This is a genomic window from Paenibacillus sp. RS8, from assembly GCF_041956825.1.
Taxonomy (GTDB): domain Bacteria; phylum Bacillota; class Bacilli; order Paenibacillales; family Paenibacillaceae; genus Paenibacillus_AQ.
Genome location: NZ_CP168131.1, coordinates 915,821 through 1,146,506, shown reverse-complemented (window position 1 = coordinate 1,146,506; position 230,686 = coordinate 915,821). Strand labels below are relative to the sequence as shown.

The following is a 230,686-nucleotide window of genomic DNA, read 5'->3' as shown; positions in this document are numbered from 1 at the left end:
ACTTTAAGGGTACACTTCGTCGTCTGATTAAGTATTTAAGACCTCGTATGGTTCAATTAATCATCGTTTTGGTTATGGCTATTGCCAGTACTGTATTCAGTATTTTCAGCCCTAAAGTTATGGGTAAAGCAACAACTAAACTGTTCGAAGGTGCTTACGGCAAATTAATGGGTGTTGAGGGAGCCTCCATTGATTTTGGATACATTAATGATATCCTGATCATACTTGCCGGTCTGTATTTGCTTAGTGCTCTGTTCAGCTATATTCAGCAGTATGTAATGGCTGGTGTAGCTCAGAAGGTCGTTTTCGACATGCGTGAGCAGATTAACAGTAAGCTGGAACGGTTGCCTTTGAAATATTTTGATTCGCGTACCCATGGGGAAATTCTAAGCCGTTCTACGAATGATGTGGATAACATCAGTACTACACTGCAACAGAGCTTAACTCAACTGATTACTTCTATTGTCACCATTATCGGTGTCATCGTAATGATGCTTACCATCAGCCCATGGCTGACGTTGATTACAATTGTTACATTGCCACTCAGCTTCGTTGTAATTATGGCTATCTCCAAGCGTTCGCAGACTTACTTTGTCGGACAGCAGAAATCGCTTGGTCAGTTGAACGGTCATGTAGAAGAAATGTATACAGGTCACCGGATTATTAAAGCATTTGGTCGTGAGCCGCAATCCCTTAAGGATTTCGATGAAATTAATGATAAGCTTTATGATTCAGGCTGGCGTGCCCAATTCATGTCCGGTATGATTATGCCGCTCATGATGTTTATTGGTAACTTGGGTTATGTAATGATTTGTGTAGTCGGCGGTATCTTTGTTACTAAAAAAATGATCGATGTCGGGGACATTCAAGCTTTTATTCAGTATTCCCGTCAGTTCACCCAGCCGATTGCACAAACGGCTAATATTGCCAATATTATTCAATCCACTATCGCTTCTGCAGAACGGGTATTTGAACTTCTGGATGAAGAAGAGGAAGTTAAGGAAGTTAATACTACACTTGCGAAGCTTGATGAAGGTACTCCGGAAGGTTCCGTTGAGTTCCGTCATGTGAAATTTGGATATAAAGAAGATGCGATTCTGATTGAGGACATGAATATTGAGGTTAGTCCAGGTCAGACTATAGCGATTGTCGGTCCTACTGGTGCTGGTAAAACCACTTTGATTAACCTGTTGATGCGTTTCTACGAGCTCAACGATGGGGAAATTATCATTGATGGTGTGAACATTACTGATATGAAACGGAGTGATCTGCGCAGCAAATTTGGTATGGTGCTTCAGGATACCTGGCTGTTCAATGGTACGATCCGTGATAATATTGCTTATGGTCGTGAAGGTGCCTCAGAAGCTGATGTGGTGCGTGCGGCCAAGGCTGCTCATGCCGATCACTTTATTCGCACACTTCCGCTTGGCTACAATACGGTGTTAAATGAAGAAGCTTCTAACATTTCACAAGGGCAGAAGCAACTGATTACAATTGCTCGTGCGATTCTGGCCGATCCATCGATCCTTATCCTTGATGAAGCAACAAGCAGTGTCGATACACGGACAGAATTATTAATTCAAAAAGCAATGAAGGCATTGATGCAAAACAGAACCAGCTTCGTAATTGCTCACCGTCTTTCGACGATTCGAGATGCCGACCTGATCCTTGTTATGAATCAAGGTAGTGTAATCGAGAAGGGCAACCACGAGGAACTGCTTGCACAAGGCGGATTCTATGCTGATCTTTACAACAGTCAGTTCTCCGAAGGTGATTTGGACGCAGGCTAAATTGAAGTGAAGAAAAAATTATAGCAAACTATAAACCCCTCCTTTCACATTTTGCTGATTATTTATGTGAAGGAGGGGTATTTTATATGTGGTGGGATCTCTTAAGGCAGCGTTCATAATAAAAAAAGGTTTGATTAAAAATTTAAGGATAGGTATGATAGAATCAAAAATGACCCGCGGCTCATTTTTGAGGCTGCACGATAAAAGAGAGGATGAAGGGAATGTCAGGCTACGGTAAATGGGTGGCAGGAAAAAAGACGAAATGGATTACTCTTCTCGTATGGATAGTGCTAGTAGGTGCACTTACCCTATTATGGCCTGCAGTGAATTCTCAAGTTGCTAATAATGCGCCCAATCTCCCAGATGATGCACAATCAATACAGGCAACAGCAATTGCAGAACAAGAATTTCCAAGTGGAAGCGGAGTACCTGCATTGCTCGTATGGCATAGAGAAGGTGGGCTTTCGCAAGACGATTTAGTACATATCACTGCTGTATACAACAAGTTGGAGCAGCAACCGTTACCCCATCAGAACTTTGTTCCCCCACTAGGGAAGCTGCCGCCGCAGGCACTGCAAGCCTCATTATCTGAGGATCTTAGTACACTGGTAACCCCAGTGCTTTTTGATAAAACGGCAGATAGTGATCAGCTCGGTGAAGCTGTGACAGAAATGAAGAAGATCATAAACACAGAGACGGGTGGAGACCCCTCCGCGGCTAAGGTAGATGGAAAAGACCTGAGTTTACGTGTTACGGGTCCAGTGGGCATCTCTATAGATGCTTCAGGCCTGTTTCAGAACGCTGACGTTTCCTTGTTAATTGCTACGGTTATGCTTGTGTTGGTGTTCTTATTAGTGATTTATCGTTCGCCGATCTTGGCGTTTATTCCACTTATTGCAGTTGGATTCGCTTATGGTGTAACTAGTCCGATTCTTGGAAAAATGGCGCAAGAAGGCTGGATCACCGTAGATTCGCAGGCAGTCTCCATCATGACGGTTCTGTTGTTCGGTGCGGGTACGGATTATTGTTTATTCCTGATCTCGCGATTCCGTCAGCTTCTGAAGATAGAGCAAAGCAAAAGTCGTGCCCTACTTCGTTCCATTACCGATGCTTCAGGGGCTATCGCTATGAGTGGCTTCACTGTCGTGCTCGCGCTGTTTGCGTTATTGCTGGCTAAGTATGGAGCTTATCATCGCTTTGCAATACCGTTCAGCGTGTCGATTTTCATTATGGGGATTGCCAGCTTAACGCTTGTACCTGCACTGTTGGCAATCTTCGGGCGGACCTCGTTCTTCCCATTCATTCCGCGTACTCCGCAAATGGAGGTTGAACGGGCCAAGGCTAAAGGCAAACCTGCTCCAGAACCAAAAGTCTCCCATAAAAAAGGGATTGGCGGATTTGTAGTTTCCAGGCCTTGGGCTATCGTAGGCGTGACCGTTATCGGACTAGGGATTCTGGCTTCGTTCTCTAGTGGAATCAAATTCACGTATGATATCCTTTCTTCTTTTCCTAAAAATATGGAGTCCCGCGAGGGGTTTGATCTCATCGGTAAGCAGTTTTCCCCGGGAGAACTAGCTCCTGCTAAGCTGATTATTGATACTAAGGGGCAAGCAAGTGGAGAGGATCTCAAAGTCATTCTCGGAGGGCTCACCTATGTAGACACGGTTTCCGACGCTCAGCCGGGTGCTGTGAACAAGGATATTCTGGGTTTCGATCTCGAATTTAAGAACAATCCTTATTCACTTGAAGCGATGGGGCATATTCCAGCTCTTCTAGCAACAGCAGAGCAAGCGCTGATTGATGTAGGGGTTGAGAATCCTGCGGATCATGTGTGGGTAAGCGGTCAGACAGCGACTCAGTATGATACCAAAAAAATCGGAGATCGTGATACGGATCTGATTATCCCTGTGGTCATCGGGCTGATCACCTTGCTGTTATTGGTATATCTACGTTCCATAGTGGCAACCATTTATCTGGTTGGAACGGTCATTCTCTCCTTCTTCTCTGCACTTGGCTTAGGCTGGATTATTATTCACTATGTGATGGGGGCAGATGCCATTCAGGGAGCGATCCCGCTTTATTCCTTTGTATTCCTGGTGGCACTTGGAGAAGATTACAACATCTTTATGATCTCGAATATTTGGAAAAAGCGTAAAACCATGCCGCTTAAGCAGGCGATCGCAGAAGGTGTAAATGAGACTAGCTCGGTAATTACCTCGGCGGGCCTCATTCTGGCAGGTACTTTTGCTGTATTAGCTAGCTTACCGATTCAGGTGCTTGTGCAATTTGGTATCATTACCGCTCTAGGGATTCTGCTTGATACCTTCGTAGTTCGTCCGTTCCTTGTACCCGCGATTACGACGCTGTTTGGTCGGTGGGCATTCTGGCCGGGGAAACATCAAGAGGTGGAGGAAGCTCTGCCTCGTGGTAGTGAGCAATAAGCAACACACTGTAAAAACAAACAGGGATGTCTCAAAGCCATATTGGCTCAGGACATCCCTGTTTTTATTGTCGTGGCAGTTGTACTTTTATTCATTGTACGATACGGCCTACATCAGTTAATTACTGGTGCCGGGTGTTCGGCTGATCATCAGCTTATATTTGTCGATCGAAGCACCAAGAATGGCTTCATTGCCACCAGCACCACGGTGTGATTGACGGAAGGAGTCGCTGGAGGTCCAGCCTTTAAATGCATCCTCGTTCTCCCACATGGTGCAGATCTTTAGTTCCTCAACACCTTCTTTGGCACTTCCTTGCCAAACCTCCATGCGTACGAAACCTGGCATATCCTGTACACCGTTATTTCCTCCGAAACGTTGAGCAATGGCTTCACCATGACCTTCTTTAACCTTAATGGTATTTGTTACTACCAGCATATTAGATCAACCTCCGTTCAGTAGTGTGATATCCATATATAAACATTAGATTGAATATTTAATTGCACTTTATACACTTAAAAGTTCTGGTTCGTTAGAAATGAAGCGATAAGTGTATTCTATGCAACTAAATAAGATGAATCTGGGAAATGGTCGAGCATTATTTGCTTTTAGTTACACAGAGTGCAATTAAAGTGTAACGGATCCTTTAATTACGCTGAATAGATGTATATAGTGCAACTATTGTTATTCGAGCGCCAAGTAGTGTTCAGAGCCGAAGCGCCCAGCGTAACTACAAGCACACAACATTATTATTAGAACCAACGAATAAATAAGTACCTCTAAACTCCAGTTGCCCAATCTGGCGCTAAAGTAACCATCTCTTGCCCCAAAAATGGAGTTTGATTGCAGAATGTGCAACAGAACAGCCTGAAAACAGTCTACATTAGGCATTCTATCGCATTCTGTACAATAGAACTGTGGTTAAATCGCCTAAAGGGGGGGGATTCTCCAGTTTGATTGTACAAAGTGCAATCAAACCATATTTCAGCCGCTCCCAGAGGCATTCTATCGCACAAAGTGCAATCAGAGTATGGAGAAGAGCAGACCAAAGGGATTGACTGGCACAAGGACACCCAATCCGCTCTACTGCTCCTCTCCCATGAGCATTCTCCTGCAAAAAGCCGCAATCAGAGCCTGGTGCAAAACCAGCCAGTCCTTTTTATTGCGGGTTAGTGGTCCAGAGTCCTGCTGTTTTTAGGAAGACACGATCCGGCAGCTTCAAGGCTGTTAACGCCAATTCAGCTACATCCTCAGGCTGCATCATGCGATCTTCGTCACCGATTTTAAGTCCAGCGTTGGAAGCTAGTCCAGTGTTAACAGTACTTGGAGTCAAAGCTACGACGCGGATGTTGTGCTTACGCACCTCTTGCGCGAGGGCTTCGGTCATGCCCATCAGTGCAAACTTGGATGCGCAGTAAGCTGAGCCAGTCGCGAAGCCGCGCTCTCCGGCTGTAGACGAGATGTTGATGATATTCCCGCCATTTTTCTCAATCATAGCTGGCAGTGCAGCGCGAGTTACATAATAGGTGCCGTAAAGATTGACTTGGATATGACTTTCCCAATCGGCAGGGTCCATTTCTACCAAAGTACCGAATTTCGCAATTCCGGCATTATTGATTAATGCGTCAAATGTTCCTAGCTCATTTTGCAGGTAAGCAACTGCTCGTTCAGCTTCTTCGCGTACAGCGATATCCGCAACGGCAATACTAACTTTAACGTCGTATACTTCCGTTAGGGCTGATTTTAACGCTTCGAGATCGCCTGAAGTTCTGGAGATCAGGCCCAAATTAGCACCTTCCTTAGCTAGTGCCATGGCTAAGGCTTTACCGATTCCTTTGCCTGCACCAGTAATCACAACACTCTTTCCTCTCAAATCCATCTCTAACGTCACGCTCCTTTAAACATTTTTGAAGCTTATGCTTCATTCATGTCCTATTATACCTGAATGCTATAGGGCATTTACAATCGTTCCAAGAAAACAAATTGAAAACTTTCATGTAAAGAGATGCGATTTTTCGTGATTGTACAGATTTTCCGTGAACATAGCATTTTCACGAACGAAGTGAATTTATTCGTAAAGCTTCGTCAGCGGAACCGATGCAGGTCCCTCTAAAACTTCTCCATCGAAGGAGAAGCGGGAACCGTGGCAAGGGCAATCCCAAGAACGGTCACCGTCGTTCCATTCGCATTCACAGCCCATGTGAGTGCAGGTTCTGTCCACCAGATGAAGTTTCCCCTCTGGATCTTTGTAGGCGCCGACTCGTTTGCCGTCGTGGAAGACAACGGCCCCTTCGTCTGCCTTCAAATCGCTTGTCTTTTTATGGACAATTTCAACTTTACCCGCTACTAGCTCCTTGGCCACATTAGCATTTTGGACGATGAAGCTCTTTATGCTGGCGCCAGCTTTGAAGCGGGATGGATCGTACAACTCCGTATATGGATTATCTTTGCGCTGAATCTGATCCGAGATGATTTGAGCGGACAAGGTACCGCTTGTCATACCCCATTTTCCGAATCCGGTCGCGATATAAATCTCTTCGTTGTCCGAAATCTTGCCGATGTATGGGACTCTGTCCAGCGTGATTAAATCCTGTGCCGACCAGCGGTAAGGGATCGACTTGATGCCCAGCAAGTGGCCTGCGAACAATTCCAGATTCTCATAATGACCTATCGTGCAGATGCCTTGGCCTGTCTTATGATTCTCGCCTCCAACGATAACCAGATTTCGCCCTTCCCACTCCACAGCGCGCAGAGAACGGGTGGGTTCGCTAGCGCTTAAGTACATTCCGCCCTCATAATCCGTTTCGGGTTGGATCGCCAGACAGTAGGAACGCTCAGCATGCAGTCGCGAGAAATATAACGCACCTCCATCGTAGAAGGGGAAATGAGAAGCCGACACGGCGTAACGGCAGTTGATCCGATAGTCGTTCTTTTCCGTAAAAAGCGTAAGCTTATCGTGCTTCTCCACCTTGTCCGCCATCATCGTATGCTCATAGATCACGCCGCCTTTTTCCACTATAACCTTTAACAAGGCCTTCAAATATTGGAGGGGGTGAAAGCGGGCTTGTCCTGGTAATTTAATCGCACCACTGGCCATTAGGGGGATAGAAACGTTATCCAGCCATTCACCAGGCAGACCCAACTGTTCATAGGCTTTATACTCATCCTTCAGTTCTTTAAGCGTTTTATGATCTTCAGCATCTGCGTACAAATAAGCCGCTTCGCGTTTCAGACCGCAAGACACTTCAAGTTCTTCCGCCGTTTGTAAGATCCAGTTCATAGCCTCATGGTTAGATCGATAATAGAGGCGGGCCTTCTCTTCCCCGAAATGCTTGATCAAATGATGATAGATTAATCCGTGCTGAGCGGAGATTTTGGCGCTTGTAAAACCCGTAGTGCCACTGAGGATTTCCCCTGCCTCCAAGAGCGTGACTTTATACCCTGCTTTGCTTAAGAGATAGGCTGTTGTAATTCCTGTAATCCCACCGCCTACCACTGCGACATCTGTAGAAATATCTTCAGTCAGCTTTGGAAAAGCCGGCAAATCCGTAGTGTCTCTCCATAATGATTCTGGAAATTGCGGGAGACCTTGCGTTATTTTACGGTGTGAATCCATCTTAGTATCCCTCCATCTGTACAATCCTCATTTCATTTATTACCACAGTCCCGTTAAAAGAAACTCTGCATTCATATGTACAGTGCATGAATTCAGAGAAATAGTGCCAAAATAAGGTGGCATCCGGGAAGCGCAGGATAAATAGGAGGGATGATCCATGTCAGTTCAACAGGATAAGCAAAATGTTTCTCTGGAATGGATCAAGGGTGAGTTGGACGGATTTGCCGATTTAATTGATAGAACGCTCGTTGCACCATTTGGGCAGATCAACTTAATTTATATTAAAAGCGTTACAGATTCGCAGACGCTCAGTCGCCATGTGATTACGCCGTTCTATGAGATGGGGGATACTAACGCTTACCTTGATTACATTACGACGTATCCGGGGACGGAAGAGGAGACTACGAAGGAAACAGCGATCGAGCTTTTGCTTAGCGGCTATGTTCTTCTTGGTATAAATGATGTGATTTGTCTTTTCGACGCGATGAGTACAGAGAGCAGCGGTGTTAGTGAAACGTCTGCAGAAAGCATTTCACAGGGACCTTCTGATGCACTAACGGAGGATATTGCGGTTAATCTGAACATGATTCGTCGGCGCTATCAATCCACTAATCTCAAAATGGAAACCATGGTCATCGGCGACGTCTCCAAAACAAAAGTGGCCATCCTATACGACATCAGTCGTGTTGATCATAATGTATTAGCGGAATTAAGGGAGAAGATGAATACCCTAAAGGTTGATATTTTACAGGCTACGGGAGAACTTGAGAAGTTTATAAGCAGTGATAAATTGAGAATACTCCCTAAGTCTATTATTACTGAAAGACCTGATAGAGTTGTGTTTAATTTGTCTGAAGGAAAGGTAGCGATACTCCTGGATACAACGGGATATGCGATAGTGCTGCCCTCCATATTTAATGATTTCTTTACATCCATGGATGATAAAATCCAATTTCCTATTGTGGGCCGTTTCTTAAAGCTACTCCGAATTATCGGTGTGTGCATGACGTTATGGCTGCCTGCGATCTATGTAACACTTACCTCTTATAACCCAGAGATTATTCGTGTACAGGTTGCACTACTCATTTCGGGTAGTCGCGCGACCGTGCCTTATCCATCTTTTGTGGAAGTGCTCTTAATGCTGATGATGATGGAATTTCTAACCGAGGCGAGTTTACGTCTGCCCAAAGCGATTGGTCCAACGGCCACGACGGTCGGAGGTCTAATCTTAGGTCAGGCAGCTACGGCGGCAGGGCTTGTAGGTAATATTATGATTATATTGGTCTCTGCCGTTGCGATATCCAATTTTCTGATTCCTCTGAATATGATGAGCTTGTCGATACGCGTGCTGAAGTACGTTTTTCTTATAGCTGCCGCTGTTCTAGGAATGGTTGGAGTAGTGGTCTGTGTTGTGGGATTCGCGATGTATTTATGTAATCAGCGTAGCTTTGGACAACCTTATTTCAGATTGTTTTTTCTTGATAACCTTGGTAAGAAGAAGGGCGGGGAACATTGATGGCCAAAAGCCGTTATTTCTACTGTCTTTTTCTGATGAACAGCCTGATCAACATCATTAATTTTGTTCCTAGGGAACTAATAGACAGACGCTTTGACGGTGCTTTGTTCTCCATACTAATTGCAACGGTCCTTGGCACTTTGTTTGTCTATATATTTACTGTATTGATTGCTAAATTTCCTGGTAAGGGGTTTCCGGAAATATTTAACCCTCTTCTTCCTAAGCTGCTAGTCAAACCCTTACTTGTCTTTTTTGCGGGTTTATGGTGTGTGGCTGGGGGGGTTACCTTGCTTTCCTTTGTAGATATTACACTGAGATATGTCAGTCCGAATTCAAGCCCATATACTGTCGTGATCGGCTTTCTGATATTGGTCTGCATCTGCTGTCGCTTTGATTCACTATCACTTTTGTATGGTCTTGAAATCATTCTTGTCGTTACATTACCGTTAATTATCTATGGCATTGTAAAGGCGCTGACCAATCCAGATTTCAATTGGGATTCTGTTCTGCAGATCACTACATACATCTGGCATAAGCCGGATCTGATGAGTCTTTCGGCAGCTACCTTTTCTTTTAGTGGTTATATTAATCTAGCCATCTTTAATCGGGTATTTCATGGGTTAAAGCTAAAGCATGTCTGGATTTTAGGGGTGGAAGGACTTCTCGTACTTCTCGTAACCTTTTTGGTCCCTATCGGTTATTTCGGTACTGTTGCGATTGAGAGACATGTATATACGTGGTTCTCGATGGCAGACAGTATCCGGATAGAATCTTTTATCATTGAACGGATGTTGTTTATTTTTTATTTTGCCTATATGACATTATCTCTGGTGAGTGTAATTGTTCATTGGCATGTAGGGTTAGGATTATTGAAAGGTGCTATTTCATCTACGAAAAAAAAATCTCAGAAGGCAGAGCAATGGAAAGAGTGGCTCATCCTGTGCTTATTTAGCGGAGTGGTCCTCTCCTTAATGTGGATGGATCAATATCAGCTCAACTTAATGGGCGCTTGGTTTCTACAAGTCCGCTGGTTTGGTGAGATGTTCTTAATCGCACTGCTGTTTTATTGTTATCGTAAAGTAAGGAGGCAGGGCATGTGAGAAAAGCACTTAGTGCAATAGGAATTGTGTTACTGCTACTCCTTGCCGGCTGTGACTTCAAAGAAATTGATTTAAGGATATTCGTACTGGCGATCGGTGTTGACCCTGGCGAAGAAGAAGGGACCTTCAAGATTAGTTTGAAGCTTGCCATCCCGCAGGGGGAAGTTACCAAGATTGATGAGAAGATGCAGATATTAACCGAAGAGTCCCCAAGTATTTCGGAAGCGCTCCGCAGAATGAAGTCAAAAGTGGAGAAGGAGCTTGATTATTCCCATTGTAAATCGATTATTTTGGGAGAAGGGATCGCACGTAAAGATATTCAGCATGTTATGGATTGGGCCGTGCGGCGCAGAGATGTCCAGCTTATTGTAAATTTTGCAGTCGGGCGTCCGGAGGCACTTCAAGTGCTGCAGGTACGACCCGAATCGGAGCGTATCCCATCGAATTCTCTTATTCTGGCGATGAGTGGTCAGGGAACGGAGTCTCCTTTTATTACTAGTGTGTATTCCTTTCAGCTGATGAGAAATATTTATGAGAAGGGTATTGATCCGATTTTGCCGATTATCGAGGCCAAAGGGAAGAGTGAGTTCTTAATTAATAAAATTGCTCTACTGGATAGCGAGAAAATCAAGATGGTACTTACACCGAACGAAACCCGGCTATACAATTTGCTGTCGCGCTCCAACTTACGGACCAATTTGCCAGCCCATACTGAGGGGGTCATGTATCAGTATTACACAGAGAGATCATCGTCGGACTACAAGATACTAAATACGGAGAGCGGAAAAGCTACTATTCGATACCATATTAAGATTAAAGGGATCCTAGAAGAGAGTAGCAGTCCGGACTTGGTGACACATAGCAAGTTGAAAAAAATTCAGACAGCTGGCGAGAAAGAATTGGAAGATGATATCTCAGCCTTACTGAAAAAAATTCATAAGAGCGGTTTGGATCCTTTTGGGTGGGGACTTCACTATGGAGCTAGGCATTTTAATAATGATACCGAAATGGAAGTGTGGAAGGACCTCTATGCTGGGCTTGATTTTCAGGTCGAGGCTGATGTAAACATCAAATATTCTGGATTGATCAAATAGCTTAGAAAGTAATGAGTGGATAAAAGTGGGATTGACGTACTTACACTCACGATTTATACTTGATCTAAAAACAAGTTAGAGGATGATAGTAATGAAAAGTCTAAATTTGACTTCCCAACGTCAAGCCGTTTACGATATCGTCCTTAATTCACATGACCATCCCACTGCTGCGGAAGTAATGAACCGGCTAGTAGAACAAGGTCATAGCTTAGCATACGGTACTGTATATAACTCTCTTCGTTATCTTTCAGATAAACAAATGATTCGTGAGCTTAAGCTTGGTGAGGCTGCCAGCAGATATGATGCCCGCATGGATGATCATCAGCATATCATTTGCGAGGTTTGCGGTGCGGTTGATGAGGTAATGAACCAAGTTCCACGAGACTGGATGAACACAGTGGCGAAGGATACAGGATATACAATTGGTCATGCTCATGTGGTATTCGGAGGCGTCTGCCCGAACTGCAAGAACAAGAACGTGAACTAAAATAGAAGAGGCTGATTCAAAGGTTTATGACCTAAGAATCAGCCTCTTTTAGTTAATTCTGCTCACGGTGGGTGATTCGTTTTTACCAAAAGTAAAAGTAATTATCTACCTTTCTTAAATCAGCGTCTAAATAGCTTGGTATATTGGGGGGATATTTTTCTAGTAAAAAGAAAAATATTAAGCAGAGCAATGCAACCAAACACCATTCGAATTGGAACTTCGGGAATCCCTAAACCTGTTACAATCCCGTTAATATCTCCACCGCCGCCTATAAAAGAGGATAAAATGGATATGTAAATCGGATCGAGTAACAGAAAACAAGCTGTTATATAATACATCAATATGATAAAACTTTTAGTTCTAAGCTTAAGGATCTGAGGAGTTAGTACGTAAAGAAGATACCCGATTACAATGGTAACAATACTACTGATCCCTGAAAATATCGCAAGCCGATATCCCAATAATTCCCCGTCCGTTGTGACAATTTGAACACCCCATAATCCGACAATACGTATTCTTTCAAATACATCGTAGCAGAGAGCAAGAATCAGATGTGCACCCTCATGAATTACATAATAGACGATAATCGTTATAAATATTGCTGTCCATTTCTTCAAATTAGAATTTGCCCGTTGTTTCATCGTCTACTCCTCCTCCCTTACTCGACTATAAATCTGGAAGAAAACTTTAATATGGCTTTTGACTAATTCTAAAGCTTCGTCCGCCTTTTCTATCTGACCATCATAACGGAACAACAGCAGGAAGATTGGAGAGTAGAAGTGCAATGCCATAATGTCTGAATTGCTTTGGATCAGCGTTCCATCCAATTGCATTTGACGGAACACTTCCGATTGATAGCGTAAGGTCTTATCAATAAACATCTCCCGAAAGAGCTGGCTCATATCTGGATTTCTATATTGCTCGATCGTCATCATTTTACGGAATTGGGACATAATCTCATCATTTAAATAAAAAGAAAAGATGCTACTGTATACCTCCTGTATCTGATCACTCACACTCCAATTAACTTCTACATCATTACCTACATATGATTCCGATAAATTTTTCTGCAACTTCTGAATCCGTTCAGCAGCTACTTGAACTACTGTATCAAAAATATCCTGTTTATTTTTGTAATGCTTGTATAATGCACTTTCACGAATCCCTACAGCCCCAGCAATTTCACGTACAGATACAGAGCCGTATCCACGATTCGAAAATAGCGCTAATGCTTCATATAGAATCTTTTCTTTAGTAGTCATTTAGAAACCCTCTCCCCTTAAAGCAAACTGGTGAACAGTTGTTAACCTAATTATAGTGAACGATCGTTCACCTGTCAAAAATAAAATGCTTCATTTTTCGTACAACTTGACGGTGATTTATTGATTACTTTAAATAATCATTTTTTGTTGCGTTTATATGACAATTCATAAAAATAATGAGAAAAATGAAGAAAGATAGGAGGAAAATCGGTTCCAAAGTAGGATATATAATTATATATTTAGTCTGGTAAATAGGTCCTACTTTAAGACTCGAAGAGAGAGAGCGTGATGACATTTATGAACAAAAAAACAGGTATGAGTATCCGTGCCAAGTTAATTCTTACATACCTATTAGTTCTGCTGTTGCCCAGTATCATTATCGGCTGGCGAACCTATCAATCTGCTAGCCATGAAGTGGAAGATCAACTGGTGAGCAATGCTACCGAAAGTGTTGTAGCAGTAAATGAAATCATCAACTCGAATATTCAATCCAAAATAGATGCTGTTTCTTATTTTGCCGCTGAGTTCACTGATGAAGGGACCAACAGTGAGGTAACTGGGGGGCAGCAGCTTCTATGAAGAACAGATTAAAGGAATACGCTGTGTTACATCCTGATGTGTTAGATATTTATGTTAGTACAAGCAAGGGGCAATCCATCCACGCTTCGGAAGCCAAACTGCCCGAAGGCTACGATCCCAGGCAGGAGAGTGCCTACATTAATTCTCTGAAGCACGGGAATGGTGTTGTGATTTCCCCGGCCTTTCAAACCGTAAATCAAGAAACGGCGATTGCGATCTCAACGGTTCTTAAGAGCGGTAACGGGGTGGTAACCTTGAATCTCAATCTATCTGCCTTAGGCGATTTGACTTCGACTAAGGTTGGCAAGGAAGGATACATTATTATCCTTGATAACAGCAAGAAATATCTTGTTCATCCAACAGAGGCGATTGGACAGGAGTCATCCGATGATTTTATAAAGAGAATGTTTGAGGAAGATCAAGGTACTTTTGATTATGTCTATAAGGGTACACACAAAAAGATGACGTTTATGGTGAATGAGCTTACGGGCTGGAGAATCGGAGGTACGATAAGCATAGATGAAGTGACTTCGGCAACGAGCGGAATTCGCAATACAGCGCTGCTTGTTATCATAGTTTCCGTTTTGCTTGCGCTGATCATGATCTATTTTAATATTCAATCTATTCTGCGGCCGCTCCTCCGGCTGAGGAAAGCAACTGCGGTGATAGCGAAAGGTGATTTGTCCGAAGACATTAGGGGGTTCCGCAAAGATGAAATTGGCATGCTTGCCGAGAACTTTCAATTAATGGTGCTCAGCTTGCGGGAGATGATCATCGGCGTGCAGGAGATGACGAGCAATGTATCCTCTTCAGCCGAAGAACTAACCGCTAGTGCAGAGCAGAATGCCCAAACGATTGAGTCGATGACGATAGCGATCCAGGAGGTAGCATCAGGTACGGAACAGCAGGTGATCAGTGTACGAAAAGGAATGGAAAGTACAGCGGCGACGACAAGCGAAGTGGATCATATTTCCGTATATATGGAGCAGGTGTCTGCGATGATGGACAAGACTTCGCTCTCTGCTTCTGAAGGAAATGATTCGGTCATTAGCGTGGTGGATAAGATCAATGGTATTCATAGAACGGTGGGAGAGCTTGGCAGTGTAATCGACAGGCTTAATGAAAGAACGGATCAAATTGAGGGCATTGTCAGCGTCATCACAGGGATTGCCCGTCAGACCAACCTGTTAGCTCTCAATGCTTCCATTGAGGCGGCCAGAGCTGGAGAGCATGGGCGTGGATTTGCCGTTGTTGCTGCCGAGGTGCGTAAGCTGGCAGAGAAATCAGAGAGATCAGCGCATCTAATTGCAGAGCAGATTATTGCCATTAATAGTGAAATGAAGCTGGTGACCCATACAATGGAGGATACAAAGCAGCGCGTAACCGAAGGAATTGAGGCCGTAGATACTTCTGGACGTTCTTTCTCCCGTATCCGTAGAGCGGTCAAGAGTGCCGCGGAGAAGATTGAATCGATGGGCGGTGCGGTACAGACCTTATTGGTGGAGTCAAATCATATGGAGAAGGCTATTGGAGAGATTCGCGGCATCTCTGAAGAGGCGGCTGTGAATACAGAGACCATCGCAACGGCAGCACAAGAGCAGCTTGCTTCTGTTGAAGAGATGGCGTCTTCGTCTACCGACCTTAGTCGTCTTGCGGAGGAACTGCAAAAGCTTGTGAGTACCTTTAAGATACACTCCTCCTAGCAAAAATATATATTTCAGATAGGATAACGATGGTTTTATCTTCCCTTTTGCAGTCCTTTCCAAGTATACTGATAAACAATAATGTTGGATTAGGCAACGGAGAGAGGAGAGATAATAGTACATGGCAGAGCAACTGAAAGGGTTCACGGTCGCCTTGGCGGGACCGCGTAAATCGGAAGAAATGGCCAAGCTGGTCCAAAATATGGGGGGGACGGCATTATACCGACCTGCCCAAGGTACTGTATTTCTTGATGATGAGGCATTGGAGGAAGGATTGAATTCATGGATCAGCCATCCACCTTACTTGGTGATCCTTACTACAGGCATGGGACTGGACGCTCTCTTCGAAACGGCTGAACGCCTGAACATCGCCGATCGCTTTTTAGAAGTACTTTCTGGTTCTATTATTGCTGCACGGGGTTATAAGACAGTGAATGCTTTGAAAAAAAGAGGGCTTACGCCAGAGTTTCGCGACGACGACGGAAGTACGATCGGACTGATTCGTGGGCTTCAATCCCTGGATTTGCAGGGCAAGGAGGTCGTTCTGCAGCTGCACGGTGATCCAGCTCCTCGTATGCTCGCATGGCTGCAGGAGGCAGGGGCAAATACCCGCCAAGTGCTGCCGTATCGGCATACTCCACCAGAGCCGGGGGAGCTTGACAAGCTGCTTATTGAGATTATAGAAGGCAAGATTGATGCCGTGGCTTTTACGAGTGCGCCGCAGTTTCGTTTTCTCTCTCAATTTGCTCGGGAAAAGGGCAAGCTGGAAGAGATGCTGAAGTCTTTTGAGGATAAGGTACTTGCCGTTTCTGTAGGGCGTATTACCTCTGAAGCCCTTAAGGAAGAGGGCGTACAGCGTATCATTATGCCCGAGCATGAACGGATGGGGAGCATGATTGTAGAGCTGGGCAAATATGTGGCAGCGAATCGCTAGACCATTTTGTGCGGCAGCCTTACAAGATTGGTGTTACCACACAGAAGCATTCCCTCCGGGTTCACTGGGTGGGGATGCTTTTTTTCCCGGAAGATGATGTCTTAAGAGTAGTAAACCTGCCATCTGCATGGACATTCGCAGCAGTTTTCCTTAGAATATAGGCAACATGTGATGAATAATAACAATGAATAAGGAGGAGGATCCCCATGGACAAAAGAAAATGTCTATTACTTGGTGATTACACCCATCCCCGTTTCCATCCACTTCAAGGAGTGGACCAACAAATTAGTGAGATTTTAAATGATTTATTAACCGTTCAGTGTTCGGAGAATAAAAAATTGATGCGCATTGAGCATCTGGCAAGTTATGACTTATGTATAGCCTACAACGAATTGTGGAATGAAACTGTATCGCCTCAGCAAACCGCTGGCTTACTCAGCTATGTGAGCGGTGGTGGAGGACTGATTGTTCTTCATACAGGTGCTTCCTTGACAAAGCGTAACGAGCTGGCTCAGCTGATTGGCGGCCGCTTTAACGGCCACTCCGCTTACGAGCCGATGAATTTCAAGGTGCTGGAGCATGACATTACTGAGGGCGTTGAAGACTTCCAGCTGGATGAAGAGCCATATCATTTTGAATTTGACCCGTTTACGGAGCGGACCATTCTACTTCAGTATGAATCAGAGGATGGATGGTTGCCTGCTGCATGGTGCCACAGCTATGGCTTAGGACGAGTAGTATTTCTTATGCCTGGTCACCATGAGCCATCCTTCCGTCACCCGGCATTACGCAAATTAATCTTGCAGGCGGCTACTTGGGCTGCCCGTATTCCGGTAAATAATTAAGGCGATGTCCCGGCTTTTTGAAATATGCACACAGTGAGGTATACTTTAATCATCAACTCCGTTTGTAATGAAACGGAATCTTTGGGAGGAAAGTACTATGAGTGATTTGTTTAAAAAAGCGATCTCTTTAGGAGTGGGCCTCACCATTGTTAGTAAGGAAAAAGTAGAAAAGGTTGTTGAAGAACTAGTGAAGCGTGGGGAGCTTGCTCCTTCGGAGTCTAAGGCCCTCGTTGATCGGCTGATTGAACGCGGCGAGGAAGAGCGAGGCATGCTCAAGTCTGTTGTACAAGAGCAAGTACAACGCGTGTTGAAGGAAATGAAGGTTCCTGTACAAAGTGATATTGACGAGCTGGAAGGCCGAATTGCTGTATTGGAGCGTCGATTGGCCGAGCTAGAGGGGATTTCCCATCTAGAAGGAACATCGGCGGAAACGCGTACGGACTAAATGGCAGTACGTATTAGACATGCCGGACGATACCGGTCCATAGCCATGGCGCTTATGCACCATGGTTTTGGTTATATGGTGGAGGAGCTGGGGCTCTATCATTTATTATCCCTTCCACGCCGTCTTGTAACACAAGAAGCACATACAAGTCTTACGCTCGGGGAGCGGATTCGGCTAGTACTGGAGGATTTGGGTCCAACCTTTATAAAGCTTGGACAACTTGCCAGTACCCGTTCAGATCTGCTGCCTGATTCTATTATTCAAGAATTGGTAAAACTACAGGATAATGTGCCCCCGTTCCCTGTGGAACGCGTGCGCACGATTGTGGAGCATGAGCTGGATCAACGGATGGATGAAATCTTTAATTCCTTTGAGGATACGCCTCTTGCGGCTGCGTCAATCGGTCAAGTGCATAGAGCTGTTCTTCACAGTGGGCAGGTCGTGGCTGTTAAGGTTCAGCGCCCTGGCATTCTGCGAACGATGAGCAGGGATTTGGAAATTCTCAAAGATCTAAGCGCGCTTGCTGAGAAGCAGTTAGGCTGGGCAAGGCAATATCAGTTATCCCGTATGGTAGAGGAGTTCTCGAAATCGCTTCTTGGCGAGCTGGATTATAGCCAAGAAGGGCGTAATGCAGAGAAAATTGCTCAACAGATGGATTATGATGGAGTGTACATCCCGGATATCTATTGGGATTATACGTCAACGCGGGTACTTACGATGGAATATGTAGTAGGGATTACGCTGAGTCGTCGTGATGAGCTGCTGAGTAACGGAGTTAAGCTTAAGGTTATCGCTCAGCAGCTCGTGGAAATGATGCTAAGACAAATCTTCATTCATGGTTTTTTCCATGCGGATCCTCATCCAGGAAATGTTATACGGATGGCGGATGGGAAGCTGGCTTTGATTGATTTTGGCATGATGGGGCGACTGAACGAAGAAATGAAAGAACAGCTGTCTGCGCTTGTCATCGCACTGATGCGCAAGAATACGGATGCTATGGTCCGGGCAATCCTGCGTCTCGGAGTCATCCCTGAGGATGCTGATCGGGCGGCGCTCCATAATGATATGGATCGACTTCGCGATGAGTATTATGATGTTCCATTCAGTAAGATGAGCATAGGTAAAGCGCTAAATGATCTGTTTGGCATCGCTCGCAAGCATCGATTAATCCTTCCCCCTGATCTAACGATGCTCGGCAAGACGATGCTGACGCTTGAAGGTGTCATTAGCAACTTGGATCCAACGATCAGCATTCTAGAGATGGCAGAGCCTTTTGGACGGGAACTTGTGAAGCAGCGCTTCAGCGGTCCCCGATTGCAGCGCAAGCTCCTCGGAGGCGTAGCTGATTTAACGGAAAGTCTGCTGGAGCTTCCTGGGCAGGCTAAGCAGCTATCTGCTCTAATTACTAAGGGAAAGCTAAAGGTAGAGATTGTGGCACCTGAGCTCGAGCATTTGGAGCGAAAGCTGGACCGGGTCGGGAATCGCTTAGCATTTAGTATTGTGATGCTTGCGTTCAGTATCATCATGGTTGGACTCATTATTGGGACTGCGATGCGCGGTCAGCCTTCAGTGTTATGGAATTTCCCTACAGTGGAGATTGGCGGCGTAGTGGCGCTTCTGATGTTTTTATGGTTGATCTTTGCGATTTTTAAATCGGGAAGGTTCTAACCTGCAACTACAGGATAGAATAATTATTATTCTGCAGTTTCACACAAATGCCGTTCTATCAAGTACAATATAAAGGATAACTTTCTAAGCTTAACTTTACTTCTATTGTATAAAGTGGAATGGAACGCAAATGGAGTGCCGTCTAAACGTCCGGTGGATCGCTGCTGCCCAGAAACCGAACTTTGACCGCACTCTTTTAACGGGTCAAGGGATACATGGGACGGAAGAATGCCGGTGACGGGGTTCTTCCGCTTTTGTTTGAATATAGCTGAATCGGAAGCATACGCCCCCAAAAGGACAGTTGATAGGGGCTGCCTGAATAGGGCTTTGGAAGACGGAAGTTAAGTAAGAGATGTAATCAAAATATAAGAGAAAATAGTGAGGTGGAGAATTTGCCGGGATTTAAAGAATTAGGAGTTTCAGAATTACTGTGTACATTGCTTCAAGGTCAAGGCATCGTAAAGCCTACGCCAGTGCAACAGGAAGCAATACCGCCATTGGTGCAGGGGCTGGATGTAATTGCAAGAGCGAAGACAGGTACAGGGAAGACATTGGCTTTCTTGCTGCCAATTATGGACAAGATCCACACGGAGCGAGCTTATCCGCAGGCGCTAATTATGGCTCCAACACGTGAGTTGGCTTTGCAGATTACAGAAGAGGCACGTAAGCTGGCACGTCATACGGATATCAAAATCTTGGCTGTTTACGGTGGTCAGGATGTTGAGAAGCAGCTGCGTAAGCTGGAAGGCGGAAGACATCTTATTATCGGTACACCGGGCAGATTGCTAGATCATATGCGCCGCGAGACGCTCGATCTTAGTGGTGTTAAGATGCTCGTTCTGGACGAAGCGGATCAAATGCTGCATATGGGATTCTTGGAGGATGTAGAGACCATTATTACGGCTGTTCCTTATCGTCGTCAAACGATGCTGTTCTCTGCGACGATGCCAGATCCAATTAAACGCCTCGCTGCTAATTACATGAAAGAGCCTCTGGATATCATTATTAAGAGTGGTTCTCCGATTCCGCTGGATAATATCAAACAGCAAGTCGTGGAAGTCTCGGATCGTAATAAAGAAGAGGCACTCATAGCATTGATTGAACGAGACCGTCCTTACTTGGCAATTATTTTCTGCCGGACCAAACGTCGGGTGTCCAAGCTGAACGAAGCACTTCAAGCAGCCGGTTATGATTGTGATGAACTGCACGGCGATTTGTCTCAAGGTAAACGTGAAGGTGTAATGAAGAGATTCCGTGATGCGAAGCTGCAGCTTCTTGTAGCCACAGATGTAGCGGCTCGGGGGCTGGATGTCGAAGGTATCACGCATATCTTTAACTATGATATGCCACTTGATGTGGACAGCTATATCCACCGGATCGGCCGGACAGGCCGTGCCGGAGGTAAAGGGCTTGCGATTACGTTCACTTCTCCGCGTGAGCAAGATGGACTAGACATGATCGAGCACGGCATTTCGCAGCGCCTGGATCGTCGCCGTTACGACAAGGATGAATTCGGCGTAGGCGAATTCGTTGCAGTACAAGGCGGCGGACGCCACGGCGGTCGCCAAAGCGGCGGCGCTGAGGCAGCGCGCACGGGCCGCGGACCGAAGACCGGCGGCTCTGGCCGCGGCGGTGCTCCGCGCGGCGAAGGCGGAGCGCGGCAAGGTGGCCGCGGCCGCGGTAAGGAAGCAGGCGGCTGGGGTGCGCCTGCAGAAGGTCGCCGCGGCGGTCGTTCCGATGCGGCGGGTGGCAAGCGCGGAGGCAGCGGCTATGACGCTGCCGCACCTAAGGGCGGCGGCAAGGCTGCCGGCGTAGTGAGAGTAGGCGGCGGCTACGGCGCCTTCGCCTCCAGAGGCGATGCGCCAGCTAGCGGTAACGCAGCAGCGCCTAGCGCCGGTTCGCGCGGTGCGAACCGTAAGGGCGGACCAAGCACAGGCTACAGTGAGAACGTAGCCAGAGGCGCAGACGGCGGTGCCTACGCTGGCGGCACACCACGAGGCGGCTTAGGCAGCGGCTACGGTGCAGGCCCGTCTAGAGGCGGCGGTAAAGGCGGTAAAGGCGGTAAAGGTAGCAAAGGCGGCTACAGCGGTGCCAAAGGTGGCGCTGGTAAAGGCGGGCGCAACAGCGGAAACGCAGGTTCCTCACGCGGTGGACGTGGCAGCTCCGGCGGCTTTAAAAGCGGCGGCAGAGGCACATCCAGATAATGTGAGTGGAATTTCATAACTAAAACTTGTTACCATAGGAAAGTTAGCGGACAAGCTAATTACCTATGGTAACTTTATTTTGTGGGCAGATTTGAGCGATATTTGTCTAAAAAAGAATCTTAGTGTAACATTTTTGATGGAAAGCTTGTCTAATAGATAAATAGAGTGTTTCGACTTCGAGGAGGAAGAACTTGCAGATGTCTAAAAAATTGAAATTAGTGAGCTTGTTAATTGTCGTTATTGCAGTGGGTTGGGGAATCGGGAAGTATACGACAACTTCACCTTCTGCGTCGACCAATAGCGGGTCAAATATAAATGTACAAGATAATCTTCAAGCTAAGCCTGGTGAAGAAGGCAATAGCGCCGAAGGGGGCATAACGGAACCCGTGGTAGCTAATCCATCTAATTCAACAGATCCCTCTGATCCATCCGAATCGGATAATGGCGGCAAGGGAAATAGCACGGATGATTCTTTTAAAGAGCCTGATAGCATAGCTGTGATGGTGAATAAGCAGTATGGACTGCCTGATAACTATAAACCCTCTGATCTTGTCTATCCGGATGTGCGGTTTACGTTTAAAGAGAAAATCGAGAAGCGTATGATGCGTAAGGAAGCTGCCGAAGCATTAGAAAAACTGTTCGCAGGCGCAGAGGAAGACGGGATTTACTTGGCTGGCGTTTCGGCCTACCGCTCTAAGGAGACCCAAACGAGACTGTTCAATCGTTATGTTGAGAAAGATGGAGAGGAACTGGCCCGTACTTACAGTGCCGTGCCTGGCTATAGTGAGCATCAGACAGGGCTTGCTATCGATGTCTCAGGAAGTGACGGCAAATGTGCTGCGGAGAGCTGTTTCGGTGGAACGAAGGAAGCGGAGTGGCTAGCGCAGCATGCAGCGGAATATGGTTATATCATCCGTTTTCCAGAAGGTAAGCAGGACATTACAGGCTATAAATATGAGCCTTGGCATATCCGTTATGTAGGTAAGGATATAGCTACTTATATAGCGGAAAAAGGGATTACGTTGGAAGAATATTATGATGTTGTACCCGTATCCAAGTAACAGAGTTATAGAGAGCAGTCCTAAGAAATACATAGGGCTGCTTTTTTCTTAGTAATTACAGAAAGTGACGATAAGTTGCATTCTATTACAGTTCGGGTAAGATACGTAGTGTAGTCTAAGTACATGGAAGGAAGGGGAATAAGGATGTCGATCTACAATTTTTCCGGCGTTACACCTTCGGGTAAAGAAGTGTCATTTACGGAGTATGAAGGTAAGGTGCTGTTGATTGCCAATACGGCCAGCAAATGCGGACTTACACCGCAGTATGGGGATCTCCAGAAGCTATATGAGCAGTATAGGGATCAGGGACTTGTAGTATTAGGATTCCCCTGCAATCAATTTGCGGGTCAGGAGCCGGGTACAAGTGAAGAGGCAGAAGAATTCTGCCAGATTAATTATGGTGTTACCTTTCCCGTTTTTGCTAAAGTGGATGTGAATGGACCGGAAGCCAGTCCTCTTTTCAATTATTTAAAAGAGCAGCAGCCGGGTACTGGAGACAGCAGCGATATTAGCTGGAATTTCACAAAGTTCCTTATTGATCGTAGCGGTAATGTAGTGGCTCGGGTTGAGCCGAAGGAATCGCCAGAAACGATGACAGAACATATTGAGTCCTTACTGTAGACCGCTTAAGGTCTGATAAATTGTTGTTTTAGAAGTATCCTTTCGAACTCGGTCTTTGGCCGAGTCTCGACGGGATTCTTTTTTACATAGGAATAAGGAAATAGCTGCCTTGAATTTTATTGTGATAAATTATACTTGACGCTTTACAGAGACCATGTATCCTTTGAAGAGAATGTAATGTCTATGCAAAATATGCATAAAGCGTGGATTGCAGCAGGATAATAACGGCAGGAGGGTTTTATACAAGCATGAAGTTAATTACAGAGGTAGCGGCACAAGCGGGAATTGGCGAAGAGCATCTGGAACTATACGGAAAATATAAAAGTAAGCTTTCACCGTCCTTATGGGAGGAAAAGAAGAACAAGCCAGATGGCAAGCTGGTGCTGGTTACTGCGGTTAATCCCACCCCTGCCGGCGAAGGAAAGACCTTAACCACCATAGGGCTGGCACAGGCACTGAACGCAGCAGGTGTAAAGACCGTGGCTGCTTTACGCGAGCCATCCCTCGGACCATGCCTAGGAATGAAGGGTGGTGCCACTGGTGGCGGTAAGTCGCAGATCGTTCCGGCAGATGAGATTAATTTGCACTTTACAGGCGATATTCATGCGGTGACTTCTGCACATAATCTATTGTCTGCGATGATTGACAATCATATCTTCCAAGGCAATGCACTGGGTCTTGATCCACAGCGCATCGTTTGGAAACGTGTGATGGATATGAACGATCGCAGTTTGCGGAATGTCGTGACAGGGCTCGGAGATGGAAATGGAGCCGTACGGGAAAGTGGATTCCAGATTACGACAGCTTCAGAGATTATGGCTGTATTATGCTTATGCGATAATCTGAGCGATCTTAAAAAGCGTCTAAACCGTATTTTGATTGGATATGACCAAGAGGGACAACCTGTAACGGCAGAGCAAATAGGGGCAGTTGAAGCGATGGCAGCCCTGCTGAAGGAAGCAGTTAAACCTAATCTGGTACAGACCTTGGAGGGCACCCCTGTTATTGTACACGGCGGTCCATTTGCAAATATCGCCCATGGCTGCAGCAGTGTTATCGGCACTCGTTACGCACTCAAGCTGGGAGATGTTGTTGTCACGGAAGCAGGCTTTGGAGCGGATCTTGGTGCAGAGAAATTCATGGATATCAAATGCCGGCAAGCCGATCTAACCCCTTCAGCGGCAGTGCTTGTGGTGACGGTGAAATCCTTGAAATATAACGGTGGTGTACCTAAGAATGAGCTTCAAACTGAGAACCGGACGGCGCTGCGATCTGGATTGTCTAATTTGGAGCGGCATGTAGAGAATCTCGGCAAATTTGGGGTACCTGTCCTTGTTGCCATTAATCATTTTGAAGGTGACAGCCCGGGAGAGATTAATGATGTTGTAGAGGCTTGTCGCCGATTGAACGTTCCTGCGGCAATATCCAAGGTGTGGGCAGAAGGTAGTGCAGGCGGACAAGAGTTGGCTTCAGAACTAAAGAAGCTTCTGGAGCATAGCGACACTGGGCGCTTTGCGCCTTTGTATGAGGATGAACTCGACATTCCTTCTAAAATCACTAAGATTGTGCGCGAAATTTACCGTGGTGCTGAGGTTAACTTTTCCCCTGCGGCTAAACGCAGCCTGGCGGTGATCGAGCGCCTTGGGTTAAATGATCTTCAAGTATGTATGGCGAAGACACCGTATTCCTTCTCGGACCAGCCAAGATTGCTTGGCGCGCCTGAAGGGTTCACCGTAGGTATCCGTGATATCACCCTTTCGCTCGGTGCAGGGTTTGCTGTTGTCATTACGGGGAATATCGTTACGATGCCAGGTCTACCGGCTAAACCTGCCGCTGAGGCACTATGGATGGATGAGGACGGCGAAATTCACGGTTTGGTGTAAATTAGGTTTATGATCAGGCTTTTCCCTGTTGGATTAGGGGGAAGCCTTTTTTGTGCGCTATAAGAAAGTATATCCTGAGGGGTCTGAACATAATGTCTTACGCCCATGGCAAAGCTAACGAGGTCGCATCGGCAGCGGTGACGGAAAATGCTTAAAATTGTGAACAATCTGAGAATATAGGCGAAAAGACTTGTAATGTGATAAATATCACAATATAATCAGTTTATAAAGTGAAATAAATCACAATTAACTCATCGGTGATCAGATATCTAATTTGGTCAGTCAAGCAAGTCGAATATATAACCAGGTTGTCCATTTGAAGGAGGAAGAAAATGATGAAAATAGCTGTCATTGGATGTACCCATGCCGGAACTGCCGCAATTGTAAATACTGCCCAACTGTACCCAGAAGCTGAGATTACGGTATATGAGCGTAATGATAATATTTCCTTCTTATCCTGTGGCATTGCTTTATATGTAGGTGGAGTGGTCAAAGACCCGCACGGACTGTTCTATTCTTCCCCAGAGAAGCTTGCAGAGCTCGGAGTAAAGACGAACATGCGTCATGAAGTGACCGAAGTGGATACGAAGTCCAAAACACTGCGTGTTCGCAATTTGGCAACTGGACAGGAGTTTAATGATACCTACGATAAGCTGATTATGACTACTGGATCATGGCCGGTTGTGCCGAAGCTCGAAGGGCTTGAGCTGGAAGGCGTCTTGCTTTGCAAGAATTATGAACATTCCAACACCATTATAGAAAAAGCTAAACATGCGAACAAAATCACAGTCGTAGGCGCTGGCTATATCGGCGTTGAATTGGTGGAAGCCTTCCAAATGAATGGGAAGCAAGTAACGCTGATTGATGGTGAAGACCGCATTCTGAATAAATATTTGGATCCAGAGTTTACTGCACCAATCGAACATTCCTTTAAGGATCACGGCATTAAATTGGCACTGAATGAGAAGGTCAGTTCTTTTGCTGGAGAAGGCGGTAAAGTTACCAAGGTTATCACAAGCGCAGGAGAGCATGAGACGGATCTTGTTATTCTCTGCATCGGCTTCCGTCCGAATACTGAACTCTTAAAAGGCCAGGTGGATATGCTGCCAAATGGTGCGATTTTGGTCAACGACTATATGCAGACTAGTTGCCCAGATGTGTATGCCGCTGGTGACAGCTGTGCGATTCATTACAACCCTACAGGGAAGCACGCTTATATTCCACTAGCAACCAACGCAGTACGGATGGGCACCTTGGTCGCACGTAACTTGATGACAGAGACGATTCCATATATGGGCACTCAAGGGACTTCGGGCATTAAGATTTATGAAGATAATATCGCTGCTACCGGTCTTACAGAAGAAGCGGCTAAGGCTGAAGGCATGGACGTAGAGACTACCACGATTATTGACAACTACCGTCCAGAATTTATGCCAACGTTCGAGCAGGTTCAATTAAAAGTTGTATTTGATCGTGCTACACGCCGCATTGTCGGAGCACAAATTATGTCCAAGATGGATTTGACGCAATCGATCAACACCGTATCTGTATGTATTCAAAATAAAATGACAATCGACCAGCTGGCCTTTATCGATTTCTTCTTCCAACCTCATTACAATAAGCCTTGGAACTTCCTGAACACCGTAGGAATTCAAGCGCTGCCGACATCAGTACCAAGTAAAGAGGCAGTAACCGTTTAACGTAATTGCATAAGAACATTATAGTCGGGTAGACCGGAGCCATTCATGGCTTCGGTTTTTTCATGTTTGATGCTGGTACTATTTACCTTTAAAATAATATGGAGCCTATTCTTACAATTGTAATTATGGATGCGCTTCGTTAAATTTGACATGTCAGTGAAAAGTTTCACTTAGTTTTTCATTAAGTGATAATTGTCACGTTATTGTGTTTTGTGACACGCTACAATGGTCGTAAAGGAACAAATTTTAAGTAAATAGATGAAGGGGATAGGAATCATGGCTTATAATAAACCGCAGCAGATTGCCGCAGTCACGGTCGAGAACGGCATAAAAAAGGCGCACAATCCTTTAAGCACCGTACTAATTCTGGGCTTTCTGGGAGGGGCGTTTATCGCGCTCGGATTTTTACTGGATATTCGCGTCATTGCTGGCGCACCGCATGAATGGGGATCTATCGCTAACTTTATTGGGGCAGCAGTCTTCCCTGTTGGATTGATTCTAGTATTGCTTGCAGGGGGAGAACTACTGACAGGCAATATGATGGCTGTGCCGCTTGCTTTTATGGCGAAGAAGATATCTTTCTGGGAAGTTATTAAGAATCTTGTATTGATTACCCTGAGCAATTTAGCGGGAGCTTTGTTTGTAGCTTACTTTTTTGGTCACGTGGTTGGTTTAACCTCTGACGGTGTGTATCTGGAAAAATTAGTAGAGATGGCAGGGCATAAGCTTGAGGCAGACTTCTTGCCGGCATTTGTTTCCGGTATCGGTTGTAACTGGCTCGTAGCTTTGGCGGTATGGCTCTCCTATGGAGCAGATAACTTCAGTGGTAAAATCCTCGGTATCTGGTTCCCGACGATGGCTTTTGTAGCTATCGGCTTCCAGCACGTTGTAGCTAACATGTTCTTAATTCCGGCGGCTATTTTTGAAGGCTATTTTTCATGGGGAGAGTACTTCAACAACTTTGTTCCGGTATGGCTAGGCAACTTGACTGGCGGTGCGATCTTTGTTGCGGCAGCTTATTGGATGGCTTACTTACGTAAAGAGCCAGCATCTATTCAATCCGTGGACAGCATGTCCGGCAGCGGTGTAAAGAAACACGCCTAAACCTATCTTATAGAGCACTCCTTAGCATAGTCGAGGGGTGCTTTTTGATGTTATAGACAAATAAAATCCGCCGTGATGTATCCGAGCTCGGGGGAACGATTCGGACGCACGGCGGATTTTAGAAGGGGGAGTGTTTCTAGGCTCTATTACCCCGACTTTGCAAGAACGAATCACATCGTTTTGTTTAGTCTGCTTTACGGACGACAGCAGCAACTATAAAATATAAATAGATGGGAACGGGTGCTACTTTTTTCTCAGCTACGGTTGAAGTTAGTCCTAATTAAGAGGTAAAGTGTACTAAGACTTTATCACGATAGCACGTCAATGCGTCTGCTTGCCCTGAACCCTGTTTTGGGATAATACTGGATGGAATAATGACACATATATTACAGGGGATGTACACTACTTATGAAGTTTTTACAGAATTATCCTAAAGAAGTTAAGATATTTTTAATTGCTAGCCTTATTAATGCAACGGGTAGTGCACTGATGTGGCCACTGGTTACAATGTATGTTTTTGATGAGCTTGGACGCAGCATGTCGGATGCTGGATTAGTGATTCTTATTCAATCAGTTGGAGGGATTGTGGGTCAACTACTCGGGGGCTCACTCTATCATAAGGTAGGCGTTAACCGGCTGATTGTCGGAGCGCTGGGCATGAATGCACTTGCACTGTTCACTTTGCCGGCAGCAAGTAACAACTGGACGTTATTTATGGTCGCGATGGGACTGGTAGGACTCTTTAATTCATTGTCATTACCTGCGATTCAGGCATTTATCGGCTTTCGTTTTACGAAGCAGCGCGGAGAGCTGTTTAATGTTATTTATGTCGCTAATAATATTGGTGTAGCACTGGGTACGGCGTTAAGTGGTTTTTTGGCCGATATTTCTTATATGCTCAGCTTTGTAATGAACGGCATAACTTCAGCGGTATTTGCGGTATTCTTTTTTGTATATCTCAAGAAGGTCGGAGGAGATTCTTCACAGGAGGTCGCAGAACACCAGAAGGCTGGTCCTGACAAACAATCCACCTGGAAGCTAATGGGACATACACGGATTTATCTTTATATGGGTATTGCCTCGATGTTCCTACTGTTAGGGAACTCTATCTGGAATACAGGGGTATCTCCGTTCATTATTTCTGAGGGCTGGCCTAAGAAGACTTATGGTTTTCTCTGGACGCTCAACGGTATTCTTATTTTTGCGGCCCAGCCGCTCGTAACGGTGATTAAACGTTGGTTCGCGTCCACCTCAACAGCGCAAATGACTGTAAGTGCTCTATTTTATTTGGGTGGTTATGCTGTTCTTTTATGGATGCCGACTTATTCAGGTCTAGTGCTTGGGATGGTGCTCGCTACGCTTGGGGAAATGCTGATATCTCCGGCCATGCCTTCCTTTATTTCGGATCATGCAGGTCGAAGTGCTCCATTCTATTTAGGGCTTAGTGGAGGTATGGGGGCAGTCGGAAGGGTGATTGGGCCTTACTTAATGGGTAGATTGTATGATAGTGGAGGCTTAGCGCCTACCGCATGGTTGGCATGTGCGATGGCACTGCTATCCGTAGGATTCTTTATTGTTCATGCGTATATCAACCGCCGAGGAAATTCACTGGAGCGGTCAATTGGATAGTTGTGCATAGTGGATTCAGGTGATCTACTGTGATTCTATAGAGGTGCAAAGCAAGGGGTGTACATCTTATATGAAACTAAGCAATAAGGATAGGCTTATCATAAGGTTCTCAGAGATTAAAGACGTGCGGGAACTGATTCATCTGGATCATTTGATCTGGACGGAGCACACTAGCCCGGGGCCTTTAATGTGGCGTTCCCAAGAGGATTACCTATTGAATGCTCCTCCGGGTTCGCAACTTGTAGCGCTGAAGGATGACAAGCTTTGCGGATATGTTGGGTTTGGTTGTCCTAGTCGAATGGAGAGCAACAGGCATGTGTGCGAAGTCTATATTGCTGTCCATCCAGATTATCAACGCTTAGGTATTGGCCGACAGCTCATAGAGGCGATTAAGGAACATGCCGCAGAAAATGCTATTCGGAAGCTTCGTCTACGCGTATTATCCTGCAATGAGTCAGCGCTTTCTTTTTATCGTAAATGTGGATTTGTAGAAGAGGGACGTCTGCAGGAAGAGTTTTATCTTGGCGGTCGTTATGTGGATGAAATATTTATGTGCTGCATGCTGACAGGAGGAGAAGGATATGGAGATCATCTCGCTTAACGTGGGTCGCCCGGTAACAGTGGATTATCGGGGAAAACCTTTGGAGACTGGGATTTATAAAATGCCTGTAGAAGGAGCGGTTCAGTTACATACCAACGGTTTTGTCGGAGATGGTCAAGCGGATCTTAAACATCATGGAGGCCCTGATAAGGCGGTCTGTGCCTATCCGATTGAGCATTATTCCTACTGGGAGAAACAGCTAGGAAAGAAGCTGGAATACTCTGTCTTCGGGGAAAATATAACAACTGCCGGCTTATTGGAGACAGACGTGTGCATAGGTGATGTGTACGAAATAGGCACCACTGTGCTGCAGGTCAGCCAGCCACGTTATCCTTGCTTCAAAATCTCGCAAAAGCATGGTCCGGCAGATCTCCCCGCTCAAGTGCTGGATACTAGATATAGCGGATTTTATTTGCGCGTGCTTCGTGAGGGGAAGATTTCAACCGGAGATGCCATTGTTAAAAAAGAAGCTGGTGCTGGCGGTGCGTCCGTAGCGCATGTTCTGCATTTAATGCAGGTGGGCCTGCAAGAGGAAGCTGCACTGGCTGAGCTTGCGGAGCTAGAGGCTCTCTCTGCTGTAGTTCGGAACAAGTTTCGAAAACAGCTGGGTCTGTCTGAAGATTAGCCTATATCTATTAGCCAAAATAAACCTGGAGGCATATGCCTGCCAGGTTTATTTTGTTTTGTGTGTTTAATTTACTTGCGTAACTTAGCCGAGCAATTGCCACTCGCTACGCAACAAACCGTATACGGCGTGGTTCACGTAGCCATCAGGCAATTTCTCTGCCTGTCTAATCACACCCTCAAGCACAAAACCAAGCCGTTCCGGAATCGCTCTACTGGAAACATTGCCGGTTGCGCAGCGGATTTCTACACGTTGCAGCTCCATCTCCAGAAGTGCATAGTCCACTAGAACCCGACAGGCGCTGGTCATATACCCTTTGCCTTCAAATCCTTCACCAAGCCAGTAGCCGATACCAACGGATCGGTTATGCCAGTCAATCTGGTGATACCCAATCACACCGGCGAGCTCCCCACGAACCCATAGTCCAGCGGTAAAAGCACCATTCTCGGTACTTTGTTTAATCGTATTTTTGATGAAATCTAGAGTGTGAGCCTGTTCCGTAACGGCATCCACCCAAGGGAGCCATTGTCTTAGTCGATCCCGTGAGTGCTCTACTAACGTGAACAAGTGCCGAGCGTGCTCCGGCATGAGCGGCTTTAACATCAGCTCTTCATCGATGACATAATTAAACAAGCGGTTGCCTCCTTTTTGGCACAAGGCCTTATGTATGATTATGGATTATTTCTTATGATTATCATGCTACTCTATCGCCCTGACAGAAGTCAAAAGGTCTAAAGATGCTAAAAAATGATCTATGCCTTATGCCCCCTTTTATTGAACAATCTAGAGTTAACGGGTATATTAGTAGGAAACATGTTTATACAAGAAGTAGTGTAACACTACAGAACGAAAGGTTGATAGCTGTGGAGAACCGTAGCACCCCCTCCAATTTTATTAAGAATGTTATTACCGAGGACCTCCGTACGGGTAAAGTAAAGGAAGTTATTACACGCTTTCCGCCGGAGCCGAACGGTTATTTACATATCGGACATGCCAAGGCGATCTGGATTAACTTTACACTGGCGGACGAGTTCGGTGGCAAGACGAACCTAAGATTTGACGACACGAATCCGGCTAAAGAGGATACGGAATATGTGAACTCGATTCAGGAAGATGTAAAGTGGCTCGGTTATGAATGGGAAGAGCTGCGTTTTGCATCTGATTATTTTGAGGAAATGTACAAACGTGCCGAATTATTAATTACAAAGGGCAAAGCTTATGTCGATGACCTCAGTGCGGATGAAATTCGTCAATTGCGGGGAACGCTGACGGAGCCAGGGAAGAACAGTCCGCATCGCGATCGTAGCATCGAAGAGAATTTGGACTTGTTCCGGCGTATGCGTGCAGGCGAATTCAAGGACGGCGAGAAGGTCCTTCGCGCCAAGATCGACATGGCATCACCGAACATTAACCTGCGTGATCCTGTAATTTATCGGATTACACATGCACATCACCATAACACAGGCGATAAATGGTGTATCTATCCAATGTATACCTTCGCTCATCCGTTAGAAGATGCTATTGAGGGAGTTACTCATTCCCTTTGCTCACTCGAATTCGAAGATCAACGTCCATTTTATGATTGGGTCGTAGCTGAATGTGAGATGCCGTCTGTTCCACATCAATATGAATTTGGTCGTCTGAATCTAGCTCAAACGATGACTAGTAAGCGTAAGTTGAAGCTGCTTGTAGACGAAGGACATGTGGATGGTTGGGATGATCCGCGGATGCCGACGATTTCTGGTCTACGCCGAAGAGGATATACGCCGGAAGCGATTCGTAAATTCGTGTATGAAGCAGGTATCTCTAAGAGTCAGGGCCTGGTGGACCTGCAAATGCTGGAACACTTTATCCGTGAGGATCTTAAGCTAACTGTACCGCGTACAATGGCTGTGCTGCGACCGCTTAAGGTTGTTATCACCAATTATCCGGAAGGTCAAACAGAATGGCTTGAAGCGGAGAATAATACAGAGAATGAGGAAATGGGTGTACGCCAAATTCCGTTCTCACGTGAAATTTATGTTGAGCGTGATGACTTTATGGAGAATCCGCCGAACAAATATTTCCGGTTGTTCCCTGGCAATGAAGTACGTCTGAAGCACGCTTATTTCATCAAATGTAATGAGGTTATTAAGGATGAGAATGGCGAGGTAGTGGAGCTGCATTGTACGTATGATCCAGAAACGAAGAGTGGCAGCGGATTTACAGGCCGTAAGGTAAAAGGGACGTTGCACTGGGTGGAAGCTAGCCAAGCGGTTCCTGCGGAATTTCGTTTATACGAGCCTTTGATTTCTGCTGAAGAAGCGGATGAGGCTGTGGAAGTAGAAGGTTTGGATTCCTCGGTAGAGAAATCGGAGCCTAGCTTCTTAGATCAGCTTAATCCTAAGTCCATTGAAATCTTACAAGGGTTTGTTGAACCAGCGCTTAAGGATAGCGTGGCTCAGGATAAATTCCAGTTCTTCCGTCATGGCTATTTTAATGTGGATAGCAAATATTCGGCACCTGGACATCTCGTATTCAACCTTATCGTTTCACTGAAGAGTTCATTTCAACCTCCTAAACAAGGCTAATATTTAACTCGATCAAGTTGATTATATTGAAAGAGGCTCAAGCGTCCCGTGCGGGTACGCCTGAGCCTCTTTTTTATTTTCGTGTCTATAAAATTTCAATCTCGGATAGCTCTTCTTCTTCCTCTGTAGGGGGACGATAACCTCCACGACTAACAAAGAGCCACATAAAGCCAAAACCGAGCGTTCCAAACAGCGTCAAGAATACACCCGTCTGATACATGCTCTGCGCACCCAGATATTGATACATCCAACCTCCGAGAATGCCTCCAATGAAACCGGATATCCCACTCCAGCTTAGGGTGTAGAGCGCTTGTCCGGAAGAGCGATAAGGCCGTGGAATCAAGAGCATCGTCAATTGGGTCCCTACATAGAAGAAGCCGCCGAACGTTATGCAGTGCAAAATCTGAATAAACACTACTTGAATGGAAGTGGTCGCATCAGCCATAAACCACCAACGCAGAACGAACAAACCACTGACCAATGCAAGCCAGCCGAGCAGAACAGAAATTTTTCGTTTTAGGAATCGGTCACAGAGAACGAATACGCCTATCTCCAAAATGGAGGAGAGAAACACGGCAAGACCAATCATTTTTTTAGAACCGCCCAGATCCGTAATATACAAAGAGATGAATGTGGTGTTCATCGTGTTTGGTATGGAAACCAGAATGCCAAATAACAAAAACAACAGGAAAAAGGGATTGAAAATCACTTTACTTAGGCCTTTAAACGGCATCGGAGCTCTCATAATAGTATGGTTAATTTTGGGTAATACAAGAACGGATAGAATTGATGCACCTAGTAACGCTGTAAGCAGATAGGTCAAGATGGATACGCCAGCCCAATCAAGGATAAAACCGGCGACAATCGCAATCAGTGCCCACCCTATTGAGCCCCAAAGCCGGAAAGAACGGAAGCGCTGATTAGTTCCCTCAATATAGCAAAGAATCATCGAGTTGCTTTGAGCAAATAATGGCCCTTGGAAGAAATAAAATAAAATAATGGCGTTGTAGATCATCTCATATGTATTTGCTCGAAACATAAACTGTGAGACCACTAGCGTTCCGAATAACATAAGCAAAACGATACGCCGTATATTCTGAGAACGGTCTGTTAAGAACGCCCAGAATGGATTTGCAAATATGGATACCAGCGCTCCCATAGAGAATAAGACACCAATCTCTAATTTGTTCATCCCTACATCCAGCAAGTATAGTTGAAAGAAGCTGGTGAAGAGGACCATGGTTCCATATACAAAAAAATTGAACCATTTTAAAGACGTGATAGAAGATGGAATAGCGCCTTTTCGCAAATGGTTCACTCCTTTCTCACTAAATATCTTGCATGGAGTAGAATGACCAATAGTAGGCCCTTCTATCACTGTAACACGTGTTGAAAAGGGATACAAACACCCTTTTTTACTTTTTTACATTATTTTGGTGTTTATTTAGGTTTGAGACGATAAGCGACAAAAAACGCATAAAACGTGGTACAAAAGGTGAAGAAGACGCAAAATGGCTAATCGGCGGGTTTAACTTCAGTTTACAATTTGCAGATAGGATAATTGAAAGACGAGAAAGATATTACTATGCTTTTCTCGTAGAGGTACCAAGAAAAGGGGAGTTATTGTTATGAAGAAATCCGAATCCAAGCGAAAGATGGCGCTGAAGCCGTTCTTGATGCTACTAAGAGAAACCAAGCCTTCATACGGCTTATTGGCTATAGCCATTGCACTAAGCATGATATCGACATTAGTCAGTCTGGTAATTCCGATGTTCACTAAAAATTTAGTGGATGGCTTCTCACTAGCCTCCGTTAGTAAGCTTCAGATTGCGGGTATAGCAGCCGCGTTTATCGCGCAGACCATTGCGGGAGGGATCTCCATCTATCTGCTTAATTATGTGGGTCAGAAGATGGTTGCAGGTCTGCGGGATCGCCTGTGGCGTAAGTTTTTAGTTCTGCCTGTGGCTTACTACAACGACAATCGAACGGGAGAAAGCGTCAGCCGCATGACGAATGACACAGGGATCATCAAAACACTGATTTCTGAACATTTAGCTAGTTTATTTACCGGAGTGATCTCTATTGTGGGCTCTATTTCAGTGTTATTATTTCTCAATTGGAAAATGACGCTGGTTCTCTTTACAGTGCTTCCGCTTTCTGCGCTGATTCTAGTGCCGCTTGGACGGCAGATGTATAAAATCTCCAAGGGGATGCAAGACGAGACAGCCTCGTTTACCGCTACATTAAGTGGTGTATTGTCAGAGATCCGTCTGGTGAAATCCTCGGGTGCAGAGAAGAAAGAGTACGAAGCAGGCAAAACCGGAATTATGAATCTGCTTTCCTTTGGTATTCGTGAAGGTAAGATTAGCGCCATGATCAGTCCGCTAGTTTCCTTTGTGTTTATGATGTTGCTCGTCGTCATTATCGGCTACGGTGGAATGCAGGTATCTTCCGGTGTCCTTACCGCTGGTGAACTAGTCGCCTTTATTCTTTATCTTATTCAGATAATTATGCCACTTACTCAATTGACTACGTTCTTCACACAGATTCAGAAGGCTAAGGGTGCCTCAGAGCGTATTATTGATACCTTGGCAGCAGAAGAGGAAGTATACGAGGGACAGGAAGAGGCAACCGGTGCTGAAGGTCCAATCTCGGTAGAGGGTCTAAGCTTTGGATATAAAAAAGGTGAGAATGTGTTGACCGATGTAAGCTTCCGTATGCTTCCGGGTCAGGTGACGGCTATTGTTGGTCCGAGCGGGGGCGGTAAGACCACGTTGTTCTCGTTGCTCGAACGTTTTTATAAACCTCAGTCAGGTCAGATTAAGCTTGGCGACATGCCAGTGTCGACCTTCTCACTGCGCTCGTGGCGGAAGCTGATCGGGTACGTCTCACAAGAAAGCCCACTGTTAGCCGGTACGATTGCTGAGAATTTAACCTACGGATTGGATCGGGACGTTAGCAGTGAGGAGATGCGCACAGCAGCAGCCATGGCTTATGCAGATGGATTTATTGATGCCCTTCCTGAAGGATATAATACGGATGTCGGCGAAAGAGGCGTGAAGCTGTCTGGTGGACAACGGCAACGGATTGCCATTGCCAGAGCATTGCTGCGGAATCCGAAGATTCTTATGCTTGATGAAGCGACCTCCAGTCTCGATAGTCAATCAGAAGCGGTAGTGCAGAAGGCGCTGTCCAATTTAATGAAGGGTCGTACCACGGTTGTTATTGCCCACCGTTTGGCTACGGTTGTAAATGCAGATCAGATTATTTTTATGGAAAAGGGTCAGATTACCGGAATGGGAAGACATGAAGAGTTACTGGACAATCATGAGCTATACCGGGAATTTGCCACTCAACAGCTACAAATGAATACCATTGAGATTAAGGACACAGAAGAGGAAGAGGAAGAGGAGGCTCCAGTGACACATGACAAAAATACTAGTAGCGGACGACGATCCGCACATCCGCGAATTGGTAGAAGTATTTCTGAGAGCTGAGGGAATGGATGAGATCTATGGAGCTTCCGATGGACTGGAGGCTCTTCAGATACTGGAAAGCAATAATATAGATTTAGCTATTATTGATGTGATGATGCCCAATTTGGACGGCTGGGAGCTATGCCGGCGGATGCGCCAGAACTATGATTTTCCGATTTTAATGCTGACGGCTAAAGGGGAAACCTCACAAATTGTAAAAGGTTTTGAGCTGGGTAGTGATGACTATCTCGTTAAGCCTTTTGAGCCAGTGGTGCTTATTGCACGAGTAAAGGCGCTGCTCAAGCGTTATCAAATTTCTGCTGCACAAAGAGTGACCGTTGGTCGGTTGCGAATGAACCGTAAAACGTATGAGGTCTCCTCAGAGTATGGAGAAATCACTTTGCCGCTTAAGGAATTTGAGCTGTTGTTTAAGCTAGGCAGCTATCCAGGTCAGACATTGACTAGAGACAGACTGATCGAAGAGATTTGGGGTTATGATTTTGAGGGGAATGAACGAACACTAGATGTGCATATCAATCGTTTGCGTGAAAGATTTAATCAGGATAACTATGGGTTCGTTATTCGTACCATTCGGGGGTTAGGCTATCGGTTGGAGGCTGAGGCATGAATCGATTTAAAGAAATTGTTAAGCGAATCGGGATGATTTTAGTTTATTTCGGAGGCGTTGCGATTAGCTGGAGTGCAGCTTATTTCCTGATGAACTGGATATATAGCAGGGTTGGGCGTCCCTCTTCGGAGTATTTAGTCCAATTAATCAGCGTGATGGCCGGTATTGTAATCTTGTTCATGATGGCATTGGTATCCTCCAAGTTATTCCGGGGCTGGGAACGTGTTTTTTATAAATCGATCATCGAAGGCTTGGGGCGTATTGCTAAAGGTGATTTCAATGTAGTACTGGATAATACTAAGGATTATGGTGAATTCGGTGAGATTGTAGAGAGTATCAACGTCATGGCCAGTGAACTGAGCCAGATGGAGACCATGCGCCAGGATTTTATCTCCAATGTATCGCATGAAATTCAATCTCCACTAACCTCGATTCGGGGGTTTGCTCTTGCGCTGCAGTATGAGACTCTGAGTGTGGAGAGTAGGAGGCACTACCTTAATATTATCGTGGCTGAGAGTACCCGCGTATCTGGGCTCAGTGATAATTTATTGAAGCTGTCCGCGCTTGAATCGGGCAACTTTCCGTTTGAAAATCAGGCTTACCGTCTGGATAAGCAGCTTAGAGATACGATTCTGGCTTCTGAACCACAGTGGCTGGAGAAAAATATAGAGGTAGAGGCTGAATTGGAAGAATTGAATGTAACTGCGGTAAAAGATTTGATGACTCAGGTCTGGACCAATCTTCTTCATAACAGCATTAAATTCACTCCCCAGAATGGATGTATTCATATCAAGCTTCGATCAGTAGATCAGCGCGTAGAGGTGGAGATTCAAGATAGCGGGATTGGCATCTCTGACGAAGATTTACCTCGCATCTTTGATCGCTTCTATAAGGCAGACAAAGCTAGAACCGCGAGCGGGGGTGGCAGTGGTCTAGGCCTATCACTGGTTAAGAAAATCGTTGAGCTGCATAAAGGTAAAGTAACCGTAGCTAGCCGACCCGGTGAAGGAACAGCGTTTATAGTGAGCTTGCCAATGCAAGTAAAATAAATCGGTAATGTTAATATAAAAATGAATATTTACATAAACATGCAACAAAATCCGACATGACTTTACAATTTTCTACTATTCTAAATATAGAATCTACGAAAATCAAAAAGTCATCGGAGGATTAAATATTTTGAAGAAGAGCAAAATTCGCGTTTTTCTGACCAGTTCGCTTGCCGTATTATTGTTAGCACCCAACTTTTCATTACAGACAGTTTACAGTGCTTCAGGTGAATCAACGCCTGATTTCACAGCTACAACTTCAGAACATTCAGGGAAATGGATGACAGGTGAATACCATGCACATACTTATGAATCGAATGATGCTCAGGAATCTTTGAAAAGTGTGCTAGATGCTGCATTTGAACAAAATGGTTTTGACTGGATGGCACTGGCTGACCATCTTCGGGTATCTGACCGGGATGACGAAGGGGTGAATATCCCTGGCGGTTCTATTCCGATGTCTCAAGGCATTGTGGATTATCAAAATGAGAAAATTAAGAAATTACAGGCAGAAGGCAAATACGCTGGGAAAATCATTTTTTCCGGCTTTGAGTGGGATATGCCTCAATATGATCATGCAGCGGTTGGCATTGTTACAGATCAACCAGGGTCCGCAGAAGCTTTGAAGGCTATTAATCAATTTGAATATTTATTTACTAATCGGGATGTAAGTATGTTCGATCCGACAGATGTGGCTGAGTGGAGTGCGGCGGATACTAGATCTTTTTCTACAAAAGAAGATACACGCACAGCTATGAAATGGCTAAGCAGTCATTATCCAGATAGTTATGTACTGATCAATCATCCCTCCAGAAAAAATGGTACAAGCTCGGAGCTTAAAATAGAGGATGTCCGGGACTTTAATGATATCGATCCAAATCTTGTCTTCGGCTTTGAAGGTATGCTGGGCAATCAGATGTCGAGTGATCGAGGAGAGGCGCCTGAGACTTACGGGGGTACAGATGTCAAGGTTGCTCAGCTTGGAGGAATGTGGGATGCTCTGCTTGGTGAGGGCCGCAGGTTCTGGAATTTTGCTAACTCGGATTTTCATTTCAAAACAAAAAATGATCAATTCTCTAGCGGTTACTGGCCTGGTGAGTATTCCAAGAACTACACCTGGGTGGATGGCTCCGATATTAATGCTGTCGTAGACGGCATGCGGTCAGGGAAATCCTTCTCTGTCTTTGGAGATCTCATCAACGCCTTAGAGTTTAATGTATCAGGAGATGGGCAAGAGGAAGAAATGGGCGGCGAACTGGACGTAAAACAAGGCGACGACCTAGAGCTTACGATCCGTTTCAAAAGTCCACAGCAAAATAACAATGGCGATGCCGTTAAAGTGGACCATGTAGATTTGATCTCCGGTGAAGTCAACGGCAAGGTTGATCCTGGGTCGCCTGAGTACACCAAAGCAACTAACGATACAACAAAAGTACTGAAACGTTTCACAAGCGAGGACTGGACTACAGATGCCGAAGGCTACAATGTTATTAAGTATCAGGTAGGGGCAGCGGACAAGGATCGTTATTTCCGTTTAAGAGGAACTAATCTTGGAACTGACGTTGCTGGAGAAACCGTAAACGGCGAACCGCAGATTGATCCTAAAAATAATACTGTCGATAACCTGACTCGTTTCGAAGAAATCAATGCCCGTAATTATAGTGATATGTGGTTTTATTCCAATCCGATTTTTGTTGATGTGGAGTCGTACAGCGATCAGCAGGCCGTTAACGATACTATGACTGAGTTAGATCTAGGAGACACAAGCGCAGTAACTTCTGATCTAACGTTGCCTACCGAAGGCAAACACGGAACAAGTATTCTTTGGAACAGCTCTAATCCGGTTCTGATGACGAATGAAGGTAAACTCATCTACCAACCTAAAAAGGATACGAAGTTAACCTTAACAGCTACGATCCAGCGGGGATTGGCTACGGAAACGAAGTCTTTTGAAGTAACGCTTAGCGGAGATGATAGCATTACTCCATTGGCGCTTCATAGCACATTAACGACTGAGAACGGACAAACGTATTTAAGCGGTACCTGGACGAATCAGAGTGTTTCCGTAAGTGTATATGCCAGCGTATATATTCCTGGGTCAGATGTATCTATTCAATTAGCGAATGATGTGAACGGAGATTTCCTACCCTATGAAAGTGGGAAAGTAGTTGAGATTTCGGAAGAAGGGCAACATCAACTGCAATTTGAGGCTACGGATTCTTTAGAAAATAAGACAACATTGCCGATTACTGTGAATATCGATCGTACTGCACCTGTGATTACCTTGAAGGGGGAGAGCAATCTTAGTCTGACTCAAGGCGATGACTTCAAGGACCCGGGCGCAGATGTTACTGACAAGGTTGGGGTTGCAGGCTCTATCCTGGTGATAGGAACAGTGGATGTTCAGACTCCAGGAACCTATACACTGAAGTACAATGCCACAGATTTGGCTGGTAATGCGGCTGCTGAGGTTGTACGCACCGTAGTTGTAAATGCGGGCAACAGCAGTGGAGGGGGCAGCGGCCCAGTTGCAACTTCAGTCCCTACGCCAACGCCATCTCCTACAGAGCAGCCTTCTACAACTCCGTATGTGGAATTGGATGTAAAAGCACAGCAGGGAGGAACGGGCACACTTAAAGACATGGGCAGCTTTACAATTCCGGCTGGAGCATTGTCTGCAGACAGTGAAATTGTCTTTACGGTTGTTGCCACCGGTGAGACACCAGTGATGGGTGATCTTCAGGCTGTGAGTGCAGTATTAGAGCTTACTAGCGACAAGATTGGAATGCTTAATAAACCCGTAGAACTATCTCTGAATTACGATGCGGGTCAGATTACACCAGGGCATAAAGCAGCTATTTACTATTACAATGAACAGCTTAATAAGTGGGTATATGTAGGTGGAAGCATCCAATCGGATGGGACTATAACTGCAAGTGTAAATCAATTTGCCAAATATGCTGTGTTTAATTATAAGGCCCCATCGCCTACTGATTTGAATAATCATTGGTCCACAGAATTTACAGACCGTCTAATTGGCATGGGCATCATGAAAGGGTACGAGGATCATACCTTCCGCCCGAATGAGGATGTTACCCGGGCGCAGTTCGCTTCTATGATTGTAAGGGCGCTTGGTTTGCAAACTACAGGCAGCACAGTGAAATTCGAGGATCAAAGTGCGATTCCAGCTTGGGCTGCAGGTGATGTAGCAGCGGCGGTAGATGCCGGAATCCTTCGTGGATATGATGTAAACGGTAAAAAGTTCTTCGAGCCTTCTGAGAAGATTACACGTGCTGAAATGTCAGTTATGCTCGCTAATGCTTTGAAGGTCAATGCCCATAAGCAAACGGATAATGAGGGGAACTTTGTGGATCTTGCTTCCATTCCACAATGGGCACAGTCATCTGTACAAGCAGGTGTTGAAGCTGGTATTTTGGGTGGATTTGAGGATCATGCGTTCCGACCTGAGAATAATGCTACAAGAGCGGAGGCAGCAACGACGCTTTACAAGCTGCTCGAGGCTCTATATCTATAATAGTGGATGGCGAAGGCTATCCTTTAATCTCTAAATGAAACGCCGCTTTTCCCAGATGACTTGGGGAAAGCGGCGTTTTTAATGAGACGGACTAGCCTCCAATTTGAGACATACGCCGAGCCGTCGGCGTGTGGCTTTGTGCTTTTTTCTCCAAGGCTAATGCCATTTCGTGGTTATGTGGCTTGTTACCCAGAGCTTTGCGGAATAAGGCCTGCACTGCTGCGGGATCGCTTATTAGGGGGCGGACATTGTACTCATCTTCCCAATATAGACAAGCTTTGATATGGCCATCTGCAGTTAGTCTTAGACGATTGCAGTTATCGCAAAAGTGATCGCTTACTGGATGGATTAGACCGAACGTTCCTTGCGCTCCAATAACCTGCCGATTCTGGGAAGGGCCATTACCAGATGGCATCTCTGCCTCCTCGGTCTCCCAGCCGGCCGCAGTACAAGCTTCTATAACCGTTTCCAGCGGCAGATAGGATTGGCGCCAAGAATCAGTAGCACTTCCGATGGGCATATATTCAATAAAGCGTACATTTAGTGGACTGTTCAACGTAAGGGAGATGAAGTCTTTGATCTCGTCATCATTAATCCCCTTCATTAATACAACGTTAAGCTTGATTGGCTCCAGTCCAGCAGCTTGTGCTGCCTCGATTCCCTTTAGTACCTTGGAGACTTCACCGCCGCGTGTAATCATAGAGAAGCGATCTTGCCGTAAAGAGTCCAGACTGATATTCACTCGTGACAGCCCGGCTTCTTTTAGCAGCGCTGCTTTCGCTGGAAGCATTAATCCGTTCGTAGTCAGTGAAATATCGTCAATCCCCGGAATGGCGGATATCATAGTCACTAGCTTCTCCAGGTCTTTGCGTACAAGAGGTTCTCCTCCTGTTAGCCGTACCTTACGCAATCCAAGGGGGGCTAGCGATTCCACAATTGCGGTGATTTCCTCATAGCTTAGAATCTCGTCCTGCGGCTGGAATTCCATCCCTTCCGCTGGCATACAATAAATGCAACGCAGGTTGCAGCGGTCGGTAACCGAAATGCGGATGTAATCGTGTAAACGTCCAAAAGGGTCCGTCAGCGGCTCCATGGCGTTGCTCCCTTCATTTGTTGGTGTTTTGAGTGCTTCTCTCCTTAAGAGGAGGCGAAGGCGTTTATACTTGTTTAGAATTTTAAAGATCGCTCGGAGGTACGTCAATGAGCAAAGTGTTGGATGGGTCGAGCACTCCCTTTTTGAAGAAGTCGGCATATGATTTTTTTGCATAATAATGGACAAACTAAATAAAATAACGAAGCCGAAATAGACTTGCGAAAATGTGACAAAAGTACGACAAATGAAGTGATTAGTCATAGAATGCTCACGGAAAGCGTTTTAAATATCCGATATAATCTAGGTGCGGATTACTTTTACGTTCACTTTTGCGAAAACAGAAAGGATACCGGAAAATGCATATCGTAATGTGACGATGCGTGACCGGGAAACCCATTGAGGAGGATTTGCAAAATGACTATGCAAACTGTTCCATCGCTCGCCGTGCCGGAGGCATTTAGCCATTGGTTGGAAAGTCGGGGATTAATATATCAGCTTTTAGTGGATTTTTTGGGTAGAAAACCATCACTCTCGCTTGTGGCTCAGTGGAGCCGCAATCGCAAGATGAGTGTTGCAGCAGAGATGACGGAAGGTGGACGGGAACTGAAACGATATTTGAGTCAGGAACCGAATAAGCTACCTTATATATGCGAGAAAGAGAGCCAAGAGTATAAACGGCTTATGCATGAACAAACAGTAAGCTCTTTTAAATTACGTGAAGCTGCTATTCTAGGGCGTTCTGAAGATTTCTGCAACGTGCTTGCTGATGTGTATACTTCCGCGGGAATCGTATTTAACAAATGTAATGGTGAGGCTGATGATCATATTGCTATTGAGCTGGAATTTATGGCAGTAATGCATGAGCGGATGTTGTACAATAGCTTCTCAATTAGAAGTGCTATGGATCTACTTGATATTCAGGTAGCCTTTTTGGAGGATCATTTACTGCAATGGACTCCACAGTTCTGTGAGAAATTAAATGCGGCAACGGATAGTACGTTGTATTTGGGACTTTCCCATATGCTCGTTGAGTTTCTACCCCTTGATTTGCAAATGCTGCGTTCCTGGAGAGCTTCGCTGGAGAGCAGTGCAACAGCAATGGTATAAGAACACTATAATACAGAGCCCGGCCTATAAATTAGGCCGGGTTTTTCGTGCTGAAGAGGTGTGAATTATGCTGGAAAATGAAGCATCGAATGGTGAACAAAGCGGTGATCAAAGCGGCGAACAAAGCGGCGAACAAAGCGGTGATCCAAGTGAAGTAGGTAAATGATGATCTGAGTGAAGTCTCAAATTCCGATCCGAGTGAAGCTCTAGAATAATAATTAGGGAATTTCTCCCTAAAACTCTGGTGTTAATGCTCACAAGTCGTGTAATTAGGGAAAACTTCCCTATAATTCACCTGACTTGGCGATAAATCATGCGAATTAGCTGATTATTAGGGAGGAATTCCCTAATTTCATTAATTTTGAGTGATTATCGGCTTTTTTTAGGGAGCTTTTCCCTAATTATTTTTAGAACCACTGTCCGTTACATAGTAGCCTATTGCGAATCACTCGCCGCTACCGTATAAAAGCCCCATTACACAACCAAAAAAAAATAATGGATAAGTAGCGCCCGTTTCTTTGCCCATTCCATAAAAAAGAAGCTATCCCATAAGTAGCATTCACTACTTTTGAGACAGCTTCTTCATCTAGCGTGTTTACTTGATTCGCATCAAGTGTTTTAGTCAATTACCTTTTTGCTGCGGAATTTCATCAGGAACTCATACACAACTGGTACTACTACAAGTGTCAGCAGTGTGGAGCTGATCAAGCCGCCGATAACGGTAACGCCTAGTCCTTTGGAGATGATCCCCGCACTGTTTTCAAGTCCTGTAACCAGTGGCAGCAATGCACCAATTGTTGCAAGTGCAGTCATCAAGATTGGACGTAAACGTGTACCGCCTGCTTCAAGCAAGGCTTGACGTGTGGTCATTCCTTCTTTTTCCTTATGAATAACGCGGTCGATGAGGACAATCGCATTTGTAACTACGATACCAATCAACATCAGCGCACCCATGAGGGAGGAGACGTTTAAGGTTTCCCCAGCAATCAGAAGGGCTACGAGTACCCCGATGATGGTGAAAGGAAGTGAGAACAGGATAGCAAATGGAGCTAATCCACCACCAAATGTAACCACAAGCACGAAGTATACGATGGCAATAGCAGCCGCCATAGCAATACCTAATTGACCAAACGTATCATTGATCTGCTCAGTTACACCACCGAAGCTAACCGTTACGCCATCAGGTAATTCCATAGCATCAACTTTTTCCTTCACGATATTTGAAGCACTATTGACGTCACTAGAGATAATTTCAGCAGTGACATCCACCTTCATTTTACCGTCCATTCGAGTAATCGAGTCAGGGGAAGAGCCGTTTTCAATTTTAGCGACTTGCCCGATTGGCACGGAAATGCCTAGTGGTGAAGTCAATGTAGCCTCTTCCATTTCTTTAATACTCTTATACGTTTCTTTATCAGTTTCGATATAGACTTTGTAGTTCTTGCCGTCCATTTCTACTTCTGTGAGTACCGGACGTGTGCCTGCAGGAGCAAGCTTCATCGCAATTTGTCCCGCTGTAAGTCCAAGGGAGCTAAGCTTTTCTTGATCCGCTACAATCGTATATTGATCGTAAGCTTCTTTGAGGCTTGTTTCTCCATCTTTGAAATTAGCGGTGTCAGCTTGTACGATCTTGGCGATCTCATCCGCTACCGGCTTAATTTGATCTAGTTCATCTCCGAATACATTTACGGTTAACGTGCTTCCACCCATACCTCCGCTCATCATGGCGGACATATCGCCCCATACACCATCTGGAACTTCTGCGGCTAAGCCTTCGATCAACTTCTCTTTTACGTTTTCGAAATCAGGAGTATCGCTATCATAAACGATGAAAAAGAGTCCTGAGTTGCTGGATCCGCCCATACCCATTGGGCCGCCGCCACCGATGGAATATTGCATTTTATCCACATGCTGCTGCGCTAAAATATATTTCTCAGCTTTCAGGCCTTGCTCTTGAACTTCTTCAGTTCTTTGTCCAGCCTTCGGTGAGTAGGTTAACATTACCGTTTTATCCTCTTGAGAAGGCATAAAGCTAACGCCGATAGGCTTGATCAGGAACAAGCTGCCCGCAAGGAGGAGAACTGCAACTCCGAACGTAACCAGCTTATGAGAAAGACACCAGTTCAGAATTTTTTGATAACCGGCAGACAGTCTGTCTGGTTTCTCACTATGCGTTTTCTTACCTTTCAATCCATTGCGGAACAGCGAGTGAGCCATTGCAGGCACTAGGGTAATCGCAACTACCAATGAAGCGAGCAGGGCGAAGACCATGGTTAAAGCGAAAGGCAAGAACAGCTCGCCAACCATACCACTTACGAGAGCAAGCGGTAAGAACACCGCGATGGTTACAATCGTTGAGGACATGATGGGTACGAACATTTCACGGGTCGCTGCACTGATTAATTCCCGGCCTTTTAGCTTCTCACCAGATAAGGAGAGCCGCCGGTATATGTTCTCTATGACGACAATCGAGTCATCGACTACCCGTCCGATGGCAACGGTCATCGCACCAAGGGTCATCATATTCAGTGTGATATCCATTTGACGCAGACATAGCACTGCGATCAGTAGGGATAATGGAATAGAGATGATAGAAATGATCGTCGAACGAATATTCCGCAAGAAGACCAAAATGATAATTACTGCGAAAAGGGCACCAAATACCGCTTTGGACAGCATTGTATTTACGGAGTCCTCAATCGGCTTACCTTGGTCAAGCAGAACTGTTAGATCGATGCCTTTATATTGTGCTTTTAATTCTTCAGTTTTGTCCTTAACGCCATTTACGACATCAACAGTGTTGGCATCATTGGCTTTGACAATCTGGATACCGATCGATTCTTTACCATTCGTACGGGAGATAGATTCAGAATTCCCAACAACCTCAATCGTGGCAAGCTCTCCCAGCTTCACAGTTGGCAGTCCCATATTTGCAGCTCCGCCTACAGCGCCTGCACCAGCCGCACTTCCGGCACCTGCTCCGGCAGCCCCAGCAGCCTCAGCTCCAGGAGAACCAGCGCCAGCAGCACCGGCAGCCCCAGTTGGCATCACTGGAATGGCCACATTTTTAAGATCATCAACAGTAGTGATGTTGCCATCTATTACTACTGCCTTTTGGGCTTTGTCCATCTCGAACAGTCCTAGTGGAACACGGAGGGAAGAGCCTTGAATAATACCTTTAACTGTATCTTCGGTTAATCCGTATTGGCTCAGCTTGTCTTGATTGAACTTAAGCGAAACCTCTTTAACATATTGTCCAGAGATTTGTATAGAAGCGACACCCTCAACATCCTCAAGGGCAGGGCGAATGTCGTTCTCGGCAATACGGGTTAGTTCCTCGAGATCCTCTGAATCCCCATTGGATAGACTGAGGGAAACGACAGGCATTGAGCTAAGGCTAAAGCGAGAAATGGAAGGCTTCTGCGCATTGTCTGGCAGTGAGACTTCATTTAGCGATTCGCGAACTGCTGCTGTCGCATTATCCAGATTCGTACCATAATCGAACTCGATTTGGATACTGGAGGCATTCTCCAGAGAAGTAGAGGTGATCGTTTTTACACCATCCACATTGCGTAGCTTTTGCTCCAAGGGTTTGCTGACATCATTTACGACACCTTCTGGTGCAGCACCCGGATAAATGGTTGTTACGCTAAGATAGGGTATACTAATATTAGGTAAGGTTTCTTGCTTCATTGTCAGTCCGCTATATAAACCGGCAAATACAATGATTATCGTCAGAAGCCAAATGGCAAATTTGTTCCTGAGCGAGAAATTAATTAAGCTTTTCATAAGTTTCGTTTCTGCTCCTCTCGGGCCTTTTCTTTACGAAATAGGCGCCATTTTGAAAATTTATAATACTCGCTATCCATGTTCTTCTCTCTCACGAACTCTTTATAGAGCAATTAACGAAATACGCATGAATGATTTGAAAAAGAGGTAACCAGCTTCCTCAATTCTTCCAATGGTGTAGTGAGCTCTGAGCAGGATTGGAGGTTGGACAACATCCCCTGTATGATTGCTTTGCGTGGGTGTGGTAAGAGAACTTCGCCTTCTAGAATGTTGAGTGATTCCAGCAAATCGGCTGACTCTTCGGGTTCTATACTATCTAATTTACTGACCACAGTCTTCATGTCCTTAATGATCTGAAGTGGATTCTTGCGCTTACTCTCCTCATTCTCCTCCATCCAGCTTGCTAGAATAGTAGAGTTGATGAGAGGCGCCTGCTTACTTGTAAGAAGACCAGCTACAATAATATCTAGTAGATTCATTAGATGATCAGCCATAACGGCAAGGGACAAATGGGTATCCTGACGAAAAATAACCGCAATATATGACTTGATTAGTCCATGACCTACAATACATAAATCTCCGGTATAGGGAACGATGTCTTTTCCATAAAGGGTCTCCATCTTCACCTGAAACCAGCGCAAGAAGGAAGCATTGTTTCTACGTAGCCATTCCGGTACTTCAGTATCAAATCCTTTTCCGGCAACTTCCTGAATTTGACGCTGTAAGAACTCCCGTAATTCGTATACATGGCTCAGTAGAATTTCTATTTGATTCCTAAGCTTTTCACGCGGTGTTCTTTGGGTTTCTTGTTCTTCACGTAATAAGGGATCACGAATCATTCGGTAACAGTAGAGAAAAATACTGCGTTCCAGTTCTTCTTTGGATTTGAATACTAGATACAAGCTTCCCTTCGAAATTCCGCATAATTCGGCGATCTCTTGCATGGACGTGGAAGAAGAGCCTTTCACAGCGAATAACTGCATGGCGATCTTAATAATCTGTTCCTGCTTGTCCACAGTTTTATCGCTCATTGGGGGATAACCTCCTTTCTGACTACCCAGTTCTATAATTGACTAATCGGTCAAAATAATTATATTCGATCCATCCTGTCATTACAAATTTCAGATCAGAAGGGTTACAGTTTTGTTGTAAATAGATTTTTACACAGTAATTGTCTAGGAAGATATAGGTTCTTCATGTAATATATAAATGTGTCATTTTGGTGTTGCTTGTATGAATAAGAAGGTAGGTACAATATGAGAAGAGGACTTCAATCTATAATTATTATTGGGGCTTTCATAGCATTTTATTATTTTGGTTTTGGTATTTTTGGGAGTACTGCTGGAACGATTATTAGTATTTTCTCCACACTGACCGTCATTTCGATTAGTTTGGCTATTTTTATGGAGAACCGTAATCCTTCTACGACAATGTCTTGGATTCTGTTGCTTGCGTTGATCCCGGTGCTAGGTCTAGTCTTCTATTTTTTATTCGGACAGAACGTGTTTAAACGCCGTAAATATGATAAAAAAGCACAACGAGATCTTATGGCCTATGAGCGGATTGAGAATGACGCCTTACGCACGCATCAAGATTGGTCGGTCTTTGATCCCTCTCGCCAAAAACTACTGCTATTATCCAAGACCTTAGCGCGCACTCCGATTTCCTTTGCTTCAGAGACGCGTATACTCACCAATGGTGAAGAGACGTTTGGGACATTACTGTTAGAGTTGCGACAAGCTAAACACCATATACATATGGAGTATTACATCTTCCGTGCGGATCATATTGGAACGCGTATTCAACAGATTTTGATCGCGAAGGCACGCGCGGGTGTGTCAGTTCGATTCATGTATGATGCAGTAGGTAGCTTTCAGCTTTCCAGAGCCTTTTTGAAAGAGATGGTTGATGCTGGGGTACAGGTGGCTTCATATGGTAATTCCACCTCCTTTTTCTCTAGCCGGGTGAATTACCGGAATCACCGAAAAATTGTCGTCATCGATGGCGATGTCGGGTTCATGGGTGGACTCAATGTGGGGGATGAATACTTAAGCCGCAGCAAAACTTATGGATTCTGGCGCGACACCCATATGTTGATTAGAGGCGAAGCGGTACGGACGATGCAAATCATTTTCTTGCAAGATTGGATGCATACTACAGGTGAAAAAATACTGGAGCAGGATTATCTCACACCACAGCTACACTTCATGACAGGGGACGGAGCAGTACAGATTATTGCGAGTGGACCGGACAATGAACGCCGTGCACTCAAAAATATATTCTTCTCCATGATCACTTCTGCTGAGAAATCAGTATGGATTGCCAGCCCTTATTTCATTCCGGACGAGGATATCCTAACTGCGATCCGTGTAGCAGCCATATCCGGTCTAGATGTTCGCTTGTTATTCCCTGCTAAGCCGGATAAATGGATTCCGTTTCTGGCTTCGCACTCCTATTTCCCGGCATTGCTGGAGGCTGGAGTGAAGATTTATGAATACGAAAAGGGCTTTATACACTCTAAGCTTTTAATCGTGGATGGTGAAATAGCGACTATTGGTACGGCAAATATGGACATGCGGAGCTTCCATCTTAACTTTGAGGTTAACGCATTACTGCTTCAGACAGAGAGTGTTACACGAATCGTTGCTGATTTTGAACGGGATTTACTGTCTACCACTCAGATTGTGCATGAGACCTTTATGAATAAACGCATGGTGGTACGTATACTGGAATCTGCCGCCAGATTAATGTCCCCCCTGCTATAACTTCATTACAAGCTAAACCACCGCAGAGAGTGTTGCCTTCTCAACGGTGGTTTTTTTATTTTTTTCGCTTAAAAGGTAGTAAAGCCCAGGTTAGTCTGCAGCCGGAACAGGATGTACTTGAACCAGGTCACATCGCTCTGATAGGCTTCAAAAGGCAAAGTGAATGCATGCCCCTCGTTATTCCACAATCGATTGAAGTAGGCTTCCATTTCTGTGAACAGCGGCTGATCCCGCTTCATAGAAATCCACAGATCATTCTCCAGATTGTAGTCATCTAGATTGCGTGTGGTGAAATTGGTAGAACCGCCAAGAACGATGGAGCTCTCGGTTTGTTTGGCAATAAAGAGCAGCTTCGGATGATATTGCTCTTTGGTTGTATTGTACCAACGAATAGAAATTTCACCGTTCGTGCGTTTGTTCAGATCCATGGCAACCGGACGGTTGGGGATCCCGATTTTATCACGCCCGAAGGCGTTCTGATTTGGATCCAGGATTAGGTTTACCTTAGCGCCGCGTGATGTAGCCTCAACCAACGCATCCAGAATGGCATCGTCAGCAAGATAGAACATTCCCATCCATACGGTATCCCCCTCCCGGGCGGACCTAATGCCTTGCAGCGCATATTTGTATACCTTTCCTTCAGTTAAATAGCGAACTTCTAGAGCTTTCGCTGATGGTAGGTTTTTTTCTTGGGTGAAATTGGGCTTATGAAGTAGCAATGGACCTGCATCTGAAAGATTGGCTGCTGCCTGCTCGGTCTGGAGAATATCAGCAATAATTGGACCCTGTACCTCCAGAGCAATATTGGAGTGGTAGGCGCTGGCATCGTGAACATTTCCAGAGGAAATTAGTGCGGTGTTCTCACTAACAATCACTTTACGATGGTTCGCTTTTACATTGAGCAACTTCAGATAAGATCGAGCGGTAATATCCGGTCCACCACTGGCCATAAGATTAGGGATAAAGCCTTTACCGGATTGTCCGAACCATTGGATGAAGGTGCGCCAGAAGGCTGAATATGCAGGTGTAGAATCTCGCAGCGCATTAACATCGGTCATGATGACTCGAATCCCTACGGCCTTCATTTCTTCTAGAAGATGATTGGGCGCTGAGTTGTAGTTAGTATTGACCTCATCGGTGATGAAGACAATCTCCATTTCTGGATAGGTTTGCTTTTGTGAGATTAACTTATCAGTCAGCATTCGACTGACTGGAGGAAATGACTGATCCTTATGGGTATAATCATTGAACAGAAACAGGTCAATGACTAAGAACTCCCTTGACTCCTCGACGATCTGTAGAATTCTCGGAAGAATTTCACTCTCCTGCTTACCTGTGTCCGTCCCGTCTGGATAAGTTAGATCATGCCAGAAGGATACATTATTCACTTTGTATAGGGGACTTTCATAGGAAATCCCTGCGGGAAGAGGTTTATGTGTCTGATATATCATTACGCCGATTAACCAGAGAATTAGAATGATGCAAGTCCATATCACTCGTTTGCGGCGTCGTGAAGAGGTGCGTTTCTTTGGAGCAAAAGCATGGGTTCTATCTTGTATCGCTTGGGGCTGAACGGGTTGTTCACGATCTGATCTCATCGGAAGTTCCTCCTGAAAGTATTGCAGAGCACTTCCTTTATAATTATTATGCTCCGGCGTGTACCAACCTATTAACACCTAGTGGGTAGAAATGAAGCAGTCTCCTTATCATTAACGTTTAATGACATAACACATAGGCTTATGTATAATGAGTGTGAAAGATTTGTATAATGTTTAGGATTGCTAATTTGGGCAGTTGCAATAAGGAAAGAGAGTGAGTTCTATCATGTATTCCATCAAACAGGTTGTTGAAATGCTGGATATTCCTTCTGTGACTCTCAGAGCTTGGGAGAACCGGTATCAGGCGGTTACCCCTGAACGAACCGAATCCGGGTACAGGCTGTATAGCCATGAGAATGTCGAGGATCTGCGCTGGCTGAAGGAACAGACCGAGCAGCAAGGGGTAAGCATATCGCATGCTGTTCGAATGCTGAAGGCTCGTAAAGAAAAACAACTGGATGATACGCTTTCAGTCGCAAGCGGAAATACTCAGGATGCTTTTGAGAAAATGAAAGAACAAATATACAATGCACTACATGACTTTCAGGGAGAGCGAGCTAATGCCTTAATTGATTTTGGTTTATCTCTTTATGGTTATGAAGCAATGTTCCATCAGGTACTTGTGCCAATCTTGATACAAGTAGGCGATGCCTGGGAAGCTGGCATAGCAACGGTAGCGCAAGAACATTACACCACGCATATGATCTCCAACCGGTTCTATCAAATATTCCACGTATTCCCCGTTTACTCCCATTTGCCGAAGGTGCTGGCTTTCTGCCCTGCAGGAGAGCATCATCAAGTCGGGCTGTTGTTATTCGCCTTGTTTTTGCGCAAAAACGGAATGGAGGTTATCTACTTAGGAGCTAACACGCCTGAGGAAGGGATCATCTCGATGCTGGAACAACAAAGCCGGGTAGGCTTGATTTGTCTGTCGATTACGGATAAAGATTTGATACCCTTTAGTGAGGAGCTTATAGAGCGGCTAAGAAAGGTATGTCCAGGGGCTAAATTCCTCGTGGGTGGCAAGGGCTATGAAAGAGACCCTTCTTTATCTAAAGCGGATTATGTGATGACAGAACCTGCGGAACACTGGCAAGCGTGGTTTGATCATGTGTTTACAAGTATGAAGATCAAGAAATCCCTCTGATCAAGAAAACAGATATATAAATAGGAGTCTGTACTATCACTTTCGGGTGATATGGCAGGCTCTTTTTTTATTGAAAAAGGAGGGATCCTACAGAGTTATTTACATAGCTGTATAAACACTGTATGATATTTGTATAGTGTTTGTATGATTTTTGTATAATGTTTAATTAACATATAATGCTGTGAAGGAGGGAACGTATGAGCAGAAGAAACACAGCTAGGGTTGCGGTGGTTGGAGGAGGTCCGGGAGGGCTTGCTGCTGCTATGCTCCTAGCTGCTGACGGCTATGATGTCGCAGTTTATGAGAAGCAGGAGGTTGTTGGAGGTCGTTCAGGTGAACTTCGTCTAGGTGATTACCAATTTGATCGTGGAGCTACATTTTTAATGATGCCGCATTTGCTGGAAGAGTTATTTGCCTCCGCTGGTCGATCCCTGAAAGATTATGTGAATTTGAAAGAGCTTGACCCGCTTTATTCGCTTCATTTTGGAGAGACCGTATTACCCCTTCTACGGATCAAGAGCGGACTGCTGAAGAGATAGAGAAGTTGTTCCCCGGAAACGGTATTGGATATAAACGATTCATGGCTGAGGAACAAGATAAGCTGGACCGGGTAATTCCGCTGCTGCAACGGCCTTTTCAATCTGTAGGGGACTATGTCAAAAAGGATGTCCTACATGCACTGCCCAAACTGCATGCAACCGACACTGTATATAACAGACTTTCCAAATATTTTGATGATGAACGTCTGAGGTTTGCTTTTGCATTTCAGGCTAAATATTTGGGGATGTCGCCGTGGGAATGTCCGGGTACCTTTACCATTCTTTCTTTTATGGAGCACCGATATGGACTGTATCATCCCATTGGTGGAATTAACCGTGTGCTAACGGCAATGGCAAAGATTATTTCGGAGTACAGTGGAATTGTACATACTTCTTGCGGAGTAAAGCGAGTTTTGGTACAGAACGGGCAGGCGTGTGGTTTATTGCTGGAGAATGGAGAGAAAGTAGAGGCCGATTATGTGGTGCTGGGAGCTGATTTCGGTTCAGCTATGACACAGTTATTCGAGCCTGGTATTCTAAAGCGTTATTCACCAGATAAAATATCGCGTAAGCGGTACTCCTGTTCTACAGCCATGCTCTATTTGGGAGTAGACGGAGCTGTTGAATTGGCTCATCACTCCGTTCATTTCGCTGACGATTATCGGCTCAATGTAGATGAGCTCACACGGCTTGGCAAGCTTTCCGCGGACGCATCGATATACGTTCATAATCCCTCGGTGCTAGATCCCACGTTGGCCCCAGCAGGCAAATCTTCTCTTTACGTGCTGATGCCAGTGCCCAACCTGACGGCTGATATTAATTGGAAGCAGGAGGGTGAACTGGTCAAGCAAGATATGATGGAGCGTCTGCAGCGTATTCCAGGTCTAGAGAATTTGCCTCAGAGAATAGAGGAGAGTTTGTTCTTCTCGCCACTGGATTGGCGGAACAAGCTGGATGTATATAACGGTGCAACGTTTAATTTGGCTCATAATCTCGGGCAGATGATGTATATGCGGCCTCATAACACCTTTGAAGAGGTGAAGGGAATTTGGTTGGTTGGCGGAGGAACTCATCCCGGAAGTGGTCTTCCGACGATATTTGAATCGGCGAAAATTAGTGTGGCTCTGCTGAAGGAGCAAGACCGTGCAGCTAGATCTAAGGTCGTAGCCACAGGATTCGCCGGAACGGGAGCTTCATTATGAGTCGGGTTGCTATTGTGGGCAGCGGCATAGGCGGTCTTACAGCAGCACTTCTGCTAAGCAAGCGTGGGCAGGAGGTTACGATGTATGAACGTGCACCTCGGGTTGGTGGACGTGTGGCTTTTGAAGAGAATGGCCGTTACCGGATCGATCAAGGACCAACAATTGTACTACTACCGGAGATGCTGCTGAGCATTCTGGAAGAGGGCGGCCTACCACCGGAGAGTCTGGAGTTGCTACGGTGCGATCCTCTCTACCGTGTTCATTTTAAGAGTGGACGTACCTTGACCAAAGTGAATGGAATAGAGGCGCAGGCAGCTGAGATCGAGAGGTGTTTTCCCGGTGAAGGGCAAGGATTCATTAGATTTATGAAAGAGATGTCGGGTCTGTATCCCTTAGGGAAAGCTTCTTTTCTGGAACGGGGCTTCAAGACTCGCAGGGATTTCTTCAGCGTAAAGAATTTGAGGCTAATGGTTCGTTTACGCGCCTATAAGAATCTTAGGGCCGCAGTTGGGCAGTATTTTCGCAGTGATGAGTTGAAGGATGCCTTCTCACTACAGAGTCTATACATTGGTGGAGCGCCTTTCCGCACTCCGGGTCTTTATACAATGCTTCCTTATGCAGAGCATGCCTTTGGAGTCTGGATGTTGAAGGGAGGATATGGGGAGCTGCCTCGAATCATTGCACGAGAGCTAGAAAGACGCGGAGTGTGCATGCACACAGGTACGGAAGTAGAGTCACTGCTGGTGGATGGTGGCAGATGCCACGGAGTTGTTGTTCGTGGACAAGAGATAGCTTACGATGCTGTGCTCTATAACGGTGATTTTCCACACTTGTCCAATCTTTTACCTGAAGTTAAAGAGAGAGAGTACCGTAAAGATTTCATGCCTTCATCAGGTTGTCTGCTCATCTATGTAGGAGTATCCAAGCAATGGGAGGAGTCGCTGACACACCAGTTTTTTCTTCCTGATTCCTTGAATAAGAGCTTGCGTGATTTATTTGATCGCAAGAGCATCCCTGATAAACCTTCCTATTATGTGTTCAATCCAGTGATGCTCGATGATACGGCGGCTCCTGAAGGAGAAAGTGTACTTTATTTTCTCGTCCCAGTACCTGCCGGTGAAGAGATAGATTGGAATACGGCTGCAGAGCCCTTGGCTTCACAAGTCCTGGCAGACGCCGAAGAGCGTGGTTTTCCTGGGCTTGCTGCTCATACTGTCTGGCGAAAAATTCGTACACCGGCTGATGCTGCCAAGGAAGGTTTGTTCGGCGGTGGAAGCTTTGGGATCGCACCCGTGCTGTCACAATCCGGTGTGTTTCGACCTCAGTCTAAGCCCTATAATATTGAAGGTTTATATGCTGCTGGTGCATCTGTGCATCCTGGCGGCGGCGTTCCTATTGTTATGCAGGGCGCTAAATTGGCAGTTCATGAACTGATGAAGGAGATGAACATACATGAATGAACAAGTATTACAGAAATGTGAGGAAATGATCAGAAAGGGTTCTTCTTCGTTTTACAGGGCATTTGATGGCTTGCCTAGTCCGCGACGAGAGGCGGTGCATGTAATCTATGCCTTTTGCCGCCTAATAGACGACAGTGTAGATGAGCCGGAGAAATCACCTTATACGATTCATGAGCTCCGAAATCATTTCCGAAACTTAGAGCAAGCAGAGGGGCATTTCATCTGGCCTGCACTACGTTGGTTGCTACATCATTTTCCTCATTTGGATAAACAGCCGTTTCTGCTACAAATGGAAGGGCAGGTAAGCGATCTTTCCTTCACTCATTATGAGACGCTGGAAGAGCTTCTATCTTATTGTTATCTCGTAGCAGGTACCGTAGGAGAGATGCTGCTCCCTGTATTGAGAGAGGACAGAGGCGATGAAGCGCAGGAAGCAGGGATCGCTCTTGGTATTGGTATGCAGATCGTAAATATTATCCGTGATGTGGGTGAAGATCTAGAGCGTGGAAGAAGGTATATACCTTTGGAAATCATGAGAAAGAACGGGTACAGCCAGCAAGAGCTGGAAGACGGAGTGGTTAATGAGTGTTTTGTAGCTGTATTGCAGGATCTTAGAAGAGAGGCACTGCTGTGGTTTGAGAAGGGGCTTAATAATGTGGATACTTATCCCCCGGAGAGTGGGATGGCAGTAGAATTGGCCGCCGCCTTTTATGCAGGTATTCTCGATGATGTAGCCGCAGGCAATTACGATGTATTTCGCAGGCGTGCCTATGTGAGTGATGAGGCTAAGCTTCGGATGTTCCATCGTACCGCTATGCGTTATGCCCCAAGTTTGGGAGGCAAGGGCAGAACGGCGGTGTACTAAATGATCCGAATACTATTCTGGATATGGTATTTTATTGGAGCACTGTTGTTAATATGGCTTGGAATTCCTGAAAGTTTACAATTTTCGAATGGTCTATTTCTTATTTTTTATGCTGCTTATGCTGCAGATTTAATTTACAAGGGGTTGAAGCAGCCAATAATGTCTGACCAGTCAGTCATAAGAAAGTGCAAGCCTACTATATGGGTCTCGGCTATTCTTATCTGGACCTTAGGTATGATCGTTGAGTGGATTGGCGTTCATTCTGGAAAGCTGTTTGGTACTTATGATTACTCTGATATTTTAGGTCCGCTGCTATATGGGGTGCCTATTACCTTAGGCTTTGCTTGGATTGCCGTGATATACAATGCTACTTTAATTAGTTACGATTTCGGACTTAGGGGATTACAATTACGGCTGGCAAAAGCACTTCAGATTGGGTTTTGGACTGTACTGCTGGACCTCGTATTGGACCCCGTTGCTCATGCTAGAGGCTTCTGGCATTGGGGTAGCAGTGGAGGATTCTATGGTGTGCCTTGGAGCAATTTCGTCGGATGGTTCATCGTAGGGATTATCTTATCCCTAACGCTAATTAATGTTAAAAGTACTAGTTTGTCTGCTCGTAACGGGACCCGTTTATATCAAGCGATATTAGTTTTATTTGGAACCATTGGTCTGTGTGAAGGCTTGCTGCTCTGTGGAGTTATTGCTGTGCTAGGGGCGTTACTTGCTGAAGGGAGCTTGCGTTATGTTGGAAGCCGTCAAACACAAAGGGTTTGATAAGCTGTTCTATCATTACAATCGGCTTTATTTGATTCAGAGACATTTCCGTTATGTTGGGGTCGCTGGACAATTGCAGCCAAAATCTGCGGGAGACAGACCTATTCTATATATTATGAATCATAGTTCTTGGTGGGATGGATTACTGGCTTACCACGCAGCCAGAACCATGACTAGTGGAGAGCACTTTTTCATGATGGAGGAAGAGCAGCTGCGGAAATACGCTTTCTTTCGCAAGCTCGGTGCCTATTCCATTAATCGGCATAACACCAGTGATATCAGTGCTTCGCTCCGTTATACGGCTAGGTTACTACATAAACGAGGGAATATATGGATATATCCAGAAGGGGAAATTCGGCCGCTGGAGCACCGTCCATTAAAGTTGCAGGCAGGGGTAGGGCTAGTACTTCGATTATGTCCAGAAGCACTTGTTGTACCTGTCACGCTTTATCATGGCTTGTTCCGGCATTCCAAACCGGAGGCGACGTTGTTGGCGGGCAATGCTATATCTCATCCGTGGCCTGCTATGGATCGCAACTGTATCACAAAGGAGCTGCAGGACGTGCTTAGAGAGCAATTGGATCATCACCGTTTGATGATGGTTAATAACGGGGGTTATATTCAGGGGACCTTTACTCCACTCATGAAGCAAGGCAGATCTATTAATGAATGGTTTGATGTTGTGCGACTGCGGGGTAGAGGATGATTGTCTTTCTGCAGATCATTATTGGATGCCTCCTTCTTCAATATTTGTTTGCACTGTGGAATACAGCCCAGCTACCGAAGCTTGGAATATCGAAGTCGAAACATATCACTAAGGGGAGTAAGATTTCTTCTACGGAAGAATGTAATCGATGTGTGTCTGTACTAATACCGGCCCGTGACGAGGCTGACAATATAGGAGATTGCCTTGCTTCCGTGTTGGCCTGCAGAATTACGGGTTGGGACTTGGAAATTATTGTTCTGGATGATCGATCAAGTGACGAAACAGGCAGGATTGCCAGAGCTACAGGAGATGAGCGTGTTAAGGTTATGGCCGGAAGAGAGTTGCCAATTGGCTGGTTAGGCAAGTCTTATGCCTGCAATCAGTTAATGAAGGCAGCCTCTGGTGAGTGGCTGCTGTATCTTGATGCAGATATTCGGCTGAAGCCTGAAGCTTTGGAGAACGCTCTTGCCATGGCTGATGCTCAAGAAGAGGGTCTCATCACGGGATTTGCTTATCAGCAAACAGGTACTTGGCTAGAAAAGCTTGTGGTACCTTTAATGACCTTCACGATCATTTGTCATTTGCCAATACTCCTTGTCCGCACATCCCGCGATCCACGATTCGTAGCAGCGCATGGAGGATTCATGCTAGTTCACAGGAATAGTTATATACGCTGTGGTGGACATGCGGCGATTCGATCTGATCTCGTAGATGATATGGCCTTAGCCCGTGCAGTCAAGAAGGCTGGAGATCAGGTTACACTCGCCGATATTACGGACTATGCAGAAATGAGAATGTATCATAATGCCAGCGAGGTATGGAATGGCTACCGTAAAAATATTTATGCTGGATTGGGTCGCCGCTCTGTTATTCTACTGGGAATGTTAAGTTTGTATACGTTGTTATATGTATTTCCTTTAGCGGCGTTTATTTTCTTCAGTGTGACAGGTCAGGCTGCTGAGGCATCATGGGCGTTGTCGGCTAGTCTGTTAGGCATTGCTATTAAGCGGATTAGTGATGCGTCTGCCAGACAATCAGTATGGTTATGCTTGCTGATTTCTGTAAGTATCCTCTGCTTGGCAGTCATTGCAATTAGTTCTTGGTGGGGCAGTCGTTCGGGTCAAGGCTATGAATGGAAAGGAAGACGTTACTTATGAAATCAAAGGCAGTAATCATCGGTGCGGGATTCGGTGGACTGTCCTGTGCTGTAACCTTAGCCTCAAAAGGCTGGGATGTGACGGTGCTGGAACGCCAACAGAACCCTGGTGGTAAGCTGCAGCGGATTCAGATTGAAGGCTATACCTTTGACAGAGGCCCGAGCACGATAACAATGCCTCGTGTATTCCGCTCACTTTATGAGCTTGCTGGTGCCTCCATGGAGGATTATGTTGAAATTTATGAGCTGGAGCCACGTACACGCAATATTTTTGCTGATGGGACTATAGTGGATTTCTCGCGCGACCAAGCGTTTATGAAGGCTCAGATTTCCAAATACAGTTCAAGTGATGCGCTTCGTTATGATGATTTTATGGCTGAAGCTGCTGTGCTCTACCATCTAAGTGAAAAGCAGTTCCTAAATAAATTGCTATTGTCTTGGCGAGATAAAATGTCACTTCCTCTCTTACGGGATTTGCTTCGGGTAAGGCCTTTTTTAAGTCTGCAATCATTGCTGCTGAAATACTTTAGCCATCCTCATACCTTAGCAATGTTAGGTCGTTATGCTACCTACGTCGGATCTTCCCCGTTTCGTTCACCAGCTATTTTCGCCATGCTTGGATATGTGGAAAGTGTAGAAGGAGTTTATGGTGTGCGGGGCGGAACTTACAAGCTGGTCGAAGGTCTTACTGCACTGGCAGAAGGCTTAGGCGTTCGCATCATGAATGGGATTGAGGTTACGAATATTTCCGTGGTAAATGGAGTAGCCAAAGGTGTGGATACAACACATGGCTTCTATTCAGCAAAGACGGTCATTGCCGGAGGCGATGTGCTCAGTGTTAACCGTATGCTTGTCGAGGAGAACAGCCGTCCTTCCATGAGTGATCGCAAAATTGCTGCTTATGAGCCCTCCTTATCGGGTTATGTAACACTTGCAGGCGTTCCCCGTAAATATGAAGCTTTATTACATCACACGGTATTTTTCCCTGAGCAGTATGAGACAGAATTCATAGATATTTTTGAACGCAAAATCCCTGCCAAGCAGCCAGCTGTTTATGTGTGCCATTCTGGATATTCAGAGTCAGGTATGGCTCCTGAGGGAGGCAGTAATCTGTTTATTTTGGCTAATGCACCTTATATGAATGAGGCCTGTGATTGGCGGACAGAGACTGCTTCCTATGGTAAAAGAGTACTCTCGGTGCTTGAGGGCCATGGAATTACAGGTTTGGATCAGGGAGCTGTGCTCCAGCATTATACACCACAAAATATCGCAGAGGACACACTGGCGCACAAGGGTGCGATCTATGGGATTTCCTCGAACTCGGTAGAACAGACCTTCTTCAGACCAAGCAACCGTTCAAGCGATGTTAAGGGTCTCTGGTATGTAGGGGGAACCACGCACCCAGGCGGTGGCACACCGATCGTTTCGTTATCGGGAAGGTTAGTCGGTGAGCATATTGCTAATCATGCGTAGAAGCTGATCTGTAGAATAATAGAGATGTGAATTTTAATCGCTAACCTCATATTGTAAATTCAACTGAAGGGATATGTTATAATAAATGCAGTTTAGGATTAGGAGGAACGGAGCATGAATCATACGCCAGAAGAGGCCGTACCATATGATGCGAATAGGCAGTCTGGCGCGGATCATGGCAATGACCTACCGACTGTAGAAGGTTCAGACAAGTCTTTAATGCCTGCATCAAGGACAGGTGAACGCAAAATAGAACATGTACGTCTTTGTCTAAATGAAGAAGTCGGTGGCGTCGGTGTGACTACGGGGTTTGAACATTACCGATTTCGGCATAATGCTCTTCCAGAGCTGAATTTCGATGATATATCATTGCAGACTACGTTCCTGGAACGCGAGCTGCGAACACCGCTGTTGATCAGCTCGATGACAGGCGGCAGTAAAGCAACTGGAGCTATTAATGCTCGGCTGGCGGAGGCAGCGCAGCGTCGAGGGTGGGCGCTGGGTGTTGGTTCTGTCCGAGCAGCAGTGGAGCGCTCTGAGCTAACCGAAACCTTTTATGTACGTGACAAAGCGCCTGATATTCCGGTTATTGCTAATATTGGCGCGGTACAGTTATCTTATGGCTTCGGAGTGGAGGAATGTCGCCGAGCTGTGGATATTGCCGGTGCGGATTTTCTTGTATTGCATCTCAATGGTCTTCAAGAGGTCTTCCAACCGGAAGGGAATACTGGTTTTGCGTCCTTGTTATCTCAGATAGAAAAAGTATGTCGTACACTTGAGGTTCCTGTAGGTGTAAAAGAAGTCGGCTGGGGTATTGACGGTGATACAGCAGGGCGTCTTTATAATGCAGGGGTAGCCTTTGTTGATGTGGCGGGTGCAGGCGGAACATCCTGGAGTCAGGTGGAGAAGTTCCGCAGTGTAGATCCTATACGGCGCGCAGCGGCTGAAGCCTTCGCGGACTGGGGTACTCCAACCGCAGATTGCATTGCAGAGGTACGTGCTGTCTCCCCAAAGGGGGCTTTGATTGGCAGCGGCGGCTTGAAGCATGGCGTGGATGCTGCGAAGGCATTAGCCCTCGGTGCTGATTTAGCAGGCTTTGGACGTAATCTGTTAGGACCGGCAGTAGATTCTGAAGAGGCGCTCGAAGCTGCACTAGCTCAAGTGGAGCTGGAACTTAAGATAGCGATGTTCGGTATCGGTGCTCCCGATTTAGCAACTTTACGTGGGACTTCCCGTTTAATACGTAAATAGAAGGATGTAATAAATATAGAAGTGAGGAAGTGAAAAAGATAATGATTAAACTGGTCCATATGGATGAATCCGCTTTTCAATTTTTCTTAGGTCAAGCTACTCGTGACTATGCGGAAGATAAGATTAAAGCCGGTGCTTGGGATCCTGAAATCGCGATGAAGCTATCTGAGGAAGCCATTTCACAGTCTCTGCCCAAAGGGTTGAACACAGATGGTGCTTATCTATATTCTATAGTAGAGATAAGTAGTGATACTCAGGTTGGATATATCTGGTTTAATGTAAGTGAAGGCCGCGGTGGCCGAGAGGCTTTCATTTATGATTTCTACATTTTTGAACCGTATCAGAGCAAAGGTTATGGCAAGCAGGCTATGATCGCACTTGATGAGGAAGCCCGTGAGATGAATGTCACCAGAATCGGGTTACATGTCTTCGGTCAGAACAATCGTGCATTTGAGCTGTACAAAAAAATGGGATATACCGTAACCGACATTACGATGTCTAAAGATCTATAATGTTATTCATGGAGACCTCGAAGGAGGTCTTTTTTTGTTGCCCTAAAATTTGATGTAAATAATTGTGATAAATATATTTGAATTAGGATTAATAGAAAAATATGATTATTAAATAAATTCCTGAAAATGGATTCGGTTATATGCAATATTGGAAGGGGGATTAAGGTGAGACCAAGGTTTGTATTACCAGCGGCTTTTTCTGTAGCTGCAATACTGTTACTGGTTAGTTGCAACCGTGGGGATTTACCAGGGAAAAAGCAATTGGAGTCGGAGCAAGTTCAGGCAAGTCCGGTTGCGCCGGTAGCCTCTTCAAAGGTAGTGGAAGAACTGCCAGGAGCAGCGGTGTCTCCATTGACAGTGGAACAAAGATTAGAGGATTTTGATTATATGTGGAAGATTATTGAGGAGAACTACCCATTCCTAGAGGTAAATAAGCGTCTCAACGGCGAGGATTGGCTTGCGAACAAAGAGGAGTACCGCAATAAAATTGCAGCAGTGAAGACAGATGATGAGTTTTTTAGACGAATGAGATTCGTACTTAGCAGGTTAAACAATGGGCATACGAATTTTTTATCTAAGGAAGAATATCCATGGTATCTAAACACCTATGTTCAGGCAGGTTTTGGCTATGAGCCTTGGATCAACGTGTTTCAACAGCCAAATGTGTTGGCTCGGTACAACCAGAAACCTTTAGCGGAGCAGCAAAGTCCTAATGAAAGCAATAATGATATAAATAGTGGTGAGGCGGGGAGTCAGACAGGAAAGACTTCCGGCAATGTAAAAAAGGTCATTATAGAGCCTGATCAAATAGCGTATCTAGGCATGCGTAGCTTTGAAGGCAGTCTCATGGAAATGGACAGTTCTGAGATTCGTGATTTTTTAATAGAAGTTAAAGATTATAAGACACTAATTCTAGATATCCGCGGAAATGGCGGAGGAAACAGCAATTACTGGAGAGCTCATATTGCTCCTCTGCTGATTAATAAACCTATCGAATACAAGACATACTTACTTTATACAAGAGGCAACTATGCTGAGACCTTTATGCAGGCACGTCAGATCACAAGGGGGCAGCAGCCTATTACCAACATCAAAAACGAACAGCTGCCTAATTTACCATCCGAAGCATTAAAAATGTTTAAGACATATAGTAAAAATACAGCTGTAGTAATCCCTAAAGAATCTGTTGGATTTAAAGGGGAAATCTATTTGCTGGTAGATAGCTCTGTGTATTCAGCGTCGGAAGGTTTTGCAGCATTTGCAAAAGGCACCGGGTTTGCGACGGTTGTTGGTGGCAGAACAGGTGGGGATGGACTAGGTATGGATCCACTTGTCGTTGCATTGCCTAATAGCGGTTATGTATTCAGATTTTCCTTTGAGATGGGTCTTAACTCTGATGGAAGCTGCAACGAGGAAGTGAAGACGGTCCCTGATGTAGAGGTTGATCCCGATACCTCTAAATCTCTATTGGATCAGCCGGCGATTAAAAAGGTATTGGAACTTGCGGCTTCCCAATGAATGGGTGCGCTTGGATAAGGCTGGATTGACACATCTGCAAGACATCCGGTGTTGCTGGAGAATATGTTCTAATATATAATGGTTTAGATCGTATTACTTATTCGGATGATCAATTTAGCTGAAAATAGGAGTTGTCATATAAATGGCTTTGAAAGCGGGAATCGTCGGTCTTCCTAACGTAGGAAAATCCACATTGTTTAATGCAATAACGCAAGCGGGAGCAGAATCCGCAAACTACCCTTTTTGCACGATTGACCCTAACGTTGGTGTCGTTGAAGTTCCGGACGAACGTCTTGATAAACTGACTGAGCTGGTACAACCTAACAAGACTGTACCTACTGCTTTTGAATTTGTTGATATCGCTGGTCTTGTGCGCGGTGCGAGTAAAGGTGAAGGACTAGGCAACAAGTTCCTAGCTCATATCCGCGAAGTAGACGCTATCGTTCATGTCGTTCGTTGTTTTGAAGATGAGAACGTTACCCACGTGGATGGAAAAGTAAATCCGATCAGCGACATTCAGACCATTAATTTGGAACTGATCCTTGCTGACATTGAGAGCATTGAGAAGCGGATTGAGCGTTCCCGTAAGAACATCAAGGGCGGCGATAAGAAATACGCTCAAGAAGTTGAACTGCTTGAACGTGTCAAAGAAGTGCTCTACGAAGATAAACCTGCACGTAGTATAGAATTGTCCGATGACGAGAAGCTTATTATCCGTGATCTTCATTTGTTAACATTGAAGCCAGTGCTGTATGCAGCGAATGTAAGCGAAGAAGAAGTAGCAAGTGCAGAGGATAATCCTTATGTGCAGCAAGTGCGTGAATTTGCAGCAACTGAGGGTGCTGAAGTTGTTCCGATCAGTGCTAAAGTAGAAGCTGAAATTGCCGAGCTTGAGGGCGAAGATAAAGCGATGTTCCTAGAAGAACTTGGGCTAGAAGAATCTGGTTTGAACCGTTTGATCAAAGCGGCTTACAAGCTGCTAGGCTTGTATACGTATTTCACAGCAGGCGTTCAGGAAGTTCGTGCATGGACCATTCGTAAGGGAACTAAAGCGCCCGGCGCTGCTGGTGTAATTCACACAGATTTTGAACGTGGATTTATCCGTGCTGAGGTAGTGGCTTACGCAGATCTTGTGGCAGCAGGCTCTATGAATGGTGCGAAAGAACGTGGTCAATTGCGTCTTGAAGGTAAAGAATATTTGGTGCAAGACGGCGACGTTATGCATTTCCGTTTCAACGTTTAAGAGGACTGAAGCGTACTAAGGATATGAGGGTCATCTCAGTCGGTAGGGGTATCTACTGCTGGGATGGTCCTTTTTTAAAATATAAGTCATTTATTATGGCATTTACGCGTACAGAACTGTAGCCATTTCACAATATCTTTGGTATAATATAAAGTCGTATATCTATTTTTATGACATATGTTTTAATCGCTTTATTTGCGAATTTGAAATTGAACTAGGAGAGGTGAATTCCCTTGTTGGACCGATTGCAATCCCTGGCGGACCGCTATGAGAAGCTCAGTGAACTGCTTTGTGATCCGGATGTTGCAAACGACAGTAAGAAACTGAGGGATTATTCCAAAGAACAATCAGACCTACAGCCTGCTTTTGAGGCGTATACTGAATATAAGAGTGTAATGGAAGAGCTTGAAGCCGCTAAACAAATGCAAGGCGAAAAGCTTGATGATGAGATGAAGGAAATGGTCAAGATGGAAATTGACGACCTTTCCAAACGTCAGGTAGAGCTGGAAGAGCAAATCCGTGTATTGCTGCTGCCCAAAGACCCGAATGATGATAAGAACGTAATCGTCGAAATTCGTGGTGCAGCGGGTGGAGATGAAGCGGCATTGTTCGCTTCCGACCTTTACCGAATGTACACCCGGTTTGCAGATTCACAAGGCTGGCGCGTGGAGCTAATGGATGTCAATGCGAGTGACCTTGGTGGATTTAAAGAGGTCATCTTCCTTATTAACGGCCGTGGTGCATACAGCAAGCTGAAATACGAAAGTGGTGCGCATCGCGTACAGCGTATCCCAGCAACTGAATCCGGTGGACGTATTCACACCTCTACTTCTACAGTATCGGTGATGCCGGAAGCTGAGGCATTTGAAATTGAAATCCATGATAAAGACATTCGTGTGGATACCTTCTGTTCAAGTGGTGCAGGTGGACAGTCTGTAAATACGACCAAGTCTGCAGTACGTGTAACTCATGTACCTACGGGCATTGTTGCTACTTGTCAGGATGGTAAGTCACAGAACTCCAATAAGGAAAAAGCGCTACAAGTGCTTCGTGCCCGTATCTCTGATATGAAACGGCAGGAAGAAGAAGCGAAGTATGCTGGTGAACGGAAGAGCAAAGTAGGTACGGGTGATCGAAGTGAGCGTATCCGGACGTATAACTTCCCGCAGAGCCGGGTTACAGATCATCGCATTGGCTTGACACTGCACCGTTTGGAGCAGGTTATGAACGGAGAAATCACTGAAATTATTTCGGCTCTTTCAATTGCTGAACAAGCTGATTTGATGGATAGTATGGACAATGGATAATAATGCTTTGAACGATGGCGTATTTGTCATGTCGGAAGTGAAAAGCATCCGGGAAGCCTTTGCGGAGGCTTCTTCTTTTTTGAGCCAGAGCGGTTGTAATGAACCGCAGCGCAGCGCGCAATTGCTACTTGAGCATGTGCTTGGCTTGTCCGGAGCAGCGTATTACATGGTGCTGGCGGATCCTTTTCCAGCTGCGGTTAAAGAAGTGTGGGAGGCGGGAGTTACCCGCCGGAGTAAGGGTGAGCCGGTGCAGTATATTATCGGCGAGCAAGAGTTCTACGGGCGTCCCTTTGAAGTGACGCCTGATGTTCTGATCCCGCGGCCAGAGACGGAGTTACTGGTCGAGGCGATTTTGCGGTACGGCGCGGAGCTGTGGCCGGACGGCATGGTTGCGCTGGGTGAAGCGGCGCAAAAAGAAGGCGCTGCTTCGTTAGCGGCAGCGCAAGATCGTGCGGGCGACGCGGAAAGTGGACGCGCCGCACGGCCGCTGACCGCCGTCGACATCGGCGCCGGCAGCGGAGCGATCTCCGTCACGCTGGCGGCGGAAGCGCCGGCGTGGCGGGTCTGCGCCGGCGATATTTCGCCGGCGGCCCTAGCTGTGGCGAAGCGCAATGCGATGCGCTCCGGCACAGCCGTGGACTTTCGGCTCGGCGATCTGCTCGAGCCGTTCGCGGGGATGGAGACGGATATTCTCGTCTCCAACCCGCCGTACATTCCCGGCGAGGATATCGCCGGGCTGCAGCGTGAGGTGCGCGACCATGAGCCGCGCACTGCGCTGGATGGCGGAGCGGACGGGTTGGACCCTTACCGCCGCATGATGGAGCAGCTGGCGCTGCTCCCGGCACCGCCGCGCCTGATTGGCTTTGAACTCGGCTTCGGACAAGCCGAGCAAGTGGCCGAACTGCTTGTCGCGGCCGGCCATTGGAAAGAGATCATCACCATTAATGATCTGGCTGGAATTCCGCGTCATGTGCTAGGTATAGCACGATAATTCTGCATGTTATGCAGGGGAGTTCTGGTGCTCGGGTATTGAAATTGTATTTTTAATCCGACTTCCTTTACAATAGAATTTAACCGGACTTCTTAGAGAACTATAAAAGAAAGCCCAGATTTAGAGTAGGGAGGCAGAACGTGCTTCAGAAGATTAAGAAGATTGATGGTGCTATCGTAGTCGTTCTGTTATTGCTCATGACTGTCAGCATCTTCGCCATATATAGTGTGACACATGGAAGAGAAAAGCTGGACGGACATCATATCCGTATGATGATGTATTATGCAATTGGCTTTATTGCTTTTATTGGAATGACCTTTTTAGATTACAGAATTTTAGTGAAATACGCGTTATATATTTATTTGTTTGGGATAGGTATTCTGGTCCTCGTAAGCTTTTTGGGAGAGACCAAAAATAATGCCCAAGGCTGGTTGTCCCTCCCTGGTGGACTGAGTCTTCAACCTGCCGAGCTATTTAAGCTGATATTGATTCTATTCCTGGCAGCTATGCTCGTCCGAAAGAATAAGAGTAAGCTCTTATTTTGGCGGGATGTTGTGCCGCTGGGTCTATTGACCTTATTTCCGTTCCTTATTGTCCTTACACAGAATGACCTTGGGAATGCCTTGTCTTACATTGTGATTCTTGCAGGTCTGTTATGGATTGGTAACATTAAGTACACTCATGCCTTAATAGGGCTAGTGATTGTAGCGAGTTCTGCGATTGCCGGAATTATGAGTTACATCCATTATCATGATGAAATTAAAACGTTCCTCACGGATATTGGCCGCTCACACTGGATCGAACGTTTCGACCCCTGGCTTGTTCCGGACAAAGCAACAGCGAAAGCTCTTTATCATACTAAAAACGCCAAACTGGCGATTGCCTCAGGTGGGATGAGTGGCGAGGGCTATATGAACGGCAGTTCTGTTCAGACGGATCGAGTGCCTTATACGTATTCGGACTCCATCTTTGTGCAGATTGCCGAGGAATTTGGATTCGTAGGTTCTGCATTTGTGCTGCTACTATATTTTATCCTGATACACCGAATGATTCTGATCGCGCTGGAATCCAGAGATCGAGCGGGTCCGTTTCTGATCGTCGGCATTGTCGCGATGATGCTGTATCAGATTTTTGAGAATATCGGCGCGTTTATTGGCTTGATGCCGTTGACAGGTATCACGTTGCCTTTCATTAGCTTTGGGGGTACATCCCTGCTTATCAACATGGCCAGCATTGGACTGGTAATGAGTGTGCGTCTGCATGGTCAGGATGTAGAGGAAGATTTGCCTAAGCCTACTCCTTATGCAGCTGCCAAACAGGTATAACACGTAATCAAAAAAACCGTCAGAACCTTATCTTTTATGGATAGGAACTGACGGTTTTTTTTATAAATGAAGATATCCGTCCTCTGATCCGAAAGATGAATCTCTTAATTCGGATGCATTACATAAATTTGGAATTGTAACCTCAAATGCTCTACAATAGAAAGGAGCGACCTTCCTCGGGTGAGGGCGGTTGGAACCTTAATAGAGTAAGGGGTTTACGTATGCTTGAAAAGCTCAAGAAAATCGATAGTGTGATCCTTATTGTTCTAGTTATGCTGATGGTCATTAGTATTTTTTCCATATATAGCGTGACTAATGGTAGATTAGTTCAGAAGCTAGATGGCTTCCATTTACAAATGCTGAAATACTATATTGTAGGGTTTGTAGCTTTCTTTGTGCTTACTTTTGTGGATTACAGGATATTTGTGAAATATGCTCTTTATATTTATATTTTGGGTATAGGTCTGCTGGTGTCAGTAAGTTTTTTTGGTAAGGTGAAGAACGGTGCACAACTGGGGCTGGAGATAGGCGGTCTTAGCTTTCAACCTGCGGAGCTTTTTAAGTTGATATTGATTCTTTTACTCGCGTCTATTCTGGTCCGTAAACAAGGGGCTACCTTAACCTTCTGGAAGGGAGTCGTCCCGCTGGCGCTTCTTACATTGCTCCCTTTTGTTATAGTGATTGTACAGAATGATCTGGGGAATGCGCTAAGTTACATCGTTATATTGATCGGACTTCTGTGGATCGGGAATATCAAAATTTCACATGCGCTCATCGGGCTAATTATAGTTGGCGGATTGGGTCTTGCAGGAATTCTGAGCTATATACATTATCATGATGAAGCGGTTCATTTTTTTGAGGAGACCCTTGGCAGGAAGCATTTAGTAGATCGTTTTGATCCATGGCTCGTACCTGATTTGGCGTCAGATGATGCAAGCTATCACACGAAAAATGCTAAAGTGGCTATTGCCTCCGGAGGAATGAGCGGCGAGGGGTACATGCAAGGAAGCTCTGTGCAGAGTAACCGTGTTCCTTATACCTATTCGGATGCTATATTCGTACAGATTGCGGAGGAGTTTGGGTTCGTGGGTTCAGCGCTGCTGCTGTTGCTATTCTTTATCCTTCTTCATCGGATGATATTGATTGCCCTAGAGAGCAGGGAGCGTAGCGGCCCATTTTTAATTATTGGAATTACGGCCATGCTGCTATATCAGATCTTAGAAAATATTGGAGCTTTTATCGGTCTAATGCCGCTTACGGGAATTACACTTCCATTTATCAGCTATGGAGGCACGTCACTTTTAATCAATATGGCCTGTATGGGGATTGTGATGAGTGTGCACCTTTATGGGCGGGATGTTGAGGAAGATTTACAGCTGCCTAAGGCGCTTGCTTTAAAGTTATAGATTTAATAGATTCATAGGTTTGCAGTCTCTCATCTCTGGACATACTACTAGCATGAGTGTTAAGAGGAGAGGGGCTGCAACAAATGAACGATAATCATATGGATAAAAGAGATTCCTTACGTGTAACTTTTAAGTATACTGCCATTTTAATTTGTTTTTTTATGATTGTTATCATGGCCTGGGAGGGTCAAAAAACCGATGCGGCAGTAGCCGAAGTAACCATTCCACAGGATTCTATCCGGCTGCGTATTTTAGCGAATTCGGACGGAACGCAAGATCAGCTAGTGAAACGGCAAATCCGTGATACCATCGTGGAGCAAATGAACCAGTGGGTTACTGCACTGGAGGATCCGCAGAGTTTAGAACAGGCACGTGCTTTAATTAGAACCCATCTGCCAGAGCTTAATGCACTGGTTGGCTCGGAGCTGGAGAAACGTGGTATTCAATACTCCTATAAAGTGGAGCTCGGAGTGGTTCCTTTTCCGACTAAATTATACGGCGGCACAGTTTATCCGGCTGGAGAGTACGAGGCTGTACGGGTTACGTTAGGTGAAGGGAAGGGTCAGAACTGGTGGTGTGTACTGTTTCCACCGCTGTGCTTTATCGATGCAGGCTCCGGAGATGCGGCAGCACCTGCTGCTAACAAAGGGGCGAAGACCGTCTCGGCTGCTGGGACAGATAGCGGAGTTAAGGCTCAACCAGCAGTAGGAACAGCTGTACAAGCAGATTCTTCAGCAAAGGACGCTGCGGCAGCGGATTCCGCAGAGCCAGAGGTGCGGTTCTTCGTTTGGGAGCTGCTGCAAAATCTTTGGAACTGGATTTCGGGATTATGGTCGTAATTGCTGAAGCTAGCTCTTTGGTTTTGGCGGAAATGGTCTATAGTTTTGAACCTAGATATGTTACTATTTCATAAGTAGATCGACTGCGGCTCCTTCATTGGGGCCGCTTTTTGGTAAGATTAGAAGGAATGGATATTCTGAGTATTTATTCTAAGTTTGCTAGAAAAGCTAGTGTTCAATATATATCCTGTAGAAAGCCTGTGATGAGAATGAATGAACCAAACGATCCTTTATTCGCCGTTCAGCGGAGGAGTGAAAATAGGGATGAGACTGTTTATTGGAAGCTGGATTTGTTGGAACATGCAGCTCCTGATTCAGATGTGCTTCAGCCAAGTGAAGAGAATAAGTTAGCTATAGTAGAGGCGGCAGCCATGCTTTGCGAAGGAGGAACGGTCGCTTTTCCAACCGAAACGGTCTACGGACTTGGAGCAGATGCACGGAATACAGCAGCGGTTGAGGCTGTTTTTGCGGCAAAAGGGCGACCGTCTGACAATCCCTTAATCGTGCACATTGCCGATTCAGGTGCTTTGGAAGAGTTGGTTACAGAAGTGCATCCTACGGCTGCAGCGTTGATGGATGCATATTGGCCTGGACCGCTGACAGTTGTGCTTCCTGTTCGTGCAGGTGTTTTGTCGCCTTCTGTGACGGCAGGCTTGGACACGGTGGGTGTACGTATGCCTGACCATCCGGTAGCTTTGGCGCTGATCAGTGCAGCGGGCTGTCCTGTTGCGGCACCGAGTGCTAACCGTTCGGGTCGTCCGAGTCCGACCTTAGCTTCGCATGTGATGGAAGATTTGTCCGGATATATTGATGGTGTTCTAGATGGCGGCGCCGCGGGAGTTGGACTGGAGTCAACCGTAGTGCAGGTGCAGCCGGATGGAAGGGTTGCCGTGCTGCGCCCCGGCGGAATTACTTCAGAGCAGTTGGCTGCTGTAGTGGGGGCAGAAGCAATTGCTGCTGAGCCAGCTGCGGTTAAGGAATTTGGAACTTCCATCGCTGTGGAAGTTCCAAAAGGCACTGCACCGCAGGAATATTCCGGTGCAGAAGCTGCCGACAACTCGGCGCCGCGCGCGCCGGGCATGAAGTACACGCACTACGCGCCGCGCGGCTGGCTCGGTGTAGTACGCGGATCTTCCCCGCAACGAGTTGCGGAAGAAGCCGCGAGTCTACTTCAGGCGGCGCAACTGAGTGGCGAAATAACGGGCTTGCTCCTCTTCGAGGAGCATAAGCCTCTCTATCCCGCCGACCCTGCCGCCTTTGTTCTCTCCCTCGGCTCGTTATCCTCGCCGGAGGAAGGTGCACGCTCCCTATATGCCGCGCTGCGGCGCTTCGATGAAGCGGGAGCGACTTACATCTTGGCCGAGGCTTGTCCGTATACGGGCCTCGGCGCTGCCATTATGAACCGGCTTATGAAAGCCGCCGGTGGTTCCGTGATTGACGCCGGATAGTTACGGCGCCTAGTCTACCCAGCTTAGCACCGCTTATTCTAAGCTGAAATCTCCTATGAAGTCATGATTACCCCCTTGTCCGCATATCGTTGTTGTACAAGATATTTCGGACTTGGGGGGTTAAGCATGGGCATAGGAGATGTATATGCCGGTTGGGGGCAGACGGTTACTATTGCCATAATGGCGATTGCATTAGGAATGGATGCTTTTTCGCTCGGTGTAGGTATCGGGATGAAGGGGATTCGTCTGTTGCATGTTCTGCAAATGAGTGTGCTCATTGCTTTTTTTCATATGCTGATGCCTCTTCTGGGTTTATTAACGGGAAGTTATGTCGGGCAGTTGCTAGGTCAAGTAACGACTTATGCCGCCGGAGGACTTCTTGTGCTGTTAGGCGGACATATGGTGTATAACTCCTTTCGTCCGGAAGTGGTAGGAACGCGAGCTATGAATCACCGAACCTTATGGGGGATGCTGCTTCTTTCACTCAGTGTGAGTGTGGACTCTTTTTCTGTTGGGGTATCCTTAGGGATGTTTGTAAATGGTGTCCTTCTGACTATACTAGCTTTCGGTGTCTGTGGAGGTCTGATGTCGATTGTAGGCTTACTTCTTGGGCGGCATGTCAGTCGTGGACTCGGGGATTATGGTGAAGCGCTGGGCGGGGCTATTTTATTGGGGTTTGGCTTGCTATTCATCTTTTGATACAATAACGGCATTACAATATTTTAATTTCATGGGGGTGCAAAAGCATGCTGCATATTTTATTCGTCTGCACCGGTAATACATGCCGTAGTCCTATGGCTGAGGGGCTTTTACGAAAGCTCGCGAAGGAACGTGGAATCGACCTGGAAGTGCGGTCTGCAGGTGTATCCGCCATTTCCGGCACTTCTATATCGAGACATGCTGCAGCTATTTTGCAGGAAGAAGGCATTCATGATCATTTGGAGTCGTCGCAATTAACAGGGCAATCCGTTGCTTGGGCCGATCTTGTGCTGACCCTGACCAGTGGACATAAGCAGCATTTGCTACAGTATTTTCCGGATGCCGTAACTAAAACATATACATTGAAGGAATATGTGCATAACGAAGAAGCTGTAACTGAGGATATTAAGGAATTGGACAGCCTATATGCAGATGCTGAGTTGAGTATTGCTCTAGGCGGTGAACCCAACGCAACGGATCTGCAGCGAATGATTGAAATCCGCCAACGGATTCCGAGCTTTGATATTTCCGATCCTTTTGGGGGTACGCGTGAGGATTATGAGCTTACTGCTGCTGAAATTCGCACTGCGCTGTTTAGTTTGCTAGATAAACTGGAATCTTTACGCCATATGTAAATGGTTGATTTTCGGTCTGCTTTGCTTTAAGATGAAAATACAACTAATCGGTTCCGATGTAACTGGCGACAAATGTGGATCAAACCACGATGGAGCATCGGAATAAACGGCCGGTCGCCTGGGCAAAAGAGCAAATCCGCAGCTACCTGCGGACTGCTCTTTTTTGTTTAAATAAAGCTTGTTTGAAGCTTGAGGAGGTTGAGTGATGGACGAAGTTGTGGATCTATCTTTAACTGAAGCCACCGTCACTGTGTTAAAGGAGTTGGCGGAAGCTGGTAACCTTGGATCAGGTAAAGTTGTTGTCGTTGGAGTTAGCACAAGTGAGGTCGCTGGTGTCCGAATTGGAACTGGTGGTGCGCTTGAAGTCGCACAGCAATTGCTCGAAGGGGTCCGTTTGGTCGCAGCGGAAAAAGGATTTCATCCCGTTTATCAGTGCTGCGAGCATCTGAATCGTGCGCTTGTAATGGAACGCTCTTTGTTAGAGTCGCTTGGGTTAAAAGAAGTTTCAGCTGTACCCATACCGGGGGCTGGAGGTTCGATGGCGGCTGCTGCCTATCGCTCTATGAAAGATCCTGTTTTGGCGGAAACAATAGAAGCGCACGCGGGTTTAGACATTGGTGAGACGCTTATAGGGATGCATTTACGCCGGGTAGCGGTTCCATTTCGACCGACCTTACGCTACATTGGAGCAGCTAGGGTGAATGCAGCCTGGACCAGACCCCCGCTTATTGGCGGCGAGCGTGCTGTTTATCGAGCTCCAGAGCAGAGTGGTTTACAGAGTTGTGATTAATAATTTAGTTTTATATTTTTTGCAGAAACGCAGACCTAAAGCCTTATTATGGCGGGCAAATCGTTTCTACTTAAATACAACATATCTACACACACTAGGGAGGAAATAAGAACATGGAACAATTACGTAAGAGTGACCCGGCAGTACTGGAAGCGATGGAACTGGAACTGAAACGTCAACGTGCCAACATTGAGCTTATTGCCTCAGAGAATATCGTTAGCGAAGCCGTAATGGAAGCTATGGGCTCGGTGCTTACGAATAAATATGCAGAGGGCTATCCAGGCAAACGTTATTATGGCGGCTGTGAAGATGTAGATATCGTTGAGAATTTAGCTCGTGATCGTGCAAAAGAATTGTTCGGTGCGGAGCATGTTAACGTACAACCGCACTCCGGAGCACAAGCGAACATGGCTGTTTATTTGGCGGCGCTAAACCCGGGTGACACTGTTCTTGGTATGAACTTGGCGCATGGCGGACATTTAACGCACGGTAGTCCAGTAAATGCTTCCGGATTGCTGTATAACTTTGTTGCCTATGGTGTGCAAGAAGATACTTTCCTGATTGATTATGATGAAGTACGCAAAGCAGCCTTTAAGCACCGTCCTAAATTGATTGTTGCTGGTGCAAGTGCGTATCCACGGATTATTGATTTCGAAAAACTTGGTGCTATTGCCAATGATGTCGGCGCTCTGTTTATGGTAGACATGGCCCATATCGCAGGTCTTGTTGCTGCTGGCCTTCATCCAAGCCCGGTACCTCATGCTCATTTTGTTACAACTACTACACACAAGACTTTACGCGGTCCTCGCGGAGGTATGATTATGTGCAGACAGCCATGGGCTGCTGCGATCGATAAAGCTGTATTCCCTGGTTCCCAAGGCGGACCACTGATGCATGTCATTGCGTCAAAAGCAGTTGCGTTTGGTGAAGCCTTGCAGCCTTCCTTTAAGACTTATGCTGAGAATGTAGTGAAGAATGCAAATGTTCTTGCGGAGACGCTGATTAGCGAAGGGGTTAACATTGTATCCGGTGGTACGGATAACCACTTGATGTTGCTTGATACCCGTAACCTGAACATTACCGGAAAAGATGCGGAAAAAGTACTAGATTCCATCGGAATCACCGTGAATAAAAACGCAATTCCATTTGATCCTACGAGTCCTTTTGTAACTAGTGGTATTCGTATTGGTACACCTGCAGTCACTTCCCGTGGTATGGACGAGCAAGCAATGGTAGTTATTGGCCGCATTATTGCTAATGTTCTGAAGAATCCTAAGGACGAAGCGAAATTGGCAGAGGCAGCTCGTCAAGTTGCTGATTTGACAGACCAGTACCCACTTTATCCGGAACTGAAATACTAGTTCTTATTTGTATTCATTAATGAGTTCACCTCTATCAAGTCCTGATTTTAGGATTTGGTGGAGGTTTTTTGTTGTTTATTGTTCACAATATTACATAGGGAATGGATGGAAAAACGATGAAATTGTTTATGAAAGTTCATGGAACTTTCATAAACAATAGTGAAAAAAATGTGAATAGTATGAAAAAGTAAAACTTGCACAACATAATCTAGGTTTTATAAGTGAAAGGTTGATTGTTTCAACCAATCATTACCTTTCAGGTCAAGGATATACAATAGGAATGTGTTCAATATGGATACAAGTGCCTTTCTAGGTGAAATGAAGCGAAGGGAATGCTATAATAGACAGGATTTAGCCACTGAGAAGCAAAAGCGCTTTCTGAGGTTATAGACAAGACTTACAATTACCGGAGGGACATTAAAATGGGAAAATTGGTGATTTGCGATCATCCTTTAATTCAACACAAACTAACATTTATTCGCGATGTAAGAACAAACACAAAGGATTTTAGAGAGCATGTTGATGAAGTTGCCACATTGATGGCTTATGAGATTACACGTGATATTCCTCTAGAGACCATTACGGTACAGACACCGGTCACTGAAACGGAAAGTAAAGTGATTTCGGGAAGAATGCTTGGGCTTATTCCTATTCTTCGTGCGGGCCTAGGGATGCTTGAGGGCGTTCTGAAGCTTCTCCCTGCTGCTAAAGTAGGACATGTTGGCTTGTTCCGTGATCCGGACACACTTCAACCGGTTGAGTATTACATTAAGCTTCCTACAGACGTACAGGAACGCGAGCTAATCGTAATCGATCCAATGCTGGCTACAGGGGGATCTGCGATTGCTGCTATTACCTCGTTGAAGAAGCGTGGCTGTACACAAATTAAAATGATGAACTTGATTGCGGCTCCAGAAGGTGTTGCTGCAGTTCAAGAAGCTCATCCAGATGTAGATATTTACGTAGCTGCGCTTGATGATCATTTGAATGAACATGGATATATCGTTCCGGGACTTGGCGATGCGGGAGACCGTTTGTACGGAACTAAGTAAATAGCAATTCGTGATTAGGGATATGAAATATTTGAATTTTTTGATGAGAGGGTAGGGGTTATGTCCAAAATTAAAGTGATGACTGTTTTCGGAGTGCGCCCCGAGGCGATCAAGATGGCTCCTCTAGTTCTTGAACTAGAGAAGCATCCTGAGCATATCGAATCAATTGTTTGTGTAACAGCACAGCATAGAGAACTCCTTGACCAAGTGTTGGAAGTGTTTAAGATCACTCCTGATTACGATCTGGATGTGATGAAAGACCGTCAGACGCTGAATGAGATTACTATTCGTGTGCTTGAAGGCTTGGAGCCTGTACTGAAAGAGGTTAAGCCTGATATCGTACTGGTGCATGGGGACACATTAACAACGTTCCTTGCGAGCTATGCCTCCTTCCTGCAGCAAATTCAGGTTGGGCACGTAGAAGCAGGACTTCGGACATGGAACAAACTGTCTCCTTATCCTGAGGAAATGAACCGTCAACTAACAGGTGTATTGGCCGATCTGCATTTTGCTCCGACCGATTGGTCAGCTAGCAATTTGAAACACGAGAACAAAAAAGAATCAAGTATTTATATCACAGGCAACACCGTAACCGATGTGTTTCAATATACCGTACAGCCGGATTATCGGCATCCTGTTTTGGATTTTGCTTCAGGAAAAAGACTTATTTTGATGACTGCTCACCGCAGAGAATCGCAAGGTGAACCGCATCGTAATATCTTCCGAGCTGTTAAAAGAATCGCTGATGAATTCGAAGATGTTGCCATTGTTTATCCTGTGCATCCGAGTCCTGCTGTTAAGGAACCTGCACATGAAATTCTGGGTGGACATCCAAGAATTAAGCTGATTGATCCGCTGGATGTCGTGGATTTGCATAATTTTTATCCGCATACCCACTTGATTTTAACCGATTCCGGCGGTTTGCAAGAGGAAGCTCCTTCATATGGAGTTCCCGTCCTTGTGCTTCGTGATACGACGGAGCGTCCTGAAGGGATAGATGCTGGAACGCTGGAGCTTGTGGGCACGGACGAGGAGAAGGTGTATGAACGGACACATGCTCTTTTGACTGATAATGAGCTCTATCAGTCGATGAGTCGGGCCGCCAACCCGTACGGAGATGGCAAAGCCTCCCAACGAATTGTCAATGCGATTTTGCACCATTTCGGTGTAAATAAGGAACGTCCTGAAGAGTTTCACAGAATGTTCACAAAAAATAAATAATTTCATTTAAAGTATTATCTGAGCTGATTAAAAACACCATACAGTCAAACTGTACGGTTTATATGGTTTTGGAACATTTTGCTGTGATTATTTTCATGTTTTCAAGGGTTTTTAGGCAATGTTCAATGAATTGACAAAGTCTCCAGAAATTCAGTAAAATTAGTTGGGATTGTTGCCAATGAAAGAACAAAATAGCAGGGACAGCTTGTTACAGACCGCGCTTATCATTGGAAGTGCAGGCACTATACTCGCCGCTTACATTGTTATTGGTTTTTTTGCGGCAAGGTGGCTGAAAGACCTGATGGAGGGTCCGAAATATTGGCTCGCCATTGGCACAATAACCGGAATGATTCTGGGGATTATGAACGTCGTCCTGTTAATTAAAAAATTTTTGGGGGAGCAGAATGGATAATATGACTCCCATGATCAATACCGTCACTAGAGTTACGCTCGTCCTTATGGCAGGACTCTTAATGGGCTGGGCGCTTCATCATGAGACCAGGGAGACTACGCTGGGCATGACTCTGGGTCTGGTGGCGGGATTGGTAAACTTTCGTTATCTGGCCGTCAAGGTTCGACGGGTAACGCAGTCGATTGCGAGCAACGAAGGGAATGCCTTCAGCCTCGGTTTTGTTACACGGATTAGTTTTGCAATTTTGGTCACCATGTTCGCGGTCAAGATTGAGCATTTCTCCCTGGTAGCAACTGTTTCGGGCGTATTCATTCCTCAGCTTCTCGCCATTCCTGCGGGGATATATCTGAGTGTGAAGAACAAACTTTAACCAGATTAAAGAGAAAGGGGGATGATACTATGCATGAGATGCCGAAAATCTTTGTCGGGGGAATACCGATAGATATATCAGCCGTATTGATGCTTCTGATCAGTTGTACAGTAGTATTTGTACTGGTGATGCTGTCGGTTCGTAAGCTTTCGGTTGAGAATCCATCTAAGCTTCAGAATTTTATGGAATGGGTTGTTGAATTTGTAGAGGGTGTCATTAGCAGTGCCATGGACCTGAAGAAAGGAAAACCTTACATATCTTTGGGGCTAACGTTGATTCTGTTTATCTTTGTTTCCAACCTTCTTGGATTGCCTTTCTCAGTTGTAACTGAAGCACATGGACCTGTAACTGTGTTTGGCCATGTGATTGAAGCAACCAAGAACTTGGCGCATGGTGATCATGTTGAGATCTTATGGTACAAGTCGCCGACTGCTGACATTAATATCACTGCAGGATTGGCAATTATTGTGTTTATACTGATGAACTTCCTGGGCATTAAGCTCAATGGAAAGCATTATTTCAAACACTATATTGAGCCGTTTCCAATCTTTTTGCCACTGAACATTATCGAGAACTTGGCAAAACCAGTAGCTTTGGCTATTCGTCTATTTGCTAACATTTTTGCCGGAGAAGTACTGATTACAGTCATTTTGAAACTGGGGATTCTCAGTATTCCGTTCCTGGCTGTATGGCAAGGCTTCAGTATTTTCGTCGGGGCACTACAGGCGTTTATCTTTACGATTCTGACGATGGTTTATATCGCACAGATGACGATTCACGAAGAAGAAGCACATTAATGAACTGCTGCGAAGAGAACGGCTATCGTCTGATTTTCTTTCGCGGGAGATATCTTATATCATTAAACACAATATGAACCGAAATTAAAGGAGGATATTTACAAATGGAATTTTTAGCAGCAGCAATAGCGGTTGGATTGGGTGCACTTGGCGCAGGTCTTGGTAACGGTATGATCGTTAGTAGAACAGTTGAGTCCATCGCTCGTCAGCCAGAAGCTCGTAATGCCCTACAAACAACAATGTTTATCGGTGTAGGTATCGTCGAAGTTATTCCGTTGGCAGCAACAGTTATCGCATTCCTGATCATGTTTTCTTAATAAACCGTATTTACGGTTTGGCGGGGACGGCCAGTGCCATCCGCGCCTTACTTTTGTATACGTCCGCATGACGCGGTAACGGAAGGGAGTGACCTCAGTGGAAATTGTTTGGACAAACATCGTATTTTCAATTGTAGCCTTTGGGATTCTATATTTCTTGCTCAGTAAGTATGCGTTCAGCAAATTGTTCGCAGTGATGGAGAAGCGCCGTGAGCTAGTAATGCAGCAAATGGATGAAGCTGCGAAGACTAGAGAGCAAGCGGTCGCGTATGTGGAAGAGCAGAAGCAAGCGCTGAACAGTGCACGCCAGGAAGCTCAACAGATTATTCAACAATCGCAAATTACTAGTAATCAACAGGTAGAACAAGCTTTGGCGCAAGCTAAAGTTGAAGCTGCACGCGTCAAAGAAGAGGCCGTGCGCGATATCGAGAACGAGAAGAATAAAGCAGTGGAAGAGTTGCGCAGCGAAATTGGAACGGCATCTGTTCGTATTGCTTCTAAACTTCTTAAGAAAGAAGTTAGCGCTAGCAGTGAGCAGGAGCAGCTTGTGAACCAATACCTCAATGAGGTAGGAGGCCGATCATGAGCCGCGATACGGTAGTTGCCAAGCGCTACGCTAAAGCATTGTACAGTGCAGCGGTAGAGAAGGGGATTACCCTTGAAGTAGAAGAACAGCTCAAGGCAGTGGTCGAAGTATTACACTCAGACCTAGAGGTACAGCGGTTTATTCTTGCACCACGTATCTCGGAGTCCGACAAGCTGAAAGTGCTGCGCACAGCACTTCAAGATAAGCTCTCTCCTATCGTGATGAACATTGTAGAACTGTTAGTAGAGCGGGGCAGAACCGATATTTTTGCCGAACTGCTGGATACGTATATCAAGATTGAAGGAGACGCTCTTGGCATTGGTGATGCTAAGGTATACTCCGTTTATTCTTTAAGTGAAGAAGAACAAGCGGCTGTAGCTGCAGAATTTGGCCAGCTCGTAAACCGTAAAATCCGGGTTACGAATGTGGTAGATCCAAGCCTGCTGGGAGGACTGAAAGTTTATATCGGCGATACGCTGTATGACGGCAGTCTGTCTAGTAAATTGGAACGTCTCGAGAAATCCTTTAATGATAAGCATAGAAGATAGGGGTGAGGATATTGGGCATCAGACCTGAAGAGATCAGCACTTTGATCAAAAGTCAAATTGAGCAATATAAAGCCGATATCGAAGTTGCCGAAGTGGGCACCGTCATTCAAGTCGGAGACGGTATCGCTCGTGTCTACGGTCTGGAAAACGCAATGGCAGGCGAGTTGCTAGAGTTCTCCAACGGAGTAGTGGGCATGGCGCTCAATCTGGAAGAAAGCAACGTCGGTGTTGTTATTCTGGGTGAGTACAAGGAAATTCGTGAAGGCGATCAAGTAAAACGTACTGGACAAATCATGCAAGTTCCAGTGGGAGAGGCCCTTTTGGGTCGTGTAGTTAATGCACTCGGTATGCCGCTTGACGGTAAAGGCCCAATTCAAACGACGGAGTTCCGTCCGGTTGAGAATAACGCTCCTGGTGTTATTGACCGTAAATCGGTTCATGAGCCAATGCAAACTGGCCTTAAAGCGATTGACGCGATGGTACCAATTGGTCGTGGACAACGCGAACTTATCATTGGTGACCGTCAAACTGGTAAGACTGCAATCGCAATCGATGCGATTATCAACCAAAAAGGCAACGGCATGAAATGTATTTATGTTGCCATTGGACAAAAACAATCTACAGTAGCACAGGTTGTAGAAACTCTTCGCCGCCATGGCGCGTTGGAATATACAATCGTTGTAACTGCTTCGGCTTCCGAGCCATCCCCACTGTTGTATATTGCTCCATACGCAGGTTGCGCAATGGGCGAATACTTCATGTACAAGGGCGAACACGTATTGATCATTTATGATGACCTTTCAAAACAAGCTTCGGCTTATCGCGAATTGTCCTTGCTGCTTCGTCGTCCACCGGGTCGTGAAGCATTCCCTGGTGACGTGTTCTACTTGCACTCCCGTCTTTTGGAGCGTGCGGCTAAGCTTAGTGATGAGCTTGGTGGTGGTTCATTAACCGCGCTTCCGTTCATCGAAACACAAGCATCTGACGTATCGGCTTACATTCCTACGAACGTAATCTCGATTACAGATGGTCAAATCTTCCTTGAGTCTGATCTGTTCTACTCTGGACAACGTCCGGCAATCAATGTCGGTATCTCCGTTTCCCGTGTAGGGGGTTCCGCTCAGATTAAAGCGATGAAGAAGGTAGCAGGCTCGCTTCGTTTGGATCTTGCTCAATATCGTGAACTTCAAGCATTCTCACAGTTTGGCTCAGATCTTGATAAATCCACGCTTGCTCGTCTGAATCGCGGAGCGCGTATGATGGAAGTTCTGAAACAAGGTGTAAATCAGCCGTTGTCTGTTGAGCATCAAGTGCTTAGCTTGTACACAGCTGTAAAAGGGTATTTGGATGATATTCCTGTTAAGGACGTAAAACGTTTTGAAAAGGAATTCCTTGCTTACATGGATAGCAGTGCTGCTGAAGTTGCTCAATCCATCAGAGATACCAAGGATTTGACAGCCGATAACGAAGCCGCTCTTAAAGCTGCAATTGATAAATTTAAAAGAGGCTTTGCTACTAGCTAATATAGATCGCGCGTAAACAAATCTTATTAAGTGAGCTTTGGCACTGCCGAAGCTCAGGCTATTACTTATAAAGTTAGCTTTGAATTCGTCAAAGCTAAGAAGATGCTTACGAAGTTAGCTTTGACTCCGTCAAAGCTCTAAGGTGGTGAAATCATGGCAAGAAGCATGCGTGATATTAAACGTCAAATTAAGAGTGTTCAAAACACAAGACAGATCACAAAAGCGATGGAAATGGTAGCTGCCTCCAAGCTGAGAAAAGCTCAGGAGAAGGCGATTGCCGCCCGTCCTTATGCTGAGAAGCTGAAAGAGGTTGTATCGAGCATTGCTGCCGGTACAGAAGGCGTTCAACATCCTATGCTGGTCAGTCGGCCTGTGAAAAAAACTGGTTATCTTATCGTGACCTCTGATAGAGGGCTTGCGGGTGGATACAACGCTAATATTTTACGTAAGGTGACGATGCTCATCGCGGAACGCCATAAATCCAAAGATGAGTACGCCTTGTTCGTTATCGGTCGTAAAGGCCGTGACTTCTTACGCCGCCGTGAATATCCGATTGTACAGGAGGTTACTGAGCTATCGGATGCGCCGAAGTTTGCTGACATCAAGTCTATCGCTAATTCGGCAGTACAACAGTTTGTAGATGGTACGTATGATGAGCTGTACGTTTGTTATAACCAATTCGTCAATGCGATTACCCAGATTCCAACTGTTGATCGATTGTTGCCTATGGAAGGCGTAGGAAATCATGAGCATCATGAAGCGACTGCAAATTACGAATATGAACCTTCACCAGAAGGCGTACTCGAAGTGCTACTTCCGAAATACGCTGAAACTTTAATTTATAGCGCAATTCTGGATGGCAAGGCCAGTGAGCTGGGTGCGAAAATGACAGCGATGGGCAGTGCAACAAAGAACGCGTCGAAAATGATCGGAGAACTTACCCTTACGTACAACCGTGCCCGTCAGGCGGCAATTACGCAGGAAATTACCGAGATCGTGGCCGGAGCGAACGCTCAGTCTTAAAAATACAAGAACAGTTAAGCACTGTGCTTGACTTGCCTTGTATTTTACGAGAAACAGTGCCGCATGGAGCGATACAGAGTATCGCCCGCTTCTGGAGTATGGCTCCTTAAGAACGGCACTGCAGTTCTTCTTAAAATATAAGAAAGTATAGGTTTTTCACTATACAAAATGCTTATATTTCTACGAGAAACGGTTGTCATCTTTATATGACGACAACGTCGTTTCTTCTTGACGTAACAGCTTTCGAGGAGGGAAATGAAGATGAACAAAGGACGCGTTGTAAGCATTATGGGTCCGGTTGTCGATATTGAATTTGAACGCGGCCAGTTGCCCGAGATATTCAACGCTATCAAAATTGAAACCGTCTTGGACAATGGTCGCCAGATTAACCTAACACTTGAGGTTTCCAATCACTTGGGAGACAATTTGGTACGTTGTATCGCGATGTCTTCTACAGATGGTCTGGTTCGTGGACTGGATGCGATTGACCAAGGTGGTCCTATTTCGGTTCCTGTAGGGGAAGCGACATTAGGCCGGGTATTTAACGTACTTGGAAATCCAATTGATAACGCTGGTGAAGTTGTTTCCGAAATAAAGAACCCGATTCACCGTTTGGCTCCGACATTTGATGAATTGTCAACACAAGCCGAAATTTTGGAAACGGGTATTAAAGTTATCGACTTGCTCGCACCTTACGCTAAAGGCGGTAAAGTTGGTCTGTTCGGCGGTGCCGGTGTAGGTAAAACGGTAACGATTCAAGAATTGATTAATAACATTGCCCAAGAACACGGTGGTATTTCCGTATTCGCGGGTGTGGGTGAACGTACTCGTGAAGGTAATGACCTTTATCACGAAATGACGGACTCCGGCGTTATTAAGAAAACAGCAATGGTGTTCGGACAAATGAATGAGCCGCCAGGCGCGCGTCTGCGCGTAGCTTTGACCGGTCTTACTATGGCGGAATATTTCCGTGATGTAGAAGGCCGCGATACGCTGCTCTTTATCGATAATATATTCCGCTTTACCCAAGCGGGTTCCGAAGTATCCGCTCTTCTCGGACGTATGCCGTCCGCGGTAGGTTACCAACCAACCCTGGCTACTGAAATGGGTCAGTTGCAAGAGCGTATCACTTCTACCAAAAAAGGCTCCGTTACTTCCATTCAAGCCATCTACGTACCAGCGGATGACTACACTGACCCTGCTCCGGCAACGGCGTTTGCTCACTTGGATGCAACAACTAACCTTGAGCGTAAGATTTCCGAGAAGGGGATTTTCCCAGCGGTTGATCCACTGGCTTCCAGCTCGCGTTTGCTAGCTCCGGAAATTGTTGGTGAAGAGCACTATAATGTGGCACAAGGTGTTAAACAATTGCTGCAACGTTATACCGAACTTCAGGACATCATTGCCATCTTGGGTATGGATGAATTGAGTGAGGATGATAAGGTTATCGTAGCCCGTGCTCGTAAAGTTGAGCGGTTCCTGTCGCAGCCTTTCCACGTAGCTGAACAGTTTACCGGCTTCAAGGGTAAATACGTGCCAATCAAAGAAACTGTACGTAGCTTTAAGGAGATTCTGGATGGTAAGCATGATGATCTTCCAGAAGCAGCGTTCCTTTTCGTAGGTACAATCGAAGAAGCGGTTGAAAAAGCGAAATCGATGTAACACTGAGCTAAGTGAAATGCTTTCGAAGCGAGCTTTACTTTGTAAAGCTAAGTGTATGCTTTCGATGAGAGCTTTACTTCGTAAAGCTTTAAGGAGGAATGGAAGTGAATACCTTTTTGTTGGAAATTGTCACGCCGGAGCATCTCGTCTATTCTAAACAAGTGAATAGCTTGACAGTACGGGGAGTCGAAGGCGAGTTGGGTATTTTGCCTGGACACATTCCGCTTGTGACTCCACTTCAGGTTGCTCCGTTATCCGTCAAATCGGACGGTGTTACGATTTCCATCGCCGTTCATGGCGGGTTCGTTGAAGTGCATAAGGACAAGGTAACAGTGCTGGCCGAAAGTGCCGAGCTGCCAACAGATATTGATGTTGAGCGCGCCGAAGCCGCTAGAGAACGGGCTCAACGCCGTCTCCAGACTCGTAGCAAACAAGATGATATCGATCACCGCCGTGCGGAGTTGGCGCTGCAACGCGCTGTTACACGGATTAAAGTGTCCACTGGTAAAGGACAACAGTAGGTTATTAGCGGTCAAGCTCTAAGCTTGACTGCTTTTTTATTATAGTAATCTATGTATTTAAGGTTAAGATTTCTTCATTTTCTTGGATATTGGCATTGAATTGTTTAAAAATTTGTAAAAGTACTGGATTCTTTTGCCCTGCACAAGTATGATATAAGAGTCGATTTCCGAGTAATACGAACACGGAGGGTTAGCATGGGGGATATATTGTCCAATGGATGGTCTAGTGCAGCTGGAACCAGCAGCATGATCTCAATGATTGTTTCTTTGCTCAGTGTTGTATTATCTTGGTGGGCATTGCAGAACCTTAAGCTGGATTTGGTCATAAGATATCCCAAGAGTCCTCAGGGAAGGCTGCTGCACTTGCTTCTGGCCATTGTACTTGGTCGTTTAGTTGCAGGATTCTTTCTGGATTACCTTAGCTGGAGTGGGATGATCCGCTATATGTTTTAGGAATATGTAGTTTGGTTATAAGTGTCATAGGTCGCAATGGTCAAAAAGTGTCGAATAATAAGGTTTTATTATGTCAACACTGAACTTTAAGGAACATGCCCGGCTAAAAGGGCATATTGATGGAGTATGCGAATTTTTTTGCAATTACTTTTAATCTAAAAAATAATTTAAGAAATAATGGACGCGGAGGGAAACCGAAAATGAGCAAATTTATCGTCCGCGGTGGCAACAGATTGACCGGGAGCGTGAAAGTTAGCGGCGCAAAAAATTCCGTATTACCGATCATAGCCGCCTCTCTATTGGCAGAAGAAGGAGTAAGCGTCATTGTGGACGCACCTCCGCTTGATGATGTAATGACGATCTCAAAAATGCTGGAATCTTTGGGTGCAGGGGTTACATATCAAAACGATATTATCCAGGTGGATGCTACAAACATCACTTCCTGTGAAGCACCTTATGAATGGGTACGAAAAATGCGGGCGTCTTTTTTAGTCATGGGACCTCTGTTATCTCGGCTTGGTCAGACAAGAATTTCTTTGCCTGGCGGCTGCGCCATTGGCACACGACCGATAGATCAACATTTGAAAGGATTTGAAGCGCTTGGTGCGGAGATTAGTCTCGGCCAGGGCTACATTGAAGCGAAAAGTAACGGTCGCCTGCGCGGAGCTAAAGTGTATTTGGATGTAGCTAGCGTGGGTGCGACCGAAAATATAATGATGGCTGCAACACTAGCCGAAGGTGTGACCGTGATTGAGAATGCGGCCAAAGAACCTGAAATTGTAGACCTAGCCAACTATTTGAACGGCATGGGTGGAATCGTGCGCGGTGCAGGAACTGGTGTTATCCGTATTGAAGGTGTTGAACGCCTGCATGGCGTTAAGCATCATGTGATTCCTGACCGTATTGAAGCCGGCACCTATATGGCTGCTGCAGCAATTACAGGTGGCGATGTATATGTGGAAGGCGCAATCGCTGATCACTTGGGACCTGTTATTGCTAAAATGGAAGAGATGGGCGTAACCATCATTCCTGATGAGAACGGGGTTCGTGTAATTAGTGACAAACCTCTTAAAGCTGTTGATTTGAAGACTTTGCCGTATCCAGGCTTTCCAACGGATATGCAGTCACAAATGATGGCATTATTGCTGCGCTCTGAAGGTACTAGTGTCGTTACGGAAACTGTATTCGAGAACCGATTCATGCATGTGGACGAATTCCATAACATGAATGCTGAGATTAAGATCGAAGGTCGCTCAGCAATCGTTACAGGTAATGCACAATTGGTCGGAGCCAAAGTATGTGCTACGGATCTACGTGCGGGAGCTGCGCTTATTTTGGCAGGTCTGGTTGCTGAAGGTACTACTGAGGTAAGTGGAACTCATCATATTGACCGCGGATACGTACATTTGGCTGAGAAGCTGTCTGGACTAGGTGCGGAAATTTGGCGTATTTCCATGGAAGACACAGCTGTACAAACAGTGAAGGATGAAACTCTTAAACCAGAAGTCGCCAAGAGTGAATCGAATAAAAGCGAAGAAGTTAAACCTCGCTTTCAGGTTCAAGCAACTTGGGTATAATATCAGTCATTAGGTGAGATCAGGCTGCAGTGATGCGGCCTGATCTTTTTTAATGTTAAGAATGTATCTCTAAATCCTCATCTAATGGGGATTTTTTTCGTTTGTATTTCTCAAACACGGGGCATAGTGATAGATACGAGAATGCTACTCTCTTTCTCTTAAATGTTGTTCTAGTAGGTGCTGTAAATTCATATCTATAAGAATCAACAGTGACTCACGGAAGGAGCCATAGAGATGAAAGATTTCCACTACTTGCGACGTAACAAGTCAACGCGCTGGCACTCGCGTCCCCTTGGTCCCCGGCTCAGGCGACTTGGTCCCGTCGCCTGGTTCGCAGCGCCTATCCTGGCGGCGCTGCTGATTCCACTGGTGGTTGTCCCGCTGCACCGGGGACAACCGACGCCTCCGGCTCTGCCGGCGGTCACGGCCGCACCGGCCGCACCCGCAGGGCCGGAGGCGGCTGCGCAGGAAGCGCCGCAGCCGAAGGTCTCCGTCTATTTGTCGCGTAGCGGACAAATAGAGACATTGCCGCTGGAGGACTACGTCAGCGGCGTGCTTGCGGCCGAGATGCCGGCCAGCTTTGAGCTTGAAGCGCTCAAAGCGCAGGCCGTAGCGGCCCGCACCTTTATCCTTCGCCGCCTACTGGCTGGCGACAGGAGCGGCGTCCCCGTTCCGGGGGCGGATGTAACCGATACGGTAAGCCATCAGGCTTACGTATCTAAGGACACGCTGGAACGGGAGTGGAAGCTCGGCGGAAGAAGCGCCGATCTCGCTAAGCTTCAGCGCGCGGTCCTTGAGACGCGCGGTGTCATTATGACCTATAAAGGGCAGCCGATTACGGCCTCCTTTTTCGCCTCCAGTGGAGGATATACGGAGAACTCGGAAGAATACTGGAATGCGGCAATTCCCTATCTGCGCAGTGTGACGAGTCCTTGGGAGAAAGAGATTACGCCAAACTATGCAGTGACAACGACCTTTACCATTTCGGAAATACTTACTAGACTTGGGTTAAACGACAGCGTAATCCCTGCTTCCAAAGAAATGACCCATTCAGTCCCAACTAAGAAGATATCTACTTCTTCTGAATTGCCGGTAGAAGTGTTGTCTCTTACCACTGGACATCGGGTTAAAGAAATCTCTATCGGCGGTACTATTTTTACTGGAAGAGAAGTAAGAGAGAAGCTAGGGTTACGTTCCAGTCAATTCAGTTGGGGTCGAAAAGGGAACAAAATCTTTATAACTACCTTCGGAAATGGGCATGGTGTGGGAATGAGTCAGTGGGGAGCAAATGGAATGGCAAAGGAAGGCGGAACGGCTACTCAAATTCTCAAACACTATTACAGTGGTATCTCTTTTACGCAAATCTCAACTCTTCTGAAAAAATAACTTGAAAGATACGTATAAAAGATAGAAGCCCGGTAACACTGGTTACTGAGGTGATAACCATATGAATGAACAAGACAAAAACAAAACAAACCATGATGAATCTCTCAAAAAATCGCAGGGAGATTCAGGTGCTAAACCTTCTTCATGGAGCAAGATGTTATCTAAACGTTGGGTGTTCCCAGCAGTCTACACGGCGGCAGCGGCAATTATACTAACCTTGGTGTGGGTCTATCAGGATGCCGGCCAAAAGCCGCTGGACACCGCCGCCACAACACAGCAAGTAGGAGCTTCGACTAACGAAGCTGGTACTGCTAACAGTAATCCAGATGCCCTTGAAGTTCTTGCTTCAGCGGAAAGCTTGGCTTGGCCAGTAGCCAATCCAGGGGAAGTAGAAGTGGTCAAGCCGTACTATGATGAGAATGGTACAGAGGACAATCACGTTGCCGCCATGGTGCAGTATAACGACAAATTTATTCCTAATGTTGGTATTGATCTTGCCCGTGAAGACAACAACACATTCGACGTTAAAGCAGCGCTTAGCGGTGAAGTAACTAGAGTGGAAGATGTTGCGGTATTAGGTAAGGTAATTGAGATTACTCATCAAGGTAACATGAAGACCGTGTACCAAAGTCTTGGCGACACGAAAGTTAAAAAAGGCGATGTTGTGAAACAAGGCGATACTCTTGCAACAGCAGGTCGCAGTGAACTCGAGAAGAACCTCGGTAATCATGTACACTTTGAAGTGTATAAGGATGGTAACGTAGTTAATCCATCTGAGTTATTGCCAGGGCGATAAGAATAGCTATAGCGGGGGGCGAAAGCCCCCTATTTTTTTGTGAACAAGGCTCTTCTTAAGCAACATGCTTATAAAGAGCCTTATTTTCTGCGAGAAACGGCTGCATGTTCTAAAGGACTAATAACGTTCCGGCTTGCGAATAACAAGGCTTCTTAGGTTGTCCATTAAATAAAATGAGCCCTCCCAGGCTTGTCATGTCTTGAAAGCGCGAATATATAAGCCCGCCCCTCATATAATGTACCAAACTATCCACAGTTGGGAGGCGGGAGCGTGCACGATTACATCAAGGAACGTACGATCAAAATCGGACGCTGCATCGTGGAAACCAGGCATACGGTCCGGACCATAGCCAAGGAATTTGGCGTTTCAAAGAGCACGGTGCACAAAGACTTGACTGAGCGTCTGCCAGAGATCAACCCTGATCTGGCTGATCAGGTGAAGAACATTCTTGAATATCACAAATCCATCCGACATCTTCGGGGGGGAGAAGCCACAAAAATTAAATATAAAAAAACGACGGGGAAAAAACGTGAGGTTGCTGTAGCATCAAAGCCATGAGATTTTCGGAAATTTAAGGAAATATTCAGCTTTAAAACATTGTGTACTTCCCCTAAAGTATGTTATTTTTAAATTTAGTACTAACTGCTGTTTTTTCAATTAAAATAACACTTTGGGGGCTCTTTCATTATGTTTAGCAAGGATATCGGAATCGACCTCGGCACGGCCAATGTGCTCATACATGTTAAGGGAAGGGGAGTCGTTCTGGATGAACCTTCCGTGGTCACACTTGAAAGTGATACGAAGAGAGTCCTTGCGGTGGGAGAACAGGCACGTCGCATGGTTGGACGTACACCTGGAAATATAACAACTATCCGTCCTTTACGGGATGGTGTCATTGCGGATTTTGAAATCACGGAAATGATGCTGAAGTATTTTATTGACCGTGTTGGCGGTCGTACCTGGTACTCACGGCCTCGCATTCTGATATGCGCCCCTACAAATATTACATCTGTGGAACAGAAGTCCATAAGGGAAGCGGCAGAACGTAGCGGGGCTAAGGAAGTGTTTATGGAGGAAGAGCCAAAGGCCGCTGCGATTGGAGCGGGAATGGACATTTATCAACCAAGTGGAAATATGGTCGTCGATATCGGTGGCGGAACGACGGATGTAGCCGTACTTTCTATGGGCGACGTCGTTACCGCTTCTTCGATTAAAGTCGCTGGAGACAAGTTCGACGAGGCCATTTTAAGATATATTAAACAAAAGTATAAATTGTTGATCGGTGAACGGACAGCAGAGGATATTAAGGTTACTATTGGTACGGTTCGACCTGGTTTGATGAAGTCCGAAATGGATATTCGCGGCCGGGACATGGTAAGCGGACTTCCCCAGACGCTCACTATTACGGCTGGTGAGGTAAAGGAAGCGTTGTGGGATCCGGTTTCTTCCATTGTGGCTGCAGCTAAATCGGTACTGGAGCGTACACCACCAGAATTGTCTGCGGACATCATTGACCGGGGTGTTGTTCTTACTGGTGGAGGTGCTTTGCTTAACGGATTGGACGAGCTGCTCTCAGAAGAATTACATGTACCTGTCTGGGTTGCGGAAGACCCTATGCATTGTGTAGTAAAGGGAACAGGGATTATGCTGGACAATTTGGACAAGGTCGTTAAGAAAAAGTTCTAAGCAGCCGATATAAAAGGTAGCATTAGATTCGGAAGGAGACTACCTTCATGATAAGAGGATTATATACGGCCGCTGCAGGTATGGTTGCGCAGCAACGTAGACACGATACGGCAACACAGAACATTGCTAACTTAAATACAACGGGATATAAGCAGGTTGATAGTGTTAATCATGCTTTTCCGGATGTCTTGATCTCGGCTATGAGTAATGGCAATACCACGCCGGTTGGGCGCCTTAACACGGGGGTTTTTGCAGAACAGTCGATATCCCAATACTTACAGGGTGATTTAAGAGAGAGCGGCAAGTCTATGGATTTTGCTTTATCTACGGATTTGCAAGTCACGGACCCTGTGACGGGTCAGAATATATCTTTTGATGGTTCGGGGAAATATGTAAGCCCTGATGGTGAGGTTATTTACCGTCCACAGGCTTTCTTTACAGTACAGGATGCTGAAGGCAATAACTTATTTACCCGAAATGGAAGTTTCTCAGTCAATGCAGCTACGGGAGAAGTATTGAGCAGTGGAGGTTTCAAGGTTCTTGATTCCACTGGCAAGCCTCTTGTCTTGACAGGAAATCAGGACACCCTTAAAGTGGACGGGCAGGGGAATGTACTAAATCCAGAAACAGGACTTCCGACAGGGACCAAAATTGGTGTGAGTGTAGTTACAAAGCCGCAGGAGCTTGTGCGTGATGGTAAAGGTGTGTTTCACGCTGATGATATAGCGGCGGCGGACATTCGTTACTCCAATGCAACTGATAACTTGCAGGTGCGTCAAGGATACTTAGAGGGCTCTAATGTTGACCCTACCCAGGTTACTGTAGATTTGAATGCTGCATACCGGGCTTATGAAGCAAACCAAAAGATCGTTCAATATTATGATAGCAGCTTGCAAAAGGCTGTAACTGAAGTCGGCAGGGTATAGCACTACTTATGAACTGAGCTTTACAGGTAAAGCTTATAGGAGGTTTGATCTATGAACAACTCAACGATTAGTGCAGCAGTCTCCATGTCCAGCCTTCAGAAGCGGCTTGATATTATAGCGGATAATCTAGCCAATATGGATACAAATGGCTATAAGAGCAAGCAAGGCTCCTTTGAGGATGTGCTGACTCGTGTACAGCAGCAATCAGATGACTATGATCAGCCGGGCCGCGCTACACCGCTGGGTTTTAATATCGGTTTTGGGACTTATGTGCCTTCGATTACGACCAATTGGGAAGAAGGACCTCTTAAAGAAACCGGTAATCCAACCGATTTGGCGATTCAGGGTAATGGGCTTTTTGGAGTTCAGGTCAATGGAACTACAGCTTATACACGACAAGGTGACTTTCACTTTACTCCGGACACCACTGATGCAACGAAGATGGTCCTTGTAGATAATACGGGGAATCCGGTACTGAATACAGCAGGTAATCCTTTAACGGTTCCTGTGGGCGTGAATGCGGCTATCGATGAATCTGGTCGTGTATTAACGAAACAGACTGAGAATGGACCTGTTCAGGTAGCGGGTACTATAATGATTGTAGAACCTAAGACACAGAATGCTTTAAAGGCAGTGGACGGAAATTTCTATATGCTTGCCGATGGAGTAACAGCACAGCAGGCTTTTGTTCAAAGAGCGGCAGGTGAGGCTTCTGGAATTGGAGTGCGCTCAGGGTGGCTGGAGCAGTCGAATGTCGACATGACCACAGAAATGACAGAAATGATGCAGATTCAACGTACGTATCAACTCGCAGCTCGGGCGCTTTCTTCCAGTGATCAGATGCTAGGTCTGGCCAATAACATGCGCGGGTAGAGGTGAAGGAATGGAACGTAAGAAAAAGGTGAAGTCGGAAGACAAACCCGAAGCCAAGAAAGAGACGAAGCAGCGAGGATTATCAAAATGGACACTCATCCAGTGGATTCTTATTCCTTTGCTTCTCGTAGCTGCACTTGGAGGCGGGCTGGTCGTCGGTTACGTCGTCCTTGGCAAAAAAGAGTTTAGCGATGTTCTACAATGGAGCACATGGAGACATGTATATGATTTGGTTTTTGCTCCATAATTAAAGAGGATAATGACTCCCTTGTTGTATAAGGGAGTTTTCTTTTTTATACGGATAAATGTATAATGGTGGGGGGCCACGGGCAGCAAAAAGGGCCCTCTCCGCCATGCTGTCGCATCCGGTGGAGAAAGCCCCTTATCTTAACCTCCACTTCTGCAGGTGGTGAAGGATAGTTATAGTTTTTACCGAAGCTGCCTAAATTTATGCAGTTCGGCGAAGAATAAATGAAGTAACATCCGAAAGGAGTTTTGTTATAATGTTGGATATTAACCAAATTCAAGAAATCATCCCCCATCGGCCTCCATTTCTGCTGGTGGACAAAATCACAGAGATTGAAATGGGTAAACGAGCTGTAGGCATCAAAAATGTAACGATCAATGAACCTTTCTTCGCAGGTCATTTTCCAGGTTATCCGGTAATGCCGGGTGTATTGATTACAGAAGCGCTTGCCCAAGTTGGTGCAGTTGCTATTCTGGGGGTAGAAGCGAATCGCGGCCGAATTGGATTTTTAGCTGGGCTGGATGGATTCCGTTTCCGTGGTCAAGTCGTACCGGGAGATACGCTCACTCTTGAAGTGGAGATTACCCGTCTTAAGGGCAGTATTGGAAAAGGACAAGCTACTGCATCGGTTGAAGGAAAAGTTGTTGCCTCTGGGGAAATTATGTTTGCTCTGAGCTAATATTAATTAGCGAAAATATATTATACATGGAGAAGGAGAGATTCTAAATGACTCAATTAAGCCCAAAAGCGGCAGAAACCTTATCTCGCTGGCTGGAGAACGCCTCTGTCGATGAGGCTACGAAGGCGGAGTTGCGTGCGCTGGAGAACGAACCGCAGGAGCTTGAGGAACGATTTTATAGAGATCTAGAATTTGGTACAGGTGGTCTACGCGGTGTAATTGGTGCGGGTAGTAATCGTATCAATCGTTATACGGTAGGTAGAGCTACACAAGGTTTCGCTAATTATATTCTGGAAAAGCATACTGGAGAGGGAAGACCTTCTGTTGTTATCGCTCATGACTCCCGTCGATTCTCGCCAGAATTCACGCTTGAGGCTGCTCTAGTATTGGCTGCTAATGGCATTGAGGCTCATTTATTCACTTCTCTGCGTTCAACACCGCAACTCTCGTTCAGCGTGCGTCATTTGAAGGCAACGGGTGGTATTGTTATTACTGCAAGTCATAATCCGCCAGAATATAACGGGTATAAAGTTTATAATTCTGAAGGGGGACAGCTTGTTCCTGACGAAGCCGAAAAGGTCATTTCTTACATATTAGGGGTTGACACTTTTGATGGTGTGAAACGGATTTCCCAAGAAGAAGCGGAGCGCCAAGGTTTGCTGCACTGGCTTGGTGAGAAGGATGACGAAGCGTTTACCGATACTGTCGCTGCGGTTAGTCTTGCAAGTGAAGAGATTGCCTCCACGCTTGGAAAAGACTTCAAAATCGTATACACCCCGCTACATGGTACTGGTAATCTGCCAGTTCGTCGTGTGCTTGAGAAAATTGGGTTCACACAGGTGCATGTAGTACCTGAGCAAGAGCAACCAGATTCCGAATTTTCTACTGTGAAATCGCCGAACCCAGAGGAGCGCGAAGCCTTTACACTGGCTATGAAGCTGGGCGAAGAGTTGAATGCGGATCTCTTAATTGGTACGGATCCCGATGCAGACCGTATGGGTGCAGTGGTTCGCGACAATGAAGGTAAATTTGTTGTTTTGTCGGGCAATCAATCTGGAGCTCTGATGATTCATTATTATTTGAGCCGTTTACAGGAACAAGGTAAGTTGCCTAGCAATGGTGCAGTTGTGAAGACTATCGTGACGAGCGAGATGGGGGCTGCTGTAGCTTCTCATTATGGTGCAACTGTATTTAATACGCTAACGGGCTTCAAATATATTGGCGAAAAAATGACTCAATTCGAACAATCCGGAGATTACACATATCTTTTCGGTTATGAAGAAAGCTATGGTTATCTTGCAGGTAACTATGCTCGTGATAAGGACGCCGTTCTTGCGGCTATGTTGATCGCTGAAGCAGGTGCTTATTACAAAGCTCAAGGCAAAACATTATATGATGTTCTTCAGGAATTGTATGAGCAGTTCGGATACTTCTTGGAAAGCCTGGAGTCCCGTACCTTAAAGGGCAAGGATGGCGTTGCGCAAATTCAAGGTATTATGAATGATTGGCGTACGAATGCGCCACAAGAAATTGCCGGATCTGCCGTTACAGAAGTGCTGGATTATTCACTAGGCTTGAATGGTCTGCCGAAGGAAAATGTATTGAAATATTTGCTCGCTGACGGTTCATGGTTCTGCCTGCGTCCTTCCGGTACCGAACCAAAGATTAAAGTTTATTTTGCGGTTGTGGGTGAATCCTTGCAGAATGCTAAAGACAAGGTAGCTACACTATCCAAACAGGTTATGGCCCGTGTTGACGGGGAACAATAAAATAAGAATATAGAGCGCATTCTATATTGTGAAATTATATTTTTTACGTAGAAACGGGTACCGTCTCTAAAAGGATGACGATCCGTTTCTACTTTTGTAAAAAGAGTTTTAAAGTGAAAGAGGAGGTACTTTTGGTGCAGCAAAAATGGCAACGTTGGAATATTTCTTCCCGAAAGTGGCTGTGGATTATAGTTGTGGTTGGCGTTTTAGCTGCCCTGCCTGTTGTCTATGACCGTCTGCAGACGGAGAAGTCTTCCAAGACAGTGGAATTTGTATTTGATTATCGTGATTTAGTTGAAGTCGCCAGCTATCGTGCAAATCCGCAGAATTATATTTCTGAACAGTTAGATCGCCTAAAAGATGCTGGTGTTCAGAGCATGGCGATTTACGAAAGCACACTGGAAGATTACCGTAAGGCGCGTCGTCTAATGATGTGGGGTGCGGCTGATATCGCTAATCTTACGGATACAATCATTCCGGAGAATGAGAATTATACTTATGTTCTTTTTACTAATCCTGATTACTACCAGGCTCTGGCGCCTGTTATTAAAGAAGCATTCGGTAATCTTGGGATTACTTCAAAGGAATGGAGTTTCCGCGGACAACAAGGTCTTATTATTGAGACTCCAATAGAAGATGCTACACTGAAGCCACTTCAGCCAGATCCATTTACACTGGAGATGCTGCATGACAAAGGGTTCACCATTGTACCGCGTCTTGTGGATTCTTTGACTTATAATAAAGCAACAGTTGAGAAGCTGTTGGATCGTTATGAAGAATTGGGTGTAAAACGAATCCTATTCGAAGGAGAGTCCGTTAAAGGGTTTAATGATGATGCCGATACTGGCAGTATCACTGACTTTGCAAACCTCCTTAAAGAACGTGGAATCGGAATTGCAGCGATTGAAAATATTAAGAAACAGCAGAAGGGCTTTAACAAGCTTGCTTATTTGCTGGACTATAACGTAACACGGTTATATTCCCTTAGTGAAGGTGATTCTGCCTTAGATCCAAAAGTGATCTCGGATCGTTTCGCTTTGGCAACAAAGGATCGTAATATCCGCATGATTTATTTAAATACGATTCCTTCACGGAATACAGCTAAGGCACAGATAACAGATACGCTGGACAACCTTGTCACGAGTCTTAGTGATCCTGGTGGTGCCGTTGAGCAGATCAAAGACAATGGGTTTAAGTTAGGACAAGCTACGGCTTTTGAGGTTGTAGATTCGTCTTATCAGCGTTACTTCAAGCTAGTTGCAGTAGTTGGCGCAGTCTCGTTAGTGGCGCTGCTGATTTCTTACTTTATTCCTTGGCTTACGATCCCAGCATGGGTGCTAGGATTACTGGGAAGTGCAGGCCTGCTGGTCTTGAAACCAGAGCTGTTTGAGCAGGCACTGGCGCTAGCGGCCGCGATAAGTGCACCAACTCTTGCGGTTGTACTTGCCATTCGTAAGGTCAATGAAATGGGGCCTCCTCTACGGGGCAATAACCTTACCTATAAGGCTATGAGTCCGCAACGTCGGTTCACGCATAGTCTGGTGCTTTATCTGAAGACCTCATTAATTTCGTTGAGTGCTGTGCCATTCGTGATTGCACTGCTCAACAACATAACCTACAGTTTAGTGCTGGACCAGTTCCGTGGTGTTAGTCTACTGCACATGGCACCTATCGGCCTTGTGGCACTATATGTACTTTTATACCGTGGAGAGTTTGTTTTCAACAAAACAGGCAAGCTGCTTCGGACACCTATTACACTGGCTTGGGTTATTGCCGCTGCGGTTCTTGGGGTAGTGGGGATGTATTATTTGAGCCGAACTGGAAATGGTGGCAACGTAACACCTTTAGAAATGGCCTTCCGTACATTCCTAGAGAATACGGTCGGTGTCCGGCCACGTAACAAAGAATTTTTACTGGCTCACCCACTCTTAATTTTGGGTGCATTCCTAGCCTTTAGATACCGGAGTGCAGCATTTATTATGATTATTGCCGTAATCGGTCAGCTCTCCATGGTGGATACCTTTGCACATATTCATTCACCTGTTCTGATCTCGCTGGTTCGCGGATTGCTCGGTCTTGGTCTCGGACTGATCATTGGTATAATTGCCGTAATCGTATGGCAGATTGCAGAAGGGTGTTGGAAACGATGGTCGCCACTCCTAAAAAGATAGTTATCTCTGGTTACTATGGTTTTCGTAACAGTGGAGATGAGGCGGTATTGCAGTCTATACTGATTGCACTGCAGAAACAGTCTCAAGCTTTGGGTATATCCATTGAGCCTATCGTGCTATCCATTGATCCTGAGTGGACAAGCGCCACATATGGAGTGAAATCCGTACACCGGATGAAGCTTGTTGAAGTCCGCCAAGCTATTTATGAGAGCGCTGGTCTGATCAGTGGCGGGGGCAGCTTGCTGCAGGATGTAACAGGCAGTAAGAGTATTCCTTACTATTTAGGTATTATTAAGCTTGCGCAGTGGATGGGTAGACCAACTTTTATCTATGCTCAAGGTATCGGACCTGTGAATCGCAAACTTTTTCACCCGTTAATCAAATCCGTGTTTCGCAAATGTAACTATATATCTGTGCGGGATGAACAATCCCGCGAACTTCTCCTATCTATGGGACTAGAGCAGAAGAACATAGAAGTTGTTCCCGATCCGGTAATGGGCTTGTCTTTGCCAGAGGACACGGATGTTGCTACACGATCTTTAGAATTATCTGATTCACTTCCGGTGATTGGGATATCGGTACGTTTTTGGGAGCAAGACCGCAGAGAACTGGAGGCTCTTGCACAAGGCTTGATTAAGGCCAACCGTGAGGTTCCGTTACATTTGCGATTCCTCCCTTTTCACACCCCATCGGACAATGAGGCTTCACGTTATCTGATGGATAAGCTGAAGGGAAGTATAACCGAACATGGTGGGCAGGTCAGTATTTGTGAGGATGCTATTCACCCACAACAGATGCTACGGGAAGTGGGAGAATGCGATGTTCTGATCGGTATGCGACTTCATAGCTTGATATACGCGGCTGGAAGACGTGTTCCACTGATAGGTATTTCTTATGATCCGAAGATCGATCATTTTCTGGAAAGAATCCAGTGCCATCCTGTTGGAGCAACAAACGCACTTGATGCTGAACATGTTGCTGCCGAGATTGTCCATCTTTTGAACACAGGTCAGGAATGGAAAACAGAACGGAAAGATGTCATTTCCAAGTTGATTCAAGAAGCAGGGGCACCAGCTCGGCAAATTGTAGAATATTTTCACCATAAAGGATGATCTAAAGTGAAAGCAGAAAGCGCGGTACCTACAGTTCCTATTTTTGGGATTAGAGTCTCGAAAGTTGATATGGCAGCAACAGTTGCCTATTTGACGGAGGCTGTTCATACCCGTATCCCGCATCAAGTGATTACAGCAAATCCGATTATGGTTATGGCTGCACTGGAAGATCCAGCTTATATGGATATTATGAAATCGGCTGAATTGGTTGTCCCCGATGGGACGGGCGTTGTTTGGGCTGCTAATTATTGTAATGAGCCGGTATCAGAACGGGTAGCAGGTTATGATCTGTTACATGAATTGATGCGACAGGGTGAAAGATATAGTTGGAAGGTATATCTCCTTGGTTCTACGCCTGAAGTGATTCGGGAAACCGCTGAAAGGTTACAATTGCAATATCCGGGTGTTATTATTGCAGGATATCACGACGGATATTTTGGTCCGGAAGCAGATGAAGAAATTGTTGCTGGAATTGTTAAGGTTAATCCTGACTTACTATTTGTTGCCAGAGGTGCGGATAGTCAGGAACCATGGATTGCTAAATATAAATCCAAACTGGGTGTTCCTATCATGATGGGGGTCGGCGGCAGCTTTGACGTGATTTCTGGAAAGAGTAAAAGGGCACCAAAAGCCTTCCAAAAAATGAGAATAGAATGGTTGTACCGCCTCCTAAAAGAGCCTACTCGGTACAAACGAATGCTTGCACTGCCGAAATTCGCATTAAAAGTGGTGCGTGAGAAAGATAAAGTAACAAAAGTCTAGTAAAATGCCGATATTCACCTAGAAAATCAGATAAATAGCCTAAATAAAGGATTGGAATTTGTTTTTGTAACAGCGTATAATTCAATGCGGTAGAGAAATGGGGGTCGACTGATCAAATGTTAATCATATACATCGCTGGATTTATCGTATGCATGGGACTCGCACTTGGCCTCACACCTTTGGTGAAGAAATTCGCCATTAAGATTGGTGCAACAGATGTGCCGAATGCTCGTAAAGTGCACACGAAAATAATGCCCCGCCTTGGCGGATTAGCTATTTTTCTAGCGTTTGTGTTAGGCCTGCTTGCCGTATTGCCGATTATTCCATACGAGTTCACTCCGCGGGAGGTCAACTTCATTAAAGCGCTGCTGTGTGGCGGCGGACTGATTGTACTTATCGGGGCACTTGATGACCGATTTGAATTATCAGCAAAAGTGAAGCTACTGGGCCAAATTATCGCAGCATGTATCGTTGTTTTCGGCTTTGGTATTACTGTAGATTTTGTGAATATTCCATTTAACAATACGTATTCCTCACTGGAGAGCTGGATTGCTATCCCGCTTACGATTTTCTGGATTGTCGGTGTTACCAATGCCGTTAATCTGATTGACGGGCTGGACGGGCTTGCGGCTGGTGTATCAGGAATTGCTATTGCTACGATTGCGGCAATGGCTTTCGTAATGGGAAACACCATGGTTGCAATGTTGTGTCTGTTGCTTCTCGGTAGCATTATTGGATTCCTGTTCTTTAACTTCCATCCCGCTAAGATTTTCATGGGAGATACGGGTTCGCTTTTCTTAGGCTTTTGCTTAGCTTTACTAGCCTTGCTAGGATTTAAACAGATTGCTGTAGTTTCATTTATTACACCTTTGCTTATTATCGGTGTACCTTTGTCGGACACGTTCTTTGCGATCGTGCGACGTAAGCTGCAGAAGAAACCAATCTTCGCGCCAGATAAAGGGCATTTGCATCACTGTCTTCGCGAGCTTGGCTTCAGCCACCGTCAGACTGTACTTATTATTTATGGTATTGCTGCATTTTTCGGTATCCTAGCTGTCATTCAATCATCAGCAGCTCTATATGAAGCGAACTGGGTTACGTTCGTGGTCATCTGCATCATGCTATTCTTCCTGCAGATTGGTGCCGAAATCACAGGTTTGATCGGCAAGACTAAACGTCCGCTGATTGATTTCTTTCTAAGAATGCGTATGAAGGCTGATCCGGAAAGAGGCTCTAAGTCCTAAGCGACTAAGCAATTATTCTAAAATTTTCTATATCTAACAAAACTCATTCGATTTCGGATGAGTTTTTTGTTATTTTCCCTAAAAATATCACTACTTATGACCGATAAAGAACAAAGTGAAGGTTTACGAGAACTTATACTCAAAGGAGAGATATAACACATGCAACGCTTTAAGAGACCGTTCGTTTGGCTGATGCTGGCGGCTTTGATCGTTTCTATGTTCCCAGGTAAATACACGCCGATAGCGGCAGCGGCTACCACGAGCTCTACGACTTTCTTCAGTCCGGATGATCTCACATTACGTAATACCGTTTTGTTGAAGCAAGATGTGGTGCCAACAACAGCAACTCCAAATCCAGAGGGGCTAATTAGTCGTTCTAGTGTTTACAAAATAAGCAATCCTACCTTTTCAATTACAGGAACTTACTCACAGGTAACTTCATCAACAATGAAGGTTACTGTTGAGCAGCTTACTCAGGATAGCTCAAGCAAAAAATGGGTAACGGATTCGACTCGCTTGACTACAGGAACAGTTACAACAGATAACAATAGTCCGGACAATCGCTTTGTAGCGTCTGGTCTTGTTTTGTATACAGGCTTTAATAAGATTACTTTCTCTGGTATGCAAGGTAATCTTCAACGTTCAGAATCCTTCTATGTGCTATATGATCAAGTGCCTTATGTAACAGAATTAAAAGTATTGGGTGGACCTTCTGCGCTTAATTTAAACGAAGGAACACAGGTTGTTGTGCCGGTATCTACAGTTACTCTTCAAGGTAAAGTAGCGAATGCAACGAAAGTAAGTGTCTCCGTGAATGGCGGGACTGCATTACAGACCTCCTTGTTGGAAGATGGAACATTTTTTACACCTGCTTTAAATTTGAATCCGGGTTTAAGTACTCTAAAAATTGTGATTCAAAATGCCTCGGATTCTATAACCATAGACAGATCGGTTTATTTCTTTGATAAGGATCAACCGTTTGCTTCTTTGAACATCAATCATAATTCTGTAGATTATAATATTCTAAATGATAAAATACCTACATTAACTGCTGATCTTAGTCCTAGTGTTGCAGGTTTTACAGGACAAATATTGGTGCCTTACAACGTAGCTCCATTCAAAACAAGTGCTGTACTAACTCTTAATAAAGGTACTGCCAGTACTGAAAAAGTTGTTACGATAAAAAGCGTGGAAGAGGAATTAACTATTCCTGGTCCTGATGGCGTTACTCCAACGTACAAATTGGTTAAATTTACGACTGATACTAATCTAGATATTCTCCCAGGTGTAAATGACTTTAAGCTGTCCGTTGATTATGGCACCCATAGTAGTTCTCATATCTATTCTTATAAATTCTTAAAAGATGAGACTGTTATAACAGAAATGTACTATCTTCCTGGATATACAGGCTCAGGAGCTCTTACAAACATTTCAAAACTGCCACTAAATGGTCAACAGTTGGAGAGTGATACCTTTTATATTTTGGCAAAAACAAATAAAGCAACTTCAGCTGTTTTAACTGCTAACTATTTACCTTTGAGTAATAAACCGTTAAGTATATCTCCTGTTCCTGAGGCGGTTACTGGTACAAACGAATACGTTTATAAAATTACGGGTTTCTCTAACGGTCAGCAGAAAGTACAGTTCCGATACACAGGATCGGAGTCTTATTATAATGCTGATATTTCATATGTATCTAAAAACTATATTTATGTAAGTAATCTGCAGGACGGACAAACCTACGAATTCGATTCAAGTATCGATAGAACTCTAAATGTTAATGGTGAATATATTGGATTTGAGAATATCGAGAGTGCACAAGTACAGATTAATGGTATTGATAGTAATCAATTACCTGATACTAAAAATTCAGCGGGTGCAGTTATTGTAAATAAATTTGCACTTGGTGTAGTGAAAAATGGTTCAACTAGCGACAAGACGACCTTCAATTTCAACTTAGGAATTAGCCAGTCGGGTCCCTTGGTGTACGGTGAGAATAAAATCGTGTTTACAGGGGTCTCTAAAGATAGTACAGGAAATCAGCGGATTATTAAAAAAGAACTGAAACTTTACATCATTGATACCAATATATCTGGGGTGAAGCAGTTCCACCCAACCTTAGGGGATAATCGTCTACCTTTTACATCGACAACTCTTACTAATGAAGTAGAGCGTAATGCAATTCTTGCATTGCCATCTGAAGTTATTTATAAGGATGAGAAATATACAACAAGCAAAGATAAATTTGACTTGGTGCTACAAGGAAGCGGAGCTTCGACGTTAAATCTATATCAGGGTTCGACTCTGGTATTTACTTCAACAGGACAAGATAAGCTCCTAACAGACAATCCTGAAGGTCCTATTGGTCCAAAACGTTATCCTGATGAGTTGGCTGCAAATGGCCTGTACTATGAGTACATCGGAAGCGCTAAGAACTTTATCTTACGATTACGTGACATTAAATTTGATGCTCCAGGAAGTCAAGTTTATACACTTGAGCTTATTAATAAGACAGGGGCAAGAACTACACAGCGTCTAGAGGTAGTACGAGAGGTGGCTCCATATCGTCTTCTCTCACCTGTACCAACTGTAGGTAAACAAATCGTTGTTAACAAGAACTTTGTTCGTTTCGATATTGAAGCAGAAGGCGCGACTAAAGTAATTATTGGTAAAGATGAAGCCAAAAAACGCACAGATTTTCCGAATCAAGATCGTTTTACCTATGATTATGTAGGTTTGAAGGCAGACAAATCCACGCCAATTAAGATACAAATCGTCCGTGCTAACTCTACAATTAGCGATACTATAGATGTCTATTATGCCAGTGCGGTACAGATCGACACGCAGTATATGGCGGAGAAGGTAGCTACGAAGTATAGTGTTTTCAATAAAGCCCTGGAATTGAATTTCCCTAAAGGGACAATTATGAAGGGATTTACGAGCTCTGGTGCTGCGAAATATTATCCTAATACAAAATTATTGTTTGGTATCGCTGACCCCGCTGACGGTGTCGTTGAACGAAAGAATGACTACGGTAATATAATTAACGTCACTGGCAGCGATGACAGAACAGAAGGCGGAGGAGGCCAACTTGTGATCCCGCAGGATCTCGCTTTGCGCTTCACATCAACCGTCTCTACAAATAATTTTTCAAGAGTATCTGATATCTACTGGCTCAGTGGTGGTTTAGGAGAAGACGGTGTTAATATTGAAACCAATGGCGTTACTCCACATTTTGTGGACGCTAGCGGGAAGACGGGGTATTTTACGCAGTACAGTCAAACTCGTAAAATTGTACCTTCCCAACGTGGTGAATTGACGCTTACTTTTAACTCCAGCATTGTGGATGAAGTGGGGTCGACAATAACAGTATTCCGCTATACCGATGCTGGGAAATGGGAAAACATAGGTGGAGAAGTAGATACGAAGAAGCACACCATCACAGTTCCATTTGATGAGTTTGGTTACTACACTGTTATGAAGCTACGTCGTGGTTTTGTTGATATTACGAATCACCCATGGGGTAGAAATATTATGAATGGATTGTATTCTAAAGGTTTCATGACTAATCTTCGTGCAGATGCATTCGGCGCAGATGATTTAACAACACGTGGAGAATTCGCTACATTACTGGTGAAATCTCTGAGTATTCCTTTAAACTATGATGCCAATAAGCAAACTTTCTTCGATATTGTGCCACAAGCGGTTTCGGCTACCTGGGATTTCAAACATATTGAGACTGCTGCTAGGGCAGGTATTGTTACAGGACTAAGTGACGGCTTCTTTGGACCTGACCAAGCTTTAACACGTGAACAAGCGGCGGTAATGATCGCTAGGGCACTGAAGCTGAAGATGTCTTTGAATGACAGTAAACTCTTGGCAACCTTAAGTAAATCGTTTGTTGATACGAGTAATATGGATTTCTATTCACGCCCTGCCATTGAAGCTGTGTCCAAAGCTAAGATTATGGAAGGAAGCGCCGTGACGGTTACAGGACAGAAGAAACCCGTATATAACTTTAATCCAAAGGGTAAATTGACTAGAGCGGAGGCTGGAAAGATTACAGTTGCACTCTTGCAAAAGAGTACAAGCATCTTCCCGAAGAACTTTAACTAAAGCAAAAAAAATGTTCACCGGCCTGCGAAAAAATATTCGCAGACCGGTGTTTTAATGTAATGAGAGCAATTACCAAAGACATATATTTTGTATTCTTCTTAGATTTACGATACAATAACGTAGAAAATATTATTTTCTGAAAGGTGAAAGCCAACCATGAAACCGATTTTAGCAAAAGCACAGTTGGATTACATGAAAGCCAAGAATATGTTTGAGAATAGAGCAAAAGTGTTAGAAAAGGAAATTGCGGCTAAGCGGGCACTACAGGAGATTACACAGGAGGTTATGGAGGAGCTTGTGCAAGCTACAGGATTCCATGATTCTTACAATGAGCTTGTCGTTGCTGAGAACGCTCTGATCGAATGGTCTCATACTACAATTAAGCATGAAAAGAGCTACCGCGAGAATCGCGCAGCTATTGATGCAATGTACGACAATGTAAACTCAAGTCCTGAAAAGCGTCAGGAATTGATCCAGTTATCTATGAAGATTCGTTAGACCCTACTGTAATAGAAGCAAGCGCCGGCAACGGCGCTTTTTTGTTGCGTTCAGCATGATGCTATCTATAGAGCGGATCTCCGAGTGGTGACGGTAAGTAGTAGCCATCAGCTTACGAATCATCAAAGCAATGAACCAGGAGGCTAACCAAGAAAGGATATGTTTGATCGAACCTATAAGCGAAGGTTTTTAGGTTATAGCTTTAAGAGCTGAAGCTCAGAAGGGGAGCCGCCATATAAACAGCCTACGGTGAATGTGAGTAATCAGGTCTTTTCGCCCCTTTATACTCAAATTTTGTAGGAATGTTTAAATAAATGGCACTAGTGTTAATGATACTTAGTAAATATTGCATAATGACGTTTAGAAAACGACTATGGTATACTATTTTCCGTGGCAACCCATGATTAACAATAGTTAGTAGAACATACATATGTATCTTCTATTGGGATTGTACCGGAAAACAAAAAAAGAAAATATTTTTTTTGAGAAACCGCAACTTTTCCAAATCTTCTGCGTTTAAGGTGTAGAGTCATTTACACAGGCAGTTGAAATTAACCGGTGGTAAAGCCAATTTAACAAAATGGAAAAATTAGCTTTACGTGACTTGAGGCACATTGTATAATACTTAGGTATAATTAGGAATCTAGTATTGTCATGTCCTGATCATTGTTTACCAGTTTCTGTGATACCCGTCACAGACATTATTTATACTTAATTTGCTCAACTCTGGAAAGGGGGTGCATCGGCTAATGAGTGACACGAGCTACTCAACTAAAGAAAAATCTCAGTTTATGAACGTCCAAGGAGGAGAAAAAAAGGTTATGAAGAAAATTTTATCCGTAGCATTATCTACAGCAATGGCATTCTCGATGTTTGCCTCTGTAGCGTTTGGTGACGCAGCAGCAACTCCGCAACAAAAATTTGACGCTTTGGCAGCAAAAGGTATTCTCAATGGGTACCCAGATGGTCAAGCTCACCTTGAAAAAGATCTTACTCGCGCTGAATTCGCGAAGATCGTTACTAAATTGTTCGATCTTACTGAAGTAACTAACAAATTGTCTTACAAAGACAAAGGTTACAACGCTAGTAACTGGGCAGTTCCTTACATCGAAGCTGTTACTGCAGCTAACTTGATGCAAGGTAAAGATACTGTTAAAGGTATCTTCGACTACAACGGTAAAGTAACTGTTGAAGAAGTAGCGGCTGTATTGTTCCGCGCTTTGAAACTTGAAGCACCAGCAACAAGCGACAACAGTGCATCTGCATGGGCTAAAGGTTATGCTCAAGCAGTAATCGATGCTGGTCTGATTGCTAAAGACACTAACTTCAAAGCTAACGCTAGCCGTTCTTTGGTAGTTGAAACAGCATATGCAGTTGATCAATTGAAAGCAGCTCCTACTGTAGCTTCTGCAGAAGCAGTAAGCCCAACTAGCGTAGTTGTAACTTTCTCTGACAAAACTACTACTACTGTAACTTTGACTACAGCACTTGTAGAAGGCGTTGAAACTTCAATTTCCTTCAAACACAACAATCATGACTACACAACTAAAGTAACTTTGGCAGCTCCTAAGGTTCTTTCAGTAGAAGCTCCAAACGCTAAACAAGTTGTTATTAAATTCAACCGTGCAATCAGTACTGATTCTGTAATTGAAGACGGCAAATTGCTTGCTGACACTGTTAAGGTAGTACCGGTTAGCGGTCAAGCTGTAACAGTTGCAGGATCTGATGCAAGCCTGAACACAGCTGGTACTGAACTGACAGTTACCTTGAATGCTAAAGAACTTGATTACTTGAAAGGTCAATACACTGTAGTAGTAAGTGATGATGTTCTGACAACCGCTGGAACAAAGGTTGCTACTTACACTACTCTGTTGAATGTTGCTGATACAACTGCTGCAACAGTAAAAGCTATCAACTCTGTAGCTAAAGACACTACTAAAGAAATTTATGTTCAATTCAGCGAACCTGTTAAACAATACGGTATCACTGCAACTGTTAATGGCTCACTAGTTTCGATCGTAAGAGACTCCGCTGACACATTTAAAATCACTACAAATGCTGATCTGAAATCAGGTACAGCATATGATGTTTCCTTGACTAACGTAACTGACTTTGCTGGTAACGTAGCAAGCACAATCAAAACAAGTGTTACTGTAACTACTGACACAGCAGCTCCGAAGATCGTTAGCATCACGCCTGTTAGTGATCAATATGTAAATGTTAAATTCGACAAGAAAGTAAACTTCTCTTCTTTGAAGGGTAATGTTTCCTTGTTGAAAGCTGATGGAGATAAAGTTGGTAACATGTATGTTAATTCTGACTCCAATGGAGACACAATTAAATTGCAAGTGCCTAGCAACTTTGCTTTCCCAAGCTCCAACACATTCACTGGTACATTGGTATTTGGATCTGCTGTGAAAGATACTTTGGGTAACACACTTGGATCAAGCCTGTCCCAAGCTATCACATTGACTAAAGATACTACTGCTCCAACTGTAGTAAGTGCTACTTATGGCTCTAAGGGTCTTGTGGTTACTTTCAGCGAAGATATTAACTATCTGGGAGCAGCTGTCAGTGCAATTGAGAATTCCACTGGTAAACTAGTTACAATTGATACTACTGGCGCTGTTAAAAAAGGTGCAAAAGTTACCTTCCCTAAAGTTGTTGGTTTAAGTGGTGACTATACACTTCGCATTGCAGCGAATTTGGTATCCGACTTGGCTAAAGACCCTAACAAGTCTGCAGCAACTACAATTGGTTTGACTGCTGAAAAAGTTACTACTAATGATTCTAAGAGACCAGTTGTTACATCCGTAACATATGAAAAAGCATCAATTACTGATATCACTCAACCTGGATATCATCTGTACACTGTAGAAGCTACTGATAATGCTACTGGTGATTCTGGATTGAATGTAGCATCACTTCGCGATCCAAATAGTTATGTTCTGAATGGTAATGCTCTACCTTCTGGATCTTATGCAATCGTGTCACATTCAGTTGGAGATGTTACTAAACCAACAGCAGCTACAGTTCGCGTGTTTGTTCCAGTAAGTGGAATCACAGAAACTAAAGCTTATAAGTTTGAAGTTGTAGGTATTACAGACGCTGCAGGAAATGGAATCGAAAGCGTTCCTGGAAAAACTTCTACAACGGACACTCTTGTTAATAAAACTGCTCCGAAATTGACTGAAGCTATTATTAACAGTGTTCAAAACAACTACTTGACATTGTCCTTCTCCAATGGTATTGCAACTTCAACTTCTGGTACTAACGTTAAACCTGAAGCTAAAGACTTTGTAGTTACCTTGGTTGTTGATGGCAAAGGTGTTACACCATTCGTTTCTGTTGAACCTGGTACAGGTAGTGACAATGGTAAAGTTCACTTGGCATTCTACACTGATGCAACTAAAGCTAAGTCAATCGACTTGAGCACTGCTGATTCTCTTATTGTAAAAGTAGCTAAAGATGCTACCTTCACAGATGGTAATGGCAACGTTGTTACAGGTGAAACTTCAATCACTGTAAGATAATTAGCTTCCTTTACGAAGCAAGAATAGCCTCTTCGGAGGCTATTCTTTTTTTATAGGCATTTATCCCCACTCAAGAGGAGGAACTTCATTGAAATCGGTATGGAAAGTAACAACAGCTGCTATATTACTGGCTGGTGGTGTATGGGCTGGATCACTGTTGAATGTTACTGCTGAAGGTGCAGGTGTTGGTTCACAGCCTGGCACAGCAGATGATCCAGTGGTTACCAAAAGCTATGTAGATCAGCAAATTCAGAAAGCACTTACAGGTGGTACAGGTACAGCTCCAGTAGCTACAGCTACTCCGAGTCCTAGCTCAGCTCCAACAGCAACCACAGCTCCAACAACTAGTGGTAATGAATCCGTAATTGTCGATGTAAAGCCAGGTCAAACACTAATTGCTTCCGCAGGTGCTGAATTTATTGTTCGTGCGGGTAAAGCGGTTATCTACTCTCAGGATGCAAACGGTGTGGCTGATTTAACAGATGGTAAAGATCTTGCAAATGGAGTAGCTGCGCCATCTAACCATTTATTATCCTTCCCTCGCGATGGTCGTGGTATTACTGTTCAAACAGGACAAACCCTTGGTCTTGTTGTTATGGTTCGCGGTGGTTATACACTGAAATAATTTGTAATTATATATTCATAATGCCCTTAAAAGTACTTGATCATACCTTCAAACTGATTTCCAAAGTTACAAATCATTGGCGCGATTGAAGAGTAGATATTGAACGCACAATATTCCTGTAATCTTACAAATTCACAGGAGGTGCTGTAACATGGCACGTAACAATCGTACAGTGGTACCAGAAAGTCGGGCAATGTTGAAGCAAATGCAATATGAGATTGCGGCTGAATTTGGTTTATATGGAGCGCACTATGGAGGCGGAGCAGACACGGAGTTTGCTTCTGAATTAGGGGCAATCGGAGGTAGTGGTTCTGGCCGTAGCCAGTATCTTGGACATCTTAGTTCAAGAGATAATGGCTCTGTTGGCGGAGAAATCACGAAGAGACTCATTAAGCAAGCCGAACAGTCTCTTTTTCAATAATATCAGGGTATAGGGACTCTTATATATCCTATCTGATATTGCTTTTTCGTACGGCGAAATCAATATTTATACTGTGTTGGAGGGGTTTCGGAGTAATTGACACCACCTCCCAAATAAGATAATATGACTTTTGAGGAAAGCCTTAGACCTTTTCCATATGGGAAAGGTTCATTTTTTGAAGAGTTTAGTGAATATAAACATGAAATACTGCAATCATCCTTCATAAAAAGAAACAGGCTTCTGAGTTGTTTTGTTTTATAGTTTTTTTTATTTGGCCTGTGTGATTATAAAGGAACTCCTTATACAGTGTCAGACTAACCATAAGGGAGGTTGTTATACTTGTCTATTAAAGGGCGTCATTTGTTTACTTCCGAGTCCGTGACGGAGGGGCATCCGGATAAAATCTGTGACCAGATTTCCGATGCGGTATTGGATGCATTTTTAGCTAATGATCCAAATGCACGTGTAGCCTGCGAAGTAGCAGTAGCAACTGGTCTTGTTTTGGTGATCGGGGAAATCAGTACCAAATCTGAGTATGTAGATATTCCTGCCATCGTACGCAACACCATTAAAGAAATTGGCTACACACGTGCAAAATATGGTTTCGATTATAATACTTGTGCAGTGTTGAGCTCACTTAATGAGCAGTCAGCTGATATTGCTCAGGGTGTAAACTCTGCACTAGAGCACCGTGATCCAGCACAAGTGGCTGAAGAAACGGCAAATATTGGCGCGGGTGATCAAGGGTTGATGTTCGGTTTTGCTACGAATGAGACACCAGAACTGATGCCGCTACCGATCGCTTTATCTCACCGTATTGCTCGTCGCTTGTCTGAGGTTCGTAAGAACGGAACATTGGAATATCTGCGTCCTGACGGAAAGACACAAGTTACGATTGAATATCAAGATGAGAAGCCTGTACGCGTGGACGCTATCGTAGTATCCACACAACATGCGGAGGAAATCTCTCTTGAACAAATTCAGGCTGATATTAAAGAACATGTAATTATGCCAGTTGTTCCTGCGGAACTACTCGATTCCGAAACCAAGTACTTTATTAACCCAACCGGACGTTTTGTTATTGGTGGTCCTCAAGGGGATGCCGGTCTGACTGGACGGAAGATTATCGTTGATACGTATGGCGGATATGCTCGTCATGGCGGTGGTGCATTCTCTGGTAAGGATCCAACTAAAGTGGACCGTTCTGCTGCCTATGCAGCTCGCTATGTAGCGAAGAATCTAGTAGCTGCAGGTCTGGCTGATAAATGTGAGATTCAGCTTGCTTATGCCATTGGTGTGGCTACTCCTGTCTCGATTAATGTGGATACATACGGAACAGGTAAAATCAGTGAAGAAAAGATGGTTCAACTGATCAGCAACAACTTTGACCTTCGCCCTGCGGGGATCATCTCCATGCTTGATTTGCGTAAACCGATCTATAGACAGACTGCAGCATACGGCCATTTCGGACGTACGGATGTAGATCTTCCATGGGAACGAGTAGATAAAGCAGAATTACTTAGAGATCAGGCTGGATTGTAGTTAATCATACGTTCTTATAATACGTTAGGCCCGCAAGTTGGCACTTAGTGTCGACTGTGCGGGCTATTTTTATGTAATGAACAGAATTAGGATTGATTCTAATCATAGAGAAGTAGACTACTAAACTTTGTAAGCCCTTTAACCGAAATATAAGAATATACATAAAGACGTTAGTATGGTTTGAGAGGAGTCTATCACGGCATGAAAAGAAAAATTTCAATATGGACGGCGCTTTTTCTAGCGGGAGAACTGGTACTTGGAACAGGGTATCCTTCTATTGGAATCGGAATATCGGCAGTGCATGCTGCAGCGGAATTTGGCATAAGCGTGTCACCAGCACCTGGAGCAACCTATGTAAATATAGGATCATCTCTTAAACTAAGCTTTGACCGTCAAGTCAACCCACAGGCTGGAGAAATTACCATCACGGGACAGGGTGATAGTGCACCTTTTGTAACGATTCCTATTGGTGGCTATGGTTTAATTGGTAGTTCAAAAGACTACGAGCTTAAGTTAGGTCCAAACCAACAATTTACTCCAAATAAGGCATACACGGTCACAATTCCCAAAGGATTGTTCAAAGATAATGAGGGGAATGAATCAGGACTTACTTCATGGGCATTTACCACTGCTCCTGAGAGTAATACGGCTATTACCGCAGGTAACTTCTCACCGGCTAGTAATGCAAGAGTAGATGCCGGGAGTTTAAAGGAACTTAGTCTGACACTAAATAAGCAGCTGTTAAAAGGTGGAGGCTCTATCCGAGTCCTGTCCTCAGCAGATAATACAACAGTGCAAGAGTTCAGAATTAAGGATGATGACACCAGAGTTAACGTTCAAACTGATGCTAGCTCTACAACAGTTAAATTATCGTTGGATAAAGCCTTGGGAGCCGGAGGGAATTATTATGTTCTCATTGATTCCTACGCTTTTAAGGATGTTGATAATCGAACATTTTCTGGTATTTCTAGCGGAAATGTATGGAGTTTTTCTACAAAAGGTGTAGCTGAGATTCCGATGACTCCATCACCGGCTAACGGTACAGGTGGTGTATCTACCACAGGAGCGCTACAGCTTACTTTTGACCGTCCTATGATGCCTGCATCAGGTGTGATTACGGTGTCCCCAGGGGCTGCTAACGATGCTAGAACGAGATGGCTTAATGTGAACTCGCCAGCGGTTACTGGAGGAAGCAGCAGAACCATAACATTGAATCCGGCATCAGCAGCCTCACCTCTGCTAAATGGCACGCAATATACAGTTACCATCCCCCAAGGTGCTTTTTATGACCAAGATGGAAATGTATTCCCTGCCTCGGGTGCTTACACTTGGACCTTCACAACGGTATCTTTGACTGGACTTGGCGTAAGTGCATTGAATCCATCTGACCGAAGTGAATCTATAGCGAATAACAGATCCTTTTCGATCGCATTTAATCGGGATGTGAATTACAACAGCGCTGTGGCTAGTGGTGTGGCTCTATATAAAAGTGGGGGGTCTCAGGTGCCGGTTAACGTTACTCGGAGTACCAGCACAGCTAAAGAATATATCATCACACCTTCCGTAGCGTTAGATAGTGATTCAACGTATTACATTGACATCGCCAAAGGGGCTTTTGTAGATGCAAGTGATGCTAACGTTCTATATGAAGGATTAAGCGGTAAAAATTCATGGAGCTTCAAGACCTTGTCTCTGGACAAAACAGCTCCACAGCTCACATCTGCACAGCTTGAGAATAACCGAACCATTCGTCTGAAATATAATGAGACGCTCAATTCATCCATAGCGCTGCTGACTTCAAGCTTTGGAGTTACGGTCAATGACGAGAATCGAGCGATTGAAAGTGTCTATATTCAAGGAGACAGCGCTTATCTGGTATTGAGTACAGGAGTAGCTGTTGGGCAGATTGTGAAGGTCAGCTATAATGGCGGACTGCGGACAATTCAAGACCCAAGCGGAAATGCAGCGAGCACTTTTAGCGATAAACAGATTACGAACTCTATCGAGTCCTCCATGCCGACACCTAAAGACGGGAGAATCACGGGTAGATCTGTAGTGTTGAATTTTAATGACACATTAAAACCGGTTTCCTATTACGCACATAACCAGTTCTCAGTGATTGCAGATGGAAGCTCACTTGGAGTCAACTCGATAAGTTCCAGCGGCAGTACAGTATATTTAACATTGAGTAGTGAAGCATCAAATGGACAGAACGTCCGGGTGTCCTATTATGCAGGGTCGTATCCTTTGCAGAATTCTTATGGACAAAATATTGCGGACTTTACTGATTTTAATATCCGTAACAGCAACGATACCATTCCGCCAGTGTTCCAAAGTGCAACCGGAGGCGGCACTAAGATCATTTTGAATTATAATGAAGGCTTGTCTACAACCAGTCTCCCGCTGAATAGTCAGTTCTCTGTGTTAGTGGGCAGCACGCCTAATTATGTGACTAATGTATCGGTTAGCGGCACTCAGGTTACTTTAACGCTTCAGACTGCGCTGACAGTTAATCAGAATGTGACCATATCTTATGTGCCGGGTTCTGCCGGGATAAGCGATTTGAATGGCAATCGGGCAGCGTATATTAACCTACAGCCTGTATCCATCTCAGAAAACAGCGGTACTACCATACCGGAGATTAACTCAGCGACCGTTTCAGGAGACGAGCTAACTGTTACTTTTGCAAAGAATATGCAAGCATCCGGTTCCCTCTACGCCAATCAGTTTGGAGTTAGAGCAGATGGCAGCAGCTTGGGTGTGCAATCCTACTATATCTCCGGCAATATTCTAAAAATAACGTTATCCTCTGTTGTAAAGACCGGCCAAACAGTGGACTTATCCTATATGTCTGGTGCCGGTACGATTAAGGATTTCAGTGGTAATGTACTGTCGTCATTCTCTGCACTGTCAGTTCAGAATCTGACAGGCGTGACAACCGGATCTGGAAATCGTCCATCCTATCTAGGAACACTTGCAACGAGTGAGTTTGGTAAAGAGTATGCACTACTAAAGAGTGATTCTTCGCAAATTGTGGATGACCGCTCTTTATATAATCAGTCTCTAAAAAGATATACTTTAAATGCAGATCGAATAGCTGCCAGTTATGAATATCTGTCTAAGATGAATAATGATATTTTGGCATTTGAGGTTCCTTCCACGGAACAAGCAGCTTTTGTGACCGTTCCGCTAAAACCATTGCTCGACGCGGTGAACCGTAATAAAAATACAAAGTTTATGATTCGACATGGAGATAACCTATTTAGTGTGGGACTCAATGATATTGATATGAGCGGACTTGCAAGTAGCTTGATCTCAGATAGTAAAAATATTTCACTTGTGTTCCGCTTGGATAAAGTTCCAGCAGGCACATTTACACCTTTTGAGCAAAAGCTACAAACGATGGGGATGCGAACCATTACAAGTCTTATGGATGTCCGGGTGACAGCAATAATTAGTGATAATTATGCGAATGCCAAGGCACTGACAGTACCAGGAGAATATACCGTACGTACTACTTCTTCATTAAATAGTGCGCAAACATCTGCGGCCAGATTAGACCTCTCCTATTACGATGCGGCTTATCTACCTACAAAAGTCAGTACGGTCGGCAACTATACGGTTATCCGTGCTCGTACCGCTGGTAATCAGATATTAGGGACCTTTTTGTCCACCCGAACCTTTACGGATATGGGTAAGCATTGGAGCAATGCGATTGTTGCTGAACTTACCGCTAAGAATATTATAGATAGCAGCTACGGTAGTGCATTTAATCCAGAGAAAAAAATTACCCGTGCTGAGTTTGCTGTTATGCTTAGTCGCGGTTTAGGTTTGCTGGGAGATCGTGAGACCGCGCAACGCTTCCGGGATGTGCAGCCTTCCACACAAACTGGAGACTACATTGGTGCAGCGGCTAAAGCAGGAGTTATTACAGGGAATACGGACGGGACCTTCCGTCCGAATGATAATATAACACGCGAGCAGATGGCGATTATGATGATCCGTGCGATGGAATATACCAATCATCCTATTACGCTAAGCGGTACTTCTGCCTCAACGCTTGCAAAATTCAAGGATAAGTCGAAGATTCAGAATCAAAGCGCTGAGTTCGTCGCCAAGGCAGTGCAATCAGGGATAATTTTGGGCATGACAGCAAGTGAGTTCCAGCCTCAGGGCAATGCCACCCGTGCTCAAGCTGCCGTGATGCTGCAGCGGATGCTGAAACAGGCAGATTACCTGTAAACAACTCTTGTAACCAAAGAATCAATTGGTAAAGTCCGGCAATTATGCCGGGCTTTTTTTTGTCGTCTAATTATGACAATTTCGACTCTATAAAGCTTGAAATCTCTCAATTTCGCAACTTTTTGGCTTATTTTCAGTCTATTAAAAGAGTACTAGAAAAATAGGAACCAGTTTCCAGACATTGATATGGACTGATAGAGTACAAAAGAGATGGGAGAGTTACGTTGAAATGAATGAAGTTTTCATGGAGAAGAAGAGTAGCGATGTTGTACGGGGAATAAGATTATCTTCCACTAAAAAGTGGATTGCTGCTTCATTGGCTGGTGTGTTATGGATTATGCCCGTAATCGGCAGTGAAGGTATGATGCTGTTTGGTCAGGGGTCTGCACCAATCGCAGCTGCAGCCACAGCTCCTTTTAAAGTAAGTAAGCTGGGAGAAGAAGTGATTACTTCGGGCGCCATTATGATGAAATATAAATATACTACTACACGTTCTGGAGCGAGTGCTTCTGGGCTTGCGGATGTTATTCGAGTAGATCTTAACAACCCATATGTTTCTTTAGATGTGATGACGGGTAAAGGCGGAAACCTGACTACACGGCAAAGTACTGGTGGAATGGCTAAGGAAACTGGAGCCGTAGCTGCTGTAAATGGAGATTATTTTAATACAGGCGGTGAGGGTGCTCCAATCGGTGGACAAGTATCAGGTGGAGTACTGGTGTCTACCCCTTCACAATTGAATGGAATGTATGCCTTTGCAGTGACAAAAGATCGTAAACCTATTATTGACGAGTACAGCTTCGAGGGGATGGTAACCGCACCAGATGGCGCACAGTTTGAGATCTCCGGTATCAATAAAGGTGCTTATAGCCCTGAAGGCGGAAGCTCGACTTATAGTCATGCTAATGCTATGTATATCTACACAGATGTATGGACTGCTCTTGATCGTCCTAAAAATAGCTCTACCACTCCAACTGAGGTACTTGTTGAGAATGGTGTAGTTACTCAAATCTCAGAGAATGCTGCACTTCCTACGGCGGTTCCTAAGGGAGCTTATATTTTACGGGCACATGGCTTAGCCGCACGATATGTTACTGCGCATTTGGCAGTAGGACAACCTGTTACCAGCGAGTATTCTTTGAAATCCAAGACTACTCAGCAATCGCTCGATCCTGCGAATCTGCAAACGATGATCGGCGGACATACAATTCTAGTAAATAACGGGAAAGCAGCAACGTTTTCGCGATCAACTAGCAGTATTGGTGGCTATCGTGCACGTACGGCTTTAGGTTACTCACAGGATGGACGATATGTATATATCATAGCGGCTGAAAAAAATGGAAATAGTTCAGGAATGTCTTTAACCGAACTGCAATCATTTATGACGAATATTGGAGTCTGGAAGGGTCTTAATCTCGATGGAGGCGGCTCTACAACGATGGTAGACAGGCCCCTCGGCGAAACCTCGACTACACTCACGTTTAATACAGAGTATGGCACAGAGCAACGTAGCATCGTTAATGCGCTTGGTGTCTATACTAACGCTCCTCAAGGTGAAGTGAAGGGAATCAAGATTAGTGGAAGTTCTGCATTGCTAGTTGGCCAAAAGGCTACGTATTCTTTAAAAGGTTATGACACTTACTATAACCCTATTGATGTAGCGGCAGGTAATCCTACTTGGGTATCGAGTGGAGGAAGCGCAACTGTAAATGCAGGAGAAGTTACGGCAGTGAAGCCAGGTACCGTCACCTTAACAGCTAAAAGTGGCTCGGCAAGCGCCTCTACAACCGTTACAGTTCTGGGTGGCAATGATCTGTCCAGTATGAGTGTAGGTACAGCTACAGCACCGCTGACAGCCGGAACCACTGTGTCTGTGCCTGTTACGGCAGCTACGAAGAGTGGAGCAACTATTAATGTTCCAGATTCAGCCCTGAAGTGGGAGTTTGTAGGGTTTAAGGGAGCCGTGAAAGATGGCAAGCTTACTGTAAACTCTGTAGATGCAGGGGTAACTACAGGTTATGCTATTGCTCGTTATGATGGATTTAGTGCAGTGGTTGTATTATCGACAGCAGCGGCTACAACATGGGAAGATTTTGAGAAGGTAAGCTATCCAATCAACTTTACGACTAATGTTCCAGCAGTACAGGGTACTGCAGCAATAGTTGATGGAACAGCCGAAAGAGTAGGCTCTAAGGTACTGTCACTCAGTTATGATATGACGGCTGGAAGCGGAAAAATGTATGCTTATGCCCAGCTTAATGGTACAAGTGGAAAAACAGTTCCAGCGCTTGCAACCTCGATGTCGGTTGATGTGATGGGCGATATGAGCTTGAATTGGCTGCGTGCTGAGTTTGTAGACAACAGCGGAGCTACAGCTTATGTAGATCTTGCAAAGATTATCGATTGGAACGGATGGAAGAACATTAACATCGACTTGTCAGGCTCAGGTATTAAATTCCCAGCTACGCTGAAGAGACTTTATGTAGTCAATGTAGAGGAAGGTCAAGATGAACGGGCGAAGACAGGTACAGTTGCCTTTGATAATATCACCTTTACAATGCCTTCACTTTCCAGTGATGCGGGCTTACCAAAAGGTACGGCTTCTATGAGCATTGGCCCGAAAGCAATGACTGTAAATGGAAATAAGAAAGCTATTGATGTAGCTCCAATTGTAAAAGACGGCAGTACCTATGTGCCAATTCGGTATGTACTTGATGCTTTCGGAGGCAGTGCTACTTGGGATCAGGTGAATAAGAAGATCATGGTATTACGCGGAGCCAAGGCACTGGATCTTACCGTAAATAAAAAAGAATATCTGCTGAATGGTAAACGTCAGAGTGCTGAAGTAGCACCAATCATTTTACAAGGTAGGACTTTAGTACCGTTAAGACTAGTTTCTGAACAGCTAGGATTAACTGTAAAATGGGAACAGAAAACGAAGACCGTAACTATCGAATCGTGATATGTTAATATAAAGGAAAACCTTTAAAACGATTCGATAGAAAAGGGGCAAGCATCCGTGGAATTTCAAGCCGATGCGATTGATCGCGTCATTAAAAATACCATCGACGTGATGGAGAGCAGCAAGTATCAGATTTTTGAAATATTGCAGGTTGCGCGTGATGAACTTGCTGCACTCAACAAAGAACTGCAGCGGGTCATGGACGAAACGGATGAGACATTGAAAAAGGTAGACAAACTAGAGCTGCAGTATCACCGCTCCAGAATCCGGCTGACAGAGGTCAGCCGGGACTTTGTCCGCTACTCAGAGAAGGATATTCGTATAGCCTATGAGAAGGCTACGGAGCTACAGCTCGAACTCATGATGACGCGTGAGAGAGAGGTCTATCTTCGATCAAGACGTGATGAATTACAAATGCGAGTGCGCAGTGTCGAAAATTCTGTAGAACGTGCAGAGTCAATTGGTTCGCAAATGAGCGTAGTGCTCGAATATTTGTCGGGAGAACTAGGTCAGGTGACGAGAATTGTCGAATCTGCGAAGAACAGACAGATGATAGGACTCAAGATAATCCTGGCTCAAGAGGAAGAACGGAAGAGAATTGCCCGGGAAATTCATGATGGTCCTGCTCAAATGCTGGCGAATCTAGTCCTTAGGACGGAAATTGTAGAAAGAATGCTGGTAAAGCAGGAATTTGGGTTGGTGCAGGACGAAGTAATAGATTTGAAAGGACAGGTTCGATACAGCCTGGAAGAAATGCGTAAGGTCATCTTTAATTTACGACCGATGGCTCTCGATGATTTGGGATTAATTCCGACTTTGCGGAAATATGTGCATGATTTTGAGGAGAAGACGAAGCTGAGGACGACCTTGGAAACCAGAGGTCAGGAACATCGACTATCTTCAGCCATGGAGGCAGCGGTATACCGATTGGTCCAGGAAGCTTTGTCTAATGCAGCTAAACATGCCTACCCGAGTTTCGTATTGGTAGAGATTACTTACCAAGCGCAGTTAATTAAGATTGTGATTAAGGATAATGGATTAGGTTTTAATGTGCAGAAATTAAAGAATCCGCAGGGCAATCGTGAAAGCTTCGGGCTAGTTGGTATGCGGGAACGTGTAGAGCTGCTTGAAGGCAGAATGGAAATCATATCAGCCGAGAATCAGGGGACAACAATCGTGATCCACATTCCGACGAACGTGGAGAAAGGGAAGGAGTAATGTGATGGAGAACTTAAACTCTACTAAAACGCCCATTAAAGTTCTTTTGGCGGATGATCATCAGCTTTTTCGTGAAGGGCTGAAACGTATTTTGAATATGGAGGAGGATATCGAAGTCATCGGTGAATGTGGTGACGGTATCCAGGTATTGGAGTTCTGTAACGGAACTAAACCAGACATCGTACTGATGGATATTAATATGCCTATTGAGAATGGCGTGGAGGCTACTCAAAAACTGCGGGAAATGTTCCCAGAGGTTAAGGTTATTATTTTATCGATTCATGATGATGAGAGTTATGTGTTTGAAACCCTTCGTAAAGGGGCCAATGGTTATTTACTGAAGGATATGGAGGCTGAATCCCTTATTAATGCGATCCGTTCGGTCTGTGAGGGGCACGCCTTTATCCATCCAAAGGTTACCGGAAAGCTAATCAATCAATTGCGGCGCATGACTTACCTTAATGAGACTGGAGTAGCTGCGGATACAGTAGTGAAGGAAGCCGGTGTTAAATTTGTAGCCGGTGACAACAATCCTCTAACACGTCGTGAAGCGGAAGTTCTGCGCCTAATGGCGGAAGGTAAGAGTAATAAAATGATCGGTGAGTATTTATTTATTAGTGAAAAAACGGTCAAAAACCATGTGAGTAGCATTTTGCAAAAAATGGAAGTTGATGATCGTACGCAAGCTGTAATTAACTCGATCAAATATGGTTGGGTAACTTTATAAAAATATCTACAGATTTACGTTACATATAGGAATCAAATCAAGGAGAGCACAGCTTGTTTCTATAAAATATAAGAAAGTATAAGTTTCACACCATACTTTATGTCTTATATTTCTCGCTTAAACGCTTACCGTCCTTTCAAGGACGCCGAAGGCGTTTATGCTTGATAGGAACTCTGGGCAGTCACCGACCTTTTAAAGCCGGCATATAGTGTTGGTATACAGAGGAGGTGCATCTCCATGGTAGCCCAGTTGATATGGATTGCGGTTGTTTATGTATCCGCTGCAGTGATTATTCATATGCTGCATAATCGGCAGAAGGTGCGGCAGACACCGCAGTCCGTGAAATGGATTCATTATATTTTCATTACCCGCAATCATGCATCTGTTGTGGAATGGTACATTCGAGCGCTGACATTTCAAGCTTTTTTAACCGGAAAACGATTTCGAGTAACGTTCATGGATGATGGCTCAAGCGATGGAACCCTTGGAATTGTTTCCAGGATGGCAGATAGTGGCTGCTCTGTCGATCTTGCAACATCTATGTACACTTTTCAGGTGAGTGAAGAAGAGTTGCTGCAACAAGGGATTGTGGTAGACTTGCGGTTGTCAGGGCAGTCTGGCTCGTTGCCTTTTATGGGGATGGCAGGAAGTAGGGGATGCGAATCAAAGCACGACAGATCTTAAGTAAATATGTAAGTTACGGGTGAAGCACACTCTCCAAGAAATGGGGGAGTGTGCTTTTTGCGTTTACGGTAAGGGAAGTGGTGTAAGCAAGAGTGATTAATGGTGAGAGTTAAGGAGGCGGGTTTTATGCGAGCTGCTGTATATGCCTTGGAATGTAGGGGCATCTGGAGTGTATGGATTTCTTTAGACCTTACAGTAGATAGATGGTGGTGGTCCAGCGCTAACTCGTTGAGCCAAGGTAGGGGTTTAGTAACGGTGGACAAGCTGGTCTTATTATCTCCTGCGCTACCGCTGGGGTGGGCGGTGAAGCTACGCGATTCCTTCAAACAAAGAGGGGGGATGAGGAGCTGGGGCAATATGTGAGTAATGTCCTTGAGCCTGAGTTGAAAGAGGAAAGGGAGGTAGGAGGAATTGCGAAGGAAGAATTGCTTTATGATGGGATTTCGTTATGGCGGCTTTCTGAGCAAAGAGAGGTATGTATAGAACAGGAAAAGAAGAACAATGATTGCAGAGGATATGATCTCGATTATGCTTTACTTGAATCGGAGGCAGAACAACTATCGTGGGCGGTGGCTGGGCGCTCACTATTGCAACCGGAAATAGAAGCGCTGCTGGCAGAGGAATTGCCGGCGCTGACAGGTCGTTGGCGCCAGGCGGCACAACTGGCGCATTTGCAGGGGCGGCTGCAGCTGACAGCCGCCGTGGGTAGTCACGCCCCGGCTGCGCATGGGGCGCGGGCCCGCCAGCTCCCTGCAGGTGCTGGCGCTCTGGCGCGTGCGGCGGCTAGCCTGCCGCACGTGTGGTGGCGCGGCGCTGTCGCCCGCCGCGCGGTTTCGCGCTGCCTGCGCTGCGGCAGCGCCCCGACCGGCCGCACGGCATGCGCCGCGTGCGGCCTTATGGGCTGCGCCTATTGCGAGGCCTGCCTCGCACTTGGGCGCAGCCGGGCTTGCGCGCTGCTGCTGCGTAGCGCAGCGCTTCCGGCCGTGCGCAGCACGGCCGTCCTTGACCCCACCGCGGCCGCAGGCCGGTGGGGGTTAAGCCCAGCGCAGGCGGGAGCCGCTGGCGCTGCGCTGGGTTTTCTGGCGGAGCGGCGTGAGCGCTCCGCCAAAGCGTGCCCAGAGCGGTTCCTGCTCTGGGCGGTGACGGGAGCCGGGAAGACAGAGATGATCTTCCCGCTCCTAGAGGCTGTGCTCGCCGCCGGTGGGCGGGCGCTCGTAGCGACGCCGCGGCGCGACGTCGTACTCGAGCTCGCTCCGCGGCTCGCCAAAGCTTTCCCGGCGGAGACTCTCGCCGTGCTTTACGGCGGCAGCGCAGAACGCTGGGTGGGTGGTCGCTTAACGCTCGCGACTACCCACCAGTTGCTGCGCTTCCATCGAAGCTTTGATCTCGTAATCATTGACGAGCTGGATGCGTACCCCTATCACAATGATCCTATGTTGGCTTATGCTGCCGAACAAGCCTGTAAAGCAAATGGATCTTTTATCTACTTATCAGCCACACCACCACAAGAAATGCAGCGGTTGGTTCGGTCAGGCAGACTTCCACATGCTAGAGTACCTGTCCGTTTCCATGGTCATCCTTTGCCTGTGCCGCAGCATTTGACCATGACATCCGTTCAAACATGCCTAAAGCGTGGGATGGTACCTAGATCTCTCATACATACGCTTCGTAAGTCGCTCGAGCGAGAGGCGCAAATCTTTTGTTTTGTGTCGCGTATTGCACATATTGAAGGATTACTGGATCTGCTTCGTCGGAGCTTTCCCGGCGTAGTCATCGAAGGTACTTCCTCCAAAGATCCCTTCCGGACAGAGAAGGTAACTGCTTTCCGTAGCCGCGCGATCTCCTTATTAGTAACGACTACGATTCTGGAACGAGGAGTTACAGTGCCTCGCAGCGATGTATTTATTTTGGATGCGGACAGCGATCTTTTTGACGAAGCCTCCTTGGTTCAGATGGCGGGGCGTGCCGGGAGATCTAAAGATGATCCTGCTGGGCGTGTTGTATTTGCCTCTCCACAATGGACCCGATCCCAACGTGGAGCAATCTCCCAGATCCGAACTATGAACATTATCGCTCGCCGCAAAGGATATATCAGTAAGGATGTGTCGAGATGAATTCTCTGTTCTCATGGTTAACTAAATCTCAGGCATTCTTATCCCCTTCCGTAACACCATGCTTAACTTGCGGCAAGCGCAACCCTGGGTCCTCACAATTTCCTGGAGTTTGCAAAACTTGCGTAGAATCTATTCCTTGGATACGTTCCCCTCGTTGCCTGAAATGTGGTCGGCATGTCGGTTGTCCTGACTGTTCCCGTAGTAATGAACAATCACCGATTATTTGTAACCGGAGTGCAGTAGCCTACACAAGCGTTATGAGGGAATGGTTGGGTCAGTATAAATATCGAGGCAATGAACGATACGCCCTTTTACTTGGTCTCATGCTGGACAGAGCGTATCTAACCTTGAAAGAAGAGAAACAGAGTGTTTTTTTAACTCAGAAATCATCTATCATTCATTACTTCAAAAATAAAAAAGATATACAATACGGCTCTTGGTCTGCTGATTTGTTAGTGCCAGTGCCTGTCAGTGATTCTCGGCTAATGGAACGGGGGTTTAATCAAGCGGAGAGACTGGCTGATGTCTTGTCTAGACGTAGGAAGGTTCCCCAGCTTCCGCTGCTGATCCGTACACACCATACCGGAAAACAAAGCTTTAAGAGCCGAGCGGAACGACTGACCGATATGAAACACGCTTTTGCAGAGAATCCGGCAGTAACAGCACAATTTGCAGATTGGCTGAAAAGGGAGGCACCTCTAAATCATTCTGTTCGGATTATTATTGTTGATGATATTTATACGACGGGCAGTACCATTCGTGCGTGCGCTGAGATCATACAACAAATGGGTTCAGATTATGGTTATACGGTTGAGGTCTATAGCTTAACTTGGGCACGTTCCTAAGGAGAGAGAAATGCATGATTGTGTACATCTCCATTCATTATTTAAGGAGATTCATACGCTTAATAGCGTTTCTTCCGTCCCATAGACGAATTCTCTGCAATCATGTAATCTAGGAGCATGAGGATATTATGCATTGTACAGAATGTACGGAGAGGAGCGGCTGCTTGTTATGAATCTAGACAATTGTCCAAGGTGCGGCCGGTTGTTTGTCAAGAATCTTATGGGTTTGTGCCAGCCCTGCATCAAAGATCTGGAGCATGAATATGAGATCTGCGTGAATTATTTGCGGGAGAACAAAGGAACCAACATCCAAGAACTGTCCGATGCTACGGGAATTTCGATTAAGGAGATCACCCGCTTTATTCGAGAGGGCCGGATATCTATAGCTAATGCTCCTAATATGATGTATCCTTGCGAGGTGTGTGGAACACTGATTCGCGATGGGCATATGTGCGACAGCTGCCGTAGTCGGCTAAGGAAGGATCTTTCCAGTGCCGCCAAGGAAAGTGCTGCTGAGGATACTACCAAAAAGACAACAGACGGCGCATATCGCGCCATAGATAAGCTGCGTGGCCTATAAATTCTGCAAAAAAACGTTTGCAGCTATAAAGAATGTTTCAGTCTACGCCGATAAACTTAGTAAAGATTATCGGCTTTTTTATATTAGAAGGAAGGTGAAGTTATGAAAATTAACGAGACCGGACGAATTAACGCGATTAATCCGTATCAACGCAGCGCCGACGCGCAAAGGCAGGAACAAATGAAGAAAAGTTCACGCAAGGATGAGGTTTCGATCTCTGATGAAGCAATTCAGCTCTTGCAAGCACAGAATTCTGGTAATGATGCTGAACGTGCACTTAAGATCGACAGTTTGAAGCAACAGGTCTCCGCAGGTACCTATCAAGTAGATGCAGCTAAGCTAGCAGAGAAACTCGCCCCTTACTTTAAGCAATTCTCCGAGAATTAGGTGAAACCATCCATGGCATTGACAACATTAATAGAACTATTGGAGCGGCTGGACGAAGTACATAACCAAATGCTGGAGCTGGCCGCTGAGAAAAAACAGACGATTATGGACAACAAGGTGGATGCATTAATCGACATCCTGAACCGTGAGTCCAAGTTAATGAAACTGATTGGACAGCTCGAGGAACAGCGAATCGCGGCAGCATATACCGTTCTGCAAGGCGTGGGTATTCGTTCCAACCTGAACCTGAACCTAACTGAGCTGTCCAGACTTATATTTGACCCTGAAGACAAGGCACGACTGCTGCATATTCAGCAGAAGCTTTCTGGCACTTTACACCGCCTGAAAGAAGCAAATGAGCTTAATCAGAAGCTGATAGAGCAGTCGCTTACTTTTATAGATTATTCTTTGGATCTGCTGGTCGGAAGACCGAATCAGGATATCACATATCATCGTCCGTCCGATAAGGGAAATATCGTAAATCGGTCGGGGATTTTTGATGCACGAGGCTAGAATTGTACTGATGAAGTGTTCTGCTGGAGCAGAACATAAGGAGGAGTAAGAAGCATGACATCCACATTTCACTCGATAGAGACCGCGAGACGCAGCCTTTTTACTCAGACCGCAGCTCTTAATACAACTGGACATAATATCGCTAATGCGAATACCGAGGGTTATACCCGTCAACGTGTTAATATGAAGGCCGCTTTACCTATTGAAGCGTACGGATTTAATAAATCTACTGTTCCTGGTCAAATGGGTACTGGGGTGGAATTCTCGTCTATCGATCGGATTCGGGAAATGTTTCTGGATGATCAGTACCGTGGTGAGAATTCTGCATTTGGAAACTGGAAACTTCAAGCAGATACCCTCTCTAAACTAGAAGCGATTGTTAATGAACCATCGGATACAGGTATTCGTACGGTACTGGATAACTTCTGGAAATCCTGGTCTGACCTTAGTAAGAACCCTGAAGATCCTACTGCTCGTAAGATTGTAGTGCAAACTGCACAATCTTTGACTGATGCTATGAATTATATGAGCACACAATTAGATAATCTCGATCGGGATCTAGCTACTAATATTGACGTTAAAGCCAAAGAAGCTCAGGGTTACCTGACCGCTATCGCAGACTTGAATAAATCGATCTATAAGATCGAAGGTATGGGCGATCAGGCAAATGATTTACGCGATCAACGCGATCTGATGGCGGACAAGCTATCCAAGATTGCTAATATTACCGTTGTGGAGACGGAAGCTGGTTATAACGTTTCTCTGGGTGGACAGCCATTGGTAGAGGGCGGAGAAGTTACTGCAAACGTAGATAGCGCATTTCTTAATAATGCTTACGCCGCCGGTACTTTGAAGGGCGGAGAGGCTTACGGAATGATTTTCTCCAAAAATACTTATGTTACCGACTACAAGAAACAACTCAATGATATGGCAAGTACGATTGCTACTGGTGATGTTGAAATTACAATACCGGCAGGTTCAAATCTTCCTGAAGGTACGGTGTTGACTACTGATGCTAAGATTACACAAGCAGATGGCACCGTAGTTACATTGGCTGCAGGCCAGGCTATGCCTAAGGGAGCAACAATGTATGAGGACGCCAAGACCATTGTTAAAGGCTTGAACGGACTTCACAAGTTAGGTTATGCAATGGATGGAAGCTCCGGCCGTGATTTCTTTGTAACCTCTGGTGACGCTGGAACGATCAAGTTGAATCCGGAAATTGCTGCGGATGTTAGTTTATTCGCAACCTCACTGCGTACTACTGTAGATGCAGCTGGCAACACGCAGGTCGTTAAAGGAAATAACACCTTGGCTCTTTTATTGACGAACCTCAAGGATAGTAAATTCACTACGCCGGACGGTAGCATTAGCAATACTGTTGGTGGGCTTCTTGGCTCCATGGTGGGTCAGCTAGGTATTCAATCACAAGAGGCTGCACGTCAGACTGATAACTCAGATTATCTGGTAGAGCAGGTAAACTCCCGTCGCCAATCTGTCAGCGGAGTATCACTGGATGAAGAAATGTCGAATATGCTCGTATTCCAGCATGCTTATAGTGCCGCTGCGCGTTTTATGACTACTTTTGATGAACTGCTCGACAAATTGATTAATTCCACCGGCACAGTCGGCAGATAAAAGGAGATATAGCGTATGTTGAGAGTAACCTCTAACATGATGAATTCACAGCTTCTGCTTAACCTAAACCGTAATGCTCGTACGATGAACGACACACAGCTACAGCTTTCAAGTGGTCGCAAAATCAATAAGCCTTCCGATGATCCGGTAGGAATTACGTATTCTCTGCGTTATCGTGCGGAGCTTTCATCTAACGAGCAATATACTAAGAATGTAGATAGCGCTCTTTCATGGCTAGATTATAATGATACAGTTCTAGGGCAGGCCGGAGATGTTGTACAGAAGATTCGTGAACTGTCCGTACAGGCTGCGACAGGTAGTAATCCACAGTCTGCTCTAGATAGTATCAATGCAGAGGTTATGCAGCTGAAAGAACAGCTGGTGGATATTTCTAACAGTACACTGAACGGAAAGTATATTTTTAATGGTGAGCAATACAATACGAAGCCTTATGATTTTGCTAAAGGTGCGGATGGTACATACGATGTATCTAAGCCGATTACTACGGATACAGGGCAGATTCAGTTTATCGTAGGTGAAGACGTGCGTATGCCTATTAGTACGACAGGTAATGACGTATTCGGTAATACTGGGGATGCAGACAATTTGTTTGCAATCATTAATCAATTATCAGTTGCCTTGAAATCCGGTGATTCCAAAGGAATATCGGCACAACTTGGTTTAATTGATACAAGGATGGAAAAAATTCTGACGGCGCGCTCTGAAATAGGGGCCAAAACCAACCGTGTGGAATTAATGCAGGATCGGCTTAGTGATTTGAATATTAACTTAACGGATTTACAGGCTAAGACTGAAGATGCCGACTATGAGGGTTTGATTATGAACTCTAAGATTCAAGAGAATATCTATAATGCATCCTTGTCTGTGGGTGCAAAGATTATTTCCACAACTCTCGTAGACTTTATCAGATAATAGAGGTGGTTCTCGTTGCTACAACCGATATTGCAAATCCGTCAGACGCCTGCTGTGATTGGTATTGATGCTGATCCGGGCACTTACTCGATCACTCAGCCTAAAGCTGAGGTTAAAATAAAGACTACTGCAGGTGAATTAACGGTTCAATCTACTAGACCGGAGCTTACTATTGATCAATCCCGTGCTTGGGAGGCTTATAACGGTGGAAGGATGCTGGATATGAACAAACGGATTTATTCTGGCATTCAACAGTTATACCTTCAGGGAATTGCCCGAAAGGTTGAGCAAGGGAATCGGATGGCTCAGTTTTTTAAACCTGGCAATACGATTGCAGAAGTATACGGATCAGACACTGAACCACAATCCTTTCCGGAGACACGTGGTCCAGCATCGTATGCTAATGTGGAGATTCACTTTGAGACGAGAGCCCCACAAATCGAATTTAGTGCCTCAAAGGTTGATATTCAGGTTGATCGGCGTAATCCTGAAATTGAGTATACCCGTGGAAAGTTAAATATATATATGCAGCAATACGCTTCTGTTCAGTTTATTCCACCAGAATTGAATGTTCAATTGTAGCTTCTTAAGCTATAGATGTGCCAGAAAGCGCCTCTATAGCTTTTGTGCTATATATTATGTAATAGGATTTCTTAAGAAGCTAGTTTTGCGCTGCAAAACTTTTGAGGAGTGAATTACTTGATTATAGAAACACTATCTTGGGGTACATTGGAAGTAGATGAAGAGCAAGTATACCATTTTCCCAAAGGACTACCTGGCTTTGATGAAGAAATCGACTTTGCTTTGATCGCGATGGAGCAAACACCTTTTTGGTATCTCCAATCTGTTAGAAGCATGGGTCTATCCTTTCTGTTAGGAGATCCATTTGTTTTTTATCCGTCCTATGAGTTTGAGTTGCCGGATGATGAAGCTGAAGAATTAAGTATAAAAGATGGGATTGTCGTTCGTTGTGTTATCACTCTGAAGGAACAAACTGAACATTCGACGATTAATCTTCTAGCTCCTATTGTATTGAATCCTACAGCTCGTTTAGCTAAACAGATCGTTCTTCATAAAGCACCTTACCATACTAAGCATTCCTTGCTGCAGGAACAGTCAGTTATCGATGGAAAGGATGGTGGATGATATGCTCGTGCTTTCCCGCAAAAAAGGAGAGTCCATCGTCATCCAAGATCAGATAGAACTGACGATCTTAAGCGTAGATGGCGACACGGTAAAGGTTGGTATCACTGCACCTAAGCATGTTGATATTTTTCGTAAAGAGGTTTACCTTTCAATTCAGGAGACCAATCGTGAGTCAGTTGGTCCACAGCAGACTGATCTGAATGCATTGATCCATCGGCTTCGTAATGTAAATAAGAATGAATGAATGATTGACATATAGCACGTATCTATTCCAGAACCTGGGACTGTTTGAACGCAGACTCGGGTTTTTTATTTTATTTTGGAGAATTTACCCAAGAAATTTTAAAAAAACTTCGAATTACTCTAAACAGTTGGGTGCGTACAGTCGATATATGTATTAGACGCTGAGCCGGCAGGGCGGCCGACCTTAATGGTTCGGCGTTTACCACATGGATGTGGAACTAACTTAATTTCAGGGAGGAAATATCAAATGATTATTAACCACAATATCGCAGCTTTGAACACACACCGTCAATTGGGTGCAAATACTGCAGCAACTAGTAAAAATATCGAAAAATTGTCTTCAGGTCTTCGCATCAACCGTGCAGGTGACGATGCTGCTGGTTTGGCTATCTCCGAAAAAATGCGTGGTCAAATCCGTGGTTTGGATCAAGCATCCCGTAACTCGCAAGACGGTATTTCTTTGATTCAAACTGCTGAAGGCGCTTTGAACGAAACTCACAGCATTCTTCAACGTATGCGTGAACTTGCAGTACAATCTGGTAATGATACAAACACACTAGATGACAGAAAAGAAATCCAAAAAGAAGTTGAACAGTTGAAATCCGAAATTAACCGTATTTCCGAAACAACAGAGTTCAACACTCAAAAACTTTTAAATGGTAGCTTAGGTGTTACAGGAACTTCCACTGATAAGACTAAAGTTGACATTACATCTGCTACTGGTTTAGCAAAAGGCAATTATACTGTAACTGTTGATACAGTTGCTACTAAAGCAAGTGCAGCCGCTGGTACTCTTGATCTTAGTGGTGGTGTAGATGTTTCTGGTAAAGAGCTAGTTATTAATGGCACAAAAATTGATTTTTCAGGTATGACAGCTGCAACTACACAAGATGTTGTAAATAAAATTAATGAATACAAAGATAAAACTGGTGTGCAGGCGACTGTAAGTACAAACTTTGTTAAGCTTGATCAAACAGAATTTGGATCTATTTCAAATATTACAGTAGGTGGAGCTGATGCTGCTGACTTCGGAGGAACTGTGGCAGCTGGTGTAGATGCAGTTGCTACAGTAGTTGGTCCAAATGGAGCATCTGAGCAGGTAACAGGTATAGGCCAATCAGTAGGTTTCCATGGAGCTGAATTTATTGCTAATGCTACAACAGCTACTGATTCAGCAACTATCACAGTTGCTGGCGGTGGAGCAACACTTCAAATCGGTGCAAATAAAGACCAAAGCATGACAATTGACGTTAATGAAGTTAGCTCTAACACGCTTGGTGATAAAGCTAATAACAAGTTGGTAAAAGATGTTAGTTTGTTGACGCAATCAGGTTCAAACGATGCGCTTAAAGTCTTAGACGAAGCTATGAAACAAGTTTCTGGCGAACGCTCTAAACTGGGTGCGTTCCAAAACCGTTTGGAGCATACGATCAACAACTTGGGTGCTTCTTCCGAGAACTTGACTGCAGCTGAATCCCGTGTTCGTGATGTGGATATGGCTAAAGAAATGATGAACCAAACGAAGAACAACATCCTTGCTCAAGCTGCACAAGCTATGTTGGCTCAAGCTAACCAACAACCACAAGGTGTACTTCAATTGCTTCGTTAATCTTATAGAGTTACAAGGAGATCCTAGACTATCTAGGGTCTCTTTTTTTAGCAGAACTAAAGGAAATTGAAATCATAAATCATATTTATCGAAAAGACGTATTTTGTTAGTCAACATTTAGGGTTTCTCTCGGGGAGGCCTTATTTTTGTTTCTGACAAAAGGATGGTGAGGCAATAGCGGATTTCAACCTAGAAAGGAGTCTACTTGGGATTGGGGATAGCCTAATGAGGGATTTTTGTTGGTGGGAGTATGAGGGTGGGTCTAATTAGGCGGTCTTGAGATGTAATGAATGTATGTGATAGATGCGGAGAACAGTGGCATCTTGTATTCTTCAATTGCATGACACTTGACGAAGCTACAATTAATAAGATAATTAACTCACTGTAAGGTTATTTAGCCAATTAAGGCAAGTTTCGAACGAAAGTAGAGGATGCTAGTCAGAATATGGTGGACACTCTTATGGAGGATCAGACCCATTAATGTATGTCGATTAATTGAGAAAATACTTTTAAGTGTAAGGAGTTGCTTATCTACTACTTCTCTTCACAGGTTTAAATCCTAATGGTAACTGTACTTCTAGTTACCAACAAAGTGATTACTTTACGAGAGGATACAATAGGTTGGTATGAATTTTTTTGTTTTTTAGTCGTCATTGTATTTGCTTACTTAATGATAAGGTTCGGACATTGTTCCGTTCTTCACTGTAGTAAACCTAAGGATAATTTTACCTCTCGTATTAATCAAATGTATAGAAAAACCGATAGATATAATATAAATGAAAAGTTAACGTGGGGGGTTCCAGTATGGATGTTCGTCTTTCGAATTCTGTAAGTTATACTAAAAAATTGATGGAAACGGGGGGGACACCATCTGTTACTCCTATGAATGAACAAAAAGAAGAAACTATCAAGTTAGGACAACTACGCAGCAATGTTGAATTAAAGAAGTTGGAACGAGAAGGTATAGCGGTTTCTATGGGAGAGGAACAGGTTGTTAAAGCGCTAGATCGGGCGCTAAAAGCCTTACAGGGGCCAACGACTACATTTGAAGTTAGCGTACATAAAGAGACCAAAGCCATTATGGTAAAAGTACTCAATAAGGAAACTGGGGAGTTAATTAGAGAAATCCCTCCTGAGAAGACACTAGACCTCGTGGCAAACATGATTGAAATTGCCGGTATTATGATTGACGAAAAAATATAGATAGGAGATGATACTATGGTGACTCGGATCAGTGGGATGGTTTCTGGTCTAGATGTGGACGCTCTCGTAAAGCAGATGATAACTGCTAAGCGTGTACCATTAGATAAATTAAATCAACAAAAGCAGATACTTCAATGGCAACGGGACAACTATCGTGAGATCAATAGTAAGCTTGTAGATTTTCAAAATTCTAAGTTAAAGAATTATGACAAGTCGACGGCATTAAATACCCAGACTGCAGTTGTAACGGGGAATACGACAGCATTGAAGGCCGAAGCAACAGCCGATGCTAACGGTATACCTATGAAAATGGAGATTACTGAATTAGCAAAACCGAGGTCTTGGGAGACAGTAGTTCCTAAAAAAGATGGATCAATACCTTCGTCTGCAACTAAGCTATCTGCGATTGCGGATTCTGCCTCTACAACACAAACATATAATATTGTTATCAATGGTAGTAGCATTAATTTTGATAAGGAATTGAGTATATCAGGGGTAATTGCGAAAATAAACTCAGATAGTAAAGCTAATGTAACGGCTAAATATGATGAGGTTACAGGTAAGTTTTCCTTGGCTTCAAAAACCTATGGGGATGAAGGTAAGGTTGATCTCACAGGTACAAACAGTTTATTGACCTTATTTGGATCAAGTGATCCTGCTTTCAAGGTTACAATTCCTCCAGAGAAGGCACAGATTACTGTAAATGGTTCACCAATGAGTTTTGATAGTAATAATTTCAAAATAAATGGTGTGAGTTTTACACTGTTGTCTAAAACGGATGGGGCAGCTACTACAATTAATACGCAAACAGACTCGGCGAAAGCTTTGGAAACTATTACGAGTTTTGTGAAGGATTATAATGAACTGTTAAGTGTGTTAAACAGTAAAGTTGATGAAGAGAAATATAAGGATTTCACACCACTTTCGGACGAGCAAAAGAAAGAAATGACGGATAATGATATTGAACTATGGGAGAAAAAGGCTAAGAGTGGATTGTTGAGGAACGATGAAATTCTGAAATCTACTATTGCTTCTATGCGATTTGAACTATCAAATAGGATGGGCGAACTTAGTTCGATCGGTATAACTGCAGGTCAATATTATGAGAATGGGAAGTTATATATTGATGAGGCGAAATTAAAGCAAGCCTTAGCAGATAATCCTCAAAAGATTATGACTTTGTTTCAAGGTGGTTCAGGATCTGATGGCGTATTCGATAAATTAACTACCACCGTAGGTAATACCTTGGATAAATTTGTTACTAAGGTAGGGACATCAAAGTTTTCGTCAGATTTAACCATTGCCTTTAAGTCAGATAGCTTAATGGGCAAGCGATTGACAGATTATAATACTAGGATTAAAACACTTCAGACTCGTCTCACTACTCTGGAGACAAACTACTACAAACAGTTTACGGCAATGGAAACTGCTATGAATAAATATAACTCTCAGTCTTCTGCATTATCTAGTTATATGGCAAATTAACCGATAGAGGTGACATTACATGATGACTTCTCCATATGATAAATACCGTCAGTCGTCTGTTCAAACATCAACTCCTGCGCAGTTGGTAATCATGTTGTATGATGGAGCCATTCGTTTTGCGAGAACAGCAATGGATGGACTAAGCAAACAGGACTATGAGAAGACCAGCCTTAACTTTGGCAAAGCTCAAACGATTATTAGTGAATTAATGAGTACATTGGACTACTCCTATGAGGTATCTAATAATCTTTATTCACTTTATGAATATACGAATTTCTTGTTAGTGGAAGCCAATATCCGCAAAAGCCCAGAAAAAGCGGAAGAGGCTATCGGCTACCTTACAGAACTTCGGGAAACTTGGCTCCAAGCATCCAAAATCGCTGCAGGCCAGGGACAGGCTGAAAGTGCTCATGGATGAGTTAATTCAGCACCTGAAGGAACTAACCTTGGACATTACGGACAGACTCGATGAAACTACCTATGAGGAGTTAGAACTTTTTGTCGAGGATCGTCAGGAGCTTGTCGACTCAATTGCAGAACAAGCCGGAATTTGTAAGCCGACACATGCACAAAAGCAAGAAATTAATCGAATTTTGGGATATGACAATGTGATCTTAGACAGAATGAACGCTCTTCGTTTGGAAGCCCAAGACTGGCTGCAGAAGCGTAATCAGGCCAAGGTACAGCGCAGTGCATACGAGGCCGCTTACACCCCAGACAGCTTGCTAATGGATCGTAGAAAATAAATGATTTCAGTGTTTCACTATAGGAGTAGACGGGTATTAAATACCGTCTGCTTTTTATTTTATCGTTATACCAAATCTATTTCTTAATTAAGGAGAGATAAATGTCATATTTTACGTGGTAAATTATTGCATGTAAACATTTACTTTTCCAATTGACAATAAAGAAGTTGCGGTGGTATAGTCGATTTGTGAGCAAGACTCACGTTCATCTGATGACGAAGGGAATGTTTAATCAATGGAAGGTAAAGTAAAATGGTTTAACGCAGAAAAAGGTTATGGTTTTATTGAAACTGCAGACGGTGGCGACGTATTCGTACACTTTTCCGCGATTCAAACTGATGGTTTCAAGACTTTGGATGAAGGCCAATCCGTAGAGTTCGATATCGTTGAAGGTGCACGCGGACCACAAGCAGCTAACGTAATCAAATTATAATCATACGGCTAAGCCGACCTACATATAAGTAGATGGTTAGCAATTTAGACAGCGCTAGCAAGGATCTTGGGAACTCTCCCAAGGTCCTTTTTTTGTGTTTGGGGCCCCCGCAAAGTACCTGAGTATGCATCGAAGTAAAGCTCCACTTTGTGGGGATATTTTGTGCTCTTATAGACCTCTATTAAGGCTGTTAAAAGCTAGGAAATAGCTTGCTTTGTAAATTCATATTATGGAAAATGTTAGAACTCTTCGAAATGTGGGTAATAGTTGTACGTTGAGCTGTTTATCTTACCTCGACGCACACTATGTTAGCCTAGGTCAATACATCTAAGAAAAGATTCATATAACCTATGCTATCAAAACTTTTAGGAGGATGATTAGCAGGATGAAAAAGAAGTTGCGCGGTCTTATGACCGGAGTTTTAGGAGTTAGTATGTTATTAGGATCTCTTGGCAGCGTATCTGCCGCCTCCGTACCTAAGGATATTCAAGGTCACTGGGCCCAAGGTCAGCTACAGGAATGGTTAGATAGAGGTTACCTTGGAGGATATCCGGACGGCACGGTGAAACCTAATAAGGCGATTACGCGTGGAGAGTACGTGACTATGGTAAATCGCTTGTTTGGTTTTACAGCAAAAGCAACAGTAAGCTTTAAAGATATGAAAAGTACGAACTGGAACTACAGTGAAGTGGCTAAAGCCGTGGAAGCTGGTTATATCGGAGGATATGAGGACAATACGTTCCGTCCTAATAGTCCGCTCACAAGACAAGAGGCAGCTGTAATGGCTGCAAAATTACTTAAATTGAGCACCAATACCACTACTAGCAAATTTAAAGACAATGCACAAATTGCAGCATGGGCAAAAGGTGCAGTAGCCGCTGCAGCGGATAAGAAGATTATTAACGGTTATCCGGACGGAACCTTCGGTCCTAAGAGATCGTTAACACGTGCAGAGGCTGTAGGCATTATCAATACTTCAGTGATCTATTACCCAGGTAGCGGTACAGGTGGTGGAGTAATTCCTACCCCAACGCCAACAGCTACTCCGACACCAACAGCTACCCCAACGCCAACAGCTACCCCTGGGGGTAGTACAGGAGGAGGCAGCGGTGGTGGATCTGGCGGCGATAACGGTGGCGGAACTGTCACTACACCAACCGTAAGTGGGGCAACCTATGGTAACGTTGGTTCGGTAACAGCCGATGTATACCTGACATCTTCTGTAACAGGCTCAGTATACTATGTTGTAGCTCCTTATACTGCTAACGTAACTGCACCGAGTGCATTACAGGTGGAAAAAGGACAGATCAGCAATGGAACTGCAAGCGGAATTCATGGTAGTGTTGCAACTGTAGCCAAAACAACGGTTACATTCTCGGTTTACGGATTGAATCCTGGGACAGAATACGCAACATATATCGTAGCAGCGGATGCATCTGGCAATCTGTCTACTGTGACAACCGTTCGATTAACTACTGCTCAGGCAACTACAAACTCGATTACACTTTTTGAGCCAGGACAAGTAGGTACAGTTACAGCAGATGTATATATTAAATATGGTGCGACAGGTGACACTCCAACCCCAGTAAGATATGTAGTATTGCCTGCTAATGAAAAAGCACCTAGTGCAACACAAATTTCTTTAGGCCAGAATAGTACTGGTACAGCATTGACTGCTCCATGGACGGACACGCTTACGTTCGCTCCTGGTGTAAAACATACGCATACATTGACTGGATTGACAGCCAATACTGCCTATAAGGTATACGTTATTACAGGATCAGGTACGCAATTGTCACCTGTAGAAATCATTCAAATTCATACCAAGTAACTTAATCTTATACTGTCTCAGTTTGGGAATATAAGAATGGAATTCGTACTATAATAACGACAGGTTTACTCTTGGTCCGGTGAGGCGAATAGTTGCTCTTGCCGGACTTGTTTTATTTGTGAACACTACGACAATAATTGTTATCTAATTGTAAGGGCTGTAAGGAATTACTTTTTACTTAGCCTTAACAATTTGGTATAATGAAGGTGTAACTAAAGGAGGAGTGGCCATGCAATTCACCATTCGAGGTCAACAAATTGACGTGACCGACGCTTTGAGAGAGTATGTTGATAAGAAGCTCAGCAAACTTGAGAAGTATTTCGAAGCACCCCCTACCTCTGAAGGGTCTGTGACGCTTGGCGTAGTTCGCGGCCTTCATACGGTGGAAGTAACCATTCCGCTTGCTGGCGTGACGCTTCGTGCGGAAGATCGCAGCGATGACATGTATGCTTCCATAGATGCCGTTGTGGACAAGCTGGAACGTCAAATTCGCAAACACAAAACGAAGATCAATCGTAAGTTCCGTCAAGAGGGACTCAAGACGCTGTTTGTGGACGGAGCAAGTACCGCTGTTGCTGTAGAAGAACAAGATTATGATGATTTAGAAGTTGTGCGGAACAAGCGCTTTACGATGAAGCCGATGGATGTTGAAGAAGCGATTCTTCAAATGAATATGGTAGGACATAATTTCTTTGTGTTTTCCAATATCGACACCTCGGAAGTAAGCGTAGTTTACAAACGTGATGATGGTAAATATGGACTGATTGAACAGGGCTAAGATCCAATGATGCCAGTTATGCTCAAAGTATAAAGGGCTTCGACAGTTAGTCAGAACCTAAGAAATTTAAACCGAGCCCCTATTCGCTGCAAGCGAATAGGGCTCTTGTGCGTATAAGCGGCTAGATTTGAAAAATGTGGCTGATACACCTTGTATTGCGGCATCTCTTACAAACTGTTACAATTTATGAAGCAGCGGAATCGAATTTATAAATGGCCCTTTCAATTTTGTGAGGATGGGCTCGGTTCCACCATCTGTGTTGCATGAAAGGGGTTAACCATGCTAGGACTTGTAAAGAAAATATTCGGAGACACCAACGATCGTGACGTTAAACGTCTCATGAAGACAGTCGATGTAATTAATGGATTGGAACCGGAATTTGTAAAGCTGTCTGATGAACAGTTACAAGCTAAGACAGCAGAATTCCGTGCCCGTATTGAAAAAGGCGAAACTTTGGAAGAAATTCTTCCCGAGGCATTTGCAACCGTGCGTGAAGCTTCCAAGCGGACACTTGGTATGCGGCATTTTGATGTGCAGCTGATTGGTGGTATGGCTCTGCATGAAGGCCGAATCTCCGAGATGAAGACTGGTGAAGGTAAGACACTAGTAGGTACATTGCCAGTGTATTTGAATGCTTTGCTAGGTAAAGGTGTACACGTAGTAACGGTCAATGACTATTTGGCTCAGCGCGATAGCGCACAAATGGCACAAATTTATAACTTCCTGGGCATGACGGTTGGGGTTAACCTGAGCGGTATGGACCATGCTGATAAACAAGCTGCTTATGCCTGCGATATTACGTACGGCACGAACAACGAATTTGGTTTTGATTATTTGCGTGACAACATGGTGCTCTATAAAGAGCAAATGGTTCAACGCCCTCTGTATTTCTGTATTATTGATGAAGTGGACTCTATTCTTATTGATGAAGCACGTACACCTCTTATCATTTCCGGACAAGCTGAGAAGTCTACAGAATTGTACTTTTCAGCAGACCGTTTCGTGAAAAAGCTTAAAGCTGAGGAAGACTACACAGTTGATATTAAAGTGAAGTCTGTAGCCTTGACTGAAAAAGGTGTAGCTACTGCTGAGCGCGCTTTTGGTATTGAGAACTTGTATGATCACAGTCATGTGACCTTGAATCACCATATCGTCCAAGCCCTGAAAGCAAACGTAATTATGCGTCGTGACGTAGATTACGTTGTAAACGAGGGTGAGGTCGTTATTGTCGATGAATTTACAGGACGTCTAATGTCAGGACGTCGCTATAGCGATGGATTGCACCAAGCGATTGAAGCGAAAGAAGAAATTGAAGTACAGAATGAAAGTATGACTCTTGCAACGATCACATTCCAGAACTACTTCCGTATGTATCGCAAACTGGGCGGTATGACAGGTACAGCGAAGACTGAGGAAGAGGAATTTAAGAAGATTTATGGTCTTGAAGTTCTTCAAGTCCCTACGAACAAACCGAATCAACGTGTAGATATGCCGGATGTTGTCTACAAGAGTGAGAACGGTAAGTTCAAAGCTGTTGTGGAAGAAATTGTAGAGCGTCACAAAAAGAACCAGCCTGTACTGGTTGGTACAGTGTCAATCGAGAATTCAGAGCTCGTATCTGAAATGCTGAAGCGTAAAGGTGTTAGACACCAAGTGCTTAACGCGAAGCATCACGCTGAAGAAGCGGAAATCATTACACATGCAGGTCAACCGGGTACAGTTACGATTGCTACCAACATGGCTGGACGTGGTACGGACATCGTTCTAGGTGAAGGTGTGACAGATCTTGGAGGTCTGCATATTATTGGTACAGAACGTCATGAATCGCGTCGGATTGATAACCAGCTGCGCGGTCGTGCGGGTCGTCAAGGTGACCCTGGTTCTACGCAATTCTACTTGTCGCTTGGCGATGAGCTTATGAAGCGTTTTGGTGCTGACAACGTTCTAACTATGATGGATCGTCTCGGATTTGAGGAAGATCAGCCGATTGAGAGCCGCATGATCACACGTGCTGTAGAATCTGCTCAGAAACGTGTTGAAGGCAATAACTTTGATATCCGTAAAGTCGTATTGCAATATGATGACGTGATGAATCAGCAGCGTGAAATTATTTATAAACAACGCCGTGAGATTCTGGAGTCTGATAATATTAAAGATATCGTGCTTGAAATGATCAAACCAGTAATTGAGCGTATCGTTCTTGCACACTGTAGCGATGATATTCCTGAGAACTGGGAACTGCAAGAAGTTGCTGATTACGTAAACAGCAAACTGCTTGAAGAAGGTGCTTTAACCCGTGATATTCTATGGGGTAAGGAAGCAGAGGAGATCATCGAGTTTATTTTCGAACGTGTGCTTGAGAAATATGCTGCACGTGAAGAACGTCTGGGTTCAGAACTCGTACGTGAATTCGAGAAGGTAATCGTGCTTCGTTCCGTAGATAGCAAATGGATGGATCATATTGATGCAATGGATCAATTGCGTCAAGGGATTCACTTGCGTGCTTACGGGGGTACGGACCCACTTCGCGAGTATCAATTCGAAGGTTTTGAGATGTTTAATACTATGACTGCTACGATTCAAGAAGAAGTAGCTACTTATATTATGAAGGCTCACATCGAAGCGAATCAGGAACGTCAATCCGTTATTGATGAAGACAAGATCTCTACAAACGGAGAGCCTGTTGAGAAACGTCCGGTTCATGTTGAGGCTGTAACTGGCCGTAACGATCTTTGCCCTTGCGGAAGCGGCAAGAAGTACAAGAATTGCCACGGTCAAAACGCATAAGATAAACGTTCAGTAGCACTCATAATCAGGAGTAAGATGTAAGTCTGTATCCCTGATATCTATGGGTATACTAACCATAAAGAGCGGCTGGGCCCGGGGGTATCCCCCGTTTACGGCCCAGTCGCTTTTTTGGATGTTTAGTATTCGAGTGAATGAGGAATGGAGAGAAGGTTTGGAACTGGAGAAGCGTAGCGCTCGCCTTTATCTTCAGATTCCAACCGCAAGTGCGGTTATCTAATCAAGGAATCTGAGGATAACAGCGATCGGAAGTCCAATCCTTCTCGGAATGGCTAATCATTCACTCACGCACTAACTATCCATTAGAGCGAAGACCGTAACAACCTATTTTGAAAGGTGAAGTGACCTATGATAGAAGCGAATGTAAAGCAAGATCTGCGTGAAATAGGCAAGAAACTAACTGACCTTAGGGGGTCTCTTTGACTTAGATCTTAAGCAAGAGATGATTTCTAACTTTGAAGAAAAAATGGCTGCTCCAGGCTTCTGGGATAATCCAGAGCAAGCACAGAGTGTGATCGGCGAGATGAATGCTGTGAAATCTTCCGTGGATCAATACGAGAAGCTGCAACAAGAATACGACGATGCTGCGATGATGGCAGAGCTTGCGGACGAAGAAGGCGATGAAGATCTTGCGGCAGAGATTGGGGAGACAATCAGCAGCTTAGGCAGAAAAGTGGATGAATTCGAGCTGCAATTGCTACTTAACCAGCCGTATGACAAGCTGAATGCAATCCTTGAGCTCCATCCGGGTGCGGGCGGTACGGAATCCCAGGACTGGGGACAAATGCTGCTGCGGATGTATACCCGTTGGGCTGAAAAACGTGGATTCAAGGTTGAGGTTTTGGATTATTTGCCGGGTGATGAAGCAGGAATCAAGAGTGTCACACTGCTCATCAAAGGCTTCAATGTATATGGATATCTGAAAGCTGAAAAGGGTGTACATCGATTGGTGCGGATTTCTCCGTTTGACTCTTCTGGTAGACGCCATACCTCTTTTGTATCCTGTGACGTAGTTCCGGAAATTACGGATGACGTAGAAGTTGAGATCCGTACCGAGGATCTTAAGATCGATACGTATCGTGCGAGCGGTGCCGGTGGTCAGCATATCAATACCACAGACTCTGCGGTACGGATTACTCACTTACCTTCGGGTGTGGTGGTAACCTGCCAGAATGAACGTTCACAGATCAAGAACCGGGAACAAGCAATGAAGATGCTACGTTCTAAACTATATGAGCGCAAACTGCAAGAACAGCAGCAGCAATTGGATGAGATTCGCGGTGAGCAATCCGATATCGCTTGGGGCAGTCAGATCCGTTCTTATGTATTCCATCCATATAACATGGTCAAGGATCACCGTACTTCCGTAGAAACGGGTAATGTGGGTGCGGTAATGGACGGAGATCTGGATGCGTTCATCGATGGCTACTTGCGTAGCCAGATCAAGGTTGAGGCGGACTAAGGGATTTTTTCGGGAATATAGGAGAGTATAAAGTTACTCCATACTTTATCTATATATTTATTTTTCGGGGAAACGGATACCATTCTTTGATCTGAATGGGGTACCCGTTTCTTCTTACGTAGAGCAAGATGACACTTTAAGGAGCGCCATGAAATGCAAAAAATCAATTCTCGTAATAAACCCCCGCTGATTCCACTGAATGGACCCGTCCGTCATGTGGTGGATACAACGCTTATTTTGATCGGTTCGCTAATCACAGCACTGGGTTTTAATCTTTTTTTTCTGCCTAATCATATAGCTTCTGGCGGTGTATCGGGTCTTTCTGTATTGGCTGAAGCTTGGTTTGGGGCTGAACCGGCATTTACGCAATGGGCACTTAATATCCCGTTGTTTGTGCTCGGAGTAATCTTCCTTGGTAAACAATACGGCGTTCGCTCCTTGCTTGGGAGCTTTGTGCTGCCGCTATTTATCTTGTTGACAAAAGATTTACCTACACCTACAACTAATCCACTTTTAGCCTCCATTTATGGCGGTATCTGTGTAGGAGTGGGCCTTGGCGTTGTGTTCCGCGGACGGGGCTCGACAGGTGGTCTTACGATTTTGGCGCAAATCATTCAAAAGATATCGGGTCTCAGCTTCTCGGTTTCCGTTGTGTTGCTGGATGGGACGGTTATTGTACTGGCTGCGTTTATTCTCGGTATGGAGCAAGCGCTGTATGCGTTGATTGGATTGTTTGTGACAGGTAAGGCCATTAATGCGATAGAAGTAGGCTTCCGCTATACGAAGGTTGCATATATTATCTCGGACAAGACAGATGAAATATCTGCGGCGATATTAAATGATCTGGATCGTGGACTGACAAAGCTGGACGCACATGGCGGGTACACTGGCGATGCACGTACCGTTCTAATGGTAGTGGTAGGCCAGAATGAAGTGTCAAGGCTAAAAGCGATAGTCCAATCCGTAGATACAAGTGCATTTGTTATTATTACCGAAGCACATGAAGTGTTAGGCGAAGGGTTTAAAAGAGAAGCGTAATCTCTCCTACGGGGGAGGCGACGCTTCTCTTTTTTTCTAAATGAGGTTATATTTAGGATGAATAAAGTTCACATATTGTGTTGTATTTATATTAATAGGGATGTATAATAATACATATTTCTAAGACGGTATGCATTATACTAAATAATATATTCATGATAAGCAGGAAGTGGGGATGACAGTGGAAGGCAAGCTGAGGGCGGCGATTGTTGGATCAACGGGTTATGGAGGCGTAGAGCTGATTCGGCTACTACAAAGTCATCCTAAAGTAGAGATTACTTCGGTAATTTCCTCATCTAGTGCAGGGGATGCGATAGAGGAAGGGTTTCCTCATTTGACGGGCATTATTGACCGAAGGCTGGATGGCGTTGATCCGGTGCAGATGGCTGAGCGGGCGGATGTGGTTTTTACGGCTACGCCGTCGGGTGTAAGTGCAAAGCTGGTCCCGCAGCTGCTGGAAGTTGGACTTAAGGTCGTAGATCTATCCGGCGATTTCCGATTGAAGGATGGCGCAGAGTATGAGCACTGGTACAAACATACGGCTCCTGCTGATGAATACCTAGAACAGGCTGTATACGGACTTTGTGAGGTGTTCGGAGAGCGTGTGGCTGGGGTTGATTTTATATCTAATCCAGGCTGTTATCCTACGGCTACACTTCTTGGACTAATTCCTGCGATTCAGGCAGGCTGGATTAAGCATGACAGTATTATTATTGATGCGAAATCGGGGGTTACCGGAGCAGGACGCGGAACGAGTCTGATGGTGCATTATGCAGAGATAAACGAGAACTTAAAAACTTATAAATTAAATAAACATCAACATATACCGGAAATCGAGCAGACACTCACGGAGATTGCTGGAGAAAAGGTAACCGTTACGTTTTCCACACATCTCGTGCCGATGAGCCGAGGCATTATGAGTACGATGTATGCAGGAATGAAGGGCAATTATACGGAGCAGGATTTTGTGGATTTATATCGTGAATATTATGCGGGCAGACCTTATGTGCGGGTGCGCGATGTAGGTGTGATTCCGGCAACAAAAGAAGTTAGCGGCTCTAATTATTGTGATATCGGATTTGCGACAGATGCTCGTACAGGGCGGGTGACTATAGTCTCCGTCATTGATAACGTTGTAAAAGGTGCGGCAGGTCAGGCAATACAGAACCTTAATTTGATGATGGGATGGGAGGAAACCCTTGGCCTCGGCTACACACCTGTGTATCCATAAGGATCAGCGGTACAAATAACATGAGCGAGATTGAATTATTTACTACCTTGGAAGGTGGAAGCATTACTTCACCTAAAGGATTTAAGTCCGGAGGACTGCACTGTGGATTGAAAAAAACGGACCGCAACGATCTCGGAGTGATTCTTTGTGAGGTTCCAGCTACAGCTGCTGCCGTGTATACGACGAATGTTTTTCAGGCGGCTCCGCTGAAGGTGACGCGGGAAAGCCTTGTGAACGGAACGTTGCAGGCGGTAGTAGTGAACAGCGGAAATGCTAATGCCTGCACTGGTGAACAAGGTGAAGCCGATGCTTATGAGATGCGCGCTGCTGCGGCCCAGCATTTGGGCGTGAACGTTAATGATGTAGCTGTCGCTTCAACTGGAGTTATTGGTGAATTACTGAAAATGGACTGCGTACGTAGCGGTATTTCTGCAATACCAGAAAAGCTGGATGGTGGGGCTGCTGGAGCGGAGGAATTCTGTCAGGCCATACTTACAACTGATTTAGTTAAAAAAGAGGTTGCCGTGAAGGTGCTTGTTGGCGGTGTAGAAGTTATTATTGCTGGAGCCGCGAAGGGCTCCGGGATGATTCATCCTAACATGGCTACCATGCTCGGTTTTATGACTACAGATGCTGATATTTCAGCGGAAGATTTACACAGTTTGCTTCGTTCTGCTACGAACGTTACTTTTAATATGATTACAGTCGATGGAGATACTAGTACCAATGATATGTTAGTGTCGATGGCGAGTGGGCTTGCAGGGAATGAGAAGCTGACTCAACAGCATCCGGATTGGGACGCTTTTGCTGCAGGATTTACGTTTGTCTGCCAGACGCTTGCCAAAGCGATTGCTCGTGATGGAGAAGGTGCGACTCACCTGATTGAGGTTCAAGTGAATGGTGCTGTTCATGACGAAGCTGCTGCAGCGATTGCCAAGACAGTGGTAGGTTCTAGTCTAGTGAAATCTGCTATTTTTGGAGCGGATGCGAACTGGGGACGAATTATTGCAGCGGTTGGACGCGCGGGTGTTCCGGTATCGCCGGAGCGCGTTAACATTTCTTTAGGTGATATTGAGGTGCTACTGCACTCGAAGCCGGTTGCTTTTGATGAAGAGAAGGCTCTGGCGTATTTGCAAAAAAGTGAAACGGTGCTGATCACTGTAGATTTGCATGATGGAACCGGAAAGGCTACAGCTTGGGGCTGTGACTTAACTTACGATTATGTGCGTATTAACGCTGCATACCGTACCTAATTTGTGGCGGCTTAAGCCCACAAGGGAAGGATACCGAACATATGACGCTAAATAGCGAGCTTGAACTTATAGATGCATTAGATGGTAGTGGATTGTTTGTGATGAAATGCGGCGGCAGTACGCTGGCTGCTCTTCCTGATTCTTTTTTCGAAGATTTACGAGATTTGCAGCAGGAAGGCATTCAGCCTGTAATAGTTCATGGCGGAGGGCCGGCCATTTCAGAGAATCTAGCAAAGTTGGGCATTGAAAGCAGCTTCGTGAACGGTCTGCGGGTAACCACCGAGGCAGTACTAGATGTCGTAGAGATGACGCTGGCAGGGAGTATCAACAAGGCGATTGTAAGGCGAATTCAAGGAAGTGGCGGTCTAGCTCTAGGGCTATCCGGCATTGATGGAAATATGATTACTGCTAGACCCGTAGCTAATAGCGCTGAAGTAGGTTGGGTAGGAGAAGTAACGGAAGTAAAAGCTGAGATCGTAACTGGTATTGTTGGGATGGGCTATATTCCTGTCATTGCACCTATCGGTGTAGATGCTGCAGGTCAGCGCTACAATATTAACGCAGATACAGCAGCAGGGGCAGTCGCCTCTTATGTAGAGTCTCCCCAAATGATCGTGGTCACAGATGTGCCTGGCATTATGAGTACGGTAGAGGGTCAAAAAATTGTGCTTCCATCCGTGACCGTGCGGGAAATCGAAGCTTTAATTGAAAGTGGAGAAATCTACGGCGGCATGATCCCAAAAGTGCGGGCAGCTATCGATTGCATTCAAGGCAGCGTTTCAGAGGTTATCATTGTGGATGGAAAAGAACCGCGGGTGCTTAGCCGAGTACTACAAGGTGAAGCGATAGGCACACGTATTATTCGTTCGTAGAATCATAGATGAATATCATTTAGAGGTGCAGCCTGGTACACAGGAGCACAAGATGGGAGAGTGACTTAGAATGAGCAAGCTTACACAAGCTGAATTGGATTCGCAAGCAGGGGCACAGCAGACCGATACAGTAGGATCAGGTACACCGGATGTTGCAGCAGGCAAGCTTAGCGCGGTATTCCCTTCTTACGCCAGATATGATCTCAGCTTAGTTAAAGGCAAAGGCACCTGGGTATGGGATGATAAGGGCAATAAGTATCTTGATTTCACAAGTGGATTAGCTGTGACCAGTCTAGGTCATGCTCCTGAAAAAGTCGGTGCGAAGCTGAAGGATCAGATTGATACGCTTTGGCATGTCTCGAACCTGTTCCATATTCCTGGACAGGACAAAGTTGCAAATCTTTTGACGGAGAATAGCTGCGCTGATCAAGTGTTTTTCTGTAATAGTGGAGCAGAAGCTAATGAGGCTGCTATTAAGCTGGCTCGTCGTTACCACCAGAAGGTAAAAGGTGTCGACCGTTATGAGGTCATCACATTTGAACAATCCTTCCATGGACGTACACTAGCCACACTGACAGCAACAGGTCAGCAAAAGGTAAAAGAAGGCTTCCTGCCGCTTCCAGCAGGCTTCAAAACTGTACCCTTGCATGATCTCCCTGCGTTAGAGGCTGCTATCGGTGATCATACAGCTGCTATCATGCTGGAGATGGTGCTTGCAGAGGGTGGCGTGCTAGAGGTAGAACCAGAGTTCTTGAACGCTGTAGTGGCACTGTGTAAGAAACACGGATTGCTTCTGATTGTAGATGAGGTACAGACAGGTATGGGACGCACAGGCAAGCTGTTCGCTCATCAGCATTATGGAATTGAACCAGATATTTTCACTTTGGCTAAAGGGATTGCTAGTGGGTTCCCAGCGGGTTTAATGCTTGGCAAAGGATATTTGCGTGATGCTTTCTCACCAGGCAGCCATGCGTCCACCTTCGGGGGAACACCACTCGCAACAGCGGTTATGGCAGCGACAATTGAAACGATGCTGGAGGATGAGCTTCCACAACGCGCTGAAGAAATGGGTAAGTACCTGACAGGTCTTTTGAAAGAGAAGCTGGCGGACTGTTCTTTTGTGAAGGATATCCGTGGTAAAGGTCTGTTGATCGGGATTGAATGTCAATCACCAGTGGGCGATATTGTTTTGGCTGGACAAAAGAAAGGCCTGTTGTTCGTGACAGCGGGTCCTAATGTCCTTCGCTTGCTGCCTAATCTATATGTAAGTAAAGAGGAGATCGACCAAGCGGTGGACATCGTCTCCGAACTCATTCATACTTATGCTAAACAAGCAAACGGGGAGGTAAGCTCATGAGTCAGGGCGTACAGAGTAACAAGCACACCATTGCACAGCAACTGAAAGGCCGTGATTTACTGGAGCTGAACGATTACAGCCCGGAAGAAATTACGTATCTGATTGATTCAGCGATTGAGCTGAAGAAGAAGCAGAAAAATGGCGAAGAATTTCAGCCGCTGAAGGGAAAGACGATTGGTCTTATTTTTGAAAAATCCTCTACTCGTACGCGCGTGTCGTTTGAAGTTGGAATGTATCAGCTGGGAGGGCATGCCCTTTTCTTGAGCAAAAATGACATTCAGCTTGGACGCGGTGAAACGGTTGGCGATACAGCACAAGTAATGTCACGTTACCTCGACGGAATTATGATCCGTACCTTCGGTCATGACAAAGTAGAGGATCTGGCTCGGTATGCTTCTATTCCAGTAATCAACGGCCTGAGCGACCTGGCACATCCTTGCCAAGTGCTGGCAGATTACCAAACGATTTATGAGCACAAAGGAAAGCTTAAAGGCCTGAAGCTGGCTTACATCGGCGATGGCAACAATATGGCGCATTCTCTGATGATTGGCGGAGCTAAGCTGGGTGTGGACGTATCTATTGCCGGACCGGAAGGTTATGAGCCGGATGCAGCGGTTGTAGCAGAAGCCCGTGAGATCGCTAAAGAAACCGGAGCGAAGATTGTGGTTACTCACAGCCCGCAAGAAGCTGTACAAGACGCTGACGTCATCTACACCGATGTGTGGGCGAGTATGGGCTTCGAAGAGGAGCAAAAGGCGCGTGAAGCGGCATTCAAGGACTATCAGGTTAATGAGGAGCTTGTAAAAGGTGCGAAGAGCGATTATCTCTTCCTGCACTGCCTGCCGGCCCACCGTGAGGAAGAGGTCAGCACAGGCGTGATTGACGGCCCTAACTCGGTCATCTTTGATCAAGCGGAGAACCGCCTGCATGCGCAAAAGGCTTTAATGGCTGCTCTGATGAGTTAAGGAATTTAAATAATATAAAATATAAATCACTATATAAATTGAATTAATGTTGAGCGAAGTTAGGTTTTGGACGATAGAGTAATGGAGCGGAATTTTTGGAACTGTAGGAGCGTAGCGTTCGCCTTTATCATCAGATTTCATCCGCATAATGCGGTTTGAAATAAAAAAAATCTGATGATAACAGCGACCGGAAGTCCAAACATTCAGCGTAGTTGCGATTAATCGTTAAAGTGCTAGCGAGAGCACGGTTATTTTAATTTATATCCCCCACACGAAAGGAAGTTGCCACACCATGGCTAAAGAAAAAATTGTACTCGCTTATTCCGGCGGACTAGATACATCCGTTATTTTGAAATGGCTTAAAGAAACTTATGATGCGGAGATCATTGCCTTCACTGCCGATATCGGCCAAAAGGAAGAGCTCGACGGTCTGGAAGAAAAAGCGCTCGCTACTGGCGCTTCGAAAGTATACATCGACGACCTGCGTGATGAATTCGCTAGCGATTTCATCTACCCAATGTTCCAATCCGGCGCGCTTTATGAAGGTCAATACTTGCTCGGAACTAGTATTGCTCGTCCACTGATCGCTAAGCGCATGGTGGATATCGCCATCGCAGAAGGTGCAACGGCTATCGCGCACGGCGCGACAGGCAAAGGGAATGACCAAGTGCGTTTCGAGCTTGGTGTAGCTGCATTGGCTCCGAACATCAAGGTGATCGCACCTTGGCGTCTGGAAGAGTTCCGCAATCAATTCCCGGGTCGTGCGGAAATGATCGCTTATGCGGAAGCTAATGATATTCCGGTACAAGCCTCTGCGGCGAAGCCGTATTCGATGGACCGTAACCTGCTGCATATCAGCTATGAGAGCGGCGTATTGGAAGATCCTTGGTTCGATCCAAGTGCACCAGAGAACAAAGGAATGTTCCTGCTGAGCAACGCTCCTGAGGATGCTCCGGATGAAGCAGAATATTTGGAACTCGATTTCGTTAAGGGAGACTGCGTAGCGCTGAATGGTGAGTCCTTAAACCCACTTCAAGTGATGGAGAAATTGAACGAGCTGGGCGGTAAACACGGTATCGGACGTGTGGATATGGTTGAGAACCGTTTTGTCGGCATGAAGAGCCGCGGCGTGTATGAGACTCCGGGTGGAACAATCCTGTTCGTCGCTCATCGCAAAATGGAGTCCATCACGATGGACCGTGAAGTGATGAACCTGCGTGACAGCCTGATCACTCGTTACAGCACTTTGGTGTATAACGGTTTCTGGTTCGCTCCAGAGCGTATTGCACTGCAAGCTCTTGTAACACAGAGCCAGCAAAATGTAACAGGTACTGTTCGTCTTAAATTGTACAAAGGCAACATCATCGGCGCTGGAGTGAAGAGCCCGGTCAGCCTGTACAACCCTGAAATTGCGACGATGGAAGCTGATCCTACACAAGCTTATGATCAAGGGGATGCAACTGGGTTTATCCACTTGAATGCATTGCGCCTTAAGGTTTCTACAGGTGTAAATGGAGCTTCGAAATAGAACGATAACATAAACTTAAACGGGCAACCCCGAAGGCCGTTCCTCCCGTCAGGATAGGAGCGGCCCTCTGGCGTCCAAGAGGAGGAAATTACAGGTGAGCAAGCTTTGGGGCGGACGGTTTACTAAAGGAACAAACAAGCTGGTGGAGGAATATACGGCTTCCATTGGATTTGATAAGGCTTTGGCCAAAGAAGATGTACAAGGCAGTCTGGCGCATGTCACAATGCTGGGCAAATGCGGAATCCTTCCACAAGAAGATGTGGAGACGATTAAGCAAGGTCTGAACAAAGTATTGGACAAGGTTAACGCTGGAGAGGTTGTTTTCTCCGTAGCGGATGAAGACATCCATATGAATATTGAAAAACATCTGATCGAGGAAATCGGTCCGGTCGGTGGTAAACTGCACACTGGACGTAGCCGTAACGATCAGGTGGCAACGGATATGCACCTTTACCTACGGGGCCGGGTAGTTGAGCTAGTTAGCTTGCTGCATGAATTACAGGAAGCTCTGATTGAACAAGCCAAAGATAATGTAGAGACGATCATCCCTGGTTACACGCATTTGCAGCGGGCACAGCCGATCCTGTTTGCTCACCACTTGTTGGCTTACGTCTCCATGTTCCGCCGCGATGCGGAGCGTTTGACGGACAGCTACAAACGGATCAACGTGCTGCCACTCGGAGCAGGCGCACTTGCTGGTACAACCTTCCCGATCGATCGCCACTTTGTAGCGGAACAGTTGGGCTTTGACAGTGTGTACGAGAACAGTCTGGATGCTGTCAGCGACCGCGATTTCATCGTCGAGTTCTTAGCAAATGCTGCGCTTGTAATGACTCACCTATCCAGACTCAGCGAGGAACTGGTGTTGTGGAGCAGCACGGAGTTCAGCTTTGTGGAACTGGATGACGCTTTCTGCACAGGCAGCAGCATTATGCCTCAGAAGAAGAACCCGGACGTACCAGAACTGGTACGGGGCAAAACAGGCCGCGTTTACGGCAATCTGATTGGCTTGCTGACCGTACTGAAATCATTGCCGCTAGCGTACAACAAGGATATGCAGGAAGACAAAGAAGGCATGTTCGATACGGTTACTACGCTGACTGGTGCGCTGCAATTGTTCGCGCCGATGATCTCCACCATGAAGGTGAACAAGGGGCGTATGCGTGAAGCCGTGAACACGGACTTCTCGAATGCTACGGATATCGCCGACTTCTTGGTCGGCAAAGGTCTTCCTTTCCGCCAAGCACATGAAGTAATCGGAAAAACAGTGCTCTACTGCATTAACGAAGGCAAATTCCTGCTGGATCTGACGCTGGAAGAGTTCAAGCAATTCTCGCCACTCTTCGACGAGAATATCTATGCTGTTCTTCAGCCGGAAGCTGTAGTTAACGCCCGTAACGTTTATGGCGGCACAGCCACCGTTCAGGTGAAGGCTGCAATCGAACGCGCGGAGCAGGCGCTGCAGGAAGCTAATGAATGGGTAGTAAAACACGGTGACGCTATTTTGTAAACCGTATCAATACCAAATCTCGCCTCAGACTTTTATAGGTCGCAGGCGAGATTTTTTTTATCTAAAGGGGCTTTAAGTACAACACAACTGGATTCACAGTGCTCTTTACGGTTATCCTTAAATTAGGGATAGGAGGGTTCGTAAGTATGAGTAGAGAGCAGATCCTAGACGAGCTTAGATCGCAATTAAAACTGGGCAATCATATTATCGGAGTAGCCACAGGTGCTGGAATAACGGCAAAGTATGCGAAGCAGGGTGGCGCTGATTTTCTTCTGATGTTAAATTCGGGTAAATTCCGCCAGATGGGGAGGAGTTCTCTCGCTGGGATTTTGCCGTTTTGCAATAGCAATGATATGGTGATGGACTTTGCGTCTAGGGAAATCATCCCTCTGGTAAGAGATATTCCTATTATTTTTGGGCTCAATGCAACCGATCCGACAAAAGATATGGAGAGCTATATCAGTGAAATAAAGAATAAGGGATTTTCCGGAATTAATAATTACCCCACGGTCGGATTAATAGATGGTCAATTTGGAGAAGCACTCGAAGAAGAGGGGAATGGTTATCTACTCGAAGTAGAAGCTATAAGGATCGCCCATGAAAAAGATTTGTTTACCATAGCCTTTGTATTTGACGAAATTCAAGCTGCTCAGATGATCGAGGCGGGAGCAGATATTATTTGTGCACATTTAGGCTTAACCGAAGGGGGATTATTAGGAGCCAAAAAAGTATTCTCTCTGGAAGCTGCCAAGGCTAAGGCTGACAAGATTTTTAATACATGCAATGCGTTAAAGCCAGATTTAATTAAATTGGTGTATGGTGGTCCCGTGAAAACGCCGATTGATGTGCAGTATATGTACAGTAATAATCAAAACCTGATGGGGTACATCGGGGGCTCTGCTTTTGAAAGAATTCCATCGGAGAAGTCCATCACGAATATAACCAAAGCTTTTAAAGTGTCGGGGACGCTGGATGAAGATGATTTTATGGTGAAAATGTTAAATGGCATCACAAAGCACTATGATTATGTTGAATTTGTAAAAGAATACGTGGCCCAAAATTATATGAATGAGATTTTGTTTGCAGATTTAGCTAAGGTGGCGCATGTATCCCGAAGTTACTTAAGTAGTTTGTTTACCAAAAAAGTAGGCTGCAGCTTTCAAACGTATCTCGTACAATTTCGAATGGATAAGGCAGCGGAAATATTACATAGAGACCCTATCCAGTTATCTGAGCTAGCGCCATTAGTTGGATATCAAGATTATGCGCAGTTTAGCAAAATGTTTAAGAAGTACAAAGGGTTCTCTCCAAAACAATATAAATCTAACATAAACACAAAAACATAAGACATAAAAGCGTTTTCATTCATAATTCAAAGAAGTATGATTAACTCATAAGTTGATCATGCTTTTTTGTTGTAGATATTTGAAGAGGAGGTTGAAGAAATGAAGACGATTGCCATTGCCGGAACTTTTGACACCAAGGGTGAAGAATATCTCTACATTAAAAATTTGCTGGAAAGCTTGGAGTTAGGTACGTTTACGATTCATACGGGTGTGTTTGAACCCACTTTTACACCGGATATCTCTAACCGAGAAGTAGCAGCAGCCGCGGGTGTAAGTATAGATGAGCTCGTTGCCAAGAAGGATAGAGCATTAGCGACAGAATTATTAGCCAAAGGTATGGAAAAATTAGTACCTGAATTATATAAGCAAGGCAAATTTGATGGTATTATCTCCTTTGGGGGCACTGGAGGGACTTCACTTGTAACCCCTGGTATGCGGGCATTGCCTATTGGCGTACCAAAAGTGATGGTTTCGACCGTAGCTTCTGGGAATACTGCCCCATATGTAGGCACTAGTGATATTGTCATGATGCCATCCGTAGTAGACGTTGCAGGACTGAACTCCATTTCAACAAAGATTTTTACCAATGCAGCCTTCGCCATCGCCGGTATGCTTAAATTTGAGAATAAACAAGTGATAGAGAAAAAACCATTAGTAGCTACAACAATGTTTGGGGTAACAACTCCCTGTGTGACGGCAGCCCGTAACTATCTTGAAGCTAGAGGATATGAGGTGCTTGTATTCCATGCAACAGGTGTAGGTGGCCAGTCCATGGAAGCGCTAATCGAGGCTGGTTTTATTGAAGGTGTATTGGATCTGACCACAACAGAATGGGCGGACGAAATTATTGGTGGTGTGCTAAATGCCGGACCTCATCGGTTAGAAGCTGCTGGTAAACATCATATTCCACAGGTTGTGTCGGTAGGTGCCCTTGATATGTGTAACTTTGGCCCTTATGATACGGTACCCGAGAAATTTGCTGGACATAAGTTCTATAAGCATAACCCTACAGTTACTTTAATGAGAACAACAGTAGAAGAGAATGAAGCTATCGGCAAAAAGCTTGTCGAGAAATTAAATATGGCCAAAGAGAAAACGGTGTTAATGTTGCCGCTTAAAGGGATATCGGGCATTGATGTTGCAGGGGAAGCTTTTTATGGTGTAGAGGAAGATCAAATGTTATTTGATACCTTGAGAAATGGTGTGAACAGAAATGTTGTCGAGGTTATCGAAATGGATTGTGCCATTAATGATGTAGAGTTTGCAGAAGCAGCAGCGCAGAAGCTAATAGATCTCATGAGCAAATAACACTAACACAGAACATTTAATTAATGATGGAGGCGTTACACATGAACAAAAATACAAGAACTGAAATCATGGCGAAGTTTAGAGAAGAAGTAGCAAATGGAAAGATTCTTTTAGGCGTGGGAGCCGGTACAGGGATTACTGCAAAGAGCAGTGAAGCTGGCGGAGCGGATATGCTGATTGTTTATAATTCAGGAAGATACAGAATGGCAGGTCGTGGATCACTCGCGGGGTTATTATCTTATGGAGATGCCAACCAAATCGTAGTCGAAATGGGCTCTGAAGTATTACCTGTTGTGAAAAATACTCCCGTACTAGCAGGCGTGTGTGGAACGGACCCTTTTAGAGTGATGGAGGTGTATTTGAAACAGCTTAAGGATCAAGGTTTTAGCGGCGTGCAAAACTTCCCAACTGTTGGTTTGATCGATGGCGTATTCAGACAGAACCTTGAAGAGACCGGGATGGGATATGGTTTAGAAGTAGATATGATTAGAGCAGCGCATGAATTGGATATGCTCACAACTCCTTACGTATTTGATCCTGATCAAGCAAAAGCGATGGCAGAAGCAGGCGCAGATATTTTGGTGGCGCATATGGGCTTGACTACCAAAGGTACAATTGGAGCTAAGACCGCTCTGACATTGGATGATTGTGTAGAAAGAATTGAAGCGATTATTAAAGCAGGGAAAGCAGTAAATCCAGATATTATGGTGATTTGTCACGGTGGACCGATTGCTGAACCTGAAGATGCGGCGTATGTAATTGAACGGACAGAATGTATAGACGGATTCTTTGGTGCCTCGAGTATTGAAAGATTTGCTGCTGAAAAAGGGATTAAAGATCAGACAGTCCTATTTAAAAATATCACCAAACAAGCATAATTGCCTTCGGCGTCCCTATAAGGACGGTAAGCAATTAAGCGAGAAATAAAAGAACCCTCCGGAGAGGGCAATCTGAAGTATAGAATTAAGGTGTAGCTTATAGCTGCACCTTTTTGTTTTTTATTAGAAGAAGCTAATTATTTACTCAACGGCAGCCAAGCCAATATATCGCGGATTTTGGCATCCCAATATCCCCATTCATGTGTACCCGGGCCTTCATCGTAGGTGAGGTCCAGGGAGGTTGCTCGGCACGCATCGCGGAATTTCAAGTTATCTGTGTACAGGAAATCTTCTGTGCCACAGCATTGATACAGCGCTGGTTTCGGTCCCGTGGAGCGGTTCACTTCCTCAAGCAGCCATAGAAGGTCTTCGGGCGTACCGGCGATATCTTCCGTTCCGAAGATCATTTCGTATTCTTTGCTTTTGACGGTAGGATCCTCAAAGTTTATAAAATTATGCGCCATATCAAGTGCGCCCGACAGACTTGCTGCAGCCGCAAAAGCTTCCGGTTTCCGTAGTCCCAGCTTGATCGCTCCGTAACCACCCATCGACAACCCGGCTACAAAGTTATCCTCGCGTTTATCTGACAATGGGAAGAATGAGCGCGCAAGCATAGGCAACTCCTCACTAATAAAGGTCCAATAACGACCGCCAACCGCCATATCCGTATAGAAACTGCGATGCACATTCGGCATAACTACAGCTATTCCCATCTCTGCTACATATCGTTCTATCGAAGTCCGGCGAAGCCAGATCGAATCATCGTCGGACAAACCATGCAGCAAATACAATGTAGGATGTAGTTCTCCCCTTGTTACGTTGCTCATACCGATTTGTGTGGTTGTTTTTTGCGGTAAAATTACAGTCATTGAGGTATTCAAACCTAGTACTTCCGAATAAAATTTACACTCTATTAAAGCCATTTCATCCATCCCCTCTCTCTCCAAATAATAGCACATAGAAAAAGTGAGAGATATTGTAGAAATATCTGAATTATAAGGATTTTGAGGATTGCTGTACCTAGATATGAGAGAATATAATGGAAGTAGAAAAATAAGGAAGAAACGTGCAAATGCGAAATTATTTTCATAGGCGGGAGGAAAAAAGTAGGATGAAATCGGGCCTAAAGCAGGAAAAAGGTTTTACTTTGATCGAAGTGCTGGCCGCTATTGTGATTTTGTCGATAGTATCACTGGTGCTTACGTCTTACTTTACAAACGCCATGAGTTACTCTAAATCGAACCAGAACAAGACGATTATGGTCAATCTGGCGAGGAACGCGCTGTTTTATGTGGAGAAGCAGGATTTTGAGGAGATGAGTGATTTTTTTGTAACAGATCCATTAAAGCATAAGATGATTCTAGATGCAGGTGAGGAACTGCCCATGATTAAGGCTTCTGAGTGCACGACGACTATAACATGTGTTTATAGCAATAGTTTTGTAAATGGTGGAGCTTTACCAGATGTATTAAATCCAGTCGTTAACAACATCAAATATGAGATTAATATTCGATACCAGTTTCAATTACATCAGGAGATGCAGGAAGGAAAGAATAGTGGTGGAGGGGTAGATACCCGCAAGAGCGAGATGGCACCGTATCTTATCCCTGTCGAGGTGAAAGTTAGTGGTAATGGTGGGCCTGGTGGAACAGCTTATACTACGGTGGTGGAGGGATATATTACGGATGAGAAGATTCGCTGACCGCCTAAAATACCAGCAGGGCTTCACACTGATTGAGATGATCGCCGCGATTACCCTCTTCGCTATGGTTGCAGGAATGCTCTCTATGGTGATGATGTTCGGTTTCCGCAGCTATCATAAAATAACGATTGAGAACTCACTTCGTGAGGAAGCTGATTTGATTATGTCATCTATCATCAATGAATTATATGTATTCGGACCAACTAGAGTGGAGAATACGACAGATGGATTAAATCTGATAAAGGATTCAGATGGTGTGATATCTACGCGGACTATTCAATTTGTTACTTCTGAGGGCGGGGAAGGTGGCATTACCACACTTACCATTAATAGTGTCATAAACGATCCTCGTACCGCAATTCATTCCGATCTTTCTGGTTCTACGATTGTTTCTACCAATTCTAATGGTACGGGTTGCAAGGTTAATGTACCTTGTAGAAGCGGACTGGTTGATATAAAACTACTTTTAACTCAGCATTACGATGGAAGGACATATGATATGGAGATGGTGAGCAAATTTGGGTTTTAGGAGGAATCACATAATGACAGGACAATCATCCCGGTCTATCCGCGTCAGAATAGCTCATACTAGTTTGCAACGCTTAAAAGAAGAGAGAGGCTCGGCACTTGTACTGGTCATGTTCATTGTACTGATTCTTACTATTCTCGGTTTAAGTGTACTTAGTGCTACAGTGGGCGGTGCACAGCGGACGGAGACGCGTAAAAATGATGTGCAAAGTCTACACTTAGCTGAAAAAACACTTGATGAGGCTGTGGCGTATATTACATCGAGCTTAAATAAAAAAATAGAGAGTAATATAGATATTAGCCAAGCAGAACTGGATCAGTCCATAAAGGATTTTTTGACTGCACTTCCAACTACACTTCCAGATACACTTTCAGCAGGTCTTAAGACAAGTACTGATTTGGCAAACGCAGCTGGGAAAATAAGTGGAATTACATATGCGGTAGAGGGGACGATTGGAACAGGAACGTTGGTCAAATACATAGTGACTATCAACTCGGAGGCTGAAGTTAACGGGGTCAAGCGTAATCTTAAGCAAAGGGTGTTTATAGACACTTTTCCGGATTTTCTTAAATACACTATTGGGTCAGAGAAGAATCTTACGATTAATGGAGCACCCTTAATTATTGGGAATATTTACGCAGGAGACATACTAATTATCAGCGACAAGGCTGAGTACACGTATAAGAAAAAATTCCATACACTTGTATCAAGTCCCTTTGAAATAGATGGTGAGGCGCATGTTCAATCTCTTGATAAGCTGATATATCGAGAGGAAGGTAAAAGTGAGTTGAAGGCTTCTGAAATTACTAAAGAAACCTCCATGACTGGGAAAATCCCTCAAGATAAGGTGGAAATTAGAAATCGTCGTACATTCGTAGAAGTTAATGTTGAGGGTTCATTTGTGGATAAAGTGGCGGAAGCAATAGGGGCAGGGGCTGACAGAACTACGATTCGAAATAAGCTTGCTGAAGGCAAACTAGCATCCTATTTAGCGGGTATGAATCTATATAATTTTGACGCTATTGATCAGATTGGCTTAATCAAGCCAATTCTAAGGGATGATTCGCCTGAGGCTCAGAAGGATTATAAGGAGGAAATGAGGGAATATACTAAAAAGTTAAACACTATAAAGCATCCAACCAAATCTGTTATTTATAATGGAAATCTGGATCTGGACGGCAGTGATGACTTTCCGGGTGTCTTATACTCAGAAGAAGACAAAAACTCAACGTCATCCCGTAAGTGGCTCATTGTAGATGGAAATCTAATCGTTGATAACTTTGGTAATGAAAAACCAGTACAGATACGAGCGAATATTTTGGTGACTGGAAAGGTAGAAATTCGGGGGAATGTTCAAATTGATTCCACTATGTTTGTATTTAAAGAACCCTCGACTATTAATGGAATTCCCGAACATACTACATTGGTAGAAGATGCAACACTTCAAGGATTGGATGGTAAGGAACTAGTATTGATCTCCCGTGGTCCAATACTTATTAATCGTTTGGCCGCCTTCAGTAACAATCCTACTCAGTTAGATGCTTTTTTCTATACTGATTCGGATGCGGATTTATATGGTGTAGGATCTATATTCTCGCTTAGCGGAGGATTCTTTGCAAAGGGGAATCTTACTATAAATGCTGTGCGGGGAACAGCTGTAGGCAAAGATAATAATATTGTAATAGACAGCAACAGCAATTTGATCCGGTTCAAGGCAGCTTATAACGATCAGATCTTTGAAGATCAGAAGGCCGGACTTCCACGTGTGAAGACAGTGAATATTAGCGTAGAAGACATGCAGTTGGAGTAGCGTTTGATATAAATGTGGAATATAAAACCCCCGAGTCGCAATATCTTTGCGACTCGGGGGTTTTGCCTTTTTAGTAACGATCTTCGTTCTCTACAATTACCTCTACAGAGGCTTGGATTTTAGGGTCTTCAATATACGAAACAGTAATAGTGGCTTTCCCCTTCTTTAGACCGGTTATTTTACCATCACCTGAAACCGTCAGGATGGCTGTGTTGCTGCTTGTCCAGAGGAGTTTATCTTTAAAGTCATTTTTGATTAAGCTTTCTGGCCAAAGTACAAGACCGTTATTAAATAAATCTCTGAAATTATCCGGTCCAACTCCTATTTTGAATGGCGCGGGTAAGGATAGGTTAGTTAATTTAACACCAATTGCTATTTCTTTAAAGGCTTCAATAACAGGGGAGGATCCTTTTACAATCACTTTGACCTTGACTGATTTGGTAAACACGTTGCCCTTTAACTTTATAGTTTTGTTATCAGGGGTAGGGACGTATGTTGCATAATTACTTCCATCCCCTTCCAGTCTCCATACGTATTCAACCGGATCGGAATTCTCTACAGGTTGAACGACAGACACATTTAACGGTATTTCATTTCCGATGTTTACAAAAGAATTCCCATTAATTTGTATCTCACGAACAGGATTTGTAATTGTAACGGTATGTTCTTTTGAATAGATAGCACCGTTAGGCTTCCGATCAGTTTTGACTGTGGCCACAATTGTCACTGATCCAGATCGATTAGCCAGCAAGGTTGCTTTACTTCCAATAGATGGATCGGTATTTTTAGTTATTGTAGCATCGGCTGAATTCGCCCCTGGTTTGATGGACCATTCGTAGCCAATTATGGTTTCATCAAAGGGCTCATAACTAGCTTCGAAGGGAACTTTCTCACCGACTATAGCGTCCTTAGCTCCTGTAATCGTTAAATCAGCTGAAACGACTTTTACTTTTGCAGTAGTAAAGACGTGGCTACCATCGCTTCTTACATCTCTAGCTGTAACCACTAATGTTGCTTCTCCGGCTTTTAGACCTCTTATTACTCCGGTGTCACTAATAGAGACTATATCCGACTGTTTAGACAACCAACTGACTTCTTTGTTGTTGGCATCTTCAGGTGTTATGACCGGTAGCAGTTTCAGTTCACTATCTATCCGAATCACTGTATCTTGAAGTTGAATGTTCGCTACTTTAACGATAGCTTCAAAGGAAATCGGAGAGAAACTTATTGTTACCCGTTCTCGGGTGACTGGTGTAGGGTTCGGTAAATCTCCGGTGAATGGAGACAGATCGATACTGTGCCCACCATTATAACCTGAGATTGATTTTCCGATAAATGAGCCAACAATATCACCAGTGAAAGATATATTTGCTAATGGAGCCAGAACAGTACCATATAATTTGTATCCGCGTAGGTTAAATGATGTTGCTTCATAAAAATTGTATAACACGTTTTTACTGCTTACACCTGTAAGGGTGTTGGTGCCATTGCTGATGGTTACATTTTCCCCGGAAATATTGACAACAGTCAGTGGAAGTGCTTGGAGTATCAATGCTCAGGCTATTAATACTTCCATTGGTTGGATTTAAATGAAATACGTTAAGTTTAGGATCGGTTCCCTTTAGAGTAATGGTCTGATACAGATCGGTTGATTTGGACGTCTCCGGTAATGCTGCATAATACAATGAACGATTTTTAAGTTTTTTCCCAACCTCAGCAAAATCAATATAGTTGTCTTTATGCTGAGTTTGATTAATAAGGTAGGCTGGAGCCGTTATATTGCCACCGTAATAGGCCATCCCTTTCATTGAACCACCATTTAAGGTCAAGTTTCTACCTGCCACAACAGTTGCAGTAGTATCGGCATTTGTTAATGAACCTCCTAAACTAAATGATGCAATATTTATATTCCCACCTGCTGCTATACGCCAATTATTTGTGAATCCATTGTTTGGGAAATCAATGTTCTCTAGCATAAAGATTGAATAATCATTAGCTATGCCCAGTGATGAGACTGGAGCATTGGATCCAGGGAATGAAGATGTCGCTGCATGGATTTCATCATAATAAATCTTAGAATTATCCAATAGGTATGTCTTCTTTTCTTGTGGAATTGCAGTAAGACTAAAAGTGTTAGCAGAATTGTTTATTGGTGTATAAGATTTGACGTTGTTACTTTCTGTTAACTTATAGTTAATGTTCCCTAAATTTTTAGATAGAGTATATCCCTCGCTTAAAGTACCGCTTTTACTCATGCCTTCTGGAAGAGGATCACTAAATTCCAGATTAGGCGGAAATTTCTCTTCAAATTGAACGTTTGAGATCACTAGATCTTCAATCCCTTGCTCACCTGGATCAACAGCAAGATAAGGAACAGCGTTTGGCGTTACTGTGTACGTAAAAGTGATCGGATTCCCTTTTTCAACAGTAGAGTTAGACTGTGTACGTTGAATCGTAAGGTTTGATTCGATTTTTTGAACGGTTACATTTATAGTTTTAGTAGAGATTGCACCTTGTCTGTCCCTGGCAGTAATCTCAATTTGAAGATTTCCCCCTGCAGGAAGAGGATTGTTAAAAGTTTGCGTAACGGTCTCTCCAGATAAAATTGCTTTCTCGTTCATTGTATAGCCGGTAATTACATTATCGTTTTGTTTAAACTTAATACTGGTAAATAGGTTCTTGTCTTTCAAATCCCAGTCATCGACTGTATAGCTGACGACCAGTTGGTTCTGGTAAGAAGGTTTAATGCTTTTGTCCATAGGTGTATGCACAGTAATTTCTGGAGCATGATTGGCACCTGTAAATGCACGGTACATCGTGTTTACGAACAACTTTTGTTCCCATTTTGGGAAAGAGGTTGCTTGAGTTCTATTATAAGATGTTCCGATGATGTGTCCGGTTCCTGAGTAAGTTACACTCCCTTTAGAGTACGTATAGTAGTGGTTCCAGCTGTCGTTAATATCCCGATTACTTCCAGTAATGTTGTACCAAGGAATGACAGTGGAATCTTCTAAGTCAAGGGTAAAGTATTGATTATGTGTGTTGGCTACCTTATTCTTATCATCTTGCTCGCTTAAATTAAAAGGATATTGAGTTAGCAATCCATCGTTCACAGGAGTAACAGAGGTTGATGTACTCGGAGCATTTAAGCCCAAATTGGATTGAGGGCTGGTTTGACCTGCGATTCCTTGGAACTTATTAATCCATTGGCTACTCTTGTTGTTGCTGGCAATATAAATAGTATCGTGAGTGAACATAACACTTTGCTTGGTATCATTGATGAAATTTAATACAGCATTCGAGGAGAGCTCATCAATTAGAGCTTTTTCATTGTATACATCCCGGAATCCAAACAGGAGCATATCATATGTGCCATTCAAGCCGTATTTTGGAGTAGAGTTTTCCTTACTTTTAATGTATTCATTGAACTGAGTCATTGATTTTGTTTCGATAACTAGTTCGTAGTCCTTAGATACGTTTTGTAGATAGCTAGGATCCATAACTAATTCATTATTAATAAGTTTGCTGTCATTATTTCCATCTGGTAAGATCTGCAATACATTGACCACTGTCTTCTTGCCCTTAAATTGAATAGTACCGATAGTGAAATCGCTTAGAGATTTTTGATTCAGAGAATCTACTGCTTCTAGCTTCCAATAAAGTAGGCCTGAATAAGTCTTGGGAAGTTTGTATTTTATTTCTCCGGTTGTCGAAGTACTTAAGGAGGTGGTTGCAACGACTTGATCTTCAGTCATTTTTGTGGACTTATCTAAGCCCAGATAGAGCTTAACAAGTATAGGGTTCGTTCCTAAATTAACATTTGAAACATTGAACTTGAACGTGAGCTCGTCGCCAGGCGTATAGATCTTGGGTACAGTAGAACCGTATTCGATAATTTGACTCTTGTTAGTAATCTCTAGTTGAGGTCTTTGCTTCATTTTGGACAAATAAGTAGAATTACTTTTTTTCAATTCAGAGATAAAGGTATTTAACTCAGAATCATTAAAGAATAGAACATTAGATTTTGGAGTTAATGCCTGGTATGTATTAAAGGTCTTATATAAAATTCCGTTTTGTGTTGGAGTTGAGAAGGGCTGCTTGTGGAAAATTACGTATAACCCTTTATTAATAAAATAATCGGTGATTTCTTTCGCTTTTAAATTAGTTATGTCATTCATAACTGCTTTGGTATTATGGTCTTTTCCGGAAACCCCACTCGTACTGTAAGTCCCCTTCCCGATATAAACCGCATCATATCTCCCGTCCAGATCATCCCGCAGCGCCACAAAGCGCTTCATACTCATCGTGTCAATGGTAAGGTCAGATATTCCCGTATTTAGAGACGCAAGCTCGCTAACTCCATTCTCCGTAACCTCAAGCATACGAATCTGATAATCATTTGAACTGGCTTCGACATTCGTGAAGTGATTTTTGAGTGGCAGAACAAGCAGAAGGAGAAGGAGAAGCAAGATCGTTACTGTAAAAAGATAGATCCTTTTGTTACTGGCAAATTTCATGTTCATCTCTCCCTGATTGTTAACTATTGGTAGATATGGTCGAATTGTATGTTGTGTATGCTAGTTTACGACAGCTTTTTCAGCTGAATTCGTTGTAAAATTATCCAATCTATGTTATATACATTCTAGGACATTCAGCATTGATAGACAACATAAATCTATTGAAATATACCTATAAATTTATTACTAAAGTCCCAAGTATATTGAAAAATACGCTAGTTTGACAAATTTATGAGATCCTTAATTATGGAAAAAATAATCTTCTTATTTTGCAGAAATGGAACTGGTAATTTATCCTCCGTTTATTCCAAGTATTATCCATTATCTAGTAGGCATAAAGGTATAACCAATAACGGCATATGGAGCTGAACGGACATGGCCATCGCAAAAAAGAGACTTGGGGATTTGCTGGTAGAAAATAATATTATTTCGCAGGAACAGCTGCTTGAAGCACTTGCGGAACAGCGTAAAAGCAAGCGTAAGCTTGGCGATCTGCTAATCTCTCAAGGCTATATCACGGAGCAGCAGTTGATTGAAGTGCTTGAATTCCAGCTCGGCATTCCGCATGTCAGTTTATTTAAATACCAGATTGATCCTGCGATTACGCAGATTATTCCTGAAAGTATGGCTAAGCGTTATCAGGTGCTTCCCTTCTTGAAAGAAGGAGGTAAGCTGATGGTTGCGATGGCCGATCCGCTGGATTATTTTGCGATAGAAGATCTGCGAATGAGTACAGGGTTCAGAATCGAACCTGCTATTTCTACTAGAGATGAGTTACAGCGGGCGATTGCGCGTCATTATGGGATGCGTGATTCTATGAATCAGATGCTAGTAGAACTCCCTACACAAGAAGAAATAGAAGAAACGGAGATTACAGACGAGGACTCTCCAATCGTGCGTTTGGTCAACCAGATGATTCAGCAGGCTGTTGCTCTGCGGGCGTCTGATATACATATGGATCCAGGTGAGAATAATCTAACGATCCGCTACCGGATTGACGGAACCTTACGGACGGAGCGGATTATTCCTAAGCAGATGCAGGGCTTTATCACCGCTCGTCTGAAAATAATGGCGCGACTGAATATCGCAGAACGGCGTTTGCCACAAGATGGGCGAATCAAAATGCAGTTTGATTACAAAATGGTAGATATTCGTGTATCCTCATTGCCTACGATGCACGGAGAGAAGATTGTGCTGCGGTTGCTAGATTTGAGTACTGGGGTTAAATCTGTAGATGCTTTGGGATTCAGTGAAGGAAATGCGGAAGCTTTTAAAGAAATGATCGCTCGTCCTTATGGAATCTTGCTAATTACAGGACCTACAGGTAGTGGGAAAACAACAACTTTATATTCAGCACTGAATCAACTCAATGTAGAAAGTGCAAATATTATCACGGTTGAGGATCCAGTGGAATATCAGCTTGAGGGTGTAAACCAGGTGCACGTAAATTCGGCTATTGGGTTAACCTTTGCGGCGGGACTACGTTCGATTCTCCGACAAGATCCGAATATTGTAATGGTCGGTGAAATACGGGATGCGGAAACTGCAGAAATTGCAGTTCGTGCCTCATTAACAGGTCATCTAGTGTTGTCTACTTTACATACAAACGATGCGATTAGCTCCGTCTCTCGCTTGCGAGATATGGGGGTGGAGCCTTACTTGATTGCCTCTTCACTAATAGGTGTGGTAGCGCAGCGGCTCGTTCGTAAAATCTGCACCGACTGCAAAGAAACCTACAAACCGTCTGAGCAGGAAGCGATTATGTTACGTAGCTTAGGGCTGCCAGCAGATGAGTTACATCGCGGTCGAGGTTGCGGTAGCTGTAGCAGTTCCGGCTATCGTGGCCGAATAGCGATTCATGAGGTACTCAGTATTGACGATCATTTGCGGCAGCTTATTACGAACACTGCTTCGGTAGAAGAACTGCGTGTCGCAGGAAAAGCGCGTGGACTTGTTCAACTGATGGATGACGGACTACTCAAAGTTAGTCAGGGAATCACGACGTTACAAGAGGTCATGCGTGAGACGGTCTCACATTAGGATCTATAAGGTGAATCGCATTTTAATCTAGGGGGAGCAGCGGATGCCAATGTATACGCGGGATATAAGACAACTTTTGCAGACAGCTTACTCCTCCAAAGCTTCCGACTTACATATCTCTGTAGGCTCGCCTCCAGTTATACGTATGGATGGAACGCTTTACCCACTTGAGGGTGCACCAGTAACAGCCGATGAAGCTGTTGAAATGGCAGAAGCGCTGCTTGGCAGTGAACGAAACGAAGTATTTCGGAGTGCAGGTGAGGTCGATTTTTCTTATCCGCTGGATAGCGGTGTGAGATTTCGGGTGAACGTTTATCGTCAGCGGGGTGAGATTAGTATTGCTGCCCGGGCAATTCCTGCAGAGATTCCGAGTCTAGAACAGCTGTCGATGCCCTCAATTTTATCCACTTTGTCACTCAAACCACAAGGCTTGATTCTAGTTACAGGCCCTACGGGCAGCGGTAAATCCTCTACGTTAGCTGCTATGCTGAATTACATTAACCAGACCGAAAGCAAGCATATTGTGACACTTGAAGATCCTATAGAATTTCTGCATAGTCATGGAACCTGTCTAGTGGATCAACGTGAAGTGGGTAGTGACACAGCTAGCTTTGCGAGCGGACTACGTGCCGCATTACGTCAGGATCCGGATGTTATTCTCGTTGGAGAGATGCGGGATTTGGAGACCATTACAGCAGCAGTAACTGCCGCGGAAACAGGTCATCTAGTGATGGCAACCTTACATACAACAGACGCACCACAGACGATTGATCGAATTATTGACGCTTTTCCGGGTCATCAGCAGGGACAGATTCGTTCACAGCTAGCCTCAGTATTACTGGCAGTTGTCAGTCAGCGGTTGTTTCCAAGGGCAGGAGGACGCGGGCGGATATGTGCAACAGAAATCTTAGTGAATACACCTGCCGTAGCAAACCTCATTCGTACCGAAAAGACACATCAGATTAAAAATGTGATGCAAACCGGACGCTCGCAAGGTATGCATACATTGGATATGAGTATCCGTGAGTATTTATCACAGGAACTCATTCACCCGGCTGTAGCAAAGGTATTTATGGCGGAGGTGAATAGCTGATGCCTCTTTTTGAATATCAAGTAAAAACAACTGCAGGCAAATCCATTAAAGGGAAGCTGACCGCAACGGATAAGCCCACGGCGATGGAGGAACTACGAAAGCGTGGCCTTACAGTATTCTCGCTGATCGAACGCAAAACAACGATTCTATCGATGGATATTTATATTGGTAATCCAGTCAAACCGCTTCATTTCATCATTTATTGTAGGCAGTTTGCCACGCTTATGCGTGCTGGAGTTTCGATTGTGGATGCAACACGTATTTTGGCTGAACAGACGGAGAGCAAACCACTACGTAAAGCACTAGTAGATGTGAATTCTAGCCTGATGCGCGGGATATCGTTCTCACAAGCCGTTCAGGATCATAAAAAAATCTTCCCACAGCTATTCGTTAGCATGATCCGTGCCGGTGAAGAATCCGGAGATATTGAAGGGACACTCGACAGGTTAGCGATGTTTTTTGAGAAGCAGCACTCGACGACAGAGAAGATTAAATCTGCGCTTACTTATCCGATTACGGTCGGGGTGATGGCGATTGGAGCGGTTATATACCTGCTCTGGGCGATAGTTCCACAGTTTGTAACGATGTTCGAATCGATGAATGCAGAGCTTCCAGCGATTACAAAGATGGTATTGGCCCTTAGCAAAAGCATTCAAGGTCAATGGTATTTCTGGATACTCGGAGTTCTCCTCCTAGTGATAGCTTTTCAGATTACAAAACGCACAGAAAAGGGTGCCTACGCACTTGATTATGCCAAACTGAAAATTCCGGTGTTCGGCAAGTTGAATCAAAAAGGCTCGATTGCTCAGTTTACGCGTACTTTTTCATCTCTATATGCCAGTTCAGTTCCGATCCTGCAATCCTTGGTGATTGTAGAAGAGGTAGCAGGAAATAAGGTCATTGGAGGTTTTATCCGTAGTGCAGGAGATTCGCTGAGACAAGGAAATCCACTATCTGAACCGTTGAAAAAAGCATGGGTCTTCCCGCCGCTAGTTACACAAATGATTGCGATTGGTGAAGAGACGGGGGCGCTCGACACGATGTTGTCTAAGGTAGCTGATTTCTATGAGATGGACGTGGAAAATACGGTTGATCGTTTGAAGTCACTGCTTGAACCGTTGCTGATTGCTTTTTTAGCAGGTGTTGTAGGTGTAATTGTGGCCGCTATTATGCTGCCGATGTTCAGTCTGTACGGTAATATGTGAACCTTGCGGTTCCTTGTGAATATTGAGAGGGGTGACGCCCGAGGGAGCGGGGCAGGGTTGCAGATCCTTTGCTGGCGCTGACTAGGAAGGATCATTAGTGTAGCGGGATTCATTGAAACAAAAAAATATAGGCCTTATTATCACACACCACTTAGAGGGGGAAATAAAATGTTAGCACAAGCGATTAAGAGAAGATTGAGTAAAGAGGAAAATCAAAAGGGGTTTACGCTGATCGAGTTATTGGCGGTTATTGTTATTTTGGGGATTATCGCGGTTATTGCTATACCCTTGATTGGGAATGTAATTAATAAATCCAGAGCAGATGCTGATGTTGCTACTGCTCGTCAGATTTATGATGCCTCTAGAATGTATATAATTGGTGAGAAGGACGGGGATTTCTCTGGAATAACTAGTGTTTCAATAGAAGGTGAGAGTGGGCTTCAAACTAAAGGGTATCTAGAAGCAAGTTTATACTTACCAAGTAATAAAAAGCTAGTAACTTCCGGTACTGTTAGTTTCACAAGTGGCAAATTAACAAAAGTGCTCGTTAAGTGGGGAACTGGGGACGACGATAAAAAAGAATTTACGGCTGCCCAAGTATTAAGTGCAGAGCCTTCACCTAAACCTTGATTTTCATAATAAAGTTACAGTTATAGAATTTAACATTAGGAATCGGACTTCCCGATTCCTTTTTTAAAATCCAGAAAGCCAACAGAGGACATCCATGACAATATTTATCGCAAGTTACATCACATTACTGGGTCTGATTCTGGGCTCCTTCTATAACGTAGTGGCACTGCGTGTGCCAGCTAAGGAATCCTTGCTCAATCCACCGTCACATTGCCCGAACTGCAATACACGACTAAAGTCGCGGGATTTGTTTCCGGTGATAAGCTACCTGCTGTCAGGAGGCAAGTGTCGTTATTGCGGCACAAGGGTGTCGCCTTTATATCCGCTAGGAGAAGCTGCAACGGGTTTGCTTTTTCTATGGGTGTACTTGCAGTTTGGGCTGACAGGTAAGGGAGTTGTCGGATTTGTGCTTGTGAGTCTGACGGTTATTGTGACAGTTTCTGACTTGAAGTACATGCTGATTCCGAACAAGGTGTTACTGTTCTTTTTGCCGCTGCTGCTCATTCTTCTATTGCTCTTTCCGGAGGGGCCGTTATGGCATCACTTGTTAGGAGCTATCCTTGGAGGAGGTATCCTAATTCCCTTTGTGTTGTTAGGCGGGATGGGGGCTGGGGATGTGAAGTTATTTGCGCTACTGGGCTTGGTCATCGGATTTCCAAATGTTATTTTGGCCTTTCTGCTGGCCTGTCTGCTTGGAAGTGTGGTCGGGGGACTGTTAATGCTGCTTGGTATCATCAAACGCAAACAACCGGTTCCTTTTGGTCCATGGTTAGCAATAGGTGCATTAATTAGTTTCGGGTATGGTTCACACATCATTGGCGCGTATCTCTCGCTCATCGGATAGGAGGAAACCGATCATATGCTTGGATTAGGCCCTAAAGTGGCCGGGATTTCAATTGAGGCTACCGGTATTCGTTATATTAGTTTTAAGAATAAACAGTCATGGGAAGTCCGCAAAAAACGGTATCTTCCGCTCCTTCCAGGCATGATCATTGAGAATCAGGTGGCGGATAGTGAGGCGCTGTATGATCGGGTCAGGCAGTGGGTGAAGAAGGAAGGGTTAAGGGGCAGTAAGGTTTCTTTGTCTATTCCACCTTCGCAGATCATCATCCGCAAAATGAGCATCCCAAGTACCAACGACAAACAGGTAGAGCAGCTCGTAAAGCTCGAAGTGGAGACGGGGCTGCATTTGCCATTTGAAAATCCTGTTTACGACTACGTGACGCTCGAAGTGGATGAGGAACATAGTCATTTGCTCGTATTTGCTGCTCCGCGGAAATCGATACAGGATTATGTAGAAATTCTGGAGCGTGCAGGTCTCCGAATAAGCAGTGTTGAAATTTCGGCAACGGCCCTGGCGCGAAGTATAGCAACTGGACATGGGGAAAGCTTTGCGGAAACGATGCTCATTAATCTAGAGCCTTCGGTCATGGACATTTATATGTTCAGAAACGGGAATCCGGTATTCATTCGTACGATTAACTTGCTTGATCTGCATAAGGGAAGAAACGTTGCGGCGACGGCAATGGAATTCATGGCAGACAGTGAGGTCTTGGCAGAAACAGCAGTAGCTGTAGAAGAGCAATTATCACCGGAGCAAATGGTGGAGATCACTGCGGAAATCTCGCGGATGCTTAGCTTCTACCAGTACAGCTTACATGATGGTTCGACTCGTATCAAAAACCTAGTCATAACAGGTACCCCCTCCATTCGTAAACAGCTAGACCTAGAGCTTCAGCAGTCGCTGGCAGAACTCGACATTACACCGATAAGCCTAGATCAGATGGGGAAAAATGCTGTATCTGATCTCGAGCTAAATGATTATCGAGTAGCCGCAGGGACGGCTCTAAAAAGCATCGTCAACGTGGATACGATTGACTTACTGCCGAGAGAAGACCGAGAGACGTTGTTATTCCCCTATGTGACTATGGGTCTTGTAGCGATCTGGCTGGTGGGGACGATTGGGACGGGGATTTATTTTTCAGCTAATAAGGGGCAAATCTCTAATGGTAAAGAGGAGCTACAGGGCTTGCAGGATCGCAGTTTAATGCTACAGGTAGAGCTTGGTAAACTTAAGAACAGCGGACCTGGGCAGTTAGATCGGAAGGTAGCTATCGAGAAGATTCAGAATAGTAAGGTAATTGCTGTTCCTATTCTGGATGAATTAGTTGAAGGGTTGCCACCGGGTGCTGTTATCCTTGATATTAACTACACCTACCGCACTGCTATTGACTTGACTGTAAACGTACCAGCTATGGTGGATGCTTCTAATTATTTAAGACAACTTCGCCAAATGTCTTTTACAGTGGACGCCTCAATTTCGAAGCTGACTGAAGGAACGGCCGGTCAGAATGCTGGAACAAATTCTTTAAATATGTATACAGCGATTTATAAAGTAAACTTATTATCTAATAATCAACAGGCCAATGGAACGGATGCAAGCCAAGAGGAGGTGAATAGCGATGGAACAGTTCAATAAGTATCGCTCTCCAATCGTACTAGGTGTATTGATTCTGTTCTTGGTGCTGTTTGCCTTTTATATGCTGGGGGTTCAACCGACCAATAAAGAAATATCCGCACAGAACGCTGAGATCAGCCAGCTTGAAAAAGAAGCGGAGATTCTCCAAGCTAAAATTAATGAACTGAAAAGCAATGCTGCTTCTGTGGATTCAGAACAACAGGAACTTCTAGTAGCACTCCCAAAAGGCGATGAAAGCGAAGGTTTGATCATTGATTTGTGGGGAGTAAGCACCTCCTCAGAAGCGCGGCTAAGAGACGTTAGCTTTATTCTGGATGAGGCTAATCCGATTCAGCAAATGACAGGCTCAGCAGAAGTATTGTTCCCTACCGTCAAACAGATCAAAATGACCGCAGTCATAGAAGGTACGTATACCGGGATACGACAATGGATGGAGGAGTTGCAGAAGCTGCCGCGTATCGTGAATGTTGACTCGTTTAATTTCCAACAGTCCTATGAAGAGCGTTCTGCGAACACTCCAGAAAGTATCTTGACTGCTAACGTGGCTTTCACAGCTTTTTACGAAGCCGTTACTCCAACATCGAATTAGAAATCTCACCCATGCAATAAAACAATTGCACAATTATAAAACTCCACTTTTCCTGTAAAACAGAAGGGTGGTTTTTTTTCATTACCGAAAATATATAAATGCGTTTTCATTTCCCTGTTTATTGGGTATTTTAGCTTGCGGGGTGCATAAGCTGGAACAGTGGCTATCGCCTGTATTTTTCAGATGACAAAGGAGGAATTCCGAATGAACAAAAAGTGGATGATTGGTTCGTTGGCCCTTTCCATAGGCCTGATCTCAGCAAGTGGGGGAGCTATGGCAGCTTCACCGTCAGCAGGAAGTACGGAAATCAAGAAGGTAGCTGTGTCTGCGCCTGGGAAAGAGGGCCCTGCTACCATCAATAATTTGACGGTGAAAAGTATCATTCCGCTCGTAGTCCATGCAAGAGCTCTTTATTTCTATAGCAATCGAGGCGGCAATATCTTCCCGATAGAAACCTTCACATATAAAGCGCAGGAGTACCGTTATCTTTCCAGTGATCTTGGCACCAAGACGAAACTAATGAATTACATAAAAAAAGCGTACACTCACAACGCTGCGGCTTATTATGTACAGACACAGTTTTTAGAGCATAACGGAAGAATGTCGCAGGTTAATGCAGATGTGGGCAATCTATTAATGTATGAAAAAGCCACCGCCCGCATGCTGTCCAAGACTGCGACAACCGCTGAATTTGAACTGACCGTTCCTTATCCAGAAGCGCAGGGAAGCAGTGAGTCGGTGTATGTGAAGCTGAAGAAAGTGGAGGGATACTGGAGAATCGACATGTCGCCGGATATTCTTTTCTGAGGAAAGGGAAAGGTATTAGAGGAAAGAGGATGGTAGGGGTTATGAACTAACAGCGCTTAAGATCAGAGGTATAAACAACACCTGCGAATTTGCCTTTGCGGGTAATAATGACACAATCATTCTTCATAGGATCTGGGCGGTTCATAGCAGTAGCGAATACGACATCAAGTGGAGTGGAGATATCATAGACTAGCGGTGTTTTGCTCATAAGCTTCATGGCAGGTTCTTTGTAGAACATATCTATCCCTGATCTTCCTGTAGCTTTTAAAAAGAAACGTTCGCTCATTAATAATCCAAGTGGTTCATTCATAGCATTACAGACGACAATACATTTCGATTCTGGATGCTGGAACATTACGCGAAGGGCTTCTCTACAAGTACGTGAGGCGAAAATAGCAGGCGCACTGCGGACAATATTAGAAAGATCATTTACAAGAACTGTTGACATGGTGTTCATCCTTTCTGATTATAGGTCTATTTCTAATGTACCCCCGAATCGTAAATTTTAAAGGCGAGAAAGGTCATCTACAGGTAAAATAGATTCACAAGCAAAAACGGTCAGAACCTCACGAGGTCTGGCCGTTTTTTTGTAAGTACTCTATTCACTTCGAACGCCGTCCTCTACCAACTGCTTTCTAGGTGCTTCTGGAATAACGGATTTGCTCACGCCTCCACGATTGATGGCGATTAATCGTTTTTGTGCGTAATACACATCGCGGGACAGCTTTTTTACCTCAGTGGATTTACCGTCAACTAACCGGGTGCTGTAGGTTTCAACAACATAGCCAGTTTTCCCGTTCTGAATAACACGTGTACCTCCGCGAGGGAGGGAAGGGTCGTTTACGTACTTGTCGACTGGAGGCAGCACCTCTACGATTTGTGAATGGACTTTATAAGTAACATTTTGCGGAAAGGTACCGAAGAGCTTAATCGTTAGTGAACGGCCTTGCACAGCTGCTTTAATGACAAGATATTTGCCAGTCGTATTGCGAAAACGGAAGTTAATATAGCCCTCAGCAAACGTCGCATCCTGGCCCTTGGGTAAATAGTTGACCGGCAAAGAGTGATTGCGGCGCTCCACAATCTCTAGTCCAGTACGAAGAGCGGCGTTGTACAGTGTACTGGACACTTGGCAGATTCCGCCGCCGACACCGGCTTGTAGCTTACCGTTCACAATGACTGGCGCTTCGCGGAAGCCATATTCTATTTTTGCTTTTTCAATAGCTTTGCCATAATCAAAGACCGCTCCAGGTGGGAGCACCGTTCCGTTCACAGCTTTGGCCGCTGATTCAACGTTGTAGATTCGTCCAGGTCCACTGGCGCCGAGTGAGGTGCTGAATTGCATGATTTTTCGCTCAATGCCTTGCTCTTTTAATGCGTTTAGGGTGATATCCGGCTGTAATATAGTTAATGGAACTTCCAGAGTAATCCCCTTCTCCTGGAGCGTAATCAGACGATTAAACCGAGTGGGAGCGGCAGCCGACAGTGAGGTGACCATTCCTGTCCAGTCTACCTCAAGAGAAGTCTTCTCGGGCGTATACACTACACGATCATCCCCCGTAATTCGCCGCGTAGCATCGACCGGATCTCCAAAGGATTCTCTCTCCCAAGCAGGACTTAGGATGGTCTTTAATTGAGCGATATTCAGATGGGCTTCAAGACTCCAATTCTGGGGGAAGCTGTAACGGGCTTTTACCCGATCCCATAGACGGCCTTCTGTGAGATCCTGTAGTCCTTCTTCAAAAGCCGCGGCCGCATAGGTCATTCCGGCTTGTTTAAGATTGAGGGTAAGCTCAGAATTCCCTTCTACCTGCAGAATGAGGGGGACAGATTCAAGGGCATGGAGCTTCTCCTCCAGTTCGGAACGAACCTCAGAGATGTTCAGCCCGCCCACCTCCCATCCGGCAAGGGTTGTACCTTTTGGAAGCGCGTTATTGTGGCTATATAGATGAAGTCCCCCATATATTAATGAGCCGATAAGAATGAGTGCAGTGACTACTATAAGGGCCAGATGAATTTTTTTCATGATTAATCCCCTTCCTGGATGGCATCTGCGAGCAGGCACCGTAGGTGCTTTTTCTATTTATATGTACAGACACTACAAAACTTTCGAATAGTGGAGCAGTTACGGGGTACTCAATCGGTTACAGATTTGTTACAATAGATACATTGCGGAAATATTGAAGTTTATGGAAACTTAAGCTGGACCCTGTCGACTCAAACAAGTGGAAAATGTCATAATTGGGAAGTGAGAAAATGATTGAAATGCAAGATGTATGGAAGACCTACCCTAACGGAACTCACGCACTGCAAGGAGTTTCAGTAAAAATTGACCGCAATGAATTCGTGTATGTTGTCGGTCCATCCGGCGCGGGTAAATCTACTTTTATGAAATTGATTTATAGAGAAGAAGTGCCAACTAAGGGTCAAATTTCTGTGGGAGGCTTTAACATAGGGAAGCTTAAACAACGTAAAATCCCATATGTGCGCCGTAATATCGGCGTTGTATTTCAAGACTTTCGGCTATTGCCAAGGATGACGGCTTATGAAAATGTCGCTTTTGCCATGGAGGTTATTGAAGCGCCGAAGAAGGTCATCAAGAAACGTGTGAATGAAGTTCTCGATCTGGTTGGACTCAAAAATAAAGCGAATCGTGAGCCCTCACAGCTCTCTGGCGGCGAGCAGCAGCGGATTGCAATTGCAAGGGCTATTGTTAACAACCCTTCTGTTATTATTGCGGACGAGCCTACAGGCAACTTGGACCCTGAGACTTCATGGGGCATAATGCAACTGCTGGACGAAATTAATTTTCGTGGAACAACGATTGTAATGGCTACCCATAATAAAGATATCGTGAACAAAATGCGCAAACGGGTGCTTGCGATTGAGAACGGAAATATTGTGAGAGACCAAGCGAGAGGGGAATATGGCTATGAGTTTTAAAACCTTCTTGCGACATGTGCGGGAAGGCTTCAAAAGCGTATTCCGTAATGGCTGGATGTCGATTGCTTCGATCACTTCCATCGTCGTCTCTCTTTTTGTCCTAGGTGTATTTATTCTTCTTGTTCTTAATGTGAATGCTGTAGCGGATGAGGCAGACAGTCAGGTACAGATTAATGTGCATTTAGCACTGAATGTAGACCAGAAAATGCGTGAGACTTTGCAGACTGAAATTGGCAATATGCCGGAGGTCAGCAAGATTACGTTCATCTCCAAGGACCAAGGACTTAAAGATCTCCGTGCAGACATGGGTGAGGACGCAGCGGAGCTTCTGGAAGGGTTCGATGAAGACAATAACCCTCTCCCCGATACGCTTAAGGTAGAAGTTGTTGAACCTACTACAGTAGCCTTTGTGGCAGAAAAGATTGAAGCACTCAACAAGACACATACCGAGGAGCCTATTTACAAAGTGAAATATGGCAAGGGCTCGATAGAAACCTTGTTCAAAATAACGCGCGCTGTACGTAATATTGGTTTTATTTTTGTTGCAGGTCTTGCACTCATGTCTATGTTCCTCATCTCCAATACGATTCGGGTTACGATTCTTGCCCGTCGTAAGGAAATTGGTATTATGAAGCTGGTTGGCGCGACAAATTATTTTATTCGCTGGCCTTTCTTTATAGAAGGGGCACTGATCGGATTGATCGGATCACTTGTCACCTCTGGTATCTTGTATTTGGGTTACAGCGGGTTGGAGTCCTCCGTACAGGGAGATCCAATGCTCCAATTGCAGCTGATTCCATTCGGAGATATTTGGATGCAAATCGTCGGTGTGTTAGTTGGGCTAGGCGTGCTGATCGGCGTCTGGGGAAGTACGGTTTCTATTCGAAAGTTCTTAAAAGTTTAATATTAAAAAGTGAAGGATGGGGAGTGCGAGTTGAAGAAGATTGCCGCCGGACTAGCCGTAATGTTACTAGCTGTCACTATATTCCAGCCCTCTGATGGATATGCCAAAAAAACAAGTGTTGCCGAAATCGATAAGCAGTTAAAGCAGCTGCAAAAAGAGGTGCAGGAAGCTAAGGCGCAGCAGGAGAAAGCGGCGTCCCAAACGCAGGAAGCACAGCATTATAAGAATAAGACGAATCTCAATCTGCAGTACGTACTGCAGCAGGTAGATCAAGTTAAGGGTAAAATGACCGAAATCTCAACCAAAATTTCCGACACAGAGCAATCTTTGAATGCTACAGCAACGGAGTTGGATAAAGCAGAGGCGCGGGTCGCTTCAAGAGAGGAAGTCTTGGGGTCTCGTGTGCGGCTAATGTATACCGATGGAGCGGTTTCTTACTTGGATGTTTTACTCTCTTCGACAAGCTTTGCTGATTTCCTAGACCGTGCAGATTCACTTAAGATGATCGTGGATCAGGATCAGGAGCTACTGGTGCAACATAAGCTGGACAAGCAGACAGTGATAGAAAAGAAACAGGAGCTTGAAGGGCAATATGCTCAAGCTAAGCAGTTGTACACTTCTTTGGAGCAACAGAGAAGTCTGCTCAAGGAAAAAGAAGCGGAGAAGCAAGAGCTTATCGCATTCTATGATAAGCAAATTCAAGAAAGCGATGATTTGAGTGAGGAGCAGAATGAGAAGCTGGTCAAATTGGCAAGCGAACGTTCTGCACTGGAAACGCAAAAGGATAAGATCAAGGCTGAGGAAGCTGCTCGTAAAGCAGCAGCAGCTAAGGCGGAAGCAGCTCGTCGAGCTGCGGAGGCTGCCAAGAAGGCTGCTGCCAGCAAGAGAAGCAGCAGTTCAAGCTCCAGCTCGAATGAAACGGCTTATGCAGGTGGAGACGGACCGTTTCTACTTCCTGTAGGGTCGGCAAGAATCTCATCCTCCTTTGGACCACGGACACATCCGATCACAGGTGAGAAAGGCAAAGTGCACACTGGCGTCGACTTTGCGGTTCCGCAAGGAACCAGTATTCATGCAGCGGATTCCGGAACGGTTATTTTAGCTGAATGGTGGAGTGGTTACGGCTATTGTGTAATTATTGACCATGGAGGCGGAGTTTGGACCCTCTACGGACATATACGTAAAGGCGGTATTAGGGTTAGTTCTGGGGATAAAGTCAATCGCGGAGATGTGATCGCTGAATCTGGTTCCACAGGTAATTCAACGGGTCCTCACCTTCACTTCGAAGTGCGGATTGATGGTAAGACAGTAAATCCTATGCCATATCTCTAACTTTTAAGGAACTCATAACTCATATTATTTGATTGTACGGTATATACTGGAATGGATACCGTACCTTTCAGGACGGACATAGGTGTTGTTTACGAGATGGACAAGAAGGGACGGTGGGAAAATCATGTTGAAAAAAAGCACAGCGGCGTTTATGATTGTCGCCGCCTTGCTATGTGGTAGTTTAGTAACCTTGGGCGTGACGGGTTATACTCATGTCTTTGGACAAGCTGCAGGACAAGGACTGGCCTCGGCGTTGCAGGTGACAGGTCTACAAGAAAAGGAATCTCAGAAGCTTGGGACTGCGCTCAGTCTGATTGAGAGTAATTACTACGAGACAGTAGATCGGGAGAAGCTGATAGACGGTGCTGTCAACGGTATGATGGAAGCGCTAGGCGATCCTTATTCCAATTATATGGCTAAAGAAACTGCCGAGAAGTTTGAAGAAAGCATTGAAGGTTCCTTCTCAGGCATCGGTGCGGAAGTCTCTTCAGATAACGGCAAGGTAGTCGTGGTCTCCCCGATTAAGGGTTCACCTGCGGAAAAAGCAGGAATTCAGGCCAAAGATATTATTCTGTCCGTTAACGGAGAATCGCTGGAAGGCATGGATCTAAATGCTGCTGTTGCGAAGATACGCGGACCTAAGGGTAGTAAGGCTACTTTGAAAATACAACGTTCCGGCTCTGCAGAGCCTCTGGAGTTCGCACTTACCCGGGATGATGTGAAGCTTGAGACGGTCTACTCGACCATGGAAAAAGACGGAGTAGGGGTAATCGAGGTTACTCAGTTCTCCCTAAATACCGCAGAACGATTCAAGGAAGAGCTTGGAAAGCTAGAGAAGCAAGGTATGAAGGGACTGGTCATTGACGTCCGTAATGATCCGGGCGGTGTTCTCCCGATTGTTATTGAAATGGCTGAAGAGTTCGTTCCAGCCGGCAAAAACATAGTTCAAATAGAATACAAAGATAAAAAACGCGAAGTTAGTACCTCCAAGGGCTCGAGCAAGGCTTATCCTGTGGTAGTGCTGATGAATAAAGGTAGCGCGAGCGCTTCAGAAATATTGGCGGGTGCCTTGCAGCAGTCAGCAGGAGCTAAGCTTATTGGTGATAATTCATTTGGTAAGGGCACGGTGCAGACGAGCTTTGATAAACAGCTCGGAGACGGAAGCTTGCTGAAGGTTACTATTGCTAAATGGCTTACACCGGACGGCACGTGGATTCACGGCAAGGGGATTAAACCGGATATCGCAGTAGCACAGCCGGATTACTTCTCAGTGGCTCCGATTAACAAGAGTGTGACACTGCAATATAACATGAACAATGCTGATGTGAAGAGTGCACAGACGATGCTGGACGGCTTAGGCTACAAGCCGGGTCGCAAAGATGGCTATTTCGATGCTGGCACTAAGAATGCAGTGAAGAAATTCCAAAGTGAAGCGAAACTTCAAGTCACAGGCATGATTGATGTCAAGACGGCGGAGGCGCTGGAGGTGGCACTGATCAAAGTGATTCAGGATCCTGCCAACGACAACCAACGGAATAGAGGGATTGCTGAAATTCAGAAGGAAATTAAGGCGGCAGCGTCGAAAAAGTAAGAAGGCTGAATTCAGCCTTCTTTTTTTTATAATTGTAAGAATCGATCAAGGGTATAAGCGTACACACGGTGTAGCTCAATGCTGATGGTTGGCTAATCAGTAGCGGAGCCTTCGAGCCATAGGTGAGGTTATTCCTGTATATTTGCAGTATTCGCGTATAATGAAGAGGATATCTGTACAAAATGCTGCACTTTACAGGTATGAATAAGAGGGCTGAACATTTATTCTGGTATGTGAACAAGGGTTCATGAAAGTTTTCTTGTAGATAAGGAAGGAGTGTGACGAACAGTTTGAATGTGATTCAGGAACTGTTAGGAAGCTTGGGCACTGCGTTCTTACACTTGCTGATCCAGCCATATTATTATATTGCTATTATATTTATTGCATTGTATTACCGTCGGCAGGTGGCATTAGAACGCAAGCTGATTCATGTGAAGTTACATAGCTGGGGTCAAGAAACGTGGCGAACGGTGTGGAGCGGGCTGGTGATGGGACTAGTGGTTTCTATTGCAGCCATATTGTTAGGGGTTTCCTTATCAGGTACAGCTGTAGCCTGCATTTGGGTAGTTAGTGTGCTGTTATCGCTATTGCGTGTGAGGTATTTGTGTTTTGCTTATTCTATAGGTCTACTGGGCGTGATTCAATTTGTACTGTCTTTCTTTCCAGATGCCTTACATAGCGGAACGGTCGGGAACATTACAACAGCCATACGGGAGATGGATATTCCAGCCTTGCTAGTGCTAGCTGCGCTGCTGCACATGGCGGAGGCGCTGCTGGCCCGCTGGCAAGGGGCGAAGCTTGCGACGCCCCTCTTTTTGAAGGGCAAGCGCGGCATGGTTGTCGGCGGCTATCAGCTGCAGGCTTTTTGGCCGCTGCCGCTGTTCCTGCTGATCCCTTCGGGTGCAGGAACGGATCTGCCATGGCAGCCGCTGCTGGGCGGCGGGCTTGGCATTGTCTCTTTGCCCGTCATCATCGGCTTTAGCGAGATGACGCAGGGCATGCTGCCCGGGCGCAAGGCGGCCCGCACTTCAGGACGGCTGCTGATCTACAGCATCGTCCTGCTCGGCTTAAGCCTGCTTGCCGCTTGGTGGAGCCCGCTGACCCTGCTCGCGGCGCTCGCAGCAATGGTGCTGCACGAAGGGTTAAGCTGGTACAGCGCTCTGGAAGAGCGCAGCATCAGCCCCATCTTCGTACATCCACCGCGCGGCCGCAAGGTGCTGGCCGTGCTGCCGGGCAGTCCCGGGCAGGAGCTGGGCATCCTGCCCGGCGAGATCTTACTGAAGGTCAACGGGGTCCTGTTGACCGATGCCGCGCAGCTACATGAGGCGCTGCGCATGAATCCAGCGTTCTGCAAGCTGGAGGTGCAGAACCGTGAAGGGGAGAGCAAATACCTTCAGAGCCCTATCTACGACGGGGACCATCATCAGCTCGGGATCATTCTGGTACCGGAGACAGATGGAGCGGTTACTGCGGAGGCGAAGCCTTCTAGCATCTTCAGTATCATCGCGATGAAGACAGGTACTCGCAGCCGCAATCTTCCGAACGGCCGACTCAAACGGAACAAAGCCGCTAAAGCCAAGAAGGAATCAGCGGAAGGATAGCTAAAGTTAAGCCCGGACTCTGGAAATAGAGTCCGGGCTTTTTTTGTAGTATGGCGATTGTGGAGGTATGCATCAACTAACTTTAATATCAGGACAATTGTCAAAAGAAGAATTGACCAAGACTGAAAATGAAGCTTTATTAGTCATCTCTGTGAAACAGGAAGCTTTGTTTTCTTGAAAGAAAACAAAAATAGAAGATTTTAAAATCAACTTGAACAAACCGCCTACTTCACCCCCGCCCACCTCTTAAATAGAAAATCGCGATTTGCGTTCGATCTCGCAGCTGTAATTTGCTTAGAATATCCGTTATGTAATTTTTGACCGTACCCTCGCTTAGGAACAGATGTCCGGCGATTTCTTTGTTGGTATGCCCCTCAGCGATAGAGGCGACGACAGCCAATTCCATTTTAGTCAGTCCGAAGGACTCCAGCGGCTGTGCCTGTGGAGATTCAGGACGGGATGCAGGCTGTAGGAAGGTTGCCAGTTTGCGCGCGATATCGGGATGAATTAGCATATTACCTTCATTGACCGTTTTGATGCCTTGTATGATACGGTCTGGCGGTATGTTTTTGAGCAAGTATCCACTGGCTCCGTTACGTAGCGCTTCAATGATATACTCATCGTCATCGAAAGTAGTTAGCATCAGTATCGAAACCTGAGGAAAAGCCTGCTTAATTTTCTCTGTTCCTTCAACACCATCACAGCCCGGCATCCGTATATCCATCAGAACCACATCAGCTACATCTCCAGTCTGGAGTAAGCTCAAGGCCTCGTTTCCATCACTCGCAGCTCCGACCACTTTAAGCTCCGAGTCCAATTCTAGTAGTAGCTTTAGACTTTGGCGAATAAAAGGGTCGTCATCTACAATCATCACTTTAATCATTAGCAAGTCTCCTTGATCGAATTTAGTTTTCTATATAACCATGGGTACTATCTTCCCTATACAATCTCTCCCTGCTTATAAATGGGCAATCGTGTAACAACTGTGAATTGAGACTCCTGCCGCAGTTCCAAGGTTCCGCCGATCAAATGCGTTCGTTCTAACATTCCTTTCATTCCGACACCACCACTTCCCGGCAATGTAGTTAGCTTATTCTCTTCGGAAAGTGTTCCATTGTTGCTAACTTCCATCGTAATTCCAGTATGACTGAAGTCGACCGTAATCCAGATTGCTGTTGCTTTTCCATGACGCAGAGCATTGGTTATGGCCTCACGGGCGTTCTTATACAAGATCACCTGGATACTAGGATATAGCGGATAAGGTATCCCAAGTACTTGGTATGAGGTCTCGATTCCCGTATCGCGTCCTGTCTCCTCAAGCAGACGATCTAACGCGTAAGCACCCTCTAGTTGTGGCGTATAGTTGATACGCTTCACTGCGGAGCGCATATCGTCCATGCTAGCTGACAGCTGATCTCGAATGAGCTCCATCATTTGCATTCCGCTCTCAGGCGAGGTGGGTAAGGTGTGCAGCGCGGCTTCCATCATCATTTTAATGCGAATCAGGCGGTGACCGATATCGTCATGGAGCTGGCGGGAGATGCGGACCCGTTCTTTGGACTGGGCTGCATCTTCTATTTGGGTGTTAAACTCCAGCAGTCGGTTGCGGGCTTCATCCAGCTCGAAATGCTTTTTCCGGAGCTCATCGTATAGATGGAGAGTATTTTCACGGCCCCGACCAGCCCGCTGTAATAATTCGTTGAGATAGGCGATGAGCAGAAAAGTAATGTTGATGAACGTAATGATGAGCTGTGGAGAATCCCGAAGCGCTATGTTCAGGGTAATCAGATGCACAACCGTAAACACGAGCGGCACGGCTTGGGGCTGAAGTCTAGAATAATAAAGTAAGGCCGAGATCGCTGGAAAAATCATTATACTGCCGTATTGGTAGCATAACCAGGCGGTGAATAGTACTTCAATGATGCTTATCAAGGGATGAAGGGATTGGGGCAGCTTTGGTACCATGACCACAAGGAATAGAAGCATCAGAATATGCAGTGTGAAGATTCCATAATCGGCATATGGATAGATGTAAATGCTAATACAAGCTGGAATTATAATGAGTAAGTAACGCAATAGATTCAGCTCTCTAGTCACGCCTAAGACATCCTTTACAGGGTTTCTTCTAATCTTAGCATATTAACCTACTACTTCAGGAGATGACTTTAGTCACCTTCAAAAGATGACCTTTCGTACCTCCTGTAGGATGAAAAGTAGTATAAAATTGGAAATATAGAAGCGCAAATGACAGGAGAGATGATCGAATGGCAATCGCCGTATTAACCGATGTGGTGAAACGATATGAAGGTAAATTAACAGTGGACCATGTGAATATGACGATAGAAGAAGGGGAAATCTTTGGCTTGCTTGGCCCGAACGGAGCGGGTAAAAGTACAACGATCAGTATGATCTGTGGCTTACTTAAAATTGACGGAGGAGACATTGTCATCGACAGTCTGCCTGTGTCTTCGAAATCACTTGAGGTGAAGAAAAGAATTGGTTTGGTTCCACAGGAGTTGGCCGTATACGACACGATGTCAGCGGCGGATAACGTTACCTTTTTCGGAAGATTATATGGCTTGCGCGGCAAGCTTTTGAAAGAACGGGTTGAAGAGGCTCTTGCTTTCACAGGTCTTAGCGATCGTGCTAAAGAGAAGCCCTCAACATTCTCCGGGGGAATGAAAAGACGTCTGAATATTGCCTGCGCCATCATGCATCGTCCAAAGTTGATTATTATGGATGAACCTACGGTGGGGATCGATCCACAATCTCGCAATCATATCCTTGAATCGGTCAAGGAGCTGAATCGGCTCGGCTCAACTATTATTTATACCAGTCACTATATGGAGGAGGTTGCAGCCATTTGTGATCGGGTAGCCATCATGGATAAAGGACATATCATTGCTTGTGGTACAGAGAAGGAACTGCGGGAACGCGTTGCCAAGGAAGAAAAAATCGTCATTAAAGCTGCTAATATCACACCGGAGCTTATCCAAGAGCTGGCGCTTCACCCTAGAATTAGACGCGTAGAAGCAAAGGAAGAAGTAGTCGAGCTGTACTTGCCCTCTTCACAAGGGGAACTGCAGGATATCCTTTTTATTTTTGCCAAACATAAGGGGATTATCGGCTCGCTAAATATTGAAGAACCTGATCTGGAGACATTGTTTCTAAGCTTGACCGGACGTACCTTACGAGACTAAAAGGGGGGGGTTATTTTGATGAATACTTGGACGATTATGATCTATGAGCTGCGAAGATTATTTAGCTCACGCTCTATGATATTAAATATGTTTTTACTGCCCCTGTTGTTGATCTTTCTCTTAGGTGCTTCGCTCTCCGGTGTCGTTGGTGATAAAGGAGGCTCCTCTAATATCGATATTGTGCGAGTGGCTGTTGTTAATCTTTCTGGCGAAGGCTATGAGAGCTCAACGATGATGGACAGCTTTTTGAAATCAACATCACTTAAGGATATTATTACCCCGATTATAGTAAATAGTCGAGAGGCAGCAGAAAGCGGTCTACGAACAGGAAAATATGGCTATGCGGTTGTTGTCCCTCCAGGCTTTGATAGTAAGGTTCAGAATGGTGAAGCCGCACAGCTGGAGTTTATACTTGGCAAAAAAAGTACAGACAATAGAGTGGCAGGAACGGTATTCGATAACTTTTTAAAGACTCTTAATTATAAACAGTCTGTAGCTTTGACACTGGGTCCGGCAGCATTAAACGTTATGGCACCTAATTCCACCAGTAATCAGCCTTCCGTAAAACTTGGAGAATTGAGCGAGGGAGGGTATTCATATACTTCTTCACAGTTCTATGCAGTATCTATGATGTTGATGTTCCTGCTATATAGCGGCTTGACGGTTTGTACTTCTCTTTTTAATGAAAAAGAAAATCATACCCTCTTCCGGATAAATTCAATGCCCGTTAAAGGATCTGAGCTATTCATTGGTAAAATGCTTGGTGTAGGTGTCGTAAGTATAGTGCAGTGCGCAGCGATTATTATTCTAACGAATGTGCTCTTCGGTGTAAATTGGGGAAATCGGCCGGGCTTGTTGCTCCTATTTTGCCTGCTGATGATTGTGGCTTCGATGACATTATCTATCGTTATTTCTATGTTCAGTAAGACTGGAGCAAGCGCAAGAAATATCGTTACACTGCTCACAGTAAGTATGACCTTCATTAGTGGAGGGATGGCCCCCCTTTCTGAATCGTGGATGAATTCTGTAGGAGCGTTTACGATTAACCATTGGGCAATGCAGGCGATTTTGAAAATGATGTTACATGCCGATGTATCACAAATCATGCCGAATTTGGGAGTTCTATCGCTGATCTGTCTAGTGTTGTTCAGTGCAGCAGCAATCTCGTACCGGAAGGTGGGTTATCATGGATAAAATCTTAACGATTGGCTGGAACATGGTGAAACGAACCATTGGTACTAGGAAGGGTGTGCTTATATATATTCTGCTTCCTTGTATTGTACTTGCAGGTATTGTTTCCGTTACTGGAACGATGGGGGAGAACCCAGCGGTTGTATTGTATTCCAATATGGATAACGGGGCTGCAGGTAAGCACTTGCTCACTGAACTAAAAAATTCCGGTGAATATAAATTTGTAGAAAAGAATGACGAGACTGCTTTAAGAGAAGGTGTTATAGATCAGAATGGAGAAGCGGGGATTCTGATTCCAGCAGGGTTCACTTCAGCACTACTTGCCGGGGAAGAACCACAAATTAGTGTGTATGAGCTTAAGACGAATGAAACTTCTGTTATGATCAAATTAAAAGCAAGTGCGATTGCTGATGAGATGCGGAGTACCGCCGCGACTATTGGAGCAGCAAATGAAGGATCTAATGACGTTGACGCACAGTTCACTACTGTTATGCAAAGAGCGGAACAGCATAGTATAGGCAGCATTCGAACCGATTATAATTTGTATCCTCGGGAGGGACTAGGAGTTGTTACAGGTTTAACACTAATGTTCCTCATGAGCCTAGTCACGAGCTCTGTATCCTTGATTATGGATGATAGAAAAGGAAGAACCATGATGCGGATGTTCAGTGCTCCGGTTCGTTCTTACGAAATTGCGATTGGTAATTTTCTGGGCAGCTTCATGGTCGGCATGATTCAGATCGTCGTAGTGCTGGCTTTAGGTCGCTGGGTGCTGCACTATGATTATGAAGTTCCAATCTATCTATATTTCCTTGTTCTTGCGGCATTTATGCTGGTGTCTATGGGGATCGCGAGTACAGTAGCCGGGTTAATTCGTAATCCTAATAATGCTGGTATGCTGAATTCCCTTATTATCACACCCACTTGTATGCTTGGAGGCTGCTTCTGGCCCTTATCCATTATGCCGGACTATATGCAAAAGGCTGCTAATTTTGTTCCGCAAAAATGGGCCATCCAAGCCGTTGATATCGCTGCAACTGGAGGTGGCTGGAATGAATTATGGTTACCTTTTGCCATCTTAGGACTTATGGCTGCTGTGCTGCTGGCAATTGGTTCTGCCATTCTCCGTCCAAGCCAAGCAGGAATCAACGCTTAGGTATTTTGATATGGAAAGTTAGATATTCATAGCCTGACCTGTTTCCTTCAGGTACAATAATAGGTATCAAATGTATTTGATTCTTATTATGTACAATAGAGGACATTTCTAGGAGGATGAACAGATGAGCAGCAATAAATTGGCTTGGACATGGCGGGTGAAGGAAGAATGTCTGGAAGAGTATGTAGCCATGCATTTAAATCCTTGGCCAGAAGTTTTGGAGGAGCACAGTAAGGCTGGTATTTCTAACTATTCTATCTTTCAGAATGGCAATCAGTTTTTTTATTGCTTTGAATGTGAGGATACTGAAGCGGCTTTCGATTACATTGCTAAAAGTGACGCCTGCAACCGATGGAATGCCATTACTTCAAAGATGGTTGAAGGCTCATTTGATTTCAATAATGAGGTGCCGATGCAGCCCTTAAACGAAGTGTTCTATCTAAAATAGTGAGCTGATTCTTTATTAACTAAAATTTGCATATTGTATATTATCGGCGTATCTTGTTTACAGTCTTTTATATTACGGTTATAATATATTTAATAATGTTAAATTGAATAATTTTTTGTTTTTTGGAGGAGCCTGTCAACAAGGGCTCCTCTTTGTCTTTTTTTGGCTTGGGATGTCCCTGGTTGGCAGTTCTTATATACAACAAGGGAGTGGATGAAACATGGAGTTTGTGCTATATCTTATGCTGATTATACTATTCACCAAGCTAGCTGGTGATTTATCTGTGCGACTGGGACAACCGTCGGTACTGGGTAAGCTAATTGTCGGTATTATACTGGGTCCTGCGGTACTGGGATGGATTCAGAATGGAGAGTTTATTCATTATTTTTCGGAGATCGGTGTTCTATTATTAATGTTTATCGCTGGGCTTGAGACGGATCTGGATCAATTGCGCAAAAACTGGAAATCAGCTTTCGCAGTAGCCGTCGGAGGTATTATTTTACCTTTTCTAGGTGGTTTCGCCATTGGAGAAATGTTTGGTTTTGCTTATCATAATGCTATGTTTATGGGCGTCATTCTTAGTGCAACATCGGTCAGCATATCGGTTCAGGTACTGAAGGATATGAATAAGTTGAATACACGTGAAGGTTCTACCATTCTGGGAGCCGCTGTAGTCGATGATATTCTGGTTGTTATTTTGCTCGCTGTATTAATGAGCTTTTTCGGCACAGGAGAATCAGTGTCCATTGGTCTTTTGATTACGAAAAAAGTGTTGTTCTTCGCTGTAGCGCTTGTTGTGGGTTGGTTCGTTGTGCCTCGGGTTATGAAATGGATGGCTCCGCTAAAGGTGACGGAGGCTGTTATCGCAGCGGCGCTAATGATTTGCTTTGCGTTCGCGTATTTTGCTGAAATTATGGGGATGGCAGGCATCATCGGTGCTTTTGCGGCTGGGATTGCTATATCTCAAACCTCTTTTAAACATACGGTGGAAACCAAGCTTGAGCCTATAGCGTACTCGATTTTTGTTCCGGTCTTTTTTGTAAGTATCGGACTTAATGTTTCCTTTGAAGGGGTTGGCAGTCAAATCGGGTTCGTGCTCTTGCTGGCGGTTGTCGCCATTCTGACCAAGTTGTTTGGTGGCGGTCTGGGTGCGCGTCTTACAGGCTTTAATAACCATTCGTCGCTTATTATTGGTTCAGGGATGATTTCGCGGGGTGAGGTTGCGTTGATCATCGCGGCAACAGGTCTGCAAAGCGGCTTGTTACAGCAGCAGTATTTTACTTCCGTAATTATTGTTGTCATTGTAACTACACTTGTAACACCACCGCTCTTAAAATATATGTTCCGTGATCCAGTACGCGCGGGAGAAAAATGAAAATCATAGCAAAAGGGTGTCCTGAAGCCATTTACATGGCTCATGGGGCACCCTTTTTTTTGCAACTCTAACTTCCTGTACTTCGGAAGGAGAAGGTCCCCGCCTTAAGACGGAGTATAAAACCAGCCGTAGGGCTGTTTTGACTTCGGCCAAAAATGTCTAAACTAAATCTCGGGATGGAAAATAATACATAATGAGGCAGTCATAAGAGGAGTACCAGAAATATATGGGGTGGAAGGGGAAACGAAAATGAAATGGTTAACCAAATGGTCGTTCGGTAACAAGGCTGCGGTGGGGCTTTTAGTGGTCATGGCTCTTGTAGTGGGAGGGATGAGCTATACTTCGCTACCGATGGAATTTATGCCGGAGGCAGATAATCCTCAAGTGACTGTTACAGTGCTTGGGCCGGGTCAGGATGCCCATGCGATGGAGACGAAGGTTACGAAGCCGATTGAGGCTGGGGCCGCTTTTGTTAAGGGGAAGAAAGAAATACTGTCCACTTCCGGAGACGGATACGCACAGGTGAATATTTTTTATGATTCAAAAACAAATATGAAGGATGCTGCTGGGGAGGTCCAAAAGGTTGTCGATTCATTGCAGTTCCCTGAAGGGGTAATGGCGCCTTTTGTACTTCAATTGAATACTTCCATGATTCCAGTGTCACAGGTTACTCTTTCGTTTGACGAAGGTCTGACCAAAGAAAACCTTAAGCTTGCGGAAGAAACGATCATACCGGAAATGCAAAAAGCAGAAGGTGTAGCTAACGTCGCCTTATATGGTAAAGTTACTCCGCAAGTGCGAGTGAAGCTTGATCCAAAATTAATGGCTGAGAAGGGAATTACAACACCTCAAGTCCTAGGCTTACTTCAAGGACGTAATGTATCAGCATCTCTTGGGGAGCAGACGATTGGTGGCCAGACAGGTAATGTTAACGTGGTTTCGACGATAGATAGTATCGATACGTTAAAAAAACTCCCTGTTTCCGCGGGCGTTAAGCTACAGGATATCGCTGCCGTCGAATTGAAGCAGGATCAAGAAAGCGTTAGCCGCTCGAATGGGAAAGATGTTCTTTTCGCCATAGTGACCAAAGAAGCAAATGCGAATGCAGTGAGTGTCGGAGATCATATTCAGGATACCATAGCTCATATTAACAAAACCATTCCAAACGCGGAAGCAGCGGTGGTATTCAGCACATCAGATATGGTGGTTACTTCAGTGATCAGTATGATGCGTGAAGTATTACTCGGCGCGTTATTCGCTACGATCGTGATTCTGTTGTTCTTGCGCAACCTGCGGGCAACACTGATTACGGCGGTTTCTATCCCGCTTTCTTTAGCAGTTACCTTATATCTGCTTGATATATCCGGCATAAGTCTGAATATCATTACACTCGGAGGTGTAGCTGTTGCGGTCGGTCGCTTGGTGGATGATAGTATCGTAGTGATCGAGAACATTTACCGTAGGCTGCAAAAAGAACCCTTCTCCCGTGAAATGATTATAAGCGCAACCGGGGAAGTGGCTAGAGCGATTACTTCATCGACGATTGCAACGGTAGCGGTATTTCTGCCGATGGGTCTTCTGCGTGGTAGTTTGCAGGCTTTTCTACTGCCGTTTGCCTTAACAGTCACGTATTCATTGCTAACCTCACTCGTTGTAGCTTTGACGGTGGTTCCGCTGTTAGGCTCATGGCTGCTGAGAAGAACTTCAATGAAAGAGCACGAGCCATCTAAATGGTTCACACGATTCCTAGATTGGAATCTGCGCCGGAAATGGATCACTTTATCACTAGGTCTTCTTCTTCTGATTGGCTCAATCGCAGCTTATGTAACTATGCCGAAAGGTGCGCTTGATGCTTCAGATGCCAGCTATGTCTCTGTTCAATTGAATTATCCTAAGGATGTCCCTGTTAAAGAGATCTTGGAAAAAGGAAAACAGTTAGAACAAGATTTGATGAAACAGCCACAAGCGGAAACGGTGATCATGCAGTCAGGGAACAGTGCGGATGCGGCCCAGTGGGGTACTGTCAGCTCGGAGACCTTGGTGGATTATACCGTTGTTATGAAAAAAGGTGCGGATGCTGAGGCGTTCATCAATTATGTTCGTGATATGAAGGATTCCTACGCTGGAGCAACACTCGTTGCGAACGAGATGAGTATGATGGGATCAAGCTCTACCAGCGAGTATATTGATATCGTAGGTGATAATCTTACAGATATTACTGCTGTTGCAGCTGAAGTTACGAATAAGTTGAAAACTGTGGAGGGTATTCAGAAGGTCAGCAGCAATATGGAGGATACCAAACCAGTATTTTCATTTAAGGTAGATCCGGCTCAGATGAATGCACAAGAAATTACCATGCAATTGTCGGCTATGCTGAATCCGATCCCTATGGGGCAGATCGAGCTGGACGGTACGCCTGCAGGAGTAGTGTTGGATCCTATGGCTGAGCCGAAGTCGGAGCAGGATTTAAAGGCAATGACGCTTATGACTGCTGAGGGTCCAAAGCCACTGTCCCAACTCGCAACCTATGAGGTTCGGAATGAACCAGCCTTATTGTTCCATAAAGATGGAAAGCCATATGCGAGAATTACAGCGGAAGTTGATCCGAAGAAAGTGTCTGAAATCGGGGCGAGTATTAAAAAGGAAACCGATAGTCTTACCCTTCCAAAGGGTGTGACTCTGTTTGCAGGCGGAGCCTCGGTTGATCAGTCAGAGGATTTCGCTGACCTTGGTATGACAGCGCTGATCTCCATCGGGTTGGTGTATCTGATCATGGTCCTCACCTTCAAAACCCTTCGTGCTCCGCTGGCAATCATGTTCTCCTTGCCGCTAGCTGCGATTGGTGCGATTGTTGGACTGATTGTATCTGGTGTAACGCCTGACTTTACCGCTTTATTCGGAGCGTTAATGTTGATTGGTATCGTCGTCACGAATGCGATTGTGCTTATCGACCGTATTAAGCAGAATGAAGCGCATATGAGTATTCGCGAAGCGATTTTGGAAGCGGCCGGAACACGGATGCGTCCGATTCTGATGACAGCTATCGCCACCATTTGCGCCATGACTCCGCTGCTGTTCGGCCATGCCGAGATGGGCAGCATCGTCTCACAAAGCTTGGCGATTGTAGTCATCGGCGGTTTAACTGCGGCAACACTGCTTACGCTGGTTGTAGTTCCAGCGATTTACGAACTGTTCTACTTCCGTAAATCTGCTAAGGAGCGCAAAGGCGTGGTGAAAGCTGAAACTCCGACGCATGGTGCGTAATATCGATTAGAGGAATAGGGTGTCCCAACGGCTATGATAATGCTGTTGGGATGTTCCTGTTTATGAACTCTTCTCGGAACGAAGTGTGAATCATGGCTCTTTTTGTTGCTCCAATGATGCATCGGACTCAGGAGTCCGATAGTAACTCAATAAGCCAGTAAATGGACGAATAGCATCTGCTGGGTCCTAAAGGCACTTCAGGTAAATCTGATCCACGCCGTTGTTCCTTACTATTAGGACAAGAATGCTATCTGATAAAAGATAAACAAGGCTGAAGCCAGGTGTTAAACACCTGGCTTCAGCCTTGTTTATTGTTACTTGTTAATATAGAGAACTTAACCGCAAGAACAATTTAATACCGGTTTACGAGCTGCCTGTGTCTCATCCAATCGGCTGATCTCTGTGGTATGCGGTGCGTTGATTACGATTTCCGGTGTCTCCTGCGCTTCTTTCACGATCTGGATCATCGTATCGATGAAGCCATCGAGCGTTTCTTTGCTTTCGGTTTCCGTCGGTTCGATCATCATGCATTCCTCTACCGTCAATGGGAAGTACACGGTTGGCGGGTGGTAGCCGAAGTCGAGTAATCGTTTGGCAACATCCAAGGTGCGAACGCCATATTGCTTGAGATTTTTGCCGGACATTACGAATTCATGCTTACATACACCCGGATATGGGATTTCAAAATATGGCGCAAGGCGATGCATCATATAGTTCGCATTCAGCACAGCATTTTCCGATACCTCACGCAGTCCGTCTGGACCATAGGTACGGATATAGGCGTAGGCACGAACGAGAATACCAAAGTTTCCGTAAAAAGCTTTCACGCGTCCAATGGATTCAGGTCCGCCGAAGTCGAGTGAGAAGCTGCTATCTTCGTTTTTCACCACAGTTGGTTGTGGTAGGAACGGAATCAGAATGGATTTTACACCTACAGGTCCGGCTCCAGGGCCACCGCCGCCATGCGGGGTACTCATTGTCTTATGCAAGTTCAAATGCACAACGTCAAAGCCCATGTCACCTGGACGGGTGATGCCCATAATAGCATTGGAGTTGGCTCCATCGTAATAGAGTAAGCCGCCTGCTTCATGCACGATCTCAGCAATCTCGACGATTTGGGTCTCGAACAAGCCGAGTGTGCTTGGGTTAGTCAGCATCAGGGCGGCTGTGTCGCTGCCGACCGCTGCTTTCAGTGCTTCAAGATCAACCATCCCTTTATCCGTGGAAGGGATCGTAATCGTTTCAAGTCCTGCTGCTGAAGCACTTGCAGGGTTGGTGCCATGCGAGGAATCTGGCACAATAACCTTCGTGCGGGTCTCGCCGCGGCTTTCATGGTAGGCGCGGATCATCATGAGACCGGTCCATTCACCATGCGCACCTGCGGCTGGCTGTAAAGATACAGCATCCATGCCGGTTAATGCGGACAAGTCATTTTGCAGGGTATACATTAATTCCAGTGCGCCCTGAATACTTTCTTCCGGTTGATACGGGTGGATTTTAGCTAGGCCTACGATGCGTGCAACATCTTCGTTAATCTTCGGGTTGTATTTCATCGTACACGAACCTAGCGGATAGAAGCCATTGTCTACACCGAAGTTACGGCGTGAAAGCGAAGTGTAGTGGCGAATGACATCCACTTCCGATACTTCTGGGAGTACGACGGGTTCACTACGTAGCAGGTTTTGCGGAATGAGCGTTTCAATGCTCTCTTCCTGCGGCACATCGCAAAGTGGCAAGGAATAGGCCGAACGGCCGGGACGACTTAATTCAAAAATTAGACTTTGCTCCGGTTTCATAAACAGCCCTCCAGTGCGCTAGCGAATTGATCGATTTCGTTTTTGCTTCTTTTTTCCGTAACGGCTATCAGCATTTGTCCAGAAAGTTCAGGATAATCACGGCCCAGATCATAACCGCCGAGATAACCTTCCTTCAGCAGCTTGGAATTAATTGCGCTCACGCTGCTTCCTTCCGGAAGCTTCACGACAAACTCGTTAAAGAATGGGGAGGAGAAGGTAAGCTCAGTACCTGTTAGTCCGCTAAGTTTATTAGCGGCGTAATGGCTTTTGCGAATGTTCAACTCACCAACTTCACGCATACCTTCTTTGCCCATAACGGACAAATAGACGGATGCGCAAAGAGCTAGCAGCGCCTGATTGGAGCAAATGTTCGATGTCGCTTTTTCACGGCGAATATGCTGTTCGCGAGCTTGAAGTGTCAGAACGAAGCCGCGTTTACCGTTACGGTCAACGGTTTGACCGACGATACGGCCCGGCATACGGCGCATCAAATGTTCCGCTACGGCGAAGAATCCACAAGTTGGACCACCGAGGGAGGCTGGAATACCGAGTGGCTGAGCATCACCGACTACGATGTCGGCTCCAAGCTTACCCGGTGTTTCAAGTACGCCAAGAGCAATCGGATTTGCACTGACGACGAACAATCCTTTAACCGCATGGATTAGCGGCTCAACGGAGCTTAGGTCTTCGATGCAGCCAAAGAAGTTAGGCGATTGCATCAGTACTGCTGCGGTATCTCCATCAATGGCTTCAGCAAGCATCGCCTGATCGGTAACTCCGTCTTTATAGTCAATCTCCACCACTTCAAGACCCCAGGCATTAGCTGATGTGCGTAGCACTTGACGTGCTTCAGGATGAACGGTGCGGGAGACGATTATTTTTTTGCGTTTGGTAGCACCAGCTGCGAGGACTGCTGCTTCGGATAATGCGGTTGCGCCATCATACATACTGGCATTAGCTACTTTCATACCGGTTAGTTCACAAATATAGGATTGGAATTCGAAGATCGCTTGCAGCTCACCTTGGCTGATCTCCGGTTGATAAGGAGTGTAGGCAGTGTAGAATTCAGAACGGGAAACGACATGGTTGATCACCACAGGGATGTGATGGTCATATAATCCGGCGCCGAGGAAGCTGGCGTGAGAATCAAAGTCGGCATTTTGGTCAGCCAGACCTTTCATGTGACGAAGCAGGGCGTATTCATCGAGTGGTTCAGACATCGGCATAGTGCCTTGATAACGGACGGCTTCAGGAATATCGGAGAACAGCTCATCTATGGACTGAATCCCGACGGCTTCCATCATCTCTTCGCGGTCCTGTGCAGTCATGGGCAGATAACGGTGCTTCATTAAGGTTTCACTCCTTGGCTTTTTTTAAAATATAAGAAAGTACAATTTTCAGGCTATACTTTATCCTTCTATTTCTCGCTTAAAAGCTCACCGTCCTTATATGGACGCTAAAGACGTTTATACTTGTAAAAAGGGGCCTTAATCACGACAGCCTTAAGCTGTTTGCCGCGGATCTCTACGTAAACCTCTGTGCCTATTTCACTATAAGCTGTATCAAGCAGAGCCAATCCCAAGTTACGCTTCAACGTTGGCGATTGTGTTCCGGTTGTGACCTCTCCGATTTTAACGCCGTCTGCATAGACGGGGTAATGGGAGCGCGGAATACCTCGATCAATCATTTCCAGGCCGACAAGGCGGCGGGGAAGACCGGCTTCTTTTTGCTGCACTAACGCATCACGACCGATGAAGTCTGCTTTGTCTAGTTTCACGAAGAACTGCAATCCTGCTTCAAGCGGCGTGATATCAGCTGACAGTTCTTGACCGTACAGCGGCAATTTCGCTTCAAAACGCAGGGTATCCCGTGCGCCCAGGCCAGCAGGTGTTAATCCATGAGGAGCACCCGCAGCAAGAAGCCCGTTCCATAATGCTCCTGCACCATCCAGCGAAGCGTAGATTTCGAAGCCATCTTCACCGGTATAACCTGTACGGGAGATCAATACTTCTACACCGCAGACGGTAGCGTGTTCGATGAAGTGGAAAGGCTTGAGGGCTGAGATAGGAGCATCAGTAACTTTCGCGAGTATAGTCTCTGCCAGCGGACCTTGCAAGGCAAGTAAAAGCGTCTCGTCGGAGACATTAGTGAGTGTGACTTCACCGAATTCAGAGGTCAGATGCTCCTGTAGCCACTGAAAGTCCTTATCGATGTTGGAGGCATTAACGACGAGCATATAACGACCCTCGCTTAGTCGATACACGAGTAAATCGTCTACAACTCCGCCGTTTGGATAACAGAGCAGCGTATATTGTGCCGCACCATCGGTGAGGCGGCTGATATCGTTAGTCGTCATCTTTTGCAAAAAGGCTTCTGCACCGCTCCCGATCACCATGAATTCACCCATATGCGATACATCGAACAGTCCAGCCTGCTGGCGAACGGCTTCATGCTCCTTCACGATACCTGTAAATTGTACTGGCAGCTCCCAGCCGCCAAAATCAATGCATCTGGACTCCGCATAAGCGGAATAGAGATCATAAAAAGGCGTTCTTTTCAAAGCATCCATGTCGTCACTCCCCTTGATCTGATTACATACGAAAAAAGGACAGGCAGAAGCAATCATGCATAAATGCACTAATCGCTTTCTGCTCTGTCCTTTGTACCTGAGAGTTACCCTGCGTAACTAACCTGCAAGTTTCCCCGTTGGTGACCTGACGCACCTTCGCCCTGCGTCTGATGCTCTCCAGAGATACGTCCGACAAAGGTCCTTTTGCCTGAGAGATTCACCCTGTTAGGGTTTACTCCTTCGGCGCCGTCTTCAAGTGAGACAGTCTCTCCCTATGCCATCATCCGCAACTGTATTTGTTTCAAATATAAGAAAGTATATGTTTCACATTATACATTATCCTTATATTTCTTCGAGAAACGGTTATCGTCTATAAAAAGACGACAACGTCGTTTCTTCTTGTATGTCTCCATTAAACGGGTATAGGAGGGCGCTGTCAACAAGAAAAAGTCAAAAAAACGACAAATTTATTTTACTGTTAGTAATATTGACATTATGCTCTGGGATCACTTAGGCTATAACTAAATTTAGAATTCCAATTTGGAAATGAGGCGGCTTGAAATGAGTGAAGTTTTAGATAACCTTCTTTACAGCGAAGAGCATGAGTGGGCACAGCAAGTGGAAGGACGCGTAGTACGTGTTGGGATTACGGATCATGCTCAGCATTTGTTAGGCGATATCGTATTTGTGGAATTTCCAGAAGTGGGCTCGGCCATTTCAGCCGGTGACAGCGTAGGTAGTATCGAATCCGTTAAGACTGTATCGGAATTGTATTCACCCGTCTCTGGGACGGTTACCAAGATTAATGACGGATTAGAAGCAAGTCCAGAGCTGATCAATGATAAGCCGTATGGCGAAGGTTGGATCTTTGAAATTGAAGTAGACGGAGAGTATGCTGATGCTGTAAAAGGTTTGCTTGATGCAGCCGGATACCGAGCATTGGTAGGAGAGTAATTAAGGTTTTTTACTGTATATTAATTTCATCGCGTGTGATTTTTGTAGCAGCAAGTTTCTGTGATTTGGGGACTTGCTGTTTGGTGTTTCTTATGGGAGCATCGGATAACTTTGCGTTAGATCGTCGATTCTGTTGAAAATTGTGGGACTTTTCTTGGAATCAAATTTACTGATATGAAATGAGGGAAAACCTCCCTGATTTTAGACGTTTTTAGCACGGAAATATGATTTTTAGGGAATTCCTCCTTAAAAATCTCGGTAAAACCACTATTTCCGACGAAAAAGAGTAATAATCGGGGAGGAATTCCCTAATTACGCGCCTGAATAAGATAATAAGTAAATAATTAGGGAGGTTTTCCGTAATTAGTGTGGCGGTTCTATTATGGTAGTATTTTTAAGCAGTTTCTGAATTGTTATTATGCTGCAATTTTTAACGCTTAATTATCAATAATTGATTAGTTCTAAACTTACTCACCTTCTTGAAGCTGCCGCAGCACAATGATCTCTACACGGCGGTTCTTTTGCTTACCTGCTGCTGATATGTTTTCCGCTGTGGGCTGGGTATCAGCATAACCCGCGTATTGAAAATTGTCGGGATTCAACCCTTCATGATCTAAGAAAAAGCGCAGCACTGACAGCGCACGAGCACCTGATAGCTCCCAGTTGTCGTTATAGTTCGAAGCCGAAGATACTGGCGTATTATCGGTATGTCCCTCAATGCTAATCTTTGCGCCGATGTCTTTGAATAAACCAGACAACTGCTGAAGGGCAGGAAAGGCTGGAGATTTCAAATTAGCTTTACCCGCATCAAAGAGAAAACGGTCACTGAGGGTGATTTCTATCCCTTGTGGTTTGTCAGCAACAAATATTTGTTCTCCGAGATTATTTGCCTCGACATATTGGGTGATCACACCCATTAATTCAGCAAGCTTTGCCTCTTGTTCTCGAAATGCCAGCTCACGTGCCGAAGGTGCTTCGTTCTCCGTTTGTTCAGCAGATCCATCATTCGGTCTCGCAGTTGCAGCTGCGTTCCCACCATTCCCGTCCACACTGTTCTGTCTGCTCTCAGTTGTCTTCCCGGCATCTAAAATGCCATTCCCACCGTCAAGAACAGTGCTTCCAGACTTGAAGGTCTCGGATAACGAGCCCGTCACAATATTATATTTGTCCGTGTCCAGGCTGCTCATCGCATACAATATAACGAAAAATATAAGCAAAAGTGTAATTAGATCAGCATAAGTAATCATCCAGCGGTCGCGGCTTTCCCGAGTCTCTACACGCCGCTTTCGCCGGTCTCTTTGTCTCATAGAAGACCTCTAGTTTCTGCGCGGTCATTCGTGTCCGTGTCTGAGATGAATGAGTTTAGTTTTTTACGAACGAGCAAGGGGTGATCGCCGTTCTGCAAAGAAAGAATGCCGACAAGCAGCATTTCCATACTATGTAACTCACTTTGACTGCGCGATTTAATTTTGGAAGCGATGGGTAAAAATATTAAATTAGCGATAGCGACACCGTACAGTGTTGCGGTAAATGCAACTGCGATAGAAGTGCCCAGATTTGAAGGGTCTGTAAGGTTGCCTAGCACACGAATGAGGCCCATCACCGTCCCGATAATTCCCATTGTAGGAGCATACCCACCAGCGGCTTCAAAAATTTTGGCGTAGCTCTCATGTTTCAATTCCTTAGCGTCCATTTCCAGTTCAAGAATTTGCCTAACCTGTTCAGGGTCAGTGCCGTCGACAATCAGAAGTAGACCTTCACGTGTAAAAGGATCCGGATGTATTTCTGCTTGTTTTTCTAACATTAACACACCGCCGCGACGCGCCACGGTTGCCATTGAAATGAGTTCTTCTGCTTTTTCTACACCACGATCAGGGTTGCTGCCGAAGGCCATGCGCAGTGCCGTTGGGATGGAGCGTAGCTTAGATGCCGGGAAACTGATCATAACGGCGGCAAATGTGCCTCCGAAGACAATCAAAGCTGCATTAAGCTGCAGCAATCCTGAGAGGCTTCCGCCTTCCCAGAGATAGCCGCCGATTAACGCAGCCAGTCCAGCCAATAGGCCGATTATTGAGGTGATATCCATGCTTTAAGCTCCTAACATTTCTATGTATTATGGTTTGCATCGATTTCATCAACACTGTATAATGAACGGGAACACATATTCTTATCTTCCATATTTTTTGATTATAAGGAAGTATAAGTTTCACGTTATACTTTAACCCTTATAATTCTCGCACAAACGCTTAACGTCTTTTAGAGACGCCAAAGGTGTTTTAGCTTGCCATCGTATGGAGAGAGAACATTCAGACAACAATTATAATATATTAATCTAGTTTAGACGATAGAGGGGAGACGGGCAAATGAGTGATATTGTCGTCAGTACAAAGACTTTTGAATTGGAGTCCGAGTATACACCCCAGGGCGATCAGCCTCATGCCATAGAGGAATTATTACAAGGCATCCGGCAGGGCAAGAAGCACCAGACGCTGCTGGGCGCAACGGGTACAGGTAAGACGTTTACCGTTGCACAAGTCATTTCTAAATTAAACCGCCCAACGCTAGTTATTGCGCACAACAAGACTTTGGCTGCCCAACTGGCGAGTGAGTTTAAGGAGTTTTTTCCGCATAATTCGGTAGACTATTTCGTCAGCTACTACGACTATTACCAACCAGAGGCGTATATTCCCTCCTCCGATACTTATATCGAGAAAGACTCCAGTATTAATGAAGAGATTGATAAATTGCGCCACTCCGCAACGAGCTCCTTGTTCGAACGGCGTGACGTTATTATTGTGGCGAGTGTGTCTTGTATTTACGGCCTCGGTTCGCCGATGGAATACGGAAGCTTGCTTTTGTCATTGCGGGTAGGAATGGAGAAGCCTCGAAATGAGATTTTGAGCAGACTAGTGGATATCCAGTACCAGCGTAATGATATCAATTTTGTACGCGGAACCTTCCGTGTACGTGGTGATGTGGTTGAGATTTTCCCGGCATCTCAGGGTGAGCATGCCATTCGGGTCGAATTGTTCGGTGATGAAATTGAGCGAATCACTGAGATTGATGTGCTGACGGGTGAACTGATCGGGGAACGCGATCATGTCGCTATTTTTCCGGCGTCTCACTTTGTTACCAAGGAAGAAACGATGCGAGTGGCACTGGTCAACATTGAGAAGGAGCTGGAAGATCGCTTAACAGTCCTTCGTGACGCAGGTAAACTTCTGGAAGCTCAACGTCTGGAGCAGCGAACACGTTATGATATTGAGATGATGAAGGAAGTGGGCTTCTGTTCGGGGATCGAGAACTATTCCGGACCGCTGACCTTCCGTGAACCTGGGGCAACTCCGTATACATTAATGGATTATTTTCCGGATGATATGCTGATCATTATTGATGAGTCCCATGTAACGCTTCCGCAGATTCGAGCGATGTATAACGGTGACCGTGCGCGTAAGACGGTGCTGGTAGAGCATGGTTTCCGTTTGCCGTCTGCGCTGGATAACCGTCCACTCCAGTTCGAGGAATTCGAAGAAAAGGTGAAGCAAATTATATACGTCTCTGCGACTCCTGGACCCTATGAAATGGAACACTGTGATACTATGGTGCAGCAGATTATCCGGCCAACGGGTCTTTTAGATCCGATCATTGAGGTTCGTCCTACAGAGGGGCAGATCGATGATTTGATCAGTGAAATTCGCGAACGGGTGGAACGGGATGAACGTGTACTCGTCACCACGTTGACGAAGAAGATGTCGGAGGATCTGACGGATTACTTTAAGGAAATAGGAATTAAGGTTCGTTACATGCACTCTGATATCAAAACGCTGGAGCGGATGGCGATCTTACGTGATCTTCGTCTCGGTACATTCCATGTATTAGTAGGGATTAACCTGCTAAGAGAAGGTCTTGACCTACCAGAAGTATCACTGGTTGCCATTCTCGATGCTGATAAAGAGGGCTTCCTTCGTTCCGAACGCTCACTAATTCAGACGATTGGTCGTGCGGCCCGGAACTCCGAGGGTCGTGTAATCATGTACGGTGATCGAATCACTGATTCGATGGAGAAAGCGATGAGCGAAACATCGCGTCGTCGCGCCATCCAGATCGCCCATAATGAGAAACACGGTATTACCCCAACCACCATTAATAAAAAGGTGCGTGACATCATTGAGGCAACCAAGGTTGCCGAGTCTAAAGCGGATTACCTTACGGGTGTTGGTGGCAAGATGAATAAGAAAGAGAAACAAAGTCTGATTCAGCGTCTGGAAGCTGAGATGAAGGACGCAGCGAAGAACCTGCAATTCGAACGCGCAGCAGAGCTGCGTGACGCATTGCTGGAGCTTCGGGCTGAGTAACAAACGATAAACGCATCACCGATATTTAAAATATGTAATGAACGGTGCTGTCCAGGCCGTTCTTTTTGAATAAATAGATGGACGCGCATCCCAGTGCCCTGTGTAGTTAGCGCATCCCGCAGGGACAGCGTTCCACAGCGCTTCTGGCACTTACGCGCATCCCGTAGGGACAGCGTTCCGCAACGTTATAGCAGTTGCGGTAATCTCGCACTTTCCGCTTTTAGCTAGTGTGCGCCTAACGTCCAAGCGGTCCTGTAGGGATAAGCGATCTGAACGCCGTAGTCACTAAGTCCCGTCCCACCAACCTCCTTCACCAAAAAATGCGGGTGTCCAGAGGGTGCAACCCTTGGGGCCCTCCCTTGGAAGGGAGGGTTTGGGAGGGATCGAAAACGCTTTTGATAAAGCTTTGATATTAGATTCATTAAGGAGAGGTTCCGTTGGCGAACGATAATATTGTAATTAAAGGCGCGAGGGCGCACAATCTCAAAAACATCGATGTGACGATTCCACGTGACCGTTTCGTCGTGCTGACGGGACTGAGCGGATCAGGTAAGTCGTCGCTTGCATTTGATACCATTTATGCCGAAGGACAACGGCGTTATGTTGAATCTTTGTCCGCTTATGCTCGTCAGTTCCTGGGTCAAATGGAGAAACCCGATGTAGATTCCATAGACGGATTGTCCCCGGCGATCTCTATTGACCAGAAGACAACAAGTCGTAACCCGCGATCCACAGTAGGTACGGTAACTGAGATTTATGACTATTTGCGGTTGCTTTTCGCGCGGATCGGTCACCCTCATTGTCCAGAGCATGGAATTGAGATTACTTCGCAGACCGTTGAACAAATGGTAGACCGGATTATGCAGTATCCAGAGAAGACACGTTTGCAGATCCTAGCGCCTATCATTTCAGGACGTAAAGGGGAACATAAGGGACTCTTCACAGATATCTCCAAGCAAGGCTTCGTACGTGTACGTGTGGATGGAGAACTGCGAGATCTTTCCGAAGATATTGAGTTGGAGAAGAATAAGAAACACACCATCGAAGTTGTTGTAGACCGGATTGTCGTTAAAGATGATATGGAGACACGTCTTACAGATTCATTGGAGACGGCCCTGAAGCTTTCGGGTGGTAAAATCCTTGTGGATATTATCGGGCAGGAAGAGCTTCTCTTCAGCTCTAACTTTGCTTGTCCGGTGTGTGGATTCAGTATTGAAGAATTAGCACCGCGTATGTTCTCTTTCAACAGTCCATTCGGAGCCTGCACGGAGTGCGATGGTCTTGGTATGAAAATGGTGGTCGATCCAGACCTGCTTATTCCTGATGCTGAGAAATCTATTGAAGAGGGTGCTTTTTTAGCTTGGACCGGAAGTACCTCCAATTACTATCCACAATTTCTAAAGTCCGTGTGTGAGCACTTTAATATTCCACAGAACGTTCCAGTGAGTAGTTTATCACCTGATCATATGAATAAACTACTGCATGGTACAGGTAGTGAGAAGGTACGCTTCAAATATGAGAATGATTTTGGACAAAAGAAAGATGCGATGGTTGCTTTTGAAGGGATTATTCCGAATCTGGAGCGTCGTTACCGGGAGACTGCATCTGACGGTATTCGTGAATTTATCGAAGGATTTATGAGTGCTAAGCCTTGTCATGTCTGTAAGGGTAAACGACTGAAGAAAGAAATTTTGGCGGTAACGATTAACGAACGCAACATATCGGATATTACCGATCTATCGATTGGTGACTGCCAGCATTGGTTTGAAGATATAAAGTTAAGTGAGAAAGAGACGGCTATCGCTAATCTTATTCTTAAAGAAATCTGTAATCGTCTGGGGTTCTTGGTAAATGTCGGATTGGACTATTTGACACTTAGCCGCGCAGCAGGCTCACTATCTGGTGGTGAAGCACAGCGTATCCGGTTGGCGACTCAGATCGGTTCAAGCTTAATGGGTGTATTGTACATTCTGGATGAACCAAGTATTGGACTGCATCAGCGGGATAATGATCGCCTCATCTCAACCCTTGCACATATGCGTGATTTAGGGAATACGCTGATTGTTGTAGAGCATGACGAAGACACGATGATGGCAGCGGATTATATTATTGATATCGGTCCCGGTGCAGGTATTCATGGTGGACAAGTTATGGCACAAGGGACGCCGGAAGAAATTATGAATGATCCGAATTCCTTAACGGGTGAGTATTTAAGCGGTCGTAAGTTTATTCCGGTAACCGCTAAGCGTCGTGCAACTGATGATCGCTGGATTGAAATCCGTGGTGCTAAAGAGAATAACCTGAAGAATGTGAATGTGAAGATTCCATTAGGTGTTTTTACTGCGGTAACAGGGGTATCGGGTTCCGGTAAATCCTCACTGATTAACGAGATTCTTTATAAGAGCTTGGCGCGTCAATTGAATAAGGCTGTGAAGGTTCGACCTGGTGAGCACAAAGAAATTCGTGGACTGGAAAATCTCGATAAAGTTATTGAAATTGACCAATCACCAATTGGGCGTACACCACGCTCTAACCCAGCAACCTATACGGGTGTATTTGACGACATTCGTGATCTGTTCTCGAAGACAAATGAAGCTAAAGTGCGCGGGTTCCAAAAAGGACGGTTTAGCTTTAACGTAAAAGGTGGACGCTGTGAAGCCTGCCGTGGGGACGGAATTATCAAGATTGAGATGCACTTCTTGCCGGACGTCTATGTTCCATGCGAAGTATGTAAGGGAAAACGTTATAACCGGGAAACACTAGAAGTGAAGTATAAAGGAAAAAACATTTCCGACGTGCTGGAGATGACGGTAGAGGATGCTACAGAATTCTTCGTGAATATTCCTCGTATTCATCGTAAAATGCAAACACTGATGGATGTTGGTCTTGGTTACATTAAGATTGGTCAGCCAGGTACTACTTTATCCGGTGGTGAAGCGCAGCGCGTGAAGTTGGCTTCCGAGCTATACCGTCGTAGTACCGGAAAAACACTCTATATTTTGGATGAGCCTACAACGGGTCTGCATGTGGATGACATTGGTCGTTTACTAGAAGTATTACATCGCTTGGTGGATTCTGGAGAATCGGTACTTGTCATTGAGCATAATCTGGATGTTATTAAGACAGCGGACTATCTCATCGATATGGGACCTGAAGGCGGCAGTGGCGGCGGAACTGTGCTGGCAACAGGAACACCAGAGAAGCTTATTACCGTTGCGGAGTCTTACACAGGTAAGTATCTGAAGCCGGTTCTGATTCGTGATACAGAGCGTACCAAAGCTCTTATGCTTGAGACGGCGGAAACTACTTAAGCTATAAATAGCTGGGTAATATAACTATCAAATGATAAAAGGTCACGGCAATTTGCTGTGGCCTTATTGTTTGTTGTCCAAGATCATTATTTTGGAAAAACAATTGACAGGTAAAATTACTTCAAGCTCAAAAACAACTTATCTAAAGTGAGTTTTCTAGTAAAAGTTGTACGACTCCTATAAAAAGAAAACTAAATAATAGACGAGATAGGCATATGTAGAGCATGTCCGTCGTAAGATTTAGTGAGGAGCATGCTGTTGCTGTAAGTATACTTAATGGGTAATAGAAGAACAGCAGGTCCAACGGTCCTTTGAAAAAATTATACATTTAACTCTATCAAAAGCTCCGGTTACTAGATTGAGGAAAACCTCCCTAAAAAACTTGATGTTTGCAGCTTTTAAGCTCAAATTAGGGAAAATCCCCCTATTGATCGGGAGGATTTGTTCAATAAGATAGTATTCTCATGATTTTTAAGGAGCAATTCCCTAATCCATAAAAGCTCTAAGCTCCGAAAGCTAAGATTGAAGTTCAAATTAATAATCTTTATCTCATTTCTATGCTGTTAAATCATTTCAAAGACACTAACCAACTTCATTTAATTACCTTTATAGAGCAGAACACAATCTGTCCAGTCTGCGTTGTCCACACAATAAAATACCAAACGTCAATGAACAAAATCATTAATTTATCCGATTTTGCAGTAATAAAAGATATTTTTTGCGACAAATACATAATTTTTCTACAAAACCTATTGCATCGCCCAAATGGTAGCGATAACATAGAAGAGGATATGGGGAATACTGGATCTTGCTTGACAACATTTTTGAGGAGGTAAGGTAATGCTACTTGCAGAAGTTGCCGCGCAAGGACCGTCTAAATTTCATACCTTTGATGTTTTTATGATTTTATTCACCATCCTAATTTTGGTCGGAGTCATTCGGTTGCTGAGAGCTCCGCAGAAGAACAAGTTCGCCATTGGTTTCGGAGCGGTTAGTTTGCTGGTTTTTATAATCTCTGACTATGCCATGGTGATGCATTGGTTAAGTTAACGAAAGAACTAAACTGAACAGCTTTGCACCAAAAGACTCCTTTAACGCCGTGGGCGCATTGAAGGCGTCTTTTTTCAAATTATATATTGTAAAATTTATCCATGTGCAGAGAGGGTCTGGTGAAGGTCGATGAGGATTGGGGAGAAGCTGGTGAAGAAAGGATTGGGCCTGCTGCTGTGCGGTGTGTTGCTGTCAGGAGTATGGAGTGAATCGGTTTATGCGTTTGGTAGTGCGGCAAAGACGGTTAGCACGGCGACGACAGCCCAGAGAAACAAAATTAAAAATTCGACAGCAGCAGCAGACCTCATACCAGGGATTATTAAAAATGTTACCCCTTCCGTAGTTGGCATTATCGGCAAAGACGATGGTGGTGGGAATAGCGGACCGGATGATCGGTACAATCTGACGCATGGTTCTGGCATTATTGTGAAATCGAACGGCTGGATTGTAACTAATGCACATGTCATCAAGGATCTGCAGAACGCCGTGGTAGTGACGTCGGATTCCAAAACCTACAGCATTAAAGAAACGTATCTCGATGAAGTAAGTGATCTGGCACTGATCAAAATCAATGCCACCTCCCTTAAACCTGCAAAGTTTATTCCATCGACAGGCAAAACAGTAGTTGGTGAGAAGGTAGTCGCCATCGGCACACCGATCAGTTTTTCACTAAGGAATTCTGCGACTGTAGGGGTAATAAGTGGTCTTAACCGTGAAGTAGATGCGGCTTATCGTCTGATTCAGAGTGACACTGCGATTAATCCCGGAAATAGCGGAGGTCCGCTAGTGAATATGAAGGGTGAGGTGCTCGGAATAAACAGCTTGAAATATTCAGCGGTGGGTGTGGAGAATATGGGCTTCTCTATTCCGGCAGACACCGTGCAGTATATTATGAACCAGCTTTTTAAGTACGGTGAAGTAAAACACCCGAGTCTTGGACTGGAGTTAGAAGCGAGTTGGTCCTCCATTGTGGGCTTGCCAACGTTTGATCCACTGACCGTAACCAAGGTGGTATCTCCTGAAGCACTTAAGGCGGGTGTTGCCGAAGACGATGTCTTGTACAGCATTGACGGTCACCGTGTGGTCTCACTAGTTGATATTAATGAATTGTTCAAAAGCTATTCTCCAGGTATGACGGTACGACTGGTTATGCAAAGTGAAGGGGATATCATTATCCGTAAGCTCGTGCTCACTCAGGGTGATCCCCTGTTAAGTGAAGAAGGTTCAGGAACAGATGGGGACGAGCATACGGAAGAATAATCAGGGAAACTCGTGAGGGGGACGGTAAATGGGCTTTAAAGTGTTAAAACAAGGATTGTGTGTGATACTGGCCTTACTATTATTATTTTCTATATTACCCATACAAACAGCACGGGCAGCAGAAGCAAAGAAACTACAGCTGAGCCTTAAAGTTGGTAGTACATCAGCTACGGTGAATGGAAAAAAGGTGGCTATTGAGCGACCTTTTATAGAGAATGGAACGGTTATGGTTCCGCTTGGGGTTTTTAAAAAGACATTTGGCAGTACGGTTTCCTTAGAGGGAAATGATGTAGTGAAAGTAACGTACGGCTCTCATACAGGGTTGATGACAATGGGTAGTACTAGCGCCTGGAAGGATGAGACTAAAGTTAAACTCACCTCCGCGCCTCGGATGGTTTCAGGTGTGCTAATGGTGCCGCTGCGTTTTGTGGCGAATGTACTGGGTGCAACTCTCTCCCAAGGGAAAGGCGGTGAGCTAATAATTACCCTAGTTCCTGCAGACAATGAAGGAGATGTACCAGTGGATAGGGGTATTGATAGTGATGTGGGGAAGACGCGAATTGGGAACAGCTATTTTCAATGGACATTAAATTATCCGTCTGGACTGATTACTGGAAATAGCGGTGGAGATGAGAGCGTGGCTACCTTTTCGAGCGCTGACAATCTTTATTATTTGGAGATTCATGCAAGTGATCAGGCGGTTTCGCTGGATGCAGATGGGCTTCTGGAACAACTAGTTCGGGAAGTCGAGGAAGGTGGGGAATTGATATTAGATCGGGAGTCGTTCCCCAAGGCCTCTGTGCCCTATGCGCGATTGGTCAGTAAAGATTCCAGCGGAGCACTCTGGGAAAGCAGGTTGATCTATGCAGAAGGTAGACTTTATGAGATTTATTTGACGGATGAAAAAGCCGTTAATTATAAAGACTTAGCTAAGTATTCGGGTTTGCTGAGCTCCTTTCGACCCTCTTTTGACACCAAGGATAACAAGATCCGTGATCTATCTACTGTAAAAAACGGCCTGAGCGAGTCCTACAATGAGGACTACGGCATTTCACTACAGGCTCCTGTTGCTTGGACTAAGGATGACCAGCATTTTTATTATGAAAGCAAACAAGGAAGTCATTTGAGTGTGGCGATTACATCGGCACCTGCTGGTTCTACACTAGAGAGCTGGGCTGAAGAATTGAAGACCAAAACGCAGGAAAACTTTGTAGCGGATGCTTATATTTTTAAGGATATCAAGAAGTCTGAAATCTCCGGTGTACCTGCGCAAATAAGTGAGACACAGTTGAATTTCGGCAACGGGTGGACGACAGAATATCAGGTAATGGTGCTCAAGAATGGGTTCCGATACTATTTTGAATATGTGTCATCTGCTGGACAAGAAGACGATAAGGCCAAATTTAAAGCCATTATAGCCTCAATTGATATTGATTTTGATCACATGAAGGAGAACTTCGGGCGACTCGCTAGCGATGATTATAAGACACTCAAGAATAAAACGATAACCAAAGTATCCAAAAGATACGGCTATGCCATCGATATTCCACGCTTGTGGACGCCTAATCAAGATGTATTCGAGACTCAGTCAGTGGAGTATCGGTTCATCGGAGGACGCTTCCAGATCAGTTCAAAACCTGAGGGCTCCGTGGATTATACGGTTAATGTACTCAAGGATTCTTATCAAAATAAAAATAATGATCCTAAAGGTCCCCGCATTGAAAGTATAGTGGAATCTACCTTTGCAGGTGTTCCTGCTACGATCCTTACTGTGAATCAAATCAAGAATGGTGTTCCTCTCCGCAGTAAGCAAGTTGTTTTTGGTAAAAATGAAGTGGTCTATACGATTACTGTTATGCTAAATGATGCCAATGCTACTACAGAACAGCAAGCACTGCTGGATAAAACACTGCAATCGTTTCGGTTTACGGGGAATGAATAGTTTAGAGGTGATTGGAGTTCATGACTAACTGATAGTAGAGTGTAATTCAATTAGGTGAGAACGTCCTTATAGCCAAAATGGCGTGGGACGTTCTTTTCTTTATATAAATGTTGGTAAACACATGGCGCTGTGATGTGATATTTGATACAATTATCAAGTTAATCAACTAGAAATGACCCGCCACCTGGCGGTTTGGGAGGATATAAATGAAAGAGCAACAAATACGCAGAGAAGACGTGGAGCTGTTGGCACCTGCAGGTGACTGGGACTGCATGCGTGCGGCGGTAGCGAACGGAGCCGATGCTATCTTTTTTGGCGTAGAGAAGTTTAATGCACGGGCGAGAGCGAACAACTTTCGCATGGACGAGCTGACGGAAATTATGGCGTTTTTGCATAGCTATGGTGTGAAGGGTTTCCTGACCTTTAATATACTGGTTTTTGAAAATGAATTGTCTGATGCGAAAGAACTGATTGACGCTTGTGTAGATGCTGGCGTGGACGCGGTGATTGTACAGGATTTAGGTTTGGTCAAAATGATCCGTGAAATCTCACCGGATTTCCCGATTCATGGTTCGACACAAATGACGATCACTTCACCGGAAGCGGTTGAGTTTACTAAGCCTTTCAGTTTGGAACGCGTGGTACTCGGTCGTGAGAACAATCTGAAGCAAATTAAGACGATTGGGGAACAAGCCCGTCTGCCGATGGAAGTATTCGTGCACGGAGCCTTATGTGTCTCTTATTCGGGTCAATGTCTAACTTCAGAAATGTGGGGTGGACGTTCCGCCAACCGTGGAGAATGTGCTCAAGCTTGCCGTCTGCCTTATGATCTGATGGTGGATGGAGAAGTTAAACCAATGGGTGATGTGACTTATTTGCTCTCCCCTAAGGATTTGGCAGCTATTGATCTTATGCCTGAGCTGATCGAGGCGGGTGTAACTTCTTTCAAAATCGAAGGCCGCCTCAAGAGCCCGGAATACGTTGCGAATGTAGTTAGTAAGTACCGTAAGGCAATTGATCGGTATTTTGATGGCGATTTGTCCAAACCATCGAAGGAAGAAGTTCGTGAACTGCAACAGAGCTTCTCCCGCGGTTTCACACATGGTTTCCTAGACGGAACGAACAATAAAAAGCTCGTAGACGGCACTTTCCCGAAAAGCCGTGGTGTATATCTTGGAACGGTTGAACAAATTCTTCGTGATGGCGTTGTCTGCCGTATTCATGCACCGTTGAAGCGTGGCGATGGCATCGTGTTTGATGCAGGGGATCCGACGAAAAAAGAAGAAGGCGGACGTGTATATGATCTTCGTCGTAAAGGTGTGAAACTTGAAGGCGAAGCCGGGGAAGGCTGGATCGTCGACATCGTAGCCGGTCGTAACGATGTGGACCTACGTCGTCTAAATGTCGGTGACCGCATTTGGAAGACTAATGACCCTGCGCTAGACAAGGCGCTGCGTCAGACTTATGAAACCGAGAAGCCATACCGGGTATTCCCGGTACATGTGCGAGTGCAGGGCTGCGTGGGCGAGAAGCTGACCACATGGTGGACGGATGTTCAGAAGAACGTTACCGTCCGTGTGGACTCGGAGCTCGCGCTGGAAGCGGCGCAAAAGCGTCCGATGGATGCCGCGCTGCTGGAAGAACAATTCGGCCGCCTGGGCGGGACCGTGTTCCAGCTTGACGCGCTAGAGTCGCATCTGCAAGGCGACGTGATCGTCCCTATGCGCGAGCTGAACAGCATCCGCCGCCAAGCGGTGGAGCTTCTTGCGGGCGAGCGCCCGAAACCGCCCGTGTACGTGAAACGGGCGATCGAGGTCTATGGCGACGCTACCCGTAGGGGCGTCGCTCCGCAGCGCGCTGGTGAAGCGGAGCTCACCGCGCTGTGCCGCAGCCTGCCGCAGGTGCAGGCTGCGCTCGAGGCCGGCGTGAGAAACATATACGCCGACTTCGAGTTTATTAAGCAGTTCCCGGCAGCGGTAGATGCTGTACGGGCTGCAGGGGCCAGCATCGCGCTGGCCACGCCGCGCATTCATATGCCGGGTGAGAACGGCTACCACGCCAATATTCTGCGCTTGCAGCCGGATGCCGTGTTAGTACGCAATACAGGCGCGCTGTATTATTACTTGCGCCGCCGCCAGGAACAACCGGATGCTGTGCATCCTCGCTTGATTGGCGATTTCTCACTGAATATCGCCAATCATAAGGCAGTGGATCTGTTCCTTGAGGCAGGTTGTGACATGGTAACACCATCCTATGACTTGAACATTCAACAGATGGTCGATCTGCTTGAGCACAGCGACACTTCTCGTATGGAGATTGTAATCCATCAGCATTTGCCGATGTTCCACACAGAGCACTGTGTATACTGTACCTTCATGAGTGAAGGCACAGACTTTACGAACTGTGGCCGTCCATGTGAAGAGCATCGTGCTTCCCTGCAAGACCGTATTGGAATGTCTCACCCAGTTCGTGTGGATGAAGGCTGCCGCAATACCGTCTACAATGCAGTTGAGCAGTCCGGTGCGGAGTATTTGAACAATTTCCGTGATCTAGGTGTATCCTCGTACCGTGTGGAGTTTCTGGAAGAGACACCAGAGCAAGTGGCTGAGGTAATTAGCCTCTATAGCCGCGCACTGCGTGGTGAGATCTCTGGTACGCAGGTATGGAAGAGCCTGAAAGCTACCAACCAGCTCGGGGTTACACGGGGACAATTGGTTAACGCGAAGTAATAAAGGTTAAAGAAATAGGGCTAGGTGACTACCAGTAGATACTGGTGTTGCTTGGCCCTTTTTTATAGAAATAATCTCGTCCTCTTTGTTAATTGCATATACTAGATAATGTATAGGTGAGAGTTAGCAAAGGAGGGGATCTTGTAAAAGACTTATATAATTCCTTCCTCTCCGATTTGATTGGAATTGATATACAAATATAACAAACTCTCTGACATTAGTCTGGTATAACTGCTATAATTGAAGGAAATATGCCATTTTACTATACAGAGTTTAAAATGGAAGAGTAACCGACAGAAGGAGTTAATGTGATGAAGATCCGTAAAGCCATTATCCCCGCTGCAGGTCTTGGTACCCGTTTTTTGCCTGCAACCAAAGCAATGCCTAAAGAAATGCTGCCGATAGTAGATAAACCGACGATCCAATATATTGTCGAAGAAGCAGTTGCTTCCGGAATCGAGGATATTATTATCGTGACGGGGAAAGGTAAACGGGCGATTGAAGACCACTTTGATAACTCTTTTGAACTAGAGTTTAATTTAGCAGAGAAGCAGAAGTGGGAACTTCTTGAGTCCGTTCGCAAATCCTCTGAAATGGCTGATATCCATTACATTCGCCAAAAAGAGCCAAGAGGTCTTGGACACGCGATTTGGTGTGCGCGTAAATTTATTGGAAACGAGCCGTTTGCAGTACTGCTGGGTGATGATATTGTTGAGTCGGAGAAACCCTGCCTCAAGCAGATGATGGAGGTATATGAGCAGTATAAATCCTCCATTGTGGGTGTCCAACCTGTGCCTTGGGAAGAAGTTTCCCGCTATGGATTGGTAGATGGAACTGAATTGGCTGAGAGAGTCTATAAGGCCAATCGTCTTGTAGAGAAGCCGAAGAGAGAAGATGCACCTTCTAATCTAGCGATTCTAGGACGGTACATCTTAACTCCACGCATCTTTGATATGCTTGGTGAGCAGCAGGTGGGTGTGGGTGGAGAAATTCAGCTCACGGATGCCATCTCTCGCTTAAGTGAAGTGGAGCGGATTATCGCTTATGACTTTGAAGGCAAACGTCATGACGTTGGTGAGAAGATGGGCTTCATTCAGACCACTATTCATTATGCCCTTCAGCATGAAGAGCTTAAGGATGATTTACTTCGTTATATGAAAGAGCTTGTAGATAGTGAAGTTGCTAAGGCGGGGTTATAAGTAGAACTTATATTATCGAAAAAAAGAAGCGCGCCACGTAACCGCAGTGGCGCGCTTCTTTTTGTTCTTCCTTTTTTAGAATTGTGAATTTGCGATGGCCTCGATTTGTGCTGCTTCCGCAGGATCTGCTGCGATCAGCTTATCATAAATTGTTTGATCTTCATTGTTTGACTTCTTCAATGTAGCAAGATACCAGCGAGCAATTTCACGATTCGTCGCATTCGTATAATCATCGCTCAGACCAAGCTTTAAGGTCTCGATAGCATTTTGTAACTGCCCAGACATTAATTGAATTCTACCCGCATTTAGAGCGATACTTGGTGTAAAGGTTTCATGGTCACCGACCACTTGGTTATATGCCTGTAGCCCAATCTTAAGATTAAGAAGTTTACCAGCATCGTCTTGTCCGGCACGAGCTTGTTCAGTCAGCTCGTAAGAGCGGCTGATGAGCGCATCATACCAGTTCATATCCCATAGCGTTCCGGTATTAATTATATCAGCGTAATTCTCATTAAAACCAAGCTTCAAGGTTGCAGTGGCAGCTTCTGCTTGTCCAGAAATCTGCTGAATTTTGGCGATGTTTAATGCAATCGTTGGAGTTACCGAGAACGGACGTCCTTGCAATTGCTCAGGTGGAAGAGTCTTTAAGTGCTCTACACCTGCAAGAACATGCTCATGGGCTTCAAGTGCTGCATCGAAATATTCCTGTTTCTTAATTTCATCCTTTTGATTTAGTGCCAGCTGACCTAATGCAAAGGAACGACTGATGAGAGTTTCGTACCAATCAATATCCCAGTTGAACTTATCAGCATTGTCACGGTAAACACCGTATGCAAGGTCACTTTGGCCTTTTAAGTCATAATAGCTTACTAACTGAGCTAAAATATTTTTATTGTATGGCTCATCCTCTAGTGCTCTAGTCAGTACACTATAAGCCTCATTTAGAAATTGTTCATCCTGATTCTGCTTAAAAACCTGTAGATCTAACGAGGATAGGTACAAGACGGATTCTGGATGACCGGGACGTGTTTTTAAAGCCTCAGTTAATGGTTTCTTAATTTCTTCGTAAGAGGTACTAACCCCGATTAAATTCTTTCCTTTTAAAGCAGCATTACTGGAACCAATATAGCTAATGGAGAGGAACAACAGGAATACAGTGCCTACTGTGAGTACAGCGAAATATCCAAGCCGTAAACCGGCTTTGTTCCAATTTTTCCGCAGCTTCTTACTATCCATAACTACTGCCATACCAGCTAAACCAAGGAAGACGAGTATTCCCATAAAGGCATAACTCATATTGAAATCTAGTAGACTGTGAACAAGAATAGATAGCGCAATAATTAGATAAAAGAAGCCATTCTCAAAATCATTTTTATCCCGTTTCACATACCCACGGATATATTTATAGAAAATATACAAAATGAATCCCATAAATACGATGAAACCAAGGATTCCAACTTCTATTAAATATTGTAAAAAGAAGTTATGCACCTGTCGGCTAGTGTAAGGGTTGTTTTGATAGTGCTCATATAATGAGGACCATCCACCACCACCAGCACCAAGAATCGGATAATCCTTAACTACCTTCATTGCATCTTTATAAAAAGTAATCCGCTCAAGAACACTATGTTGCTGGAAATTGATGTTCTCAAGACGAGTTGCCATATTGCTAGGTAAGATATTTTTTGCGCTTGTACCTATTAGTAGGAAAGCTACAATTCCGACGAGTGCAACAGAACCAAGTGGAATCCATAGACCTGTCAGTTTACGCGACGACCAATTGCTAAGCTTCTTCTCTAGCCAAGGAGCGACAAACCTCTGAATTACCCAAGATACTACAGCAACAGCCATTGAAGCTCCGATCAGATAACCCCAGCCTTTCAAGGCACCGGAAGAAGTGAAATTCGTATTTAATTCTAAGCCTAAGTTAGTCACTGGAGTCGTAATGAGTAACGAAGCAATACCAGCAATACCAAGATGTAGAATCCAAAGGATTTGCTGTGCAGGTTTCAGGAACATCAGCAGCAATATAAATACTACAGGTAGCAGTACTAGACCACCACGAGATAATGTTAATAAGATTGATACAATGATGGGAACTAACATAAAGCTGTGTGTTAACGTTCCATACCATTTTTTAGAGCGAATTAGAGCAAATATAGCTACAAATAAAAAGGCCATCAAGAACGCTGCGTAGGTATTTGCATATTGAAAGATCGAAGTCAGACGAAGTCCGTTAGAGTCCTTCATTACTGCATCTAAGTAGATATTATTTCTTACGGTGTTTGAGAACCAACCCACTAGAGCTCCCGCTAGTTTATTACTCCCCAACCAATTTAGTAGTCCAAACCCTACTATGAAATAAGCAATGGCTAAAATAGCATTTTGAATGACAACATTTACTTGCTTTTGCTTCAAGAGATAAAAGGCTATAATGAAGACTGCAACATACATGCTCTGAATAAACAACATATTCATTGCCATATAATGCGAAACTGCGACAAACAATGATAGAGCATAAGTCAGAGGCAGTAATATTGAAGCTGAAGCCACTAAGTCTCTCTGTTCATCTAGTTTGAATTTTTTGTAGTATAAGCCAACGCAGACTAGCAGCAAAAGTCCACTTACTAGTGCTGACACATATATAGGCTTCTCGAAGTCTAACTGCTGTCCGTTAAATAATCCCACTTGAAATGGGGCCCAACATAAAAATAAAATAAAAGCAACAACCAAGGCCCATATCGGACTTGCTGTCTTTTCAACATTTCTCGACTGAGCGGCGTTTTTACCGTATACTGGTTTCGACACGTTATAATCTCCTTTTCCTGTAGGTACGACAATATTTTAGCATATTAGATAATCAATGAGCTACTTTAATCAGATTCTATGATGTTAATTACTATAAGTGAATTACATCATTCAGACAATGTACGGAGGAATCAATAAATGAAACGAAACGGGAAGATAAGTTGCTATGTCTAATGCTAAATCTTTTATTTATAAGAGACTTTATAAATTGGCTGTTAAATTAAAACCTATAGCAGTCAAATTATTTTCTTTAGAAACTAGACAGAGGATAAAGAAAGGCTTACTTAAAACTGCCTTTCCAATCCATAAGACTGTTACATCGGAATCAAATAAAGATGTGCTAACTGGCGTGAACTTAGTTGGATACTCTAGAGCTGAGATGGGGATTGGGGAGTCTTGCAGAATAGCTGCTAAAAGCTTGAATGCAGTAGAGATTCCATTTGGAATTATCAATTTTACAGGTACTAACTCTGCAAGCATGAATGATAATACCTGGGTACATAAGGAAATGGCAGACCCTGAGTATAATCTTAATTTGTTTCATATTAATGCTGAGCAAATGATTGAAATCTATGCGCATTACGGGAACACTATTTTTAAAAATCGTTATAATATTGGGTTCTGGCATTGGGAATTACCTGATTTCCCAGATGATTGGAAAGAAAGCTTTAATTTAGTAGATGAGATTTGGGCACCTTCTACGTTTGTAGTTGACTCTATTGCTATGAAAAGTCCGGTTCCTGTTGTTAAGATTCCTCATAGTATTGAAGTTAGTATTACTGATGTTAGGGATCGGACTTATTTTGATTTGCCTGAACAAACGTTTCTCTTTCTTTCTATGTATGATCTGAAAAGTTATCAGGCAAGAAAAAATCCACAGGCATCAATTAAGGCATTTAAGTTGGCGTTTCTACCTGATGATGATTCAGTTGGTTTAGTCATTAAGGTAAATAGCGCTCAACAGGGATCGAAAGAGCTTAATGAACTACACGAGCTTATTGGCAACTACAAAAACATTTTCTTGATAGATAGAACTTTATCTAGAAATGATACCAACGCATTAATTTATGTAACTGATAGTTACATATCACTTCATAGAAGTGAGGGCTTTGGCCTTGGATTAGCGGAGGCTATGTATCTTGGTAAACCGGTTATTGGAACAAATTGGTCATCTAATGTGGATTTTATGAACCTTAACAATTCGTGCTTAGTGGATTATAGATTAGTACAGCTAGATCATGATCATGGACCTTATAAAGCTTATCAATACTGGGCCGATCCTGATGTAAAGCATGCGAGCCAATATATGCGTAAACTTTGTGACGATAGGAACTTTTATGAAGCGATTTCGTCTAAAGGTGAGGAACATATAAAGAAGAATTACTCTCCACAAGCGATAGGCGAATTGATTAAAAAGAGATTAGAATATATTTCTTTGTGGAAATTTGGAGGATGAAATGACAATTACTTGTGTAATCATGGCAGGTGGCAAAGGGGAGCGTTTCTGGCCTAAGAGTCGAACGAATCTCCCAAAACAGTTTCTAAATATCTCAGGCAACAAATCGATGATTCAACAGTCAATAGCTAGATTAGAGAAGTTGATAGATATCAGTCAGATCTTCATTGTTACCAATGAACTGTATGCTGAATTGATCAAAGCGCAAATTCCGCATTTACCGCATTCGAATATTATTATTGAGCCAGTTGGGAGAAACACAGCACCTTGTATTGGGTTAGCATCTATTATTATTGAGGACCGGTTTCCTGATAGTACAATGATAGTTATTCCTTCAGATCATATTATTGAGAATGAGGAAGGGTTTATCCAAATTTTAAAAACTGCAGTTGAGGTTGCACAGGATAATAGTAATCTTGTAACTCTTGGTATTCAACCTACCTATCCGGAGACCGGATATGGATACATTGAAAGCAGTGACCAGTTCAAGGAAATTAATGAGTTGAATGTTCATAAAGTAAATAAGTTTGTTGAGAAACCCGATTTAGAGACGGCTCAAGCTTATCTTGAATCTGGTAATTTCTTTTGGAATAGTGGTATTTTTGTTTGGAAAATCGAGACGATCAGAGGTTACATTAAAGAACTTATGCCAGAGATGCATGATATTTTGGAGACTATGAAAACAGTATTTGACTCTGAAAATCGTGAAACAATCATTCGTTCGGAGTTTCTTAAAATGCCAGACCAATCTATTGACTATGGAATTATGGAGAAAGTAAATAATATCTATGTTATTCCTTGTGTATTCGGATGGGATGATGTTGGTAGCTGGACTGCTCTAGAGAGAATAAGTGATCTCGATGAGAATGGTAATGTTATCAAAGGTAATATATTAAACCTAGATACAAAACGTTGTATTATTGAGAGCAATGGTAAATTAATTGCAACACTTGGTGTTGAAGATTTAATAATTGTTGATACTGAAGATGTAACCTTAATTTGTACAAAAGACAAGGCTCAAGAAGTTAAGCTGCTGCTCAAAGAATTACGTATGCAGAAGCTTGAACAATATTTGTAATTTACAATTGACATTAAAGGGGAAGTTATTACAATGACTAAGCACGCACTCATTACTGGTATTACTGGACAAGACGGTTCATATTTGGCAGAACTTTTGCTTTCTAAAGGTTATAAGGTATTCGGTTTGCGACGCAGAACAAGCGTACCGATTCTTGAGAATATTGAACACTTGAAAAATGAAATAGAGTTTATTGACGGGGATTTGCTAGATATGGGCTCTCTGATTAATGCAGTACGCATCTCTAACCCGGATGAAGTATATAACTTAGCGGCACAGTCATTTGTGGCAACTTCTTGGATTCAACCGGTTGCTACAGGACAAGCAACGGGGATCGGCGTAACAAACATGCTTGAAGCTGTGCGCTTAGTAAAGCCAGACGCTAGATTCTATCAAGCTTCCAGCAGTGAAATGTTTGGGAAAGTAGTAGAAACTCCACAAAAAGAAACTACGCCTTTTTATCCACGTAGTCCCTACGGAGTTGCTAAAGTATACGGACACTGGATCACTGTAAATTATAGAGAAAGCTACAATATGTATGCTTGCTCCGGTATTTTATTTAACCACGAATCACCTCGTCGAGGTATTGAATTCGTAACACGTAAAGTTACTGATGCTGTTGCAAGAATTAAGCTTGGACTGCAAAATGAACTTCGTTTAGGTAACTTGGATGCAAAGAGAGACTGGGGCTTTGCTGGCGATTACGTGAGAGCTATGTGGTTGATGCTACAACAAGATAAAGCGGATGATTTCGTGATTTCAACTGGTGAAACACATACTATTGAAGAATTGGTGGAAATCGCATTTACCCATGTTGGCTTGAATTGGAGAGATTACGTTGTAATTGATCAGAAGTTTGTAAGACCAGCTGAAGTAGATCTGCTGCTTGGTGACTGCACCAAGGCTAAAGAGAAACTGGGCTGGGAACTTGAAGTTGGTTTTGAGCAGCTAGTGAAGATGATGGTGGATAGTGATTTGGAGAAGTTAAAAAAAATCCACTAATATAAGGATGGATCAAATATGAGAGCACTTATTACTGGGGTGAATGGTTTTGTCGGGTTACATTTGGAAGAGTTGTTAAAGGTACAAAACATAGAAGTCTGGGGAACTAGTCGTATTCAATCTGATATACAAGATAGTTCACTTAACAGAGTTCAACTTGAATTTAATAATGAAGAAGAAATAATCAAGGTTTTGAATGATGTTAAACCTGACTTGATCTTTCATTTGGCTGCTCAAAGTTCTGTAAAGAAGTCCTGGGATAGTATAACTTTTACAATGGAATCAAATGTGATTAACGCTGCTGTTTTTTATGAAGCAATTAGACGTTCTAAGATTGCTGAAATGACTAAGGTCCTTTCCATAGGGTCTTCGGAGGAATATGGTATTGTTTCTGCAGACAATATTCCAATAAAAGAGAACAGTTTCCTTAATCCTATTAACCCCTATGGAATATCTAAGGTCTCTCAGTTTATGTTGGCAAAATTATATGCATCTTTGGGCATGAATGTAGTACATGTAAGACCCTTTAATCATATAGGACCTGGTCAGGGTTTGGGTTTTGTAACTACTGACTTTTCTAATCAAATCGCTAAAGTAGAAGCTGGAATGATAGAACCAATAATGAGCGTAGGAAATCTCTCTGCAAAGAGAGATTTCCTCGATGTTAGGGACATTGTTCGTGCATATAGTCAGATAATTCATAGTGGGATACCGGGCGAAGCATATAATATATGCTCTGCTTCCCCACTTTCCATATCGGATGTACTCGATAATCTTATTAAATTATCAACTTATGATATTCAAGTGAATACAGATGAAAGCTTGTTAAGAAATGTTGATATCCCATTATATGTGGGGTCTAATGAGAAAATAAAAAGCTTGATTGACTGGAAACAAGAAATTCCAATTGAAAAGACCCTAGAGGACACTTTGAATTTTTGGCGTGAAAAAATTCAAAAAGAAAGAAGAGTTTAGATTGAAAAAAATATTGCTTGAATTAACGAACTATAGGCAGATGATAAAGAGCATGGTTCTTTCGGACTTAAGAACCAGATACAAAGGATCTGTTTTGGGCTTTTTATGGACGTTTTTGAATCCCTTATTAATGCTATTAGTGTATACGATTGTGTTTTCAACTATTATGAGATTCGACATGCCTAATTACACTATATATATGTTTATTGGTCTTTTGCCGTGGATGAATTTCTCGTCATCGATACTTGGTAGTGCTAGTGTCATTATTCGCAATTCAAATCTCATAAAGAAAATATATTTCCCTCACGAAGTACTCCCTTTATCAACTGTATTAGGAGGGATAGTGAATTATTTGTTTGGTTTGATAATTATGGTGGCTGCTATTTTTATTAGCGGTATGTCAATGTCTGTACACGCCTTTTACTTTCCAATTATTTTATTTTTGCAATTCCTTCTTACCTATGCATTAACTTTGCTCTTTAGTTCATTAAATGTTTATTTTCGAGATTTAGAGCACATATTAGGAGCGATTGTTATGGCATGGTTCTATTTTACTCCTATTATTTATCCAGCAACTATGATTCCAGAAAAATATCAATTTATTTTTAATATCAATCCTATGAAACCTATCGTAGAGTCTTTACAAGATATTTTTTATTATCATCGTAGTCCTGTATTTGGGACTTTGTTGCAATCCTTAGTATATAATTTAGTGCTGTTAGTGGTCTCTTGGGTAATATTCAGAAAACTTAGCAGAAGATTTGCTGAAGAAGTTTAAAGGAGGGAGCGGTTTGTCCTACTCCATAAAAGTTGACAATGTATCTAAAAAATTCAGGCATTATACTGATAAGCAGAGTACCTTGAAGGATAAAGTATTGAATTTTGGAAAGCAAGTTATTAAAGAAGATTGGATTTTGAAAGATATCAATCTAGAGATAGCTGAGGGCCAAGCAGTAGGATTAGTCGGGAGAAATGGATCAGGTAAAAGTACTTTGTTGAAAATTATGACAAAAATTCTCTTTCCGGATAAAGGGATGCTCGATGTTTTTGGTCGAGTTTCTAGTCTTTTGGAATTGGGCGCAGGATTTCATCCAGAGTTTACTGGAATAGAGAATATCTATATGAATGCCTCTATACTTGGTCTCTCTAAAAAAGAAATCGACGCTAAGTTAAAAGAGATAATTTCATTTTCTGAGTTGGGAGAATATATTAATCAGCCAGTCCGGATATATTCATCTGGTATGTATATGCGGTTAGCTTTTTCGGTAGCTATTAGTGTAGATCCGGATATTTTGCTGATTGATGAAGTGTTAGCTGTTGGGGATAGTGCTTTTCAAAATAAATGTATTGAAAAAATCAAGGAGCTGAAGGGTAAGGGGAAAACTATTGTTATAGTTACGCATGATAATAGTATGGTGGAAAAAATATGTGATCGTGCTGTTTGGCTACACAATGGTAAGATTACTGCAGATGGATCTCCTAGAGATGTCATTATGGAATATATGTCATTTCTTTCCGGAGAAGAAAATAAAAGGTTGATAGCTGTTCAAGAAGTAGATAATACAAATGCGACCACAGTGGAAACTAAACAGATCACAGAAATATTAGAAACACCTAACGTGGAAGGTTTCAAAGATACACGGTTTGGTAATAAAAAGGTGGAGATTGTTGATGTTTGGTTCAGTGATTATCAGGATGAATTGAAAAAGAATTTTAATACTGGTGAATCTATGAATATTAATATCAAGTATAGAGTAAATCACAAAACAGATAGTATTGTCTTTGGTGTTGGTTTTAACACTAGTGATAATATATATTGTTATGGTACAAATACTCATATTGATAGATCAATTAATATTAATGATTTACAAGGAGAGGGGACTCTCCAGTTTAAGATTGACAGATTGTTATTTCTTCCAGGAGTATATAAATTGGATGTTGCTGTTCATCATGAAAATGGAGAACCGTATGATTATTTAACTCATGCATATTCGTTTCAGGTGTCATCTGATATAAATGATGTAGGAGTTGTTCGTTTGGAGCATTCTTGGGAATTGAAAGGATGATTTAGTTAATGAATATTGAAGTGAATGATGAGGAAATAAATGTTCAAGAGATTATAGCGAAAATGAAAGCTGAATTGGGCAAACACAATATAAATGAAGATTTATCATCTGTAACTTTTGAGCACTACGAAAGAACAGATGCTTCCAGCATTGATCTAAAAGAGCTTTACAGCAAGGTCGATATCGTAAATAGATCATGGCATAGCAATCCTGAATTTTCAATTACATCACATCGTAAAGTCCTTGGACCTTTTATTGTCAATGCGAAAAAATTGGTTCGTAAAATGATGCGATGGTATGTAAACCCATATGCGACCTCTCAAAATGAATTTAATGGGAACGTAACACGAACAATGAACGAGATGTTTACACAATTTAAAAATACAGTGGATCAGTTTCAAGTGATTAACAAACAACTCGATGAAGCAAAAGCTAATTTATCAAAGAAAGACGAACAGATTGAGATGCTTCAGAAGCAATATGAAAAAATCGCAGATAAATATGAAGCTTTAAATAAATCATTCAATGAAGCTGAATATGCAGAACTGAATAAGAAAGTGACTTATTTAGAACAGTATGTACACTCTATTGAGGGTGCGTTTAATACTAAGTATGAGATTATCGATACTAAGCTTGAGGGGATAAATGCGGGGGCAGAAATAACAACCATAAAAAATAATACTCGAGTTATGGTCGAAAGATTACGGAGAATTGAGAGAAAGTTGAAAGTAATCTCCAATTCAGGGGGTTATGAAGATCACTTTACTCCTGTTCTAACTGATCATAATATTTCAAAAGAGAATCAGGGATTGGATTTTGATTATTTTTTATTTGAGGAATATTACAGAGGAAGTAGAGAGGAGATTATTGATAGACAAAAGCAATATCTACCTTATTTCTCTGATGCAAAAAATGTATTGGATCTTGGATGCGGGCGCGGCGAGTTTACTGAGCTTATGCTTCAAGCAGGAATTAATGTGGTCTCTGTAGACCTAGACGATGATATGGTGGACTATTGCAAAGACAGAGGGTTTAATATTCAAAAAATGAACCTTCTCGACTATCTACAGACCATAGAAGACAACTCTGTAGATGGAATTTTTTTAGGCCAAGTAATTGAGCATATGAAAGCTGAAGATTTAATTTTAATGGTTAAACTGGCTTACAGAAAATTAAAGCCGAATGCTTGGTTAATAGCCGAAACCCCGAATCCGCGTAGCTTATCTATTTTTGCCCAAAGTTTTTATTTGGATCTTACTCATAACAAACCAGTCCATCCATTTACTGCTAAGTTTATTTGGGAAACTGAAGGTTTTAGAGATGTAGAGGTGCAATATTTTTCTCCTAATAATCCTATAGTTCAGCTTCCACCTTTAGAGATTACGTCTATGGACCAAGATGTTTTAAATAAATTTAATACGGGGCTACAACATTGGAATGAGACTGTGTTTGGTAACCAGGATTACTTTGTGGCTGGTAAAAAATAAAATATAAAATGGTGAGATAATATGATTATAAATCAACTTCTCCCAGCGATGAGCTATGGGGATGCAGTGAGTAACTCCGCCTTGAACATGAAAAAGACGATGGAAAGGGCAGGTATTGAATCAAAAATTTACGCAGAACATATTCACCCTAAGCTTTCTAATATTGTTCTACCTGCAAGTTCCATTCCAAAAGATAAGCCAGTTATTTATCATTTAGCTATTGGTTGTGATCTTGCATATGAAATCCCGAAGTTTACTGATAAAAAGATGATTCTGTATCATAATATAACACCAAGCCATTATTTTAGAGGTTACGATGATCAGTCAGGTGATCTCTGTGATAAAGGCAGAGATGAATTGGAGTTTTTAAAAGATTATATCGATGTCGCTTTTGCTGATTCTCAGTATAATGAGTCTGAATTGATTGATGTGGGTTACACTAATACTCATGTGACCCCCATTATTATTAATTATGAAGATTATGAGGGTGCTTACAATAAGGAGCTATTAAAAAAAATACAAAACTCTAAAAAGGGAACCGACTTGATTTTTGTAGGTAGACTTGCTCCTAACAAAAAACAAGAGGATATTATCAAGACATTTTATTTTTACAAAAAGTACTTCGATGTGAATGCAAGGCTATTTTTGGTCGGATCATACACTCGTATGGAGAGATACTATGAGCAACTGAAAGGTCTTGTGAAACAGCTTAGTATAGATGATGTTTATATAACAGGTCATGTACCTTTTAATGATATTCTAACCTACTATAAAAATGCTGATATTTTCTTAAATATGAGCGAACATGAGGGCTTTTGTGTTCCTATACTGGAAGCAATGAAATTTGAAATTCCTATTATTTCATATAAAGAAGCAGCGGTACCTGAGACTATGGGCAATGGCGGACTATTATTTTTAGAAAAAGATTACAAGTCAATTGCGTCATTAATCAAAGTAGTAGTAAGTGATTTGAGTTTACAGGAAAGGTTATTGATAAACCAAAAAGAACGATTACATTATTTCTCGAAAATAAATACTAGTGATATTTTTCTTAAGCAGTTACAAAAAGAGTTTACTTTTGCTTGAAACAAGTGATGGACTATCCGGAGGTAATATGAAGAAGAAAATTGCTTTTGTTGTGCAGAGATATGGTCTTGAGGTTAATGGGGGCTCAGAATTGAGCTGTCGGTTGATTGCTGAAAAGTTAAGTCAACATTACGAGGTGGAGATACTAACAACAAAGGCTCTAGACTATGTAACTTGGCAGAATCATTATCCGGAAGATATCGAAAAGATAAACGGTATTACTGTGCGGAGATTTAAAACTGATTTTCCAAGGGAATCAAAAGTCTTTAATAAGATCAATGAACAAGTATTCACTAAACCCCAAAAAAACATTTACGATGAGCTTGAGTGGATGAAAGCACAGGGACCGGCCTCGTTTGAATTAATTGAATATATACAGAGAAGTCAAAATCAATATCATAAGATTATTTTCTTTACGTATCTTTATTTTACAACTTTTTTTGGCCTTCCCCAGGCTGCGGAAAAAGCTATTCTTGTCCCTACTGCTCATGATGAGCCTTATATATACTTTTCTATGTTCAAGCCATTATTTCACCTTCCTCAATCTATTGTTTTTCTCACAGAGGAGGAAAAACAATTTGTTCATAAAACCTTTAATAATCAATATATCAATAATGTTGTTGCCGGGGTAGGAGTAGATGTACCGGATAAAGAAATAAATATTCATGCATTTAAAGATAAATTTAAGGTGAATGATGATTTTATTTTGTATGTGGGTAGAATTGATGAATCCAAGGGATGTAAGGAATTATTTGATTATTATCTAGAATATAAAAAAAAGGAACCAGATGCCCCAAAATTATTACTTATGGGTAAATCGGTCATTGATATTCCTAAACATCCCGATATTATCCCCCTGGGTTTTGTGTCTGACGAAGAAAAGTTTGCCGCGATGAAGTTAGCAAAAATTCTAATGATGCCATCTAAGTTCGAGAGCCTATCCATGGTTGTACTAGAGAGTTTGTATTATGAAACCCCGGTATTAGTTAACGGTCATTGTGATGTTTTAGTAGGACATTGTGATCGTGGTAATGCAGGGCTGTATTATACGGACTATAACGAATTTGAATTTTGTCTGAATGTTATGTTAAAGAATGATGACTTAAGAGGCAAGATGGGTACCAGTGGGAAAGAATATGTTATTAAGTATTTTGATTGGGAAATAATCATTGATAAATTTATTGCATGTATTGATCGAGAAAATACTTAGGGAGGCTAAGTCGCCTGAAAAGATAGTGGCATATGGGGACGAATCTTTTAAAAAATGATGATCACGATAATTAACGTGAAAGAATATACCCTATATATGTGATATTGGGTCGGTAGAGTCTGAACTTCTATGTTCAGGCAATGACGAAAGGCCGCTGGAATTCAGGGAGGAAAAGCATGGTTATAGAAAAAGTCAAAAATTTAAAAGATATATATGTATTGTTAGCCATTTTTTTCGTTAATTTCATAGTTAGATTATACTTAGCTATTAAATTCGTGATTCCAGATACGTTTTACGATGAAGTGCTTTGGTATAATTTTGGTAAAAGTATAAATGAATCCTTTGAAATGATATTTAGAGGATTTAATATGGATATTAAAACAATTCTGTACTCTATGTCTATTGCCCCAGCTTTTAATTTGCCTAATGATTACCAGTATATAGGCGTAATATCAATAAATGTATTCCTGATGAGTTCAACTGTATTTTTCATTTATAAAATTATCATAATGCTTACAAGTAATAGAAAAATTGCATATTTTGGCGTTGTATTGAATTTTTTTATGCCTGAAATGGCATATTCATCCAAAATTGTGCAGGATAATTTGTTTTATCCACTAACATTACTTACTTTATTGGTACTTATTCGATTAATTAAAAGCGATAAAAATAATTATACTACCTCAATTTTGTTAGGGTTCTTAGTGTTTCTATTAACCATTTGTAAGGATTTTGGGTTATCAATATTTATTACGTTAGTTATCTTTTTTGTATGGGAAATATTCAGTAGTAAAAAAGTAAAGCAATCTATTGTAAATTTAGGGAGTTTTGGATGTACATTTATTGTTTTTAACTATGCCTATAGTAAGTGGTTTTACTTTGTTAATAGTGATATAAATAATAATTATGCTACATCATCAATCATTCATGTGCTATTACGGAAATTATTCAATATTGAAGAATTAATCAGATATTTTTATGCGATAAATATATACTTACTTTTATTGTTGCTTTGTACTGGAATATTACCTATTTTATTAATAATTCTTAATTTTAAAAAATTTACAGATTATCAACAAAAGTTTGCTCTAATTGTATTAACGACATGTTTTATTACATTGAGTGTTGCAATAATGTTGACAATTGGTGTTGAATCACCAAATGACTCTAGTATAAGAGTACACTTCAGGTACATTTATAGCTATTTTGTGATTTTAATTACCTTGGGATTATATTCATGGGAGATTGGTGTAAATACTGATCAGCATAAAAAATTGATTAATGCACTGTATATTACTCTTGCTTTTATAAGTATTGCAACATTACGTATTAATGCTGGCTCACCAATTGATTCTCCCATCATTATGAGTTTTCGTTATTTTGATAGATATGCATATGGAGAGTATCTATTGAAAAGTTTTTTTCTTATTGTAGTAATTTTAATGTTATATGCAATTCGTAAAAACAAAAAAATAATCTCAATAGGTTTATTCGTGGGCATCCTCGGTTCATTTCTTTTTAATACAGTGATTTGGTATAATTGGCAGAATGACACTAAGTTGGGGCAAGAGAGTTTGATTCAGGACATAACTGCAATTAATCATATTGTTGGAAATAAGGATGTATTGGTTATAGGACAAACGGTTGCAAATGAAAGTAATTTAGAAATGGGTCTTCAGGATGCAGATTATAGATATATGCTCTTTGATGATTTTGTAAATAAGTTAAAAGATGAAGGTGATTTTAGTATTGAAAATCTCCCTTTGACTGGATTTCAAATCAATGAACGAGTTAATTTGCCTAATTATCCACAATATATTATTACTCGTATAAACGCACTTCAAAATATAGGTATTGAAGGTTATAAGAAAATGGATACAAATTTAGCGCAATATGATATTTATAATTTGGAATCGATGGATATGAATGTTCAGTACTTAATTAAAAATAGGTATCCTGATAATTGGACTGAGAAAAATTTTAGTATAGAAGCATATGGTTTAAAAGGGAAAGGAAAATTTAATCTATACTTGAATATATCCAAAGGAGCAAACCCTAATAGGGTGATTGACATGAAATTTAGTACAGCACAAGCGGATAATCAAATAAAAATAGATAAGGATAATAGTGAAGTATATAAAATTGAGCTGGAAAAGGATATAAACGAAGATAAAGTTGTTGTAAATGTTTCTTCTGAAAATGCATTCATTCCGAATAATGTTCTTATGAATGGAGATAGTAGAGAGTTACTAGTTCGACTAGAAAGCTTGAAGGTAGATTGAATTAAGAAATTTCACAATCTTCTAATGTTTAATAGTAGTTGTATTGTTATAGCTCATTATTGAAATATTAGGTAGTTGAGAGGCATTTGAGAATAGTTTGATTCATGAACATTTCAGATATCTACTATGTTCAATATCTATACATGTTAAGGAAGCTAAGAACAGTAGATTATTAATAAGAG

Annotated in this window: 187 protein-coding genes and 2 riboswitches (1 of these 189 only partly in view); of the genes, 163 read left to right on the top strand and 24 right to left on the bottom strand. The window is 44.3% G+C overall.

Translation table 11 applies throughout. The features are described 5' to 3' along the window. Together ACDZ28_RS06415 and ACDZ28_RS06410 are read left to right on the top strand one after the other, a co-directional pair. A protein-coding gene (locus ACDZ28_RS06415) for an ABC transporter ATP-binding protein (RefSeq protein ID WP_375104246.1) crosses the window boundary here: on the top strand, positions 1-1,790 show its 3' portion. 100 nt of this gene lie to the left of the window's left edge; the window shows 1,790 of its 1,890 coding nt (coding positions 101-1,890); its start codon lies off the left edge, out of view; the stop codon is at positions 1,788-1,790. A gap of 212 nt (positions 1,791-2,002) precedes the next feature. Next, entirely contained in the window at positions 2,003-4,231 is a 2,229-nt protein-coding gene (locus ACDZ28_RS06410; protein ID WP_375104245.1) for an MMPL family transporter, read from the top strand. A gap of 117 nt (positions 4,232-4,348) precedes the next feature. Here the strand turns inward: ACDZ28_RS06410 and ACDZ28_RS06405 are convergent, their stop codons facing one another. Beyond that, a complete protein-coding gene (locus ACDZ28_RS06405; protein WP_375104244.1) occupies positions 4,349-4,666 on the bottom strand; it encodes an antibiotic biosynthesis monooxygenase in 318 nt (105 codons plus the stop codon). A gap of 528 nt (positions 4,667-5,194) precedes the next feature. Here ACDZ28_RS06405 and ACDZ28_RS06400 point away from each other — a divergent pair. Continuing rightward, positions 5,195-5,401 carry a hypothetical protein gene (locus ACDZ28_RS06400; protein WP_375104243.1) on the top strand — a complete coding sequence of 69 codons (207 nt, stop codon included), beginning with the start codon at positions 5,195-5,197 and terminating at the stop codon, positions 5,399-5,401. Here ACDZ28_RS06400 and ACDZ28_RS06395 read toward each other — a convergent pair. Beyond that, positions 5,388-6,107 (bottom strand): 3-ketoacyl-ACP reductase, encoded by a 720-nt coding sequence (locus ACDZ28_RS06395; RefSeq protein WP_042131427.1) that lies wholly within the window; start codon positions 6,105-6,107, stop codon positions 5,388-5,390. The two genes, ACDZ28_RS06400 and ACDZ28_RS06395, sit on opposite strands and share 14 nt — an antisense overlap. 189 nt (positions 6,108-6,296) lie before the next feature. Next, entirely contained in the window at positions 6,297-7,844 is a 1,548-nt protein-coding gene (locus ACDZ28_RS06390; RefSeq protein ID WP_375104242.1) for an FAD-dependent oxidoreductase, read from the bottom strand. Positions 7,845-8,001: 157 nt separating this feature from the next. On the opposite strand from ACDZ28_RS06390, the gene ACDZ28_RS06385 reads away from it, so the two are divergent. The 4 genes from ACDZ28_RS06385 (at position 8,002) to ACDZ28_RS06370 (ending at position 12,041) form a co-directional block, all read left to right on the top strand. Continuing rightward, a complete protein-coding gene (locus ACDZ28_RS06385) occupies positions 8,002-9,360 on the top strand; it encodes a spore germination protein (protein ID WP_375104241.1) in 1,359 nt (452 codons plus the stop codon). Beyond that, positions 9,360-10,460: a GerAB/ArcD/ProY family transporter gene (locus tag ACDZ28_RS06380; RefSeq protein ID WP_076120245.1), complete on the top strand. Its 1,101-nt coding sequence runs from the start codon at positions 9,360-9,362 to the stop codon at positions 10,458-10,460. Before ACDZ28_RS06385 ends, ACDZ28_RS06380 begins: the two co-directional genes overlap by 1 nt. Beyond that, complete coding sequence (locus ACDZ28_RS06375) at positions 10,457-11,554, top strand: Ger(x)C family spore germination protein (RefSeq protein WP_375104240.1); 1,098 nt, start codon at positions 10,457-10,459, stop codon at positions 11,552-11,554. The genes ACDZ28_RS06380 and ACDZ28_RS06375 overlap by 4 nt, the downstream gene beginning before the upstream one ends. A 91-nt stretch (positions 11,555-11,645) precedes the next feature. Next, on the top strand, positions 11,646-12,041 hold the full coding sequence (locus tag ACDZ28_RS06370; RefSeq protein ID WP_042131422.1) for a Fur family transcriptional regulator: 396 nt from the start codon (positions 11,646-11,648) through the stop codon (positions 12,039-12,041). Between the two features lie 119 nt (positions 12,042-12,160). On the opposite strand, the gene ACDZ28_RS06365 is transcribed toward ACDZ28_RS06370, so the two are convergent. Together ACDZ28_RS06365 and ACDZ28_RS06360 are read right to left on the bottom strand one after the other, a co-directional pair. Further along, entirely contained in the window at positions 12,161-12,682 is a 522-nt protein-coding gene (locus tag ACDZ28_RS06365; RefSeq protein WP_076118976.1) for a hypothetical protein, read from the bottom strand. A 3-nt stretch (positions 12,683-12,685) separates the two neighbouring features. Next, positions 12,686-13,303: a TetR/AcrR family transcriptional regulator gene (locus tag ACDZ28_RS06360; RefSeq protein ID WP_375104239.1), complete on the bottom strand. Its 618-nt coding sequence runs from the start codon at positions 13,301-13,303 to the stop codon at positions 12,686-12,688. Between the two features lie 297 nt (positions 13,304-13,600). On the opposite strand from ACDZ28_RS06360, the gene ACDZ28_RS06355 reads away from it, so the two are divergent. The 15 genes from ACDZ28_RS06355 (at position 13,601) to ACDZ28_RS06285 (ending at position 30,905) form a co-directional block, all read left to right on the top strand. Then, positions 13,601-13,882: a hypothetical protein gene (locus ACDZ28_RS06355; protein ID WP_375104238.1), complete on the top strand. Its 282-nt coding sequence runs from the start codon at positions 13,601-13,603 to the stop codon at positions 13,880-13,882. Then, the gene (locus ACDZ28_RS06350; RefSeq protein ID WP_375104237.1) at positions 13,879-15,585 is read left to right on the top strand and encodes a methyl-accepting chemotaxis protein; all 1,707 of its coding nucleotides are present in this window, start codon (positions 13,879-13,881) and stop codon (positions 15,583-15,585) included. Before ACDZ28_RS06355 ends, ACDZ28_RS06350 begins: the two co-directional genes overlap by 4 nt. A gap of 121 nt (positions 15,586-15,706) precedes the next feature. Continuing rightward, entirely contained in the window at positions 15,707-16,519 is an 813-nt protein-coding gene (locus tag ACDZ28_RS06345; protein WP_339288416.1) for a uroporphyrinogen-III synthase, read from the top strand. Between the two features lie 206 nt (positions 16,520-16,725). Then, positions 16,726-17,364 (top strand): ThuA domain-containing protein, encoded by a 639-nt coding sequence (locus ACDZ28_RS06340; RefSeq protein ID WP_076118984.1) that lies wholly within the window; start codon positions 16,726-16,728, stop codon positions 17,362-17,364. Positions 17,365-17,461: 97 nt separating this feature from the next. Next, positions 17,462-17,809 carry a phasin family protein gene (locus ACDZ28_RS06335; RefSeq protein ID WP_042131416.1) on the top strand — a complete coding sequence of 116 codons (348 nt, stop codon included), beginning with the start codon at positions 17,462-17,464 and terminating at the stop codon, positions 17,807-17,809. Then, a complete protein-coding gene (locus tag ACDZ28_RS06330) occupies positions 17,810-19,477 on the top strand; it encodes an AarF/ABC1/UbiB kinase family protein (RefSeq protein ID WP_076118985.1) in 1,668 nt (555 codons plus the stop codon). Between the two features lie 392 nt (positions 19,478-19,869). Continuing rightward, entirely contained in the window at positions 19,870-21,681 is a 1,812-nt protein-coding gene (locus ACDZ28_RS06325) for a DEAD/DEAH box helicase (protein ID WP_375104236.1), read from the top strand. 197 nt (positions 21,682-21,878) lie between these two features. Further along, a complete protein-coding gene (locus ACDZ28_RS06320) occupies positions 21,879-22,742 on the top strand; it encodes a M15 family metallopeptidase (RefSeq protein WP_339288414.1) in 864 nt (287 codons plus the stop codon). Positions 22,743-22,886: 144 nt separating this feature from the next. After that, entirely contained in the window at positions 22,887-23,363 is a 477-nt protein-coding gene (locus ACDZ28_RS06315; protein WP_042131412.1) for a glutathione peroxidase, read from the top strand. A 248-nt stretch (positions 23,364-23,611) separates the two neighbouring features. Continuing rightward, entirely contained in the window at positions 23,612-25,246 is a 1,635-nt protein-coding gene (locus ACDZ28_RS06310) for a formate--tetrahydrofolate ligase (RefSeq protein WP_042131411.1), read from the top strand. Positions 25,247-25,581: 335 nt separating this feature from the next. Further along, on the top strand, positions 25,582-26,946 hold the full coding sequence (locus ACDZ28_RS06305) for an FAD-dependent oxidoreductase (RefSeq protein ID WP_375105312.1): 1,365 nt from the start codon (positions 25,582-25,584) through the stop codon (positions 26,944-26,946). A 276-nt stretch (positions 26,947-27,222) separates the two neighbouring features. Further along, positions 27,223-28,050 (top strand): formate/nitrite transporter family protein, encoded by an 828-nt coding sequence (locus ACDZ28_RS06300; RefSeq protein ID WP_042131410.1) that lies wholly within the window; start codon positions 27,223-27,225, stop codon positions 28,048-28,050. A gap of 408 nt (positions 28,051-28,458) precedes the next feature. Continuing rightward, on the top strand, positions 28,459-29,679 hold the full coding sequence (locus tag ACDZ28_RS06295; protein WP_341115501.1) for an MFS transporter: 1,221 nt from the start codon (positions 28,459-28,461) through the stop codon (positions 29,677-29,679). Positions 29,680-29,749: 70 nt separating this feature from the next. Continuing rightward, on the top strand, positions 29,750-30,280 hold the full coding sequence (locus tag ACDZ28_RS06290) for a GNAT family N-acetyltransferase (RefSeq protein WP_042131408.1): 531 nt from the start codon (positions 29,750-29,752) through the stop codon (positions 30,278-30,280). Then, positions 30,261-30,905 (top strand): MOSC domain-containing protein, encoded by a 645-nt coding sequence (locus ACDZ28_RS06285; protein ID WP_375104235.1) that lies wholly within the window; start codon positions 30,261-30,263, stop codon positions 30,903-30,905. The genes ACDZ28_RS06290 and ACDZ28_RS06285 overlap by 20 nt, the downstream gene beginning before the upstream one ends. An 84-nt stretch (positions 30,906-30,989) precedes the next feature. Here ACDZ28_RS06285 and ACDZ28_RS06280 read toward each other — a convergent pair whose 3' ends face one another. Continuing rightward, entirely contained in the window at positions 30,990-31,538 is a 549-nt protein-coding gene (locus tag ACDZ28_RS06280) for a GNAT family N-acetyltransferase (protein WP_042131406.1), read from the bottom strand. A gap of 230 nt (positions 31,539-31,768) precedes the next feature. Here ACDZ28_RS06280 and ACDZ28_RS06275 point away from each other — a divergent pair, with 230 nt between their 5' ends. Next, positions 31,769-33,475, top strand: a complete 1,707-nt coding sequence (locus ACDZ28_RS06275) for a glutamine--tRNA ligase/YqeY domain fusion protein (RefSeq protein WP_042131405.1) — start codon at positions 31,769-31,771, stop codon at positions 33,473-33,475. Positions 33,476-33,560: 85 nt separating this feature from the next. Here ACDZ28_RS06275 and ACDZ28_RS06270 read toward each other — a convergent pair whose 3' ends face one another. Then, positions 33,561-34,793 (bottom strand): MFS transporter, encoded by a 1,233-nt coding sequence (locus tag ACDZ28_RS06270; protein WP_375104234.1) that lies wholly within the window; start codon positions 34,791-34,793, stop codon positions 33,561-33,563. Positions 34,794-35,103: 310 nt separating this feature from the next. On the opposite strand from ACDZ28_RS06270, the gene ACDZ28_RS06265 reads away from it, so the two are divergent. From ACDZ28_RS06265 to ACDZ28_RS06250, 4 genes are all read left to right on the top strand, one after another. Continuing rightward, a complete protein-coding gene (locus tag ACDZ28_RS06265) occupies positions 35,104-36,972 on the top strand; it encodes an ABC transporter ATP-binding protein (protein WP_375104233.1) in 1,869 nt (622 codons plus the stop codon). Further along, positions 36,902-37,579 (top strand): response regulator transcription factor, encoded by a 678-nt coding sequence (locus tag ACDZ28_RS06260; protein WP_042131402.1) that lies wholly within the window; start codon positions 36,902-36,904, stop codon positions 37,577-37,579. The genes ACDZ28_RS06265 and ACDZ28_RS06260 overlap by 71 nt, the downstream gene beginning before the upstream one ends. Next, positions 37,576-38,628, top strand: a complete 1,053-nt coding sequence (locus tag ACDZ28_RS06255) for an ATP-binding protein (RefSeq protein ID WP_375104232.1) — start codon at positions 37,576-37,578, stop codon at positions 38,626-38,628. The genes ACDZ28_RS06260 and ACDZ28_RS06255 overlap by 4 nt, the downstream gene beginning before the upstream one ends. 130 nt (positions 38,629-38,758) lie before the next feature. Beyond that, positions 38,759-42,163: an S-layer homology domain-containing protein gene (locus ACDZ28_RS06250; protein WP_375104231.1), complete on the top strand. Its 3,405-nt coding sequence runs from the start codon at positions 38,759-38,761 to the stop codon at positions 42,161-42,163. Between the two features lie 91 nt (positions 42,164-42,254). On the opposite strand, the gene moaA is transcribed toward ACDZ28_RS06250, so the two are convergent. After that, positions 42,255-43,256, bottom strand: a complete 1,002-nt coding sequence (gene moaA, locus ACDZ28_RS06245) for a GTP 3',8-cyclase MoaA (protein WP_375104230.1) — start codon at positions 43,254-43,256, stop codon at positions 42,255-42,257. A 414-nt stretch (positions 43,257-43,670) separates the two neighbouring features. Between moaA and ACDZ28_RS06240 the strand changes: the two genes are divergently transcribed. Beyond that, complete coding sequence (locus tag ACDZ28_RS06240; RefSeq protein WP_042131399.1) at positions 43,671-44,363, top strand: molecular chaperone; 693 nt, start codon at positions 43,671-43,673, stop codon at positions 44,361-44,363. Positions 44,364-44,981: 618 nt separating this feature from the next. On the opposite strand, the gene ACDZ28_RS06235 is transcribed toward ACDZ28_RS06240, so the two are convergent. Next, positions 44,982-48,152 carry an efflux RND transporter permease subunit gene (locus ACDZ28_RS06235; protein ID WP_375104229.1) on the bottom strand — a complete coding sequence of 1,057 codons (3,171 nt, stop codon included), beginning with the start codon at positions 48,150-48,152 and terminating at the stop codon, positions 44,982-44,984. 113 nt (positions 48,153-48,265) lie between these two features. Next, complete coding sequence (locus ACDZ28_RS06230; protein ID WP_375104228.1) at positions 48,266-49,183, bottom strand: TetR/AcrR family transcriptional regulator; 918 nt, start codon at positions 49,181-49,183, stop codon at positions 48,266-48,268. A 225-nt stretch (positions 49,184-49,408) separates the two neighbouring features. On the opposite strand from ACDZ28_RS06230, the gene cls reads away from it, so the two are divergent. Beyond that, positions 49,409-50,917 carry a cardiolipin synthase gene (gene cls / locus ACDZ28_RS06225; protein WP_076119018.1) on the top strand — a complete coding sequence of 503 codons (1,509 nt, stop codon included), beginning with the start codon at positions 49,409-49,411 and terminating at the stop codon, positions 50,915-50,917. 68 nt (positions 50,918-50,985) lie between these two features. Here the strand turns inward: cls and ACDZ28_RS06220 are convergent, their stop codons facing one another. Beyond that, positions 50,986-52,515: a phospholipase D family protein gene (locus ACDZ28_RS06220; protein ID WP_375104227.1), complete on the bottom strand. Its 1,530-nt coding sequence runs from the start codon at positions 52,513-52,515 to the stop codon at positions 50,986-50,988. Between the two features lie 226 nt (positions 52,516-52,741). Here ACDZ28_RS06220 and ACDZ28_RS06215 point away from each other — a divergent pair, with 226 nt between their 5' ends. From ACDZ28_RS06215 to ACDZ28_RS05750, 94 genes are all read left to right on the top strand, one after another. Next, positions 52,742-53,662 (top strand): cobalamin-dependent protein, encoded by a 921-nt coding sequence (locus ACDZ28_RS06215; protein WP_375104226.1) that lies wholly within the window; start codon positions 52,742-52,744, stop codon positions 53,660-53,662. Positions 53,663-53,859: 197 nt separating this feature from the next. Beyond that, complete coding sequence (locus tag ACDZ28_RS06210) at positions 53,860-54,201, top strand: FAD-dependent oxidoreductase (protein ID WP_375104225.1); 342 nt, start codon at positions 53,860-53,862, stop codon at positions 54,199-54,201. A gap of 5 nt (positions 54,202-54,206) precedes the next feature. Then, on the top strand, positions 54,207-55,403 hold the full coding sequence (locus tag ACDZ28_RS06205; RefSeq protein ID WP_375104224.1) for a phytoene desaturase family protein: 1,197 nt from the start codon (positions 54,207-54,209) through the stop codon (positions 55,401-55,403). Further along, on the top strand, positions 55,400-56,863 hold the full coding sequence (locus ACDZ28_RS06200) for a phytoene desaturase family protein (RefSeq protein WP_375104223.1): 1,464 nt from the start codon (positions 55,400-55,402) through the stop codon (positions 56,861-56,863). Before ACDZ28_RS06205 ends, ACDZ28_RS06200 begins: the two co-directional genes overlap by 4 nt. Continuing rightward, a complete protein-coding gene (locus tag ACDZ28_RS06195) occupies positions 56,856-57,728 on the top strand; it encodes a phytoene/squalene synthase family protein (protein WP_042131391.1) in 873 nt (290 codons plus the stop codon). Before ACDZ28_RS06200 ends, ACDZ28_RS06195 begins: the two co-directional genes overlap by 8 nt. Beyond that, positions 57,729-58,505, top strand: a complete 777-nt coding sequence (locus ACDZ28_RS06190; protein WP_375104222.1) for a carotenoid biosynthesis protein — start codon at positions 57,729-57,731, stop codon at positions 58,503-58,505. Next, on the top strand, positions 58,474-59,211 hold the full coding sequence (locus tag ACDZ28_RS06185; protein ID WP_375104221.1) for a lysophospholipid acyltransferase family protein: 738 nt from the start codon (positions 58,474-58,476) through the stop codon (positions 59,209-59,211). The genes ACDZ28_RS06190 and ACDZ28_RS06185 overlap by 32 nt, the downstream gene beginning before the upstream one ends. Continuing rightward, on the top strand, positions 59,208-60,368 hold the full coding sequence (locus tag ACDZ28_RS06180; RefSeq protein ID WP_042131388.1) for a glycosyltransferase family 2 protein: 1,161 nt from the start codon (positions 59,208-59,210) through the stop codon (positions 60,366-60,368). Before ACDZ28_RS06185 ends, ACDZ28_RS06180 begins: the two co-directional genes overlap by 4 nt. Continuing rightward, positions 60,365-61,840 (top strand): phytoene desaturase family protein, encoded by a 1,476-nt coding sequence (locus ACDZ28_RS06175; protein WP_375104220.1) that lies wholly within the window; start codon positions 60,365-60,367, stop codon positions 61,838-61,840. Before ACDZ28_RS06180 ends, ACDZ28_RS06175 begins: the two co-directional genes overlap by 4 nt. 219 nt (positions 61,841-62,059) lie before the next feature. Continuing rightward, positions 62,060-63,091 carry a type 2 isopentenyl-diphosphate Delta-isomerase gene (fni, locus tag ACDZ28_RS06170; RefSeq protein ID WP_339291503.1) on the top strand — a complete coding sequence of 344 codons (1,032 nt, stop codon included), beginning with the start codon at positions 62,060-62,062 and terminating at the stop codon, positions 63,089-63,091. 41 nt (positions 63,092-63,132) lie between these two features. Then, entirely contained in the window at positions 63,133-63,603 is a 471-nt protein-coding gene (locus tag ACDZ28_RS06165) for a GNAT family N-acetyltransferase (protein WP_339288393.1), read from the top strand. Positions 63,604-63,768: 165 nt separating this feature from the next. Continuing rightward, entirely contained in the window at positions 63,769-65,121 is a 1,353-nt protein-coding gene (locus tag ACDZ28_RS06160) for a S41 family peptidase (protein WP_375104219.1), read from the top strand. A gap of 142 nt (positions 65,122-65,263) precedes the next feature. Further along, complete coding sequence (ychF, locus tag ACDZ28_RS06155) at positions 65,264-66,364, top strand: redox-regulated ATPase YchF (protein ID WP_042131387.1); 1,101 nt, start codon at positions 65,264-65,266, stop codon at positions 66,362-66,364. A gap of 233 nt (positions 66,365-66,597) precedes the next feature. Continuing rightward, positions 66,598-67,671, top strand: a complete 1,074-nt coding sequence (gene prfA / locus ACDZ28_RS06150) for a peptide chain release factor 1 (RefSeq protein WP_042192496.1) — start codon at positions 66,598-66,600, stop codon at positions 67,669-67,671. Further along, positions 67,664-68,662, top strand: coding sequence for a peptide chain release factor N(5)-glutamine methyltransferase (gene prmC, locus ACDZ28_RS06145; protein ID WP_339288389.1), 999 nt, complete (start codon positions 67,664-67,666; stop codon positions 68,660-68,662). The genes prfA and prmC overlap by 8 nt, the downstream gene beginning before the upstream one ends. Positions 68,663-68,802: 140 nt before the next feature. After that, a complete protein-coding gene (locus ACDZ28_RS06140; protein ID WP_042131382.1) occupies positions 68,803-69,987 on the top strand; it encodes an FtsW/RodA/SpoVE family cell cycle protein in 1,185 nt (394 codons plus the stop codon). Between the two features lie 221 nt (positions 69,988-70,208). Continuing rightward, entirely contained in the window at positions 70,209-71,393 is a 1,185-nt protein-coding gene (locus ACDZ28_RS06135) for an FtsW/RodA/SpoVE family cell cycle protein (RefSeq protein WP_339288388.1), read from the top strand. An 83-nt stretch (positions 71,394-71,476) separates the two neighbouring features. Next, positions 71,477-72,232 carry a stage II sporulation protein R gene (gene spoIIR / locus ACDZ28_RS06130; RefSeq protein ID WP_375104218.1) on the top strand — a complete coding sequence of 252 codons (756 nt, stop codon included), beginning with the start codon at positions 71,477-71,479 and terminating at the stop codon, positions 72,230-72,232. A 209-nt stretch (positions 72,233-72,441) separates the two neighbouring features. Then, positions 72,442-73,680 (top strand): L-threonylcarbamoyladenylate synthase, encoded by a 1,239-nt coding sequence (locus ACDZ28_RS06125; RefSeq protein WP_375104217.1) that lies wholly within the window; start codon positions 72,442-72,444, stop codon positions 73,678-73,680. A 126-nt stretch (positions 73,681-73,806) separates the two neighbouring features. Beyond that, positions 73,807-74,379 (top strand): manganese efflux pump, encoded by a 573-nt coding sequence (locus ACDZ28_RS06120; protein ID WP_042131380.1) that lies wholly within the window; start codon positions 73,807-73,809, stop codon positions 74,377-74,379. Positions 74,380-74,426: 47 nt separating this feature from the next. Further along, entirely contained in the window at positions 74,427-75,014 is a 588-nt protein-coding gene (locus ACDZ28_RS06115; protein WP_042131379.1) for a low molecular weight protein arginine phosphatase, read from the top strand. A gap of 48 nt (positions 75,015-75,062) precedes the next feature. After that, positions 75,063-75,145, top strand: a riboswitch (ZMP/ZTP riboswitch). 74 nt (positions 75,146-75,219) lie between these two features. Further along, entirely contained in the window at positions 75,220-75,804 is a 585-nt protein-coding gene (locus ACDZ28_RS06110; RefSeq protein WP_042131378.1) for a TIGR01440 family protein, read from the top strand. Positions 75,805-75,917: 113 nt separating this feature from the next. Continuing rightward, positions 75,918-77,165: a serine hydroxymethyltransferase gene (gene glyA / locus ACDZ28_RS06105; RefSeq protein ID WP_042131377.1), complete on the top strand. Its 1,248-nt coding sequence runs from the start codon at positions 75,918-75,920 to the stop codon at positions 77,163-77,165. A 422-nt stretch (positions 77,166-77,587) separates the two neighbouring features. Then, positions 77,588-78,217, top strand: a complete 630-nt coding sequence (upp, locus tag ACDZ28_RS06100; RefSeq protein WP_042131376.1) for a uracil phosphoribosyltransferase — start codon at positions 77,588-77,590, stop codon at positions 78,215-78,217. 60 nt (positions 78,218-78,277) lie between these two features. Then, positions 78,278-79,438 carry a non-hydrolyzing UDP-N-acetylglucosamine 2-epimerase gene (gene wecB / locus ACDZ28_RS06095; RefSeq protein WP_076119034.1) on the top strand — a complete coding sequence of 387 codons (1,161 nt, stop codon included), beginning with the start codon at positions 78,278-78,280 and terminating at the stop codon, positions 79,436-79,438. Positions 79,439-79,616: 178 nt separating this feature from the next. Beyond that, positions 79,617-79,850 carry an AtpZ/AtpI family protein gene (locus tag ACDZ28_RS06090; protein ID WP_076119036.1) on the top strand — a complete coding sequence of 78 codons (234 nt, stop codon included), beginning with the start codon at positions 79,617-79,619 and terminating at the stop codon, positions 79,848-79,850. Then, a complete protein-coding gene (locus ACDZ28_RS06085) occupies positions 79,843-80,220 on the top strand; it encodes an ATP synthase subunit I (RefSeq protein ID WP_042131373.1) in 378 nt (125 codons plus the stop codon). The genes ACDZ28_RS06090 and ACDZ28_RS06085 overlap by 8 nt, the downstream gene beginning before the upstream one ends. Positions 80,221-80,249: 29 nt before the next feature. Further along, complete coding sequence (atpB, locus tag ACDZ28_RS06080) at positions 80,250-81,017, top strand: F0F1 ATP synthase subunit A (protein ID WP_042131372.1); 768 nt, start codon at positions 80,250-80,252, stop codon at positions 81,015-81,017. Positions 81,018-81,121: 104 nt separating this feature from the next. After that, positions 81,122-81,334, top strand: coding sequence for a F0F1 ATP synthase subunit C (gene atpE, locus ACDZ28_RS06075; RefSeq protein ID WP_039877624.1), 213 nt, complete (start codon positions 81,122-81,124; stop codon positions 81,332-81,334). Between the two features lie 97 nt (positions 81,335-81,431). Then, a complete protein-coding gene (gene atpF / locus ACDZ28_RS06070) occupies positions 81,432-81,920 on the top strand; it encodes a F0F1 ATP synthase subunit B (protein ID WP_042131371.1) in 489 nt (162 codons plus the stop codon). Further along, positions 81,917-82,468, top strand: coding sequence for a F0F1 ATP synthase subunit delta (locus ACDZ28_RS06065; protein WP_042131370.1), 552 nt, complete (start codon positions 81,917-81,919; stop codon positions 82,466-82,468). The genes atpF and ACDZ28_RS06065 overlap by 4 nt, the downstream gene beginning before the upstream one ends. Positions 82,469-82,479: 11 nt before the next feature. Beyond that, complete coding sequence (gene atpA, locus ACDZ28_RS06060; protein ID WP_042131369.1) at positions 82,480-83,991, top strand: F0F1 ATP synthase subunit alpha; 1,512 nt, start codon at positions 82,480-82,482, stop codon at positions 83,989-83,991. Between the two features lie 153 nt (positions 83,992-84,144). Continuing rightward, positions 84,145-85,014 (top strand): ATP synthase F1 subunit gamma, encoded by an 870-nt coding sequence (gene atpG, locus ACDZ28_RS06055; RefSeq protein WP_042131368.1) that lies wholly within the window; start codon positions 84,145-84,147, stop codon positions 85,012-85,014. A 261-nt stretch (positions 85,015-85,275) separates the two neighbouring features. Next, a complete protein-coding gene (gene atpD / locus ACDZ28_RS06050) occupies positions 85,276-86,676 on the top strand; it encodes a F0F1 ATP synthase subunit beta (RefSeq protein ID WP_042131367.1) in 1,401 nt (466 codons plus the stop codon). 104 nt (positions 86,677-86,780) lie between these two features. Then, a complete protein-coding gene (locus ACDZ28_RS06045) occupies positions 86,781-87,197 on the top strand; it encodes a F0F1 ATP synthase subunit epsilon (protein WP_042131365.1) in 417 nt (138 codons plus the stop codon). Positions 87,198-87,392: 195 nt separating this feature from the next. Next, positions 87,393-87,650, top strand: coding sequence for a DUF1146 family protein (locus tag ACDZ28_RS06040; RefSeq protein ID WP_042131364.1), 258 nt, complete (start codon positions 87,393-87,395; stop codon positions 87,648-87,650). A 200-nt stretch (positions 87,651-87,850) separates the two neighbouring features. After that, on the top strand, positions 87,851-89,227 hold the full coding sequence (gene murA, locus ACDZ28_RS06035) for a UDP-N-acetylglucosamine 1-carboxyvinyltransferase (protein WP_076119185.1): 1,377 nt from the start codon (positions 87,851-87,853) through the stop codon (positions 89,225-89,227). Between the two features lie 234 nt (positions 89,228-89,461). Continuing rightward, complete coding sequence (spoIID, locus tag ACDZ28_RS06030) at positions 89,462-90,613, top strand: stage II sporulation protein D (RefSeq protein ID WP_375104216.1); 1,152 nt, start codon at positions 89,462-89,464, stop codon at positions 90,611-90,613. Positions 90,614-90,674: 61 nt separating this feature from the next. Next, complete coding sequence (locus ACDZ28_RS06025) at positions 90,675-91,409, top strand: M23 family metallopeptidase (RefSeq protein WP_042131362.1); 735 nt, start codon at positions 90,675-90,677, stop codon at positions 91,407-91,409. A gap of 270 nt (positions 91,410-91,679) precedes the next feature. Further along, a complete protein-coding gene (gene spoIIID / locus ACDZ28_RS06020; RefSeq protein ID WP_375104215.1) occupies positions 91,680-91,967 on the top strand; it encodes a sporulation transcriptional regulator SpoIIID in 288 nt (95 codons plus the stop codon). A 129-nt stretch (positions 91,968-92,096) separates the two neighbouring features. Continuing rightward, positions 92,097-93,095, top strand: coding sequence for a rod shape-determining protein (locus tag ACDZ28_RS06015; RefSeq protein WP_042131361.1), 999 nt, complete (start codon positions 92,097-92,099; stop codon positions 93,093-93,095). Positions 93,096-93,142: 47 nt separating this feature from the next. Next, positions 93,143-94,021: a flagellar hook-basal body protein gene (locus ACDZ28_RS06010; RefSeq protein WP_375104214.1), complete on the top strand. Its 879-nt coding sequence runs from the start codon at positions 93,143-93,145 to the stop codon at positions 94,019-94,021. Positions 94,022-94,072: 51 nt separating this feature from the next. After that, positions 94,073-94,894 (top strand): flagellar hook-basal body protein, encoded by an 822-nt coding sequence (locus tag ACDZ28_RS06005; RefSeq protein WP_375104213.1) that lies wholly within the window; start codon positions 94,073-94,075, stop codon positions 94,892-94,894. A 10-nt stretch (positions 94,895-94,904) separates the two neighbouring features. Beyond that, positions 94,905-95,141, top strand: a complete 237-nt coding sequence (locus ACDZ28_RS06000; protein ID WP_375104212.1) for a DNA-directed RNA polymerase subunit beta — start codon at positions 94,905-94,907, stop codon at positions 95,139-95,141. A 256-nt stretch (positions 95,142-95,397) separates the two neighbouring features. Beyond that, a complete protein-coding gene (gene fabZ, locus ACDZ28_RS05995; RefSeq protein ID WP_042192447.1) occupies positions 95,398-95,820 on the top strand; it encodes a 3-hydroxyacyl-ACP dehydratase FabZ in 423 nt (140 codons plus the stop codon). Between the two features lie 47 nt (positions 95,821-95,867). Beyond that, entirely contained in the window at positions 95,868-97,589 is a 1,722-nt protein-coding gene (locus ACDZ28_RS05990; protein WP_375104211.1) for a phospho-sugar mutase, read from the top strand. 134 nt (positions 97,590-97,723) lie between these two features. After that, complete coding sequence (locus ACDZ28_RS05985) at positions 97,724-99,760, top strand: DUF5693 family protein (RefSeq protein WP_076119046.1); 2,037 nt, start codon at positions 97,724-97,726, stop codon at positions 99,758-99,760. Further along, complete coding sequence (gene csaB, locus ACDZ28_RS05980; RefSeq protein WP_375105311.1) at positions 99,736-100,872, top strand: polysaccharide pyruvyl transferase CsaB; 1,137 nt, start codon at positions 99,736-99,738, stop codon at positions 100,870-100,872. The genes ACDZ28_RS05985 and csaB overlap by 25 nt, the downstream gene beginning before the upstream one ends. 6 nt (positions 100,873-100,878) lie before the next feature. Then, the gene (locus ACDZ28_RS05975; RefSeq protein WP_042131353.1) at positions 100,879-101,634 is read left to right on the top strand and encodes a WecB/TagA/CpsF family glycosyltransferase; all 756 of its coding nucleotides are present in this window, start codon (positions 100,879-100,881) and stop codon (positions 101,632-101,634) included. Positions 101,635-101,750: 116 nt separating this feature from the next. Next, positions 101,751-102,878 carry a glycosyltransferase family 4 protein gene (locus tag ACDZ28_RS05970; protein WP_042131352.1) on the top strand — a complete coding sequence of 376 codons (1,128 nt, stop codon included), beginning with the start codon at positions 101,751-101,753 and terminating at the stop codon, positions 102,876-102,878. Between the two features lie 159 nt (positions 102,879-103,037). Further along, positions 103,038-106,994, top strand: coding sequence for an S-layer homology domain-containing protein (locus ACDZ28_RS05965; RefSeq protein WP_375104210.1), 3,957 nt, complete (start codon positions 103,038-103,040; stop codon positions 106,992-106,994). Between the two features lie 156 nt (positions 106,995-107,150). Next, on the top strand, positions 107,151-107,492 hold the full coding sequence (locus tag ACDZ28_RS05960) for a hypothetical protein (protein WP_042131350.1): 342 nt from the start codon (positions 107,151-107,153) through the stop codon (positions 107,490-107,492). Between the two features lie 749 nt (positions 107,493-108,241). After that, positions 108,242-111,025, top strand: a complete 2,784-nt coding sequence (locus ACDZ28_RS05955; protein ID WP_375104209.1) for an Ig-like domain-containing protein — start codon at positions 108,242-108,244, stop codon at positions 111,023-111,025. Positions 111,026-111,113: 88 nt separating this feature from the next. Next, positions 111,114-111,650: a hypothetical protein gene (locus ACDZ28_RS05950; protein WP_375104208.1), complete on the top strand. Its 537-nt coding sequence runs from the start codon at positions 111,114-111,116 to the stop codon at positions 111,648-111,650. Positions 111,651-111,801: 151 nt separating this feature from the next. Then, positions 111,802-112,071 carry an alpha/beta-type small acid-soluble spore protein gene (locus tag ACDZ28_RS05945; RefSeq protein ID WP_042131347.1) on the top strand — a complete coding sequence of 90 codons (270 nt, stop codon included), beginning with the start codon at positions 111,802-111,804 and terminating at the stop codon, positions 112,069-112,071. 339 nt (positions 112,072-112,410) lie between these two features. After that, positions 112,411-113,613 carry a methionine adenosyltransferase gene (gene metK, locus ACDZ28_RS05940; protein WP_042131346.1) on the top strand — a complete coding sequence of 401 codons (1,203 nt, stop codon included), beginning with the start codon at positions 112,411-112,413 and terminating at the stop codon, positions 113,611-113,613. A 201-nt stretch (positions 113,614-113,814) separates the two neighbouring features. Beyond that, entirely contained in the window at positions 113,815-117,855 is a 4,041-nt protein-coding gene (locus ACDZ28_RS05935; RefSeq protein WP_375104207.1) for an Ig-like domain-containing protein, read from the top strand. Positions 117,856-118,084: 229 nt separating this feature from the next. Next, on the top strand, positions 118,085-120,817 hold the full coding sequence (locus ACDZ28_RS05930) for a stalk domain-containing protein (RefSeq protein ID WP_375104206.1): 2,733 nt from the start codon (positions 118,085-118,087) through the stop codon (positions 120,815-120,817). 57 nt (positions 120,818-120,874) lie between these two features. After that, positions 120,875-122,035, top strand: coding sequence for a sensor histidine kinase (locus ACDZ28_RS05925; protein ID WP_042131343.1), 1,161 nt, complete (start codon positions 120,875-120,877; stop codon positions 122,033-122,035). A 4-nt stretch (positions 122,036-122,039) separates the two neighbouring features. Further along, positions 122,040-122,762, top strand: a complete 723-nt coding sequence (locus ACDZ28_RS05920) for a response regulator transcription factor (RefSeq protein ID WP_042131342.1) — start codon at positions 122,040-122,042, stop codon at positions 122,760-122,762. Between the two features lie 237 nt (positions 122,763-122,999). After that, complete coding sequence (locus ACDZ28_RS05915) at positions 123,000-123,446, top strand: glycosyltransferase family A protein (RefSeq protein WP_375104205.1); 447 nt, start codon at positions 123,000-123,002, stop codon at positions 123,444-123,446. Between the two features lie 126 nt (positions 123,447-123,572). Further along, positions 123,573-123,809 (top strand): hypothetical protein, encoded by a 237-nt coding sequence (locus ACDZ28_RS05910; RefSeq protein WP_375104204.1) that lies wholly within the window; start codon positions 123,573-123,575, stop codon positions 123,807-123,809. 199 nt (positions 123,810-124,008) lie between these two features. Beyond that, entirely contained in the window at positions 124,009-124,155 is a 147-nt protein-coding gene (locus tag ACDZ28_RS05905; RefSeq protein ID WP_331281344.1) for a hypothetical protein, read from the top strand. Positions 124,156-124,342: 187 nt separating this feature from the next. Beyond that, the gene (locus ACDZ28_RS05900) at positions 124,343-125,560 is read left to right on the top strand and encodes a helicase-related protein (protein WP_375104203.1); all 1,218 of its coding nucleotides are present in this window, start codon (positions 124,343-124,345) and stop codon (positions 125,558-125,560) included. 257 nt (positions 125,561-125,817) lie between these two features. Then, on the top strand, positions 125,818-126,405 hold the full coding sequence (locus tag ACDZ28_RS05895) for a ComF family protein (protein ID WP_375104202.1): 588 nt from the start codon (positions 125,818-125,820) through the stop codon (positions 126,403-126,405). 169 nt (positions 126,406-126,574) lie between these two features. Continuing rightward, positions 126,575-126,985 (top strand): TIGR03826 family flagellar region protein, encoded by a 411-nt coding sequence (locus ACDZ28_RS05890; protein WP_341115464.1) that lies wholly within the window; start codon positions 126,575-126,577, stop codon positions 126,983-126,985. Positions 126,986-127,087: 102 nt separating this feature from the next. Further along, complete coding sequence (gene flgM / locus ACDZ28_RS05885) at positions 127,088-127,372, top strand: flagellar biosynthesis anti-sigma factor FlgM (RefSeq protein ID WP_375104201.1); 285 nt, start codon at positions 127,088-127,090, stop codon at positions 127,370-127,372. A 12-nt stretch (positions 127,373-127,384) separates the two neighbouring features. Continuing rightward, on the top strand, positions 127,385-127,885 hold the full coding sequence (locus ACDZ28_RS05880) for a flagellar protein FlgN (RefSeq protein WP_375104200.1): 501 nt from the start codon (positions 127,385-127,387) through the stop codon (positions 127,883-127,885). 54 nt (positions 127,886-127,939) lie between these two features. Then, positions 127,940-129,523 carry a flagellar hook-associated protein FlgK gene (flgK, locus tag ACDZ28_RS05875; RefSeq protein ID WP_042131338.1) on the top strand — a complete coding sequence of 528 codons (1,584 nt, stop codon included), beginning with the start codon at positions 127,940-127,942 and terminating at the stop codon, positions 129,521-129,523. A gap of 15 nt (positions 129,524-129,538) precedes the next feature. Next, positions 129,539-130,456 (top strand): flagellar hook-associated protein FlgL, encoded by a 918-nt coding sequence (gene flgL, locus ACDZ28_RS05870; RefSeq protein WP_042131337.1) that lies wholly within the window; start codon positions 129,539-129,541, stop codon positions 130,454-130,456. Between the two features lie 15 nt (positions 130,457-130,471). Then, a complete protein-coding gene (locus tag ACDZ28_RS05865) occupies positions 130,472-131,038 on the top strand; it encodes a DUF6470 family protein (RefSeq protein WP_042131336.1) in 567 nt (188 codons plus the stop codon). Positions 131,039-131,155: 117 nt separating this feature from the next. Beyond that, on the top strand, positions 131,156-131,602 hold the full coding sequence (gene fliW, locus ACDZ28_RS05860; protein ID WP_042131335.1) for a flagellar assembly protein FliW: 447 nt from the start codon (positions 131,156-131,158) through the stop codon (positions 131,600-131,602). A 1-nt stretch (position 131,603) separates the two neighbouring features. Then, positions 131,604-131,846, top strand: a complete 243-nt coding sequence (gene csrA / locus ACDZ28_RS05855; protein WP_042131333.1) for a carbon storage regulator CsrA — start codon at positions 131,604-131,606, stop codon at positions 131,844-131,846. 246 nt (positions 131,847-132,092) lie between these two features. After that, positions 132,093-133,454, top strand: a complete 1,362-nt coding sequence (locus tag ACDZ28_RS05850; RefSeq protein WP_042131332.1) for a flagellin — start codon at positions 132,093-132,095, stop codon at positions 133,452-133,454. Positions 133,455-134,258: 804 nt separating this feature from the next. Further along, positions 134,259-134,657, top strand: coding sequence for a flagellar protein FlaG (locus ACDZ28_RS05845; protein ID WP_375104199.1), 399 nt, complete (start codon positions 134,259-134,261; stop codon positions 134,655-134,657). A gap of 15 nt (positions 134,658-134,672) precedes the next feature. After that, positions 134,673-136,142 (top strand): flagellar filament capping protein FliD, encoded by a 1,470-nt coding sequence (gene fliD / locus ACDZ28_RS05840; RefSeq protein ID WP_375104198.1) that lies wholly within the window; start codon positions 134,673-134,675, stop codon positions 136,140-136,142. Positions 136,143-136,161: 19 nt separating this feature from the next. After that, positions 136,162-136,560, top strand: a complete 399-nt coding sequence (fliS, locus tag ACDZ28_RS05835; RefSeq protein ID WP_042131330.1) for a flagellar export chaperone FliS — start codon at positions 136,162-136,164, stop codon at positions 136,558-136,560. Further along, the gene (locus tag ACDZ28_RS05830) at positions 136,553-136,888 is read left to right on the top strand and encodes a hypothetical protein (RefSeq protein WP_375104197.1); all 336 of its coding nucleotides are present in this window, start codon (positions 136,553-136,555) and stop codon (positions 136,886-136,888) included. The genes fliS and ACDZ28_RS05830 overlap by 8 nt, the downstream gene beginning before the upstream one ends. A 235-nt stretch (positions 136,889-137,123) precedes the next feature. Further along, the gene (locus tag ACDZ28_RS05825; RefSeq protein ID WP_019915069.1) at positions 137,124-137,321 is read left to right on the top strand and encodes a cold shock domain-containing protein; all 198 of its coding nucleotides are present in this window, start codon (positions 137,124-137,126) and stop codon (positions 137,319-137,321) included. 385 nt (positions 137,322-137,706) lie between these two features. Continuing rightward, positions 137,707-139,152: an S-layer homology domain-containing protein gene (locus tag ACDZ28_RS05820; RefSeq protein ID WP_375104196.1), complete on the top strand. Its 1,446-nt coding sequence runs from the start codon at positions 137,707-137,709 to the stop codon at positions 139,150-139,152. A gap of 229 nt (positions 139,153-139,381) precedes the next feature. Continuing rightward, complete coding sequence (gene hpf / locus ACDZ28_RS05815; protein WP_042131328.1) at positions 139,382-139,930, top strand: ribosome hibernation-promoting factor, HPF/YfiA family; 549 nt, start codon at positions 139,382-139,384, stop codon at positions 139,928-139,930. Positions 139,931-140,209: 279 nt separating this feature from the next. Next, positions 140,210-142,717 (top strand): preprotein translocase subunit SecA, encoded by a 2,508-nt coding sequence (gene secA, locus ACDZ28_RS05810; protein WP_042131327.1) that lies wholly within the window; start codon positions 140,210-140,212, stop codon positions 142,715-142,717. A 366-nt stretch (positions 142,718-143,083) separates the two neighbouring features. Then, positions 143,084-144,197, top strand: a protein-coding gene (prfB, locus tag ACDZ28_RS05805) for a peptide chain release factor 2 (RefSeq protein WP_139328511.1) whose coding sequence is annotated in 2 segments (ribosomal slippage) — positions 143,084-143,155 and positions 143,157-144,197 — 1,113 coding nt in all. Because the reading frame shifts where the segments join, the coding sequence is not laid out codon by codon here. 153 nt (positions 144,198-144,350) lie between these two features. Beyond that, positions 144,351-145,235 carry a YitT family protein gene (locus ACDZ28_RS05800; protein WP_042131326.1) on the top strand — a complete coding sequence of 295 codons (885 nt, stop codon included), beginning with the start codon at positions 144,351-144,353 and terminating at the stop codon, positions 145,233-145,235. A gap of 175 nt (positions 145,236-145,410) precedes the next feature. Then, on the top strand, positions 145,411-146,466 hold the full coding sequence (gene argC / locus ACDZ28_RS05795) for an N-acetyl-gamma-glutamyl-phosphate reductase (protein ID WP_375104195.1): 1,056 nt from the start codon (positions 145,411-145,413) through the stop codon (positions 146,464-146,466). Positions 146,467-146,486: 20 nt separating this feature from the next. After that, a complete protein-coding gene (argJ, locus tag ACDZ28_RS05790) occupies positions 146,487-147,719 on the top strand; it encodes a bifunctional ornithine acetyltransferase/N-acetylglutamate synthase (RefSeq protein ID WP_375104194.1) in 1,233 nt (410 codons plus the stop codon). Between the two features lie 41 nt (positions 147,720-147,760). Further along, the gene (argB, locus tag ACDZ28_RS05785; protein WP_375104193.1) at positions 147,761-148,591 is read left to right on the top strand and encodes an acetylglutamate kinase; all 831 of its coding nucleotides are present in this window, start codon (positions 147,761-147,763) and stop codon (positions 148,589-148,591) included. 70 nt (positions 148,592-148,661) lie between these two features. Beyond that, positions 148,662-149,948, top strand: coding sequence for an acetylornithine transaminase (locus tag ACDZ28_RS05780; protein ID WP_375104192.1), 1,287 nt, complete (start codon positions 148,662-148,664; stop codon positions 149,946-149,948). Further along, positions 149,945-150,913 carry an ornithine carbamoyltransferase gene (argF, locus tag ACDZ28_RS05775; protein WP_042192355.1) on the top strand — a complete coding sequence of 323 codons (969 nt, stop codon included), beginning with the start codon at positions 149,945-149,947 and terminating at the stop codon, positions 150,911-150,913. The genes ACDZ28_RS05780 and argF overlap by 4 nt, the downstream gene beginning before the upstream one ends. A gap of 292 nt (positions 150,914-151,205) precedes the next feature. Then, a complete protein-coding gene (locus tag ACDZ28_RS05770) occupies positions 151,206-152,441 on the top strand; it encodes an argininosuccinate synthase (RefSeq protein ID WP_042192353.1) in 1,236 nt (411 codons plus the stop codon). 94 nt (positions 152,442-152,535) lie between these two features. After that, positions 152,536-153,951 carry an argininosuccinate lyase gene (gene argH / locus ACDZ28_RS05765; RefSeq protein WP_339288347.1) on the top strand — a complete coding sequence of 472 codons (1,416 nt, stop codon included), beginning with the start codon at positions 152,536-152,538 and terminating at the stop codon, positions 153,949-153,951. Positions 153,952-154,097: 146 nt separating this feature from the next. After that, complete coding sequence (locus ACDZ28_RS05760) at positions 154,098-155,297, top strand: phosphoenolpyruvate hydrolase family protein (protein WP_076119098.1); 1,200 nt, start codon at positions 154,098-154,100, stop codon at positions 155,295-155,297. A 99-nt stretch (positions 155,298-155,396) separates the two neighbouring features. Continuing rightward, positions 155,397-156,605 (top strand): Tm-1-like ATP-binding domain-containing protein, encoded by a 1,209-nt coding sequence (locus tag ACDZ28_RS05755; RefSeq protein WP_042131317.1) that lies wholly within the window; start codon positions 155,397-155,399, stop codon positions 156,603-156,605. 41 nt (positions 156,606-156,646) lie between these two features. Next, on the top strand, positions 156,647-157,483 hold the full coding sequence (locus ACDZ28_RS05750; RefSeq protein ID WP_375104191.1) for a phosphoenolpyruvate hydrolase family protein: 837 nt from the start codon (positions 156,647-156,649) through the stop codon (positions 157,481-157,483). A 137-nt stretch (positions 157,484-157,620) separates the two neighbouring features. On the opposite strand, the gene ACDZ28_RS05745 is transcribed toward ACDZ28_RS05750, so the two are convergent. Continuing rightward, the gene (locus ACDZ28_RS05745; RefSeq protein ID WP_042132529.1) at positions 157,621-158,406 is read right to left on the bottom strand and encodes an alpha/beta hydrolase family protein; all 786 of its coding nucleotides are present in this window, start codon (positions 158,404-158,406) and stop codon (positions 157,621-157,623) included. 188 nt (positions 158,407-158,594) lie between these two features. Between ACDZ28_RS05745 and ACDZ28_RS05740 the strand changes: the two genes are divergently transcribed. Genes ACDZ28_RS05740 through ACDZ28_RS05730 form a run of 3 tightly spaced genes read left to right on the top strand, consistent with a single transcriptional unit; the run spans position 158,595 to position 161,524 of the window. After that, a complete protein-coding gene (locus ACDZ28_RS05740; protein WP_375104190.1) occupies positions 158,595-159,185 on the top strand; it encodes a prepilin-type N-terminal cleavage/methylation domain-containing protein in 591 nt (196 codons plus the stop codon). After that, the gene (locus ACDZ28_RS05735) at positions 159,169-159,714 is read left to right on the top strand and encodes a prepilin-type N-terminal cleavage/methylation domain-containing protein (RefSeq protein WP_341115445.1); all 546 of its coding nucleotides are present in this window, start codon (positions 159,169-159,171) and stop codon (positions 159,712-159,714) included. The genes ACDZ28_RS05740 and ACDZ28_RS05735 overlap by 17 nt, the downstream gene beginning before the upstream one ends. Before the next feature lie 13 nt (positions 159,715-159,727). Next, positions 159,728-161,524 (top strand): hypothetical protein, encoded by a 1,797-nt coding sequence (locus ACDZ28_RS05730; protein WP_375104189.1) that lies wholly within the window; start codon positions 159,728-159,730, stop codon positions 161,522-161,524. A 70-nt stretch (positions 161,525-161,594) separates the two neighbouring features. Here the strand turns inward: ACDZ28_RS05730 and ACDZ28_RS05725 are convergent, their stop codons facing one another. Both ACDZ28_RS05725 and ACDZ28_RS05720 read right to left on the bottom strand, forming a co-directional pair. Then, the gene (locus tag ACDZ28_RS05725) at positions 161,595-163,076 is read right to left on the bottom strand and encodes a choice-of-anchor A family protein (protein WP_375104188.1); all 1,482 of its coding nucleotides are present in this window, start codon (positions 163,074-163,076) and stop codon (positions 161,595-161,597) included. Further along, entirely contained in the window at positions 162,979-166,041 is a 3,063-nt protein-coding gene (locus ACDZ28_RS05720; protein WP_375104187.1) for a DUF5057 domain-containing protein, read from the bottom strand. Before ACDZ28_RS05720 ends, ACDZ28_RS05725 begins: the two co-directional genes overlap by 98 nt. A gap of 375 nt (positions 166,042-166,416) precedes the next feature. On the opposite strand from ACDZ28_RS05720, the gene ACDZ28_RS05715 reads away from it, so the two are divergent. The 8 genes from ACDZ28_RS05715 (at position 166,417) to ACDZ28_RS05680 (ending at position 174,884) form a co-directional block, all read left to right on the top strand. Beyond that, on the top strand, positions 166,417-168,081 hold the full coding sequence (locus ACDZ28_RS05715; protein ID WP_076119112.1) for a GspE/PulE family protein: 1,665 nt from the start codon (positions 166,417-166,419) through the stop codon (positions 168,079-168,081). A gap of 49 nt (positions 168,082-168,130) precedes the next feature. Continuing rightward, positions 168,131-169,174: a type IV pilus twitching motility protein PilT gene (locus tag ACDZ28_RS05710; RefSeq protein ID WP_375105310.1), complete on the top strand. Its 1,044-nt coding sequence runs from the start codon at positions 168,131-168,133 to the stop codon at positions 169,172-169,174. After that, a complete protein-coding gene (locus ACDZ28_RS05705; RefSeq protein ID WP_076119116.1) occupies positions 169,174-170,379 on the top strand; it encodes a type II secretion system F family protein in 1,206 nt (401 codons plus the stop codon). Before ACDZ28_RS05710 ends, ACDZ28_RS05705 begins: the two co-directional genes overlap by 1 nt. 168 nt (positions 170,380-170,547) lie before the next feature. Beyond that, positions 170,548-171,009, top strand: coding sequence for a type II secretion system protein (locus ACDZ28_RS05700; protein WP_375104186.1), 462 nt, complete (start codon positions 170,548-170,550; stop codon positions 171,007-171,009). A gap of 94 nt (positions 171,010-171,103) precedes the next feature. Continuing rightward, positions 171,104-171,853 carry a prepilin peptidase gene (locus ACDZ28_RS05695; protein WP_375104185.1) on the top strand — a complete coding sequence of 250 codons (750 nt, stop codon included), beginning with the start codon at positions 171,104-171,106 and terminating at the stop codon, positions 171,851-171,853. A gap of 15 nt (positions 171,854-171,868) precedes the next feature. Beyond that, a complete protein-coding gene (pilM, locus tag ACDZ28_RS05690; RefSeq protein ID WP_375104184.1) occupies positions 171,869-173,488 on the top strand; it encodes a pilus assembly protein PilM in 1,620 nt (539 codons plus the stop codon). Next, positions 173,472-174,077: a type 4a pilus biogenesis protein PilO gene (locus tag ACDZ28_RS05685; protein WP_375104183.1), complete on the top strand. Its 606-nt coding sequence runs from the start codon at positions 173,472-173,474 to the stop codon at positions 174,075-174,077. Before pilM ends, ACDZ28_RS05685 begins: the two co-directional genes overlap by 17 nt. 204 nt (positions 174,078-174,281) lie before the next feature. Continuing rightward, positions 174,282-174,884, top strand: coding sequence for a DL-endopeptidase inhibitor IseA family protein (locus tag ACDZ28_RS05680; protein ID WP_052414757.1), 603 nt, complete (start codon positions 174,282-174,284; stop codon positions 174,882-174,884). Positions 174,885-174,930: 46 nt separating this feature from the next. Here ACDZ28_RS05680 and ACDZ28_RS05675 read toward each other — a convergent pair whose 3' ends face one another. Both ACDZ28_RS05675 and ACDZ28_RS05670 read right to left on the bottom strand, forming a co-directional pair. After that, positions 174,931-175,332, bottom strand: a complete 402-nt coding sequence (locus ACDZ28_RS05675; RefSeq protein WP_375104182.1) for a hypothetical protein — start codon at positions 175,330-175,332, stop codon at positions 174,931-174,933. 150 nt (positions 175,333-175,482) lie between these two features. Then, positions 175,483-176,910 (bottom strand): VanW family protein, encoded by a 1,428-nt coding sequence (locus tag ACDZ28_RS05670; RefSeq protein ID WP_375104181.1) that lies wholly within the window; start codon positions 176,908-176,910, stop codon positions 175,483-175,485. A 230-nt stretch (positions 176,911-177,140) separates the two neighbouring features. On the opposite strand from ACDZ28_RS05670, the gene ftsE reads away from it, so the two are divergent. The 5 genes from ftsE to ACDZ28_RS05645 all read left to right on the top strand — a co-directional run bounded on the left by ftsE (position 177,141) and on the right by ACDZ28_RS05645 (position 183,255). Next, entirely contained in the window at positions 177,141-177,827 is a 687-nt protein-coding gene (gene ftsE / locus ACDZ28_RS05665) for a cell division ATP-binding protein FtsE (protein WP_042131302.1), read from the top strand. Further along, the gene (gene ftsX, locus ACDZ28_RS05660; protein WP_042131301.1) at positions 177,817-178,731 is read left to right on the top strand and encodes a permease-like cell division protein FtsX; all 915 of its coding nucleotides are present in this window, start codon (positions 177,817-177,819) and stop codon (positions 178,729-178,731) included. The genes ftsE and ftsX overlap by 11 nt, the downstream gene beginning before the upstream one ends. A 30-nt stretch (positions 178,732-178,761) precedes the next feature. After that, entirely contained in the window at positions 178,762-180,063 is a 1,302-nt protein-coding gene (locus tag ACDZ28_RS05655) for a murein hydrolase activator EnvC (protein WP_042131300.1), read from the top strand. A 124-nt stretch (positions 180,064-180,187) separates the two neighbouring features. Then, on the top strand, positions 180,188-181,654 hold the full coding sequence (locus tag ACDZ28_RS05650) for a S41 family peptidase (RefSeq protein WP_076119131.1): 1,467 nt from the start codon (positions 180,188-180,190) through the stop codon (positions 181,652-181,654). 290 nt (positions 181,655-181,944) lie between these two features. Further along, a complete protein-coding gene (locus ACDZ28_RS05645; RefSeq protein ID WP_042131298.1) occupies positions 181,945-183,255 on the top strand; it encodes a PDZ domain-containing protein in 1,311 nt (436 codons plus the stop codon). Positions 183,256-183,484: 229 nt separating this feature from the next. Here the strand turns inward: ACDZ28_RS05645 and ACDZ28_RS05640 are convergent, their stop codons facing one another. Both ACDZ28_RS05640 and ACDZ28_RS05635 read right to left on the bottom strand, forming a co-directional pair. Next, positions 183,485-184,138, bottom strand: a complete 654-nt coding sequence (locus ACDZ28_RS05640; protein ID WP_042131297.1) for a response regulator transcription factor — start codon at positions 184,136-184,138, stop codon at positions 183,485-183,487. A gap of 56 nt (positions 184,139-184,194) precedes the next feature. Continuing rightward, complete coding sequence (locus tag ACDZ28_RS05635; RefSeq protein WP_042131296.1) at positions 184,195-185,352, bottom strand: sensor histidine kinase; 1,158 nt, start codon at positions 185,350-185,352, stop codon at positions 184,195-184,197. 167 nt (positions 185,353-185,519) lie between these two features. On the opposite strand from ACDZ28_RS05635, the gene ACDZ28_RS05630 reads away from it, so the two are divergent. From ACDZ28_RS05630 to ACDZ28_RS05605, 6 genes are all read left to right on the top strand, one after another. Then, positions 185,520-186,455 (top strand): ABC transporter ATP-binding protein, encoded by a 936-nt coding sequence (locus ACDZ28_RS05630; protein WP_042131295.1) that lies wholly within the window; start codon positions 185,520-185,522, stop codon positions 186,453-186,455. A gap of 18 nt (positions 186,456-186,473) precedes the next feature. Further along, positions 186,474-187,649 (top strand): ABC transporter permease, encoded by a 1,176-nt coding sequence (locus ACDZ28_RS05625; RefSeq protein WP_339288325.1) that lies wholly within the window; start codon positions 186,474-186,476, stop codon positions 187,647-187,649. Continuing rightward, positions 187,642-188,802 (top strand): ABC transporter permease, encoded by a 1,161-nt coding sequence (locus ACDZ28_RS05620; RefSeq protein WP_339288324.1) that lies wholly within the window; start codon positions 187,642-187,644, stop codon positions 188,800-188,802. The genes ACDZ28_RS05625 and ACDZ28_RS05620 overlap by 8 nt, the downstream gene beginning before the upstream one ends. Before the next feature lie 124 nt (positions 188,803-188,926). Beyond that, a complete protein-coding gene (locus ACDZ28_RS05615; protein ID WP_042131292.1) occupies positions 188,927-189,250 on the top strand; it encodes an L-rhamnose mutarotase in 324 nt (107 codons plus the stop codon). Between the two features lie 220 nt (positions 189,251-189,470). Then, positions 189,471-190,625 carry a cation:proton antiporter gene (locus ACDZ28_RS05610; RefSeq protein WP_042131291.1) on the top strand — a complete coding sequence of 385 codons (1,155 nt, stop codon included), beginning with the start codon at positions 189,471-189,473 and terminating at the stop codon, positions 190,623-190,625. A 249-nt stretch (positions 190,626-190,874) separates the two neighbouring features. Then, positions 190,875-193,889 carry an efflux RND transporter permease subunit gene (locus ACDZ28_RS05605; protein ID WP_375104180.1) on the top strand — a complete coding sequence of 1,005 codons (3,015 nt, stop codon included), beginning with the start codon at positions 190,875-190,877 and terminating at the stop codon, positions 193,887-193,889. A gap of 335 nt (positions 193,890-194,224) precedes the next feature. Here ACDZ28_RS05605 and gcvPB read toward each other — a convergent pair whose 3' ends face one another. The 3 genes from gcvPB to gcvT form a co-directional block, all read right to left on the bottom strand. Further along, entirely contained in the window at positions 194,225-195,685 is a 1,461-nt protein-coding gene (gene gcvPB, locus ACDZ28_RS05600) for an aminomethyl-transferring glycine dehydrogenase subunit GcvPB (protein ID WP_042131289.1), read from the bottom strand. Then, positions 195,682-197,034 (bottom strand): aminomethyl-transferring glycine dehydrogenase subunit GcvPA, encoded by a 1,353-nt coding sequence (gene gcvPA / locus ACDZ28_RS05595; RefSeq protein ID WP_375104179.1) that lies wholly within the window; start codon positions 197,032-197,034, stop codon positions 195,682-195,684. The genes gcvPB and gcvPA overlap by 4 nt, the downstream gene beginning before the upstream one ends. Positions 197,035-197,141: 107 nt before the next feature. Beyond that, positions 197,142-198,254 (bottom strand): glycine cleavage system aminomethyltransferase GcvT, encoded by a 1,113-nt coding sequence (gcvT, locus tag ACDZ28_RS05590; RefSeq protein ID WP_375104178.1) that lies wholly within the window; start codon positions 198,252-198,254, stop codon positions 197,142-197,144. 186 nt (positions 198,255-198,440) lie between these two features. Further along, positions 198,441-198,538, bottom strand: a riboswitch (glycine riboswitch). Between the two features lie 277 nt (positions 198,539-198,815). On the opposite strand from gcvT, the gene gcvH reads away from it, so the two are divergent. Beyond that, entirely contained in the window at positions 198,816-199,208 is a 393-nt protein-coding gene (gcvH, locus tag ACDZ28_RS05585; RefSeq protein ID WP_042131286.1) for a glycine cleavage system protein GcvH, read from the top strand. A 467-nt stretch (positions 199,209-199,675) separates the two neighbouring features. Here the strand turns inward: gcvH and ACDZ28_RS05580 are convergent, their stop codons facing one another. Continuing rightward, positions 199,676-200,515: a flagellar motor protein MotB gene (locus tag ACDZ28_RS05580; RefSeq protein WP_076119151.1), complete on the bottom strand. Its 840-nt coding sequence runs from the start codon at positions 200,513-200,515 to the stop codon at positions 199,676-199,678. Further along, complete coding sequence (locus ACDZ28_RS05575) at positions 200,512-201,294, bottom strand: flagellar motor protein (protein ID WP_375104177.1); 783 nt, start codon at positions 201,292-201,294, stop codon at positions 200,512-200,514. The genes ACDZ28_RS05580 and ACDZ28_RS05575 overlap by 4 nt, the downstream gene beginning before the upstream one ends. Before the next feature lie 277 nt (positions 201,295-201,571). On the opposite strand from ACDZ28_RS05575, the gene uvrB reads away from it, so the two are divergent. From uvrB to galU, 7 genes are all read left to right on the top strand, one after another. Further along, complete coding sequence (gene uvrB, locus ACDZ28_RS05570) at positions 201,572-203,563, top strand: excinuclease ABC subunit UvrB (protein WP_042131282.1); 1,992 nt, start codon at positions 201,572-201,574, stop codon at positions 203,561-203,563. 437 nt (positions 203,564-204,000) lie between these two features. Then, positions 204,001-206,874: an excinuclease ABC subunit UvrA gene (gene uvrA, locus ACDZ28_RS05565; protein ID WP_341115414.1), complete on the top strand. Its 2,874-nt coding sequence runs from the start codon at positions 204,001-204,003 to the stop codon at positions 206,872-206,874. Positions 206,875-207,714: 840 nt separating this feature from the next. After that, positions 207,715-207,924 carry a DUF2759 family protein gene (locus ACDZ28_RS05560; protein WP_042131279.1) on the top strand — a complete coding sequence of 70 codons (210 nt, stop codon included), beginning with the start codon at positions 207,715-207,717 and terminating at the stop codon, positions 207,922-207,924. 129 nt (positions 207,925-208,053) lie between these two features. Then, positions 208,054-209,184: a S1C family serine protease gene (locus tag ACDZ28_RS05555; RefSeq protein WP_375104176.1), complete on the top strand. Its 1,131-nt coding sequence runs from the start codon at positions 208,054-208,056 to the stop codon at positions 209,182-209,184. 28 nt (positions 209,185-209,212) lie between these two features. Beyond that, positions 209,213-211,126 carry a stalk domain-containing protein gene (locus tag ACDZ28_RS05550; protein ID WP_375104175.1) on the top strand — a complete coding sequence of 638 codons (1,914 nt, stop codon included), beginning with the start codon at positions 209,213-209,215 and terminating at the stop codon, positions 211,124-211,126. Positions 211,127-211,332: 206 nt separating this feature from the next. After that, the gene (locus tag ACDZ28_RS05545) at positions 211,333-213,855 is read left to right on the top strand and encodes a DUF3656 domain-containing protein (RefSeq protein WP_375104174.1); all 2,523 of its coding nucleotides are present in this window, start codon (positions 211,333-211,335) and stop codon (positions 213,853-213,855) included. A 311-nt stretch (positions 213,856-214,166) separates the two neighbouring features. Then, positions 214,167-215,054, top strand: coding sequence for a UTP--glucose-1-phosphate uridylyltransferase GalU (gene galU / locus ACDZ28_RS05540; RefSeq protein WP_042131276.1), 888 nt, complete (start codon positions 214,167-214,169; stop codon positions 215,052-215,054). Positions 215,055-215,129: 75 nt separating this feature from the next. Here the strand turns inward: galU and ACDZ28_RS05535 are convergent, their stop codons facing one another. Beyond that, positions 215,130-217,862, bottom strand: coding sequence for an O-antigen ligase family protein (locus ACDZ28_RS05535; RefSeq protein ID WP_375104173.1), 2,733 nt, complete (start codon positions 217,860-217,862; stop codon positions 215,130-215,132). Between the two features lie 166 nt (positions 217,863-218,028). On the opposite strand from ACDZ28_RS05535, the gene ACDZ28_RS05530 reads away from it, so the two are divergent. From ACDZ28_RS05530 to ACDZ28_RS05485, 10 genes are all read left to right on the top strand, one after another. Continuing rightward, on the top strand, positions 218,029-219,318 hold the full coding sequence (locus ACDZ28_RS05530) for a glycosyltransferase (RefSeq protein ID WP_375104172.1): 1,290 nt from the start codon (positions 218,029-218,031) through the stop codon (positions 219,316-219,318). A 1-nt stretch (position 219,319) separates the two neighbouring features. After that, positions 219,320-220,396: a mannose-1-phosphate guanylyltransferase gene (locus ACDZ28_RS05525; RefSeq protein ID WP_375104171.1), complete on the top strand. Its 1,077-nt coding sequence runs from the start codon at positions 219,320-219,322 to the stop codon at positions 220,394-220,396. A gap of 33 nt (positions 220,397-220,429) precedes the next feature. After that, complete coding sequence (gene gmd / locus ACDZ28_RS05520) at positions 220,430-221,398, top strand: GDP-mannose 4,6-dehydratase (protein WP_375104170.1); 969 nt, start codon at positions 220,430-220,432, stop codon at positions 221,396-221,398. Between the two features lie 18 nt (positions 221,399-221,416). Beyond that, positions 221,417-222,373 carry a GDP-mannose 4,6-dehydratase gene (locus ACDZ28_RS05515; protein ID WP_375104169.1) on the top strand — a complete coding sequence of 319 codons (957 nt, stop codon included), beginning with the start codon at positions 221,417-221,419 and terminating at the stop codon, positions 222,371-222,373. Further along, positions 222,342-223,151 carry an ABC transporter permease gene (locus ACDZ28_RS05510; RefSeq protein ID WP_375104168.1) on the top strand — a complete coding sequence of 270 codons (810 nt, stop codon included), beginning with the start codon at positions 222,342-222,344 and terminating at the stop codon, positions 223,149-223,151. Before ACDZ28_RS05515 ends, ACDZ28_RS05510 begins: the two co-directional genes overlap by 32 nt. Positions 223,152-223,164: 13 nt before the next feature. Further along, the gene (locus ACDZ28_RS05505; RefSeq protein ID WP_375104167.1) at positions 223,165-224,439 is read left to right on the top strand and encodes an ABC transporter ATP-binding protein; all 1,275 of its coding nucleotides are present in this window, start codon (positions 223,165-223,167) and stop codon (positions 224,437-224,439) included. Positions 224,440-224,447: 8 nt separating this feature from the next. After that, positions 224,448-225,926, top strand: a complete 1,479-nt coding sequence (locus ACDZ28_RS05500) for a methyltransferase domain-containing protein (RefSeq protein WP_375104166.1) — start codon at positions 224,448-224,450, stop codon at positions 225,924-225,926. A 21-nt stretch (positions 225,927-225,947) separates the two neighbouring features. After that, positions 225,948-227,012, top strand: coding sequence for a glycosyltransferase (locus ACDZ28_RS05495; protein ID WP_375104165.1), 1,065 nt, complete (start codon positions 225,948-225,950; stop codon positions 227,010-227,012). A 28-nt stretch (positions 227,013-227,040) separates the two neighbouring features. Then, the gene (locus ACDZ28_RS05490; protein WP_375104164.1) at positions 227,041-228,222 is read left to right on the top strand and encodes a glycosyltransferase family 4 protein; all 1,182 of its coding nucleotides are present in this window, start codon (positions 227,041-227,043) and stop codon (positions 228,220-228,222) included. Positions 228,223-228,398: 176 nt separating this feature from the next. Beyond that, the gene (locus tag ACDZ28_RS05485; RefSeq protein WP_375104163.1) at positions 228,399-230,504 is read left to right on the top strand and encodes a glycosyltransferase family 39 protein; all 2,106 of its coding nucleotides are present in this window, start codon (positions 228,399-228,401) and stop codon (positions 230,502-230,504) included. Positions 230,505-230,686: the final 182 nt, after the last annotated feature.

Coding starts and splice junctions, on each gene's coding strand:
- ACDZ28_RS06090 (WP_076119036.1), top strand. CDS start 79,617: ATGAAAGAACAAAATAGCAGGGACAGCTTGTTACAGACCGCGCTTATC.
- ACDZ28_RS05900 (WP_375104203.1), top strand. CDS start 124,343: ATGGGCTGCGCCTATTGCGAGGCCTGCCTCGCACTTGGGCGCAGCCGG.
- fni (WP_339291503.1), top strand. CDS start 62,060: ATGCCTGCATCAAGGACAGGTGAACGCAAAATAGAACATGTACGTCTT.
- ACDZ28_RS06370 (WP_042131422.1), top strand. CDS start 11,646: ATGAAAAGTCTAAATTTGACTTCCCAACGTCAAGCCGTTTACGATATC.
- ACDZ28_RS05695 (WP_375104185.1), top strand. CDS start 171,104: ATGACAATATTTATCGCAAGTTACATCACATTACTGGGTCTGATTCTG.
- ACDZ28_RS06285 (WP_375104235.1), top strand. CDS start 30,261: ATGGAGATCATCTCGCTTAACGTGGGTCGCCCGGTAACAGTGGATTAT.
- ACDZ28_RS06365 (WP_076118976.1), bottom strand. CDS start 12,682: ATGAAACAACGGGCAAATTCTAATTTGAAGAAATGGACAGCAATATTT.
- ACDZ28_RS06000 (WP_375104212.1), top strand. CDS start 94,905: ATGGAACGTAAGAAAAAGGTGAAGTCGGAAGACAAACCCGAAGCCAAG.
- ACDZ28_RS05715 (WP_076119112.1), top strand. CDS start 166,417: ATGGCCATCGCAAAAAAGAGACTTGGGGATTTGCTGGTAGAAAATAAT.
- ACDZ28_RS05755 (WP_042131317.1), top strand. CDS start 155,397: ATGAAGACGATTGCCATTGCCGGAACTTTTGACACCAAGGGTGAAGAA.
- ACDZ28_RS05845 (WP_375104199.1), top strand. CDS start 134,259: ATGGATGTTCGTCTTTCGAATTCTGTAAGTTATACTAAAAAATTGATG.
- ACDZ28_RS06290 (WP_042131408.1), top strand. CDS start 29,750: ATGAAACTAAGCAATAAGGATAGGCTTATCATAAGGTTCTCAGAGATT.
- ACDZ28_RS06305 (WP_375105312.1), top strand. CDS start 25,582: ATGAAAATAGCTGTCATTGGATGTACCCATGCCGGAACTGCCGCAATT.
- spoIIR (WP_375104218.1), top strand. CDS start 71,477: ATGAACGATAATCATATGGATAAAAGAGATTCCTTACGTGTAACTTTT.
- ftsE (WP_042131302.1), top strand. CDS start 177,141: ATGATTGAAATGCAAGATGTATGGAAGACCTACCCTAACGGAACTCAC.
- ACDZ28_RS06260 (WP_042131402.1), top strand. CDS start 36,902: ATGACAAAAATACTAGTAGCGGACGACGATCCGCACATCCGCGAATTG.
- ACDZ28_RS05895 (WP_375104202.1), top strand. CDS start 125,818: ATGAGGGAATGGTTGGGTCAGTATAAATATCGAGGCAATGAACGATAC.
- ACDZ28_RS06330 (WP_076118985.1), top strand. CDS start 17,810: ATGGCAGTACGTATTAGACATGCCGGACGATACCGGTCCATAGCCATG.
- ACDZ28_RS06355 (WP_375104238.1), top strand. CDS start 13,601: ATGAACAAAAAAACAGGTATGAGTATCCGTGCCAAGTTAATTCTTACA.
- flgM (WP_375104201.1), top strand. CDS start 127,088: ATGAAAATTAACGAGACCGGACGAATTAACGCGATTAATCCGTATCAA.
- ACDZ28_RS05880 (WP_375104200.1), top strand. CDS start 127,385: ATGGCATTGACAACATTAATAGAACTATTGGAGCGGCTGGACGAAGTA.
- ACDZ28_RS05780 (WP_375104192.1), top strand. CDS start 148,662: ATGAGCAAGCTTACACAAGCTGAATTGGATTCGCAAGCAGGGGCACAG.
- ACDZ28_RS06215 (WP_375104226.1), top strand. CDS start 52,742: ATGTATTCCATCAAACAGGTTGTTGAAATGCTGGATATTCCTTCTGTG.
- ACDZ28_RS05730 (WP_375104189.1), top strand. CDS start 159,728: ATGACAGGACAATCATCCCGGTCTATCCGCGTCAGAATAGCTCATACT.
- ACDZ28_RS05930 (WP_375104206.1), top strand. CDS start 118,085: ATGAATGAAGTTTTCATGGAGAAGAAGAGTAGCGATGTTGTACGGGGA.
- ACDZ28_RS05675 (WP_375104182.1), bottom strand. CDS start 175,332: ATGTCAACAGTTCTTGTAAATGATCTTTCTAATATTGTCCGCAGTGCG.
- gcvT (WP_375104178.1), bottom strand. CDS start 198,254: ATGGATGCTTTGAAAAGAACGCCTTTTTATGATCTCTATTCCGCTTAT.
- ACDZ28_RS05750 (WP_375104191.1), top strand. CDS start 156,647: ATGAACAAAAATACAAGAACTGAAATCATGGCGAAGTTTAGAGAAGAA.
- ACDZ28_RS05935 (WP_375104207.1), top strand. CDS start 113,815: ATGAAAAGAAAAATTTCAATATGGACGGCGCTTTTTCTAGCGGGAGAA.
- ACDZ28_RS05700 (WP_375104186.1), top strand. CDS start 170,548: ATGTTAGCACAAGCGATTAAGAGAAGATTGAGTAAAGAGGAAAATCAA.
- ACDZ28_RS06135 (WP_339288388.1), top strand. CDS start 70,209: ATGCTTGAAAAGCTCAAGAAAATCGATAGTGTGATCCTTATTGTTCTA.
- ACDZ28_RS05720 (WP_375104187.1), bottom strand. CDS start 166,041: ATGAAATTTGCCAGTAACAAAAGGATCTATCTTTTTACAGTAACGATC.
- ACDZ28_RS06110 (WP_042131378.1), top strand. CDS start 75,220: ATGGACGAAGTTGTGGATCTATCTTTAACTGAAGCCACCGTCACTGTG.
- cls (WP_076119018.1), top strand. CDS start 49,409: ATGAGAAGAGGACTTCAATCTATAATTATTATTGGGGCTTTCATAGCA.
- ACDZ28_RS06320 (WP_339288414.1), top strand. CDS start 21,879: ATGTCTAAAAAATTGAAATTAGTGAGCTTGTTAATTGTCGTTATTGCA.
- ACDZ28_RS06240 (WP_042131399.1), top strand. CDS start 43,671: ATGACTATGCAAACTGTTCCATCGCTCGCCGTGCCGGAGGCATTTAGC.
- ACDZ28_RS06005 (WP_375104213.1), top strand. CDS start 94,073: ATGAACAACTCAACGATTAGTGCAGCAGTCTCCATGTCCAGCCTTCAG.
- csaB (WP_375105311.1), top strand. CDS start 99,736: ATGGTCGCCACTCCTAAAAAGATAGTTATCTCTGGTTACTATGGTTTT.
- ACDZ28_RS06405 (WP_375104244.1), bottom strand. CDS start 4,666: ATGCTGGTAGTAACAAATACCATTAAGGTTAAAGAAGGTCATGGTGAA.
- flgK (WP_042131338.1), top strand. CDS start 127,940: ATGACATCCACATTTCACTCGATAGAGACCGCGAGACGCAGCCTTTTT.
- ACDZ28_RS06120 (WP_042131380.1), top strand. CDS start 73,807: ATGGGCATAGGAGATGTATATGCCGGTTGGGGGCAGACGGTTACTATT.
- ACDZ28_RS06210 (WP_375104225.1), top strand. CDS start 53,860: ATGAGCAGAAGAAACACAGCTAGGGTTGCGGTGGTTGGAGGAGGTCCG.
- prmC (WP_339288389.1), top strand. CDS start 67,664: ATGGATAATAATGCTTTGAACGATGGCGTATTTGTCATGTCGGAAGTG.
- ACDZ28_RS05890 (WP_341115464.1), top strand. CDS start 126,575: ATGAATCTAGACAATTGTCCAAGGTGCGGCCGGTTGTTTGTCAAGAAT.
- ACDZ28_RS05550 (WP_375104175.1), top strand. CDS start 209,213: ATGGGCTTTAAAGTGTTAAAACAAGGATTGTGTGTGATACTGGCCTTA.
- ACDZ28_RS06190 (WP_375104222.1), top strand. CDS start 57,729: ATGATCCGAATACTATTCTGGATATGGTATTTTATTGGAGCACTGTTG.
- ACDZ28_RS05495 (WP_375104165.1), top strand. CDS start 225,948: ATGATTATAAATCAACTTCTCCCAGCGATGAGCTATGGGGATGCAGTG.
- fliD (WP_375104198.1), top strand. CDS start 134,673: ATGGTGACTCGGATCAGTGGGATGGTTTCTGGTCTAGATGTGGACGCT.
- ACDZ28_RS05490 (WP_375104164.1), top strand. CDS start 227,041: ATGAAGAAGAAAATTGCTTTTGTTGTGCAGAGATATGGTCTTGAGGTT.
- ACDZ28_RS06340 (WP_076118984.1), top strand. CDS start 16,726: ATGGACAAAAGAAAATGTCTATTACTTGGTGATTACACCCATCCCCGT.
- ACDZ28_RS05830 (WP_375104197.1), top strand. CDS start 136,553: ATGGATGAGTTAATTCAGCACCTGAAGGAACTAACCTTGGACATTACG.
- ACDZ28_RS05500 (WP_375104166.1), top strand. CDS start 224,448: ATGAATATTGAAGTGAATGATGAGGAAATAAATGTTCAAGAGATTATA.
- ACDZ28_RS05915 (WP_375104205.1), top strand. CDS start 123,000: ATGGTAGCCCAGTTGATATGGATTGCGGTTGTTTATGTATCCGCTGCA.
- ACDZ28_RS05610 (WP_042131291.1), top strand. CDS start 189,471: ATGGAGTTTGTGCTATATCTTATGCTGATTATACTATTCACCAAGCTA.
- hpf (WP_042131328.1), top strand. CDS start 139,382: ATGCAATTCACCATTCGAGGTCAACAAATTGACGTGACCGACGCTTTG.
- ACDZ28_RS06115 (WP_042131379.1), top strand. CDS start 74,427: ATGCTGCATATTTTATTCGTCTGCACCGGTAATACATGCCGTAGTCCT.
- ACDZ28_RS06230 (WP_375104228.1), bottom strand. CDS start 49,183: ATGAGCGATAAAACTGTGGACAAGCAGGAACAGATTATTAAGATCGCC.
- atpE (WP_039877624.1), top strand. CDS start 81,122: ATGGAATTTTTAGCAGCAGCAATAGCGGTTGGATTGGGTGCACTTGGC.
- argJ (WP_375104194.1), top strand. CDS start 146,487: ATGAGCGAGATTGAATTATTTACTACCTTGGAAGGTGGAAGCATTACT.
- ACDZ28_RS05515 (WP_375104169.1), top strand. CDS start 221,417: ATGAGAGCACTTATTACTGGGGTGAATGGTTTTGTCGGGTTACATTTG.
- ACDZ28_RS05965 (WP_375104210.1), top strand. CDS start 103,038: ATGCAACGCTTTAAGAGACCGTTCGTTTGGCTGATGCTGGCGGCTTTG.
- ACDZ28_RS06200 (WP_375104223.1), top strand. CDS start 55,400: ATGAGTCGGGTTGCTATTGTGGGCAGCGGCATAGGCGGTCTTACAGCA.
- ACDZ28_RS06265 (WP_375104233.1), top strand. CDS start 35,104: ATGAAGAAATCCGAATCCAAGCGAAAGATGGCGCTGAAGCCGTTCTTG.
- ACDZ28_RS05650 (WP_076119131.1), top strand. CDS start 180,188: ATGTTGAAAAAAAGCACAGCGGCGTTTATGATTGTCGCCGCCTTGCTA.
- ACDZ28_RS06235 (WP_375104229.1), bottom strand. CDS start 48,152: ATGAAAAGCTTAATTAATTTCTCGCTCAGGAACAAATTTGCCATTTGG.
- ACDZ28_RS05800 (WP_042131326.1), top strand. CDS start 144,351: ATGCAAAAAATCAATTCTCGTAATAAACCCCCGCTGATTCCACTGAAT.
- ACDZ28_RS05745 (WP_042132529.1), bottom strand. CDS start 158,406: ATGGCTTTAATAGAGTGTAAATTTTATTCGGAAGTACTAGGTTTGAAT.
- ACDZ28_RS05575 (WP_375104177.1), bottom strand. CDS start 201,294: ATGGATATCACCTCAATAATCGGCCTATTGGCTGGACTGGCTGCGTTA.
- ACDZ28_RS06295 (WP_341115501.1), top strand. CDS start 28,459: ATGAAGTTTTTACAGAATTATCCTAAAGAAGTTAAGATATTTTTAATT.
- ACDZ28_RS06085 (WP_042131373.1), top strand. CDS start 79,843: ATGGATAATATGACTCCCATGATCAATACCGTCACTAGAGTTACGCTC.
- ACDZ28_RS05545 (WP_375104174.1), top strand. CDS start 211,333: ATGAAAGAGCAACAAATACGCAGAGAAGACGTGGAGCTGTTGGCACCT.
- ACDZ28_RS05615 (WP_042131292.1), top strand. CDS start 188,927: ATGAGCAGCAATAAATTGGCTTGGACATGGCGGGTGAAGGAAGAATGT.
- ACDZ28_RS05955 (WP_375104209.1), top strand. CDS start 108,242: ATGAGTGACACGAGCTACTCAACTAAAGAAAAATCTCAGTTTATGAAC.
- atpG (WP_042131368.1), top strand. CDS start 84,145: ATGGCAAGAAGCATGCGTGATATTAAACGTCAAATTAAGAGTGTTCAA.
- pilM (WP_375104184.1), top strand. CDS start 171,869: ATGCTTGGATTAGGCCCTAAAGTGGCCGGGATTTCAATTGAGGCTACC.
- ACDZ28_RS06175 (WP_375104220.1), top strand. CDS start 60,365: ATGAAATCAAAGGCAGTAATCATCGGTGCGGGATTCGGTGGACTGTCC.
- ACDZ28_RS05685 (WP_375104183.1), top strand. CDS start 173,472: ATGGAACAGTTCAATAAGTATCGCTCTCCAATCGTACTAGGTGTATTG.
- gcvH (WP_042131286.1), top strand. CDS start 198,816: ATGAGTGAAGTTTTAGATAACCTTCTTTACAGCGAAGAGCATGAGTGG.
- ACDZ28_RS05910 (WP_375104204.1), top strand. CDS start 123,573: ATGCGAGCTGCTGTATATGCCTTGGAATGTAGGGGCATCTGGAGTGTA.
- ACDZ28_RS06180 (WP_042131388.1), top strand. CDS start 59,208: ATGATTGTCTTTCTGCAGATCATTATTGGATGCCTCCTTCTTCAATAT.
- ACDZ28_RS05760 (WP_076119098.1), top strand. CDS start 154,098: ATGAGTAGAGAGCAGATCCTAGACGAGCTTAGATCGCAATTAAAACTG.
- ACDZ28_RS05850 (WP_042131332.1), top strand. CDS start 132,093: ATGATTATTAACCACAATATCGCAGCTTTGAACACACACCGTCAATTG.
- ACDZ28_RS05530 (WP_375104172.1), top strand. CDS start 218,029: ATGTCTAATGCTAAATCTTTTATTTATAAGAGACTTTATAAATTGGCT.
- argC (WP_375104195.1), top strand. CDS start 145,411: ATGACAGTGGAAGGCAAGCTGAGGGCGGCGATTGTTGGATCAACGGGT.
- gcvPB (WP_042131289.1), bottom strand. CDS start 195,685: ATGAAACCGGAGCAAAGTCTAATTTTTGAATTAAGTCGTCCCGGCCGT.
- uvrB (WP_042131282.1), top strand. CDS start 201,572: ATGAGTGATATTGTCGTCAGTACAAAGACTTTTGAATTGGAGTCCGAG.
- fabZ (WP_042192447.1), top strand. CDS start 95,398: ATGTTGGATATTAACCAAATTCAAGAAATCATCCCCCATCGGCCTCCA.
- ACDZ28_RS06185 (WP_375104221.1), top strand. CDS start 58,474: ATGTTGGAAGCCGTCAAACACAAAGGGTTTGATAAGCTGTTCTATCAT.
- ACDZ28_RS05625 (WP_339288325.1), top strand. CDS start 186,474: ATGAATACTTGGACGATTATGATCTATGAGCTGCGAAGATTATTTAGC.
- ACDZ28_RS05485 (WP_375104163.1), top strand. CDS start 228,399: ATGGTTATAGAAAAAGTCAAAAATTTAAAAGATATATATGTATTGTTA.
- ACDZ28_RS05970 (WP_042131352.1), top strand. CDS start 101,751: ATGTTAATCATATACATCGCTGGATTTATCGTATGCATGGGACTCGCA.
- ACDZ28_RS06385 (WP_375104241.1), top strand. CDS start 8,002: ATGTCAGTTCAACAGGATAAGCAAAATGTTTCTCTGGAATGGATCAAG.
- galU (WP_042131276.1), top strand. CDS start 214,167: ATGAAGATCCGTAAAGCCATTATCCCCGCTGCAGGTCTTGGTACCCGT.
- glyA (WP_042131377.1), top strand. CDS start 75,918: ATGGAACAATTACGTAAGAGTGACCCGGCAGTACTGGAAGCGATGGAA.
- ACDZ28_RS06165 (WP_339288393.1), top strand. CDS start 63,133: ATGATTAAACTGGTCCATATGGATGAATCCGCTTTTCAATTTTTCTTA.
- ACDZ28_RS05620 (WP_339288324.1), top strand. CDS start 187,642: ATGGATAAAATCTTAACGATTGGCTGGAACATGGTGAAACGAACCATT.
- ACDZ28_RS06315 (WP_042131412.1), top strand. CDS start 22,887: ATGTCGATCTACAATTTTTCCGGCGTTACACCTTCGGGTAAAGAAGTG.
- gmd (WP_375104170.1), top strand. CDS start 220,430: ATGACTAAGCACGCACTCATTACTGGTATTACTGGACAAGACGGTTCA.
- ACDZ28_RS05825 (WP_019915069.1), top strand. CDS start 137,124: ATGGAAGGTAAAGTAAAATGGTTTAACGCAGAAAAAGGTTATGGTTTT.
- ACDZ28_RS06065 (WP_042131370.1), top strand. CDS start 81,917: ATGAGCCGCGATACGGTAGTTGCCAAGCGCTACGCTAAAGCATTGTAC.
- ACDZ28_RS06125 (WP_375104217.1), top strand. CDS start 72,442: ATGAATGAACCAAACGATCCTTTATTCGCCGTTCAGCGGAGGAGTGAA.
- secA (WP_042131327.1), top strand. CDS start 140,210: ATGCTAGGACTTGTAAAGAAAATATTCGGAGACACCAACGATCGTGAC.
- ACDZ28_RS06380 (WP_076120245.1), top strand. CDS start 9,360: ATGGCCAAAAGCCGTTATTTCTACTGTCTTTTTCTGATGAACAGCCTG.
- atpD (WP_042131367.1), top strand. CDS start 85,276: ATGAACAAAGGACGCGTTGTAAGCATTATGGGTCCGGTTGTCGATATT.
- fliS (WP_042131330.1), top strand. CDS start 136,162: ATGATGACTTCTCCATATGATAAATACCGTCAGTCGTCTGTTCAAACA.
- ACDZ28_RS06040 (WP_042131364.1), top strand. CDS start 87,393: ATGGGGGATATATTGTCCAATGGATGGTCTAGTGCAGCTGGAACCAGC.
- ACDZ28_RS05705 (WP_076119116.1), top strand. CDS start 169,174: ATGCCTCTTTTTGAATATCAAGTAAAAACAACTGCAGGCAAATCCATT.
- ACDZ28_RS06015 (WP_042131361.1), top strand. CDS start 92,097: ATGTTTAGCAAGGATATCGGAATCGACCTCGGCACGGCCAATGTGCTC.
- ychF (WP_042131387.1), top strand. CDS start 65,264: ATGGCTTTGAAAGCGGGAATCGTCGGTCTTCCTAACGTAGGAAAATCC.
- upp (WP_042131376.1), top strand. CDS start 77,588: ATGGGAAAATTGGTGATTTGCGATCATCCTTTAATTCAACACAAACTA.
- ACDZ28_RS05770 (WP_042192353.1), top strand. CDS start 151,206: ATGGCTAAAGAAAAAATTGTACTCGCTTATTCCGGCGGACTAGATACA.
- ACDZ28_RS05710 (WP_375105310.1), top strand. CDS start 168,131: ATGTATACGCGGGATATAAGACAACTTTTGCAGACAGCTTACTCCTCC.
- ACDZ28_RS06345 (WP_339288416.1), top strand. CDS start 15,707: ATGGCAGAGCAACTGAAAGGGTTCACGGTCGCCTTGGCGGGACCGCGT.
- ACDZ28_RS05680 (WP_052414757.1), top strand. CDS start 174,282: ATGAACAAAAAGTGGATGATTGGTTCGTTGGCCCTTTCCATAGGCCTG.
- flgL (WP_042131337.1), top strand. CDS start 129,539: ATGTTGAGAGTAACCTCTAACATGATGAATTCACAGCTTCTGCTTAAC.
- ACDZ28_RS05555 (WP_375104176.1), top strand. CDS start 208,054: ATGAGGATTGGGGAGAAGCTGGTGAAGAAAGGATTGGGCCTGCTGCTG.
- csrA (WP_042131333.1), top strand. CDS start 131,604: ATGCTCGTGCTTTCCCGCAAAAAAGGAGAGTCCATCGTCATCCAAGAT.
- ACDZ28_RS06025 (WP_042131362.1), top strand. CDS start 90,675: ATGAATGAACAAGACAAAAACAAAACAAACCATGATGAATCTCTCAAA.
- ACDZ28_RS05735 (WP_341115445.1), top strand. CDS start 159,169: ATGAGAAGATTCGCTGACCGCCTAAAATACCAGCAGGGCTTCACACTG.
- murA (WP_076119185.1), top strand. CDS start 87,851: ATGAGCAAATTTATCGTCCGCGGTGGCAACAGATTGACCGGGAGCGTG.
- ACDZ28_RS06350 (WP_375104237.1), top strand. CDS start 13,879: ATGAAGAACAGATTAAAGGAATACGCTGTGTTACATCCTGATGTGTTA.
- ACDZ28_RS05605 (WP_375104180.1), top strand. CDS start 190,875: ATGAAATGGTTAACCAAATGGTCGTTCGGTAACAAGGCTGCGGTGGGG.
- ACDZ28_RS06195 (WP_042131391.1), top strand. CDS start 56,856: ATGAATGAACAAGTATTACAGAAATGTGAGGAAATGATCAGAAAGGGT.
- atpB (WP_042131372.1), top strand. CDS start 80,250: ATGCATGAGATGCCGAAAATCTTTGTCGGGGGAATACCGATAGATATA.
- ACDZ28_RS05560 (WP_042131279.1), top strand. CDS start 207,715: ATGCTACTTGCAGAAGTTGCCGCGCAAGGACCGTCTAAATTTCATACC.
- ACDZ28_RS06390 (WP_375104242.1), bottom strand. CDS start 7,844: ATGGATTCACACCGTAAAATAACGCAAGGTCTCCCGCAATTTCCAGAA.
- ACDZ28_RS05990 (WP_375104211.1), top strand. CDS start 95,868: ATGACTCAATTAAGCCCAAAAGCGGCAGAAACCTTATCTCGCTGGCTG.
- ACDZ28_RS06255 (WP_375104232.1), top strand. CDS start 37,576: ATGAATCGATTTAAAGAAATTGTTAAGCGAATCGGGATGATTTTAGTT.
- ACDZ28_RS05525 (WP_375104171.1), top strand. CDS start 219,320: ATGACAATTACTTGTGTAATCATGGCAGGTGGCAAAGGGGAGCGTTTC.
- ACDZ28_RS06410 (WP_375104245.1), top strand. CDS start 2,003: ATGAAGGGAATGTCAGGCTACGGTAAATGGGTGGCAGGAAAAAAGACG.
- argB (WP_375104193.1), top strand. CDS start 147,761: ATGACGCTAAATAGCGAGCTTGAACTTATAGATGCATTAGATGGTAGT.
- ftsX (WP_042131301.1), top strand. CDS start 177,817: ATGAGTTTTAAAACCTTCTTGCGACATGTGCGGGAAGGCTTCAAAAGC.
- ACDZ28_RS05670 (WP_375104181.1), bottom strand. CDS start 176,910: ATGAAAAAAATTCATCTGGCCCTTATAGTAGTCACTGCACTCATTCTT.
- ACDZ28_RS05960 (WP_042131350.1), top strand. CDS start 107,151: ATGAAACCGATTTTAGCAAAAGCACAGTTGGATTACATGAAAGCCAAG.
- spoIID (WP_375104216.1), top strand. CDS start 89,462: ATGAAAGATTTCCACTACTTGCGACGTAACAAGTCAACGCGCTGGCAC.
- ACDZ28_RS06335 (WP_042131416.1), top strand. CDS start 17,462: ATGAGTGATTTGTTTAAAAAAGCGATCTCTTTAGGAGTGGGCCTCACC.
- moaA (WP_375104230.1), bottom strand. CDS start 43,256: ATGGAGCCGCTGACGGACCCTTTTGGACGTTTACACGATTACATCCGC.
- ACDZ28_RS05820 (WP_375104196.1), top strand. CDS start 137,707: ATGAAAAAGAAGTTGCGCGGTCTTATGACCGGAGTTTTAGGAGTTAGT.
- ACDZ28_RS05945 (WP_042131347.1), top strand. CDS start 111,802: ATGGCACGTAACAATCGTACAGTGGTACCAGAAAGTCGGGCAATGTTG.
- ACDZ28_RS06360 (WP_375104239.1), bottom strand. CDS start 13,303: ATGACTACTAAAGAAAAGATTCTATATGAAGCATTAGCGCTATTTTCG.
- ACDZ28_RS06220 (WP_375104227.1), bottom strand. CDS start 52,515: ATGAGATCAGATCGTGAACAACCCGTTCAGCCCCAAGCGATACAAGAT.
- ACDZ28_RS05580 (WP_076119151.1), bottom strand. CDS start 200,515: ATGAGACAAAGAGACCGGCGAAAGCGGCGTGTAGAGACTCGGGAAAGC.
- ACDZ28_RS06310 (WP_042131411.1), top strand. CDS start 23,612: ATGAAGTTAATTACAGAGGTAGCGGCACAAGCGGGAATTGGCGAAGAG.
- ACDZ28_RS06300 (WP_042131410.1), top strand. CDS start 27,223: ATGGCTTATAATAAACCGCAGCAGATTGCCGCAGTCACGGTCGAGAAC.
- ACDZ28_RS05740 (WP_375104190.1), top strand. CDS start 158,595: ATGAAATCGGGCCTAAAGCAGGAAAAAGGTTTTACTTTGATCGAAGTG.
- ACDZ28_RS06395 (WP_042131427.1), bottom strand. CDS start 6,107: ATGGATTTGAGAGGAAAGAGTGTTGTGATTACTGGTGCAGGCAAAGGA.
- argF (WP_042192355.1), top strand. CDS start 149,945: ATGAGTCAGGGCGTACAGAGTAACAAGCACACCATTGCACAGCAACTG.
- ACDZ28_RS05920 (WP_042131342.1), top strand. CDS start 122,040: ATGGAGAACTTAAACTCTACTAAAACGCCCATTAAAGTTCTTTTGGCG.
- ACDZ28_RS05640 (WP_042131297.1), bottom strand. CDS start 184,138: ATGATTAAAGTGATGATTGTAGATGACGACCCTTTTATTCGCCAAAGT.
- ACDZ28_RS06010 (WP_375104214.1), top strand. CDS start 93,143: ATGATAAGAGGATTATATACGGCCGCTGCAGGTATGGTTGCGCAGCAA.
- gcvPA (WP_375104179.1), bottom strand. CDS start 197,034: ATGAAGCACCGTTATCTGCCCATGACTGCACAGGACCGCGAAGAGATG.
- ACDZ28_RS05630 (WP_042131295.1), top strand. CDS start 185,520: ATGGCAATCGCCGTATTAACCGATGTGGTGAAACGATATGAAGGTAAA.
- wecB (WP_076119034.1), top strand. CDS start 78,278: ATGTCCAAAATTAAAGTGATGACTGTTTTCGGAGTGCGCCCCGAGGCG.